Source organism: Sphingobium subterraneum, assembly GCF_014199435.1.
Lineage (GTDB): Bacteria > Pseudomonadota > Alphaproteobacteria > Sphingomonadales > Sphingomonadaceae > Sphingobium > Sphingobium subterraneum.
The window spans coordinates 1-224,286 of the sequence record NZ_JACIJP010000003.1 but is presented as its reverse complement, the minus strand read 5'-3'; the positions used below and the strand labels follow the sequence as shown (position 1 = coordinate 224,286).

216 protein-coding genes, 6 tRNA genes, 1 other RNA gene and 1 pseudogene (1 of these 224 only partly in view) are annotated in these 224,286 nt (G+C 63.0%); 129 read left to right on the top strand and 95 right to left on the bottom strand.

The annotated features are described in order from the left end of the window. Positions 1-836, bottom strand: the 5' end (the start) of a protein-coding gene (acs, locus tag FHS92_RS11600) for an acetate--CoA ligase (protein ID WP_184080758.1). It extends 1,108 nt beyond the left edge of the window; 836 of the gene's 1,944 nt are visible here — the first part of the coding sequence; it begins with the start codon at positions 834-836; its stop codon lies off the left edge, out of view. Positions 837-862: 26 nt separating this feature from the next. Beyond that, positions 863-2,926 (bottom strand): TonB-dependent receptor plug domain-containing protein, encoded by a 2,064-nt coding sequence (locus tag FHS92_RS11595; RefSeq protein WP_425506249.1) that lies wholly within the window; start codon positions 2,924-2,926, stop codon positions 863-865. Between the two features lie 162 nt (positions 2,927-3,088). Here FHS92_RS11595 and FHS92_RS11590 point away from each other — a divergent pair, with 162 nt between their 5' ends. Next, positions 3,089-3,907, top strand: coding sequence for a universal stress protein (locus FHS92_RS11590; protein ID WP_184080756.1), 819 nt, complete (start codon positions 3,089-3,091; stop codon positions 3,905-3,907). 129 nt (positions 3,908-4,036) lie between these two features. Here FHS92_RS11590 and FHS92_RS11585 read toward each other — a convergent pair whose 3' ends face one another. Continuing rightward, positions 4,037-4,738: a Crp/Fnr family transcriptional regulator gene (locus tag FHS92_RS11585; protein WP_184080754.1), complete on the bottom strand. Its 702-nt coding sequence runs from the start codon at positions 4,736-4,738 to the stop codon at positions 4,037-4,039. A 100-nt stretch (positions 4,739-4,838) separates the two neighbouring features. Here FHS92_RS11585 and FHS92_RS11580 point away from each other — a divergent pair, with 100 nt between their 5' ends. Beyond that, entirely contained in the window at positions 4,839-5,456 is a 618-nt protein-coding gene (locus FHS92_RS11580) for a MarC family protein (protein ID WP_184080752.1), read from the top strand. Here the strand turns inward: FHS92_RS11580 and FHS92_RS11575 are convergent. Next, positions 5,453-5,959 carry an asparaginase domain-containing protein gene (locus tag FHS92_RS11575; RefSeq protein ID WP_184080750.1) on the bottom strand — a complete coding sequence of 169 codons (507 nt, stop codon included), beginning with the start codon at positions 5,957-5,959 and terminating at the stop codon, positions 5,453-5,455. The genes FHS92_RS11580 and FHS92_RS11575 overlap by 4 nt on opposite strands. Before the next feature lie 62 nt (positions 5,960-6,021). Beyond that, positions 6,022-6,711 carry a YiaD family glycine zipper/OmpA-like lipoprotein gene (locus FHS92_RS11570; protein WP_184080748.1) on the bottom strand — a complete coding sequence of 230 codons (690 nt, stop codon included), beginning with the start codon at positions 6,709-6,711 and terminating at the stop codon, positions 6,022-6,024. Positions 6,712-6,844: 133 nt separating this feature from the next. On the opposite strand from FHS92_RS11570, the gene FHS92_RS11565 reads away from it, so the two are divergent. Further along, the gene (locus FHS92_RS11565) at positions 6,845-8,158 is read left to right on the top strand and encodes a hemolysin family protein (RefSeq protein WP_184080746.1); all 1,314 of its coding nucleotides are present in this window, start codon (positions 6,845-6,847) and stop codon (positions 8,156-8,158) included. Positions 8,159-8,286: 128 nt separating this feature from the next. Here the strand turns inward: FHS92_RS11565 and FHS92_RS11560 are convergent, their stop codons facing one another. Then, positions 8,287-9,279 carry a PfkB family carbohydrate kinase gene (locus FHS92_RS11560; RefSeq protein ID WP_184080744.1) on the bottom strand — a complete coding sequence of 331 codons (993 nt, stop codon included), beginning with the start codon at positions 9,277-9,279 and terminating at the stop codon, positions 8,287-8,289. A 117-nt stretch (positions 9,280-9,396) separates the two neighbouring features. Between FHS92_RS11560 and FHS92_RS11555 the strand changes: the two genes are divergently transcribed. Then, positions 9,397-9,786, top strand: coding sequence for a hypothetical protein (locus tag FHS92_RS11555; RefSeq protein ID WP_184080743.1), 390 nt, complete (start codon positions 9,397-9,399; stop codon positions 9,784-9,786). 3 nt (positions 9,787-9,789) lie between these two features. On the opposite strand, the gene queG is transcribed toward FHS92_RS11555, so the two are convergent. Further along, the gene (gene queG / locus FHS92_RS11550) at positions 9,790-10,833 is read right to left on the bottom strand and encodes a tRNA epoxyqueuosine(34) reductase QueG (RefSeq protein WP_184080962.1); all 1,044 of its coding nucleotides are present in this window, start codon (positions 10,831-10,833) and stop codon (positions 9,790-9,792) included. A 44-nt stretch (positions 10,834-10,877) separates the two neighbouring features. Here queG and msrB point away from each other — a divergent pair, with 44 nt between their 5' ends. After that, the gene (gene msrB, locus FHS92_RS11545) at positions 10,878-11,372 is read left to right on the top strand and encodes a peptide-methionine (R)-S-oxide reductase MsrB (RefSeq protein WP_184080960.1); all 495 of its coding nucleotides are present in this window, start codon (positions 10,878-10,880) and stop codon (positions 11,370-11,372) included. On the opposite strand, the gene FHS92_RS11540 is transcribed toward msrB, so the two are convergent. From FHS92_RS11540 to FHS92_RS11530, 3 genes are read right to left on the bottom strand one after another with little or no spacing between them, the layout of a single operon-like run. Next, a complete protein-coding gene (locus tag FHS92_RS11540; protein WP_246351946.1) occupies positions 11,369-13,156 on the bottom strand; it encodes a hypothetical protein in 1,788 nt (595 codons plus the stop codon). The genes msrB and FHS92_RS11540 overlap by 4 nt on opposite strands. Beyond that, positions 13,153-13,545 (bottom strand): GtrA family protein, encoded by a 393-nt coding sequence (locus tag FHS92_RS11535; RefSeq protein ID WP_343056723.1) that lies wholly within the window; start codon positions 13,543-13,545, stop codon positions 13,153-13,155. Before FHS92_RS11535 ends, FHS92_RS11540 begins: the two co-directional genes overlap by 4 nt. Positions 13,546-13,560: 15 nt before the next feature. Further along, positions 13,561-15,141 (bottom strand): NAD(P)/FAD-dependent oxidoreductase, encoded by a 1,581-nt coding sequence (locus FHS92_RS11530; protein ID WP_184080739.1) that lies wholly within the window; start codon positions 15,139-15,141, stop codon positions 13,561-13,563. Between the two features lie 192 nt (positions 15,142-15,333). Between FHS92_RS11530 and FHS92_RS11525 the strand changes: the two genes are divergently transcribed. From FHS92_RS11525 to FHS92_RS11470, 13 genes are all read left to right on the top strand, one after another. Further along, the gene (locus tag FHS92_RS11525; RefSeq protein WP_184080737.1) at positions 15,334-15,516 is read left to right on the top strand and encodes a CsbD family protein; all 183 of its coding nucleotides are present in this window, start codon (positions 15,334-15,336) and stop codon (positions 15,514-15,516) included. Positions 15,517-15,651: 135 nt separating this feature from the next. Next, positions 15,652-17,091, top strand: coding sequence for a 3-isopropylmalate dehydratase large subunit (leuC, locus tag FHS92_RS11520; RefSeq protein WP_184080735.1), 1,440 nt, complete (start codon positions 15,652-15,654; stop codon positions 17,089-17,091). Next, positions 17,088-17,222 carry a hypothetical protein gene (locus tag FHS92_RS18565; protein ID WP_281377803.1) on the top strand — a complete coding sequence of 45 codons (135 nt, stop codon included), beginning with the start codon at positions 17,088-17,090 and terminating at the stop codon, positions 17,220-17,222. The genes leuC and FHS92_RS18565 overlap by 4 nt, the downstream gene beginning before the upstream one ends. Then, positions 17,222-17,815: a 3-isopropylmalate dehydratase small subunit gene (gene leuD / locus FHS92_RS11515; protein ID WP_184080733.1), complete on the top strand. Its 594-nt coding sequence runs from the start codon at positions 17,222-17,224 to the stop codon at positions 17,813-17,815. Before FHS92_RS18565 ends, leuD begins: the two co-directional genes overlap by 1 nt. A gap of 57 nt (positions 17,816-17,872) precedes the next feature. Beyond that, positions 17,873-18,196, top strand: coding sequence for a DUF1476 domain-containing protein (locus FHS92_RS11510; protein ID WP_184080731.1), 324 nt, complete (start codon positions 17,873-17,875; stop codon positions 18,194-18,196). A 10-nt stretch (positions 18,197-18,206) separates the two neighbouring features. Beyond that, the gene (locus FHS92_RS11505) at positions 18,207-18,440 is read left to right on the top strand and encodes a BolA family protein (protein ID WP_184080729.1); all 234 of its coding nucleotides are present in this window, start codon (positions 18,207-18,209) and stop codon (positions 18,438-18,440) included. A 44-nt stretch (positions 18,441-18,484) separates the two neighbouring features. Beyond that, positions 18,485-18,817: a Grx4 family monothiol glutaredoxin gene (gene grxD, locus FHS92_RS11500; RefSeq protein ID WP_184080727.1), complete on the top strand. Its 333-nt coding sequence runs from the start codon at positions 18,485-18,487 to the stop codon at positions 18,815-18,817. 278 nt (positions 18,818-19,095) lie between these two features. Beyond that, positions 19,096-19,986, top strand: coding sequence for an MBL fold metallo-hydrolase (locus FHS92_RS11495; protein ID WP_184080725.1), 891 nt, complete (start codon positions 19,096-19,098; stop codon positions 19,984-19,986). Beyond that, on the top strand, positions 19,983-20,609 hold the full coding sequence (locus tag FHS92_RS11490) for a DUF4230 domain-containing protein (protein WP_184080723.1): 627 nt from the start codon (positions 19,983-19,985) through the stop codon (positions 20,607-20,609). The genes FHS92_RS11495 and FHS92_RS11490 overlap by 4 nt, the downstream gene beginning before the upstream one ends. Position 20,610: 1 nt before the next feature. Next, positions 20,611-21,606 (top strand): quinolinate synthase NadA, encoded by a 996-nt coding sequence (gene nadA / locus FHS92_RS11485; protein ID WP_184080721.1) that lies wholly within the window; start codon positions 20,611-20,613, stop codon positions 21,604-21,606. Beyond that, positions 21,606-22,340 (top strand): hypothetical protein, encoded by a 735-nt coding sequence (locus tag FHS92_RS11480; protein WP_184080719.1) that lies wholly within the window; start codon positions 21,606-21,608, stop codon positions 22,338-22,340. The genes nadA and FHS92_RS11480 overlap by 1 nt, the downstream gene beginning before the upstream one ends. Next, positions 22,321-23,181, top strand: a complete 861-nt coding sequence (nadC, locus tag FHS92_RS11475) for a carboxylating nicotinate-nucleotide diphosphorylase (protein ID WP_184080717.1) — start codon at positions 22,321-22,323, stop codon at positions 23,179-23,181. The genes FHS92_RS11480 and nadC overlap by 20 nt, the downstream gene beginning before the upstream one ends. After that, entirely contained in the window at positions 23,171-23,887 is a 717-nt protein-coding gene (locus tag FHS92_RS11470) for a ribonuclease T2 (protein WP_184080715.1), read from the top strand. The genes nadC and FHS92_RS11470 overlap by 11 nt, the downstream gene beginning before the upstream one ends. On the opposite strand, the gene FHS92_RS11465 is transcribed toward FHS92_RS11470, so the two are convergent. Both FHS92_RS11465 and FHS92_RS11460 read right to left on the bottom strand, forming a co-directional pair. After that, positions 23,888-25,360, bottom strand: coding sequence for an ABC transporter substrate-binding protein (locus FHS92_RS11465; protein WP_184080713.1), 1,473 nt, complete (start codon positions 25,358-25,360; stop codon positions 23,888-23,890). A gap of 231 nt (positions 25,361-25,591) precedes the next feature. Continuing rightward, positions 25,592-25,678, bottom strand: a tRNA-Leu gene (locus tag FHS92_RS11460). Positions 25,679-25,866: 188 nt separating this feature from the next. Here FHS92_RS11460 and FHS92_RS11455 point away from each other — a divergent pair. From FHS92_RS11455 to FHS92_RS11420, 8 genes are all read left to right on the top strand, one after another. Beyond that, positions 25,867-27,054 (top strand): acetyl-CoA C-acyltransferase, encoded by a 1,188-nt coding sequence (locus tag FHS92_RS11455; RefSeq protein WP_184080711.1) that lies wholly within the window; start codon positions 25,867-25,869, stop codon positions 27,052-27,054. Between the two features lie 13 nt (positions 27,055-27,067). Further along, the gene (locus tag FHS92_RS11450) at positions 27,068-27,829 is read left to right on the top strand and encodes an SDR family NAD(P)-dependent oxidoreductase (protein ID WP_184080709.1); all 762 of its coding nucleotides are present in this window, start codon (positions 27,068-27,070) and stop codon (positions 27,827-27,829) included. Positions 27,830-27,912: 83 nt separating this feature from the next. Further along, positions 27,913-28,007: signal recognition particle sRNA small type (ffs, locus tag FHS92_RS11445), an RNA gene on the top strand. Between the two features lie 64 nt (positions 28,008-28,071). Further along, positions 28,072-29,733 (top strand): DNA polymerase III subunit gamma/tau, encoded by a 1,662-nt coding sequence (locus FHS92_RS11440; protein ID WP_184080707.1) that lies wholly within the window; start codon positions 28,072-28,074, stop codon positions 29,731-29,733. Further along, positions 29,730-30,053, top strand: coding sequence for a YbaB/EbfC family nucleoid-associated protein (locus FHS92_RS11435; RefSeq protein ID WP_184080705.1), 324 nt, complete (start codon positions 29,730-29,732; stop codon positions 30,051-30,053). The genes FHS92_RS11440 and FHS92_RS11435 overlap by 4 nt, the downstream gene beginning before the upstream one ends. A 149-nt stretch (positions 30,054-30,202) precedes the next feature. Further along, positions 30,203-32,599, top strand: a complete 2,397-nt coding sequence (gene lon / locus FHS92_RS11430) for an endopeptidase La (protein WP_184080956.1) — start codon at positions 30,203-30,205, stop codon at positions 32,597-32,599. Between the two features lie 158 nt (positions 32,600-32,757). After that, on the top strand, positions 32,758-33,030 hold the full coding sequence (locus FHS92_RS11425) for an HU family DNA-binding protein (protein WP_184080703.1): 273 nt from the start codon (positions 32,758-32,760) through the stop codon (positions 33,028-33,030). A gap of 239 nt (positions 33,031-33,269) precedes the next feature. Next, positions 33,270-33,346, top strand: a tRNA-His gene (locus FHS92_RS11420). Here the strand turns inward: FHS92_RS11420 and FHS92_RS11415 are convergent. Then, positions 33,325-33,558, bottom strand: coding sequence for a hypothetical protein (locus tag FHS92_RS11415; RefSeq protein WP_184080701.1), 234 nt, complete (start codon positions 33,556-33,558; stop codon positions 33,325-33,327). The genes FHS92_RS11420 and FHS92_RS11415 overlap by 22 nt on opposite strands. A gap of 155 nt (positions 33,559-33,713) precedes the next feature. On the opposite strand from FHS92_RS11415, the gene FHS92_RS11410 reads away from it, so the two are divergent. Then, positions 33,714-34,253, top strand: a complete 540-nt coding sequence (locus FHS92_RS11410; RefSeq protein WP_184080699.1) for a hemerythrin domain-containing protein — start codon at positions 33,714-33,716, stop codon at positions 34,251-34,253. A 110-nt stretch (positions 34,254-34,363) separates the two neighbouring features. Here FHS92_RS11410 and FHS92_RS11405 read toward each other — a convergent pair whose 3' ends face one another. From FHS92_RS11405 to FHS92_RS11380, 6 genes are all read right to left on the bottom strand, one after another. After that, positions 34,364-34,669, bottom strand: a complete 306-nt coding sequence (locus FHS92_RS11405; protein ID WP_184080697.1) for a plasmid stabilization protein — start codon at positions 34,667-34,669, stop codon at positions 34,364-34,366. Between the two features lie 108 nt (positions 34,670-34,777). After that, positions 34,778-35,305: a DNA-deoxyinosine glycosylase gene (locus FHS92_RS11400; protein ID WP_184080695.1), complete on the bottom strand. Its 528-nt coding sequence runs from the start codon at positions 35,303-35,305 to the stop codon at positions 34,778-34,780. Between the two features lie 65 nt (positions 35,306-35,370). Beyond that, the gene (locus FHS92_RS11395) at positions 35,371-35,610 is read right to left on the bottom strand and encodes a hypothetical protein (RefSeq protein WP_184080693.1); all 240 of its coding nucleotides are present in this window, start codon (positions 35,608-35,610) and stop codon (positions 35,371-35,373) included. A gap of 22 nt (positions 35,611-35,632) precedes the next feature. Next, complete coding sequence (locus FHS92_RS11390) at positions 35,633-36,013, bottom strand: hypothetical protein (RefSeq protein WP_184080691.1); 381 nt, start codon at positions 36,011-36,013, stop codon at positions 35,633-35,635. A gap of 6 nt (positions 36,014-36,019) precedes the next feature. Next, positions 36,020-36,484: a pyridoxamine 5'-phosphate oxidase family protein gene (locus FHS92_RS11385; protein ID WP_184080689.1), complete on the bottom strand. Its 465-nt coding sequence runs from the start codon at positions 36,482-36,484 to the stop codon at positions 36,020-36,022. A 67-nt stretch (positions 36,485-36,551) separates the two neighbouring features. After that, positions 36,552-37,580, bottom strand: coding sequence for a DNA topoisomerase IB (locus tag FHS92_RS11380; RefSeq protein WP_184080687.1), 1,029 nt, complete (start codon positions 37,578-37,580; stop codon positions 36,552-36,554). 331 nt (positions 37,581-37,911) lie between these two features. Between FHS92_RS11380 and FHS92_RS11375 the strand changes: the two genes are divergently transcribed. From FHS92_RS11375 to FHS92_RS11365, 3 genes are all read left to right on the top strand, one after another. Next, positions 37,912-38,700, top strand: a complete 789-nt coding sequence (locus tag FHS92_RS11375) for an SDR family NAD(P)-dependent oxidoreductase (RefSeq protein ID WP_184080685.1) — start codon at positions 37,912-37,914, stop codon at positions 38,698-38,700. 54 nt (positions 38,701-38,754) lie between these two features. Next, on the top strand, positions 38,755-39,324 hold the full coding sequence (locus FHS92_RS11370) for a CinA family protein (RefSeq protein WP_184080683.1): 570 nt from the start codon (positions 38,755-38,757) through the stop codon (positions 39,322-39,324). A 79-nt stretch (positions 39,325-39,403) separates the two neighbouring features. Then, a complete protein-coding gene (locus FHS92_RS11365) occupies positions 39,404-40,105 on the top strand; it encodes a pirin family protein (protein ID WP_184080681.1) in 702 nt (233 codons plus the stop codon). Positions 40,106-40,135: 30 nt separating this feature from the next. Here the strand turns inward: FHS92_RS11365 and FHS92_RS11360 are convergent, their stop codons facing one another. The 4 genes from FHS92_RS11360 to FHS92_RS11345 all read right to left on the bottom strand — a co-directional run bounded on the left by FHS92_RS11360 (position 40,136) and on the right by FHS92_RS11345 (position 44,146). Next, a complete protein-coding gene (locus tag FHS92_RS11360) occupies positions 40,136-41,692 on the bottom strand; it encodes a DHA2 family efflux MFS transporter permease subunit (protein ID WP_184080679.1) in 1,557 nt (518 codons plus the stop codon). Next, entirely contained in the window at positions 41,676-42,755 is a 1,080-nt protein-coding gene (locus tag FHS92_RS11355) for an HlyD family secretion protein (protein WP_184080677.1), read from the bottom strand. Before FHS92_RS11355 ends, FHS92_RS11360 begins: the two co-directional genes overlap by 17 nt. Then, positions 42,748-43,209, bottom strand: a complete 462-nt coding sequence (locus FHS92_RS11350; protein ID WP_184080675.1) for a MarR family winged helix-turn-helix transcriptional regulator — start codon at positions 43,207-43,209, stop codon at positions 42,748-42,750. The genes FHS92_RS11355 and FHS92_RS11350 overlap by 8 nt, the downstream gene beginning before the upstream one ends. A gap of 67 nt (positions 43,210-43,276) precedes the next feature. Further along, positions 43,277-44,146, bottom strand: a complete 870-nt coding sequence (locus FHS92_RS11345; protein WP_184080674.1) for a LysR family transcriptional regulator — start codon at positions 44,144-44,146, stop codon at positions 43,277-43,279. Positions 44,147-44,230: 84 nt separating this feature from the next. On the opposite strand from FHS92_RS11345, the gene FHS92_RS11340 reads away from it, so the two are divergent. Genes FHS92_RS11340 through FHS92_RS11330 form a run of 3 tightly spaced genes read left to right on the top strand, consistent with a single transcriptional unit; the run spans position 44,231 to position 48,821 of the window. After that, positions 44,231-45,379: an isovaleryl-CoA dehydrogenase gene (locus tag FHS92_RS11340; protein WP_184080672.1), complete on the top strand. Its 1,149-nt coding sequence runs from the start codon at positions 44,231-44,233 to the stop codon at positions 45,377-45,379. Next, positions 45,376-46,977: a carboxyl transferase domain-containing protein gene (locus FHS92_RS11335; protein WP_184080670.1), complete on the top strand. Its 1,602-nt coding sequence runs from the start codon at positions 45,376-45,378 to the stop codon at positions 46,975-46,977. The genes FHS92_RS11340 and FHS92_RS11335 overlap by 4 nt, the downstream gene beginning before the upstream one ends. Before the next feature lie 5 nt (positions 46,978-46,982). After that, positions 46,983-48,821: an acetyl/propionyl/methylcrotonyl-CoA carboxylase subunit alpha gene (locus tag FHS92_RS11330; protein ID WP_184080668.1), complete on the top strand. Its 1,839-nt coding sequence runs from the start codon at positions 46,983-46,985 to the stop codon at positions 48,819-48,821. Here FHS92_RS11330 and FHS92_RS11325 read toward each other — a convergent pair. Continuing rightward, a complete protein-coding gene (locus FHS92_RS11325) occupies positions 48,770-49,696 on the bottom strand; it encodes a LysR family transcriptional regulator (protein ID WP_184080666.1) in 927 nt (308 codons plus the stop codon). The two genes, FHS92_RS11330 and FHS92_RS11325, sit on opposite strands and share 52 nt — an antisense overlap. Positions 49,697-49,810: 114 nt before the next feature. Here FHS92_RS11325 and FHS92_RS11320 point away from each other — a divergent pair, with 114 nt between their 5' ends. From FHS92_RS11320 to mmsB, 4 genes are read left to right on the top strand one after another with little or no spacing between them, the layout of a single operon-like run. After that, positions 49,811-51,310, top strand: a complete 1,500-nt coding sequence (locus FHS92_RS11320; RefSeq protein WP_184080664.1) for a CoA-acylating methylmalonate-semialdehyde dehydrogenase — start codon at positions 49,811-49,813, stop codon at positions 51,308-51,310. Between the two features lie 4 nt (positions 51,311-51,314). Beyond that, complete coding sequence (locus FHS92_RS11315) at positions 51,315-52,457, top strand: acyl-CoA dehydrogenase family protein (RefSeq protein ID WP_184080662.1); 1,143 nt, start codon at positions 51,315-51,317, stop codon at positions 52,455-52,457. After that, positions 52,454-53,497: an enoyl-CoA hydratase/isomerase family protein gene (locus tag FHS92_RS11310; protein WP_184080660.1), complete on the top strand. Its 1,044-nt coding sequence runs from the start codon at positions 52,454-52,456 to the stop codon at positions 53,495-53,497. Before FHS92_RS11315 ends, FHS92_RS11310 begins: the two co-directional genes overlap by 4 nt. 30 nt (positions 53,498-53,527) lie before the next feature. Beyond that, positions 53,528-54,400: a 3-hydroxyisobutyrate dehydrogenase gene (gene mmsB, locus FHS92_RS11305; RefSeq protein ID WP_184080653.1), complete on the top strand. Its 873-nt coding sequence runs from the start codon at positions 53,528-53,530 to the stop codon at positions 54,398-54,400. A gap of 90 nt (positions 54,401-54,490) precedes the next feature. On the opposite strand, the gene mnmA is transcribed toward mmsB, so the two are convergent. After that, positions 54,491-55,627: a tRNA 2-thiouridine(34) synthase MnmA gene (mnmA, locus tag FHS92_RS11300; protein WP_184080651.1), complete on the bottom strand. Its 1,137-nt coding sequence runs from the start codon at positions 55,625-55,627 to the stop codon at positions 54,491-54,493. A 181-nt stretch (positions 55,628-55,808) separates the two neighbouring features. Between mnmA and FHS92_RS11295 the strand changes: the two genes are divergently transcribed. The 3 genes from FHS92_RS11295 (at position 55,809) to FHS92_RS11285 (ending at position 56,923) form a co-directional block, all read left to right on the top strand. Next, complete coding sequence (locus FHS92_RS11295) at positions 55,809-56,084, top strand: hypothetical protein (protein WP_184080649.1); 276 nt, start codon at positions 55,809-55,811, stop codon at positions 56,082-56,084. Positions 56,085-56,187: 103 nt separating this feature from the next. After that, positions 56,188-56,487: a CtrA inhibitor SciP gene (gene sciP / locus FHS92_RS11290; RefSeq protein WP_184080647.1), complete on the top strand. Its 300-nt coding sequence runs from the start codon at positions 56,188-56,190 to the stop codon at positions 56,485-56,487. Positions 56,488-56,668: 181 nt separating this feature from the next. Then, positions 56,669-56,923, top strand: a complete 255-nt coding sequence (locus tag FHS92_RS11285; RefSeq protein WP_184080645.1) for a GlsB/YeaQ/YmgE family stress response membrane protein — start codon at positions 56,669-56,671, stop codon at positions 56,921-56,923. A gap of 64 nt (positions 56,924-56,987) precedes the next feature. Here FHS92_RS11285 and FHS92_RS11280 read toward each other — a convergent pair whose 3' ends face one another. Then, positions 56,988-57,230 (bottom strand): GlsB/YeaQ/YmgE family stress response membrane protein, encoded by a 243-nt coding sequence (locus FHS92_RS11280; protein WP_184080643.1) that lies wholly within the window; start codon positions 57,228-57,230, stop codon positions 56,988-56,990. A 212-nt stretch (positions 57,231-57,442) separates the two neighbouring features. On the opposite strand from FHS92_RS11280, the gene FHS92_RS11275 reads away from it, so the two are divergent. The 4 genes from FHS92_RS11275 to FHS92_RS11260 all read left to right on the top strand — a co-directional run bounded on the left by FHS92_RS11275 (position 57,443) and on the right by FHS92_RS11260 (position 63,821). Next, positions 57,443-58,606: an efflux RND transporter periplasmic adaptor subunit gene (locus tag FHS92_RS11275; protein WP_184080641.1), complete on the top strand. Its 1,164-nt coding sequence runs from the start codon at positions 57,443-57,445 to the stop codon at positions 58,604-58,606. A 55-nt stretch (positions 58,607-58,661) separates the two neighbouring features. Then, positions 58,662-61,772 (top strand): efflux RND transporter permease subunit, encoded by a 3,111-nt coding sequence (locus FHS92_RS11270; protein ID WP_184080639.1) that lies wholly within the window; start codon positions 58,662-58,664, stop codon positions 61,770-61,772. Positions 61,773-61,818: 46 nt separating this feature from the next. Beyond that, complete coding sequence (locus tag FHS92_RS11265) at positions 61,819-63,057, top strand: DUF445 domain-containing protein (protein ID WP_184080637.1); 1,239 nt, start codon at positions 61,819-61,821, stop codon at positions 63,055-63,057. A 215-nt stretch (positions 63,058-63,272) separates the two neighbouring features. Next, on the top strand, positions 63,273-63,821 hold the full coding sequence (locus tag FHS92_RS11260) for a hypothetical protein (protein WP_184080635.1): 549 nt from the start codon (positions 63,273-63,275) through the stop codon (positions 63,819-63,821). Here FHS92_RS11260 and murA read toward each other — a convergent pair. Then, positions 63,808-65,091, bottom strand: a complete 1,284-nt coding sequence (gene murA, locus FHS92_RS11255) for a UDP-N-acetylglucosamine 1-carboxyvinyltransferase (protein ID WP_184080633.1) — start codon at positions 65,089-65,091, stop codon at positions 63,808-63,810. The genes FHS92_RS11260 and murA overlap by 14 nt on opposite strands. A 63-nt stretch (positions 65,092-65,154) precedes the next feature. Then, positions 65,155-66,438: a phosphoribosylamine--glycine ligase gene (gene purD, locus FHS92_RS11250; protein WP_184080954.1), complete on the bottom strand. Its 1,284-nt coding sequence runs from the start codon at positions 66,436-66,438 to the stop codon at positions 65,155-65,157. 7 nt (positions 66,439-66,445) lie between these two features. Here purD and xseA point away from each other — a divergent pair, with 7 nt between their 5' ends. From xseA to FHS92_RS11230, 4 genes are all read left to right on the top strand, one after another. After that, the gene (gene xseA, locus FHS92_RS11245; protein WP_184080631.1) at positions 66,446-67,945 is read left to right on the top strand and encodes an exodeoxyribonuclease VII large subunit; all 1,500 of its coding nucleotides are present in this window, start codon (positions 66,446-66,448) and stop codon (positions 67,943-67,945) included. A gap of 14 nt (positions 67,946-67,959) precedes the next feature. Next, the gene (locus FHS92_RS11240) at positions 67,960-68,184 is read left to right on the top strand and encodes a DUF2093 domain-containing protein (protein ID WP_184080952.1); all 225 of its coding nucleotides are present in this window, start codon (positions 67,960-67,962) and stop codon (positions 68,182-68,184) included. A 16-nt stretch (positions 68,185-68,200) separates the two neighbouring features. Then, positions 68,201-69,091: a M23 family metallopeptidase gene (locus FHS92_RS11235; protein ID WP_184080629.1), complete on the top strand. Its 891-nt coding sequence runs from the start codon at positions 68,201-68,203 to the stop codon at positions 69,089-69,091. Between the two features lie 352 nt (positions 69,092-69,443). Beyond that, positions 69,444-72,461, top strand: coding sequence for a TonB-dependent receptor plug domain-containing protein (locus tag FHS92_RS11230; protein WP_425506247.1), 3,018 nt, complete (start codon positions 69,444-69,446; stop codon positions 72,459-72,461). A 75-nt stretch (positions 72,462-72,536) separates the two neighbouring features. Here FHS92_RS11230 and clpB read toward each other — a convergent pair whose 3' ends face one another. Beyond that, complete coding sequence (clpB, locus tag FHS92_RS11225; protein ID WP_184080625.1) at positions 72,537-75,116, bottom strand: ATP-dependent chaperone ClpB; 2,580 nt, start codon at positions 75,114-75,116, stop codon at positions 72,537-72,539. 101 nt (positions 75,117-75,217) lie between these two features. Beyond that, a complete protein-coding gene (locus tag FHS92_RS11220; protein WP_184080623.1) occupies positions 75,218-75,610 on the bottom strand; it encodes a DUF983 domain-containing protein in 393 nt (130 codons plus the stop codon). Positions 75,611-75,738: 128 nt separating this feature from the next. Here FHS92_RS11220 and pabB point away from each other — a divergent pair, with 128 nt between their 5' ends. The 5 genes from pabB to FHS92_RS18560 all read left to right on the top strand — a co-directional run bounded on the left by pabB (position 75,739) and on the right by FHS92_RS18560 (position 80,499). Next, positions 75,739-76,917, top strand: a complete 1,179-nt coding sequence (gene pabB, locus FHS92_RS18360; protein WP_425506250.1) for an aminodeoxychorismate synthase component I — start codon at positions 75,739-75,741, stop codon at positions 76,915-76,917. 78 nt (positions 76,918-76,995) lie between these two features. Next, complete coding sequence (locus tag FHS92_RS18355; RefSeq protein WP_246351966.1) at positions 76,996-77,580, top strand: aminotransferase class IV; 585 nt, start codon at positions 76,996-76,998, stop codon at positions 77,578-77,580. 100 nt (positions 77,581-77,680) lie between these two features. Then, positions 77,681-78,883 carry a pyridoxal phosphate-dependent aminotransferase gene (locus tag FHS92_RS11210; protein WP_184080621.1) on the top strand — a complete coding sequence of 401 codons (1,203 nt, stop codon included), beginning with the start codon at positions 77,681-77,683 and terminating at the stop codon, positions 78,881-78,883. 73 nt (positions 78,884-78,956) lie between these two features. Then, entirely contained in the window at positions 78,957-79,658 is a 702-nt protein-coding gene (gene msrA / locus FHS92_RS11205; protein WP_221231015.1) for a peptide-methionine (S)-S-oxide reductase MsrA, read from the top strand. 76 nt (positions 79,659-79,734) lie between these two features. Further along, positions 79,735-80,499 (top strand): methyl-accepting chemotaxis protein, encoded by a 765-nt coding sequence (locus FHS92_RS18560; RefSeq protein ID WP_184080619.1) that lies wholly within the window; start codon positions 79,735-79,737, stop codon positions 80,497-80,499. Positions 80,500-80,519: 20 nt separating this feature from the next. On the opposite strand, the gene infC is transcribed toward FHS92_RS18560, so the two are convergent. Both infC and thrS read right to left on the bottom strand, forming a co-directional pair. Continuing rightward, positions 80,520-81,056, bottom strand: coding sequence for a translation initiation factor IF-3 (infC, locus tag FHS92_RS11195; RefSeq protein ID WP_184080617.1), 537 nt, complete (start codon positions 81,054-81,056; stop codon positions 80,520-80,522). Positions 81,057-81,196: 140 nt separating this feature from the next. After that, positions 81,197-83,191 (bottom strand): threonine--tRNA ligase, encoded by a 1,995-nt coding sequence (gene thrS / locus FHS92_RS11190; RefSeq protein ID WP_184080948.1) that lies wholly within the window; start codon positions 83,189-83,191, stop codon positions 81,197-81,199. 186 nt (positions 83,192-83,377) lie between these two features. On the opposite strand from thrS, the gene FHS92_RS11185 reads away from it, so the two are divergent. The 4 genes from FHS92_RS11185 to FHS92_RS11170 are packed head-to-tail and all read left to right on the top strand — an operon-like array spanning position 83,378 to position 87,263. Continuing rightward, positions 83,378-84,457, top strand: coding sequence for a YjgN family protein (locus FHS92_RS11185; protein WP_184080615.1), 1,080 nt, complete (start codon positions 83,378-83,380; stop codon positions 84,455-84,457). Positions 84,458-84,463: 6 nt separating this feature from the next. After that, the gene (locus tag FHS92_RS11180; protein WP_184080614.1) at positions 84,464-85,588 is read left to right on the top strand and encodes a M48 family metallopeptidase; all 1,125 of its coding nucleotides are present in this window, start codon (positions 84,464-84,466) and stop codon (positions 85,586-85,588) included. 38 nt (positions 85,589-85,626) lie between these two features. After that, on the top strand, positions 85,627-86,382 hold the full coding sequence (locus FHS92_RS11175) for an alpha/beta fold hydrolase (protein WP_184080612.1): 756 nt from the start codon (positions 85,627-85,629) through the stop codon (positions 86,380-86,382). After that, positions 86,379-87,263, top strand: a complete 885-nt coding sequence (locus FHS92_RS11170) for a tetratricopeptide repeat protein (protein WP_184080609.1) — start codon at positions 86,379-86,381, stop codon at positions 87,261-87,263. The genes FHS92_RS11175 and FHS92_RS11170 overlap by 4 nt, the downstream gene beginning before the upstream one ends. Before the next feature lie 4 nt (positions 87,264-87,267). Here the strand turns inward: FHS92_RS11170 and FHS92_RS11165 are convergent, their stop codons facing one another. Continuing rightward, positions 87,268-87,978 carry an SIMPL domain-containing protein gene (locus tag FHS92_RS11165; protein ID WP_425506246.1) on the bottom strand — a complete coding sequence of 237 codons (711 nt, stop codon included), beginning with the start codon at positions 87,976-87,978 and terminating at the stop codon, positions 87,268-87,270. 96 nt (positions 87,979-88,074) lie between these two features. Between FHS92_RS11165 and FHS92_RS11160 the strand changes: the two genes are divergently transcribed. From FHS92_RS11160 to FHS92_RS11130, 7 genes are read left to right on the top strand one after another with little or no spacing between them, the layout of a single operon-like run. Continuing rightward, positions 88,075-88,494, top strand: a complete 420-nt coding sequence (locus FHS92_RS11160) for a VOC family protein (RefSeq protein WP_184080605.1) — start codon at positions 88,075-88,077, stop codon at positions 88,492-88,494. A gap of 1 nt (position 88,495) precedes the next feature. After that, positions 88,496-89,221, top strand: a complete 726-nt coding sequence (gene gloB / locus FHS92_RS11155; protein ID WP_184080603.1) for a hydroxyacylglutathione hydrolase — start codon at positions 88,496-88,498, stop codon at positions 89,219-89,221. A gap of 53 nt (positions 89,222-89,274) precedes the next feature. After that, positions 89,275-89,919 carry a phosphoribosylanthranilate isomerase gene (locus FHS92_RS11150; RefSeq protein WP_184080601.1) on the top strand — a complete coding sequence of 215 codons (645 nt, stop codon included), beginning with the start codon at positions 89,275-89,277 and terminating at the stop codon, positions 89,917-89,919. Further along, on the top strand, positions 89,916-91,148 hold the full coding sequence (gene trpB / locus FHS92_RS11145) for a tryptophan synthase subunit beta (protein WP_184080599.1): 1,233 nt from the start codon (positions 89,916-89,918) through the stop codon (positions 91,146-91,148). The genes FHS92_RS11150 and trpB overlap by 4 nt, the downstream gene beginning before the upstream one ends. Next, positions 91,145-91,960, top strand: a complete 816-nt coding sequence (gene trpA / locus FHS92_RS11140; RefSeq protein ID WP_184080597.1) for a tryptophan synthase subunit alpha — start codon at positions 91,145-91,147, stop codon at positions 91,958-91,960. Before trpB ends, trpA begins: the two co-directional genes overlap by 4 nt. Beyond that, the gene (accD, locus tag FHS92_RS11135; protein ID WP_184080595.1) at positions 91,957-92,808 is read left to right on the top strand and encodes an acetyl-CoA carboxylase, carboxyltransferase subunit beta; all 852 of its coding nucleotides are present in this window, start codon (positions 91,957-91,959) and stop codon (positions 92,806-92,808) included. Before trpA ends, accD begins: the two co-directional genes overlap by 4 nt. A 12-nt stretch (positions 92,809-92,820) precedes the next feature. Then, entirely contained in the window at positions 92,821-94,143 is a 1,323-nt protein-coding gene (locus FHS92_RS11130) for a bifunctional folylpolyglutamate synthase/dihydrofolate synthase (protein WP_184080593.1), read from the top strand. Between the two features lie 3 nt (positions 94,144-94,146). On the opposite strand, the gene FHS92_RS11125 is transcribed toward FHS92_RS11130, so the two are convergent. Then, entirely contained in the window at positions 94,147-95,823 is a 1,677-nt protein-coding gene (locus FHS92_RS11125) for an AmpG family muropeptide MFS transporter (protein WP_343056722.1), read from the bottom strand. Between the two features lie 113 nt (positions 95,824-95,936). Between FHS92_RS11125 and FHS92_RS11120 the strand changes: the two genes are divergently transcribed. The 4 genes from FHS92_RS11120 (at position 95,937) to FHS92_RS11105 (ending at position 99,506) form a co-directional block, all read left to right on the top strand. Beyond that, positions 95,937-97,043 (top strand): pseudouridine synthase, encoded by a 1,107-nt coding sequence (locus FHS92_RS11120; RefSeq protein ID WP_246351945.1) that lies wholly within the window; start codon positions 95,937-95,939, stop codon positions 97,041-97,043. Then, positions 97,043-97,582, top strand: a complete 540-nt coding sequence (gene rsmD / locus FHS92_RS11115) for a 16S rRNA (guanine(966)-N(2))-methyltransferase RsmD (RefSeq protein WP_184080591.1) — start codon at positions 97,043-97,045, stop codon at positions 97,580-97,582. The genes FHS92_RS11120 and rsmD overlap by 1 nt, the downstream gene beginning before the upstream one ends. Before the next feature lie 150 nt (positions 97,583-97,732). Then, positions 97,733-98,071, top strand: coding sequence for a P-II family nitrogen regulator (locus FHS92_RS11110; protein WP_184080589.1), 339 nt, complete (start codon positions 97,733-97,735; stop codon positions 98,069-98,071). Between the two features lie 13 nt (positions 98,072-98,084). Next, entirely contained in the window at positions 98,085-99,506 is a 1,422-nt protein-coding gene (locus FHS92_RS11105) for an ammonium transporter (protein WP_184080943.1), read from the top strand. A gap of 123 nt (positions 99,507-99,629) precedes the next feature. Here the strand turns inward: FHS92_RS11105 and cysS are convergent, their stop codons facing one another. The 3 genes from cysS to cobT are packed head-to-tail and all read right to left on the bottom strand — an operon-like array spanning position 99,630 to position 103,507. Next, positions 99,630-101,108 carry a cysteine--tRNA ligase gene (gene cysS / locus FHS92_RS11100; RefSeq protein ID WP_184080587.1) on the bottom strand — a complete coding sequence of 493 codons (1,479 nt, stop codon included), beginning with the start codon at positions 101,106-101,108 and terminating at the stop codon, positions 99,630-99,632. A 37-nt stretch (positions 101,109-101,145) separates the two neighbouring features. Then, positions 101,146-101,679 (bottom strand): CcdC protein domain-containing protein, encoded by a 534-nt coding sequence (locus FHS92_RS11095; protein ID WP_184080585.1) that lies wholly within the window; start codon positions 101,677-101,679, stop codon positions 101,146-101,148. 1 nt (position 101,680) lies between these two features. Next, positions 101,681-103,507, bottom strand: coding sequence for a cobaltochelatase subunit CobT (gene cobT, locus FHS92_RS11090; protein WP_184080941.1), 1,827 nt, complete (start codon positions 103,505-103,507; stop codon positions 101,681-101,683). Between the two features lie 386 nt (positions 103,508-103,893). Between cobT and FHS92_RS11085 the strand changes: the two genes are divergently transcribed. Further along, entirely contained in the window at positions 103,894-104,457 is a 564-nt protein-coding gene (locus tag FHS92_RS11085; RefSeq protein WP_343056721.1) for a PEPxxWA-CTERM sorting domain-containing protein, read from the top strand. A 76-nt stretch (positions 104,458-104,533) separates the two neighbouring features. On the opposite strand, the gene cobS is transcribed toward FHS92_RS11085, so the two are convergent. Both cobS and FHS92_RS11075 read right to left on the bottom strand, forming a co-directional pair. Beyond that, positions 104,534-105,538 (bottom strand): cobaltochelatase subunit CobS, encoded by a 1,005-nt coding sequence (cobS, locus tag FHS92_RS11080; RefSeq protein ID WP_184080581.1) that lies wholly within the window; start codon positions 105,536-105,538, stop codon positions 104,534-104,536. A gap of 34 nt (positions 105,539-105,572) precedes the next feature. Beyond that, positions 105,573-106,190: a J domain-containing protein gene (locus tag FHS92_RS11075; protein ID WP_343056720.1), complete on the bottom strand. Its 618-nt coding sequence runs from the start codon at positions 106,188-106,190 to the stop codon at positions 105,573-105,575. Between the two features lie 90 nt (positions 106,191-106,280). Between FHS92_RS11075 and FHS92_RS11070 the strand changes: the two genes are divergently transcribed. Beyond that, positions 106,281-106,565 carry a BolA family protein gene (locus FHS92_RS11070; RefSeq protein ID WP_184080579.1) on the top strand — a complete coding sequence of 95 codons (285 nt, stop codon included), beginning with the start codon at positions 106,281-106,283 and terminating at the stop codon, positions 106,563-106,565. 115 nt (positions 106,566-106,680) lie between these two features. Here the strand turns inward: FHS92_RS11070 and FHS92_RS11065 are convergent, their stop codons facing one another. Further along, positions 106,681-107,427 (bottom strand): queuosine precursor transporter, encoded by a 747-nt coding sequence (locus FHS92_RS11065; protein ID WP_246351944.1) that lies wholly within the window; start codon positions 107,425-107,427, stop codon positions 106,681-106,683. Positions 107,428-107,491: 64 nt separating this feature from the next. On the opposite strand from FHS92_RS11065, the gene FHS92_RS11060 reads away from it, so the two are divergent. Further along, positions 107,492-107,568, top strand: a tRNA-Arg gene (locus tag FHS92_RS11060). A 155-nt stretch (positions 107,569-107,723) separates the two neighbouring features. Here FHS92_RS11060 and FHS92_RS11055 read toward each other — a convergent pair. After that, positions 107,724-108,164 carry an SH3 domain-containing protein gene (locus tag FHS92_RS11055; protein WP_184080937.1) on the bottom strand — a complete coding sequence of 147 codons (441 nt, stop codon included), beginning with the start codon at positions 108,162-108,164 and terminating at the stop codon, positions 107,724-107,726. 203 nt (positions 108,165-108,367) lie between these two features. Here FHS92_RS11055 and FHS92_RS11050 point away from each other — a divergent pair, with 203 nt between their 5' ends. From FHS92_RS11050 to FHS92_RS10975, 16 genes are all read left to right on the top strand, one after another. Beyond that, positions 108,368-109,366 carry a 2-hydroxyacid dehydrogenase gene (locus tag FHS92_RS11050; RefSeq protein ID WP_184080574.1) on the top strand — a complete coding sequence of 333 codons (999 nt, stop codon included), beginning with the start codon at positions 108,368-108,370 and terminating at the stop codon, positions 109,364-109,366. 66 nt (positions 109,367-109,432) lie between these two features. After that, positions 109,433-110,083 (top strand): ATP phosphoribosyltransferase, encoded by a 651-nt coding sequence (hisG, locus tag FHS92_RS11045; protein WP_184080572.1) that lies wholly within the window; start codon positions 109,433-109,435, stop codon positions 110,081-110,083. After that, entirely contained in the window at positions 110,076-111,383 is a 1,308-nt protein-coding gene (gene hisD, locus FHS92_RS11040; RefSeq protein ID WP_184080570.1) for a histidinol dehydrogenase, read from the top strand. Before hisG ends, hisD begins: the two co-directional genes overlap by 8 nt. A gap of 1 nt (position 111,384) precedes the next feature. Beyond that, positions 111,385-111,912, top strand: coding sequence for a DUF1993 domain-containing protein (locus FHS92_RS11035; RefSeq protein WP_184080568.1), 528 nt, complete (start codon positions 111,385-111,387; stop codon positions 111,910-111,912). Further along, positions 111,909-112,355, top strand: coding sequence for a transcription antitermination factor NusB (nusB, locus tag FHS92_RS11030; protein WP_184080566.1), 447 nt, complete (start codon positions 111,909-111,911; stop codon positions 112,353-112,355). The genes FHS92_RS11035 and nusB overlap by 4 nt, the downstream gene beginning before the upstream one ends. Before the next feature lie 2 nt (positions 112,356-112,357). Continuing rightward, on the top strand, positions 112,358-113,275 hold the full coding sequence (gene thiL, locus FHS92_RS11025; protein ID WP_184080564.1) for a thiamine-phosphate kinase: 918 nt from the start codon (positions 112,358-112,360) through the stop codon (positions 113,273-113,275). Between the two features lie 276 nt (positions 113,276-113,551). Further along, on the top strand, positions 113,552-115,678 hold the full coding sequence (locus FHS92_RS11020) for a sodium-translocating pyrophosphatase (RefSeq protein ID WP_184080562.1): 2,127 nt from the start codon (positions 113,552-113,554) through the stop codon (positions 115,676-115,678). Positions 115,679-115,952: 274 nt separating this feature from the next. Further along, on the top strand, positions 115,953-117,914 hold the full coding sequence (locus FHS92_RS11015; protein WP_246351943.1) for an alpha/beta hydrolase family protein: 1,962 nt from the start codon (positions 115,953-115,955) through the stop codon (positions 117,912-117,914). A 64-nt stretch (positions 117,915-117,978) separates the two neighbouring features. Then, positions 117,979-119,121, top strand: a complete 1,143-nt coding sequence (locus tag FHS92_RS11010) for an 8-amino-7-oxononanoate synthase (protein ID WP_184080560.1) — start codon at positions 117,979-117,981, stop codon at positions 119,119-119,121. Continuing rightward, on the top strand, positions 119,118-119,774 hold the full coding sequence (gene bioD / locus FHS92_RS11005) for a dethiobiotin synthase (RefSeq protein ID WP_184080558.1): 657 nt from the start codon (positions 119,118-119,120) through the stop codon (positions 119,772-119,774). Before FHS92_RS11010 ends, bioD begins: the two co-directional genes overlap by 4 nt. Continuing rightward, on the top strand, positions 119,771-121,051 hold the full coding sequence (locus FHS92_RS11000; protein WP_184080556.1) for an adenosylmethionine--8-amino-7-oxononanoate transaminase: 1,281 nt from the start codon (positions 119,771-119,773) through the stop codon (positions 121,049-121,051). The genes bioD and FHS92_RS11000 overlap by 4 nt, the downstream gene beginning before the upstream one ends. A gap of 98 nt (positions 121,052-121,149) precedes the next feature. Beyond that, positions 121,150-121,398: a translation initiation factor IF-1 gene (infA, locus tag FHS92_RS10995; protein WP_184080553.1), complete on the top strand. Its 249-nt coding sequence runs from the start codon at positions 121,150-121,152 to the stop codon at positions 121,396-121,398. Between the two features lie 13 nt (positions 121,399-121,411). Beyond that, positions 121,412-121,984, top strand: coding sequence for a Maf family protein (locus FHS92_RS10990; protein ID WP_184080551.1), 573 nt, complete (start codon positions 121,412-121,414; stop codon positions 121,982-121,984). Next, a complete protein-coding gene (locus FHS92_RS10985; RefSeq protein WP_184080549.1) occupies positions 121,977-122,993 on the top strand; it encodes a ribonuclease E/G family protein in 1,017 nt (338 codons plus the stop codon). Before FHS92_RS10990 ends, FHS92_RS10985 begins: the two co-directional genes overlap by 8 nt. Continuing rightward, a complete protein-coding gene (locus FHS92_RS10980; protein WP_184080547.1) occupies positions 122,983-123,186 on the top strand; it encodes a DNA gyrase inhibitor YacG in 204 nt (67 codons plus the stop codon). The genes FHS92_RS10985 and FHS92_RS10980 overlap by 11 nt, the downstream gene beginning before the upstream one ends. 52 nt (positions 123,187-123,238) lie before the next feature. Beyond that, positions 123,239-123,314: transfer RNA gene (locus tag FHS92_RS10975), tRNA-Phe, on the top strand. Between the two features lie 176 nt (positions 123,315-123,490). On the opposite strand, the gene FHS92_RS10970 is transcribed toward FHS92_RS10975, so the two are convergent. The 3 genes from FHS92_RS10970 to FHS92_RS10960 form a co-directional block, all read right to left on the bottom strand. Continuing rightward, entirely contained in the window at positions 123,491-123,829 is a 339-nt protein-coding gene (locus FHS92_RS10970; protein ID WP_184080933.1) for an integrase arm-type DNA-binding domain-containing protein, read from the bottom strand. A 159-nt stretch (positions 123,830-123,988) separates the two neighbouring features. Beyond that, positions 123,989-126,127 carry a penicillin-binding protein 1C gene (gene pbpC / locus FHS92_RS10965; RefSeq protein ID WP_246351942.1) on the bottom strand — a complete coding sequence of 713 codons (2,139 nt, stop codon included), beginning with the start codon at positions 126,125-126,127 and terminating at the stop codon, positions 123,989-123,991. Next, entirely contained in the window at positions 126,115-131,907 is a 5,793-nt protein-coding gene (locus tag FHS92_RS10960) for an alpha-2-macroglobulin family protein (RefSeq protein ID WP_184080545.1), read from the bottom strand. Before FHS92_RS10960 ends, pbpC begins: the two co-directional genes overlap by 13 nt. 389 nt (positions 131,908-132,296) lie before the next feature. Between FHS92_RS10960 and FHS92_RS10955 the strand changes: the two genes are divergently transcribed. From FHS92_RS10955 to FHS92_RS10940, 4 genes are all read left to right on the top strand, one after another. Further along, a complete protein-coding gene (locus tag FHS92_RS10955) occupies positions 132,297-132,704 on the top strand; it encodes a toxin-activating lysine-acyltransferase (RefSeq protein ID WP_184080543.1) in 408 nt (135 codons plus the stop codon). Positions 132,705-132,787: 83 nt separating this feature from the next. Next, positions 132,788-133,492 (top strand): imm11 family protein, encoded by a 705-nt coding sequence (locus FHS92_RS10950; protein WP_184080541.1) that lies wholly within the window; start codon positions 132,788-132,790, stop codon positions 133,490-133,492. Positions 133,493-133,649: 157 nt separating this feature from the next. Then, a complete protein-coding gene (locus tag FHS92_RS10945) occupies positions 133,650-133,856 on the top strand; it encodes a hypothetical protein (protein WP_184080539.1) in 207 nt (68 codons plus the stop codon). An 83-nt stretch (positions 133,857-133,939) separates the two neighbouring features. Then, entirely contained in the window at positions 133,940-134,680 is a 741-nt protein-coding gene (locus FHS92_RS10940; RefSeq protein WP_184080537.1) for an imm11 family protein, read from the top strand. A gap of 864 nt (positions 134,681-135,544) precedes the next feature. Here FHS92_RS10940 and FHS92_RS10935 read toward each other — a convergent pair. The 3 genes from FHS92_RS10935 to FHS92_RS10925 all read right to left on the bottom strand — a co-directional run bounded on the left by FHS92_RS10935 (position 135,545) and on the right by FHS92_RS10925 (position 139,013). Then, on the bottom strand, positions 135,545-137,494 hold the full coding sequence (locus tag FHS92_RS10935; RefSeq protein ID WP_184080535.1) for a PEP/pyruvate-binding domain-containing protein: 1,950 nt from the start codon (positions 137,492-137,494) through the stop codon (positions 135,545-135,547). 92 nt (positions 137,495-137,586) lie between these two features. After that, entirely contained in the window at positions 137,587-138,318 is a 732-nt protein-coding gene (locus FHS92_RS10930) for a hypothetical protein (RefSeq protein WP_184080527.1), read from the bottom strand. Between the two features lie 29 nt (positions 138,319-138,347). Continuing rightward, positions 138,348-139,013, bottom strand: coding sequence for a hypothetical protein (locus FHS92_RS10925; RefSeq protein ID WP_184080525.1), 666 nt, complete (start codon positions 139,011-139,013; stop codon positions 138,348-138,350). Between the two features lie 708 nt (positions 139,014-139,721). Between FHS92_RS10925 and FHS92_RS10920 the strand changes: the two genes are divergently transcribed. The 3 genes from FHS92_RS10920 to FHS92_RS10910 all read left to right on the top strand — a co-directional run bounded on the left by FHS92_RS10920 (position 139,722) and on the right by FHS92_RS10910 (position 142,825). Beyond that, entirely contained in the window at positions 139,722-140,810 is a 1,089-nt protein-coding gene (locus tag FHS92_RS10920; protein ID WP_184080523.1) for an alkene reductase, read from the top strand. 260 nt (positions 140,811-141,070) lie between these two features. After that, positions 141,071-142,129, top strand: coding sequence for a sensor histidine kinase (locus tag FHS92_RS10915; protein ID WP_184080521.1), 1,059 nt, complete (start codon positions 141,071-141,073; stop codon positions 142,127-142,129). 102 nt (positions 142,130-142,231) lie between these two features. Continuing rightward, positions 142,232-142,825 (top strand): GNAT family N-acetyltransferase, encoded by a 594-nt coding sequence (locus FHS92_RS10910; protein WP_184080519.1) that lies wholly within the window; start codon positions 142,232-142,234, stop codon positions 142,823-142,825. Positions 142,826-142,846: 21 nt separating this feature from the next. Here the strand turns inward: FHS92_RS10910 and FHS92_RS10905 are convergent, their stop codons facing one another. The 4 genes from FHS92_RS10905 to FHS92_RS10890 all read right to left on the bottom strand — a co-directional run bounded on the left by FHS92_RS10905 (position 142,847) and on the right by FHS92_RS10890 (position 146,214). After that, positions 142,847-143,782: an L-lactate dehydrogenase gene (locus tag FHS92_RS10905; RefSeq protein ID WP_343056719.1), complete on the bottom strand. Its 936-nt coding sequence runs from the start codon at positions 143,780-143,782 to the stop codon at positions 142,847-142,849. Positions 143,783-143,996: 214 nt separating this feature from the next. Further along, a tRNA-Glu gene (locus FHS92_RS10900) sits at positions 143,997-144,071 on the bottom strand. Between the two features lie 103 nt (positions 144,072-144,174). Continuing rightward, positions 144,175-145,941, bottom strand: a complete 1,767-nt coding sequence (recJ, locus tag FHS92_RS10895; RefSeq protein WP_184080515.1) for a single-stranded-DNA-specific exonuclease RecJ — start codon at positions 145,939-145,941, stop codon at positions 144,175-144,177. Positions 145,942-146,040: 99 nt separating this feature from the next. Continuing rightward, positions 146,041-146,214, bottom strand: coding sequence for a DUF465 domain-containing protein (locus FHS92_RS10890; RefSeq protein ID WP_184080513.1), 174 nt, complete (start codon positions 146,212-146,214; stop codon positions 146,041-146,043). 280 nt (positions 146,215-146,494) lie between these two features. Here FHS92_RS10890 and FHS92_RS10885 point away from each other — a divergent pair, with 280 nt between their 5' ends. Then, on the top strand, positions 146,495-147,439 hold the full coding sequence (locus tag FHS92_RS10885; protein ID WP_184080511.1) for an ABC transporter ATP-binding protein: 945 nt from the start codon (positions 146,495-146,497) through the stop codon (positions 147,437-147,439). After that, on the top strand, positions 147,436-148,218 hold the full coding sequence (locus tag FHS92_RS10880) for an ABC transporter permease (protein ID WP_184080508.1): 783 nt from the start codon (positions 147,436-147,438) through the stop codon (positions 148,216-148,218). Before FHS92_RS10885 ends, FHS92_RS10880 begins: the two co-directional genes overlap by 4 nt. A 123-nt stretch (positions 148,219-148,341) precedes the next feature. Here the strand turns inward: FHS92_RS10880 and glpX are convergent, their stop codons facing one another. The 3 genes from glpX to FHS92_RS10865 all read right to left on the bottom strand — a co-directional run bounded on the left by glpX (position 148,342) and on the right by FHS92_RS10865 (position 151,603). Continuing rightward, on the bottom strand, positions 148,342-149,340 hold the full coding sequence (gene glpX, locus FHS92_RS10875; protein WP_184080506.1) for a class II fructose-bisphosphatase: 999 nt from the start codon (positions 149,338-149,340) through the stop codon (positions 148,342-148,344). An 88-nt stretch (positions 149,341-149,428) separates the two neighbouring features. Further along, entirely contained in the window at positions 149,429-150,724 is a 1,296-nt protein-coding gene (locus tag FHS92_RS10870) for a homoserine dehydrogenase (RefSeq protein WP_184080504.1), read from the bottom strand. Positions 150,725-150,775: 51 nt separating this feature from the next. Continuing rightward, the gene (locus tag FHS92_RS10865; protein WP_184080502.1) at positions 150,776-151,603 is read right to left on the bottom strand and encodes a hypothetical protein; all 828 of its coding nucleotides are present in this window, start codon (positions 151,601-151,603) and stop codon (positions 150,776-150,778) included. Positions 151,604-151,898: 295 nt separating this feature from the next. Here FHS92_RS10865 and FHS92_RS10860 point away from each other — a divergent pair, with 295 nt between their 5' ends. From FHS92_RS10860 to FHS92_RS10840, 5 genes are all read left to right on the top strand, one after another. Continuing rightward, positions 151,899-152,546 (top strand): energy transducer TonB, encoded by a 648-nt coding sequence (locus FHS92_RS10860; protein ID WP_184080500.1) that lies wholly within the window; start codon positions 151,899-151,901, stop codon positions 152,544-152,546. 93 nt (positions 152,547-152,639) lie between these two features. Then, positions 152,640-153,401 carry a MotA/TolQ/ExbB proton channel family protein gene (locus FHS92_RS10855; RefSeq protein ID WP_184080498.1) on the top strand — a complete coding sequence of 254 codons (762 nt, stop codon included), beginning with the start codon at positions 152,640-152,642 and terminating at the stop codon, positions 153,399-153,401. 123 nt (positions 153,402-153,524) lie between these two features. Beyond that, positions 153,525-154,016 carry an ExbD/TolR family protein gene (locus tag FHS92_RS10850; protein ID WP_184080496.1) on the top strand — a complete coding sequence of 164 codons (492 nt, stop codon included), beginning with the start codon at positions 153,525-153,527 and terminating at the stop codon, positions 154,014-154,016. A 25-nt stretch (positions 154,017-154,041) separates the two neighbouring features. After that, on the top strand, positions 154,042-154,467 hold the full coding sequence (locus FHS92_RS10845; protein WP_184080494.1) for an ExbD/TolR family protein: 426 nt from the start codon (positions 154,042-154,044) through the stop codon (positions 154,465-154,467). A gap of 256 nt (positions 154,468-154,723) precedes the next feature. Continuing rightward, positions 154,724-155,041 carry a PilZ domain-containing protein gene (locus tag FHS92_RS10840; protein WP_184080492.1) on the top strand — a complete coding sequence of 106 codons (318 nt, stop codon included), beginning with the start codon at positions 154,724-154,726 and terminating at the stop codon, positions 155,039-155,041. 80 nt (positions 155,042-155,121) lie between these two features. On the opposite strand, the gene FHS92_RS10835 is transcribed toward FHS92_RS10840, so the two are convergent. Continuing rightward, positions 155,122-156,861, bottom strand: coding sequence for an ABC transporter transmembrane domain-containing protein (locus FHS92_RS10835; protein ID WP_246351961.1), 1,740 nt, complete (start codon positions 156,859-156,861; stop codon positions 155,122-155,124). Between the two features lie 308 nt (positions 156,862-157,169). On the opposite strand from FHS92_RS10835, the gene FHS92_RS10830 reads away from it, so the two are divergent. Then, positions 157,170-158,393, top strand: coding sequence for a polyhydroxyalkanoate depolymerase (locus FHS92_RS10830; protein WP_184080487.1), 1,224 nt, complete (start codon positions 157,170-157,172; stop codon positions 158,391-158,393). 20 nt (positions 158,394-158,413) lie between these two features. After that, entirely contained in the window at positions 158,414-159,397 is a 984-nt protein-coding gene (locus FHS92_RS10825) for a dipeptide epimerase (RefSeq protein WP_343056718.1), read from the top strand. On the opposite strand, the gene FHS92_RS10820 is transcribed toward FHS92_RS10825, so the two are convergent. Further along, complete coding sequence (locus FHS92_RS10820) at positions 159,394-160,569, bottom strand: mechanosensitive ion channel family protein (protein ID WP_425506245.1); 1,176 nt, start codon at positions 160,567-160,569, stop codon at positions 159,394-159,396. The two genes, FHS92_RS10825 and FHS92_RS10820, sit on opposite strands and share 4 nt — an antisense overlap. A gap of 140 nt (positions 160,570-160,709) precedes the next feature. Between FHS92_RS10820 and FHS92_RS10815 the strand changes: the two genes are divergently transcribed. Genes FHS92_RS10815 through FHS92_RS10795 form a run of 5 tightly spaced genes read left to right on the top strand, consistent with a single transcriptional unit; the run spans position 160,710 to position 165,702 of the window. Further along, positions 160,710-161,375, top strand: coding sequence for a peptidylprolyl isomerase (locus tag FHS92_RS10815; RefSeq protein WP_184080484.1), 666 nt, complete (start codon positions 160,710-160,712; stop codon positions 161,373-161,375). Between the two features lie 19 nt (positions 161,376-161,394). Next, a complete protein-coding gene (locus tag FHS92_RS10810) occupies positions 161,395-161,805 on the top strand; it encodes a hypothetical protein (protein ID WP_184080483.1) in 411 nt (136 codons plus the stop codon). Positions 161,806-161,865: 60 nt separating this feature from the next. Next, complete coding sequence (locus FHS92_RS10805; RefSeq protein WP_184080482.1) at positions 161,866-164,181, top strand: TonB-dependent receptor; 2,316 nt, start codon at positions 161,866-161,868, stop codon at positions 164,179-164,181. Continuing rightward, positions 164,178-165,491 (top strand): PepSY-associated TM helix domain-containing protein, encoded by a 1,314-nt coding sequence (locus tag FHS92_RS10800; RefSeq protein WP_184080481.1) that lies wholly within the window; start codon positions 164,178-164,180, stop codon positions 165,489-165,491. The genes FHS92_RS10805 and FHS92_RS10800 overlap by 4 nt, the downstream gene beginning before the upstream one ends. A gap of 31 nt (positions 165,492-165,522) precedes the next feature. Continuing rightward, a complete protein-coding gene (locus FHS92_RS10795; RefSeq protein ID WP_184080480.1) occupies positions 165,523-165,702 on the top strand; it encodes a hypothetical protein in 180 nt (59 codons plus the stop codon). Here the strand turns inward: FHS92_RS10795 and FHS92_RS10790 are convergent. Beyond that, positions 165,699-166,367 (bottom strand): peptidylprolyl isomerase, encoded by a 669-nt coding sequence (locus FHS92_RS10790; RefSeq protein WP_184080929.1) that lies wholly within the window; start codon positions 166,365-166,367, stop codon positions 165,699-165,701. The genes FHS92_RS10795 and FHS92_RS10790 overlap by 4 nt on opposite strands. Positions 166,368-166,461: 94 nt before the next feature. Between FHS92_RS10790 and FHS92_RS10785 the strand changes: the two genes are divergently transcribed. Continuing rightward, positions 166,462-166,911: a YaiI/YqxD family protein gene (locus tag FHS92_RS10785; protein WP_184080479.1), complete on the top strand. Its 450-nt coding sequence runs from the start codon at positions 166,462-166,464 to the stop codon at positions 166,909-166,911. On the opposite strand, the gene FHS92_RS10780 is transcribed toward FHS92_RS10785, so the two are convergent. From FHS92_RS10780 to FHS92_RS10760, 5 genes are all read right to left on the bottom strand, one after another. Continuing rightward, the gene (locus FHS92_RS10780) at positions 166,898-167,938 is read right to left on the bottom strand and encodes a rod shape-determining protein (protein WP_184080477.1); all 1,041 of its coding nucleotides are present in this window, start codon (positions 167,936-167,938) and stop codon (positions 166,898-166,900) included. The two genes, FHS92_RS10785 and FHS92_RS10780, sit on opposite strands and share 14 nt — an antisense overlap. Before the next feature lie 155 nt (positions 167,939-168,093). Further along, on the bottom strand, positions 168,094-169,152 hold the full coding sequence (locus FHS92_RS10775; protein WP_184080928.1) for an SPOR domain-containing protein: 1,059 nt from the start codon (positions 169,150-169,152) through the stop codon (positions 168,094-168,096). An 80-nt stretch (positions 169,153-169,232) separates the two neighbouring features. Then, positions 169,233-171,569, bottom strand: a complete 2,337-nt coding sequence (locus tag FHS92_RS10770; RefSeq protein WP_184080475.1) for an FtsK/SpoIIIE family DNA translocase — start codon at positions 171,567-171,569, stop codon at positions 169,233-169,235. Positions 171,570-171,652: 83 nt separating this feature from the next. Next, a complete protein-coding gene (locus tag FHS92_RS10765; RefSeq protein WP_184080473.1) occupies positions 171,653-172,561 on the bottom strand; it encodes a DMT family transporter in 909 nt (302 codons plus the stop codon). After that, positions 172,558-173,349, bottom strand: coding sequence for an NTP transferase domain-containing protein (locus FHS92_RS10760; protein WP_184080471.1), 792 nt, complete (start codon positions 173,347-173,349; stop codon positions 172,558-172,560). The genes FHS92_RS10765 and FHS92_RS10760 overlap by 4 nt, the downstream gene beginning before the upstream one ends. A 69-nt stretch (positions 173,350-173,418) precedes the next feature. On the opposite strand from FHS92_RS10760, the gene FHS92_RS10755 reads away from it, so the two are divergent. Next, positions 173,419-174,255, top strand: a complete 837-nt coding sequence (locus tag FHS92_RS10755) for a diacylglycerol kinase family protein (protein ID WP_184080469.1) — start codon at positions 173,419-173,421, stop codon at positions 174,253-174,255. Positions 174,256-174,293: 38 nt separating this feature from the next. Then, positions 174,294-174,593, top strand: coding sequence for a DUF3297 family protein (locus tag FHS92_RS18555; RefSeq protein ID WP_184080467.1), 300 nt, complete (start codon positions 174,294-174,296; stop codon positions 174,591-174,593). Between the two features lie 19 nt (positions 174,594-174,612). Here the strand turns inward: FHS92_RS18555 and FHS92_RS10745 are convergent, their stop codons facing one another. The 3 genes from FHS92_RS10745 to recF all read right to left on the bottom strand — a co-directional run bounded on the left by FHS92_RS10745 (position 174,613) and on the right by recF (position 177,151). Continuing rightward, positions 174,613-175,287, bottom strand: coding sequence for a CHAP domain-containing protein (locus tag FHS92_RS10745; protein ID WP_184080465.1), 675 nt, complete (start codon positions 175,285-175,287; stop codon positions 174,613-174,615). A gap of 116 nt (positions 175,288-175,403) precedes the next feature. Beyond that, positions 175,404-175,913: a CHAP domain-containing protein gene (locus FHS92_RS10740; RefSeq protein ID WP_184080463.1), complete on the bottom strand. Its 510-nt coding sequence runs from the start codon at positions 175,911-175,913 to the stop codon at positions 175,404-175,406. A 173-nt stretch (positions 175,914-176,086) separates the two neighbouring features. Then, positions 176,087-177,151: a DNA replication/repair protein RecF gene (recF, locus tag FHS92_RS10735; protein WP_184080461.1), complete on the bottom strand. Its 1,065-nt coding sequence runs from the start codon at positions 177,149-177,151 to the stop codon at positions 176,087-176,089. Positions 177,152-177,273: 122 nt separating this feature from the next. Between recF and FHS92_RS10730 the strand changes: the two genes are divergently transcribed. Beyond that, positions 177,274-177,825, top strand: coding sequence for a peroxiredoxin (locus FHS92_RS10730; RefSeq protein ID WP_184080459.1), 552 nt, complete (start codon positions 177,274-177,276; stop codon positions 177,823-177,825). A 106-nt stretch (positions 177,826-177,931) separates the two neighbouring features. Here the strand turns inward: FHS92_RS10730 and FHS92_RS10725 are convergent, their stop codons facing one another. After that, positions 177,932-178,351, bottom strand: a complete 420-nt coding sequence (locus tag FHS92_RS10725; protein WP_184080458.1) for a gamma-glutamylcyclotransferase family protein — start codon at positions 178,349-178,351, stop codon at positions 177,932-177,934. Between the two features lie 62 nt (positions 178,352-178,413). Here FHS92_RS10725 and FHS92_RS10720 point away from each other — a divergent pair, with 62 nt between their 5' ends. Continuing rightward, positions 178,414-179,163: a sulfite exporter TauE/SafE family protein gene (locus FHS92_RS10720; protein ID WP_184080457.1), complete on the top strand. Its 750-nt coding sequence runs from the start codon at positions 178,414-178,416 to the stop codon at positions 179,161-179,163. 197 nt (positions 179,164-179,360) lie between these two features. On the opposite strand, the gene typA is transcribed toward FHS92_RS10720, so the two are convergent. After that, positions 179,361-181,193, bottom strand: coding sequence for a translational GTPase TypA (typA, locus tag FHS92_RS10715; RefSeq protein WP_184080456.1), 1,833 nt, complete (start codon positions 181,191-181,193; stop codon positions 179,361-179,363). A gap of 116 nt (positions 181,194-181,309) precedes the next feature. On the opposite strand from typA, the gene FHS92_RS10710 reads away from it, so the two are divergent. Continuing rightward, on the top strand, positions 181,310-181,618 hold the full coding sequence (locus FHS92_RS10710; RefSeq protein ID WP_184080455.1) for a hypothetical protein: 309 nt from the start codon (positions 181,310-181,312) through the stop codon (positions 181,616-181,618). On the opposite strand, the gene FHS92_RS10705 is transcribed toward FHS92_RS10710, so the two are convergent. From FHS92_RS10705 to crtY, 4 genes are read right to left on the bottom strand one after another with little or no spacing between them, the layout of a single operon-like run. Beyond that, a complete protein-coding gene (locus FHS92_RS10705) occupies positions 181,590-182,513 on the bottom strand; it encodes a phytoene/squalene synthase family protein (protein ID WP_281377810.1) in 924 nt (307 codons plus the stop codon). The two genes, FHS92_RS10710 and FHS92_RS10705, sit on opposite strands and share 29 nt — an antisense overlap. An 11-nt stretch (positions 182,514-182,524) precedes the next feature. Continuing rightward, positions 182,525-183,106 carry an LOG family protein gene (locus tag FHS92_RS10700; RefSeq protein WP_184080454.1) on the bottom strand — a complete coding sequence of 194 codons (582 nt, stop codon included), beginning with the start codon at positions 183,104-183,106 and terminating at the stop codon, positions 182,525-182,527. 10 nt (positions 183,107-183,116) lie between these two features. Next, a complete protein-coding gene (locus tag FHS92_RS10695) occupies positions 183,117-184,643 on the bottom strand; it encodes a phytoene desaturase (protein ID WP_343056717.1) in 1,527 nt (508 codons plus the stop codon). Then, positions 184,640-185,962 carry a lycopene beta-cyclase CrtY gene (gene crtY, locus FHS92_RS10690; protein ID WP_425506244.1) on the bottom strand — a complete coding sequence of 441 codons (1,323 nt, stop codon included), beginning with the start codon at positions 185,960-185,962 and terminating at the stop codon, positions 184,640-184,642. The genes FHS92_RS10695 and crtY overlap by 4 nt, the downstream gene beginning before the upstream one ends. Before the next feature lie 79 nt (positions 185,963-186,041). On the opposite strand from crtY, the gene dmeF reads away from it, so the two are divergent. The 5 genes from dmeF (at position 186,042) to FHS92_RS10660 (ending at position 189,706) form a co-directional block, all read left to right on the top strand. After that, positions 186,042-186,989, top strand: a complete 948-nt coding sequence (gene dmeF / locus FHS92_RS10680; RefSeq protein ID WP_184080452.1) for a CDF family Co(II)/Ni(II) efflux transporter DmeF — start codon at positions 186,042-186,044, stop codon at positions 186,987-186,989. After that, positions 186,979-187,773 (top strand): sterol desaturase family protein, encoded by a 795-nt coding sequence (locus FHS92_RS10675; protein ID WP_425506243.1) that lies wholly within the window; start codon positions 186,979-186,981, stop codon positions 187,771-187,773. Before dmeF ends, FHS92_RS10675 begins: the two co-directional genes overlap by 11 nt. After that, on the top strand, positions 187,697-188,167 hold the full coding sequence (locus tag FHS92_RS10670) for a DUF2141 domain-containing protein (RefSeq protein WP_246351941.1): 471 nt from the start codon (positions 187,697-187,699) through the stop codon (positions 188,165-188,167). The genes FHS92_RS10675 and FHS92_RS10670 overlap by 77 nt, the downstream gene beginning before the upstream one ends. Before the next feature lie 74 nt (positions 188,168-188,241). Continuing rightward, entirely contained in the window at positions 188,242-189,087 is an 846-nt protein-coding gene (locus tag FHS92_RS10665; RefSeq protein ID WP_343056716.1) for a MipA/OmpV family protein, read from the top strand. 16 nt (positions 189,088-189,103) lie between these two features. Beyond that, complete coding sequence (locus FHS92_RS10660) at positions 189,104-189,706, top strand: nucleotidyltransferase family protein (RefSeq protein ID WP_184080450.1); 603 nt, start codon at positions 189,104-189,106, stop codon at positions 189,704-189,706. Here the strand turns inward: FHS92_RS10660 and FHS92_RS10655 are convergent. From FHS92_RS10655 to rpiB, 5 genes are all read right to left on the bottom strand, one after another. Next, positions 189,674-190,726, bottom strand: a complete 1,053-nt coding sequence (locus FHS92_RS10655) for a TrmH family RNA methyltransferase (RefSeq protein ID WP_184080449.1) — start codon at positions 190,724-190,726, stop codon at positions 189,674-189,676. The two genes, FHS92_RS10660 and FHS92_RS10655, sit on opposite strands and share 33 nt — an antisense overlap. Positions 190,727-190,803: 77 nt before the next feature. Next, entirely contained in the window at positions 190,804-191,265 is a 462-nt protein-coding gene (gene nrdR / locus FHS92_RS10650; protein ID WP_184080448.1) for a transcriptional regulator NrdR, read from the bottom strand. After that, the gene (locus FHS92_RS10645; protein ID WP_184080984.1) at positions 191,265-191,558 is read right to left on the bottom strand and encodes a hypothetical protein; all 294 of its coding nucleotides are present in this window, start codon (positions 191,556-191,558) and stop codon (positions 191,265-191,267) included. Before FHS92_RS10645 ends, nrdR begins: the two co-directional genes overlap by 1 nt. 4 nt (positions 191,559-191,562) lie before the next feature. Continuing rightward, positions 191,563-192,879 carry a serine hydroxymethyltransferase gene (gene glyA / locus FHS92_RS10640; RefSeq protein WP_184080447.1) on the bottom strand — a complete coding sequence of 439 codons (1,317 nt, stop codon included), beginning with the start codon at positions 192,877-192,879 and terminating at the stop codon, positions 191,563-191,565. Positions 192,880-192,895: 16 nt separating this feature from the next. Further along, a complete protein-coding gene (rpiB, locus tag FHS92_RS10635; RefSeq protein ID WP_184080446.1) occupies positions 192,896-193,333 on the bottom strand; it encodes a ribose 5-phosphate isomerase B in 438 nt (145 codons plus the stop codon). Between the two features lie 120 nt (positions 193,334-193,453). On the opposite strand from rpiB, the gene FHS92_RS10630 reads away from it, so the two are divergent. Then, positions 193,454-193,633 (top strand): LPXTG cell wall anchor domain-containing protein, encoded by a 180-nt coding sequence (locus tag FHS92_RS10630; RefSeq protein ID WP_343056715.1) that lies wholly within the window; start codon positions 193,454-193,456, stop codon positions 193,631-193,633. A 6-nt stretch (positions 193,634-193,639) separates the two neighbouring features. Here FHS92_RS10630 and FHS92_RS10625 read toward each other — a convergent pair whose 3' ends face one another. The 7 genes from FHS92_RS10625 to FHS92_RS10595 all read right to left on the bottom strand — a co-directional run bounded on the left by FHS92_RS10625 (position 193,640) and on the right by FHS92_RS10595 (position 201,226). Continuing rightward, complete coding sequence (locus tag FHS92_RS10625) at positions 193,640-194,263, bottom strand: molybdenum ABC transporter ATP-binding protein (protein WP_184080444.1); 624 nt, start codon at positions 194,261-194,263, stop codon at positions 193,640-193,642. After that, positions 194,253-194,948: a molybdate ABC transporter permease subunit gene (gene modB, locus FHS92_RS10620; protein WP_184080442.1), complete on the bottom strand. Its 696-nt coding sequence runs from the start codon at positions 194,946-194,948 to the stop codon at positions 194,253-194,255. The genes FHS92_RS10625 and modB overlap by 11 nt, the downstream gene beginning before the upstream one ends. Further along, positions 194,948-195,718 carry a molybdate ABC transporter substrate-binding protein gene (modA, locus tag FHS92_RS10615; protein ID WP_184080440.1) on the bottom strand — a complete coding sequence of 257 codons (771 nt, stop codon included), beginning with the start codon at positions 195,716-195,718 and terminating at the stop codon, positions 194,948-194,950. The genes modB and modA overlap by 1 nt, the downstream gene beginning before the upstream one ends. 104 nt (positions 195,719-195,822) lie before the next feature. Continuing rightward, the gene (locus tag FHS92_RS10610) at positions 195,823-196,209 is read right to left on the bottom strand and encodes a winged helix-turn-helix domain-containing protein (protein WP_184080437.1); all 387 of its coding nucleotides are present in this window, start codon (positions 196,207-196,209) and stop codon (positions 195,823-195,825) included. Beyond that, on the bottom strand, positions 196,202-197,479 hold the full coding sequence (locus FHS92_RS10605; protein WP_246351955.1) for an MFS transporter: 1,278 nt from the start codon (positions 197,477-197,479) through the stop codon (positions 196,202-196,204). Before FHS92_RS10605 ends, FHS92_RS10610 begins: the two co-directional genes overlap by 8 nt. A 53-nt stretch (positions 197,480-197,532) precedes the next feature. Beyond that, positions 197,533-198,738, bottom strand: coding sequence for a glycoside hydrolase family 68 protein (locus FHS92_RS10600; protein ID WP_246351940.1), 1,206 nt, complete (start codon positions 198,736-198,738; stop codon positions 197,533-197,535). Positions 198,739-198,760: 22 nt separating this feature from the next. Beyond that, positions 198,761-201,226, bottom strand: a complete 2,466-nt coding sequence (locus tag FHS92_RS10595) for a TonB-dependent receptor (protein ID WP_246351939.1) — start codon at positions 201,224-201,226, stop codon at positions 198,761-198,763. 209 nt (positions 201,227-201,435) lie between these two features. Here FHS92_RS10595 and FHS92_RS10590 point away from each other — a divergent pair, with 209 nt between their 5' ends. Next, a complete protein-coding gene (locus FHS92_RS10590; protein ID WP_184080431.1) occupies positions 201,436-201,891 on the top strand; it encodes a MaoC family dehydratase in 456 nt (151 codons plus the stop codon). Further along, complete coding sequence (locus tag FHS92_RS10585; protein WP_184080429.1) at positions 201,888-202,721, top strand: HpcH/HpaI aldolase/citrate lyase family protein; 834 nt, start codon at positions 201,888-201,890, stop codon at positions 202,719-202,721. Before FHS92_RS10590 ends, FHS92_RS10585 begins: the two co-directional genes overlap by 4 nt. A gap of 22 nt (positions 202,722-202,743) precedes the next feature. Here FHS92_RS10585 and rodA read toward each other — a convergent pair whose 3' ends face one another. From rodA to FHS92_RS10560, 5 genes are read right to left on the bottom strand one after another with little or no spacing between them, the layout of a single operon-like run. Beyond that, positions 202,744-203,853 carry a rod shape-determining protein RodA gene (gene rodA / locus FHS92_RS10580; protein WP_184080427.1) on the bottom strand — a complete coding sequence of 370 codons (1,110 nt, stop codon included), beginning with the start codon at positions 203,851-203,853 and terminating at the stop codon, positions 202,744-202,746. Then, positions 203,850-205,892, bottom strand: a complete 2,043-nt coding sequence (mrdA, locus tag FHS92_RS10575; protein ID WP_184080425.1) for a penicillin-binding protein 2 — start codon at positions 205,890-205,892, stop codon at positions 203,850-203,852. The genes rodA and mrdA overlap by 4 nt, the downstream gene beginning before the upstream one ends. Next, positions 205,889-206,407, bottom strand: coding sequence for a rod shape-determining protein MreD (gene mreD, locus FHS92_RS10570; protein ID WP_184080423.1), 519 nt, complete (start codon positions 206,405-206,407; stop codon positions 205,889-205,891). The genes mrdA and mreD overlap by 4 nt, the downstream gene beginning before the upstream one ends. Then, complete coding sequence (mreC, locus tag FHS92_RS10565) at positions 206,404-207,321, bottom strand: rod shape-determining protein MreC (RefSeq protein ID WP_184080421.1); 918 nt, start codon at positions 207,319-207,321, stop codon at positions 206,404-206,406. The genes mreD and mreC overlap by 4 nt, the downstream gene beginning before the upstream one ends. Positions 207,322-207,343: 22 nt before the next feature. Continuing rightward, entirely contained in the window at positions 207,344-208,390 is a 1,047-nt protein-coding gene (locus tag FHS92_RS10560; RefSeq protein ID WP_184080419.1) for a rod shape-determining protein, read from the bottom strand. 146 nt (positions 208,391-208,536) lie between these two features. Between FHS92_RS10560 and mutL the strand changes: the two genes are divergently transcribed. Beyond that, on the top strand, positions 208,537-210,333 hold the full coding sequence (gene mutL / locus FHS92_RS10555) for a DNA mismatch repair endonuclease MutL (protein ID WP_184080417.1): 1,797 nt from the start codon (positions 208,537-208,539) through the stop codon (positions 210,331-210,333). Positions 210,334-210,479: 146 nt separating this feature from the next. Here the strand turns inward: mutL and FHS92_RS10550 are convergent, their stop codons facing one another. The 3 genes from FHS92_RS10550 to FHS92_RS10540 form a co-directional block, all read right to left on the bottom strand. Continuing rightward, positions 210,480-211,544 (bottom strand): RcnB family protein, encoded by a 1,065-nt coding sequence (locus FHS92_RS10550; RefSeq protein WP_246351938.1) that lies wholly within the window; start codon positions 211,542-211,544, stop codon positions 210,480-210,482. A gap of 190 nt (positions 211,545-211,734) precedes the next feature. Beyond that, a complete protein-coding gene (gene arfB / locus FHS92_RS10545) occupies positions 211,735-212,154 on the bottom strand; it encodes an alternative ribosome rescue aminoacyl-tRNA hydrolase ArfB (RefSeq protein WP_184080415.1) in 420 nt (139 codons plus the stop codon). Further along, complete coding sequence (locus FHS92_RS10540) at positions 212,141-212,878, bottom strand: RluA family pseudouridine synthase (RefSeq protein ID WP_184080413.1); 738 nt, start codon at positions 212,876-212,878, stop codon at positions 212,141-212,143. The genes arfB and FHS92_RS10540 overlap by 14 nt, the downstream gene beginning before the upstream one ends. Positions 212,879-212,983: 105 nt before the next feature. Between FHS92_RS10540 and FHS92_RS10535 the strand changes: the two genes are divergently transcribed. The 3 genes from FHS92_RS10535 (at position 212,984) to FHS92_RS10525 (ending at position 216,592) form a co-directional block, all read left to right on the top strand. Continuing rightward, positions 212,984-213,979 carry an acyltransferase family protein gene (locus tag FHS92_RS10535; protein ID WP_184080411.1) on the top strand — a complete coding sequence of 332 codons (996 nt, stop codon included), beginning with the start codon at positions 212,984-212,986 and terminating at the stop codon, positions 213,977-213,979. A gap of 291 nt (positions 213,980-214,270) precedes the next feature. Further along, a complete protein-coding gene (gene ctrA, locus FHS92_RS10530) occupies positions 214,271-214,978 on the top strand; it encodes a response regulator transcription factor CtrA (RefSeq protein ID WP_184080409.1) in 708 nt (235 codons plus the stop codon). A 165-nt stretch (positions 214,979-215,143) separates the two neighbouring features. After that, complete coding sequence (locus FHS92_RS10525) at positions 215,144-216,592, top strand: globin-coupled sensor protein (RefSeq protein ID WP_184080407.1); 1,449 nt, start codon at positions 215,144-215,146, stop codon at positions 216,590-216,592. Between the two features lie 67 nt (positions 216,593-216,659). Here FHS92_RS10525 and FHS92_RS10520 read toward each other — a convergent pair whose 3' ends face one another. The 3 genes from FHS92_RS10520 to hslV all read right to left on the bottom strand — a co-directional run bounded on the left by FHS92_RS10520 (position 216,660) and on the right by hslV (position 220,710). After that, entirely contained in the window at positions 216,660-218,678 is a 2,019-nt protein-coding gene (locus FHS92_RS10520; protein ID WP_184080405.1) for a transglycosylase domain-containing protein, read from the bottom strand. Between the two features lie 159 nt (positions 218,679-218,837). Next, positions 218,838-220,139, bottom strand: coding sequence for an ATP-dependent protease ATPase subunit HslU (hslU, locus tag FHS92_RS10515; RefSeq protein ID WP_184080403.1), 1,302 nt, complete (start codon positions 220,137-220,139; stop codon positions 218,838-218,840). A gap of 28 nt (positions 220,140-220,167) precedes the next feature. After that, entirely contained in the window at positions 220,168-220,710 is a 543-nt protein-coding gene (hslV, locus tag FHS92_RS10510) for an ATP-dependent protease subunit HslV (protein ID WP_184080919.1), read from the bottom strand. 164 nt (positions 220,711-220,874) lie between these two features. On the opposite strand from hslV, the gene FHS92_RS10505 reads away from it, so the two are divergent. The 3 genes and pseudogenes from FHS92_RS10505 to FHS92_RS18335 all read left to right on the top strand — a co-directional run. Further along, the gene (locus FHS92_RS10505) at positions 220,875-221,078 is read left to right on the top strand and encodes a hypothetical protein (RefSeq protein ID WP_246351937.1); all 204 of its coding nucleotides are present in this window, start codon (positions 220,875-220,877) and stop codon (positions 221,076-221,078) included. 88 nt (positions 221,079-221,166) lie between these two features. After that, positions 221,167-221,241, top strand: a tRNA-Val gene (locus tag FHS92_RS10500). A 405-nt stretch (positions 221,242-221,646) separates the two neighbouring features. Further along, positions 221,647-221,838 (top strand): annotated as a pseudogene (locus FHS92_RS18335) (transposase); the annotation flags it as partial. Positions 221,839-221,984: 146 nt separating this feature from the next. Here FHS92_RS18335 and FHS92_RS10495 read toward each other — a convergent pair. Then, positions 221,985-224,286 (bottom strand): TonB-dependent receptor (locus FHS92_RS10495; RefSeq protein ID WP_221231012.1); only part of this gene is annotated, 2,302 nt, incomplete at its 5' end.

Here is a 224,286-nt window from a genome sequence, read left to right as displayed (position 1 = left end):
TAGCCGCCGGTGGTGTGGAGCACGCCCTTGGGCTTGCCGGTCGAGCCGGAGGTGTAGAGGATGAACAGCGGATCTTCCGCATTCATCGGTTCGGGCGGGCAGTCGGCGCTGACGGTTTCCGCAGCCTCGTCCAGCCAGATGTCGCGGCCATCGGTCATGTTCACAGCGCCGCCGGTAGCGCGCACGACGACAACCTGTTTGACGCCCGGACATTCGGCGAGCGCGGCGTCGACATTGGCCTTGAGCGGAACGGTCTTCCCGGCGCGGCGGCCTTCATCGGCGGTGACGACGAACTTGGAATCGCAGTCGATGATGCGTCCGGCCAGCGCTTCGGGAGAGAAGCCGCCGAACACGACGCTGTGGATCGCGCCGATGCGCGCGCAGGCGAGGAGGGCGAAGGCGGCCTCCGGGATCATCGGCATATAGAGGGTGATGCGGTCGCCCTTTTTCGCGCCCGCGCTTTTCAGCACATTGGCGAAACGGCAGACTTCGGCATGAAGCCGCGCATAGGTGTAGTGGCGGGGTTCTTCGGACGGATCGTCGCCTTCCCAGAGGATCGCGACCTGATCCGCGCGGGTGGCGAGATGGCGATCGATGCAGTTGGCGGAGACGTTGAGGACACCATCCTCGAACCATTTGATACCGAAATCGGCTTCGTCAAAGCTCCAGTTTCCCGCCTTGGTCGGTGCCTTGATCCAGTCCAGCCGTTGTGCGCGTTCCAGCCAATAGGCGTCGGGTTCTGTCAGTGAGCGGGCGTGGTCGGCGGCGCGGCTTTGCTGGTTCATGCGGGCGTTCGCAGCCCAGGTAGCGGGGACGGGGAACAGATCGTCAGTCATTGCCTCTCCTGAAATGATTTCCGACATTAATAGCGCAGTCGTGCGCCGATCCAAAGAGTTCGTGGTGAACCTAAATCGCGCGAGCCGCCCGCATTTCGGGTATCAATGGTTGCGTCAAAGATGTTTTCCGCCCGGGCGACAAGCATGATGTGGCGACCCAGCGGCCATTGGGCGAGGGCATCCACCGTCAGCGCGTCGCGCAGGACATCGGTTTGCAGGTCGTCCTCATATTGCCGCCCGGTATAACGGATCGTGCCCGACAGGCCGGGCCGGGTTTCCGGCAGCCAGGAGAGAGTGGCACTCGCGGTGTGACGCGGGCTTTGCGCGGGGACGAGGCCGTCGAACGGCATGCCGGGCGCCTTCACCCGGCTGTGGCTGTAGGCATAGGCGGCGGACAGCGACCAGTCACCGCGCCGCGCGCTGGCGGTCAGCTCGATGCCCTTGGCGATGATCGCGTCGATGTTCTGGCGCTGGCGGGTAATCGTGACGTTGGCGCCGCTCGTCACGCTGCTGAGCGTGACGTTGCCGACCGCGTTGTCGAGGCGGTTGTAGAACGCCGTTGCGGCAAAGTGCACATCGGGCAGAGGGGAGAGATCCATGCCGACTTCCGCGCCCTTGAGCTTTTCGGGAGCCAGCGCGGCATTCGCGTCGGTGGCGACGGTCGTGCGGCCGCCATTGCTGTTCGCTGCGACCAGCGAGAAGGGGCGGTACAGCTCGTTCAGGGTTGGCAGGCGGTAGCCGGTATAACCCGCCGCACGCAGGCTGATGCCATCGGAAACGTGGAACAGCGCTCCGGCGCGGAACGAGCCCTCCCAGGCGTCGCGATCAGGGAAACGAGTCACGGTGGATGTCGATCCGCTGGCGTTTTGCGTCACGAAGCGGCCGTTTGTGATCGTCCAGCGGTCGATGCGGGCTCCGCCGGTCAGCACAAGCGCGCCCAGCGTCCAGTCGTCCTCGACAAACAGGCCGCTGGTCGACTGCCGCCCATGGGCGCGGCGATGGCCGGTTACGGCGCCGGTCGCGGCGTTGAAGCTGTCCTCGTACATATCCCCCTGCGCGAGGCGCGTGTCGAGCCCGATGCGCAGCACATGGGCATCACCCACGGGCGGACGCAGTTCGAACTTGCCGCCGATGCCGGTGGAGGGCGTGTTGCGCTGGTCGAGCGAGGGGCGGAAGGTCGTGGCGCTGATGACGACATTATCGAAATTGCGCGCCTGAATATAGGCGAGCGCATCGACCTGCCACCGGCCGCGCGCGAGGATGCGGACGCTCGCATCCTGGCCCTCGCTGCCGCTGTCCGCCCCGGCAAAGCGCAGCGTGCGGTTATCGCGGAACAGCAGGGCGCGGGCCTGCATCTCGACATTGGGGCTGATCGGCGCGACGGCGCGCAGGCCGACGCTCCACCCATCATAGCGCGCAGGGACCGTTGCCGCCGTGCGCTGATCGGCGGGCGTGGTGTTGAAGCCGTCGCCGCGATCCCACCGGCCCGAGAGCGTGACCATACCGCCGCCCAGATCCTGCGTCAGGGTTGCGGACAATTCGGTCGCATCATCGCTGCCGTAAAAGGCGCTGGCCGAAAGGTCGGGAAGGTCGGCGCGGGTGGCGCTGCCCAGTTCGATGGTGCCGGCGACCGCGCCCGCGCCGAACGCTCCGACCCCGCCGCCGCGCGTCACACGGGCAAAGGCGAGGCGCTCGGGCACGATTGCGCTGAACGGGATATAGCCGAAGAACGGATCGGCCATCGGCACGCCGTCCAGCAGGACGAGCGTGCGGCTCGACGCGTTGCCGCCCAGCGCGCGCAGGGTTGCTCCCTGTGCCGAAGGATTGGCGGAGCGACTGTCCGAGCGGCGGAACTGTTGAAACCCGGCGACATCGCGCAGTGCATCCTCGATCCGCCCCGACGCAGTCGCGGTCAGGCGGTCGCGGTCGATCCGTACCGATCCGTAAGCGGGCGTTCCGGGCGGATCGCGAAGCGGCGTGCCGATGACAACGATCGGGCTGTCCGCAGGAGGGGCGGCCTGCGCCCATCCCTGTGCGGGCGCGAGGAGGGCAGGCATGAGCCAGAACAGGCGGGAGGACGGACGCAGCATCGCGCCGCCCTAGCCAAAGCAGTTCGTGACGCCAATCGAAATCCGTTACGGCCTCCAACTCCTTGCGCCATATCAATGATTTTTGGCGATCCGCTCTTAGACTCAGTTTCATGGCGCGCTGGCGGAAGGTCCGCCCACGCCCTTCATGAAGGGAGACGCATCGTGAAATCCATTTTGCTTCATGTGCATGACGACAGCGGATTCGACCATCGGCTGCAGATTGCGCTCGACATCGCGCGGACATTCGGCGCGCACCTGCATTGCCTGCAGGTCAGCCCCATTCAGGGCTATGGCAGTTTCGCGGCGGTCGATGGCATCTACGCCGCCGGGATCGTGCTGGAAGAACTGCACGCAATCGACAGCGCTGTTCGCGAGCGGATCGAGGCGAAGCTTCAGGGCGAAGATGTCGCATGGTCGTGGCGCAGCATCGACGGCGATGTGGTGCAGGAGTTGATCCGGTGCGCCGCGCTCGCGGATCTGGTGATTCTGGGGCAGGGGCGGCCCGCCGGTCCCGCCGAGGAAGGGCTGACGCCGCTCGCAATTGTCGAGGACGTATCGGTCGCGGTGCACTGCGGCGTGCTTGCTGTGCCGGTCGGGTGTCGGCGGCTGGACCTGTCCGCGCCGATCGTCGTCGGGTGGAACGGATCGATCCAGGCGGCGCACGCGCTGCGGCAGGCGGTGCCGATCCTCCGGCGTTCGAGTGCCGTGCACATCGTCTCCGTGGGTGACGATACGACGGATTTCCCGCAATTGAGCGCCAGCACCTATTGCGCGCGCCACGGCGTAAAGACCGAGCTGCATGTCCTGCCGGGCAAGGTGAACCGCGCGGACGATGTTCTTGCCCGGTTTGCGGCGCAAATTGGCGCGGGGGCGATCGTGATGGGTGCGTTCGGCCGCTCGCGGCTGCGCGAGGCGGTGCTGGGGGGCACCACTCGCGCGCTGCTCGACACCAGTGCGATCCCGCTGCTGCTGGGTCACTGAGGAAGCAGGACCATGCCGCGCCAAGCAAGAGACAAGCCGCCCTAAGGGCTTATCGGTTCCGTCCGGGCGTCGTCGGACAGTCGGGCACAGCTGGACGCGCCCGGGCGGAAACGCGGCACCGCCTGATCGTCAGGCCGCCATCGCGATGTTCTGGAGTCGAGCGCGATCCTGAATGACGACGTGACGACGGTCGGGCAGGGCGATGAGCCCCTCGCCCTTCAGGCGGCTCAGCTGGCGGCTGACGGTCTCGATCGTGAGGCCGAGCAGGTCGCCGATCTGCTGCCGGTCGAGCGGAAGCTCGAAGCGGTCGAGCACCATGCTGTCATGGGCGCACCCGCCCGCTTGCAAACGTGTCGACAGCTCAAGCAACAGCGACGCGATACGCTCGCTGGCTGATTTCTTGCCGAGCAGGAGCATCCATTCGCGTGCGCGGTCGAGCTCGCCCAGCGTGTGCTGGAGCAGCCGGTGTTCGAGGTCGGGATGCTGAAGGGCGAATTTCTCGAAGCTCGAACGGGTGAAAATACACAGTTCCGCGTCGGTTAAAGCGGTGACGCTGTAGGGGCTTTCCTGTCCGAACGGGCGGCCGATGAAATCCGACGGAAAGACGATGCCGACGATCTGTTCGCGCCCATCGGGCATCGACATCGATGCCTTGAGAACGCCGTCGATGACATTGGCGACGACCAGCGCTTCGTCACCTTCCCACACGATCGTCTGGCCGCGCCGCACGATCTGGTTGCGCCCGAGCGAGCCGAGCGCCGCCAGCTCATCCGGGGTCAACCCCCCACAAATGGCGCGGTTGCGCACGACACATTCGGTGCAATCCTTCATGTTCCGCGATCTAGCAGGGTAATACAGGCAAGGGAAGAGGCGCGTCGGCGGGGGAGCGCTGCGCTTGTGTTGGTGCGGGGGGGTGTCTATGCCATGACCCATGGCCGAGCTTTTCCTCTCCGCTTTCATTACGTTGTTCGTGGTGATCGATCCGCCCGGATGCATGCCGATCTACGCCAGCATCACGCGCGGCGCATCGGTTGCACAGCGCCGTGCGATGGCGATCCGCGCGGTCTTCATCGCCATGGCGATCCTGCTGCTGTTCGGGCTGTTCGGCAAACAGCTGCTCCATGCTCTCGGCATCGACCTCGACAGCTTTCGCATTGCGGGGGGGATCATGCTGTTCCTGATCGCGCTGGAAATGGTGTTCGAAAAGCGCACCCAGCGGCGCGAGGATCGGGCGCAGAAAATCATCGAAACCCCCGAGGTGGAGGATGTGTCGGTGTTCCCGATGGCGATGCCGATGATCGCCGGGCCGGGATCGATCACCAGTATCATGCTGCTGATGGCGCAGGCGGTCGGGACGGAGCAGCGCATTGTCGTGCTCAGCGCGATGGTCGGCGTGCTCGCATTGCTGCTCGCCGCTTTGCTGCTGGCCGGACCGCTGATGGCGCTGCTGGGCGAGAAGATCGAGGCGGTCATTTCCCGCCTGCTCGGGGTGTTGCTCGCGGCGATGGCGGTGCAGTTCGTGATCGACGGGCTGAACGGGAGCTTTTAGGCCGACGAAGCCGGGCGCGAAACGAAGGCGCCCTGCGCGCGGTCTTTGACCACCGCGTCCGCACGGAATACCGATCCGTTCATGGTGATATAGAGTCCCGGAGCGGCGGTCTGGGCGGCAGCAAAAGCCATCCCGATGTTGAACATGGCGTCGCTTTCCTGAAACCGGGCAGGCGCCAGCGCGCCGACCAGCACAATGGTCTTGTCCTGGATACCACCCAGTGCCTGCGCTGTGGTCGTCATCGTGTCGGTGCCATGGGTGATGACAATGTGCCGCTCGTCCGCGGCGGCGACGTGGTCCCGGATGTCGGCGCGATCGCCATCGGTCAGATCGAGGCTGTCTTTCCGGAACATCTGTTCCACGCGATAGGGGTGCCGCACGAGCGCGGTATCCAGAATCTTCGGGATGACCGAGTCAACGATCTGGTACGCGCTCAGTGCGTCAAAATAGGCTTTGTCGATCGTGCCGCCCGTCGTGAGGATGAGAATGGGGTTCTGCGACATGTGGTGCTCCGTCCGTGCCATGGCGCCCGCCGGCAGGGCGACGCCATGGCCTTGTAACAGGACTAGGATGCCCGGGCGACGTCGCCTTCGCTGACCGGGACGATACGGATTTCGACACGACGGTTGGCGGCCTTGCCGTCGGCGGTCGTGTTGTCGGCAACCGGCTGGGTCTCGCCGAAGCCGCGCGTGGCGAGGCGGGCGGACTGGACGCCGTGGCTGGAGAGATATCCGGCCACCGACTGCGCGCGCCGTTCGGACAGGCCCTGGTTATAGGCATCCGATCCATCGCTGTCGGTGTGGCCGTACACGTCGATATAGGTCTTGGGATATTGGGACAGGGTAGAAGCGACCTGATCCAGTGTCGGACGGAATTGCGGCTGCACATTGGCGTCGTCGGTGGCGAAGGTGATACCCGAGGGCATACGCAGCAGCAGATTGTCACCGTCGCGAATCACATCGACGCCGGTCCCGGCGGTCTGTTCCCGCAGCTTGCGTTCCTGCGCATCCATGTACGCGCCGATGCCCGCACCTGCGACCGCGCCAATGCCTGCGCCCAGGATCTTTTCCGTCCGGTCGTTGCGGCCGCCCACCACGTCGCCCAGCAGATAGCCACCCAGTGCGCCGCCGATCCCGCCGATTGCCGCCTTGGAAATGGTGCGACGGCCGGTGTCCGGATCGGTGGTGCACGCGGCGGTGGCAGCGAGAGCGGCAAGCGCGATCCCTGCGCTCAGGCGGCGGGAGAGAGTCAGCATTGAGTGTTCCTTTTCGGCTGTTGTCCGTTCCGGTCGAGCATTCGACAGCCCCAAAGGTTCCATTCGTCGCATGAACGGACGCTGATTGTTCTGTTGTGAAATTGACAGAAGCAGGGCATGAAGAGCGCGCGCCATGACCGACGTACCCCCTTTAGCCCCGTTCCCCTGGATCGACATTTTCATCATCCTCGGGCTGATTGCGCTGAACGGCGTGTTCGCGATGTCGGAATTGGCGATCGTGTCGGCCCGCAAACCCCGATTGCAGGCGGCGGAAAAGGCGGGGAAGGGCGGCGCGACCGCTGCGTTGCAGCTGGGGGCGGACCCGGGCAAATTCCTTTCGACCGTGCAGATCGGTATCACGCTGATCGGGATTCTCGCGGGCGCCTATTCAGGGTCGAGCCTGGGCAAGCCGGTGGGCGACCGGTTGGCGCTGCTGGGTTTGGAGGCGGAGACCGCGGCAACCATGGGTTTCGTGCTCGTCATCGGGCTGACGACCTACGCTTCGCTCATCATCGGCGAGCTGGTGCCCAAGCAATTTGCCCTGCGTGCGCCCGAGCCGATTGCGATGGTGATGGCGCGACCGATGCTCTGGCTGTCCTGGATCACTGCGCCGCTCGGCTGGCTGTTGGACGGATCGAGCGCGCTGATCTTCCGCGCGCTGCGCATGAACCGCGAAAATGAGGCGCATGTGACGGCGGAGGAGCTGCACCTGATCGTTGCCGAAGCGAGCAAGTCCGGCGTTATCGAGGAGAGCGAACGCGCGATTATTTCCGGCGTGGTGCGGCTTGCCGATCGGCCCGTGCGCGAAGTCATGACGCCGCGCATGGAGGTCGACTGGATCGACGCGGACGCGGATATTCGCACGGTGCGCGCCTGCCTGCTGGATACGCCGCACACACGCCTGCCCGTCGGGCAGGGGTCGGTGGAGGAGATCATCGGTATCGTCCAGTCGCGCGACATCATGTCCGCGCTGCTCAAACGGCAGAAGATCGACGTGCGCGCGCTGATGCGCCCGGTCGCGGTCGTCCCCGATCAGGTCGACGCGATGGATGCGCTCGAAGTGCTGCGCCGATCCGACGTGCCGATGGTGATGGTCCATGACGAATATGGCCATTTCGAGGGGATCGTCACGCCGGCCGACCTGCTGTCCGCGATTGCCGGGCAGTTCGCGTCGGATGCGGATCTTTACGATGAACCCGATCTGGTCGAGCGTGAGGACGGCAGCCTGCTGGTGTCCGGGCAGATGGCGATCGACATGCTGGCCGAGCGGATCGGCATCGACCTACCCGAAGAGCGCGATTATGCGACCGTCGCGGGCCACGCGCTGTGGCGGCTGAAGCATTTGCCGGAAATCGGCGAATATTTCGACGATCAAGGCTGGCGGTTCGAGATCGTCGATATGGACGGGCGCAAGATTGACAAGCTGCTGGTGTCGGCGCGGGGATAACGAAATCTCCCCTCCCCTTCAGGGGGCAGGGGGTGGGGTAGACGCCCCGCAGGTCAGCGCCCGGATCAGCACCGCCCCAACCCTTCGTCCCAAGAGGAGGGGCTATCAGTACCGGTCGGGATGAGGGCTCAAAGCCCCGCTTCGACCCTCAGCGCCTTCAAATCCGCTTCCGGTCGCGCGCCGTAATGGCTGATCACTTCGGCGGCGGCCAGCGCCCCGAGTTTGAGGCAGTTTTCGACCTCCTTGCCCTCGACATAGGCGGCGAGGAAGCCAGCCGCGAACAGGTCGCCCGCGCCGGTGGTGTCGATCACTTCGTTCACCGGGGCGGCGGGTACGGCGGTTTGCTGCCCATCGACGATCGCGATCGCGCCCTTTTCGCTGCGGGTCGAAACCAGCAGCTTCACCTTGGGGGCAATGGCCGCAACGGCGGCGTCGAACCCGTCGACCTGGGCCAGCGCCTGAATCTCGTTCTCGTTGGAGAAGAGAATATCGATCTGTCCGGCATCAATCAGCGCGTTGAAGTCATCGCGGTGGCGGTCGATCACAAAAGTGTCGGAGAGCGTGAAGGCGACCATCCGACCCGCATCGCGCGCGGCGGCAATGGCGGCGCGCATCGCGGCGCGCGGCTCTTCGGGATCCCACAGATAGCCTTCGAGATAGAGGATGCGGGCGGACGCGATCAGGGCCGTGTCGATGGCGGCGGCGGGCAGATATTGCGAGGCGCCGAGGAAGGTGTTCATCGTGCGCTGCGCATCCGGCGTCACCAGCACGAGGCAGCGGGCGGTCGGCGGATCGCTGCGCGCAGGCGTGTCGAACGTGATGCCGAGCGCGCGGATGTCGTGCGTGAATACTGTGCCGAGCGTGTCGCTGGCTACCTGGCCGATGAAGCCGCACGCCCCGCCCAGCGCCGCGATCCCAGCGAGCGTGTTGGCGGCCGATCCGCCGCTCATCTCGATCGCCGTGCCCATTTCCGCATAAAGGGACGTCGCGGTTTCGGCGTCGATCAGTTGCATGCCGCCCTTGACGAGGGCTTGGCTCGCGAGAAAGGCGTCGTCGCTGCGGGCGATGACATCGACAATCGCGTTGCCGATGGCGACGACATCAAGGGTAGGCTGGGACACGGCAAAACCTTTCGGACAGCGGACGGGCAAAGCGGACTGGCGCTGTCCCTACCCACCGCGCCGCGCGTGTGCAACCGGGCAATTGACGGGGCTGCGTAACGGGTGAATAGGCAGGGTATGAAAGGCATCGAAACGTTCGGTACGCGCGGGGTTGCGCTGGGGGTGCTTGGCGCGTGCGCGCTGGCGTTATCAGGCTGCGGGGAAACCGGCCCGGGTCCGGCATCCGCGTCCACCCGCACGCAGGTCATGGCATCACAGTACGGGGCGGCGCCCGCGCCGTTGATGGGTCTGGATGCCAGGAAGCTGGTCGCTCTGTTCGGTGCGCCGCGGCTCGACATCCGCGACCGGACGGTGCGCAAGTTGCAGTTCACCACGGGGCGCTGTGTGATCGACACCTATCTCTATGCGCCCGCCAAGGGAAAAGAGCCGCAGGTCACGCATGTCGACAGCCGCCTGCCCACCGGCGAGGATGTGGAACTGGCAAAGTGTGAGGTTCCAGGAAAGTAGCGCCTATGGGGCGAACGTCAGCCGATCGAGCGCCCACATCGCGGCTTCCTGCACGACATCGTTTTCATCCTTGAGCAGCGCGGTAAGCGCGGGGCGCAGGGAAGCGTCGCCGCTGTTGCCGGCCGCAATCGCGGCGTTGCGCACCATCCGGTCGCGACCGATGCGCTTGATCGGCGATCCGGCGAACACCTCGCGAAAGCCCGCATCGTCGAGTTTCAGCAGGTCGGCGAGTGCGGGCGCCGCCAGTTCGGCCCGCCCGACAAATTCGCGGTTCGCCTGCGCCGCGCTGGCGAACTTGTTCCACGGGCATACGGCGAGGCAGTCGTCGCAGCCATAGACATGGTTACCGATCCCGGCGCGCAGGTCGTGCGGGATCGGGCCTTTGTGTTCGATGGTGAGGTAGGAAATGCACCGCCGCGCGTCGAGCCGATAGGGCGCGATGAACGCATCCGTGGGGCAGGCGCTCTGGCAGGCGGTGCAGCGGCCGCAGCGGTCCTGCGCGGGGGCACTGGGAGCAAGGGACGCGCTGGTGTAGATCGCGCCGAGAAACAGCCAGCTCCCGTGGGTACGGCTGACGATGTTGCTGTGCTTGCCCTGCCAGCCAATCCCGGCAGCTTCGGCGAGGGGCTTTTCCATCACCGGAGCGGTATCGACGAACACTTTGAGCGCACCCGAGCCGTTGTCGACCATCCAGCGAGCGAGCGCCTTTAGCGCCTTCTTGACGACATCATGATAATCGCGGCCCTGCGCGTAGACGGAAATGCGGCCCCGATCCGGTACGTCGGCCAGCGCCATCGGGTCGTGTGCGGAGGCATAGCTCATCCCGAGCATGATCACCGAACGCACATCGCTCCACAGGGCGGTGGGGCTGGCGCGCTGGTCGGCCCGTTCCTCCATCCACAGCATATCGCCATGACAGCCCGCGTCGAGCCACGCGCGCAGGCGCTCGCCAGCGAGCGGCGTGGCGTCGGCATCGCAGATCCCCAGCGCGACAAATCCCAGCTCGTCGGCTTTTGCGCGCAATAGGGTGTCGAAATCCGGCTTCATCGTCATTATGTGGGGTGGTACAGCCGGATCGGGAGGACGCAATGATGATTTCGCGCAGAACACTGCTGGCCGGGGGTGTCGCGTTGGGCGCGGCGGCGATCGCCGGGTCGGTCTTCCCGTGGATCGACGACGCCGAGGCGCGCGCCTATCCCTTCCAGCTCACCGATGCGCAATGGCGCAGCCGCCTGACGCCGCAGCAATATGCGATCCTGCGGGAGAAGGCGACGGAACGGCCGTTTACCCACCCGCTGAACCATGAGAAGCGCAAGGGCACGTTCCGGTGCGCCGGGTGTGAGCAGCCGCTGTTCGCGTCCAGGACCAAGTTTGACAGTGGCACCGGCTGGCCGAGCTTTTACCAGCCATTACCCGGTAGGGTGGGCACGAGCACGGATCGCGACCTGGGCTATGCCCGGACCGAGGTGCATTGCGCGCGCTGCGGCGGGCATCTCGGCCATGTGTTTGACGATGGCCCCCGGCCGACGGGGCTACGCTATTGCATGAACGGCGGAGCGATGACGTTCGCCCCGGCGACCGGCTAGCGCTCGATCCGGTAGACGAGCATATAGTCGACGCCCGGGACTTTGACGGGGGTGAGCCATGACGGCCTGTGGCCCGCCACCAGTTGCGCCACCAGTCCGTTGGGCTGCGCTTTTCGGTATCGTCCCGTCTCGTCGAGATTGGGGCATACCAGCAGATAGCGTGCCGATGTGCTCAGGATAATCGGGCGGGCCTGATCGGGAGGTGCAAGGAACGCGTGCACGACTTTCCCGATGCCTGCGACGTTCCGGTGATGTCCTGTCCCGATCACACTGTGCGATGTGCGCAGCAGAATGCTCGGGCCGATGTCGAGCGGGGCAAACAATGTCGTCGTCGGCATGTTTGCGAGCGCGGCGATTTGGGCGGGGGAGGAACAGGACGTCGATGGAGTGACGGACAGCGGGGCAGGGGCCATCAGCACTGCTGCGCTTGTCAGCCCCGCCGGGCTGATCGCGCACAGCGGCAGCACTAGCGCCACCCGCGCTAAGGCCGATTTCATCGTCTCGACGCGTGCATAAAGCCCGGCGATCATCCACGCCGAACCGGGGAGCGCGAAGAGATGCGCGACGCTCATCGAGCGCATGACGAGGATGGCGACGCACAGCCCGCCCGCTGCCAGCAGCCCGAGCGAGAGCCACTGCACCCGCCGGGCGGGATCGGGTTCGCGCTTCCATGCGACACACAGGCCGATAATGCCCGCAAGTGAAGGGAGCAGGATGATCGCGCGGAGCATGGGATCCTGTTTCCAGATCGGCAGACCTTCAAGAACGCCCTTGTACCAGAACTCATAGACCACCGGATCAAGCGTGGCGAACGGCCCGGCGAGGCAGCGCCCGCCGATGCGCGCGAACAAGAATGCTCCGGCAAGGCCTGCGACTCCGGCGGGAAGGAAGCGGAGTATGGCCCGGTCTTGCGGAACAAGCCGGTGCGCAATCCAAAGCGCCGCTGTCACAGCAGCAAGCGGGGCCAGATAGACCGGAGACATGGCGTCGCAGTAGGACATCAGGCTGCCGGTCCAGCCATGGGTGAGCAGCAGCAACCCGGCGCAGCCAGCGACCAGCACCAGCATATAGGTCATCAGGCGCGGCCATTCTGCCGCACTTTGCGCGTAACGGACAGCCATCACGCCGCCCACCAGCGCCGCGAAGGGGAGTGCCTCGCTGGAAATATGCAGCCACATCGCCATTGCGAGCGCGGCAATGATACCTCCTTTGCGCGGATCGTGGTGGAGTACGCCACCCATAGTGGCAGCGGCCATGACGATCTGCCACGCATGATGGTCGATCCGCAGCGGCGGGGTCTGGGCCAGGATTGCGAAGGATGTTGCGAGCAGCGCGATCGCAAAGAGCGACAGGCCGTTGCCGAGGAAGTCCCGGAGCGCGCGGCGGAACAGCAGGAACAAAATCCCCAAGGTGATCAGGGGCACGGCGACGCACGCCACGACCTCCGCGCCATGGGCCCCGAGCAGCGGGCGAAACAGCGCTATCAGCCCGGCGATCGGCAGATCGAGCAGCCGCGACCAGTGCATCGGCCCGCCAAAGGGCGGATTGACCCGGTGCTGGCTGACATCGAACCAGCTCTGCCCGTTCAGGAAATCACGAACCTGCACCAGCCGCATCGCATCGTCAGGGTCACGAAAATCGAGGATGTCGAAACTCCCCCAATAGCGCACCATCCAGACAAGGACGCATTCCAGCCACAGCGCGAACAGAACCCATTGCGCGTGACGCCCCCGGTCGATCCAGCGGCCGGATTTCGGTTCAGTAAAGGAGGGAGCGCTGCTCATGCGAAAACGACGGAACGGCGCAGCATCCATGTCGCCTGAAAGCTGACGGCGATTGCGCCCAGCTTGGCGAGGCGTGCGTCCAGCCCGAAATGCGTGCCAATGCCGACGATCGCGCTGGTGATGGCGAGGCCGATCATGGCGGAGGCGATGAACAGGCCCTTTTGCTGGGTGCGCTGCCGCGCATCGCGCGCAGCGGCGCCGGAAAAGACGAGGCGCGACGAGATGATCCAGTGCAGGACAAGGCCCGCACTATAGCCGATCGACGATGCCGCGATCGGCGGTACGCCAACGCGCAACATGAGCAGGAACAGGCCGATGTCGAGACACAGGGCGGCCGCGCTCGCTGCAACATAACGCGCATAGGTGACGCGCCACAGATAGGCCGACACCCGGCGCACCATGGATCAGGCGGCCCGGCTGGTGGATTTCGTGGAGGGTGCCTCGAGCTTAGCGGGGACATCGCGGACGCTTGCCAGCGCTGCGCGCTCACCCGACGTCAGTTCCGGGGTTCCCGCCGCCGCGATCTGGCCTTCATCGCCCGCCTCATGATATTCCGCGTCTTCGTTGACCGCCCAGGTGTCGTAAAGGCGCTCGCCCGCGACGATGTTGCGCACCGTCAGCATCGCTGTCATCATCGCGTGATCCTGGTTGTTGTAGCGGTGCATGCCGTTGCGGCCGACAAGATGCAGTGTGGGATATTTCGTTTCCAGCTCGGTGCGCATGGTCAGTACATTGGCGGCATAGGCGTCGTCATAGACCGGATAGGCCTTTTCCTGCCGCACGACCGCACCGCCGACGACATCCTGCGGGCGGCAAAGGCCCAGGATCGCCATCTCGCGCTTGGCGAATTCCACCAGTTCTGCATCGCTTGATGACCACAGGCCATCGCCCTCAAAGCAGAAATATTCGAGGCCGACGCAGGCTATGGTGGCATCAGGCACCATTTCGGGCGACCAGCTGCGGAAATTCTGCACGCGGCCGACCTTCACCTTGCTGTCGTGAATGTAGATCCAGTTGTCGGGGAACAAGTCGTCCGAACGGATCATCAGGGCGACGGTCAGGAAATCGCGATATTTGAGGTTGAGGGCATCGCTCAGCGTTTTGGGCAGCGGATGGATGCGCCCGGCCAGTTCGCGCATCGGGGCGCTGGAAATGACATGGTCGGCGTTGATAGTGATGCTCGCGCCGTCCTGCCGGGTCGCGCGGACGCGCCAGCGGCCGGTCACCTGATCCTGCATCACCTGCTTGAGTCCGTGGCCCATCAGCACGTGGTTTCCGGCAGCGATCACCTTGTCGCGCGCCGCGTCCCACATCATGCCGGGGCCGAGGCGTGGATAGCGGAAGGTTTCGAGCAGCGTCTTCGTTTCCATGCCGTCATTGGGACGCTTGTTGAGGCCGAGACTGCGTTTCAGCCCATCGAGCACTGCCCCGCCGAGCGATAGCCCCTTGATGCGCTGCGCGGCCCAGTCTGCCGACATCTCGTCGCAGGGCATGCCCCACACCTTTTCGGTGTAGGTCTTGAAGAAAATCGAAAACAGCTTGTGGCCGAACTGGTTGACGACCCAGTCCTGGAAACTGCGCACATTGCGGTTGGGGAACAGTTTTGCTTTCGCAAAGCTCGCCATGCAGAGCGTCGAGCGCCAGAGGCCCAGATTGCCCAACGCTTCGAACGCGCGTAGCGGATAACTGTAGAATTTGCCTTCGTAATAGATGCGACTCATCCGCGGACGCTGGATGAAATCGTCGGGCAGGATCTCGTTCCAGAGGTCAACGACTTCCTGCGACTTCGAAAAGAAGCGGTGGCCGCCGATGTCGAAGCGAAAACCGTCATGCTCGACCGTGCGACTGATGCCGCCGACATAGACCGGATCTTTCTCGATCACGGTCACGCGCAGTCCCTGTTTGGAGAGCAAATAGGCGGCGGTCAGGCCCGCTGGCCCCGCGCCGATGATCGCGACATCCGTGCTGTGGTCTCCCAGCGACATAACATATTCCCCGGCAATTACGTCCGATGGGGAGTGAAGGAAATCTTCTAAGGAATGGTTAAGAATAGGTGATCGACACGTGCAAAAGCACGACGGTCCGTGCGACAAATCGAGGAACTGCGGATGCCCTACGATGGTTTTCTTTTCGAAGCGGACGCACAGTGCGCCTGCCGGAATGGAAAGGAACTCCCCATGGGTGAACTGATCGACAAGGCCAAGGGTGCGGCGAACGAGGCCATCGGCCGTGGCAAGCAAGCGCTGGGTGACCACAACCGCGATCCCGACCAGAAAGCAGAGGGTCAGGCACAGGAACTCAAGGGCAAGGGCCAGCAGCTGAAGGGCTCGGTAAAAGGCGCCTTGGGCAACAAAGTCTGATCTCTTTCCCTCAATGACAAAAAGGCCGTTCCCGACCGGGAGCGGCCTTTTCCTTGCCGGGTATAAAGGAAAAGGCGTTGGTCTAGGCGGTTAACTCTCTTCCGTTTGCGCGCGACTGGCGCTAGGGACGTCGGCATGACACAGCCAACTACCCTGTACCAGAAAATCTGGGACGCCCATGTCGTCGAGCGGCGGGACGATGGAACCTGCCTGATCTACATCGACCGTCACCTCATCCATGAAGTGACCAGCCCGCAGGCTTTTGAAGGTCTCCGCATCGCCGGCCGCAAGGTGCGTCGGCCCGACCTGACGCTCGCGGTGCCCGACCACAATTTGCCCACGACCGCGCGACGCGACGCGGCAGGGAACCGTATTCCGATCGCCGATCCTGAGGGTGCGGGGCAGCTTGCCGCGCTGGAACGCAATGCGCCCGAATTCGGCATCCGCTATTTCGGCGATGCGGACCCGGAGCAGGGGATCGTCCATGTGGTAGGCCCGGAACAGGGCTTTACCCTGCCGGGGACGACACTTGTGTGTGGCGATAGCCATACAGCGGCGCATGGTGCGCTGGGCGCGCTGGCCTTCGGCATCGGCACCAGCGAGGTCGAGCATGTGCTGGCGACCCAGACGCTGCTGCTCAAGCAGTCCAAGACGATGGAAGTGCGCGTCGATGGCGAACTCGGCCCCGGTGTTACGGCGAAAGACCTGATCCTCGAAGTCATCCGCCGCATCGGTACGGCGGGTGGCACGGGCCATGTCATCGAATATCGCGGATCGGCGTTTCGTGACCTCAGCATCGAGGGGCGACTGACCGTTTCCAATATGTCGATTGAGGGCGGCGCGCGCGCTGGGCTGTTCGCGCCCGACGAAAAGACGTTCGCGTATCTGAAAGGGCGGCCGATGGCGCCGCAGGGCGCGGCCTGGGACGCGGCGGTTGCCTATTGGAAGACCCTTGTAACGGACGAGGGCGCGGTGTTCGACACGTCCGTCGTGTTCGACGCTTCGGAAGTGGTGCCGAATGTCACCTGGGGAACCAGCCCCGAGGATGTGGTACCGATCACCGGAGTCGTTCCGGCGCCGGAGAGCTTCGCCGATCCCTCCAAGCAGGCGGCGGCGAAGGCCGCGCTCGATTATATGGGGCTGACGGTGGGGCAGCGGATGGAGGACGTGCCGGTCGAGCATATCTTCATTGGAAGCTGCACGAACAGCCGGATCGAGGATCTGCGCGCGGCGGCTGCCGTGCTGAAAGGCCGGAAGATCGCGGGCACCATCCGGCAGGCGCTGGTCGTGCCGGGTTCGGGCCTCGTCAAGCGGCAGGCGGAGGCCGAAGGACTGGACCGGATCTTCACCGAATCGGGCTTTGAATGGCGCGAACCGGGCTGCTCGATGTGCCTGGGCATGAACCCGGACAGGGTGCCTGCGGGCGAGCGGTGCGCGTCGACATCCAACCGCAATTTCATGGGCCGACAGGGGCCGGGCGCGCGTACGCACCTCGTCTCGCCCGCGATGGCGGCGGCGGCGGCGATCACCGGGCATCTGACAGACGTAAGAGAATTGGTGGGAGAGACGGCATGAAGGGTGCATTCTGGCTGATGGTGCTCGGCGCATTGGGAAGCGCCGCGATTGCGGTGCGGCTCGGTCATGCGGCCGATGGCGCGACGAAGGTTCGCCCTGTCGCGACTACGGCAGAGAAGAGCGCGCGCTGATGGAGCCGTTGAAGACGGTCGAAGGCCGGGCCTATCCGCTTGGTACCAAGAATGTCGACACCGACATGGTCATCGCGGCGAAATGGCTCAAGACGATTTCGCGCGTCGGCCTCGGCAAGGGTGCGTTCGAAGCGTTGCGTGCCGACCCCGACAATGTGTTCGACGACCCGACCTACGCGGGCAGCCCGATTTTGATCGCGGGCGACAATTTCGGGTGCGGATCGAGCCGCGAGCATGCGGCATGGGCGCTCATCGACATGGGCGTGCGCGTGGTGATCGCGCCGAGCTTCTCGGACATCTTCGCGAGCAACGCGTTCAAGAACGGTATCCTGACGGTTGCCGTGCCGCAGGAAGCGGTCGACCGCCTGATGGAAGTCGCCAAGACCGATCCGATCCATGTCGATCTGGAGGCGCAGAGCGTGACGACGCCGTTTCAGGACCGATTTTCGTTCGAGATCGATCCGTTCCGCAAGTCCTGCCTGCTCGGTGGGCTGGACGAGGTCGGGCTGACGCTCGGCAATACGAGCGGGATCGAGCAATACGAGCAAAAGCGGGCCGCCGACCAGCCATGGCTCGTGCCTGCGGTTGCGTGAGGGCGTCGGCATCCCTATCTTATTCACCACAGGGTTTATCATCCGGGGCAAGCACATATGACCAGTTTTAACGATCGCGAGAAAGCCTTCGAATCGCAGTTCGCGCACGATCAGGACATGCAGTTCCGCATCACGGCGCGCCGCAATCGTCTGCTCGGTGAATGGGCGGGCGCGAAGATGGGACTGACCCCGGCCGAGACCGATGCCTATGCGAAGGCGGTCGTGCAGGCTGACTTTGAGGAAGCGGGTGACGAGGATGTCATCCGCAAGCTCGTTGGCGACCTCACCAGCGCGGGCGTTGAGATCGACGAGCCGACGGTGCGCGCTGCGCTCGAAGAGCAGGCGGTGATCGCACGCCGCATGTTCATCGAACCCCAATAGGACGTCGCCCATGCCGATGAGCGCGCAGGAAATCGAAAACATGATCCGCGCGGCCATTCCGGATGCGCAGGTCGATATTACCGACTTGCGCGGCGATGGCGATCATTATGCCGCGCGTGTGGTGTCGGAGAGCTTTCGTGGCCTGAACCGCGTGCAGCAGCAGCGGGCCGTCTACGCCGCCCTCGATGGCCGGATGGGCGGCGTGTTGCACGCCTTGCAACTGACCACGGCGGTTCCCAACTAAAGGCTTGCAGGCAAGCGCCTTTTTCCCGTTTCGGAGTTTGAAAAATGACACAGGCCATTGAGGAACGCATCGGTCAGATCGTCGGATCGAACGATGTTGTGCTGTTCATGAAGGGCACCCCCTTGTTCCCGCAATGCGGGTTTTCGAGCCGCGCGATCGCCATCCTTGAGCATCTGGGCGTCGCCTATGATACGGTCGACGTGCTGCAGGATCAGGAAGTGCGGCAGGGCATCAAGGCCTTTTCCGACTGGCCGACCATCCCGCAGCTTTATGTAAAGGGCGAATTCGTTGGCGGCAGCGACATCATGATGGAAATGTACGAAGCCGGTGAGCTTCACCAGATGATGGACGAGCTGGGCGTCGCGAAGGCGGAGTAATCGCGCGCTCGTTACGAATACCGGCTGTAAACACTGGAACTTTGGGAAACCCGGGCGGGGGATGCGTCGCGGAGATTGTGGCGCCGGCATCCCCCTATATTGAACGGGTATGCCGAAAGAGACGCAGGCTTCGTGCCAGATTCGGGGATCGACGCTTTGCTGCGGATGGCGATGGTTAACGCCAATTTAGCTGCATAGGCGCTGTAAAATATTCCGACGAATTTTACCTGTTTTTTCCGTGCGCTTGAATAATCCTCGCGAGATGGCACATGGGAAGCATGGACGCACCCTTTGACATTTCCACCCTCCCTGCGGGAGAGGCGATGACACTCTCGCCGCTGGTGCGCCGGGTTCTGGCGCCGAACCCGTCGGCCTTCACCTTTACCGGCACGCAAAGCTATCTGGTTGGTAGCGCAGATGTCGCGGTGATCGATCCCGGCCCGGCGGATGCGGATCATCTCGACGCGTTGGTGCGCGCGATCGCGGATCGGCCTGTGACGGCGATCCTGTGCACCCATACTCACCGCGATCACAGTCCAGCCGCCGCGCCGCTTGCCGCGCGAACGGGAGCGCCGATCATCGGTTGTGCGCCGCTGACGATGGAAGACGACGGACCGCGCGCGGATGCCGCGTTCGATGCGGATTACGCGCCCGACCGGGTCCTGCGTGACGGCGATCGGATTGCCGGGACGGGCTGGACAATCGAGGCGGTGGCGACGCCGGGCCACACGTCCAACCACCTCTGTTTCCATTTGCGGGAAGAAAACGCGCTGTTCACCGGCGATCACATCATGGGCTGGTCGACGACGATCGTTTCGCCACCGGACGGCGATATGGGCGACTATATGCGATCGATGCAGCGGCTGGCCGACCGGGACGATGCGATCTATTACCCGGCCCATGGCGACCCCGTGGACACGCCGCAGCGGCTTGCCCGCGGGATGATGGGCCACCGCAAGAGCCGCGAGGGCCAGATCCTGCGCCATATCGCGTCCGCGAAGGGCCAGGGCGCGAGCATAGCGGATATGGTCGCGGCGATGTACAAGGGGGTCGATACCCGCCTTCATCCGGCGGCGGCGCGATCGGTGCTGGCGCATCTGATCGACCTGACGCAACGGGGGCTGGTGCAGAAGACGATCGATGATCGGTGGGAGACTGCGGGGGCATGAAGAAATGGATCGGGCTGGGGGTGCTGGCGCTGGTGCTGTTCGGGGCGGCGTTCGGCGGAGCTTATTATATCCAGCAGATGTTGAACGAGAAGGTCACGGGTCAGGTCGAGACCATTGCCACGTCGAGCCTGACGGGCCTCAAGGAGCAGGCGCGGCTGACGCCCTTCGTTGCGCGGTTCGTCGCGGTGGTGACGACCAAGCAGGAACGGCTCGGCCTGACCGCCGAGCGGACGATGATCCTGCCTGGCCTCGTGCGGTACGAGATCGATCTCAACGCCATCAAGCGGCAGGATGTGAAGTGGGACGAAAAGACCAAGACCCTCTCCGTCAGACTGCCGCCCTTGATCCTGTCGGGGCCGGAGGTTGATTTGAATGGCATCCGTACCTTTGGACAGGGCGGGATCTTGCTGAGCCTCACCGATGCCAAGGCGACGCTGGATGAGGCGAACAAGATACGCGGACAGGCCGAGCTGCTGATTCAGGCGCGGGAGGCGGTGCCGATGCGGCTCGCCCGCGACGCTGCCCGCAATGCGATCGAGCGCAGTTTTGCTATGCCGCTGGCCGCGGCCAAGATAAAGGCCAGTGTGAAGGCGCATTTCGCCGACGAAGAAGGACAAGAATGACATGGACGCACGTGGTGGAATGGGCGGCAGCCTTGCGGGGCTGGACCTGCTGGCCGAGATCAACCGGCTGCGCAAGGAACGCAACGCCGTCATCCTCGCCCATTATTATCAGCGGCCCGAAATTCAGGATCTTGCTGATTTCGTGGGCGATTCGCTGGAACTCTCGCGCAAGGCGGCGGCGACCGATGCGGACGTAATCGCGTTTTGCGGCGTGCGCTTCATGGCGGAAACGGCGAAAATCCTGTCGCCCGAAAAAATCGTCGTGCTGCCGGACATGGACGCCGGATGCTCGCTGGAGGACAGCTGTCCCCCCGACAAGTTCGCCGCGTTCCGTGCGGAGCACCCGGACCATATTGCGCTCACCTACATCAACTGCTCGACCGAGGTGAAGGCGCTCAGCGACATCATCGTCACGTCATCGTCGGCGGAAAAGATCCTTGCGCAGATCCCGCCGGAGCAGAAGATCATCTTCGGCCCGGACAAGCATCTGGGCGGCTATCTCGCGCGCAAGACCGGGCGCGACATGCTGCTGTGGCCGGGCGTGTGCATCGTGCACGAGGCGTTCAGCGAGACCGAGCTGGTGAAGCTGCAGGCGCAGCACCCCGACGCGCCCGTCGCCGCGCACCCGGAATGCCCCGCGCATATCGTCGAGCATGCCGATTATGTCGGGTCGACCAGCGGCATCCTGCAATATGCGAAGGATATGACGGGCGACACGCTGATCGTCGCGACCGAGCCGCACATCATCCACCAGATGCAGCTCGCCATGCCGGAGAAGACCTTCATCGGCGCGCCGGGCGCGGACGGGAACTGCAACTGCAACATCTGCCCCTATATGGCGCTCAACACGCTGGAGAAGCTGTACCTCGCGCTCCGCGACCTGACGCCGCGCGTGGAGATGGACGAAGAGCTGCGCCTGGCGGCGAAGAAGAGCCTGGATCGCATGCTCGAGATGGCGAGCGGAACCGTGGGGCAGGGGGATCTGGGGGCGCGGTGATGGACGAGCAGACAGGATATGCTTTGCTTGGGCAACTGGTCGCCGAAATGCCGACTACTTTATCAAATAGAAATGCTCCCTTTGATGTTGAAGAACATAGATGGCTGGGCAGGGCGATCGTCAGATCCGAGCCATTTCTCGATACTGTAGAATTTGCTATGCTGAAGGTCGCTGCCCAAGGGATGGATGGTATCCTTCGCTCGAGCAACGCCAGAAAAATTTCTATATTATTGAATACTGCTTTGGCGCGGGCTGAAGAGAAGATTGGAACGCCGTCTAGGGGTTCCTTTTTGCCTGCGGCGTCTCCTTTTGACGCGCTGATGCAGATCGACAAAATTGTCTCAGACGCAAATCTATCAGTGCTCTTTGTAGACCCCTATTCTGACGAGAAACTACTCAATGAGTTTGCACGCACAATACGCGAGGGAGTAAGCATCAGAATCTTGTCGGCACGACAAAAAGTGAAGGCAACCCTGAAAGTTGCCGTCGATCGGTGGGTAGAACAGTTTGGTCAGGCGAGGCCGTTAGAAGTACGATTGACTGAGCCATCCGCTATTCACGACCGGCTAATCGCTGTAGATGATCAGGGAGTTTGGATTGTTGGTCAATTTTTCAATGGTCTAGCAGCCAAAGCACCTACAACTATTATGCGACTAGAGCACGAGCCTGCCCAATTGAAATTGGAGGCCATGAGAGCGCTTTGGGAGATTGGTCATGACCTTCTTGCTTCCTAACTTCGATCTTTCCGCTTTCATTGCGTCCACTCTTGCTGAAGATCTTGGTGGGCCGCTCGGCGCGGGCGGGCGCGACGTGACGTCGGAAAGCGTTATCCCGGCCGATGCGCTATTTTCTGGGGTGATGGACAGCCGCGACGCTGCCGTCGTTGCGGGCCTGCCCCTCGCCGAGGCGTTCTTTCGGGCGCTCGACCCGGATATTGAGGTCACAATCCTGGTGGAGGAAGGGCAGAAGGTCGCCGCCGGCACGGACCTGCTCCGCGTCCGGGGCAAGGCGCGGGCGATGCTCACGGCCGAGCGGTCCGCGCTCAATACCGTGCAGCACCTGACCGGGATCGCGACGATGACACGCAGCTATGTCGACCGGATCGCCGGGACCGGCGCGATCTTGCTCGACACGCGCAAAACCATCCCCGGACTGCGGGTGCTCGAGAAATATGCGACGCGCATGGGCGGCGCGACCAACCACCGCATGGGCCTGTACGATGCGGCGATGATCAAGGACAATCATGTCGCGGTTGCCGGATCGGTGGGCGAGGCGGTGCGCCGCGCAGTCGCTGCCGGTGTTGAGCGCATCATTGTCGAAGTAGATCGCGTGGACCAGATTGAACCGGCGCTTGCCGCAGGCGCGACCAACCTGTTGCTCGATAATATGGGTCCGGCCACGTTACGCGGCGCGGTGACGCTGGTGGGTGGGCGCGTGCCCACGGAAGCCTCGGGCGGAGTGACGCTCGACACGATCCGCGCGATCGCCGAGAGCGGCGTCACCTATATCAGCGTCGGACGGCTCACCCAGTCGGCTCCGGCGGCGGATATCGGCCTGGATTTCGATGAAGTGTAAGGCTGCGGCCGTAGCCCTGCTGCTGGCCGGGTTTTCGCCCGTAGCCGCTCATGCGCAGGCGACCGCCTGCGCCGTCCCGTACAGCCTACCGCGCCCGCGTCCGGTGTTGCCCGGACCAGGGGAAGCACGGCGGGTCCTGCCGATCGGTGGTTATACGCTGACCCTGTCGTGGACCCCGCAATTCTGCGCCGGGCCTGCGCGGTACAGTCGGGATGCGGCGATGCAGTGTGGCGGGGCGATCGGGCGGTTCGGGTTCATCCTGCATGGGCTGTGGCCGGAAGGGACGGGGCGGCAATGGCCACAATTCTGTGCCGCCGCGCCGCTGGTGCCGCCGCAGGTACTGGGCGAAAATCTGTGCGTTACGCCGTCCGTGCAGCTGATGCAGCATGAATGGGCGAAGCACGGATCGTGCATGGCGCGCGACGCGGATGCGTATTTCGACCGGGCGCGGGGGCTGTACCAGCGGCTGCGCTTTCCGGATATGCAGGCGCTGGTGCGGCGCAAATCGCTGACCGCGGCGGATGTCGCTGATGCGTTTTCGGTGCGCAATCCCGGCATTGAGCGGAGCGCCATACGTTTGCAGCTGGGGCGGGGCGGCTGGCTGGAGGAAGTGTGGGTCTGCCTTGGCACAGGATTTGCCGCGACGGCCTGTCCAGCCGGTAAGCCCGGCGTGAATGGGCGCCAGCCGGTGCGGATCCGATCCTGACTATCGTTCCGGCGCGAACAGGCGCTGGAGCGGGTGACTGCCCCGTGGGGAGAGCTCGAACCCGTTGAGGCGGCGGGAGACCAGCGACCAGCGCAGCGGCGCACCGAGCGGAATATAGCCCCCGTCGGCCTGAAACAGGCTTTCCGCTTCAGCCAGCCGCGCCATTCGTTCGTCGAGCGTCGGCGCTGTGGCGGCGTCGTGCAGGCGCTGTTCGGCTTGGGGGTTGCAATGGACCTGCCGTCGGCAGCTGATCCGGCCAAGATACCAGAAGGCGCTGTCATAGGGCGCGACCTCGTCGATCAGGGTGAGATCGCCGCCTTTCTCGACCTTCTCCACCTGAATGCCGATGCGCCGCCAGTCGCGGGCAATCGAGAGGAAAATGAGGCTTGCCCCCGGCCCGGTGGGCATGGTGACCTTGATCACGGGCGTTTCGCCGTCGTTTTGCGATTTCCAACGGGTGACGATGCCGCGTGCCAGCGCGAGCCGGTCGGCCATGGGCATGTCGCCCCAGCGCGGACGGGTGGGGGGGCGGGGCAGGTTGTACTGCTTCGGGATAATCTGGTCGCTGACCGTCCAGTTGGAGATCGCAAAGAGAGGGGGAAGCTGCTGCCGGTCGACGGCCATCGCGAGCGCCTCGCGCATACCCGGATCCTGCGTGATACCCCGCTTGCCGGTCACGGCGAGGCCGAAAAGACCGTCGACCGGATCGATGCGCACCGCGCGCCCCTCGACATTGGCGAGCGACAGATAGGGCAGATCGGCGATGGTACCCCCCAGCACAAGGTCGGCTTCCTCGTTGACGAAGCGCATCACCGCGCGCGCGGCGCGCTCACCATAGAGAATGCGATCGTCACGGGTCTCGCCTTCGGGTTTGGGGGCGTCGGGGTCGGCAAGAGGATCGGGCAGGGGGTGGAGGTGGAGGCTGTTGCCGCGCCGCTCCTTGAGATAGGGGCCGGTGCCGCCGCTGCGTCGCGCCACCGCCATTTGCGGCTGAGCGAGCATGACGAGGAAATTGGGACGTGGCTGGGCGAGGCGGATCTCGATCACGTCGGTGGTCATCGGCAGCACGTCGGTGACCGCCGCCATATTGCCATAAGGGTCGAGCAGCGACCAGGCGCGGATGCGCGCTTCGAGCAGGCGGGCGACCTCGCGCGCGTCGACCCGGTCGCCATCGGCCCATTGGGCGCGGCGCAGACGGAAGATGTAACTGCGCCCGTCATCCTCAACGATCCACCGCTGCGCGAGCGCGGGAATGACTTCACCATCGATGTCGAGGCTGACGAGGCCCTGCGCCGTTGCTCCCAGAGTGACCCGGCCCGCCGTGGACGCATTGTTGGTGAGCGGCTCGACAATCTCCTGCGTCCGGCCGATCACGCTCACCACGACGGGGCTGTCGTTCGTCTGCCGGTCGCATGCGCTGAGCATCGCCAACGGCAACAGTCCCAGGAGGGAAAGGAGGAAACGAGCGGGCATGGAGGCAAAAGCCTGTGTTCGGTATACGAGGGTCCGCCCGGTGTATCGCGCCGCGCGCCCCGCGCCAACCCGCTAATACGACGAACGTCACGGCGATGGATATCGCCACCGGCGCTTGAGGCCCCACAGCTTCGACCCATCGGGTTCGCAAGGCCGAACGGCCGCCCGAGCTTTGCGAGGAAAGCCAAGGCGACGGATGTCGCCGCCAGCGCTTGAAGCCCAACAATAAAATGGTGCGGACGGCGGGACTTGAACCCGCATTCCCAAACGGGAGGCGGATTTTAAGTCCGCTGCGTCTACCGATTTCGCCACGTCCGCATGCGGGCTTGCGCGATCCCCGCGTCTGCCCTGCGGCTGTGCAGTGCCGCTTGGCAGGCGCTTCGTCAAGTCGGCGCTCGGTTCACCGAAAATAGGTCAGTAGTACTTGACTATTTTTGGGCTATGCCTAGATGTGCGGGATCTCGCGGCGTCTGCATATTCCGCGCGCCTTTTTTCAAGCCAGGGAAATGCTTATGTCCGATCCTGTCGTCATCCTGAGTTACGCACGCACGCCGATGGGCGGGTTTCAGGGCGCGTTGTCCGCGTTAAAGGCGACCGATCTGGGCGCGGCTTCCGTCAAGGCGGCCGTCGAGCGCGCGGGCGTCGCACCGGACGCAATCGAGCGGATCTATATGGGCTGCGTTTTGCCCGCCGGTCTGGGCCAGGCGCCTGCACGGCAGGCGGCGCTGGGCGCGGGCCTTCCGTTGAGCGTCGAGGCAACGACCGTCAATAAGATGTGCGGATCGGGGATGCAGGCGGCGATCATGGCGCATGATGCGCTCGCGGCCGGAAGCGCCGATGTGATTGTGGCGGGCGGCATGGAGAGCATGACCAACGCGCCCTATGCCCTGCCCAAGCACCGGGCGGGGGCGCGCATCGGTCATGATCGCATCATCGACACGATGATGATGGACGGGCTGGAGGATGCCTATTCCCCGGGCAAGGCGATGGGCGTGTTCGCCGAGGATGCGGCGCGCGACTATCAGTTCACTCGCGAAGAGCAGGACGCCTATGCGATCCGTTCGCTGGAGCGCGCCAATGCGGCTATCGACAGCGGGGCCTTTGCCAAAGAGATCGCACCCGTCACGGTCACGTCGCGCGGTGGCGACACGGTGGTCGATACCGACGAGCAGCCCGGCAAGGCGCGCCCGGAAAAGATCCCTTCGCTCAAGCCCGCCTTTACCAAGGATGGGACGATCACGGCGGCGAATGCATCGTCCATCTCCGATGGCGCGGCGGCGCTGGTAATGACGCGGCAGAGCGTGGCCGACTCGCTCGGCCTTAGCCCGGTGGCGCGCGTGGTCGCCCATGCCGCCCATGCGCATGAGCCGGGGCTCTTCACCACCGCGCCGGTCCCTGCGATCCGCAAGCTTCTCGACAAGGCCGGGTGGAGTGTGGACGATGTCGATCTGTTTGAAGTGAACGAGGCGTTCGCCGTCGTCGCGATGATCGCTGCCAGGGAGCTGAACATTCCGGCGGAAAAGCTGAACGTCAACGGTGGCGCGACGGCACTGGGCCACCCGATCGGCGCGAGCGGTGCGCGGATTATGGCGACGCTGATTGCCGCGCTCCAGCACCGCGGATTGAAGCGCGGCGTGGCGAGCCTGTGCATCGGCGGCGGCGAGGCGACGGCCGTTGCGGTCGAATTGATCTGAGAGGAACCAGGACATGCAGATACAGGGTTTGGCCGCCATCGTGACCGGTGGCGCATCGGGGCTGGGTGCAGCGACCGCGCGAAAACTGGCGGCGATGGGCGCAAAAGTCACGTTATTCGATCTGAATGCGGAGGTCGGCGAAGGCGTCGCGCAGGAGATCGGTGGCCTGTTCCAGTCGGTCAACGTCACGGATGAAGCGAGCGTCAACGCGGGGCTGGATGCCGCGCAGGCGGCGCATGGCGTTGCGCGTATTCTCGTTAACTGCGCGGGCGTTGCCCCGGCGATCAAGGCGGTGGGGCGCGAATTTGTGCCGCATCCGATGGAGAGTTTTCGCAAGGCGGTCGAGATCAATCTGGTCGGTAGCTTCCTTGTCGCTTCGCGCTTTGCCGCCCGCCTGCAGCAGGCCGAAGCATTGGGTGAGGAACGCGGCGTCATCGTCAACACCGCATCGGTTGCGGCGTTCGACGGGCAGATCGGGCAGGTGGCCTATGCCGCGTCAAAGGGCGGCGTGGTCGGCATGACGCTCCCCCTTGCGCGGGAATTCGCACAGTCGCTCATCCGTGTCGTGACGATCGCGCCGGGTATATTCTGGACGCCGATGCTCGCGGGCCTGCCGCAGGCCGCGCAGGATTCGCTGGGCCAGCAGGTGCCGCACCCCAGCCGCCTTGGCAGGCCAGAGGAATATGCGATGCTCGTGGAAAGCATCGTCATCAACCCGATGCTCAATGGCGAGACCATTCGTCTCGACGGCGCGATCCGCATGGCTCCGCGCTAAGGGCGGATCGACATACGGAAACGAGCAGGGCGGGGATTTTCCTGCCGCCTTGCAATATCGCCCGGTCCCGGCCATATGCGCGTCCGGGAGTCGGGCGGACGTGGTCGTCGCCAACCTGGTCAGATCCTGACGGAAGCAGCCACAACGATTTTGCCGCGGGTCGTTCGGCTCCCACCGCGTTGTCGCTCCGGCGGGCGATCCTGCCTTCGACAAGTGCGGGTTGACCCGCTAGAACATCCGCGATGACCGATTCCCCTTCTTCTGCCCCCGCCGCCTATCGCGTGCTGGCGCGCAAATACCGCCCGCAAAGCTTCGGCGCGCTGATCGGGCAGGATGCGATGGTGCAGACGCTGGGCAACGCGATCAAGCGCGGGCGGCTTGCTCACGCCTTCCTGATGACCGGCGTGAGGGGGGTCGGCAAGACATCGACCGCGCGGCTGATCGCCAAGGCTTTGAACTGCATCGGTGTGGACGGGCAGGGCGGCCCGACGATCGACCCGTGCGGGGTGTGCGAACCGTGCATGGCGATTGCCGAGGGGCGCCATATCGACGTGATCGAGATGGACGCTGCGTCCCACACAGGCGTCGACGACGTGCGCGAGATCATCGAGGCGGTGCGCTATGCGGCGGTGTCGGCCCGCTACAAGATCTATATCATCGACGAAGTGCATATGCTCAGCAAAAACGCGTTCAACGCCTTGCTGAAGACGCTCGAAGAACCGCCCGCGCATGTCAAGTTTCTGTTCGCCACGACCGAGGTGAACAAGGTGCCGGTGACGGTGCTGTCCCGCTGCCAGCGCTTTGATCTGCGACGTATTTCGGCGGAGAAGCTGGCGGATCACTTCGCCGCCATCGTTGCGCAGGAAGGCGTGGAGGCCGAACCGGCCGCGCTCAAGATCATCGCGCAGGCGGCCGAAGGGTCCGCGCGCGACGGGCTGTCGATCCTCGATCAGGCGATCGCCCATGCCGAAATGGCGGGTGCAGAGGCGAGCGGCGAAGCGCGCGCGCGCGTTACGGCCGATCAGGTGCGCGACATGCTTGGCCTGTCGGATCGCGGCGCGGTGCGGCGGCTGTTCGGGCTGATCCTGTCCGGCGATACGGCGGCGGTCCTCGCCATGCTGCGCGACCAGCATGACCTCGGCGTCGAGCCGCTGTCGCTGATCCGGGGGCTGATGGAGATCGTCCATGCGGTGACGGCGGCGAAGGCCGGACGACGGTCCGACGACCCCGCGCAGTCGGTCGAGGAGCGGGAGGCGCTGGCTGACTGGGCAAGCGAGCTGGGTTTCGCGCCGCTGCACCGGCTGTGGCAGTTGCTGCTCAAGGGGCACGAGGATGTGGTGAGCGCCACGATGCCGGTGGAAGCCGCCGAAATGGCGCTGCTTCGCCTGATGCACGCCGCGAGCCTTCCTGACCCGAGCGAGTTGGCCCGCCTGTTGCAGGAGGGCGGCGGTGTTGTGCGTGCGCCCGTGCTTTCGTCTGCGCCCGCGCCATCAGCGGCTCCGCAGGCCAATGCGCCCGCAACGTTCGAGGCCATGGTCGACCTGTTGTGGAAGAACAAGCAGAGCGCGATTGCCGATGAGGTGGAACATCGCGTCCGTCCGGTGCGCTATAGCGCCGAGGGCGAGTTGCTGTTCCAGCCCGCTGCGCCCGTGGGCGAAGGCTTTGTACAGAAGCTCAAGGGCGCGCTCGACCAGATCACCGGGCTGCGCTGGATTGTGACGATTGGCGACGGTGATCAGGGCGAGACTCCGCAGCCGACGCTGTCCGAGCGGGCCGAGGCCGAAGCCGCCGCGGCCATTGCAGCCATCCGCGATATGCCGGTTATCAAGGCGGCGCTGGAGACCTTTCCGGATGCCGAACTGATCGGTGTCGATGAAACCGCAAAATGGAGCGCAAGTGCATGAAAGACTTGAACGAAATTCTCGGCATGGCCAGCCGGGTGCAGGAGGAACTGGCGCGCGCCCAGGAAAATCTCGACAAGATCGAGGTTGAGGGCGTTTCGGGCGGCGGCGTCGTGCGGGTGCGCGCCACCGCCAAGGGCCGTGTCGTTGGGGTGTCGATCGATGAAGGTCTGCTTGCTCCTTCGGAAAAGCAGATGGTCGAGGATCTGGTTGTCGCCGCGTTCAACGACGCGCGCAAGAAGGCCGACGAAGCCAGCAACAGCGAAATGAGCAAGATGACCAGCGGCTTACCGCTCCCCCCCGGTTTCAAGCTGCCGTTCTGATAGGCTATCGTGGATTCATTATCGTCGCGTTCAGCTTTTCAGGTGCAGGATGGACCGCGAACATTGATTGGCGCGCTATACAACACATATAGGGTCCAACACACCAGAGAGGGCAGGTGCCGCACATCGGGCCGCCCATGGAGACTGAATTGACCACACATTATCCCCTGTTGCCGTTGCGCGACATCGTTGTGTTTCCCCAGATGATCGTTCCCCTGTTCGTGGGGCGCGACAAGAGCGTGTCCGCCCTTGAGAAGGCCATGGAGGCGGACAAGGAAATTTTCCTCGTGTCGCAGCTCGATCCGGCTGAGGACGATCCCGATCGCGACGCCCTGTATGACATGGGCGTCATCGCCACCGTATTGCAGTTGCTCAAGCTGCCCGACGGCACGGTGCGCGTGCTGGTCGAAGGCCAGCGGCGCGGGCGGCTTGTTTCCATTGCTGCGGCCGACGGGCATGTCACCGCCGAAGTCGAAGCGGTGGAGGAGCCCGATACCGCAGGCGCGCAGGCGTCGGCGCTGATGCGTTCGGTTGCCGACCAGTTCGAGAATTACGCGAAGCTCAACAAGAAGCTGCCCGCGGAAACCCCGGTGCAACTGCGCGAGATCGAGGAGGCCGGGCGTCTGGCCGATGCCGTCGCTGCCAACATCAACGTCAAGGTGTCGGACAAGCAGGCGCTGCTGAGCGAGGTCGATCCTTCCAAACGGCTGGAGATGGTGTTTGCCTTCATGGAAGGCGAGCTGGGCGTGCTGCAAGTCGAGAAGAAGATCCGTGGCCGCGTCAAGCGCCAGATGGAGAAGACCCAGCGCGAATATTACCTCAACGAACAGTTGAAGGCGATCCAGCGCGAGCTTGGCAACGGCGAGGGCGAAGAAGCCGACGAGCTGGCCGAGCTGCAGTCCAAGATCAACAAGATGAAGCTTTCCAAGGAAGCCAAGGCGAAGGCCAACAGCGAACTGAAGAAGCTGAAATCCATGCAGCCCATGTCGGCCGAAGCAACCGTCGTGCGCAATTATCTCGACGTGCTGCTCGGCCTGCCGTGGGGCAAGAAGAGCAAGGTCAAGACTGATCTGAAGGCCGCGCAGGGGATCCTCGACGAGGATCATTTCGCGCTGGAGAAGGTCAAGGACCGGATCGTCGAATATCTTGCAGTGCAGGCGCGCACCAACACGGTGAAAGGTCCGATTCTGTGCCTCGTCGGCCCTCCGGGTGTCGGCAAGACGTCACTCGGTCGTTCGATCGCGAAGGCGTGCGGACGCGAATTCGTGCGCCAGTCGCTGGGCGGCGTGCGCGACGAAGCGGAAATCCGGGGGCACCGCCGTACCTATATCGGCTCTCTGCCGGGCAAGATTGTCTCCAACCTCAAGAAGGCGGGGACGATGAACCCGCTGTTCCTGCTCGACGAGATCGACAAGCTGGGTCAGGATTTCCGGGGTGATCCGGCCTCGGCGCTGCTCGAGGTGCTCGACCCGGAACAGAACAGCAAGTTCCAGGACCATTATCTCGAAATCGACGTCGACCTGTCCGACGTGATGTTCGTGACGACGGCCAACTCGCTGAACCTGCCCCAGGCGCTGCTCGACCGGATGGAGATCATCCGGCTGGAGGGCTATACCGAGGACGAGAAGGTTGAGATCGGACAGCGTCACCTGCTCCCCAAGCAGATCGAGGCGCATGGCCTGAAGGACGGCGAGTTCACCGTCACGGAGGAAGGCCTGCGCGATTTGATCCGCTATTACACGCGGGAAGCGGGCGTGCGCACGCTGGAACGGGAAATCGCCCGACTGGCTCGGAAGGGGCTGCGCAAGATCCTGGAAGGGAGCACGGAGCGCGTCGAGGTCACTTCGGCGAACCTTTCCGAGTTCGCGGGTGTGCGGAAGTTCCGCCACGGCGTGGGCGAGGAAGAGAACCAGATCGGTGCCGTAACCGGCCTTGCCTGGACCGAGGTGGGCGGCGAGTTGCTGACCATCGAATCCGTCACCGTTCCCGGCAAGGGCATGGTGAAGACCACCGGCAAGCTGGGCGAGGTCATGAACGAGTCGATCCAGGCGGCGTTTTCCTATGTTCGGGCGCGTTCGCCTGGCTATGGAATCAAACCGAGCATCTTTTCGCGCAAGGATATCCATATCCATCTGCCCGAAGGGGCGGTTCCCAAGGACGGTCCGTCGGCGGGAATTGGCATGGTCACTTCAATCGTTAGCACTCTTTCCGGTGTGCCAGTGCGAAAGGATGTCGCCATGACCGGCGAGGTCACCTTGCGGGGCCGCGTGCTGCCGATTGGGGGCCTCAAGGAGAAGCTGCTGGCGGCGCTGCGGGGCGGCATCAAGACGGTGTTGATCCCGGCAGAGAACGAAAAGGATTTGGCGGAAATCCCGGCAAATATCCGCGAGGGCCTGGAAATCATTCCGGTCAGCCATGTGGATGAAGTCCTTGCCCGGGCGCTGGTCAGTCCTCTCGAACCGATCACCTGGTCGGAGGAGGACGATCTCGCCGCGCAGCCCCGCCCGGCTGCCGGAGCGGAGACTGACGCTGCACTGCGGCATTGAAGCACAATAGGTCGGTCCGGGTATTTTTTCGCTCGGACCGATCAGTCTTACCTGAAAATTTGCGCTTTCCCTTTGACTCCGGTCAAATTCCACGCCTTTATGGCGCGCGCAATTTTCGCGATTCCAGTTTTTAACACCAACAAGGGGGTTCCCAGGGCATGAACAAGCAGGATCTTATCGGTGCAGTTGCAGATACGAGCGGCCTCAGCAAAGCCGACGCAGCAAAGGCGGTGGAAGGCGTTTTCGATGCGATCACGGGTGCATTGAAGAAGGGCGACGAAGTCCGTCTGGTGGGCTTCGGCACATTCTCGGTTTCCAAGCGTAAGGCGTCAACCGGCCGCAACCCGCGTACCGGCGAAACCATGACGATCAAGGCGTCGACCCAGCCGAAGTTCAAGGCTGGCAAGGGCCTGAAGGACTCGGTCAACTAATAGACGCCGGTCGCCAAGCCGATCGCAGGCTGCCCCCGGGGCAAGCGCGATGGGCAGGCGATTGTCCGTACAGCCCCGGGCGCAGGCGGATCGACCGTCGACCACCCTTGGGTCAGAAAAGGGGAAGGACGTTGTCCTTCCCCTTTTTCGTGGCGGAACGCGGCAAAGGGGAAATGCCGCTTGACGCTGTCCGGGAGCAGGCTTAATTGGCCGCTCGCATGGCGCCTGGCGCCGGCATGGCGATCGTAGCTCAGTTGGTTAGAGCGCTGGTTTGTGGTACCAGAGGTCGGGGGTTCAAGACCCCTCGATCGCCCCATTTCCCCCTTGATCGTCGATCAGGTCGAGATAGCTGACGACATCATTGTCGGTGGCGATGAACAGGTCTTCCTGCACGTCCTGGGGCTGCCGCTCGGCAATGCGCAGCGCCTCCGCCAGAGGGCCGTAGAACAAGGTGGACGCGTTCCCTCCCTCGCTCGCCCCGTCAAGATGATAGAGCCGCACCGAAACATCGAGAGACGTTGTCCGCATCCCATTTCCATGCGCCAAACGCCCGGAGTGCGCAAGCATGCGCATATATGCGCCAGCCGCGCGATGCGGCGTTCCGGATGCGACGTACCGATGGAACATTGAGCCGCCTTCAAAGCTTAGTTCATCAAGCGGGGCACAGGAACAGGAGCATGAACATGGCAGTACGAGAGCCCGACGCAATCGCACTTTTGAAACAGGATCATCGCGAGGTCGAAGACCTTTTTGAGCAATATGAAAAGGCCAAGGCGGACGGACGCAAATCCAAGATCGCCGAGCAGATCTGTAGCGCACTCATTGCTCACACGATGATCGAGGAAGAGATCTTCTACCCCGCGGTGCGCGGCAAGATCGAGGAAGACACCGTCGACGAGGCCTATGTCGAGCATGATGGCGCAAAAATGCTGATCCAGGAGCTGATGAACGGATCGCCGGAGGATGACTTTTACGACGCGAAGATGACCGTCCTTTCCGAAGAGATCAAGCATCACGTCCATGAGGAAGAGGCGCGGTCCGAAGGCATGTTCGCGCAGGCGCGTCAGGCGGGCGTAGACGTCGCCGAACTCGGTCAGCAGATGCGTCAACGCAAGCAGGAGCTGCTGGCCCAGTTCAAGGCTGGCGGACTGCCCCAGCCCAAGACCACGACCTTTGGCCAGATGTCGGCGTCAGCCGGGGGCGTTGCGGTCCCTGCGGAATAGTTCGCTCAATTTAACGACAGAAGGGCGTGCACCTTATCGGTCACGCCCTTCTTTTTGTCTGCGATGCTGTGTCGGAGCGTTTGGCAGGGTCGGCTGCTAAACCCTGTTGCCTACCTACGGGCTTCGGCGTTCTTGCGACGGGTTTCCCAGCCCTTTCGGGCGGCTTCCGCGCGGGCGTCATGCGACTCTGCGCCGTGACCGGCACGATGCCCGCCGCGCGCAGCGGATGCATGGGTTTCAGCGTGTCCGCGACCCGATCCCGATTTGTGGCCCCCGCCCGACTCCTTGTTGACGGTTGCCCATGCGCGGCTCTCGGCTTCGTTCTCCGGTACGCCGCGATTTTCATAGCCCTTCTCGATATGCTCAGCCTTGCGCTTCTGCTTGTCGGTGTAGGCGCTTTTGTCTCCGCGAGGCATAGTTCCTCCTATGTTGGGTCATAACCAACGTGCGAAGAATGACTTGGATCCGGATGGAGAGAAAAATTCAATTAAATGAGCATGTTGCATTCGATTTCAATGACGAGATCAGCAATAGGGATGTAGTACGCGCCAAGCTTCGATCTTGTGCGCGATCGGGACGACATGCGCGGGGCTGCTGGACGGAAGGCGGTGAACGGCGAGAGCTTCGGGCGTCCCCAGCTGCTTTTCGGCCAATTGCGCGGCCTTCGCCCCGTTGAGGCCGATCGCACGGAGATGGGGCAATTGGGCAATTAAAGGCCTCAGCGCATTCGGCTCTACAGCGCGAATATGCTGGTCCAGGCTTCCGGGGCGTGTGGCGCTGGCGATCATATCCCACAGACCCACATGATGAGACCGCAGGCGCGCGATCCGCTCGGCATAGTCAAGCGCGATCAATGGCGCCTCTATGACATGCTCCATCAACAGCCAGAAATGGTTGCGGGGGTGACCGTAATAACGCTGCGCCGCGAGTGACGCCTCCCCGGGCAGACTCCCGAGGATCAGCAGCCGGGTGTCAACATCGACGATCGGCGGCATAGAGGACTTGCGGGGTAGGGAGGGCGCGCTTGGTGGGGGCGGGGCGGAAAGAGACATCCTGTCCTTATTCCGCCCCGCAGCCGGACCCGCAACCCGTATGCGGGCTATACGATCCCGCGCGATCAGTAGTTGGCGGGCGGGTCACTGGCCGGAAACGATCCGTCGACCTGCTCGTCAACGACATCCCAGTCATCATTCTTGATGCCCTTTTGCATTTCCGGCCCGGCATTGCGGACAACACCGGACGATCCCACCGGGGCCATGTCGGCGTGGTCTCCGTCCGCATCCTTCGGCTTGTTGAGCGATTTCCACACATAAGTGCCTATTCCGGTCAGGAAGGCAAGCTTCAGCAGTCCCTTCATCGTCTTACTCCTTGATTGCTATTCAGGGGCCGTCAGGATTGACGTGAACCCAAGATCGTTTCCGCCCGATCTGGGCGGCGTTTCCGATACGCACATCCCCCTCTTCGTCGCTGCCGTGGGAGACGCTGTCCTCTTGCACCGACAGGGCGTAGGTAAGCTGCCAACGGTTTTCGAGCGCCGCATCGATCATGGCCCGCCAGACAGAGGCGTCGCCCGCCGCACGCATCGCGGGATCCGGTTCCTTCATCAACGCGAGCAGGCTGGCTACGTCGCCGACGAAACTGCGCCAGTCGTCCGGCTTTCCCGCCGAAAGATGCCGCGCCAGCCGCTCGATCAGCGATGCCTCGCTTGCTGGTGCGGCGGGCTCACCGGGTGATGCAGACGGGGCAACCTGATCAACCATGGCGTGCTACAGCGATACCTTGGCGTGATCCGAAAATTCGGACGGGTTGATCTTTTGCCCGGTGATCATCTTGAACAGTCCCTTTATGCCGGGATGGGCTGTCCAGATTTCCGCGTCGTCGAGGTCGAAACGCAGCATCAGCAGATTGGGATCACCGCGACCACCGTCATACCAGGCTTCGACCTGATTGGACCAATAGCGATCGATGACCGCCGGATCGGTTTCAGCGACGAGATTGCCGGATATGCACGCAAACACATCGTGCCCCTTGCCGACAAACTGCGCCATCGCAGCGCCGCCGGGAGCCAGCCGATTGTCCTTCGTCGTATAGAACCAGAAGCAGCCATTCGCGTCCTTGTCGAGCTGTGCTGTCATCGGCTCGCTATGCGCGGAATCGTTCGACAGGCCGATCATCAGATACGGGCTGTCCGACATCGCTTTCCACATGGCATGGCGAATATCATCGTGCATGGAATTTCCTTTCCGGCGATTTTAACTTGTCTCTGCTCAACGGATGGCGGGACAATTGTTTCCCCGCCTATTGGCGTGGGGGTGTTGGGTTTAGGGCGTCCAGATAGGCGATCAGGCCCCGCTCGGTTCGCGTTAGCCAGCGGGTCGAACGGGGCAGGGTCCACGGGTCGGTCCCTTCCGCCGGTCCATCCTGGCACAGTGCGATCAGCGCGGGATGAATATAGGATTTCCGGGCAATGGCGGGTGTGTTGCCGAGCGCCTGCGACACGACCAGCGTCATTTCGCGCAGCTTCATCGTCCCCTGCGATGCGACCAGCGCCTCATACGCCACCACCGACGCGCCGAAGGTACGGAAATGCTTTGCAGAGAACGCCTCGCCCATCACGTCATGGATGTAAGCGTTGACGTCCGACGAGGAGACCGGGTGCGGGTCCCCTTGTGCATCGACGAACTGGAACAGCTTTTGCCCGGGCAAGTCCTGCACCTGCCGCACGAAGCGCGCCAATGCCTTGTCGGTGATGGCGCGGTTCCATTCCTTGCCGGATTTGCCCCGATAGCGCAGCTTCACCTTCTGTCCGCGCAGTTCCGCATGGTCGGCACGCAACGTCGTCGCCCCGTAGCTGTCATTTTCTTTGGCATATTGATCGTTTCCGACGCGCAGCAGCCCCGCATCGAGCAGGCGGACGATGGCAGCGACGGTGCGCTCGAACGTCAGTTTCCGGCTGGCGAGATCCTGTTCCACCCGCTCGCGCAGCTTGGGCAAGATACGGCCGAACTGCGCGCATAGCGCGAACTTCTCGTCTTCCTTTTGGGATCGGAACAGGGGGTGATAGCGGTACTGCTTGCGCCCCCGGTCATCGAAACCGGTTGCCTGCAAATGCCCGTTGGGGTCCGGGCAATACCAGCAGTCGCGATATGCGGGCGGAAGGCCGATGCTGCGCAGACGCTCAATCTCGTCCGGATCGGTGACCGGCGCGCCGTCGGCAAAGCAGAAGCGGAACCCCTTGCCAAAGCGTCGCCGCGTGATCCCCGCCGCCTGCTCGTCGACATAGATTATTGTCATGGCGGGTGGGACGGATGGGCTGATCTGCGGCATGGCCGCGTCAACGCCCGGACCCGCCGTAAAGGTTCCCGTGGGCTGGTAAGCGCCTCATTTTGTTTGCATCGTGCGCAATCTGGCCGCGCGGAGGAGGGAACGCGGGAGCGGTTTGAGGGTTGGGTAAGGATCAACTTTGCAAAGGATTGCCATCACGGATCAGCCGGGACACCGCACCCCACGCAACAGCACCACATCGGCCGCCTTTCGTTAACGAGGGTACCCGGACATAAAAAGCAGCCTGTTTTGTCGCGGACAGATGTCTTCGGTGTCGCCCTTGGTCGGGACTGATCGCTGAACAGGGAGCCCAACGCACCATTGGAGACGAGCTATGGCCAACACATTTGCAATCATCACTGGAGCGTCGTCCGGCATCGGAAGGGAACTCGCCCACATCGCCGCGATCAGCGGCTATGATTTGCTCGTCGCCGCGGACGAACCCGAAATCTACGATGCCGCGACCGATTTTCGCAAACATGGCGTGCGGGTCGACGCAATCGAAACAGACCTTTCCATGATTGAGGGCGTCGACCAGCTGCTAATCGCAGCTGGCGGGCGTCAGGTGGACGTGCTCTGCGCGAACGCCGGACGGGGCCTTGGCCACGCCTTTCTTGCGCAGCCGCTGGAGGAATGGCGGCATGTGGTCGACACCAACATCGTTGGCACCTGCTACCTTCTGCAGTGTCTGCTGACCGATATGGTGGCGGCGCGCAAAGGGCGCGTGCTCGTGACCGGATCCATAGCGGGTTATATTCCCGGCAGTTTCCAGGCCGTCTATAACGGCAGCAAGGCCTTTATCGATAGCTTCACCGACGCTCTGCGCAACGAACTCAAGGAAGTGTCCGGAGTCACGATCACCACTCTGATGCCCGGACCGACCGAAACGGAATTTTTCCGGCGTGCTGGAATGATGGATACTAAGGTCGGTACGCAGGATAAGGACGATGCCGCCACCGTTGCGCGCAGCGGCTGGGACGCAATGATGAAAGGGCAGGCACATATCGTGTCCGGCCTTCAGAACAAACTGCAAGCCGCTGTTGCGCATGTCACCCCCGCCGCCGTCCTGGCCGAGCAGCATCGCAAGCTTGCCGAACCGGGCACCGCTGACCAGGACCACTGACAGATCGAAGAGCGGACTCAGAAGCCGAAGGGGGAAGGAAAGGACATTGGAACCATGACCACCACCTTAACCGCTCTGTTGCCGCGGGAAGTGCAGCGTACCACGGCCCATTTGCTACAGAGCGCAGTGGAAAAGGAATTGCGGATCGCCACCGCTGAAAATTGCACAGGCGGTTTGCTCGCCGCCCTGCTGACCGACGTGGAAGGACAGGATAACGTGCTCGACCGCGGCTTCGTGGTTCATGATGCGTCGGCCAAGAGCGAGTTGCTTGGTCTGGATGCCGAGCAGGTCGCGCTGTGGGGCGTCGCCAGCGCGGAAATGGCCATCGCCATGGCGCAGGGCGCGCTCCGGCATTCGCGAGCCGATATTGCCTGCGCTATCACTGGCTGTGAGAGCAAGTCTGACGGCGAAGAGGAAACGCAGCGCGGCCTTGTTCACTTTGCCTGCGCCCGGCAGGAGGGCGTAGCGCTCCACCGGGAAGAGAAGTTCGGTGCGGTCGATCGTGGGACTTTGCGCGTTGAATGTCTGCGCGTCGCGGTCATGATGATCCAGGATGCGGTGCGCCTGATGGACAACCGGCAGGCACCGTTCACCAACTCCCGATCGCGCTTCGAGCTGGGCTGACCCCCTCTACGGAATTCACGGCGGCTTCCTATATCAATGGCATCGCCGCCCGCGCGGCCATTCCATCAGGAGAACGCCCATGATCGAATTGCGACCCTTTGCCAGCCTGGGTGGAGAAAATCACGGTTGGTTGAATGCCAAGCATCATTTCTCCTTCGCGAATTATCGCGATCCGGCGCGGATGAATTGGGGCAGCCTGCGCGTGTGGAATGACGATGTCATCGCCCCGCATACCGGTTTTCCGCCCCATCCTCACCGTGACATGGAGATCATCACCTATGTCCGCGAAGGGGCGATCACACACCGGGACAGCCTCGGGAATGCAGGCCGCACGGAAGCTGGCGATGTTCAGGTGATGTCGGCGGGAACCGGGATCACCCATGCGGAAGAGAATGCGGAGGATGTGGAAACGCGCCTGTTCCAGATCTGGATCGTCCCGAGCCGGACTGGCGAACAGCCAGGCTGGGGCACCAAGCCCTTTCCCAAGGATGACCGCAGCGGCCATTTCGTCGTTCTCGCGTCCGGGTTCGCCGATGATGCCGATGCTCTGCCTATCCGTACGGACGCCCGCGTGCTTGGCGCGACGATCCGGGCAGGGGAACACACCGACTATGCGCTCGGCGCAGATCGGCGCGGCTATCTGGTGCTAGCATCGGGGGCGGTCGAGATCGACGGGGTCCGTGCGAACGCGCGCGATGGTGTGGCGATTGCCGATGTGGACAGCTTCCGGGTGACGGCGCTGGAGGATGCCGAACTGGTCTTGGTCGACGCAGCCGACTGACATATTGCCCCTTCCCCCCGTGGGAAGGGGTTATTCCATCATCGCTTCGACATGCTCGCCCTCTCTCGGCCGCTGGGGCTTCTGCACAAGGAACAGGGCGGGCAACGCCAGCAGGCAGACAATCATCATGAATTTGAAATCATTGATGTAGGCGATCATGATGGCCTGCTGGTTCACGATATTGTCCAGCATGGTTATCCCGACGTCGCCCAGGCGACCATAGGCCCCCAACTGGCTGGGATCCATCGGCAGGTTGGCGGGCGTCAGCTTTTCCGAAAGATCGGAGTGGTTGATTTGCACGCTGCGCGCCAGCAACACGGTCACCGCCGCAATGCCGACGGAAGAGCCGATGTTACGCGACAGATTGATCAGGGCGGACGCTTCGGTGCGCAGAATCGGCGGAAGCGTCGTGAAACTGATCACGTTGAGTGGCAGGAAAATAAATCCCATGCCCAGACCCTGGATAAAGCCTGTCCGGATGATCGGGCCCGCACCCATCTCGACCGTCCACCCTGTCATCTCCCACAGCGTAAACGCCACGATCATAAAGCCGAAGGCGACCAGCATGCGCGCATCCACCCTGCGGATGATCCGCCCCGCAAGGGCCATCGTAATGAGCATGCCGATGCCGCGCGACGCCATGATTTCTCCGGAATCAATCACCGGATAGCCGTAGATCGTCTGCATCATCAGCGGCAGCAGGGCCATGACCGCCATCATCACCAGACCGGTAATCAGCATGAAGAACATGCCTGCCACGAAGTTACGGTCCTTCAACAGGTCGCGCGAAAAAATCGGGTTGCGGCTGGTGAACGTGTGAACGCCCAACATCCAGAATGCACTGATCGTCAGTCCCAGATAGATCCAGCTTTCCGTCGCCGAAAACCAGTCGACTGTCTGGCCACGGTCGAGCAGGAGCTGCAGGGTGCTCACCGCGACCGCAGCCAGACCCCATCCCCAGATGTCGATACGGCGTGCAATGCGGGGCGGGTGGGGCAGCAGGAACCATAATGTGGATATGCAGGCAACGCCGATCGGCACGTTGATGAAAAACACCCACCGCCAGTCGAGATTTTCGGTCAGATATCCACCTAGCATTGGCCCGATGATCGGCCCGACCATGATGCCCATGCCATAGATGGACATGGCTTTCGCCTGGTCGGACGGCTTGTTGATGTCGAGCATGATGGTCTGCGCCAGCGGAGCAAGAAACGCGCCGCCCACGCCCTGCGCCACGCGGAAGAGGACCATGGATGTCAGGTTCGCCGCAAGTCCGCACAGCGCCGACGCGCCCACGAACATCACGAGGGACACGAGCAACAGATTGCGCGTGCCGAACCGCGACGAAAGCCAGCCCGCCAAGGGAATCATGACCGCGGTTGCCAGAATATAGCTGGTCAGCACCCAGGAAATGCTCTCCTGGGTTGCGCCGAGTGACGATTGCATCCTCGGTAGCGCGACGTTGGCGACCGTAGTGTCGAGCACCTGCATCACCATCGCCGTCATGATGGCGATGGTCAGGATCGCCTTGTGCCGGACAACCAGTTGCGGCCGGTCCTCGGCATGCGCCTTATCGGCGGGCGTCATCGAACTTCACTGTCACATCGGCGCTGAGGCCCGCGATCATGGGACGGGAAGACCGCTCGTCGATCGCGATGCGGACCGGGACACGCTGCGTAACCTTCACCCAGTTGCCGGTAGCGTTCTGCGCCGGAATGACGGAAAACTGCGACCCGGTGCCTGCGCCGAGGCTCTCGACATGGCCCTTGAGCTTCAATCCCGGATAGGCGTCGAATTCCACCGTGGCGGGCAGGCCGGGAGCCATGCGGTTGAGATCTGTTTCCTTGAAATTGGCTTCAACCCAGCTGCGGTCCTTGGCCACGATGCTAACGGCGGGCAACCCCGTCACCATCATCTGACCGACCTGCAGCCGTTGCGACTGGCTGATCCGGCCAGAGACCGGCGCGCGCACTACGGTACGGGTCAGCTCAAGCTGCGCCCGGTCTCGCTGGGCGCGGGCAGCGGCGATAGCGGGATTGACGCCGGGAACCTGCGATCCGGTGGCCAGCGCGGCGCGGGCCTTTTGCGCATCGGCCTGTGCGGTTCGCAATGACTCGCGTGCCTGAGCCAGCGCATGCTCGGACTGTTCCAGCCGGGCGCGTGTCGTGAAACCCTTGGCCATCAGCGCGCGCTGTCGGGCATAATCTTCCTGCGCGTAAGAGATATCCTCCTGCGCGCCGGAGATGTCGACGGACGTCGCCTGATAATCGCTGTTGAGCTTCGTCACCTCTACCTGGGCCGTGGCGATTTGCGCATTGGCTTGCTCCAGAGCGACACGATAGGGTTCAGGATCGACTGCAAAAAGGATGTCGCCCTTATTGACCAGTTGGTTCTCCCGTACATTGACCGACGTAATACGGCCGTTGACGTCGCTGCTGATCGAAACGATGTCCTGCTTCACATAGGCATTATCCGTGCTCACGCTCCGGCCGCTGGTCAGCCACAGATAGGCGCCCACGCCGAGTACGAGCAGCGGGACCGAGAACAGCAGCACAGGCCGCAGACGCGAAGTACGCGCAGGTGCGTCTTCCTTGCGGAGCGGCACGCTGGAAGCGACCTTGCCGTCGAAATTCGGGTCTGCTTCAGCCATGCTGAGCCTCCTGACGTAGAGGAGCCATATCCGTGGGCGATTGCGACAAATTGTCGCGCATACGAACCAATAAATTCGTCAACAGATCCATTTCTTCCGCCGAAAAACCCGCCTGGGCCGTATCAGTAATACGGGTGGCGTGAGTTTTAAGCGAGTCGACCAGGGGCTCCGCCTGGGGGGTAAGGTGCAACTGCCATGCGCGCCGGTCGTCAGGATGGCGGCGGCGCTCTACGAAGTCGGCTTGTTCCAGCCTGTCGATCATCCGGCAGGTCGTGATCGGTTCGACATCCAGATAATCGGCCACACCACCTTGGCTGATGCCCGGATTACGGGCGATGATGAGCAATGCGCGCCACTGCGGTCCGGTTATGCCCAGATGGCGCGTCAGCATGTCGAAACGCTTGCGCATAAGGCGCGCGATATCGTTCGTGAGAAAGCCGAGATTCTGTTCCATCGCGCAGACATAATAACTATGCTTAGTATATGTCAAGTTAACATGAGGCTATATTGTTGCGGCGCACCTAAGCCGACAGAGTGTCGATCGCAGCCTGTATGAAGGGGTGCCGGACCAGAGCGGCCTGCCGTTGCTCGTCGGCAAACAACAAGGCCACGCTCCGCATCACGTCGAACCCCGCGAGGCGCGGCCGGGCGACTCCCGGCCAGCGATAGCATTCGGGCATTAGCGCGAGGCCGCCGCCCGCAGCGACGGTCGCCAGCACCCGCTCGTCCTGCGTGCTGCGCAGGGAAAAGCGCGGGCGGACGCCATGGGTGGTGAAGTGGCGGCTGCCGAGCGAGAGTATCTCGCAATGCCGCCGCACGATGACCGGATTGTCCGCCAGCGCCTCGACATCGATCTGCTGTTCGCCCGCGAGAGGGTGGGCAGAAGAAATGGCGAGGGCATAGCCTTCGCTGAACAAGGGCTGTTCCACAAACCGGCCGCCGTTGCGCTGCGCGAGGCTGACCGCCACGTCGATACGACCGCGTTGCAGGCTGTTGGCCATGTCGCGCTCCCCGCCCTCGACCAGTTCGAAGGGGGCGTCCGGATGATCGCGCCGCATTTGCGCCAGAACGGGGTGCAGCAACGCAGCCGGAACGGTGTCGAGCCAGCCGACCCGCAGCATCGGCGCTGTCCTGTCGCCTGTCCCCGCCTGTTCGGCGAGGTTGAACTCGCTCTCGATCCGGCGCGCGTGCGTGAGCAGCCGGGTGCCCGCCTCGGTCAGGCTGACGCGCTTGCTCGACCGGTCAAAAAGGCGGGCGCCCATCGCACCTTCCAGCTTGGCGATGCCGACGGAGAGAGTTGGCTGCGAAACGCCCGCCTGCACGGCGGCGCGCGAGAACGTTCCGTGATCCACAACGGCCAGGAAATAGCGCAGAAGGTAGCGATCAATCATAGACACCATCTATACCAGGGAGGCAAAAGTTTCAATTTTTCTATTCTCTGCGTTCGCGTTATCATGCGGCCCGAGGAGAGAGGCATGCACGATTTCGATTTCGCCCTGGGCGACAGCGCCGACATGATCCGCGAGACCACGCAGCGGTTCGCGGCCGACAAGATCGCGCCGCTAGCCGCGCGCATGGACGCCGAGGACTGGTTCCCGCGCCATGAGCTGTGGCAGGCGATGGGCAAACTCGGCCTTCATGGCATCACCGTGCCGGAAGCGGACGGCGGGCTGGGGCTGGGCTATCTGGAACATGTCATCGCCTGCGAGGAGGTGAGCCGCGCGTCGGCGTCCCTCGGCCTGAGCTACGGCGCGCACAGCAACCTGTGCATCAACCAGATCGCACGCTGGGCCAACGCCGAACAGAAGGCGCGCTATTTGCCCAAGCTGATCTCCGGCGAGCATGTCGGCAGCCTTGCGATGTCGGAGGCCGGGGCTGGATCGGACGTGGTTTCGATGAAGCTGAAGGCGGAGAAGCGCGGTGACCGCTATATCCTCAACGGCACGAAATTCTGGATCACCAACGCCACCGATGCCGACACGCTGGTCGTCTACGCCAAGACGGGCGAGGGCGCGCGGGGGATCACCACCTTCCTCATCGAGAAGGGGATGGAGGGATTTTCGATCGGTCAGAAGATCGACAAGATGGGCATGCGGGGCTCGCCGACAGCGGAACTGGTGTTCGACGATTGCGCGGTGCCGGAAGAAAACGTCATGGGACCGGAAAATGGCGGCGTCGGCGTGCTGATGTCCGGTCTTGATTATGAGCGCACCGTGCTCGCCGGTATCCAGCTCGGCATCATGCAGGCGTGTCTGGACGTGGTTCTCCCGTATGTGCGGGAACGCAAGCAGTTTGGAAAGCCGATCGGCGCGTTTCAGCTGATGCAGGCCAAGATCGCCGACATGTATGTCGCTCTCAATTCCGCGCGAGCCTATGTCTATGCCGTGGCGAAGGCCTGCGATGCCGGGCGCACGACGCGGTTCGATGCCGCCGGGGCCATCCTGCTCGCGTCGGAAAATGCCATGAAAGTGTCGTTGGAGGCGGTGCAGGCGCTGGGCGGCGCAGGCTACACCAAGGACTGGCCGGTGGAGCGCTTCATGCGTGACGCCAAACTGCTCGACATCGGCGCGGGCACCAACGAGATCCGGCGTATGCTGATCGGGCGGGAGTTGATTGGAGCATGAGCGGTCCGGTCCTCGACAGCAAGATCCAGCGGGACGACCCCGCTTTCCGCGCCAACGCCACGCACAACATCGCGCTGCGCGATGAACTGCGCGCCAAGGTCGCGGCGGCGGCGCTGGGCGGCAGCGAAAGCGCGCGGGCGAAGCATGTGGCGCGCGGCAAGCTGTTGCCCCGCGACCGGGTGGAGCGGCTGCTCGATCCGGGCTCACCCTTTCTCGAGATCGGTCAGCTCGCGGCCAATGGCCTCTATGGTGACGAGGTGCCCGGCGCAGGCGTGATCGCGGGCATAGGGCGTGTATCGGGTCGGCAGGCGATGATCGTCTGCAACGATGCGACGGTGAAAGGCGGCACCTATTACCCGTTGAGCGTCAAAAAGCATCTGCGCGCGCAAGCGATCGCGCAGGCGAACCGCTTGCCGTGCATCTATCTGGTCGACAGTGGTGGGGCGAACCTGCCCAACCAGTCGGAAGTCTTTCCGGACCGCGAGCATTTCGGCCGCATCTTTTTCAACCAGGCGAACATGTCGGCCCAAGGCATCGCTCAGGTCGCGTGCGTCATGGGAAGCTGCACGGCGGGCGGGGCCTATGTGCCCGCCATGTCCGACGAAAGCGTGATCGTGCGCAATCAGGGGACGATCTTCTTGGCGGGGCCGCCGCTGGTGCAGGCGGCAACCGGCGAAGTCATCAGCGCCGAAGATCTGGGCGGGGGCGATCTGCACGGGCGCAAATCGGGCGTGGTCGATCATGTCGCCGACAATGACGAGCACGCGCTCTCGACGGTGCGCGATATCCTCTCCACCGTACCGCAGGACCGCGCGCCGGACGTGGATGTGCGCGAATCCCGCCCGCCCAAATATGACCCGCAAGATCTGTACGGCATCATCCCACAGGATGTCCGCGCGCCCTATGACGTGCATGAGGTAATCGCGCGGATCGTCGACGGCAGCGAGTTTCACGAATTCAAAGCGCTATATGGCGCCACGCTGGTCTGCGGCTTCGCGCATATCCACGGCCTGCCGGTCGCGATCCTCGCCAACAACGGCGTGTTGTTCAGCGAGAGTGCGCAGAAAGGCGCACACTTCATTGAACTGGCGTGCCAAAGGAAGATCCCGCTGCTCTTCCTGCAGAACATTTCCGGCTTCATGGTTGGTGGAAAATATGAGGCGGAAGGCATTGCAAAACATGGCGCGAAGCTCGTCACGGCCGTCTCGACCGCCAACGTCCCGAAGATCACCGTCCTGATCGGCGGGAGCTTTGGCGCGGGGAATTATGGGATGTGCGGGCGCGCTTATGATCCGCGCTTCCTTTTCACCTGGCCCAATGCGCGCATCAGCGTCATGGGCGGGGAACAGGCGGCGTCGGTGCTCGCGACGGTGCACCGCGATGCCGCGACATGGACGCCGGAAGAAGCCGAAGCCTTCAAGGCGCCTGTCCGCGCCAAATATGAGGAAGAGGGCAACCCTTATTATGCAACCGCGCGGCTGTGGGACGATGGCATCATCGATCCGGCGCAGACCCGTGATGTGCTCGGCCTGGCCCTTGCCGCCAGCCTCAACGCCCCCATAGCCGAGCGCGCGACGTTCGGCGTGTTCCGGATGTAATGGCCATGCTTGAATCCCTTCTTATCGCCAATCGCGGCGAAATCGCCTGTCGCATTATCCGTACGGCGCGCAGGCTCGGTGTTCGCACCGTGGCGGTCTATTCCGATGCGGACGCAAACGCCCTGCACGTCCGTCTGGCGGATGACGCGGTGCATATCGGTCCGTCCCAAGCGCGGGAAAGCTATCTCATCGGCGACAAGATCATCGCCGCAGCGAAGGCAACCGGCGCGAAGGCGATCCACCCCGGTTACGGGTTCCTCAGCGAAAACGCGGAATTCGCGCAGGCCGTGCTCGACGCCGGGCTGGTTTGGGTCGGGCCGAACCCCGCCTCGATCACGGCGATGGGCCTGAAGGACGCTGCCAAAAAGCTGATGCAGGATGCAGGCGTGCCGACCACGCCGGGCTATCTGGGCGAGGACCAGTCGCCCGAGCGTCTGGCGCGTGAGGCCGACGCGATCGGCTACCCGGTGCTGATCAAGGCGGTCGCGGGCGGCGGCGGCAAGGGCATGCGCAAGGTCGATGCATCCGCCGACTTCGCCGATGCGCTTGCGTCGTGCCAGCGAGAGGCGGCGTCGAGCTTTGGCAATGATGCGGTGCTGCTGGAAAAATGGGTGACGAACCCGCGCCATATCGAGGTGCAGGTGTTCGGTGACAGCCATGGCAATGTCGTGCACCTGTTCGAGCGCGATTGTTCGCTCCAGCGTCGCCACCAGAAGGTGATCGAGGAAGCGCCCGCGCCCGGCATGGATGCGGCAACGCGCGCGGCGATCTGCCAGGCGGCGGTTCGCGCGGCGCAGGCCGTGGATTATGTCGGGGCCGGGACGATCGAGTTCATCGCCGATGGGTCCGAGGGTCTACGCGCCGATCGCATCTGGTTCATGGAAATGAATACCCGGCTGCAGGTCGAGCATCCGGTGACCGAGGAAATTACCGGGCAGGACCTGGTCGAATGGCAGTTGCGCGTCGCGAGCGGCGAGCCGCTGCCCAAGCGTCAGGACGAACTCGCCATCAACGGCTGGGCCATGGAAGCGCGTCTCTATGCCGAAGATCCGGCCAAGGGGTTCCTGCCAAGCATCGGCACGCTCGAAACGTTCGATCTGGGCGAAGCGTGGCGCATCGATACCGGGGTGGAGCAGGGGGCGGAGATTTCGCCGTTCTACGATCCGATGATCGCCAAGGTTATCGCGTGGGGGGTCGATCGCGATGCTGCCCGTTGCTCGCTGGCGGACACATTGTCCGGCACGGCGATCTGGCCGGTGCGCACCAATGCGGGATTTCTCGTCAAGGCGCTGGAGCATCCCGATTTTGCGGCGGCACGGCTGGATACCGGCCTGATCGGGCGCGAGGGCGACGCGCTGATGCCGCCCGAGCGGCCGTCAGACGCAGCACTGGCCGATGCGGCGGGCGCGCTTGCATCTTCCGGCATACTTCCCGGCTTCCGCCTCAATGCGCCTGCGCGCACGACGGGCACGTTCCTGCTGGATGGTCATGCGATCGATCTTGCGCTGGATGCGGCGGCGACACCGACAGGGCAGGACGCAATCCTCGTCGCGGAGGGCGGCCAGACCTGGGAGCTGTCCCGCTGGCGCGCGGGCGGCGGAGCAGGGCACTCTGCATCGGACGGCGCGATCCTCTCGCCCATGCCGGGCCGGATCATCGCGGTCTCGGTCAGCGCAGGGCAGGCGGTCACCAAGGGGCAGAAGCTGGTCACGCTCGAAGCCATGAAAATGGAGCACAGCCTCGTCGCACCGTTTGACGGTATGATAGCGCAGCTTAATGCGGAGCAGGGCGCTCAGGTGAGTGAGGGCACGCTGCTGGTCGAGGTCGAACGCGCGCCGGAATAGGGCATGTCCTTAGCGAGGCATTGCTCGATCCATCGCGCCACCGCATCAACGCGCGCCAGATGGCGAACATCATCGTGGATGACCATCCAGAAGCTGCGGGTTATCACGACCTCGTCGCCCAGCAGGCTGACCAGTCCGCTGTCGCTTGCCGCGATGAAATCCGGCAGCACGCCAATGCCCGCCCCGCCGCGGACCATGCGGTGCTGCACATTGATGCTGGTCGACCGCAGGTCTGCGGTCAGTCCGGCGCCCACTTCGTCCAGATAGTCCAGCTCGGGCACCGCATTCCATTCCGGCACATAGCCGACCAGCGTGTGCTGGCGCAGGTCAGCCCGTGTCGTCACAGCACCGCGCGTCGCCAGATAGGTCGGGCTGGCGTAGAGATGCAGCCGATAGTCGCTCAGGCGCCGCACCCGGAGCCGCCCGCGTTGCGGGCGCGCCAGCATCACCGCCATATCGGCTTCGCGCTTGGAGGGATTGAGAAATCCCGACGCGGTAATGATGTCGAGACGAATATGCGGATGCTGCGCCCGGAAATCGGCCAGTGCCGGGGCCAGGAGCCATGTGCCCATGCCCTCTGCGACCGAAAGGCGGACATGGCCTGACAGGCTGCGCTGTTCGCCCGTGACCTCCTCAATAGCGGCGAGCGCTGCGCTCTCGGCCGCCTCGGCATGGCGCAGCAAGGCCTGGCCATGCACGGTAAGGATGCGCTTGCCGCCCGACTGCTCGAACAGATCCGCTTCCAATTGACTCGACAGGCGTGCGAGGCGACGGCTGATGGTTGTCGCGTCCAGGCTCAGCGAACGCGCGGCCGGTCCCACCGCTTCGGCCCGCGCTACCGCCAGAAATACGCGCAGATCGTCCCAGTCGAACATCGCTTATGCTTCCACTTGTCTGCAATAATGCAGATTAATTCTGCAAAACTACGCTATGGCAGGCAAAAATGCAAAGGGGTATAGGAGGGCAACGAAATTGAGGATGCCCTTATTATGCGTGATATTTCCCACTCCCTCGCTTCCGGTGTCACGACCGCCGCGCCCACTCGCTTTAGCGATGTGTTTGATCCCAACAGCGGCGCGGTGCAGGCGCGTGTCGCGCTCGGTGACCGGGCGGTGCTCGATGCCGCAGTCGCCGCTGCCAAGGTCGCGCAGCCCGCCTGGGCCGTGACCAATCCGCAGCGCCGCGCGCGGGTCATGTTCGAGTTCAAGCGCCTGGTCGAAGCGCGCATGGACGAACTGGCGTATCTGCTCAGCTCTGAACATGGCAAGGTCATCGCCGATGCGAAGGGCGACATCCAGCGTGGTCTTGATGTCATCGAATTCTGCTGCGGCATTCCGCATCTGCTGAAGGGCGAATATACGCAGGGCGCGGGACCGGGCATCGACGTCTACTCGATGCGTCAGCCGATCGGCATTGGAGCGGGCATTACCCCGTTCAACTTCCCGGCGATGATCCCGCTGTGGATGTCGGGCGTCGCCATCGCGACAGGCAACGCGTTCCTCATCAAGCCGTCCGAGCGTGATCCGTCGGTGCCGGTGCGCTTTGCCGAACTGTTTCTGGAAGCAGGCCTGCCCGACGGCATCTGCCAGGTGGTGCAGGGCGACAAGGAAATGGTCGACGCCATTCTCGACCATCCCGATATCGCAGCGGTCAGCTTCGTCGGCAGCTCCGACATCGCGCATTATGTGTACAACCGGGGCGTCGCCAACGGCAAGCGCGTGCAGGCGATGGGCGGGGCGAAGAACCACGGCATCGTCATGCCGGACGCCGACCTCGATCAGGTCGTCAACGATCTGGCGGGTGCGGCCTTTGGTTCGGCTGGCGAGCGTTGCATGGCGCTGCCGGTCGTGGTGCCGGTGGGCGACAAGACCGCCGAGGCCCTGCGCGCCAAGCTTATCCCCGCGATCGACGCGCTGCGCGTTGGAGTCTCGACCGATGCCGATGCGCATTACGGCCCCGTTGTCACCGCCGCGCACAAGGCGAAGGTCGAAGGCTGGATCCAGAAGGGCGTCGATGAAGGCGCGGAGCTGGTTGTCGACGGGCGTGGCTTCACGCTGCAGGGGCATGAGAACGGCTTCTTCGTCGGCCCCAGCCTGTTCGACCATGTGACGACCAGCATGGAAAGCTACAAGGAAGAGATCTTCGGTCCCGTGCTCCAGATCGTGCGTGCGGCCGACTTCGAAGCGGCACTGGCACTGCCCAGCCAGCATCAATATGGCAATGGCGTAGCGCTCTTCACGCGCAATGGCCACGCCGCCCGCGAATTTGCCGCCCGCGTCAATGTCGGCATGGTCGGCATCAACGTGCCGATCCCGGTGCCGGTCGCCTATCACACCTTCGGCGGGTGGAAGCGCTCCGCCTTCGGTGATACCAACCAGCACGGCATGGAAGGCGTGAAGTTCTGGACCAAGGTCAAGACCATCACGCAGCGCTGGCCGGATGGCGGCGTGGGCGACGACAACGCCTTCGTCATTCCGACGATGGGGTGATCGCGTGAACCAATTCGACCTGACCGAAGACCAGATCGCCATTCAGGATATGGCCCGGCGTTTCACCGCCGACGCCATCACTCCCTTTGCAGGCGAATGGGACGAGAAGCATCATTTCCCGCGCGACGTGGTGAAGGCCGCGGCGGAATTGGGCTTCGGCGGGATCTATGTGAGCGAGGAGTCAGGCGGCATCGGCCTCGGGCGGCTTGAGTCCGCGCTCATCATGGAAGCCATGGCTTATGGCTGTCCTTCCACATCGGCGTTCATCTCGATCCACAATATGGCGGCTTGGATGATCGACCGGTTCGGCGGGGAGGCGACCAAAGCGCGCTATCTCCCCGATCTTATCGCCTGCGACCGCATCGCCAGCTACTGCCTGACCGAGCCGGGTGCCGGGTCGGACGCCGCCAGCCTTAAGACCAAAGCCGTGCGCGACGGTGATGATTATGTCGTCACCGGGTCAAAAGCGTTCATATCCGGCGGCGGGGCGAATGACGTCTATGTAACGATGGTCCGCACCGGGGCGGATGGTCCGAAAGGCATCAGCTGCCTTGTCATCGAAAAGGACATGCCGGGGGTCAGCTTCGGCGCCCAGGAGCGCAAGCTCGGCTGGCATTCGCAACCGACCGCACAGGTCAATTTTGACGGCGTGCGCGTGCCCGTCGCCAATCGGCTGGGTGCGGAAGGCGAAGGCTTTTCCATCGCGATGGCGGGGCTGGACGGGGGACGGCTCAACATCGGTGCGTGTTCGCTGGGCGGAGCACAGCGCTGTCTCGACGAATCCATCGCCTATGTGAAAACGCGTCAGCAATTCGGCCAGCCGATCGCCGAGTTTCAGAACACGCAGTTCACGCTCGCCGACATGGAAACCGAATTGCAGGCGGCCCGCATGCTCCTCTATGTTGCGGCGGCAAAGGTGACGGCAAACGCGCCGGACAAGACGCGGTTTGCCGCCATGGCCAAGCGGCTCGCGACCGATACGGGATCGTCCGTCGTCGATCGCGCTCTGCAGCTGCACGGCGGCTATGGCTATCTGCAGGATTATCCGATCGAGCGTTTCTGGCGTGACCTGCGCGTCCATCGCATCCTCGAAGGGACGAACGAGATTATGAAGATGATCGTCGGACGGGATCTGCTGCGGCAATGACCGACGAGGTTCTCAGCTTCATCGACGGACGTGCGGGCCGTCTTCGCCTCAACCGGCCCAAGGCCATCCATGCACTCAACCTGCCGATGGTAGAGGCGATGACTGCGCAGCTTCAGGCGTGGGCAAGCGACCCGGCGGTTGATGTTGTGCTGGTCGATCATGCGGAAGGGCGCGGCTTTTGCGCGGGTGGCGACGTGCTGATGATCCGCGATTCCGCAATGGACGACGGGGCTGCGGGGCGGGCGTTCTTCCATGACGAATACCGTCTCAACACCCTTATGTTTACCTACGCCAAGCCCATAGTCGCCTTCATGGACGGCATTACCATGGGCGGCGGCGTAGGCATCAGCCAACCTGCGCGGTTCCGCATCGCGACGGAGAACACGCGGTTTGCCATGCCGGAATCCGGGATCGGACTGTTCCCGGATGTCGGCGGCGGCTGGTATCTTTCCCGCCTGCCGGGGCGGGTGGGCGTTTATCTCGCGCTGACGGGTGCACGGATCGACGGGGCGGATTGCCGTGCTCTGGGGCTGGCGACGCATTATATTCCGTCCGAGGCTCTGGAGCAGGTGAAAGCGCAGATCGCGCAAACGCCTGATGACTTGTCAGCCATTCTGGGCGAGGCTTCGGTCGCTCCTCCGGCCAGCCGGATCATGGAATCGCGCGCCGACATCGCCCGGATTTTCGCTGCGGATCGGCTGGAGCACATTTTCGCCGCGCTGGAGGCGGATGGTGGCCCCTGGGCAAGCGAGCAGCTCGGTACGCTGCGCACCAAGAGCCCGCTCACCTGCAAGGTTGCGCTGCGCCAACTGGCGCTGTCACGCGGGTGCGCGACCTTTGCCGACAATATGGCGATGGAATATCGCATTGCCTCGCGCATCATTCGCCAGCCCGATTTTCCGGAAGGCGTGCGGGCTCTGCTCATCGACAAGGACAATGCGCCGCGCTGGAGCCCCGCTACGGCGGAGGGCGTGACGGATGCCCAGCTCGATGCGATTTTCGCGCCTTTGCCGCCGGACGAGGAATGGCGGCCCCTGTAATTTGCACGACATCTGCGAGAGGACGACATCATGAAAATAGCCTTTATCGGCCTGGGTAACATGGGCGGCGGCATGGCGGCCAATCTCATCAAGGCCGGGCACAGCGTTAACGCGTTCGATCTTGCCGAGGCGGCAATTGCCAAGGCGGTCGAGCAGGGCTGCACGGCGTTCCCGACCGTCCGCGAAGCTGTCGAGGGCGTTGATGCCGTTGTCACGATGCTGCCCAATGGCGCCATTGTCGACAGCGTTTACAGTCAGGACGTGATCGGCCACGCTCCCGGATCGGCCCTGCTGCTCGATTGCTCGACGATCGACGTCGATACCGCGCGCAAGGTGACATCGGCCGCTGAGGCTGCGGGATACCAGATGGTCGATGCGCCGGTGTCCGGCGGCATCGCTGCGGCGGCAGGCGGCACGCTGACATTCATGGTCGGCGGCAGCGATGAAGCCTTTGCGCGCGCAGAACCGATCCTGTCGGCCATGGGCAAAGCCGTGATCCACGCGGGCGCCGCCGGGGCGGGGCAGGCGGCGAAGATCTGCAACAACATGCTGCTCGGCGCGTCGATGATCGCGACCTGCGAAACCTTTGCGATGGCCAAGAAGCTCGGCCTGGATCCGCAGACCTTCTACGATATTTCGTCCAAGGCATCGGGCCAGAACTGGTCGATGACGAGCTATTGCCCGCTGCCCGGTGTCGGTCCGCAAAGCCCGGCCGATAATGGCTATCAGGGTGGGTTTGCCACAGCGCTGATGCTCAAGGACCTAACCCTCGCGATGGCGGCGGCGGAGTCGGCGGGAGCTAAGGTGCCGATGGGCGCGCGCGCAGCCGAACTTTACAAGGCGTTCGCCGATGCGGGGCAGGGCGGGATGGACTTCTCGGCCATCATCAAGACTTTGGAGTGACACCTACTCCCGGTCGTTTCGAGCGAAGTCGAGAACCGTCTGTGTTGTGTCAGCGTGTCTCGACTGCGCGCGACACGAACGGAGCGGCGCTCACACGCCAACCGTCTCCTTAATCCACCCGCCGCCCAGCACCCGCTCTTCATCATAAAGTACGGCGGCCTGTCCCGGTGACACGCCATATTCGGGCGTGTCGAACACCAGCCGGTCTCCTTCCATCCTGGCGGGCACGGGGCGCGCCATCGACCGGACCTTGGCGAGCAGCGGTCCGGAAAAATCGCCGCCCAGCCAGTTGATGTCGGTCAGCCGCGCGGCGCTGACCGCCAGCGCGCTGCGCGGCCCCACGACCACCCGCTTCTGTTCCGGCTCGATCCGCACGACATAGACGGGATCGGTCAGCCCACCGATCTCCAGCCCTTTGCGCTGGCCCACGGTGTAGTGGATCAGCCCGCGGTGCCGCCCCAGCACGCGGCCATCGATATGCACGATCTCGCCATCGTCGTCGGCATCCGGACGCAGCTTGCGCACCACCTTCGCATAGTCGCCATCGGGTACGAAGCAGATGTCCTGACTGTCCGGCTTCATAGCGACACCCAGCCCCAGCTCGCGCGCGATCTCCCGCACCTCACCCTTGGGCATGCCGCCGAGGGGGAAGCGCAGATAATCGAGCTGGTCCTGCGTGGTCGCGAACAGGAAATAACTCTGGTCGCGCGCGTCATCCATCGCCCGGTGAAGCTGCGCGCCCTGCGGCCCTTCCACCCGGCGGACATAATGACCGGTGGCGAGGCAGTCCGCGCCCAGTTCGCGCGCCAGCGTAAACAGATCGGTGAACTTCACGCCCATATTGCATTTGACGCAGGGGATGGGCGTGCGGCCCGCCATATATTCGTCGGCGAAGTCCTCCATCACCGATTCGCGGAAGCGGCTTTCATAATCGAAGACATAATGCGCGATGCCGATGCGCTCGGCCACCGCGCGGGCATCGCGGATGTCCTGTCCAGCGCAGCAACTCCCCGTCCGACCCACCGCCGCGCCGTGGTCGTAGAGCTGGAGGGTGACGCCGATCGTTTCCGCGCCGGTCCGTGCGGCGAGTGCCGCGACCACGCTCGAATCGACTCCGCCCGACATCGCGACCACAATCTTGCGGGCGGAAAGCGGCTCGGGAAGCTGGAAATCCGCGGCGCTCGGGACTGCGGGGAGCGGGCGGGACAAGGGCGTGGAGGGATTCATCGTCGCGATATAGCGAGCCAGACGCCTTCCATCCACCCCGGCGCTTCACAGTGGCAGCGGCGGCTGCATCCTCGCGTTGCCTGAACGTCGATGATTAACGCGCCTTCGCTTATCCTAACAGGCGATGACCGGCCAGTTTACGGTAACTTATTCATTCTGCGCTAGAACCCCTCTCATGGATATGAGCTTCGTCCTGATGCAGCACGGTAAACCGGTCGGAATGGCCGCGACTCTGGCTGACATCGTGGCGGCTGCGCAAACGCACCGGATAACGCTTCCGGAGCGCTCGGCGTCGGCCGGCGAGGTCCTGCGGGGGCAGGACGGGACACCGGATCCGGTTCATATCCTGGCGCATGTCGTTGCGCCGCCACATGGTGACATGATCGAAGTCGCCAGCCTGGCTGGAAGTTTCAATCCGCTGATCGCTCAGCAAATGATGGTGGGGAAAAGAAGGTGAAGACGGCGTTTACCGTGGCGCTTTAGCCGATGTTCAAAGGCTGTGCGCATAAGGTCGACCTCGTGAAGTGAATACTGGCCCCCGGCCATTGATTGAGGTGAGAATGATCGAGAACCAGAAAATTCGACCGTCCCAGGTCGTTGGCCCGCTGGGAGAGCCGCTGACGCTCGCCTCCCTGCCCGCGCCGGGCACTACCCGCTGGGTGGTACGCCGCAAGGCTGAGGTTGTCGCTGCCGTCAACGGCGGTCTGTTGACTGTTGATGAGGCGTGTGAGCGTTACTCTCTCACCTTGGAAGAATTTGCCGGATGGCAGCGCGCCGTTGATCGCTCGGGCATGCCCGGGCTGCGCGTCACGCGCATCCAGCATTACAAGTCGCTGTACGAGCGCCAGCAACGATTCTGAGTCTACGCTCCCCTGCGTAAATTGGTCGCGACCCTGAAAGGCGACCTTTCCTTACCGCCTGCCCTCACCGGCAGGCGGTTTTTTTGATCGATGGGTCGTTGTGCGGCGTTCATGGAACCTAGGTCGCTCCGATATGTTCATGCTGCAAGGGGCCTGGATATACGCAGAATAGGAGCAGAACATGGGACTTATCATCTGGCTGATTATCGGCGGCGTGGTAGGATGGCTCGCCAGCATCATTATGCGGACGGACGCGCAGCAGGGCATCCTGCTGAACATCGTCGTCGGCATCGTCGGGGCGTTCTTGGGCGGTCTGATCTTTTCCGGCGGCACGATCAATCAGGTGCTGACACTGTCCAGCTTCCTGGTATCGCTTGTCGGCGCGATCATTCTGCTCGCAATCGTCAATCTCGTACGCCGCGGTTCAGTCCGCTAAGCGTTTGACTTTGCTCAACAAGAGAGCTCGCCATCCGGCGGGCTCTTTTTTTGGAGCGGGCGCTTCAGGATCGCCGCAAAGCGAAGCGGTAAAGGGCCAGGATAGCGATCGCTCCAAGCGTCGCGGAGACCAGACCCGCGCTGTCATTTTCATGATACCATCCCGCGACACGACCGATATAGCCCGCAAGCAAGGCGCCCGCGATCCCCAGCAAGATCGTCACCACGCACCCACTCGGCCCCTGGCCTGGCGTAAAGAACCGGGCGAGCGCTCCGGCTATCAGCCCCAAGATTATCCATTTGAACATTTTTGGCGCACCTTTTTTGTTACATTCAAAATGGCTCTAATTGTGATTCTTTTGCAACAGGCAAATTTGATGTCGCGGCGATGATCAGACTGTGCGGCGGATATCCGTTCCGGATCGCGCTTGGAGCGGCGTAGAACCGGAGCCATTGCTTGAGTTTTCCTACCCATTTTGGTACGTCGACGGCGCAAGGCCATTGAAGCGAGACGCTCCCGATGAATTTCGAATCCCAATTCTCGGGTGACACAATCTCTCAAAGCGAGATCGAGGTGCGGCGCAGGCGCATCATGATTGCCATTGGTGTGCTTTCCGTACTGTTTGTCCTCGCGCTTGTGGGTCTGCGCATCTATCGCGCGGGAACAGATATGCCTGCGCCCGTCGACAACCGCCCGCTGGTCACGGTGGTGCGGCCCGGCCGCGTGCTAGTCGATGTCGCCGTGGAAGCGACCGGATCGCTCGCCGCGCGCCGTGAAATGCCGGTGGGGGTCGTGGGCGAAGGCGGGCAGGTGCAGGCCGTGCTCGTCGAACCGGGCGACTGGGTGCGGAGCGGGCAGGTGCTCGCCCGTGTCGAGCGCTCTGTCCAGTCCGAACAATCCCGCTCGCTCGGTGCGCAGATTGCCGTCGCGCAGGCCGATGCGAAGCTGGCGCAGGCGGATCTCGACCGTGCGCAGGCGCTTGTATCCCGTGGTTTCATCAGCAAGGCCGATATCGATCGCAAGACCGCGACGCGTGACGCCGCCGTGGCGCGTGTGCGGGTGGCGCAGGCGCAATATGCCGAGCAGCGCGCACGGGTCGGTCGGCTCGATATCCGGGCGCCCGCGTCCGGCCTGGTGCTGACCCGCGGCGTGGAGCCGGGGCAGGTCATCGGGGCAGGGAACGGCGTGCTGTTCCGCCTCGCCAAGGACGGCCAGATGGAATTGCTGGCCCGCGTGGCAGAGGCCGATTTGCCGCGCATGCGACCGGGTATTAGCGCGACGGTGACGCCCGTGGGCGGGGACCGGAGCTACACCGGGCAGGTGTGGCAGGTCTCGCCGGTTATCGATCCGCAGACGCGTCAGGGTACGGTCCGCATTGCCCTGAGCTATGACAAGGGATTGCGGCCGGGCGGCTTTGCGTCGGCCACCATCATCAGCGGCCAGGGTGACGCGCCGGTCCTCCCGGAATCCGCGCTGCAACATGATGAAAAGGGGAGCTTCGTCTACATCGCAGCGCCCGGCGACGTCATCCAGCGGCGCGACATCAAGACCGGGCAGATTTCCGCGCAAGGCGTTTCGATCGTAGCGGGCCTTTCGGGTGATGAGCGGGTCGTCATTCTGGCTGGCGGATTCGTCAACCCTGGCCAGAAGGTTCGCCCGGAAGAGAAGCCGCGCGGCAAATAAGCGGCGGAACCGGTGGCGTCGCGTGTGGCGGGCCGGTCACAGAAAGGCATGATGCGTGAATTTTCGCAATATTTCGTCGTGGTCCATCCGCAATCCGATTTCGCCTTTGGTGCTGTTCGCCGCGTTGCTGCTTGCTGGAATCGTGTCCTTCTATCGTATGGACGTGAACAATAATCCGGACATCAGCTTTCCCGCAGCACAGGTGATCGTCAGCCAGCCGGGCGCCGCGCCCTCTGAACTGGAAACGCAGGTCACGCAGCGGATCGAGGCCGCGGTCCGGGGCATCAACGGCGTCGACGAAATCACGTCAAGCGCCACGGAAGGCACCAGCACAACCTTCGTCCAGTTCCAGATCGGCACGCCCGTCGACCGTGCCGTCAACGACGTACGTAACGCGGTGGCGCAGATCCGCAGCGAGCTGCCCGACGGGATATTGGAACCGCAGGTAGTGCGCGTCGACATCGATGGGGGGCCGATCGCGTATTTCAGCGCCGAAGCGACCGACATGACGCTGGAGCAATTGTCCTGGTTCGTCGACAACACGGTCGCCAAGCGCCTGCTGGGTGTGGAGGGCATGGCTGCGGTCAAGCGCGGCGGCGGCGTTTCGCGCGAGATCCGTGTGATCCTCAAGCCCGAGAAGCTGCAGGCGTTCGGGATCAGCGCCGCGCAGGTCAACCAGCAGCTGCGTCAGGTGAACCTCAACGCCACCGGGGGCAGGGCGGAGATTGCCGGGGCAGAGCAGTCCGTGCGCGTCCTGGGCAATGCGGACACGGCCTATGCGCTGGGCGAGACGCAGATTCAGCTGCCGGGCGAGCGTACGGTTCAGCTCTCGGAACTCGCCGACGTCAAGGACATGTACGCCGAGCAACGGTCCTTCGCGCTGATGGACGGACGGCAGGTGACGAGCATTTCGCTGGAAAAGTCGAAGGGCAGCTCCGACGTTACCGTATTCGACGCGGCGAACAAGGAGATGGAGGCGATCGCCAAGGAGAATCCCAAGGTCAAGTTCAAGCTGCTGTTCACTACGGTCGACTATACGCGTGCCCAGTATCATTCCGCGATGATCTCCATGGTCGAAGGCGCGGTGCTCGCGGTAGTGATCGTGTTTCTGTTCCTGCGCGACTGGCGGGCGACGGTCATTTCCGCGCTGGCCATTCCCTTGTCCGCGATCCCCGCCTTCTGGTTCATGGCCATGATGGGATTTACACTCAACACGATCTCGCTGCTCGCGCTCAGCCTTGTTGCAGGCGTGCTGGTGGACGATGCCATTGTGGAAATCGAAAACATCGTGCGGCACATGCGCATGGGCAAATCCGCCTATCAGGCATCGATCGATGCTGCCGACGAAATCGGCCTGGCGGTCCTTGCGACGACCATGGCGATTGTCGCGGTGTTCCTGCCGGTGGCATTGATGCCAGGCATATCCGGACAGTTCTTCATCCAGTTCGGCATGACCGTCGTGGTAGCGGTACTCCTCAGCCTGGCCGTCGCGCGCATGATCACGCCGATGATCGCCGCCTATTTCCTGAAGGCCCATGGCGAGGAAGGCCATGGCGAGGGATGGCTGATGGACCGGTATATGGCGCTGCTCCACTGGTCGCTCGATCATCGCTGGAAGGTGGTGCTGTTTGGGGGCGGGGGTGCGTTTGCCCTGACAATTCTGTCCTTTGCGACGCTGCCGATGACCTTTCAGCCAACGCTCAACAGCAATTCCAGTCAGATCAAGATCGAGATGGTGCCCGGCACCACGCTCGAACAGAGCCGTTATGTCACGCAGAAGGTGGCCGATTTGGTCAGCGCGGATACGCAGATGGTCGACAGGGTGTTCGCCGAGGTTGAGCCTACTACCTCGTCGCTCTATGTATCGCTTCGCGAGGACCGGCCGATGACCAGCGTCGCATGGGAGCGCGCCACAGCGCCAAAGCTCGCCGATATCGCTGATGCACGGATCAATTTTCAGTCGCAGGCGGGTGGCGGTGGACCGGGCAGCGGTCGCGACATCACTATCATGCTGGGTGGCGATGATGCAGCCTTGCTCAACGCTACCGCGCGCCGCGTCGTGGAACAGATGTCGAAGCTGCCGGAATTGCGCACGCCGCGGCTCGAGGGCGATTTGCAACGGCCGGAAATCATTATCCGCCCGCATATGGACCTTGCCGCCGAACTCGGCGTAACCACCGCCGCGCTGAGTCAGGCGATCCGCATTGCCACGCTGGGCGACATTGATCAGAACAGCGCCAAATTTTCCCTGTCCGATCGCCAGATCCCCATCCGCGTTTCGATTGACGAAGATGCGCGCAAGGATATCGGCACCATCCAGAACATGCCAGTGCCGACGGCCAATGGCGGCTCCGTTCCGTTGCGTGTGGTGGCCGACGTCAGCTTCGGCACCGGTCCGACGCAGATCCGCCGCTACAATCAGGTTCGCCGCGTCGTGATTGGCGCGGATTTGGCGCCGGGCGTGGTGACGAGCGAGGCCGACAAGAAGATCGCTGCCCTGCCCGCGCTCGAGAAACTGCCTCAGGGGATCCGCAAGCTGAATGTGGGCGACGCCAAGTGGCAGGCAGAGCTGGTCATGAACTTCGCGATCGCGGTGTTCTCGGGTGTGCTGCTCGTCTTCGCCGTGCTCGTTTTGCTTTACAAGCGCGTGATGGCGCCCTTCGTCAACATGGGGTCTTTGCTGCTCGCACCGCTGGGGGGCGCGCTGGCGCTTCATCTGACCGGCCAGCCTATTTCGATGCCGGTGCTTATCGGTCTGCTCATGCTGCTGGGGATTGTTGCGAAGAACTCGATCCTGCTCGTCGACTTCGCACTGGAGGAGATGGGCAAGGGCGTTCCAAAATATGACGCCATCCTCGATTCCGGTCATAAGCGCGCCCAGCCGATCGTCATGACGACGGTCGCGATGGTGGCGGGGATGATACCCACGGCGCTGTCGCTCTCCGGTGACGGGGCGTGGCGGCAACCGATGGGCATCACGGTGATCGGCGGCCTGCTGCTTTCGACGGCGCTTACCCTGGTGATCGTCCCGGCATCATTCAGCCTTGCGACCGACATCGAAGAGTGGATCGCACCCAGGCTCGCCCGGCGCCTGCTCACTTACAAAAAGGGGGATGCGGAAGCCGCGCATCTCCCGGATCATCATGCTCCCCATCCGGCCGAGTAAGAATCGTGACGGAACGGGGTGGGCCATTCATGCGCTCTGATCGCGTATGAATTCAGATCAGTTGGTCAACAACCGCGGCATTTACCGCGCCGCGACGGCGCTTCTGCTGGGCATGGCGGCACTCTTCGTGCTCGCCCGGCTGCTGGCGGACCGTCATCCGGCCTGGGGGTTTGTGCAGGCATTCGCGGAAGCCGCGATGGTCGGCGGGCTGGCCGACTGGTTCGCGGTCACGGCGCTGTTCCGTCATCCGCTCGGGCTGCCGATCCCTCACACCGCGATCATTCCCCGGAATAAGGATCGGATCGGCGATGCGCTGGCTGTCTTCCTGCGCAGCAACTTCCTGACACCCCGCGTCGTCGCACGGCGCATGGCGCGCTGGGATGTGGCGAGCGCGCTTGGGCGTTTCCTGACGCAGCCCACGGGCGTTGCGGGACGGCTGCGGCGCGGGGCATCCCGGCTGGCTGCGGACCTGCTGGAAGCGCTCGATCATGAACGGCTCGGCGGCATGGCCAAGGGCGCGTTGGTGCAGCGGCTGTCCGCGCTGGACCTCGCCCCGTTGTTGGGGCAGGCCATGGAGGCGGCGATGCGCGACAACCGCCACGCGCCGGTGCTCGACGGCATGATCCGCTGGGCGAGCCGTATGCTCGATGCGCAGTCGGACATGATCCGCGCGATGGTGCATGAGAAATCCGGCACGCTCCTGCGCCTGACCGGCCTGGACGAGACGCTCGCCAACGCGATCATTGATGGTTTGCTCAGGCTGCTTGCCGAGATGGAAGAGGACAGCGATCATCCCATCCGCCTGAAGGCGCAGGAGGGGCTGGAGAACCTTGCGCACAGGCTCCAGCATGATCCGGCCACGCAGGCGAAGGTGGCGGCGATCCGCGATGAGATCATCGCCAATCCGGCAATGCAACGGTGGATTGACGGGCTGTGGGAACAGGCACGTCAGGCGCTGCTCAAGGCCGCCCGCGATCCGCAAGCGGCCTTGGCGGGGCGTCTGGGCGAGGTGCTGAACCAGATGGGCGGTACGCTGCTCAACGACGCGGCGCTGCGCATGGTCATCAACCGCTTTGCACGCCGCACGGCCGTGGGCATGACGGCGAGCTATGGCGACAATATCGTGAAACTGGTGAGCGAAACCATCCGCGGCTGGGATGCACGGACCGTGACCGAGCGGCTGGAAACCACCGTCGGTCGCGACCTGCAATATATCCGGATCAATGGGACGCTGGTGGGCGGGTTGGTGGGGTTGGGGATCCACGCGGTCGAGATTTGGGTCTAGAAAAGCCGTTGCTGTCGTCCTTCTCCGCAGATGTACTCTTCGTCTGTTAAATCACTGTAAAATGAATGATTTAGATCATTTTGGTGGCAACGCTATCCACAAATAAATTGCTGTCATAGTGGATATAAAAGAGTTCTTTTCTGTCCGGTCAATATTCAAAAACTTAATATCCCGGCGATAGAGGCGCATCGGAACTATAATATTGGGGGTTTACCATGTCCGATGATCTTGCACTGCTCAAACGCCAGTGGGAACTTGGCATCATTAGTGGCGAAGACTATTTCATTGAAAAGACACGTCTTACTTCGACTACGAAGGTGGCCGCAGGGGCGGCCGCAGCGGTTGGGGCGCACAGCGTCGGATCATCGAAAGCGGTCAAGCTGCTGTTCGCGTCCACCTTGGGCAGTGCCGTTGTCGGCGCCACGGGCATCGGGCTTTACGCGTTCACCCATACATCGCGTGCCCCGAGAACGGAGCCGGCGATCGAAGCGCCGCTGTCCCCCGAGTTGGAAGCGATATCGTCAGAGGGTGAACGGAGCCATCAGGACTATCGCGTTCCCTTCGGCCCGAACTTTGCCCGTACCGATCCGTCTGCGCCGCCGCAGAGCATGAGTGCACCGGCTGACGGCGTGCTTTCGTCTGCAAACCGGCGCCCCGTAGAGCTTGAGTCGACCAATTCGGTGTCGTCCCGTCGTGGGGCGGGCTCCTCCCCGGCCGATGCTGCCGTTTATCCGCGCAGGCCCGATAGCGTTAACCGTCGCTGACGCGCTCGATATCCGCTCCGGCGGCGGACAGCTTTTCTTCCAGGCGCTCGTAGCCGCGGTCGAGGTGATAGACACGGTTGACCTGCGTTTCCCCGGTTGCGGCGAGGCCCGCCAGAATCAGGCTCATGGATGCGCGCAGGTCGGTGGCCATCACGGGCGCGCCCGTCAGGCCAGCAACCCCTCGCACCACGGCTGTGCGGCCGTTGACGGAGATATCGGCACCCATGCGCGCGAGCTCCGGGACATGCATGTAACGATTCTCGAAAATCGTTTCGGTCAACACGCTGGCCCCATCGGCCAACGTCAGCATCGCCATGAATTGCGCCTGCATGTCCGTGGGGAACGCGGGGAACGGAGCAGTGGAAATTGTGAGGGGGCGCAGCTTTTGGTGGGCGGTGACGCGGATGATGTCGCGCTCCACGCCGACCTCCACACCGGCCTCGCGCAGGGCGGACAGCACGGCCTGCATATCGTCAACATGGGCGCCCACCAGTTCGACGTCGCCGCCCGTAATGGCGGCCGCGCAGGCATAGCTGCCCGCTTCGATCCGATCGGGCATCACCCGATAGGTCGCACCGTGCAGCCTCGGCTTGCCGGTAATGACGAGCTTGTCGCTGCCTATACCCTGAATGTCGGCACCCATGGCGGTCAGCAGTTTGCACAAGTCGACGATTTCCGGTTCGCGCGCAGCATTCTCAAGCACGCAGGTTCCGCTCGCCAGCACGGCCGCCATGACCGCGTTTTCCGTTGCCCCGACAGACACCACCGGGAAGGTGAAGCTGCCGCCTGGCAACCCTCCATCCGGCGCGGAGGCGCGGACATAGCCTGCCGTGATCTCGATGATCGCGCCGAAGGCTTCGAGTGCCTTTAAATGCAGATCGATGGGCCGGTTGCCGATCGCGCAGCCGCCGGGCAGGGACACGGTCGCCTGTCCCGCGCGGGCCAGCAGCGGACCGAGCACCAGGATCGACGCGCGCATCTTGCGCACGATGTCATAGGGCGCTTCGGTAGAGGTCACCCGCCCGGCACGCAGGGTCATGACCCTGCCGAAATCCTCCGGCCGTGCGCCCTCGATCATCGTCGAGACGCCGAGCTGGTTCAGGAGGTGCCCGAAGCTGTCGACGTCGGCAAGGCGGGGCAGGTTGCGCAGCGTCAACGGCTCGTCCGTCAGCAGCGCGCAGGGCAGCAGCGTCAGCGCCGAATTCTTCGCGCCGGAAATGGGAAGACGGCCGGCAAGGCGATTGCCGCCGCGAATGAGAATGCGATCCATGGGCGAGGGTATTACCGGCTAATGCGGGGAGCGCAAGGGGCCTGAAACCCATGATGCGAATGATTAACGGACGCCCTTGGCGCTTTCGCGTTCGACTTCGCGCCAGCCGATGTCGGTACGGCAAAAGCCGCTCGGAAAATCGATCGCCTCGACCAGCGCATAGGCTTTTGCCTTGGCCTCTGTCACGCTCGCGCCTGTCGCGGTGACGTTGAGAACGCGCCCGCCATTGGCCACCAGCGCGCCGTCCTTTTCCGCCGTACCCGCGTGGAAGATCTTCGCGCCGTCCGACGCTGCGGGCAGGGTGATGGCTCCCCCCTTGTCCGGCGTGCCAGGATAGCCGCGCGCAGCCATCACCACCGTCAGCGCGGTGTCATGCGATAGCGTCACCGGGCCATAGTCGGCGAGCGTCCCCTCCGCCACGGCGAGCAGCAGGGCAGGAAGATCATCCCCCAGCCGCATCATCAATACCTGGCATTCCGGATCACCGAACCGCGCGTTATATTCGATCAGTTTCGGCCCCTCGCTCGTGAGCATCAGTCCCGCATAGAGCACGCCGCTGTATGGCATGCCTTCGGCCGCCATCGTATCGACCGTGGGCCGGATAATCCGGTTGATGACCTGCGTTTCCAGCTCGGGCGTCAGGACGGACGCGGGCGAGTAGGCGCCCATGCCACCGGTATTGGGGCCAGTGTCGCCATCGCCGACGCGCTTGTGGTCCTGCGCGCTGCCGAAGGGCACGATCGCCCTGCCATCCGTCAGGGCGAAGAAACTCGCTTCCTCGCCGGTCATGAATTCTTCGAGTACCACTTCCGCGCCCGCCACGCCGAAGCTGCCCGAGAACATGTCGGTGATAGCGGCTTCCGCTTCTTCCCGTGTCAGCGCAATGATGACGCCCTTGCCCGCCGCCAGCCCATCGGCCTTGATGACGACTGGGAGGGAAAAGCGCTCCAGCGCTGCATGTGCCTCGTCCACACTGGTGGTGCGCACATAGGCTGCGGTCGGAATGTCGGCGCGGGCGCACAGATCCTTCGTGAATCCCTTCGATCCTTCAAGTTGTGCGGCCGCTTTGCTCGGCCCGAACACAGGTACGCCCGCCGCGCGCAAGCTGTCGGCCAGCCCGTCGACCAGAGGCGCTTCCGGCCCGATCACCACCAGCGCGATTCGGTTCGCCGTGCAAAACGCGACGACAGCCGCATGATCGCCGACGTCGAGGTCGACCAGCATGGCGTGCTCGGCTATGCCGGGGTTACCGGGTGCGGCGTATAATCTTTCCAGCCGGGGTGATTGCGCGAGCTTCCACGCCAGTGCATGTTCGCGCCCGCCCGCGCCCAACAACAGGATATTCATCGCCATCATGTCCCCAGAAAACAGTGCCGCATTCGATGCTTCGGGCCGCCTGTTAGCCCAAGAGCCGGTGGGGGACAACGCACCGCCGCTGTCGGTGTCGGAATTGTCCGCCGCTTTGAAGCGGACGGTCGAGGATCGGTTCGGCCATGTGCGCCTGCGTGGCGAGATTTCGGGGTATAAACGCGCGGCGTCCGGCCATGTCTATCTGTGCCTGAAGGACGATAACGCCATTATCGACGGCGTGATGTGGAAGGGCGCTGCCGGGCGACTCGCCTTCGCGCCGCAGGACGGGATCGAGGTGGTCGTTACTGGCAAGCTCACCACCTATCCGGGCCGGTCCAAATACCAGATCGTGATCGATCGCATGGAACTGGCGGGCGAAGGCGCGCTGATGCAGCTGCTCGACAAGCTGAAGCGGCAATTGGCGGGCGAGGGTCTGTTCGATGCGGACCGCAAGGTGCCGCTGCCGTTTCTGCCGCGCGTCATCGGCGTGGTGACGTCGCCGACCGGCGCGGTCATTCGCGACATTCTGCACCGGCTGGAGGATCGCTGCCCGACCCATGTGCTGCTCTGGCCGGTGCTGGTTCAGGGGGAGGGCGCGGCGGCGCAGATCGCAGCGGCGGTGCGCGGGTTCGATGCGATGGCGACAGGGGGCGTGATCCCGCGTCCCGATCTTGTGATTGTGGCACGGGGCGGGGGTGCGATCGAGGATCTGTGGGCGTTCAACGAAGAGGCCGTTGTGCGGGCGGTTGCGGAGTGTTCGATCCCGATCATCTCCGCCGTGGGTCATGAAACCGACACGACCCTGTGCGATTTCGCCGCCGATGTGCGCGCGCCGACACCAACTGCCGCTGCCGAGATCGCCGTGCCCGTTCGGGCGGAACTGCTCGCGACGTTGACCGAACTGGGGCTACGCGGCGGGCGGGCGGCGCGGCGGGGACTGGAGCATCGCCGGGAACGGCTGACGATGCTCGCGCGGCTGTTGCCATCGCCCGAAGCGGTGCTTGCGATCCAGCGGCAGCGCAGTGACGATCTGGGCGAGCGGCTGGGCCGGGCGCTGCGGCACCGCGTGGCGCTGGGTCAGCGCCAGCTCGCCGATGCGGGCGGTGCGTTGCGCCCTGCGCTTCTGCGGCAGCGGCTGGAGCGCGACCGGGCGCGGATCGATGCGTTACGGTTGCGGCCGGAACTGGTGCAACGGCAGATCGTCGACCGGCGGGCAAAGCTCGACGCGACGTGGCGGCTGGCGCTGTCGCTCGATCCGCGTCGTCCGCTGGAACGCGGCTTTGCGCTGGTGCAGGCTGGGGGACGGATCGTGACCAGCGCAGGCGCGGCAAGGGATGCTGGCGCGATGTCGCTTACCTTCCACGACGGCTCCGTCGATGTCGTCGCCGGCGAGGGGGTTGAGCGGCCACCGGAAAAGGCGCTATCGTCGGCGCCGAAACCAGCGCGGCGGGACGGGACGGGGGCATCCCGGCAGCATGATCTGTTTGCCCCGCCGACAGAGTGAGGATCATGAGTTCGATGTTGATGTCGTCCAAGGACCAGCCCGCCAAGCTGCATTACATGGCTTACAGCTTCCGGGTGCTCAGCCCTGGTGACTATGTGCTGTGCGCGGAAACGGGCGCGAAGATCCTGCTCGATGACCTGCGGTACTGGTCGATCGCGCGCCAGGAACCTTATGTCAGCGCGGCCGCATCCACCGCCGCCGAAGTCAAGGATTGCAACAAGCGCGGCCTGCCCGCGTGAAGAACGGACGGGCTTGATGCGGCGTCGCCTGCCCGTCGCCCTGCTGCTTCTCACCGGGATGGCGAGCTGTGTGGCTCCCTCCGCGCAGACGCCACCCGTGGTCCCCGCGCCTCCTGTTGCTGCGCCGGAAAAGGCGCCTCTTCCGGAGGCTCCCCTCGTCCTGCGCGGGGAAGCACGGCAGGGCAGCGCCCTCTACGGCACGGTTCCGCCCGGGACGGTTGCGCTGCGCCTTGGAGGGCAGCCGGTTCCTTTTGCACCGGACGGCGCATTCATGGTCGCTTTCGATCGGGACTCGCCGACTACATTGCGGCTGGAAGCCGACCGCAGCGATGGCAGCACGGTGGCGCGGGATCTGGCTGTGGCGCCGGGAAACTGGCGGATCGAGCAGGTGAATGCGTCGCTGACCGCCGGGATCCCGACAGCGGAGTTTCAGGCCCGACGTGCGGGCGAACTGGCGCGAATCGAGGCCGCCCGCGCGACCAGCGCCGTTTCCGATGGTTGGCGGCAGAGCTTCATCTGGCCCGTCCGCGCACGCATATCCGGGCTGTTCGGCTCGCAGCGCATCTACCGGGGGACCCCCGGAAGCTATCACAGCGGCGTGGACATCGCGGCTCCGGCAGGAGCAACCTTCGTCGCCCCGGCCGGTGGCGTGGTTGTCCTTGCGGCGCAGGAGCCGTTCACGCTCGAAGGGCGCCTCCTCATCATCGACCATGGGATGGGACTCAGCAGCGCGTTTCTTCATTGCGCACGGCTGGACGTGAAAGAGGGCGACGTGGTGCACCAAGGGCAGGTGCTGGGCACAGTGGGAGCGACCGGCCGGGCGACTGGACCCCATTTGCATTGGGGAATGAAATGGACGGCCGCCCGGATTGATCCGGTGGCGCTGGTTAGCCAACCGACCCCCTGAGAATGGGACGTGCAACGAAGCTATGGATTTTCTGCCACAGTTATAATTATATTTCACAATTGTGTCGTGGCCTGCAACCTTCGTTTCCGTGCCGCATTGAAGGCGCCAATACGTGGAAACGGTCCGGCTGTGACAACTAAGCAACGCTCCTGATGAAATGCGTTAACCCGACTTCCCCGGACATTTACAAATCTCGTTTCTTGCCCAAACATTAACGGCGCAAATGGAAAGTGTCTCTAGCTGTCGGGCGTTTCCGGGTGATGACTGTCGGGTCACACACGGAAAGAGATACATTCCCTCTTTGTGAACATCGGCGGCTTGCCGCCTTACCTCCAGAGCAAGGGACTGGACTGTGAAAATAACCTCTACTGCGGCGCTGCTGCGCTGTGGAGTCGCGTCTGCGGTATGCGCAGCGACTCTTTTTTCCGCACAAGCGATGGCTCAGGAAGCTGCGACGACCGCCACAGAGGCGCCCGCAGCGGATGAAGGCGAAATCATCGTTACGGGTTCAATCTTGCGGCGTAACGACATTGATACACCGTCACCGATTACCGTACTTTCCGCTGAGAATCTGGATCGTAGAGCGCAAACTTCCACTCAGGAGGCGATCCAGAATCTTGCTTCAAACAACGGACCTGCGCTGACCAACTCGTTCTCCGCGAACGGGGCATTTGCTGGCGGAGCATCGGCCGTATCATTGCGAGGCCTGTCGACCAACTCCACACTCGTTCTGTTCGATGGTCTGCGTGCGGCTTATTACCCACTGGCGGATGACGGCACGCGCAATTTTGTCGATCTCAACACAATCCCTGACGATATTATTCAGGAAATCGAAGTGCTGCGCGATGGCGCATCATCGAGCTACGGTGCAGATGCGATCGCCGGTGTCGTCAACATCAAGACGCGGCGTCAGTTCAGCGGCGTCGCGGGCCGCGCTGAAGCAGGCATCTCCTCGCGCGGGGACGCCGCCAATCAACGCCTCAGCCTGATGGTCGGCAAAGGCGACATCGCCAGTGATGGCTTCAACGTCTACGCAAGTGGTTTTTACAACCACAGTGCGGCGCTTTATAACCGGGACCGCGGTTATCCTTACAATTCGGACGATCAGCGCAACATCTGCTTTAACGGTAATTGCGGACCGAACAATGTCGTCAACGGGCTGAACGGAGACGGCGCATTCCCGGACAACGGTTTCAACACTGCACTCGCAACATTTTTCGTGCGCCCTTACGATGCAACCAACACGACGGCACAGGGACGCAACCAGTTCCTAAATCCCGCCGCGGGATGCCGCGCCGGTACGGCCTATAATCCAACTGCGGCAGAACTGGCGCTTCCCAACAACGGGTCGGTTCCCACCACCGTTTGCCAAGAAGATATAACCAACCTCTATGGTGTGATCGCTCCAGAAATCACTCGGTTCGGTGGATCGCTGAAGGCGACGGTCTCGGTCGGCGACAATTCGGAAGCCTATGCACTGTTCAATTTCGTTCAGAGCAACGTCTCTTACAGCGGCATTCCTACCACCATTCGTGGAAATGCAGCGCCGCCGTTCTTTTTCCCGCGCTACAGCACATCCGCGCCATCGGTTGCTTATGGCAACTCGGTATTGACGCTGCCAGTGTTCGTCTGCCCGCGTGGCACCACCGCGCCGTGCACGGCGGCCAACGGCACGCTCAACCCCAACAACCCTTTTGCCGCCCAAGGGCAGGTCGCACGTCTTTCCGGTCGTCTTTCTGACTCGCGCGAATATGACGAAACCCGCAGCCGGGTGTATCGCGTTGCCGCCGGGATTAAGGGCACCGTCTTCAATAACTGGGATTACAGCGTTGATGTAACGGCAATGCACAATGAGTTACGGCATGAATATCGCGGCTATGCCTATATTCAGCATCTGCTGGATGTGATTGCCGACGGCAGCTACAATTTTGTTAACCCTGAGCTTAACAGTCAGGCAGTCCGTGATTACGTGACACCGGTCAACATCAACAACTCGACATCAGATTTGTATCAGGCCCAATTTTCTTTGGGTAAGTCGTTGTTTGATTTGCCCGGCGGGCCGTTGCAGATCGGTTTCGGCGCGGCCATTAGATATGAAGCTGTTGATGCGCCAAGCGCAAACTCAGACATCAACGGGCCAACGGAACGGTATTTCCGTATTAACGGATTTGGTGTGAAGGGACACCGCACTGTTTATTCAGCCTATGGTGAGGTCAACGCTCCGGTTCTGGACAGCGTCGAGCTGAACGTATCGGGCCGGTATGACAAATATTCGAGCGGTCAGAGCAACTTCTCGCCAAAATTCGGCGCCACCTTTACGCCTATCAAACAGGTGTTGTTGCGCGGCACATACTCGCGCGGTTTCCGTATCCCCAGCTTTGGTGAGGCCAATGCAACGTTCCCGACGACTGGCTTCGTTGGTAACAGCGCGGGCACCTTCAACGACGCCTATCTCGCGCAATATGGGTGCACCGTGGCCACGTTCGACGACGACTGCCCCACTTACCTCAGCACAGGGTCTTACGGATCGACCAACCTGTCCAACCCCAACCTCCGCCCGGAAAAATCACGCAGCTTCACGGGTGGCGTGGTGTTTAAGCCCACACGCAATCTCACTTTTTCGGTCGATTATTATAACATCAAGAAAACAGATGTTATTACAACGGCGAGCGTGACACCCGCGCTTAAGGCCTATTATGCCGGTCAGCCGATTCCTGCTGGGTTCACAGTTACGCCCGACGGTGTCGATCCTGATTTTACGACCGCAATACCGCGCGTTGCATTTGTGGGTGCGCAGTTCATCAACGCCAACACGCAGAAGTCGGAAGGGTTGGATTTTGCGGCCAATCTGAATCTGCCGCTTAGCGACAGGATCTCGTGGACCTCCAACATCGAAGCGAGCTATATCATCGAACTGAGCACGACGTTCCCCGATGGGTCGAAGGAAAGCTATGCTGGTACGCTGGGCAACTTCAACCTCACTGCGGGATCGGGTACCCCCCGCTGGCATGCCAACTGGCAGAATACGTTGAGCTTCGACGATAAGTTTACGCTGACTGGCACGGTGAACTATTTCGACAGCTATAAGCTGACAGCCGAAGACCAGTTTGGTCCTGGTTCTCGGAATGATTGCTCCGGCTTTGATATAGACTACACGCCTTGCAAGGTTCGCCGGTATATCACCCTCGATCTGGTCGGGACTGTGAAGGTAGGGGATAACTTTACCTTGTACGCAAATGTGCTGAATGTGTTGAATGATCTCCCGCCGATTGATGCTGTCACCTATGGTGCGCATCTCTACAATCCGATTCAGGGCGGCACCGGCATAATTGGTCGGTCGTTCCGGGCAGGCGTCAAGGTCGGCTTCTAAGCCATACATTACACATGAAAAAAGGGCGGCGGGATCATTTCCCGTCGCCCTTTTTCATGCACATGCGCGGTCGCCTTACACCCGGCCGAGGGCCAAGCCTCCGTCGCCTTCCTCCACGCGGATCGTCGAGCCATCGGGCACGTCGCCGCGCAGGATCATGTCGGCGAGCGGGTCCTGCAGATAGCGCTGCACCGCGCGCTTGAGGGGCCGCGCGCCGTAGACGGGGTCGTAGCCCACCCGGCCCAGCCACGCACGCGCGCCGTCGGTCAGGTCGAGCATCACCTTGCGGTCCTTCAGCAGCTTGCCGACCCGGCTTACCTGAATGTCGACGATCGGACCCATATGCTCCGCCGCGAGGCGGTGGAACAGGATGATCTCGTCCAACCGGTTGAGGAACTCGGGGCGGAAATGCCCGCGGACGATTTCCATCACCTGCGGTTCGACATCCTCGACCTTCTGCCCTTCGGTCATGCCGGAGAGATACTGGCTGCCCAGATTGCTCGTCAGCACGATGATCGTGTTGGTGAAGTCCACCGTGCGACCCTGCCCATCGGTCAGTCGCCCGTCATCGAGCACCTGGAGCAGCACGTTGAACACGTCGCCATGCGCCTTCTCGACCTCGTCGAACAGGATCACCTGATAGGGACGACGCCGCACGGCCTCGGTCAGCACGCCGCCTTCCTCATAGCCGACATAGCCAGGAGGCGCGCCGATCAGGCGGGCGACGGAGTGTTTCTCCATGAACTCGCTCATGTCGATGCGCACCATCGCGGCGGGATCGTCGAACAGGAATTCGGCGAGCGCCTTGGTCAGCTCCGTCTTGCCGACGCCCGTGGGGCCGAGGAACAGGAAGCTGCCCAGCGGGCGGTTCGGGTCCTGCAATCCGGCGCGCGCGCGGCGGACGGCGGTGGATACGGCCTTCACCGCATCGGCCTGACCGATCACGCGCTTGCCGATTTCCGCCTCCATCGCGAGCAGTTTTTCGCGCTCGCCTTCCATCATCCGCTCGATCGGGATGCCGGTCCAGCGCGCGACGACACCCGCGATATCCTCGGACGTCACTTCTTCGCGCAGCATCGCGCCCTTGGCTGTGCCTTCCGCTTCGGCCAGTTGCCGCTCCAGATCGGGGATGCGGCCATAGGCAAGCTCGCCCGCTTTCGCGAGGTCGCCTGCGCGCTGCGCCTGCTCCAGCTCGATGCGCGCGGCATCAAGCTGCTCCTTGATACGCGATTCGCCCGCGATCTTGTCCTTCTCCGCCTGCCAGCGGGCCGTCAGCTCCGAGGACTGCTGTTCGAGATTGGCGAGGTCGTCCTCCAGCGTGGCGAGACGATCCTTCGATGCCTGATCGGTCTCCTTCTTGAGCGCCTCCCGCTCGATCTTGAGCTGGATGATGCGCCGGTCGAGATTTTCGATCTCCTCCGGCTTGCTCTCCACCTCCATGCGCAGCCGCGACGCGGCTTCGTCCATTAGGTCGATCGCCTTGTCCGGCAGGAACCGGTCCGTAATGTAGCGGTGCGAAAGCGTCGCGGCCGAAACCAGCGCGCTGTCGGTGATCCGCACGCCATGGTGCAGCTCATATTTTTCTTTCAGGCCACGCAGGATCGAGATGGTGTCCTCGACCGTCGGTTCGCCGACGAACACCGGCTGGAAGCGGCGTTGCAGGGCGGGGTCTTTCTCCACATGCTTGCGATATTCGTCGAGCGTGGTTGCGCCGATACAGTGCAGTTCGCCGCGCGCGAGGGCGGGTTTCAGCAGATTGGACGCATCCATCGCACCTTCGGATTTCCCCGCGCCGATCAGCGTATGCATCTCATCGATGAAGAGGACGATATGCCCCTCCGCACCTTTCACCTCATCGAGCACGCCTTTCAGCCGTTCCTCGAACTCGCCACGATATTTTGCGCCCGCGATCAGGCTGCCCATGTCGAGCGCCATCAGCGTGCGGTCCTTGAGCGTGTCGGGCACGTCACCATTGGCGATGCGCAGCGCCAGCCCTTCCGCGATGGCGGTCTTGCCGACGCCGGGCTCACCGATCAGGACGGGATTGTTCTTGGTGCGCCGGGCAAGGATCTGGATGGTCCGGCGGATCTCCTCGTCGCGGCCGATCACCGGATCGAGCTTGCCGTCGCGGGCCGCCTGCGTCAGGTCGCGTGCGAATTTCTTGAGCGCATCGTAGCGATCTTCCGCTCCCGCCGTGTCGGCGGTGCGTCCGCCGCGCAATGCATTGATTGCGCTATTGAGCGCTTCGGCCTTGACCCCGGCCGAGGCCAGCGCTTTTCCGGCGGCCGTGGTGGGCGATAGTACCAGCGCGAGCAGCAGCCGCTCGACAGTGACGAAGCTGTCGGCCGCTTTCTGGGCGATCTGTTCGGCCTGATCGAGAACACGGACGGCATCGTTATCGAGCCCAGGGGGCTGGGACGCGCCGGAGCCGGACACGGCGGGCAGCTTGGCGAGCGCCGCGTCGGTTTCGCGCATCGCGGTGGCCGCATCGCCGCCACTTGCCTTGATCAGGCCGGACGCCATGCCCTGCTCGTCTTCAAGCAGCGCCTTCAGGAGATGTTCGGGTGTAATCCGCTGATGATTCAGGCGGATAGCGACGGTTTGCGCGGACTGAAGGAAGCCCTTCGCGCGATCGGTGAATTTTTCGAGGTTCATAACAGCCCCTTTCCAGTGGATAGGTGCAATATGGTGTTGCGGAAATGCAACACAAGGATGTGGATCAAATTTTGTCGTTTTTTCTCAGGCGCTCGGGGAGTTTAGCCCCGGTGCGCGAATCCGTGCATCCGCCGTGCCCATTGAAACGCGATCACGCCGCCCTTGACCGGCTGAATCATTGCAGCGGCCAGCACGAAGGCGAGGGTGGGCCAAAGCCCCGCCTGCCAGGCAAACGGGATTGCGAGCGCCGAGTTCACCTCGATCATCGTCGGGACCATGATGTGCCCGAGCACGATGATGACGATATAGGAGGGGAAATCATCGGCTTCATGCCCGTCGAGCGCTTCGCCGCACTGGCGGCAGGCGCTGGCCGGTTTGAGAAACCGGCCAAAGATCGCGCCCTTTCCGCAGGCCGGGCATCGGTTGCGCAGTCCCCGGCCGACGGCGCGACGCCAGGGGCGTTCGGGCAGGGGCGGAGAGGCGCTTTCGGTCATGGTCGGCTGTTAGACGCTCTAGTCCCCCGCCGCAACCGGACCGGCTGGTCATGCTTGTCACAAAAGACTGGTCCGAGCGGATGTCGCCTGCCAATACGCGCGTGCCCATGTCGGAATTGTCGCGCCCCTTGAAGTTGCCTGACGCGCCGTCGCCGTTCGTCCTGATCGACGATGCGCGGGAACGAGACGCGCGCCGGGCGAAGCTCTATCGCGATCCGGTGGAGGTGGTTGAGGCCCGGTCGCTGGCCCAGGTTGTGCCTGCGCTCGAACGGCTGCGTCAGGCGCGGGAGCGGGGTCTGCACGCCGCCGGTTATATCGGATATGACGCGGGGGCTGCCCTCGAACGCAGGCTGGAAAGACTGGACCGACCGGCTCGGGAAGGCGACGCGCCGTCGCTGTGGTTCGGGCTGTTTCGCGATGTTCAGGAGATCGCGCCGGAGGACGTGTCGGACCTTTTCCCGGCTCCGGTCGACGTGGGCGGTCCCTTGCGCCCGCTGATCAGCCAGGAAGACTATGGCGCGGCGTTCGCGCGGGTAATGGATTATATCCGGGCGGGGGACATCTATCAGGCCAACCTCACTTTCCCGTGCGAGGTGCCCTTCTCCGGAGATGCGCGCGCGCTCTACGGCATGATCCGCCCGCGTGCCGCCGCTGGTCATGGCGCGCTGGTGATGACCGGAACGCATTGGCTGCTGAGCTTTTCGCCCGAGCTGTTCTTCACGCTGGACGGGCAGGTGCTGACGGCACGGCCGATGAAAGGCACCGCCGCGCGGAGCGACGATGGTGTGCAGGACGCCGCCCATGCGGACGCTCTGCGCGAAGACCCGAAGCAGCGCGCGGAAAATCTGATGATCGTCGATCTGCTGCGCAACGATCTGTCACGCGTGGCGGAGCCAGGCAGCGTGCGGGTGCCGCATCTGTTCGCCATCGAAAGCTACCCGACCGTCCACCATATGACCTCGACGGTGACCGCCCATCTACGGGAAGGGCTGGACGCGATCGACGCGATCCGGGCACTGTTCCCCTGCGGGTCGATCACCGGCGCGCCCAAGGTTCGGGCCATGGAGATTATCGACGCGGTCGAGGCGCGTGCGCGCGGACCCTATACCGGGAGCATCGGCACGATCGATCCTGACGGGGACGCGGCATTCAACGTTGCCATCCGGACGATTTGCGTGAAGGATGGGGACGATCACGGTATTCTGGCCCTGGGGTCCGGGATCGTGGCGGATTCGCAGGCGGATGATGAATGGCAGGAATGTCTGCGCAAGGGCCAATTTCTATCGGGCTTGAGAACGGAACGCTGAGTGACACTGGCTGTTGAGAACGACGATATCGCAGAGCTGGCCTCCCCGGATGACGCACGGTTCGATCTGCTGGAAACGATGGCGTTCGACCCTCTCGAGGGGATGCCATTGCTGGAATATCATCTCGCCCGGATCAAGGCGAGCGCCGACGCGCTGGGCTTCGCATTCGATCGGCATGGCGCGCGCAACGAATTGCAGGCCGCGACTTTCCGGCTGCGCCAGAAGAGCCGTGTCCGCATGCTCGCGTCGCGGGGCGGCGCTCTGGCGATCGAAGTGCGCGACTACCGGACCTGGCCAGAGCCGATCATGCGTGTGGCCATTGCCCCTTGCCCGCTGGCCCCCTCCGACTGGCGGCTGGCGCATAAGACCACCGATCGCGCGCATTATCGGAAGGCTCTTGCGCAAGGGGGTACCTACGAAGTGCTGATGACCGACGAAGCGGGCTATCTAACCGAGGGCTGCTTTTCCAACATCTTCGTGGAACGCGGCGATCGGCTGGTCACACCGCCCTTGTCGCGCGGCCTGTTGCCGGGCGTGCTGCGGGCGAGCCTGATCGAGCTGGGCGAAGCGGTGGAGGGCGATCTCCGTCCCTATGATCTGGAAAACGGCTTCTTCATCGGCAATGCATCGCGCGGGATGGTTTCGGCGACGCTCGTGCGCTGATGCGCTGACCTGCGCATAGAGGGGTTGCCCCGGCACTTTCGCGCATCTAAGGAGCCTGCGTTCCGCTCTCTTCCTCAGACACAGCGAAAGAAAGTCTCCCATGTCTCAAACTTCCGCCGCGCTTGGCCGTATCCAGCCGTCCGCCACCCTCGCGATGAGCGCACGGGTCAGCGAACTCAAGCGCAACGGCGTCGATGTGATCGGCCTGTCGGCGGGCGAGCCGGATTTTGACACTCCCGATTTCGTGAAGAACGCGGCGATCGCCGCGATCCGCGCCGGGCAGACGAAGTACACCGACGTCGACGGCACGGCCGAGGTGAAGGACGCGGTGGCGCTGAAGTTCAAGCGTGACAATGGACTTGTCTATACCCGCAGCCAGATCAGCGTGAACTCGGGCGGCAAGCACACCTTGTTCAACGCGCTGGTCGCGACCGTTGACGTGGGCGACGAAGTGATCATCCCGGCGCCCTATTGGGTGAGCTATCCCGACATCGTGAACTTCGCGGGCGGCACCCCGGTGTTCATCGAGGGACCGGCGAGCCAGGGGTACAAGATCACCGCTGCCCAGCTTGATACCGCGATCACGCCACGCACTAAGTGGGTGATGCTGAACTCCCCCTCCAATCCCTCGGGTGCGGCCTATAGCGCGGACGAACTGAAGGAACTGGGCGAAGTGCTGCTGCGGCATCCGCACGTTTATGTGATGACCGACGACATGTACGAGCATGTCTGGTACGCGCCGACGCCGTTCGCGACGATCGCGCAGGTGTGTCCGGAGCTGTATGACCGCACGCTGACGGTCAACGGTTGCTCGAAGGCGTTTTCGATGACCGGCTGGCGTATCGGTTTTGCCGGTGGGCCGGAATGGATCATCAAGGCGATGGCCAAGCTGCAGTCGCAGTCGACGTCCAACCCCTGCTCGATCAGCCAGGCGGCAGCGGTGGCAGCGCTGACCGGTGATCAGGATTTCCTTGAAGAGCGCAATGCGGCGTTCAAAAAGCGGCGCGACATGGTGGTCGCCATGTTGAATGACGCTCCGGGCCTGGATTGCCCGACGCCCGAAGGTGCGTTTTATGTTTATCCCGACGCCAGCGGCGTGATCGGCAAGACGACGCCGAAGGGCCAGAAGATCACCACCGATGAGGAACTGATCAGCTATTTCCTCGATGAGGCAAAGGTCGCAGCGGTCCACGGTGGCGCGTTTGGCCTGAGCCCGGCGTTCCGCATCAGCTATGCGACATCGGAAGAGGTGTTGAAAAAGGCCTGCACCCGCATCCAGGAAGCCTGTTCGGCACTCAAATAGGATTTTCGCTGTTCCGTTCATGGCGGGGATAGGTGCGAGCGCCTATATCCCTGACCATTATGGGAGCATGCGCATGATCTCTACATTCAAACCTGGCTGGTCGAAGCGGATTTCGGGTGGCTTTCTGGCCGTTTTGGGAAGCTTTGCCGCGACGGCGTCCTGTTCCCATGCGGAGACGGTGGTCGTCGCCCCGGTGCCGGCCCTCGATACAAAGGCTGACGGCAAGTTGCAGACCGCCTATTTCGCGGGCGGCTGTTTCTGGGGCGTCGAGGGTGTGTTCAGCCATGTCAAAGGCGTGCGGTCGGTGCAATCCGGCTATGCCGGGGGGCCGCGCGGGCGCAAGGTAGATTATGAGCAGGTGAGCACCGGGCGTACCGGCTTCGCCGAGGCGGTCAAGGTTGTCTATGATCCCGCGCGGGTCAGCTACGGCACGTTGATGCGGGTGTTCTTTTCGGTCATCACCGATCCCACGACGCTGAATTATCAGGGGCCAGACCATGGCACGCAGTATCGCAGTGCGCTGTTCCCCACCACTGATGAGCAGGAACGGGCGGCGCGCAGTTATCTCGCGCAGCTTGGCAAGAGTGGGCTCTGGAATGGCACGATCGCCACGCGCGTCGAGCCGTTCACTGGATTTGTGACGGCCGAGGGCCACCACCAGAACTTCATGGCTAACAATCCGCGCCACGGATATATCACGCGCTGGGACGCGCCCAAACTGGCGGCGTTCAAACGGCTTTATCCCGCGCTTTACGATAACCGGACGGCACCCTGACCGTATATCGGTATTTGGCTCTCGGTTCGCCGCAGCGTTAAATCGGCCTTAACCAAGGCGGTGAAAAGGATTGCACATGAACGATGCAGTCACCACCGCCGAGCCCGAGACAACCGACCGCACGCAGGCCGCCTGGCAAGCGATATGCCGATCGCAAGCGGTAATCGAATTTGATCCGTCCGGCACGATCCTGTGGGCAAACGACGTATTCCAGGGCGTCATGGGCTATTCCCTCTCCGAAATGCAGCACCGGCACCACCGCATGTTCTGCGTGGACGGATATGCGAGCTCGCCGGACTATGCGGCGTTCTGGCAGCGTCTGCGCGATGGGCTGTTCGAGGGCAGCCTGTTTCGTCGGCGCCATCGTGACGGGGGAGACGTATGGCTGCAGGCGACCTATAATCCGGTGTTCGACGATGCAGGCCGGATCGTCCGCATCATCAAGATCGCGACGGACATGACCCGCAGCGTCGAGCTGGAACGGGAAGTGCAGGCGCGGCTCGAGGAAACGCAGCAGCTCCATAACCAGATGGAAGCGCGGGGCCAGGCGCTCGAACGGGCGATCGGGAGCCTGTCGTCCATCGTGGGGTCGATCCGGGACATCGCGGCGCAGACCAAGCTGCTGTCGCTCAACGCCACCATCGAGGCTGCAAGGGCCGGGGAAGCGGGACGCGGCTTTGCTGTCGTCGCCACGGAGGTCAAGAACCTGGCCGGGGCCACCCACAACGCCACCGAGCGCGCGGCCATGATCGCAGCGACTGAGCTGGCACTCTGGAACGAAGGGTTGGAAACCCGGTCTATACCTCGGAAGGACGATCCCTTACGCCTTATCGCGGCGTAAGAATCTCATTTCTCAAGCGGTCACCCCTTGGGGGAGAGCACCATCAGCATCTGGCGGCCTTCCATGCGGGGATAGGCTTCCACCTTGGCGACCTCTACCACATCTTCGGCGACGCGCTGGAGCAGGGCCATGCCCAGCTGCTGGTGCGATAGTTCACGTCCTCGGAACCGCAGGGTGATCTTCACCTTGTCGCCTTCCTCGATGAAATCATTCACCTTTTTCATCTTCGTATCATAATCATGATCGTCGATGTTCGGACGCATCTTGATCTCCTTGATCTCCTGCGTCTTCTGGGTTTTGCGAGCAAGATTGGCCTTTTTCTGGGCCTCGTACTTGAACTTGCCGATGTCGAGGAACTTGCAGACCGGCGGGTCGGCGTTGGGAGAAACTTCGACGAGATCCAGGCCGACTTCCGCCGCCTGTTCGATCGCTTCGCGTGTGAACATCACGCCCAGATTTTCGCCTGCTTCATCAATCACACGCACTTTCGGAACGGTGATGAACTCATTGTAGCGGGGGCCGGATTTCGGCATTGGCGCCAGTGGGCGGCGCATCATGGGGGGACGTATAGCGGTATCTCCTAAAACATTAACGAACATTGCGGCTTTTAACGGCTTTTGGTGCGCACGAAAAGGGGGCATCGCACGGGACGCACCCTATGTCAGCCCCTTTGTCGCACGCGGGTGTCGGCGGGGCCTCACGATATATCGGGCGGCAGCGCCTGCTTTGCAAGGGACGCGACCGCGTCATCGAGCGAAAGGACGCTCTGTCCGCCCTCCGCGCCCAGCGTGCGCAAGGCAATGGTCGACTCGTCCGCCTCCCGCTTGCCGACGACCAGCAGGTTGGGGACCTTGGCCAGGCTATGCTCGCGCACCTTGTAATTGATCTTCTCGTTGCGCAGGTCGATTTCGGCGCGGATGCCCGCCGCTTTGAGCTTTTCGACCACGGTTCGCGCATAATCGTCGGCGTCGGACACGATCGTCGCCACGACTGCCTGAACGGGCGCGAGCCAGAGCGGCAATTTGCCCGCGAAATGCTCGATCAATATACCGATGAACCGCTCATACGAGCCGAAGATCGCACGGTGGAGCATCACCGGTCGGTGCTTTGCGCCGTCTTCCGCGACATAGCTGGCGTCCAGCCGTTCCGGCAGCACGCGGTCCGACTGGATGGTGCCGACCTGCCACGTCCGGCCGATCGCGTCGGTCAGGTGCCATTCGAGCTTGGGCGCATAAAAGGCGCCCTCGCCGGGCAGTTCTTCCCAGCCATATTCCGGCGTGGCGAGCCCCGCCGCAACGACAGCCGCGCGTAGTTCGTTTTCCGCCTGATCCCACATCGCGTCCGTGCCAAACCGCTTCTCCGGGCGCAGCGCCAGCTTGATGGAGTAGGTAAAGCCGAAATCCTTGTAGATGCGGTCAGACAGCGCGCAGAACGCCCGCACTTCGTCGACGATCTGGTCTTCGCGGCAGAAGATATGCGCGTCATCCTGCGTAAACTGACGGACCCGCATGAGGCCGTGCAGCGCGCCGTGCGGCTCGTTACGGTGGCAGCAGCCATTCTCGTAGATGCGCAACGGGAGATCGCGATAGGATTTGATGCCCTGGCGAAAGATCAGCACATGCGCCGGGCAGTTCATCGGTTTCAGCGCCATCCAGTCGGCCTCGCCTGAGATAACCGGGCCTTCGTCTTCGGTGTTGGGCACCTCATCGGGGATGACGAACATGTTTTCCCGATATTTTCCCCAGTGCCCGGACTGCTCCCACTGGCGCGCGTCCATGACCTGCGGGGTCTTCACCTCGCGATAGCCCGCGCCGTCGATCGCGCGGCGCATATAGGCCTCCAGCTCGCGCCAGATGATATAGCCCTTGGGGTGCCAAAAGACGCTACCATGCGCTTCCTGTTGCAGGTGGAACAGGTCCATGTCCTGCCCGATGCGCCGATGGTCGCGCTTGGCCGCTTCCTCCAGACGGAAGAGATGCGCGTCGAGCTGCTTCTTGTTCAGCCAGCCGGTGCCGTAGATGCGGCTGAGCATCGCGTTCGTCTGATCGCCGCGCCAGTACGCGCCGGACACGCGCATCAGCTTGAACGCCTGCGGGTCGAGCTTGCCGGTCGAGGCAAGGTGCGGGCCGCGGCACATGTCGTACCAGTTGTCGCCCGACCAGTAGACCGAAAGTTCCTCGCCGTCCGGCAGTTCGGCCGCCCATTCCGCCTTGAAGCTTTCGCCCGCCGCGCGCCATTGTGCGATCAATGCATCGCGCGCGACCACTTCGCGGCGCAATGGTTTGTCGGCCGCGATGATCTCCCGCATTTTCGCTTCGATCGCGGGCAGATCTTCGTCCGTGAACGGGCGCTCGGCGGGTGCGAAGTCATAATAGAAGCCGTCCTCGGTCGAGGGGCCAAAGGTAATCTGTGTGCCGGGAAACAGCACCTGCACCGCCTCGGCCAGGATATGCGCGAAGTCGTGGCGCGCCAGTTCCAGCGCGTCCGCTTCATCCCGCGCGGTCACCAGCGCCAGCGATGCGTCAGCATTGAGCGGACGGGAAATATCTACCAGCTCGCCGTCGACGCGCGCCGCGATCGCCGCCTTGGCCAGGCCCGGACCAATGCTCGCCGCGATCTCCGCCGGAGTAGTGCCGGACGCGACTTCGCGCACGGAACCATCGGGCAGGGTAATCGAGAGCAGGACGGACATGACGGATCTTCTCTGGTTGAAACGGATCATCCCGCGCCCCTAAAGGCGCAAGACCGATCGCCGGTCCTTAATGGGGCGGCGGGGGCTGTCAACAGGAAGCATCCGATTCGGCGGGGTTCACCCGTCTTCCGCTTGACTCGCGATGCGATCCCTCGTTGATTGCGGCTGGGGAAGAGGGGGCATATTATGGAAGAGCAACAGCACAGCGCGTTCGGTTTCGACGGGAGCTGGAAGGGCTATGCGCCGATTGCGTTCACCAATCTGCTGCTGATGATTGTGACGCTGGGTATCTACCGCTTCTGGGCAACCACGCGGACCCGCCGCTATCTCTGGTCGCACAGCCGCTTTATCGATGATCGGCTGGAATGGACGGGGACGGGAAAGGAACTGTTTCTTGGGTTCCTGATGGTGATCCTGATTTTGGGCCTGCCGTTCTTCATCCTCCAATTCGGGGCGCGGGCGCTGGTGATGCGCGGGCATGCAGGAATTGCAGGACTGCTGGGTTTTGCGTCGTTTCTGGTGATTTTCTACTTCGTCGGCATCGCGCGTTTCCGGGCTCTGCGCTATCGACTGGGCCGCACCTATTGGCACGGCATCCGGGGTGGCAGCGATGATGCGGGCTGGAGTTACGGCTGGTCCTATATGTGGAAAACCATCGTCGGCATGATGGCGATTTACCTGCTGGTGCCCCGCGCGATGATGTCGCTGTGGAACGAGCGATGGAACGCCATGAGCTTTGGCCCGCATGCATTTGAAAGCAAAGGTGATTATCGTCCCGCGTTCAAACGCTATCTGATGTTTTATCTCCTACCGTTGATCATCCTCGGCTGCGGAATTGTTTTCGCGATGTTTGTGGGTGTCGGCAGTATTATGATGGGGGGAGGAGCGCCAGGGGGGTCTCCGATCGGGGCGCTACTTGGCGTCCTGTTCGGTGTCGGCATTTACGGACTGTTTCTGTTCATCGGCCTGTCCTTCTATGCCATCTTCATCCGGGAAGCCGTTGGTGGTCTGTCTTTGGCGACATTGACCTTTGCGTTCGACGCCAGCACGAAGGACTGGGTCAAGCTCTTCCTTGGTGACATTGCGCTCGTGATTGGCACGTTGGGTATCGGGGCGATATTCCTGCAATACCGCCACTGGAAGTTTTTCATCACCCATCTGGAGGCCTATGGCGATATTGATCTCGACAGGCTGACGCAGTCGGATACGAAGCTCTCCAAGCATGGCGAGGGACTGCTCGATGCGCTGGATGTCGGGGCGTTCTGACCGGCGATGCCCTTAACCGAAAGGATCGAAGCGCACCCGTGGCATTATGACGGCCGCAACGCCAACCGCTGGACGCCGCTGCTTGTTGGGGACGTCGAGACGTTCACGCTGAAGGGCGAGGGGTGGGACGCCGGGCCTTACTGCTGGGCGGACCTGATCGCGCTCGATGCGCCTGCGGGTGAGCATGTCTTCGGCTTGAAGGACGAGCAGGGGTGGCGGCTGGGTTTTCCTGGCGCGTTGCCGGAGGATCTGGCGGCTTTGCTTCCCAAGCCCGCGCGCTATGGCGGTTTCATCGACCGGATTGGTCTGGGCAGGGCAAGTGCCGTCCTGGCAATGGCGGCGGCGGCCGTGGTTTTCGTCGGCGTCAAGGCGCCCGGCTGGATCGCGCCGCTCGTCCCGCAGAGCTGGGAAGACACAATGGGCGACGCGATGGCGGGTGATTTCGGCGGGCGGATCTGCCACACGAAAGAGGGAACTCCGGCCCTGCGCGCGCTCGTCCGCCAACTGGATCCGCACGGGACGGCGCGGTCGATCGAAGTCGCCAATATCGGCATGGTCAATGCTGTCGCCTTGCCCGGACGGCGCATCGTGCTGTTTCGCGGCCTGGTCGAGCAGGCGGAATCGCCCGATGAGGTGGCGGGCGTGCTGGGTCATGAACTCGGCCATGTGCGCCATCGCGATACGCTGACCGCGATGATGCGGCAGCTGGGACTGAGCGTCGTGCTGGGCGGCATGGATGGGTCGACGGGGAGCCAGGTGAACGCCGTGCTGGGGCTGAGTTTCAGTCGCGATGCCGAGCATCAGGCCGATCTCGCCGCGATCGATGCGATGCGCGCCTCGGGCATCTCGCCGGTGCCAACCGCGGCCTTTTTCGCGCGCATGGGTGGGGAAGAGGCGCCCGCAAAGGCCAAAGGAAAAGCCAAGTCGACCACGCAGCCCGGCCGGTCGATAGAGGCGCTGGACTGGTTTGCCAGCCATCCCTCGTCCACCAGCCGTCAGCAATTGTTCGCGAACGCGGCCGAAAAAGGGCGGCGTTATCGACCGGCGCTGGCCGCAGACCAGTGGCAGGCGCTCCAGAAAATTTGCAGCGCGGACAAGGCCGTTAAGCCAGGCTTTGACTTCGGCTTCTAAGCCGCTAGTCGGGAGCTTTCCTGTCCTGTGGTGCGTCCATGACCGATCTCCTCCCTGCCTTGCCGATCGACTATCGCGTGCGGCCCGATGGCGTACGGCTCGCTTGCCGTTTCATTGATGGCGCGGGTCCGCTGCTTGTGTTCCTGCCCGGCTATCTGTCGGACATGGAGGGAAGCAAGGCACAGGCGGTGCTGGCGTGGGCGCAGGAGCGCGGCCGGGCGTGCCTTCTCCTGGACTATTCGGGCTGTGGGTCGAGCGACGGCGCGTTCGAGGACGGATCGCTGACAGTGTGGCGTGACGACGCGCTGTTCCTGATCGGCCAGTTTTGGGACGGGCCCATCCTGCCGATCGGATCGTCGATGGGCGGCTGGCTTGCGCTGCTGGTGGCGCTGGCCATGCCGGAGCGCATCGCGGCGCTGATCGGTATCGCCGCCGCGCCGGATTTTACCGACTGGGGTTTCGACGCGGAACAGAAGGCGGAACTGCAGGCGAAAGGCCGGATCATGGAGCCGTCCGACTATGGCGATCCCTATCTGACGACGCTGACATTCTGGGCATCGGGCGAAGCGAGCCGGCTTCTCGAGGCTCCGATTGCGCTCGATTGCCCGGTGCGCCTTCTGCACGGGCAGGGGGACGGGGTGGTCCCATGGACAATCGCCACACGGCTGGCGGCCCGGCTGCGTTCAGACGACGTACAGCTGCTGCTGGTCAAGGATGGCGATCACCGCCTATCGAGGGAAACCGATATTTCCTTGCTTTTGAACCTTATAGACGGGCTTGTGAAGACATTATGATCATTGCTGCCCTCCTGCTCCTCCAGGGCTATTCGCCCGAGACCGAGGCGGTGATGAACCGGTCCAGGCAACAGGCGCAGGAGCGTCGCGCGGCGACGTCGTCCGCTCGCGGGACAAAAGCCGGAGGGGAGGGGGCGACGGGTTCGCTCGTCGCCCTGCCGCTGCCGCCCGAGGTCGCAGCGCGGTTGCAGGCCTGTCTTGACACCGCGATTGCCGATCCGACCGAAGGCGCGAAGGTGGCTAGCGAATGGGCGCTGGCGGGCGGCAGCTATCATGCCGCGCAATGCCGGGGCTTTGCCTTCTCCCGCGCGGAGCAGTGGGATCAGGCCATCACCGCATTCGATGCCGGGGCGGCGGAGGCCGAGAAAGCCGAGTCGTCTCTGGATGCTGCGCGCCTGTGGGTGCAGGCGGGCAATGCGGCGCTCGCCGGCGGGAAGCCAGATAGCGCGCGCGGCTATTTCGATGCGGCGCTGGGGCATGGACTGCCCGATGGTTTGCCCAAGGGGGAAGTCTATCTCGACCGCGCCCGGGCGAATGTCGCGCTCGATGATCTGATGGCAGCGCGCACGGACATGGACGTGGCGCTGAACCAGGCACCGCAGGATCCGCTGGCCTGGCTGCTGTCGGCAACGCTGGCACGACGGATGAACGATCTTGTCCGCGCCAAGGCCGACATCGCACGCGCGGGACAGCTCTCGCCCGACGATGCATCCGTGGCGCTGGAGACAGGAAATGTCGCGATGCTGACGGGCGACGAGGCGGCAGCCCGCGCGGCGTGGACAAAGGTGCAGACTATCGCGCCCGACAGCGAGCAGGGAAAGGCCGCACGGGCGGCGCTGGCGCAGCTCGGCGCGGAAGCACCGGTCCCGCAAAAGCCATAGCGGGCTACTTCAGGTAGAAATCTACCGTTGTGACCACGCGGACCTTCTTGAACGGCGTGTCGATGCCGCCGCCCGACTGTTCCCCATCGCGCGCATCGATCGAGAAATAACCCTGCGTAGCGCTTTTGATACCGCCGACGCCGGTGCCGCTATCCTGCGCGAACTGCTCGGCCGACTTGCGGGCGTCCTTGGTGGCCTCTGCGACCATCTCGGGCTTGACGTCGTTCAGGCGGGTGAAGCTGTAGACCATGTTCGACCCTTCCTGCATGGTCACGCCGCGCCGGACGAGATCGAACTGGCGGGCGACCGCGCGCTGCGCCCGCGCGATGTCGGTGGTGCGCAACTGCATGCGCTGGTTGATCGTGATCGTGTTGACGCCGTTGTTGTAATATTGGTTGACGCCCCCGCCGCCCGCTTTCAGTTCCTCGGGCTTGAACCCCAGTTCGGTGAAATAGGCCTGCAACGCCTTGGTGCTCGCGTCGATGTCGGCGCGCACGGTCGGCATGTCGAAACCCGTCGCGCTGTAGGTGATCGTCCAGGTGGCAAGATCGGCCGTCACGTCCTTTTCGGCGAGGCCGCGCACCGTGACCGACCGATCCGCCTGCCGCGCCCGCGTCAATCCGTCGCCCAGCAGATAGCCGCCGGTAATCATCCCGACGGAAAGCACCGCCGCACTCGCCAGAACGACGTAATGCTTGTTCTCTGTCCAGCTCATCCCCATAGTCCCATTGTGTTGTGCCCGGCGCCTTATCGACGTCTGGCATAGGATTTAACCGATGAACGTCTGCTGACGAAGGACGATTTGCCACTCATGCCCAAATATCTGCACACCATGATCCGCGTGACCGATGTCGATGCCACGATTCGCTTCTTCGAATTGCTCGGGCTGCAGGAGGTCGACCGCAAGGAGAGCGAGAAAGGACGGTTTACGCTCGTGTTCCTGGCCGCTCCGGGCGACGAGGACGCACAGGTCGAGCTGACCTATAACTGGGATCCGCAGACCTATTCGGGCGGGCGTAACTTCGGGCATCTCGCTTACCGGGTGGAAAATGTCTATGAAACCTGCCAGCGGCTGATGGACGGCGGCGTGACGATCAACCGCCCGCCCCGCGACGGTCATATGGCATTCGTGCGGACGCCGGACGGCATTTCGATCGAATTGTTGCAGGAGGGCGACGCGCTGGAGCCCGCTGAGCCCTGGGCGTCGATGCCCAACAGCGGAGAGTGGTGAGATGTCACTCCAGATCGCCTGCGTTCCCGTCCTCAGCGACAATTACGTCTGGCTGGTGCATGACGCGGTCGTGGGGGAAACGGTGGTGATCGACCCGGCGGTGGCCGAACCGGTGCTCGCTGCCGCACAGGAGCGGGGATGGGCGATCACCCAGATCTGGAACACGCACTGGCACCCCGACCATGTTGGTGGGAACGCGGCGATCAAGGCCGCCACGGGCTGCAAGGTTACAGGGCCGAAAGCAGAAGCGGGTAAGATCGACACGCTCGATGTCATGGTGAGCGAGGGGGATGTCGCCACCATCGGTGGATTGCGGGCCGAAGTGTGGGATGTTCCTGCCCACACCGCCGGGCATATTGCCTATTATCTGTCGAGCGCAGGCGTCATCTTCGTGGGCGACACGCTGTTCGCGATGGGATGCGGTCGCCTGTTCGAGGGGACGGCGGCGCAGATGTTCACGAACATGCAGCGTTTTGCGGAGCTGGACGGCGAAACACGGGTCTATTGCGCGCATGAATATACCACGTCGAACGGGCGTTTTGCGCTGGCCATGGATCCGGACAATCGCGCGATCCAGCAACGTATGGAAGATGTGGCAGCGACCCGCGCACGAGGAGAGCCGACCGTGCCGACGACCATTGGGCTGGAACGGGCGACCAATCCGTTCATGCGGGCGAACAGCATTGAGGAATTGGCCGAACTGCGCAGCGCCAAGGACAATTTCTGATCGGCGCACGCAGGGCGTTTCCCCCTGCGCCGATTAAAGGCTAAAGCGCAGCGATGTCTCGACTCGCAATCAAGATCTGCGGCCTTTCCACGCCGGACACGCTCGATGCGGCGATTGGCGCGGGTGCGAGCCATGTCGGGTTCGTGCATTTTGCGAAAAGTCCGCGCCATGTGGAGGCGGATCGTCTTGCGGCTTTGCTGGACAGGGCGCCGTCCCACGTCAAGACGGTCGGCGTGGTCGTCGATCCGGATGACGCGACGCTCGATCATCTGCTGCGCGCTGGACGGCTCGATGCGCTGCAACTGCACGGCAAGGAAACGCCAGAGCGGCTGGCGGCTATCGCCCGGCGGTACGGCGTTGCGGTCTGGAAAGCTGTTGCGGTCAAGACGGCCGAAGATATCCGCGCCAGCGGCCTGTATCGCGACGTGGCGGATCTGATTCTGTTCGACGCCAAGACGCCGGACGGCGCGGATCTGCCGGGAGGCATGGGCCTGCGCTTCGACTGGACGTTGCTGCGCGATTATCGCGCCGCCGGTCCCTGGGGCCTGTCGGGCGGGCTGGATCCGCATAATGTCGCCGAAGCGGTGCGGATTTCGGGGGCACCGCTCGTGGATGTTTCTTCCGGCGTCGAGAACGCGCCCGGCATCAAGGATATGGACAAGATCGTCGCCTTCTGCAAAGCGGTCCAGCACATATGACAGTCATCAACAGCTATCGCAATCAGCCCGACGAGCGCGGGCATTTCGGTCAATTTGGCGGACGCTATGTCGCCGAAACCCTCATGCCGCTGATCCTCGATCTGGAGCGGGAATATCGTGCCGCCAAGGCCGATTCGGAATTCGCGCGCGAGTTCGAGTGGTTGCTCGAGCATTATGTGGGGCGGCCGAGCCCGCTTTATTATGCGGAGCGGCTGACCGAAACGCTCCGGGAAAGCGCGCCCGACGGCAAAGGCGCGCAGGTCTGGTTCAAGCGCGATGAGCTCAATCACACCGGCGCGCACAAGATCAACAACTGCATCGGGCAGATCCTGCTCGCCAAGCGGATGGGCAAGACGCGCATCATCGCGGAGACCGGCGCGGGCCAGCATGGTGTGGCGACGGCGACGGTGGCGGCGCGCTTCGGCTTGCCCTGCGTCATCTACATGGGCGCGCGCGACATGGAGCGGCAGCAGCCCAATGTGTTCCGCATGAAGCTGCTCGGTGCCGAAGTGATCGGCGTCGAAAGCGGTGCGCGGACGTTGAAGGACGCGATGAACGAGGCGCTGCGCGACTGGGTCGCGAATGTGCACGACACATTCTACATCATCGGTACGGCGGCGGGGCCACATCCCTACCCGGAACTGGTGCGCGATTTTCAGAGCGTGATCGGCAAGGAAGCCAAGGTGCAGATGCAGGCGCAGGCGGGCCGTCTGCCCGATCTGCTGGTTGCGGCGATCGGTGGCGGGTCCAACGCGATCGGGCTGTTCCATCCGTTTCTCGACGACGCCAGCGTGCGGATGCTGGGGGTTGAGGCGGCGGGCCATGGCATTGAGAGCGGCGCGCACGCGGCTTCGCTGGCCGGTGGCGCGCCAGGCGTGCTCCATGGCAACAAGACATATCTGCTGCAGGACGACGACGGGCAGATCGCCGAAGCGCACAGCATTTCGGCCGGGCTGGACTATCCGGGCATCGGGCCGGAGCACAGCTGGCTGCGCGATATCGGCCGGGTCGAATATACGTCGGTGACCGATACGGAAGCGCTCGACGCGTTCCAGTTGCTGTGTCGGACGGAAGGGATCATTCCGGCGCTCGAACCCTCCCATGCCATTGCGGCGGTGGCGCGGGTGGCGCGGGAGATGGATCGCGACCAGATCATCTGCGCCAATCTGTGCGGACGGGGGGACAAGGATATCTTCACCGTGGCCGAAGCGCTGGGGGTGGCAATATGAACGATCGGCTTTCTGCCCGGTTCGCGGCGTGCAAGGCGCAGGGCCGCGCGGCTCTCGTCACCTTCGTGACCGGTGGCGATCCCACGCCTGGCGATACGGCTGCCGTCCTCGATGCGCTGGTCGCGGGCGGGGCCGATGTGATCGAGTTGGGCATGCCCTTTACCGATCCGATGGCGGATGGTTCGGCGATCCAGCTTGCCAATTTGCGCAGCCTCGGTTCGGGCACCAAAACGGCCGATCTCTTCGCGATCGCGACGGCGTTCCGGCAGCGCCATCCGGATGTGCCGCTGGTGCTGATGGGCTATGCCAATCCGATGATCCGGCGCGGCGCGGACTGGTTCGCCGCTCAGGCGAAGGCGGCGGGCGTCGATGGTATTATCTGCGTCGATATTCCGCCGGAAGAAGACGCGGAACTCGGCCCGGCGCTCGACGACGCTGGCGTCCATATGGTCCGCCTTGCGACCCCGACGACGGATGCGGCGCGCTTGCCGCAGGTGCTCGATGGCGCGAGCGGTTTTCTCTATTATGTCTCTGTGGCTGGGATTACTGGCAAACAGCAGGCGGCCACTGCCAGCATTGAGGAAGCCGTCGCGCGGCTCAAGGCGTCGGCGGGGGATCTGCCCATCGTCGTCGGTTTCGGTGTGCGGACGCCGGAGCAGGCGGCTGCCATCGGCCGGGTCGCGGACGGGGTTGTTGTCGGTTCGGCGATCGTCGATATCGTTGGCAGCCATGGCAATCAGGCGGCGCCCTATGTGCAGGCCTATGTCGCGTCGTTGCGCGGCGCACTGGAAACACGGGAGAAGGTCGCATGAGCTGGATCAACCGGGTTCGCAACGCAATTCCGTTTATCGCGAAGAAGGAAACGGCCGATACGCTCTGGCACAAATGCCCGGGCTGCGGCCAGATGGTGTTCACCAAGGAGTGGGAAGAAAACCAGTCCGTCTGCCCCAAATGCGACCATCATGGGCGCATCGGACCGGCCGACCGCTTCCGGCAAATCTTCGACGAAGGCAGCTTTCGTTTGCTGCCGACGCCGCAGGTGCGTGAGGATCCGCTGAAATTTCGCGATACCAAGAAATATGCCGACCGCATCAAGGCGGCGCGCGCCGCGACAGGCGATCATGATGCGCTGATCACCGCATTCGGCACGCTCAACAAGGTGCCGGTCGTCATCGGCGTGCAGAATTTCGCTTATATGGGCGGGTCGATGGGTGTCGCGGTCGGGGCGGCGTTCGTGCAGGGCGTGCAGGAGGCAATCACCCACAAATGCCCCTATGTGATCTTCACCGCTGCTGGGGGCGCGCGGATGCAGGAGGGAATTCTCTCGCTGATGCAGATGCCGCGCGCGACGGTCGCGATCCGCAAATTGCACGATGCCGGGTTGCCCTATATCGTGGTGCTGACCGATCCGACGACGGGCGGGGTCACAGCGAGCTATGCGATGCTGGGCGACGTGCAGATCGCCGAGCCCAACGCGCTGATCGGCTTTGCGGGGCAACGCGTGATCGAAAACACCATTCGCGAAAAGCTGCCCGAAGGGTTTCAGCGCGCCGAATATCTGCTCGCGCATGGCATGATCGACATGGTCGTGCACCGCCGTGACCTTCGGGAGACATTGGGCCAGGTCATCGATTATCTGTGCCACAAGCGCGCCGCATAGGCGGCGGGCGCCATGGCCGACCATGCCGTTTCCGACGATCCCGCCGTGCAGGCGCAGCTTGACCGTCTCTCCAGCCTGTCGCCGGGCGCCGACATATTGGGACTGGAGCGTATTACGCGGCTGCTCGTGGCGCTGGGTAATCCGCACCGGGCGCTGCCGCCGGTGTTTCATGTCGCTGGAACCAACGGGAAAGGTTCGACTTGCGCGTTTCTGCGCGCCGCGCTCGAAGCCGACGGAAAAAGCGTGCATGTGTACACATCACCGCATCTGGTGCGCTTCAATGAACGGATCCGCATCAACGGCGCGTTGGTTAGCGATGCTTTGCTGGCCAGCTCGCTGGAGCGGGTTCTGGACGCGGCTGCGGATATTGGCCCCAGCTTTTTCGAGGCGACGACGGCCGCCGCCTTTCTCGCCTTTGCCGAACATCCCGCCGACGCCTGTATCATCGAAGTGGGATTGGGTGGACGGCTCGACGCGACCAATGTGATAGAGCGACCAGCAGTATGCGGTATCACGCATCTCGGGCTGGATCATCAGGCGTTTCTGGGCAACACCGAAAAGTCCATTGCAGCCGAAAAGGCCGGCATCGCCAAGCAGGGCGTGCCGCTGGTCACCGTGAAATATGAACCCGAGGTCGCCGGAGTAATCGCGGCGAAGGCGGCGGAGGTCGACGCGCGGTGGCTTGCGATGGGCAATGCGTGGGACGCCGTGGTCTATCGTGAGCGGCTCCATTACCGTGACGAGCATGGCCGGATCGAGACGCCGCTGCCCCGGCTTTCCGGTGCACATCAGCCGATGAACGCCGCACTGGCGATCGCGATGCTGCGCCACCAGAGGGTTGTGCCGGTGAGCGAGGCGGCGATCAAGGCCGCGCCGCTGTGGGCACACTGGCCTGCCCGCCTGCAACGGCTGGAGGATGGTCCGCTGCTTCGTGCGTTGGGCGCGGAAGGGCGCGCTGTGTGGCTCGACGGGGGCCATAACCCCGCCGCAGGCGAGGTGCTTGCGAATTTCATGGCGCAGGAGCAGGTCGGCGAGGGAACACTGACCGTCTTGATCGGCATGCTGGCCAACAAGGACATGGCGGGCTTCGTTGCGGCGCTGCGCCCTTATATCGGCCACGTCCACGCCGTTCCGATCGATGGCCACGCGTGCCACGCACCGGCGGACATTGTGGCATGGATGCGGGCGTTGGGCGTCGAGGGCCATGCGCATGACGATATTGGCTCGGCGGCGCGTGCGATTGGCGCGCGTGGCGACAATGGGCCGCTCCTGATCACGGGATCGTTGTATCTTGCAGGGCAGATCCTTGCCCTTAACGAGCAGTTGCCCGACTGATCGTCAGGCCGCCCGCTCCCCCCGGCTTCCGCGCATCCATTCCAGTACGCAGAGGACGACTGCGATCCCGCCCAGCGCGGTGGTGAACAGGAACACGGCATAATAGCCCTGCGTCTCGATCATCTTGCCCAGCGCACCGCGCCCGAGCGTGCCGACCAGAAAGGTAAGCGAGGACAACAGCGCATATTGGACGGCGCTGTAGCCTTTGGACGTAATGGACGAGAGGTAGGCGACCAGCGCGGCGCCGGCGAGGCCGCCCGCGATATTCTCTCCGCCGATGGCCAGCATGAGCTTGGCCATGCGCTCGTCCCCCCCGAAATGTTCGACCGCCCAGGTGAACCCCGTGGCACGGGCCGTCGCGGCCATCACCGTGCCTCCGGTCGAGAGATCCGCATAAAGCAGGTTGGTGAGCGCCGCCGTGATCGCGCCGAGCGTCATCGTCGCCATGCGGCCGACCGTTGCCATCATGACGCCGCCCAAGGCGACCCCCAGCATTAGCGCGCCGACGCCGAAAAACTTCGACGCGACCGCCATCTCGCTCTTGGTGTAACCCAATTCGTCCAGATAGAAGGGCGACGCGAAGGAGCCCCAGATCGTGTCAGTCAGGCGGTAGGACAGTACGAGGGCGAGCACCAGCACAGCGGCCCAGCCAAGCCGCCCCATGATATCGATCAACGGCAGGATCAGGGCGCGATAGCCATGGTCCATCGCGCGGTCTGCGAGAGTGCGGGCGGGTTCGGGATGGTCGAGGACATGGCGGCCGTTCGCTTGCATTCGCGCCAGCACGGCGGCGATGATCGCCGGGATGACCACCGTCGCCAGCACGATGATCGGCCCCTGCACCTTGATGAACGATGCCGAGTCCGGCCGGTCCGCCTTGTCGAGCGCGAGCGAGGCGATCATGTAGTAGAATACGATGCCGAGCGAAACGGCCCAGAAGGTGCCAACCAGCCCCAGCGCCGCCGCGCGGATTTTCGGGTTGAGCTGGCCGGGCTGGCGCAGCACTTCGGGCGCGCCCGCCACAACGGCGGCGGCTTCACTGTCGGGCGCGAAGAGGCTGGCGAAACCGACGACCAGCAGGATAACGCCCATCAGCGTGTAGACCGGCATCCACCCCCAAGCGTCCGCCATGAACAGCGAGAGCGCGCCGCCCACCAGCACCGCCGCGCGATAGCCGAGCTGGAACACGGTGGAGAGCGTATCGAGCGTGGCTTCCTCGTCCGCCACATCCACGCGCCACGCATCGATGACCACGTCCTGCGTAGCCGACGCCAGCGCTCCGACCCCGGCGAACAGCGAAAACAGGCCGATCGCCGCATTGGGGTCCATCTGCGCCATACCGATCAGCATGATGCCCAGCAGGATCTGCGCCGACACGATCCATTGCTTGCGCCGCCCGATCCGCACCAGACCGGGGATCGACAGCCGGTCGAGCATCGGCGACCACAAAAACTTGAACGCGTAGGCCAGGCCGATGAGCGAAATAACGCCCATGGTTTCCAGATCGACCTTGGCATCCGTCAGCCATGCGGTCAGCGTGCCGAGCAGCAGCGCATAAGGCAGGCCCGATGAAAATCCGAACAGGGTCATATACCCCGTCTTGCGGTTGTTCAGCGACCCCGCCAGATGCCGTATGCGGCTTCCCCAGCCACGACCGGGCGCTTCTTCCTGACGTGCCAAATGATGTCCCCTCGCGACAGTGTTGTTGCGGTTCTAGCGCAAATCTCCGCACTGGCTAGTCCCGGTGGCGTCCGCCGGTTGCTTAACATCGGCAAGTGATGCATGGGCGGAGAATGCCGCCGCCCCGCAAGCCCAGAAAGCCATTCGGCAAGCCCGATGACCGTCGCCCCGCGCGGGAGGACGGCAAGCGTCCGTCGCGCGCGAAAAGTGAAGACCAGAAGGCGTCCGATGCCTGGGGGGTTGCGATGGCCCGTCCGGTGCGAAAAGCGCCGGATAACAAGGCGAAAGGCAACACGCCCAATGGAGAGAGGGCACGCGGGCGGACCGCGGCGGGGGGCGCCAAACCCCCGTTAGAAGGCCGACGACCGCAGGGCTCCGCCGCCGCTATGGGGGAGCGCCCGCCACGCATGGTCCGTAAACCGCGCGCGCATGCACCGCAAAAACCCGTTACCAATCCGCATCCCGCCCGTGCCGGTGCCGTGAGCGGCGAAGGGCCGCAACGGATAGCCAAGCTGCTCGCGCGCGCCGGGGTCGCTTCACGCCGTGAGGTGGAGCGGATGATTGCCGAGGGTCGGGTGGCGCTCGCTGGCGCACTGATCGATACGCCCGCGACCCTGCTGTCCTCGCTCGCGGGGGTGACGGTCGACGGCAATCTGGTCGCGGAACCGGAAGAGGCGCGGCTGTTCCTGTTCCACAAGCCGCCGGGCTATCTGACGACCGAGCGGGATCCGGCCGGACGGCCGACAATCTACGATCGGCTGCCCGCCGATCTGCCGCGCGTCATGCCGGTCGGGCGCCTCGACATGAACACCGAAGGGTTGCTGCTGCTCACCACGGATGGCGGGTTGAAGCGGCAGATGGAGCTCCCCTCCACCGGGGTCGAGCGGTCCTATCGCGCGCGCGCGTTCGGCGAAGTCAGCCAGACGCAGCTCGAGGAACTGATGATGGGCGTGGAGGTCGAGGGCATCCGCTATGGGCGCATCGACGCCAATCTGGAACGTCGCACCGGCCGCAACCAGTGGATCGAGATGACCCTCACCGAAGGCAAGAACCGCGAAGTGCGGCGCGTGCTCGAACATCTGGGACTGAAGGTCAACCGGCTGATCCGCACGCGGTACGGGATCTTCGAACTTGGCGATCTGCCACCCGGGGCGGTGGTCGAGGTGCGCCAGCATGAGCTGGAACTGTTCCGCAAATCGCTGAAGCAGCGGGGCGACTGATGCGGATCATCGCGGGGACATGGCGCGGGCGCCCGCTGGTCGCGCCCAAGGGGGATACGACACGGCCGACCGCCGATCGCACGCGCGAAGCGCTGTTTTCGATGCTGACGAGCCGTCTCGGCAGCTTCGAAGGGCTGGCGGTCGCCGACCTGTTCGCGGGATCGGGCGCTCTGGGGCTGGAGGCGCTTTCGCGCGGCGCGGCCAGCTGTATCTTCGTCGAACAGGATCGCGCCGCAACGGACGCGTTGCGGGTCAATGCGGAAAAGCTGGGCGTGAAACCGGACATCCGGGCGACTTCAGTGTTGGCTCTGGGAAGTGCACCCGCGCCGCTTGATCTGGTGATGATGGACCCGCCTTATGGCACGGGCGCGGGAGCCGTCGCGCTGGACAAGCTGGCGCGGCTGGGCTGGATCGGGCCGCATAGCTGGGTCAGCATCGAGACAGACCGCCGCGAGGATATTGAAGTAAAAGGCTTTGCGCTGGATGTCGTGCGCGACATCGGTAAGGCGCGCATCCACATTCTGCGTGCGGAAAGCTGACCTGCACAAAAAACGTGCAGATTCGCCGCGTTGCACAAAGAATCGGCGGCCAGCCGTTCTGAGGACAGGTTGAAGGCCCCGTTAACCGGTCGTTAGGAAATTGGCACGGCTTTTGCATCATTTCGCCTGCACACCAGAAAAGGGGGCGACATGAAACTCATCATGGCTATCATCAAACCGTTCAAGCTGGACGATGTCCGCGAGGCTCTTTCCTCGCTCGGCGTTGCGGGCATGACGGTGACGGAAGTAAAGGGCTTTGGCCGCCAGAAGGGCCAGACCGAAATCTATCGCGGTGCCGAATACAGCACCAACATGGTTCCCAAGATCAAGATTGAGGTCGTCTGCGACGACGCCCTCGCTCCTCGTGTCGTCGAAGCCGCGCAGCAGGCCGCCAACAGCGGCGCGATCGGCGACGGCAAGATTTTCGTTCTGGATGTCGGTCAGGCCGTGCGTATCCGCACCGGCGAAACCGGCGAAACCGCGCTCTAAGAAGGGGGGAATGATGACGTTTTCCAAGAAACTTGGCGGCGCGATGGGGGCCATTGGCGCTTCCCTGCTTACCGCTGCGCCCGCATGGGCACAGGCTGCCGGCCCGATAAAGGCTCCGACAGTCGAACAGATGGCGACGATGGTCAACAAGGGCGACGTGTCCTGGATGCTCGTTTCGTCGGTCCTGGTGCTGATGATGTCCATCCCGGCACTCGCTCTGTTTTACGGCGGCCTCGTCCGCACCAAGAACATGCTCAGCGTGCTGATGCAGGTGTTCATGATCGTGTCCGTTGCCGCGCTCGTGTGGTGCTGCTGGGGCTATTCCATGGCCTTTACCAGCGGCAGCCCGTTTGTCGGCGGCTTCTCCAAGGCGTTCCTCATGGGCGTTTCCGGCACAACTTATGCCGCGACGTTCAGCAATAACGTCTATCTGCCCGAATTCGTGTTCGTGATTTTCCAGATGACCTTCGCCTGCATCACGCCGGCGCTGATCGTCGGTGCGTTCGCGGAGCGCGTGAAATTCTCGGCGCTGATTGTGTTCGTGGTGGCATGGCTGACGATCGTCTACTTCCCGATCGCACACATGGTGTGGTACTGGGCGGGCCCCGACTTCCTGGCGGATGCGCCGACCGACTACGGCTATCTCTGGGGCATGGGCGCTCTTGACTTCGCTGGCGGCACCGTGGTGCACATCAACGCCGGTATCGCGGGCCTCGTGGGCTGCGTCATGATCGGCAAGCGTATCGGCTTCCCCAAGGAACCGATGGCTCCGCACTCGCTGACGATGACCATGATCGGCGCCAGCCTGCTGTGGGTCGGCTGGTTCGGTTTCAACGCCGGTTCCAACCTCGAAGCCAACGCGGTAACGGGCGTGGCGTTCATCAACACTTTCGTTGCCACGGCAGCCGCCGCGGTCGCCTGGGCGCTGGTCGAACAGTTCCACCACGGCAAGGCTTCGTTGCTGGGTGCATGCACCGGTGCAGTGGCTGGTCTGGTCGCGATCACTCCGGCATCGGGCTTTGCGGCTCCGATGACCTCGATCGTGCTTGGTTTCGTCGTGTCGCCGATCTGCTACCTCTTCGTCACCAAGGTGAAGAGCGCGCTCGGCTATGACGACAGCCTCGACGTGTTCGGTGTGCACTGCATTGGCGGCATCATTGGCGCGATCGGCACCGGCATCGTCGCGGACCCGGCGCTCGGCGGCCAGGGCTTCTTCGACTACACCGTCTTCCCGGCGGGCGTCGGCGCCTATGACATGGGCGCGCAGGTCATCACGCAGATCAAGGCGGTGCTGGTTACGCTCGTGTGGTCGGGTGTTGGTTCGGCCGTGCTGTACTTCATCATCGACAAGACGATCGGCCTGCGGCCCTCGGCGGACGATGAGTTGCAGGGTCTGGACCTGTCCAGCCACGGCGAACGCGCTTACAATTATTGAGAGATTGGGCGGCGGCCCGGCGAGAAAAAGCCGAGTCGCCTCCCTCACATTGTTCCTCCTGCGAACGCTCCTGGGCCGGTGCCAAGTGCACCGGCCTTTTTGTGTGCATCACGTTCGGAAAGGTTAGTCGGTCTGGACGGACCATTCCCAGCGGAGCGGGTCGCCGTCCATCACCTCGACGCCCTGTGCCGTGAGGCGATCGCGGATCGCATCGGACGTGGCGAAGTCCTTGGCGGCGCGAGCCTGCTGCCGCTCGTCGAGCGCGGCTTCGATGTCCGCTTCGGTCAGCATGGCTGATTTGGGCCGGATGCGCAGATCTTGGCGGGAGAGGGTCGGGAGGTTGAGGCCAAGAACGGCGTCCATCGCGGCGATGGCTGTCAGTTGTTGGCCGAGATCGACCTTCTTCAACCCGATGAGCGATTCCAGCAATGTCAGCCCGACAGCGGTGTTGAGGTCGTCAACGACCGCTTTGTCGAAACTGTCCAGCAACGAGGAGATTGCAGGGACTTCGGGCACGAAAGATGCTGAAACGAGTTCAGCATGACGGGACTGGAGGGCGCGGACCGCCATCACCATCCGCTTCAACCGGGTCAGCGCGGCGGCGAGATTGTCCCAGCTGAACTCCAGCTCGCTGCGATAATGCGCCTGAAGGCAGAGCATGCGGTAGGCGAGGGGGTGGAAACCCCGGTCGATGAGCAACTGGACGCGCAGGAATTCGCCCGACGACTTGCTCATCTTGCCTGACCGGTCGATCAGGAAATTGTTGTGCATCCACATGCGCGCGCCGGAATGCTCCGCGCAGTCGAGGGACCCACAGCCGGTAATTGCCTGATTCTGCGCGATCTCGTTCGGGTGATGGATCTCGCGGTGGTCGATGCCCCCGGTGTGGATGTCGAAGGGCAGACCGAGCAGCGCCTTGCTCATCACCGAGCATTCGAGATGCCAGCCCGGCGCCCCGCGACCCCAAGGCGAGTCCCATTCCATCTGGCGCTTTTCGCCCGGCGGGGTCTTGCGCCAGATCGCGAAGTCGGCGGCGTGGCGCTTGCCCTCGACGGCCTCGATCCGGCCTTCGCCTTCCTCGGTCGCGGCGCGGGCGAGGCGGCCGTAATCGGCGACTGTCGACGTGTCGAAGTAAAGGCCGCTCTCCAGCTCGTAGCAATGCTTGTCGGCGATGGACTTCGCGAAATCGATCATCTGCGGCACATAGTCGGTGGCGATCGACCAGTGCGCGGGCTGGCGGATATTGAGCGCCTTGATGTCGTCCCAATAGGCCTGCGTGTAATGTTTCGCGATGTCCCAGATGGATTGCGCCTGCTGTGCGGCCATCTTCTCCATCTTGTCCTCACCCGCGTCGGCATCGTCGGTCAGGTGGCCGACGTCCGTGATGTTGATGACGTGGGTGAGTGTATAACCCTTGTAGCTCAGCACACGGCCCAATGTGTCGGCAAACACATAGGCGCGCATGTTGCCGATATGGGGATAGTTATAGACCGTCGGGCCGCAGGTGTAGACGCGTGCCTCACCCGGATGAATGGGAACGAACGGTTCGACCTGGCGGGTCAGGCTGTTGAACAGGCGGAGCGGATGCGCATCGTTGGTCATGCGCGCTGCATGATGCGGACGGGCCGGAAAATCAACTTTAAGGTGACGGGACCCGTTCCTCATGTCGTCTTAGCAAGCGCCGCGCCCGTATGTGCATCGCCACGGGATAGGCGATCACCATGCCCAGGACGAAGACCAGCGAGCCGCACACCGCGCGGATATCTCCGTGGCGTACAGCATCAATGCCCATGCCGAAATATTCACGGCTGACCTGACGCATCAGTCCGATCGGCAAGAGCAGGAGAAGGGCGCTGGCGGAGATGCTGACCATGATGCGGCGCGCGTTATGATCGTACCGCAGGGAGGAAGCATAAGCGCGCAGCACGCCGGTGGCGGTTCCAAGCGCCACCATCACCGCAAATACGCCATAATCGCTCCCGTGAAACGGCGCGTGCGGCTGGAGATAGAGGAGCGGCAGGATGATCGCGGTCATGACGACCGGAAAGCGCCACAACCGATCGGTATGCAAATGCCGTTCCTTTCGGCGGCGCCACCCCCAGACCAGCAGGGCGACAATCAGCAGGCCGCCGATGGCATAGGCCCAGGGCATCAAGTCCGGCGGGACGTGCATCTCAATCCTCGTCGAACAGACCCGCGAGCTGTTCCACCATAGTACCACCCAATTGCTCGGCATCCATGATCGTGACGGCGCGCTTGTAATAGCGGGTGACGTCGTGGCCGATGCCGATCGCGACAAGCTGGACCGGTGAGCGGTTCTCGATCCATTCGATCACCTGCCGCAGGTGCCGTTCCAGATAGCTGCCGCTGTTGACGGAGAGGGTCGAATCGTCGACCGGGGCGCCATCGGAGATGACCATCAGGATGCGGCGCTCTTCATGCCGGGCGATCAGGCGGCTGTGCGCCCACAACAGGGCCTCGCCGTCGATATTTTCCTTGAGTAGCCCTTCGCGCATCATGAGGCCGAGGCTGGTGCGCGCGCGGCGCCAGGGCTCATCGGCCTTTTTGTAGATGATATGGCGCAGGTCGTTGAGGCGGCCGGGCAGCGGCGGGCGACCGGCGGCAAGCCAGTCTTCGCGCGACAGGCCGCCCTTCCACGCGCGGGTGGTAAAGCCGAGGATCTCGGTCTTGACGCCGCAGCGCTCGAGGGTACGGGCCATGATGTCCGCACTGATCGCCGCAATGCTGATCGGTCGCCCGCGCATCGATCCGCTGTTGTCGATCAGGAGGGTGACGACGGTGTCGCGGAATTCGGTTTCCCGCTCGATCTTGTAGGAAAGCGAGCGGGTGGGATCGATGACGATGCGGGCAAGGCGGGCGGCGTCGAGCATGCCTTCGTCCTGATCGAAATCCCAGCTGCGCGCCTGTTGCGCCATCAGGCGGCGTTGCAGGCGGTTGGCAAGTTTGGTGACCGCGCCCTGAAGGCTCGCCATCTGCTGGTCGAGGAAACCACGCAGGCGCGTCAGCTCGTCGGGGTCGCACAGGTCGGTCGCCGAGATAATTTCGTCGTGCGCGGTCGTATAGGCGCGATAGTCGAAACCGGGCGGCAGGTCCGACATCGGCCGGTTGGGGCGCACGGGCATCATGCCGTCTTCGCCCATATCGCCATCGTCCTCGTCGCTGGTGGCGTCGAGATCGTCGCTATATTCGTTCTCGCCCTCGTCGCTTTCGCCCTGGCTTTCCTCGCCGCGCGCCTCGGTCGTCGAGTCGTTGTCGCCGACCTCTTCGTCGCCCTGATCGCCTTCGTCCTGTTCGGCGGTTTCCTCGTCGCTGTCTTCGTCGCCGGTCTCGTCGTTCGGCTCGGGCGGGGCTTCGGTGTCGATCAGGGCGAGATGTTCGAGCAGGCTGGTGGTGAGCTGCTGAAACGCGCGCTGATCATCGAGAGCGAGCGAAAGTGCATCCAGATCGCTGCCGGCGCGATCCTCCACCCATTGCCGCACCAGAGACACACCCTCGGTTGCGGTGGCTGGTATGGATTCGCCAGTCAGCCGCTCGCGCACCAGCAGCGAAATGGCGGTGGAGAGCGGCACCTCATCGAACCCGCGTGCGCGGATGATCGGATCGGACTTCAGGCGCATGTCGAGGGCATGCGCCAGATTGTCGCGTACTCCCGCCATGGCGCGCGCACCGATCGCCTCGACCCGCGCCTGCTCGACGGCGTCGAACACGGCACGCGCCGTCGGCTCGGGCGGCGCGGCGGCGTTGTGGAGCGCGGGATTGTGGTAGCGCATCCGCAGCGCGTTGGCGTCGGCAAAGCCGCGGGCGAGAGCGACCTGATCGGCCGGAAGGTTGCGGCCGGGGGTGGGCACCTTCACGGACTTGCCGACCATATGCGGAGTGTCCGCAGAAAAGGCGACCTCGACCTCCGCGTCACGCGATAGGGCGCGTGCGGTACCGGAAAGGACGGCCTTGAAGGCATCGAGCGGCGTTTGTTTCGACATGATCCCGGGCTGCGCGAGCCGCTTGCCCAAGTCAAGGGGGCGTGAAGGCATCGTGCGTTTATCCGGGAGGTGCGATGGTTAAGAGTGCAGAGCAGGTTCGCTCGCGCCTGCACAATCTGCCGCGCTTGCTAAGACCATTAACCTATATTTTTCAAGGATATCTCAAAACTGTGCCAAAGTTGCACACGCAAAATCAAGGGGTTGTGAGAATGCGCAATAGACGTATTAGGAATTTGTAAAGCAAATCAAAGAGTCGCACCGGCATCCAATTGTTAAAGGGAATGGTTATGAAAAAGTATCTTCTGTCGGCGAGCGCTGCTCTTTCTGCTTTGGTAGCAGGCACGTCCGCTCATGCAGCTGTTCAGGTCTGCACTGGCGCGAATTGCGTGGCGACCAGCGAAAATGTGCTTATCAACGCAAACAGCACCCCGTCTCTGTTCGCCACCGGCCAGACCGAGACGAGCAATGTGAGCGTGTTGTTCACCAGCCTGACGGATCTGGTTGTGGCGCCGTCTAATGGTCAGTCGCGCATCCGCGGCGCGTTCGGTAGCCCACTTAACAACATCAATTTCAACCTGCTGGGCGGCGCGACGTTCAAGACCGCCGAGTTCAACCTGTTTCCTCAACCGGGTAACCAGGCGCTCGAAGCGACGTCGGTATTGATCTCCTACTTCAATCCGCTGCTCAACATTTGGGGCACGCACAGCATTAACACCAATGGCCAGAACTTCCTGGGCATCTACGGGGACGCGGGTGAAATATTCACCGGAATCAGCATCACAACCAACCCGATATTCACGGGCTTTGAGGATCTCCGTCAGGTCCGGCTGGGCGGCATCTCGACCGCTGCAGTGCCTGAGCCCACAACCTGGGCGATGATGCTGGCCGGTTTTGGCGCCATGGGTGTGGCCATGCGCCGTCGCCGCAAGGTCGCCGTCAGCTTCGCCTGATAGGCCGCAACAGATCTGAAAAAGGGCGGCCCGCAAAGGCCGCCCTTTTTGTTTGGGCAATCGGGATCTGAATCCGTTAGCCCTTGCCGACGACGCTTTCGGGCAGATCCTTGTTGAACACGCGCTGGAAATATTCGGCGACCAGCGGGCGCTCGGCCTCGTCGCATTTGTTGAGGAACGACAGGCGGAACGCGAAGCCGACATCCTTGAAGATCAGCGCGTTCTGTGCCCAGCTGATGACCGTGCGCGGCGACATGACGGTTGAGATATCGCCATTGATGAATCCCTGTCGGGTCAATTCCGCGACCTTGATCATCTGCTCGACTTCCTTGCGGCCGCCCTCATGGTCATATTCGCCCGACTTGGCGAGCACGACCTGTGCCTCGACCTGCGCGGGCAGGTAATTGAGCGCAACGACGATATTCCAGCGGTCCATCTGGCCCTGGTTGATCTGCTGCGTGCCATGGTAGAGACCCGACGTGTCACCGAGGCCCACGGTGTTGGCGGTCGCGAACAGACGGAAATAGGGGTTGGGCCGGATCACGCGGTTTTGGTCGAGCAGCGTCATCTTGCCGTCGGTTTCGAGCACGCGCTGGATGACGAACATCACGTCCGGGCGCCCCGCGTCATATTCGTCGAACACGAGGGCGACCGGGCGTTGCAGCGCCCAGGGGAGCAGACCTTCCCGGAATTCGGTGACCTGTTGCCCGTCCTTCAGGACGATCGCGTCGCGCCCCACGAGATCGATACGGCTGATATGCGCATCGAGGTTGATGCGGATGCACGGCCAGTTGAGCCGCGCGGCAACCTGCTCGATATGGCTCGACTTGCCGGTGCCGTGATAGCCCTGCACCATGACGCGGCGGTTGTACGCAAAGCCCGCGAGAATCGCGAGCGTCGTGTCCGGGTCGAACACATAGGCCGGGTCGATATCCGGCACGCGTTCGTCGGCTTCCGAGAAAGCGGGGATCATCATGTCGATGTCCACACCAAACAGGTCGCGCGCATTGACCTGCTTGTCGGGCGCGTCGAGCAGCGTTTCGGTCCGCATATCGGGGCTGGTGTTGGGGATGTCGGTCATGTTCGGGCCTTAGAATTTCCAGCGCAAAAAGGAATCATGCGAAGGCGGGAGCCTTTCGCAGGTGCGTATAGGCGGCAATAACATCCTGCAACGCCTTTTCGTGGCTGCGGTTGCCGCCATTATGGTCGGGATGATAGCGCCGGACGAGCGCGGCATAGGCGCTGCGAAGCGCCTTGCGGTCGGCATCGACTTCGAGGCCCAGCGCGGACATCGCCTTGCGATCGTCGGGCGACAGCGGTTTACCGTCCTGACGCAGGTCGTTGGCCCGGGCGTGGCGGCGCGCCGCGTCGCGCATCTTGCTGCGGTAGGACGCACTGATCGCGTCGATCGGATCGGTAAAATCGGCCCAGCGGGGCGCGGCTGCGGCCGCGTTGGCGGAAAAGGCGCGGGTTTCCCGTTCCCACCCGGCGAGCGGACGTTGCGCGGCCTCGATCTCGTCTGCGGTCATCCCGGAGAAGAAATTATACCCGGCGTTGAAGGCGCGCACATGATCGAGGCAGAGCCAGCGCCATTGCGGTGGGCCTTCGCCAGCGGGTCGCAGACCTTCGGCGGCGGGTGCGCGGAATTCGCCGGGTTCCGGGCAGCCCTCGACCGCGCAATGGGGCTGCGCATTTTCCACCCGTCCGTGAAAGCGCGGGCGGGGTCGACGCACGCGGGGCTCGTCGGAGGCGGGGTCGTCTTGGAAGGGGTCGGTGGCCAAGGAAGATCTGTCCTGAAATCAAGAACCGCCTATATAGGCGCGATGAGCACAGAATCGAAAGGGCCGGTGGCCACAGAAATCGAAAACCGACTGCGCGCAGCGCTCAGTCCGTCGCATATGGCGGTGATCGACGACAGCGAAAGCCATCGGGGCCATGCCGGGCACAACGGATCGGGCGAGAGTCACTTCACGGTCGAGGTGGTGGCGGAAGCCTTTGCGGGCAAGAACCGCGTCGCGCGGCAGCGGATGGTGAACCACGCACTCGCCGAGCTTTTGGTCGAGCGGGTGCACGCACTGGCGATCAAGGCACGCGCGCCGGGGGAGTGACATCCCGCCCATGCAGGCCTGCGGAACGCGATGATCTGCGCTCCGATGCTCGATAATCCCGTTCCTCGGCTCCGCCTGACCGAAATGTCGGTTGTCCGAATGGGTGCTGTCGTTCTTACACCGCCGCTTTGAACGGCGTGAAATCCGTGTTCTCGTCGTAGATGTCGAGCCCTTCACGACGCTTGAGCGTGCCCACCACCCAGTAGGTAACCGGCGTCAGGATCGCTTCCCACGCCGTTTTCAGGACGAACTGGGCGAGGACCACCTGCGCAAGCTGGTCGATCGGCCAGCCGGGCAGGCCGTAGAAGGCGAGGGGGTAAAAGAGCAGGCTGTCCAATCCTTGCCCCACGATGGTCGATCCGATCGTCCGCATCCACAGGAAGCGGCCTTGTGTTGCCAGCTTCATTTTGGCGAGGACCAGCGAGTTGGCGAATTCCCCCGCCCAGAACGCGATGATCGATGCGGCGACGATGCGCCACGTGCTGCCAAATACGGCTTCGTAGGCGCTTTGGTCGTTCCAGCCTTTCGCCGGTGGCAGGGCGACGACCACCGCGCTCATGAACGCCATGAAGAGCAGAGCGGCAAAACCGGTCCAGATCACGCGGCGTGCGCGGGCGTAACCGTAAACCTCCGTCAGCACGTCGCCCAATATGTAGCTGACGGGGAAAAATAATATTCCCGCGCCGAATGACCATGTTCCGATCAACGGCAGATCGATTTCCGATCGTTTAGCGGCGCCGATGATGTTGGAGAGCAGCAGGATCGCGACGAACGCCGCCATGACGAAGTCGTAATAGCGCAACGGCCGGTTGTGGAGCGCTCCGGCATCGGCTCGTGTAATCGGGGCGGGCTCGGTGGTCATGTTGCCCTGCATATCGTGCTTTTCGCTTCGCGCAATCCGCGCTATGCCGCCCCCGCCATGTGATGGCCCCGTAGCTCAACTGGATAGAGCACCCGCCTTCTAAGCGGGATGTTGCGTGTTCGAGTCACGCCGGGGTCACCAACGGCTTGAGCATATGACGCCCATGCCGGGCTGCGAAGCGCGATTTTCTCCGCTTCGGTGCTCACGACCCATAAGGTCGCGGCGATCCGATGCTCGAAATCCCACTTCTCGCCTCGACCTGAACGCCATCTGCTCAGGCCGTCTCTGGAGCATATTTACTGCACCGCCCCCCACAGGGCGTTGGTGCGGATATAACCGCGCTGGCCGTGCACGTCGAAGCTGCACCATCCCTTGTCGCAGTCTTTCACACGGCCGACCACGCCCGCTTCGACGCGGTAGAGCAGCTTGGTCTGCGTGTCGGGCGCGACGTGCATTTCGGCGATCGGCTGGGTGACGATCGCGGTTGCCGTGTCGCTCAGCAGGCGGACATGCATCCAGCCTTGCGTGCCGGTGGAATCCTCGATCTTGCGCCAGTTGTTGTGGACCTGCACCACCTTCACAGGGAGGTCGCGACGGCGATAGACCCAGTTCGAGGGGAAATCGAGGTCCGGGCCCACCCGCATGCGCGCCTCGCTGGCTGACAGCGACGCCCAATACGGCACGGTCTTGGTATCGCCCGCCTGCGCGGGATCTGTTGTCATGATGCCGGTCGTCATGATGAAGGTACTTGCCAGAACCAGCGCTACCCCCTTGGCTTTCGATCGCATCGTCGCTGTCCAGTTATTGTTCATGCTCGCCCCCGCTGCGCCGATACAGGATAGCGACCGACGCGGGGGGTATTCAACCCCGTTATGGTCATCAACCGGATCCGTGCCATAATATCTTGACCTCGCCGGAGAGGGGGCATAGCGCGAACGGTATGGCTCGACGACCCAGACCTGCCCGCCCTCGCATTATCGTGACCCGGCGACTGCCCGCCAACGTCGAAGCGCGGATGGCGGAATTGTTTGATGCCCGGTTCAATCCGGACGACCGGCCGATGGATCGCGCTGCGCTTGCCGCTGCCATGGCGGATTGCGATGTGCTGGTTCCGACGGTGACGGATCATCTGGACGCGGAGCTGATCGGCGCGGCGCCGGAGCGGCTGCAACTGATTGCGAGCTTCGGAAACGGGGTCGATCATATCGACCTGGCGGCGGCGCGTGCGCGCGGGATCATCGTCACCAATACGCCGGGCGTGCTGACCGAAGATACCGCCGACATGACGATGGCGCTGATCCTCTCCGTCCCGCGCCGGTTGGCGGAGGGCGAGAAGGTGATCCGCTCCGGAACATGGGGCGGGTGGTCGCCTTCGGGCATGCTTGGCCACTGTATTGGCGGCAAGCAACTTGGCATCGTCGGCATGGGCCGTATCGGCCAGGCGGTTGCACGGCGTGCGCGGGTTTTCGGCCTGTCCATCGCCTATCACAACCGCCATCGCTTGCCCGAGAGTGTGGAGGCGGAAACCGGGGCGGTCTGGTATGACGATCTCGACGCGCTGCTGGCCGACAGTGATATCGTATCCGTGCACTGCCCGCTCAACGCCGACAGCCGCGGGATGATCGATGCGGAGCGGATCGAGCTGATCGGCAAGGACGCCTACTTCATCAACACCTCGCGCGGCGAGATCGCCGACGAAAATGCGTTGATAGCCGCGTTGCAGGGCCGGCGGATCGCGGGAGCGGGGCTTGATGTCTACAGCCACGAACCGGCCGTCGACCCGCGTCTGCTCGCGCTGGATAATGTCATGCTCCTGCCGCACATGGGATCGGCCACGCATGAAGGGCGGCTTGCAACGGGCGAAAAGGTGATCGCGAACATCCGCATGTGGGTGGATGGCGACCGGCCGCGGGACCAGGTGCTGGAGGGTTGGATCTGACTTCGCCCGCCGGGTGACGATCCCGCCATTGCCCTTTTGCCCGCGCACCAGTAAAGCGCGGCCATCATGACTGCTCCGCTCATCATTGCACTGCCCAAGGGGCGCATCCTGGACGAGGCCTTGCCGTTGCTGGCGAAGGTCGGGATCGAGCCGGACGCAGAGTTTCACGACAAGAAAAGCCGCGCGCTGCGCTTTGCCACGAACCGGCCTGACACTTCGATCATCCGCGTGCGCGCGTTCGATGTGGCGACCTTCGTGGCGCATGGTGCGGCGCAGATCGGCATCGTCGGGTCTGATGTGATCGAAGAATTCGGCTATTCCGAGCTCTATGCGCCGGTCGATCTGGACATCGGGCACTGCCGTTTGTCGGTCGCCGAGCCGGTCGGGCTGGATGCCGAGAACGAGGCGGCACTGAGCCACGTCCGCGTCGCGACGAAATATCCCAGCCTGACCCGCCGCCACTACGAGGCGCAAGGCATTCAGGCGGAGTGCGTCAAATTGAACGGCGCGATGGAACTGGCGCCGTCGCTGGGCCTGTCGCGGCGGATCGTCGATCTCGTCAGTTCGGGTGCGACACTGAAGGCCAATGGCCTGGTCGAGACAAGCGTCATTATGCAGATTTCCGCACGGCTGGTGGTCAATCGCGCGGCGTTCAAGATGCGCGCGAGCCAGCTCGTGCCGCTGGTCGAGGCGTTCCGGAGTGCGGTGCGTGCTTAGGCTCGATAGCGCCGATGCGGGGTTTGCGGCAGCGTTCGAAACACTGGTCAACGCCCGGCGTGAGGCCGATGCCGATGTCTCGCGCGACGTCAGTGCGATCCTTGCGCGGGTGCGGGCAGAAGGCGACGCGGCGCTCGCCGATTATACGCGGCGCTTCGATGGGCATGATCTGGAGACAACGGGCTGGAGCGTCAGCGCGACCGAGTGCCGGGCGGCGCTCGACGGGCTGTCGCGGGACTTGCGCGATGCGCTGGAACTCGCGGCGACGCGCATCGTCGCGTATCATGAGAAGCAGCGGCCGGTCGACAGTGACAGCGTGGATGGTGCCGGCGTACGGCTCGGTGCCCGGTGGAACGCGGTGGACGCGGCGGGGCTCTATGTGCCCGGCGGACGCGCGGCCTATCCCAGTTCGCTGCTGATGAACGTCATTCCCGCCAAGGTTGCCGGTGTCCAACGGATCGCGATGGTGACGCCCACACCGGGCGGGGAGATCAACCCGCTGGTCCTCGCCGCCGCGCAGATCGCCGGGATTGAAGAAGTCTGGCGGGTCGGCGGCGCGCAGGCGATCGCGGGCCTTGCCTACGGCACGCAGCGTATCCGTCCAGTCGACGTGATCGTGGGGCCGGGCAACGCCTGGGTGGCGGAAGCGAAACGGCAGCTTTACGGTGTGGTCGGCATCGACATGGTGGCGGGGCCATCCGAGATCGTGGTGGTAGCGGATGGGCGTAACGATCCGGACTGGATTGCCGCTGACCTCCTGAGCCAGGCCGAGCACGACCCGACCAGCCAGTCGATCCTGTTCACCGACGATGCGCGGTTCGCCGATGCGGTTGCAGATGCGGTGGAGCGACAGCTTGCCGAACTCTCCACCCGCGAAACGGCGACGACGAGCTGGAACGCCAATGGCGCGATTATCCTCGTGCCGACGCTCGATGTCGCCATGCCGCTGGTCGATGCGCTGGCACCCGAGCATCTGGAACTGGCGGTGGACGATCCCGACACGCTGTTCGCGGCGGTACGCCATGCCGGATCGGTGTTCATGGGCCGCATGACGCCCGAAGCGGTCGGTGATTATGTCGCGGGGCCAAACCATGTCTTGCCGACCGGGCGGCGCGCGCGTTTTTCCTCGGGCCTGTCGGTTCTGGATTTCATGAAACGGACGAGCTTTCTGCAACTCGACAACGGCGCATTGCATGCCATCGGTCCGGCGGCGGTGGCGCTGGCGACCGCAGAGGGACTACCGGCCCACGCAGCCAGCGTGGCCCGGCGACTGGTTAACCACCATGGCAAGGAAGACTGACATGGCTATTTCGCTCTACGATGCCACGATCCCGTCCTACCTGCAGATCCTCCGCGCCACGGCCGCCACCATTGACAAGGCGGAGGCGTTTTGCGCGGAGAGGGGGTGCGATCCCGCTGAATTGCTGGGAACCCGCCTGATCGAGGATATGTTTCCGCTCGCCATGCAGATCAAATGGGTGTCCACCCATTCCCTTGGGGCAATCGAGGGAGTGCGCGCGGGTTCATTCTCACCCGATCGCACCGCTCCGGCGCAAAGCTTCGCGGAATTTCGGGAGGAGATCGGACAATCGGTCGCCGCACTCGAAGCGATCGACCGGGAAGAAGTGGAAAGCTTCGTCGGCCGCGACATGCTTTTTGTCGCGGGGGAACGTAGGCTGGAGTTCGCCGCCGAAAACTTCCTCCTGTCCTTTTCCCTGCCCAATTTCTATTTCCACGCAGCGACCGCTTACGACATTCTTCGACACAAGGGCGTACCTTTGGGCAAGATCGATTTCCTGGGCAGGCCGCGCATCAAGGCACCTTCATGACCGAGCGCTCCCAATCCCGCTCTGCCGCGCGGCTTGCCGCTGTGCAGGCACTGTATCAAAAAGATATGGAAGGCACGCCGCTGCCGGTATTGCTGCATGAATTTCATCAGCACCGGCTGGGGGCAACGATCGAGGACGTCACCTACGCCGATGCAGAGGTAAGCTTCTTCGATGACATCGTCGCGGGCGTCGATGCCCGACGCGAGGAGATCGACGGGCTGATCGCGGGCAAGCTGTCGAGCGGCTGGTCGCTGGAACGGCTGGACAAGCCGATGCGGCAGATCTTGCGTGCCGGAAGTTATGAGTTGCTGGCGCGGATCGATGTGCCAACCGCCACGGTTATTACGGAATATGTCGACGTTGCCCATGCCTTTTACGACAAGCGCGAAGCGGGCTTTGTGAACGGGCTGCTCGACGCAGTGGCGAAGGCCGTGCGGCGCTGACCATGAGCGGCGAGGGTGATTTCATCGCCCTGATGCGCGCGCTGGCAACCGGCCCGGCGGCGCGCGGATTGATGGACGACACCGCGGTTTTGAACCGGCCCGCTGGTCCGCTGGTGTTGACCACCGACACACTGATCGAAGGCGTCCATTACCTGCCCGATGATCCGCCCGAGGATGTGGCTTGGAAGCTCGCGGCGGTGAACCTCTCGGACCTCGCGGGCAAGGGCGCGGCACCGGTCGGGTGCCTGCTCAACTACAGCCTGTCCGGGGATGGTGCGTGGGACAGAGCCTTCGCGCGTGGTCTGGACGAAGTGCTGGGGATGTATGCCATGCCGTTGCTGGGCGGTGATACGGTGCGCATGCCCGAGGGTGCGCCGCGCAGCCTGACGCTGACGGCGTTGGGTGGGGTAACCGGTAAACCTCCCGCGAGGGACGGGGCACGCCCCGGCGACGTCCTCTACACAACCGGTCCGGTCGGCGATGCGGGCGCGGGGCTTCGCCTGCTGCAGGCAGGCAGCAATGGGCCTGCCGAACTGATCGCCGCCTATCGCCGACCCCGGCCGCGCATGGCGGAGGGGCGGGCACTGGGGCCACTCGCAACGGCGATGATGGATGTGTCCGACGGGCTGCTGATCGATGCGCAGCGTATGGCGGCGGCGAGCGGGGTGGCGATCCGGATCGAAGCCGTGCCGATGTCCACCGCGCTGGTAGCGCTGGATGGCGAGAGCATGGACGCCCGGCTGGCGGCGGCCTGCGCCGGTGACGATTATGAACTGCTGGTCGCCTTGCCACCGGACACTTCCCCACCCGGGGGCGTAACGACGTTTCGCGTGGGAGCCGTGATGGCGGGTGCGGGCCTTGCGCTGATGCTCGACGGTGCGCCGGTGCCGCTGCCTGCCACGCTGGGTTACGAGCACTAGGACGGACCCCGCCCGCGCTTAACCGCTTGACGGCGCGATTTGGGCCGATAGGTTCCTGTTCAGAAATGCGAGCCGGGGTCGGGAGGGGTGCCTGTGACCGTACTGTTACGCAATGCTGATCACTGTCGCGCGGATGCTGGTCATCCGGCCTTTGCCCTTCGCCCCCGCTTCCAGAGATTCTGCCGCGCCAACGCTGCACGGCCAAAAAGGATTATCGCCCGTCTGTCCCCGGCGGAGCGGCAACAATGAATCCACAACGGGGGAGAGGAACAGTTCATGACCATAGTATTGATTGCCATAGGGTGCGGCGTGCTCGCCGTGCTCTATGGGCTCTTTACCAGCCGACAGGTGCTCAGCGCCCCGGCCGGTAATGAAAAAATGCAGGAAATTGCCGCCGCCATTCAGGAAGGCGCGCAGGCTTATCTCGGGCGGCAATATCGCACGATTGGGCTTGTCGGCGTGGTTGTCGCGGTCTTGGTGTTCGCCTTTCTGGGCGTGACATCGGCGATCGGTTTCGTGATCGGCGCGGTACTTTCCGGTCTCGCCGGCTTCATCGGCATGAATATTTCGGTGCGCGCCAATGTGCGTACAGCCGAGGCGGCACGGACGAGCCTGCAAAGCGGGCTGACCGTGGCGTTCCGCGCAGGTGCGATTACCGGCATGCTGGTGGCGGGTCTCGCCCTGCTCGCGATTGCGTGCTTCTTCTGGTATCTGACCGGCCCGGCAGGCCATGCGCCCGATGACCGTCTGGTGATCGACAGCCTGGTTGCGCTGGCGTTCGGCGCATCGCTGATTTCGATCTTCGCGCGTCTGGGCGGCGGAATTTTCACCAAGGCGGCGGACGTCGGCGCGGACCTTGTCGGCAAGGTAGAGGCAGGCATTCCCGAGGATGACCCACGCAACCCGGCGGTGATCGCGGACAATGTCGGCGATAATGTCGGCGACTGCGCAGGCATGGCGGCCGACCTGTTCGAAACCTATGTGGTGACGGTCGGGGCAACGATGGTGCTCATCGCGCTGCTGGTGAAGGGGTTGGACAGCCTTGCCCTCATGCAATTGATGGCCCTGCCGCTCGCGGTGGGCGGGATCTGTATCATTACCTCGATCATCGGCACCTATATGGTCCGTCTGGGCGCAAGCCAGTCCATCATGGGCGCGCTCTACAAGGGGTTCTGGACGACGGCCGTTCTCTCGGTCGGCGCGATCTATTATGTGACGCATCAGGTGCTCGGCGACATGAACACCGTGTTCGGCGCGGATCTCGACGGCGTCGGCGGCTATACCGGCATGGCGCTGTTCTGGTCGATGATGGTCGGTCTGGGCGTCACCGGGCTGCTGGTGATGATCACCGAATATTATACGGGCACCAATTATCGTCCCGTCCGCTCCATCGCCAAGGCGTCGGAAACGGGCCATGGCACGAACGTGATCCAGGGGCTGGCGATCAGTCTGGAAGCGACCGCGCTGCCGACGCTGGTGATCTGTGTGGGCATCATCATCGCCTATCAGCTGGCGGGCCTGATCGGCATCGCCTTCGCCGCGACGTCGATGCTGGCTCTCGCCGGGATGGTTGTCGCGCTCGACGCTTATGGGCCGGTGACCGATAATGCGGGCGGTATTGCCGAAATGGCGGGCCTGCCCGACGATGTCCGTACGCGGACGGATGCGCTCGACGCGGTTGGCAACACCACCAAGGCGGTGACGAAGGGTTACGCGATCGGATCGGCGGGCCTGGCCGCGCTGGTGCTGTTCGGCGCCTATACGCAGGACCTCAATTACTATGGGTCTGCGCTGGGACTGACCGAACCGGTCAATTTCAGTCTGGAAAATCCCTATGTGATCGTCGGGTTGTTGCTCGGCGCGTTGCTGCCCTATCTCTTCGGAGCGATGGGCATGACGGCGGTCGGCCGTGCGGCCGGTGACGTGGTCAAGGACGTGCGCGACCAGTTCGCCAACAACAAGGGCATCATGGATGGCACCAGCCGCCCGGATTATGCCCGGACGGTGGACCTCGTCACCAAGGCGGCGATCAAGGAAATGATCGTCCCGAGCCTGTTGCCTGTGCTCGCCCCGATCATCGTCTATTTCGCGATCCGGGCAATTGCGGGCGCAGCGAACGGCTTTGCGGCGCTCGGAGCGTTGCTGCTGGGCGTGATCGTCTCCGGCCTGTTCGTCGCCTTGTCGATGACCAGCGGCGGCGGCGCGTGGGACAACGCCAAGAAATATATCGAGGATGGAAACCATGGCGGCAAGGGCAGTGAGGCCCATAAAGCCGCTGTAACGGGCGATACTGTCGGTGACCCGTATAAAGATACCGCTGGTCCTGCCGTTAACCCTATGATAAAGATAACAAATATCGTGGCTCTGCTGCTCCTCGCAGCACTCGCGCACGGGGGAATGTAAGATTGGGAGTGCGGGGGGGGTTGACCTCTTCGTCCGGTGGATGGCGTATGCTGTTCCCACGATGGAGAGGCTTGTCCGCTCCGCCCTCGCATAAGGCTCAAAGAGCAAACCGAAGCCCATGAGCGTTCGGGTCGCAGCCCCGTCGGATCGGAAACGATCCGGCGGGGTTTTTTTGTCCGTCACCGGCTCGATATCCGTCATTCCGGAGGCATCCCCCGATTGTCTTGTGTGTCGCCGATGTTAAGGGAAGAATATCGTTTGGGGGCAATCGACTATGAGAACGAAGAGCGTGACGGGCCGTCTGGCACTGTTGGGGATGATGAGTGCGGCTTTCGCGCTCCAAGGCGGCATGGCAGCGGCGGATCCGCCCGCGCAAACGACGGTCGCGAAAGCCAGTCCGCTTCCTGTTGAGGCCTTCGCCGAGCTGCCGACGCTGGAAAATCCCGTCCTCTCGCCTAACGGGCTGAGTTATGCGGCAAAGGCCGCCATCGGCGGCAAGCAGATTGTCGTCATTCAAAAGGCGGGGAAGCTCGCTGTGGTCAATTTAACCGACATTGACCTGCGGTGGCTGCGGTGGGTCAATGATGACTGGCTGATAGCCGGTCTGGGCAATACTGCACCTGTCGAAGGCGAGAGCTGGTATCTGACCCGGGTCGCGGCCATCTCGGCGGATGGCAAGACGATCAATGTGCTGGGGAAGAAATTGGCAGCCCAGCATGCCGACGACGTTCTGTGGATCGCGCGCGACGGCTCGCCGCGTATTCTTCTTTCGCTCCAACAGTCGATCTACAGCAATAGCGAGGATTTTTGGCCGTCCGTGTTTGAGGTCAACGTGTCCGACGGCAAGATGCGCCAGGTGGTCAAGCCACGGGAAACGGTCATGGACTGGTACGCCGATGCGAGCGGCTGCGTGCGCATGGGCTATGGCTATCGCGACCTGAGCCGGACTGCGCGTTTGTTGGCGCGCCCGGATTGCCGTTCCAACTTTCGCGAAATCGACCGGGCAAACCTGCGCAAGTCGGAAAGCCTGATCGTGCCCGATATCTTTCTGGCTGATACGACAAAGGCGATTGTCGTTGCGGCTCCAGAAGGGTTTGCTGGGGTGTATCACTACGACCTGTCCAAGCTGGAACTGGGTGAGAAGCTGTTTTCCGTGGACGGATATGATGTCGATGCGGTTGCGAGCGACGAAGCGGGTTCAGCATTGGGAGCCGCGTTCTATACCGACCAGCGGTCGCGGGTGCAGTGGTTTGATCCGACAAGGGCCGAGGTTCAGGCCGATATCGACAAGGCCGTTGGCCCGGCCAGGACCGCGACCATCGTGTCGAGCAGCCGCGATTTTTCCAATATGCTGGTCAGTGTTGGCGGACCCGATCGGCCGCCGACCTATTATTTCTATAATATCAACAGCGGACGGATGACACGCATTGACGCAACCTATCCGCAACTGAGCAAGGTGCCGCTCTCCCCGGTAAAGACGATCCGGTACAAGGCGCGTGATGGCCAGCAGATTGAAGCTGTGCTTACTGTGCCCCGAGGGCGGGATACCAAATCCTTGCCGTTGATCCTGATGCCCCATGGTGGCCCGGCGGCGCGCGACAGCGAGGGGTGGGACTGGATCGTCCAGTTTCTTGCAAACCGGGGTTATGCCGTGCTGCAACCCAATTATCGCGGTTCGACCGGTTATGGCCGCGCGTTCGAAAAGCTCGGCGACGGTCAATGGGGTCTTGCCATGCAGGATGACCTGAACGACGCGGTGGATTGGGCGGCGAAGGAAGGGATCGTCGATCCCGCGCGGGTGTGCATCGCGGGCGCCTCTTATGGAGGCTATGCGGCAATGCGCGGCGCACAACGGGACGGCGGGCGATACCGCTGCGCCATTTCCTATGCGGGCGTGTCCGACCTGAACGGTATGTTGCGGTACGACTCTCAATTCCTCAACGGCGGCCGAAGTAGCGACGGGTGGCGTGAATATGCGCCCGACACCCGCGCCGTCTCCCCGCTCAATTTTCCGGAGCAATTTTCCACGCCGATCCTGCTGATGCACGGCAAGAAGGATCTGCGCGTTCCGGTTTCGCAATCCCGTAAAATGGCGGACAAGCTCAAAAGCGCGGGTAAGCCCTATATCTATATCGAGCAGCCAGAGGGCGATCACCACTTCTCGCGGCAGGCGGACCGGCTCCAGTTCCTGAAGGAAATGGAAGCGTTCCTGCAGAAATATAATCCCGCCGGATAGGGCCGGGCGTGGCTCGACCGCCTAACCGCTAGGAAATCCTCCGACGTGGATTTATAGCGGCGGGATGACGTCTCTTTCCCCTTATGCCGCGCGGCTGGCGGCGCTCGACCGGCGGGACCGGTTGCGGCGGCTCGCGCCGCGTGCGGGGATCGACTTCTCGTCGAATGATTATCTGGCGCTGAGCCGGGACCCGGCGATTGCCCAGGCGGTGAGCGGTGCGCTTGCGCGCGGGGTGCCGCTGGGGTCCGGAGGGTCGCGGCTGCTGCGCGGTAACGCACCCGAACATGTCGCGCTGGAAGAGCAGGCGGCGGCATTTTTTGGGGCGGATGCGGCATTGTTCATGGCGAACGGGTTCGTGGCGAACCTCGCCATCCTGAGCGCGTTGCCGCGCCCCGGCGACCTGATCGTCGCCGATGAACTCGTCCATGCCAGCATGCATGACGGTATTCGGCAATCGAAGGCGCACAGCGTCTTCGTGGCGCACAACGATGTGCAGGCCTTTGCCGACGCGATTGCGGGCTGGCGGGCAAAGGGCGAGACAGGCCGTCCGTGGATCGTCGCGGAAACGCTGTATTCGATGGATGGCGACTGTGCCCCGGTGGACGCGCTGGCGGCGATCGCTGCGCGGCATGACGCGATGCTGATGCTCGATGAAGCGCATGCGACGGGCGTGTTCGGCGCAGGCGGGCGTGGAATAGCCGCGCATCTGGAGGGCGCGGACAATCTGCTTACGCTCCATACCTGCGGCAAGGGCCTGGGCGTGGAGGGTGCGCTGGTTTGCGGCCCGCAATTGCTGATCAACACGCTGGTGAACGCCGCGCGCCCGTTTATTTTCTCGACCGCTCCTTCGCCGCTGATCGCCGTGGCGGTCGGCGCCGCCATCCGACGCTGCGGCGAGGGAGATGAACTGCGGACCCGGCTTACCCGTTTGCGGGACCATGCCGGACGGACGATCTGCGCGCCGCTGGGCCTAGCGATGCCGGTGAGCCAGATCATTCCGGTCGTGCTGGGCGGTGATGGGCGGACCATGGCCGTCGCCGCGGCCTGTCAGGCGGCGGGTTTCGACGTTCGCGGTGTTCGTCCGCCCACGGTGCCCGCGGACACAAGCCGGTTGCGGCTTTCGCTGACCCTTAATATTACGGAAGACGATATTGACAGGCTGGCGGCGACATTGTTGCCGCTGGTACAAGGGGCGGAAGCGGCATGACGAAAGGCGTTCTCTGCGTTACGGGGACCGACACTGATGTCGGCAAAACCGTTGTTTCTGCGGCCATCGCCGCCAGTCTCCCGGGTGCGCTCTACTGGAAGCCGGTGCAGGCAGGTCGTGACCCGATGACGGACAGCGAGAGGGTAGCGCAATGGGGGGCGGTGCCGGCCGAACGAATTTTGCCGGAGGCCTATAATCTCTCGACGCCCGCGTCCCCGCATCTCGCGGCGTTTTTCGACGAGGTGAGGATCGATCCCGAGCATCTCTATCTGCCGAAGGTTTCCGGGCCGCTGGTTGTCGAGGGTGCGGGCGGAGTACTCGTGCCTTTGAGCGAGACGTTCCTGCAGGTGGAGATGTTCGCGCAGTGGCAGGCGCCGGTTCTGCTGGTGGCCCGCACAGGGCTGGGGACCATCAACCACAGCCTGCTCAGCATCGAGGCATTGCGCGCGCGCAGGGTGCCGGTGGCTGGCATCCTCTTTTCCGGCGAAGCCCATGCTGAGAACGAGCGCGTCATTCCGAGAATTGCGGATGTCCGGAGCTTCGGCCGTCTGCCCCTTTTGGACAGGATCGACGGCGCGAGTCTCGTCGCGGCCGCGCGCGACCATATCGATATCGCCGGTCTGGCGCAGGTGATTGGAGTGGAGGCCGGGTGACCGCCGGTTCGCCGGTCTGGCATCCCTTCACGCAGCATGGCCTTCGCGAGCCGATCCCCCTGATCGCGCGGGGGGAGGGCGCTGTGCTCCATCGCGCGGATGGCGGCACGCTGATCGACGCGATATCGAGCTGGTGGGTCATTACGCACGGCCATTGCGAACCCCGCATCGCCGCCGCGATCGCCGAGCAGGCGGGGCAGCTCGATCAGATGATCTTCGCGGGTTACACGCACGAACCGGCCGAGCGGCTGGCGCGCTCGCTGGTGCGGTTGGTCGGGGAGCGCCTGACCGACGGTGCTCCGCTCAGCCGCGTGTTCTATTCGGACAGCGGATCGACGGCGGTGGAGGTCGCGCTGAAGATGGCGCTGGGTTATTGGCACAATCGGGGCGAGGCGCGGCACCGCATCCTCGCGCTGGAGCACAGCTATCATGGCGACACCATCGGCACCATGTCGGTGGGCGAGCGGGGCGTGTTCAACCGTGCCTATGCGCCGTTGCTGTTCGACGTGGAGGTGATCCCGTTCCCGCACGGTGACGCGATCCAGCCGACGCTGGATGCACTGGAGGCGGCGTGCCGGGCGCCGGATGTGCCCGCCGCGCTGATCGTCGAGCCGCTGGTGCTGGGCGCTGGGGGAATGCTGTTCTATCCCGCGCTCTTGCTGCGGCGGATGGCGGAGATCTGTGCGCACTACGGCGTTCTGCTGATCGTTGACGAAGTGATGACCGGCTGGGGCCGGACGGGCACGTTGCTGGCGTGCGAGCAGGCGGGGGTGACGCCCGACATCCTCTGCATGGCCAAGGGGCTGACCGGTGGTGCGGTCGCGCTCGCCGCCACGCTGGCGCGAGAGGCGATTTTCGAAGCGCACCTGTCTACCGACCGGGCGAAGATGTTCTTCCACTCCAGCAGTTTCACCGCGAACCCGATCGCGTGCGCGGCGGCAAACGCGAATATCGCTATTTGGGACAGTGAGGATGTGATTAGCCGGATCGGGGCGGTCGGCGCGGCGATGGACGAGGGACTGGCGCGCCTGTCGGACCGTTCTGTGCTGGAAAATCCTCGGCGCATCGGGGCTATCGCGGCGGTCGATCTGCGTGCTGCTGCCAACGGCTATTTGTCCGAAGTGGCGCCGCTGTTGCGCGCGTTTTTTCTCGATCGCGGACTGTTGCTGAGGCCGCTCGGGAACACCATCTACGTCATGCCCCCTTATTGCACCACGCGTGCGCAAATGGGGCGGATATTCGACGCCATCGGCGACGCGGCAGATCGGTTCGGCTGAGCCTTCTCGTTCCCGCGTTTTCCTCATCGCAACCGCACGCTTTTCATTTGCCCGGTTTGCGTCTATGGCGGCGCCAATTCGAGATCATTCGGGATATTATGGCAAAAGAAGAACTGCTTGAAATGCGCGGAACCGTTGTGGAATTGCTTCCCAACGCGATGTTCCGTGTGAAGCTGGAAAACGACCACGAAATTCTGGGTCACACCGCAGGCAAGATGCGCAAGAACCGCATTCGCGTCCTGGTGGGCGACGAAGTGCTCGTCGAGCTGACCCCTTATGACCTGACCAAGGGTCGCATCACCTATCGCTTTATGCCCGGTCGCGGCGGCCCCGGGTACAGCAGCTGAGCGAGGGCCGCGTATGCGGCTGATCCTCGCGTCCGCATCGCCGCGCCGGGTGGACCTGCTCGCGCAAATCGGTGTCGTGCCCGATGCCATCGACCCCGCCGACATCGACGAGACACCACGCAAGGACGAGCCGCCTGCGCACTATGCTGCGAGGATGGCGGCGGAAAAGGCGCGCATCGTCGCGGCTCGGCACCCCGGTGCGCTGGTGCTGGCGGGCGACACGGTGGTGGCCGTAGGGCGGCGCATCCTGCCCAAGGCGGAGGATGAAGCGCACGCCCGGTCCTGCCTTTCCTTGTTGTCGGGACGGCGGCATCATGTGCTGTCGGCCATTACGCTGATCGACGCGGAAGGGCGTGCGCGCCATCGCCTGTCGGACAGTATCGTGACGTTCAAGCGGCTGGAGGCACAGGAAATCGATGCCTATATTGCGTGCGACGAATGGCATGGCAAGGCAGGCGGCTATGCGATCCAGGGCAGGGCGGCGGGCCTGATCCGGGCGCTTTCGGGCAGTCACTCAGGCGTCGTCGGTCTCCCTCTTTATGAAACGCGCGTCCTTCTAAGCGCGGCAGGATATGTTCATGGCTGAGTGGTTGTACGAGGAAGGCATCGGCGAAAGCCGCGCGGCGCTGGTCGACCACGGCCGCATCCTTGAGGCGCTGATCGAGCGGGAGGGCAAGCGCGCGCTTGCCGGAACGGTGGCGCAGGGGCGTCTGGTCCGCACACTCATTCCGAAGAAGCGTGGCATCGTCCGGCTCGAAAGCGGAGAGGATGTGCTGATCGAGCCGATCCCCCCGAAGACCGCGGAAGGGGGCCTGCTGCTGGTCGAGATCACCCGCGAACGGATTGCCGAAGCCGGCACGGAAAGCAGCCGGGACAAACTCGCGAAGGGGCGGGCGGCTCAGCCCGGAATCAAGGCGCACCCCGGACCGAGCCTGCTGCAGCGCATCCGTGCGACAGGTGTGCCGGTGCGGCCGTGCCCCGCGCATGAAGAGGACGCCCTGGAGGCGCATGGCTGGGGCGAGCTGATGGAACAGGCCCGCAGCGGCGAGGTCGGCACCGAGGCGGCGGCGCTGCGCATTTTCCTGACGCCCGCAATGGTGCTGATCGACGTCGATGGCTCCCTGCCGCCCGCACAACTGGGGCCGAAAGGCGCAAAGCTTGCCGCCATCGCCATCCGCCAGATGGGCCTTGCGGGATCGATCGGCATCGACCTGCCCACCATGAACAACAAGGACGAACGGGCGATTGCCGCCGCGCAGATCGACAAGGTCCTGCCGCTCCCCTTCGAGCGGACAGCGGTCAATGGCTTCGGCTTCATCCAGATCATCCGCAAGCGTGAGCGGCCGTCGCTCATGGAACTGCTGCGCGAAGATCCGGTTCTGAGCGCCGCGATGGCGTTGCTGCGGCGGGCCGAGCGCCATGACGCCGGGAACGCAGGCGCGGGCGGCGCGGTCATTCTTACTGGCCATCCGGCGGTGATCGATCGCATCCGACGCGCGCCGGACTGGATCGAGCGGCTGGAAAAACGCCGGGGCGGCAGCGTGGAGCTGCGCGCAGACGCTACCCTGGGAATGGAGGCAGGTCATGCGGGTTGAACGCGCGAACGAACGATGCCCGCTGTGCAAGAAGCCGACCGCGGCAGAGTTCGCGCCGTTTTGCAGCCGCGCCTGCAAGGATCGCGACTTGCTGACATGGCTGGGCGACGGCTATCGCATTCCCGGCAAGCCGGTCGATGACGATGAACTCCAAAAAAGCAGCGATTATGGGGTAGACAGCACCGAGGAGTGATGCTTATAGCGCACGCTCCGATCCGCGACGGGCACCCGCCCATCGCGCTCATGCCCGGGTAGCTCAGTTGGTAGAGCATGCGACTGAAAATCGCAGTGTCGGCGGTTCGACTCCGTCCCCGGGCACCATATTTTCAATGACTTAGCGATGGTTTGATGCGCCTGCGCGGTCCGCTGGGGCAACAATGGGCAACAGGCTGTAGGCGATGGGTTTGCGGGTGAGTTTACAATTAGAGCAAAATGCTGTGGAACAACCTGTATCTAACGGCCGAGTGTAACACCTAGCATCAGTAGAGCTGCCCGCGCTACCGGCGGGAGGACCGGTTCGATCGCTGCATTGCCGTCAGCGAAGTTTTCCAAATCATGTCTTTTTCGCCTGCATGAACAACTGCGCAGCGAATCTGGTGGATGCGCGCAGCCATTGCCGGGTCTATGCCCTCGTCGACCTGCCACAAGATCTCGACCATCTTCTCGCGCGCGCGCGCAAGCGAGGTCTGCGGATAGCCGCCGAGCCCCAAGCGCCGCTGCTGAGTGCCGAAGCGATAATTGGCGGACCAACGCCGTTGCCCATTGGGCGAAACGCGGATCGAGAGGCCCGGCAGCGTCGTATCACGTACCTCGTAACGCCGCCCGCGCCGTTTCAGCTATCGATCAGTTTGACGGAGAGAGCCTGTTTCATGATGCCACTCTTGTTCGATTATGGCGGCGTAATAATCAAGCATGACGGCGTCTTTCAAAGACTATCTAAGAGCGTGAGGGAAGGTGCAGGAGATTGGTGTCGGGTGAACAAAGTTCGTTGTCTATTACCTCACAGTGAACCGCACTTGATCGATCCTGCGTCCGCTCTCGTCTAACAAAGCAAGGAGATGGCTGCCGGGGAATAGCGGCAATTGCGGGGCGGAGGATACATCGCCGATTCCCCTGCCATCGAGAGTTAGGCGATATGAGCCCGCTGCGCCGGTGACGGAGACGCCCAGTCCCTGCCGATCCGCCGGGATATCTGGATCCGCTGCATAGACGCTGCCCGAGACCGGATTGACGATGCGCGGGCGGCGGGCGAACGTGGGTGCTTCGGCCAGAGTTTCCTGGCTGGTGCCAGCGAGAAACCATTCGGTGCGGGGGATCTCGCCGGTGCGGGCGAATGTTATTCGTGCGCCTGTGACTGCCGCCGGGTGAGATAGCGCTCCGCCGGCTCGGTTCCGATGCAGCGCCAGCATGATGTCCCGCCACACCGGCGCGGCGCCTGCTGTGCCGGATACCGCGCGCATCGGATCGCCCTCCAGATTGCCGACCCACACCGCTACAGTGAACTTGTCCGAAAAACCGATGCACCAGTTATCGCGCATTGCCTTTGAGGTGCCGGTCTTGGCCGCTGCCCAAAACGGAAGGCGCAGCGCGGAATCGACACCGAACGTGCCGGAGCGCGCGCTGGCATCGGCGAGCATATCGGCGGTGATCCAGGCCGCGCCGGGATTGATCAGGGGTTTCTCTACGCCTGTCAGATCGCCCTTGCGCAGCCGTACTGGCGACCAGCGGCCGAGATTGGCCAGCGTGCGATAGGCGTTCGCCTGCTGAAGCAGCGTCACTTCCGCCGAGCCGAGCGCGAGCGAGAAGCCGTAATAATCTCCATCCGGATTGAGATCGACATAGCCCAAATCCCACAGCCGGTCGCGGAAGTCTTGCACCCCATCCAACACCAGCGCCCGCACGGCGGGGACGTTGAGGCTGTTTGCCAACGCGCGGCGCACTGACACAGGGCCCAGAAAGGCGTTGTCGTAATTGCGCGGCACATAAAGGCCGGACGCCGTGTCGAGCTGCACCGGGGAATCCTCGAGGATCGACGCGGCGGTGAGCCATTTGCGCTCGATCAGCTGCGCATAGAGGAAAGGCTTGAGAGTAGACCCCGCCTGCCGCAGCGCGCCCGCGCCGTCCACAGCATCCGCTGTCGACCCCAGCCCGACGCCGCCGACATAAGCCAGCACATCGCCGCTCGCATTATCGAGTACGATCACCGCGCCGTCGCGCACCCGGCCCGGCCCCAGTCCTTGAAGCTGGTGGCGCAGCGCCTGGGTGGCGACCTGTTGCAGGGCGGCGTCGAGCGTGCTGATCATCCGCGCACCGGGGGTTTGTAACAAATGGTTGGCAAGATGCGGGGCGAGGCCCGGGTCAAGCGCGCGCAGCCTGCCGGGGGCAAGCATGGCACTGGCCAGCGCGGGGAGGTTGGCGCAGTCGGCGCGCTCGACGAGGTGGCAGGCGCGGGCTGTCACGATGTCCGTCTTCGCGGCTGGATCGGGCAGCAGCGCCGCCATCAGCGCCGCCTCGCGCGCATCGAGCGCCGATGGCGGCTTGCCGAACAGCGTCATACTCCCCGCGGCGATGCCCTGCGCCTCGCCCCGAAACGGCGCGAGGTTCAAGTAGGCCTCAAGGATCTCGTCCTTGCTCCATTCCTCCTCCAGCGCCCACGCACTGCGCATCTGCCGCAGCTTGTCCAGCCAGCCACGCGCGCCGGGCGCGGCGATCTGCGGCGAGAGATAGGCGGCGAGCTGCATACTGATGGTCGAGGCGCCGCGTGTCGGGTAGCCGCGCAGCCGCGCTACCGCCGCGCCGCCAAGCGCCAGCCAGTCGACGCCGCCGTGCGTTGAAAAGCGCCGATCCTCGCCCCGGATCACCGCATTGCGCATCGCCAGGCTAATATCATCGAGGCGCGCCCACGCCAGGCGCCGAGCCTTGTAATCGACCCGGATGCGGTCGAGCAGCCTGCCGTTGCGATCGTAAAGCCATGCCTCGCTAGGTTTCCACGCATCGCGCACCTGCGCATAGTCCGGCAAACGCGGGGGCGCGCTCAGCGTATCGAATGCCGCGTAGAAGACGATCAGTACGATCAGCAGCGCGGGCGGCCACCAGCGTCGCAATGCAACGAACATGTGGCTCAGCGTGACCATATAGTCATGGGGCCGCTGGGTAATTGCGCCCTGACCTCAGGCGAATACATCGCCTCAACCCGCGTCGGCGGCAGTGTGAAATGTCCGCTGCCGTTCAGTCGCACCACATATTCGGCGACGAAACGTCCGCGCGGAACCCAGTCGAAATAGCCGCGCCAGGCATCGCGCCCTCGCTCAATGTAGGCGGGAAGTACGCCTGCCCGAATGTCCCACAGCTTGCCATCCGTATCGACTGCACCAAAGCGCACGCCCGGTCCTGCGCTCGCCTGCGACGCGAGAATGCCCGACTGATTGGCAAGATCTTTGATCACGGTTGCGCCCGGAGGCACCGGATCGCTCACCACAACCCAATTGCGCTCGGCATTTGCGGTGACGGCAATGCTTATCTTGAGCACATCGCCCTCGGTGAATCGCCCCTTGATGCGCTGGCTGATCGGCGTGATCCGCTTTTCGAGGCGATAACCCGCGAACAAGGGCGCCTTCAGCGGCACGGCGGCGTTGACGCTGACCACCGCCCATGGCCCGGCCCCGCCGCTCTGCGTCAGCATCATCGGCCCGGCGGCGAGCGGCAGTTTAAGCGGCACGGCGTCGGCGGCGAGGGGCCATGCCACACTGAGGCTCCTGCCACCGAGCGCCACCTGCGTCGCGCCTGCCACCGCGCTTGCCGGATAAAGCCCGCCGAAGCGGCGCGCGACGACCGTGCCCCACGCATTCGCCGGGGTCGTGTCCCAATGCCCATGCCACTGACGCTGGGCGACGCCGGTCATCAAGCGCGGCGCTTCCGCTGCCCAATCGCTCTTGCCGAGCACCGCATCCAGCGCCTTGATCGCCATCTCGTCGCCGCTCACCATCATCCACCACGGCGCGCTGCGCTGATCGGCGAGATCAAGGCGGGTGCCCTCATAGACGAGGCGGCGGCGCAGTTCCTGTTCGGCAGCGACGCGAAGTTGGGCGGCGCGCGGTGCTTTCGGCAGCCGGTCGAGCGTCACGATCCAGTCGGCGAGCGCGCCGGTCGGCATATCGGCAGGAGCCATGTCGATCGCGCCGATCAGCGTCGCATCCGCCGCGCCTGCCCGCGCCAGCGCGCCAAGCGCCGCAATCCGCACCAGCCGCTCGTCAGCCGTCACGCGCCGGTCGCGCGACAGCCGCGCCGTCACCAAATCGCGCAGCGCCGCGATCATTTTCGCACGCGGTTCGTCAGGAATCGGCAGGCCAGCGGCGGATGTTATCGCCAGCGCATAGGCAGTCAACTCGGGCGAGCCTTCCATCTCCGCCACGGGCCAGTAGCGCAGCAGGCCGTCATCATCGAGATAAGTCGGCAACGCGCCCGCGAGCGCTGTCCACCCGCCCGTGTCCCCGGTCGCGACGATGCGGGAGAGCTTCTGTTCGAAGCAGCCATAGGGATAGTCCGCCATATAGCGCCGCACACCCTCCAGCGGGGGCGCGAGCGTATCGGAGAGGGCAACGCTGACCCATCCGCCCGGCAATGCCCCGGCAGGTATACCGATCACCGGCTGCGCGCCTTCGCCGACGCGCCACAGCCCCGCCGCCCACACTTCTACCGGCACCGCGGGCGCGACTTCCTGTGCCACCGTGAGCTGGTCGCTGTCCTTGCCGTCCGCCGAACGGGCGGAGACGGTCCATTTCAGTGTGCCAGGCGTTTGCGGCGCGTGGAGATTCCAGCGCACTAGCCCAGCCTTGCCCGCCGGGATCGTCAGTGTGAGCGATTTACCGGCAGCCACTGCGGGTTCCATATGCGGCGTCGCTGTGACGGTTGTCGGATGATCGGAGCCGTTCTTCAGCGTGAATACCGCGCTGTACCAGTCGCCGGTGCGCACCAGCGGCGGCAGGCCTGAATAGATCGTCAAGTTTTGCGCGGTGCGGATATTCGTCTCGCCGGTGCCGAAGAACTGCGCGCCATCGCTCGCAATTGCCACAAGCCGGAAGCTGGATAGCGAATCCGACAGCGGCACGGATACGCTCGCTCGGCCTTGTGCATCGAGCGGCACATGTCCTTTCCACAGCAATACCGGCTGAAAATTCTCGCGGTTGATGCCAGAAGCGTCGCCGCCGCCGCCGCCCGCCTCGACCGCTTTCTTGCCATAATGGCGCTTGCCGACCACCTGCATCTGCGCGGTCGAGGTAATCACATTCAACGTGCGCTCGCCCATCATCGCGTCGAGCAGCTTCCAACTCTCGTTCGGCATCAATTGCAACAGCGCTTCGTCGACCGCGACGAAGGCGACATCGGCATTACGCGCGGGCCTGCCGGAAGGATCGCGCACGGCAATCGCCACCTGCGCCACATCGCGCACCGCATAGCGGCTGCGTTGCGCCTTCACGGATACGCCCAGCCGGTGCGCCTCCCACCCCACCTGCACCTTGGCGATACCGATGCGATAACTGGGTTTCGCCAGATCGACCAAGGCAGTAGGCGAGGCGCCCTCGCGCGAGAAGAAGGGCAAGTGCCATCTGCGCGCCAGATCGGCGAGCCACAGCCGCCAGCCGTCGATGCGCCCACGCACCGCCATCACTGAGACATAGACGTTGGGTGCGTAAGCCCCCGGCATTTTGACCTCGACGACAGGATTCTTACCAGACAGCGTCGTCACGTAGCTGGCGAGAACACCCTCGCGCTCCACTGTCACAAGCGCGGTAGCGGAGCGGAACGGCATGCGTACCTGGAAGCGTGCGACATCGCCCGCCTTGTAGGCGTTCTGCTCGGGGATCACGTCCATGCGGTCGCCATTGTCGCCGCCGAACCACCAGTCGTCCTCGCCCGCGAGCCAAACCGAACGCACCGCGCGCGCCTCACGCTTTTCGCCATCCAGCGTGGTTGCGACCACTGTGACCTCGCCCGAGACGCCGGGGTCGAGCGCACAACTCGCCCTGCCCAGGCTGTCCGTCCGCGCGGTGCAGTCCGCGTCGATCTCCGTCACCTTCTCCTGATTGTCATAGGCATAAAAGCCACCGATCAGCCGCCGCCGTGCGGTGATGATCTCGCGCGAATAGAGCTTCACCGCGATCTTCTGACCCGACAGCGGCTTACCGGAAAGATCGAGCGCGACGAACTGGAGCCGGAGATCATTGTCGCGCATCAGCCAGCCGTCAGTCTTGAGTCCAAGCTGCACGGCGGACGGGTAGAGCGTCATATGCCGGCTTGCTGTCAGCGTTTCGCCATTGGCGTCCGGATAGTCCATCTCGACCGTGAGACTGACCGGCTGCGTCACCGGCTGGTTGACGTCGATGCTCGCCTTCGCGGTGCCATCCGCGCCCAAGGTCGCTGGCAGGGTCTGCGCATAGGGCAGCGGCGCCTTCTCCGCCTCGCCTTCATCATCGAGCGGGCGCGTGCCGGGCTTCACCGCGTCACCACCGAAGCTGTAGGCATCCCATCCGCTGGGGGCCGAGACACCGCTGGAGAAATCGGTGCGCAGCGTCACCGGCATATGGCTCGCGCCGCCTCCCGCAAGATAGCCGACGTAGAGCGACAGAGGCACGCTAGCCGGGCGCACTAGCGGCGCCGGTGGGCCGGTCACGGTCGCGCGCATCGTCGGCAGGCGATATTCATCGACGCGGATGCTCTGCCCGCTGCTGATCGTCTGGCCGTTCGCATCGAACCGCAGCGCATAATCTCCGAGCGGCGCGCCTTGCGGCACCGTCCATTCATTCTCGCCGCTGCCCGCGCGCGTTATCGTCACCGGCATGGCAAACTCGGTGCCCGATCCCATGTGGCTCAGCACGAGCCTGCCTGAGAAACCGTTCGCCAGCGCGAAGCCGGACCCGGCTGGATGGCGCAACACATGTTTCATGTGCACCGTCTCGCCCACTTTTACGAGCGCGCGATCGAAGATGCTGTGGATGATGTCCTGCGGCGCGCTCCAGCCGAAGGGTAGCTCGAAGTCATAAGGCGATATGCCGCTGCTCCAGCTCGTCAGGGTGAAGCTCATGTCTTCGCCCAGCCGCGCCGAGACCATCAGCGGATGCCCGCCATAGCGGCAATCGCCGCCAGTTTCCGGCTCCGGTAGGCTGCCCTTGATCAGCAGACGCCCAGCCTGATCGGTGCTGCCCCAGACTATCGGTTTCCCGGTGCAGCTGTCGGTCACATGGATCGCGGCATGGGCGATGGGCTGGCCGCTCTTCAACGCTGACACCCAGACGAGCGAGCTTTCCCGGCCCCATTTGAAATGTACCGCCATGTCCGTCACCAGCGCAGCGGCGGCGACATAGCGCGGCACCTTGCGGCCGAGCAACGCGTTGCCAAGCGCCGGGCTGGCCAGTTCGACCACATGCAACCCATATGTCTTGAGCGATATGCCGACGACCTCGAAGTCCTTGCCCCTTCCGGGCAGCGGCACGTTCATTGCCGCGCCGCCGGAGGTAAGCAGCGGTTTGTCGCGGGTGTGGTTCACCGTGCGGGTGCTGCCGTCCTTCTGCCTGATGTCCTCGAAGTCCGACTCCTCGGCGCTGTCCAGCTTTTGCAGCCATTTGACGATTTCAGCATTGTCGTTGGCTATCCGCGCGCTTTTGCCGGAGATCGCCCTAGCCTTGCCGATCAGCGTCGGTTCGACCGCGCGCACCGTGACTGGCAGCACGCCCCCCTCGCTCGCCTCGACGATGCCGAAGCTCGCCGCGAACTTGACCAGCGGCGGCGCAGCTCCAAACCTCACCAGTAACGGAAAGCGCGCGGCGTTGGCGAGCGGACGACCGGAGAGATCGGTGATCCCCTGCGGCAGGATGAGTTGCGCGCCGCTCTGCCCTGGGAACGGTCCTTTGAAGGCAAGGTCCGCAACCTGCGCATTGTTCTTCTCGTCGTCGGACAGGCTCGGTGTGCGTTCGCTGCCGTCCGCCAGACGCAACCGAATGGCGAGCGCCTTTGCGCGATTGATCGGTGCGGAGAAGCTCAATTCCGGATCCTGGATCGGATTGCAGTCGGCACTGCTATTCACCCGCCCGCAGGTGAAGCGCGCATCGAACGGCGCGCGCACGGTGAAATCGAAGCGCTGATTTCGGCCAGCGAGCTTGCCCGACACGCTAGCAATGCTGCTCGGCCACACCAGCGCCATATTACGCTTCGGCGGCAGCGGACGGCGGCACTTCAGCGCCACGATCTTCGCCAGCGCGGCGGTGCGGGATTTTGCATCATTGGGCAGAGCTTCGGGTAGGCCCGCCTCCTCAAGGAAGGAGCGCCGCCGCCAGTTCTGCTCGCCCATCCCGTCGAGCAGTTTTGCAACAGGCCCAGCAGGCAACAGATCGACCGCGATGCTTTCGCCGATGCCATCGACCGCACAGGACACCCGTGCCGCGACCGAGCGCGGATCAGCGGGTACATTGGTCGCGACGAGAAATATCTGATCCTCGTCGATGTCGCCGTCCATCCCCGGCGCAAGCACAGCACGAACGGACGGTCCGCCTGTGTCAATCGGGAATTGCCCGGTGCCCGCAATTCGGACGCCGCGTAATGTGGTGAGGCCGTCGCGCAGTTTAACTGTGCAGCTGATGCCGCCCGGCAAAGGTTGTTTGAAATCGAGCACGAAGGTCTGCTGATCCACCCAGCGACCGTCTGCCGGAACCGGACAGTCGCTCGCGGCAGCGGGCGTCGCGCGTGGGTCGCCGAGCGCCACCATCGGATCGGAGAAACGCAGCGTGAAGCGGTTGATAGTAGCACTCCGCCATCCACTGCCCCCCGCGAGAGCGAGAGTCACTTGCGGACTGGAGCTGCTAACGGCCGCAAAGGGGACAAGCAGTAGCGCAGCGACGATTGGCAGCCACCTGATGCGCATGATTGTAATTCCCCCCGGGCACTGATTCGATGGGGAGAACTTCACCCATTGTGAAAATATTGTCTATTGTCCTGATCCAAAGACGCGCACTAGCGTGTCAATATCTGTTGCTTCAGAGAAGACTCGCTCGTGTTTTCAAGGTTAGTAGTTCATAATAACCCGTCTTACACAATCAGCAGTATTTATTGCCCGCTATGACTGCGTAGAAACAGTCGCAAGCGCCGGGGCAACAATGGGGCAACAGGCCGAGAAGGACGATCTACCTTCGAATGCTCGGATTTGCTTCCCTCGTCCTTCCAGGAAGTTTCCAGCGCCCCTGCTCTATTCCGGCTTATGACGGCTCAACGGCTTGAAAAAAATTCCTTCGCTATTCGGATCCCACGCAAGCCATGCGCCGAATGCTTCAGCTTCAAAACGCATCTTACCCATTTCTTCGACGAGGCCAACACCCCAAATGGACTCATACAATCGTGGTTATGGTGAGCGCGGAGGTAGATGCGAAGATTCGCGAGCAGATCAAGGGCGGCGTGTTCCCGATCCGCCTTGCCAGCGACGACTGGGCGAGCGGCGAGGCGCTGTGGCTGCTCGACGTGATCGCGCCGCCCCGCAAGGTCGCGACCGCCGTGCTCGCCAACTTCTCGCAGATCGCCAAGGGCCGCCCGGTCGCGATCCACCCGGTCGTCGCCCGCTCGGTCGAGCCCGAGCTGCTCGAAAAGATGAAGGTGCGGCGTGAGGGTGAAGGGGCTGGCGAGACGCAAGCGGCGCCTGCCAGGGATGCGGGCGACGGCGCGAAGTGATGCTATAGGGGGGTCTGGGTCGGCGAGTTGGCCGGGCCAGTAGCTGTGAATGAGTGCGCGCAGGATGCGCGGGAGGTGGCGTGATGGCTTGGTGGTTGGCTCGAGATTATGGATATGCTGGGCCGGGTTTCGATTGGCTCTATGAAGATAATGTTGAAGAGAAGAGAGGGCTTGTTGGAAGCGGGCTGTCGTTAAGCCGACCCCTGTCCGAGAAAAACGTCCCAAAAGCTGCGCGTTATCGGGAGAAATATCCAAAGCCTCCGGCACCCGATATTTTCTTCGTCGATTCCGCGACCACGGTCACGGCGCGTTTCAAGGCTCTGGTCGAAGAATTCGAACCGGGCCTGCATCTGTTCGCACCGATAGAACTGCAATTTCACGACGGTACGGCGATGCCGGGAGAATATTATTTCTTCAATTGCAATGTCGATGTCGATTGCGTGCTGACCGACAACAAACCCGAGTGGTTTAGAGAAACGCGCTATGGAAAAATTCATCCATCATTGGGATTGATTCAAAAACTGACCCCACTCGAAATTTCCCTGTCCAAGCCACAGATCGAAGGGCGCCATTTATGGACGGGAGGTCCTTTGGGCTGGAACCAGCTTTTCGTATCTGACGCATTCTGCAAGGCGCTCCGCAAGGGGCGCTTCGGCGCGGTCGATATCAGGCGCGAATGTCATGAAGTCGACCGACTCTGGGTAGCGGAAGAGCATATGGGACCACTGATCGAAGCCTGGAAAACCTATGTGGCGCATAACCGAAATTGCGAAGCGGGGTATATCTGATGCCAACACAAGCACATCATCTTATCCCGCAAAATGTCATTCGTGACCATGATCTATTCAAGGCTTTGAGGGCGAGCGGATATTCCTTTGATGGCTCCACGCTCGACCTGCCCGACAAAGCGACGGCGGCTGCGGCGGGGCGCTGTGGCTGCTCGACGTGATCGCGCCGACTCGCAAGGTCGTGACTGCTGTGCTCGCCAGCTTCTCACAGATCGCCAAGGGCCGCCCGGTCGCCATCCACCCGGTCGTCGCCCGCTCAGTCGAGCCCGAACTGCTGGAAAAGATGAAGGTGCGGCGTGAGGGTGAAGGGGCTGGCGAGACGCAAGCGGCGCCTGCCGGGGATGCGGGCGACGGCGCGGAGTGATGCTATAGTTGGATCTGGGTCGGCGGGTTTGCCGGGCCGGTAGCTGTGAATGAGTGCGCGCAGGATGCGTGGGAGGTGGCGTGATGGTTTGGGGAATGAGTTTACCTTCGAGCTTCGGCGAGTTTTGGTCGGATGGCAGCTTTGAGGCTACCCCTGACGCAACCAGCGGCTGGGGCAGCCGCCTGAAGTCCTATTATCTCGAATTATCGCCGGAGGATCAAAGCGCATTATTCGACTACGTCGATACCGCCTCTAGGGGAAAGGCCGGACCGTATGTCAGCTTCGTTGTTGGCAAATTTCTCCACGAGCAAGGGGCCAAGGGCGGCGCTGATATGCCGCCATTCAGTCCAATCTTGGCTCACGAGCCGCCGCGATTCTTTGTTATCGAACGCGGGGGCAAATCGCTTGGATCGCTGATCATGCTGAGTAATCGGATGCTGGCCGTCGAAGAGGCATTGAAAACGATCATTGAGCGGCTGGAGCCAAGCCTACATCAGTTTTTTCCGATTGAGATCATGAACCGCAAAGGCGACGTGTATCCTAAGAGCTACTACACGCTCGTTATTGGCCAATATTTTGACAGTTTTTCGCCTGAAGCGAGCAAAGAAGGATCTTGCGAACTAGACATCACCCGCTTCCGATATAGAGATAATAAAGCAGGTATCAGCGGCCTAGCTTTCCAGAAGTCCTTGTTCGGTAGCGCCCATTTATGGCGCGAGCGCCAAATCATCGGCCTGCTTACCTGTTTTTCTGATGAACTGATTGCAGAGATTGCCGAAGCCGGCCTGCGCATTCCTCGGCACTACAAGATGATGGAGGTCTGACCATGGGCGTGATTCAGGGTCTGGACACCATGCTACTTGAAATTTTAAGGGAATTAGTGACGGGTGAGACGCACCGACCCGTTTTAAGCCCCCTGCTTCTTTCGCTCTGATGATATTGCGTCAAAGTCCACCCAACGATGTTCGAAGAATTGCCACCCCTTTTGCCTATGGACAAATAACAGGCGTCCGTGTGGAGGAGCGACTTTCGTGCAGGCAAACTGATCCTGCCGCATGCATAACGGGTCCCTAGTCAGCATAGCAACCGATATATGAAAAGCGCTTGTTCCATAAATGTCGACTGTTTCGCCGTGACACGGACCGTTGCCAGAGAGACGATAGCGGGGAGTGGTTCCAGGGGCGCTGCGAAGCATCATTTGGACGGCAACGATACGCCCGCTCGTCTTCGAAACGGATTGTGCGTAAACAAGCGCCTCGGGTCCGATAGGGTTGTGCTGTGGCAGCAAGGGGACTCTCTGATATGCTAAGTTACGGGACTGGCCTTGCAGTTCGGTATAAATCCAAGGCTGGCTTCTGCTATTGATATTGAACGGCTGAGGCTCAAAGGGTAGCCCGGCCGCACGTTGCTTAGCCTCCCAGATACCGCGACTGGTTCCACCTCCGCCTGTAGTAAATGAGACGGTTGAACGACGGACGGGTGATCCAATGCGTAAAGCAGGAACAGGGACAGCCGCTCCGTCTGATCGCCCGCCAATTTGCGACAGCGTCCATTTGCAACGGGCGTCCTGCGAAACCAGAGGCATGGAAACCGTCATGGGAGGTATCGCTACTATGGCATCAGCGGCAGATGGCTGAAGCGCCAACAACAGTGAGGCGATCACAAGCTTAAGGGAGGCAAGCTGCATATCAGTGCCCCTTTACATAATTACGCGACTGGACAATCAATATGCGGCCACCCACCACGAGCCATTCGATGTCCTGTGGTCGTCCGTCAAATGCAGACTGAATCGCTAGACCGATTTTTCCGAGCCGTGCAACGAGGGCATCCGCGAGGACAGCGCGATCCGCAATGGTTTGGATTTCCTCAATCCCGCCACCTGGACCGAAATGCAGCATGACATCGTCTTGTGATCGAGTGAGAACCTGCACCGAGTTAAGGTCAGGCCGATAAATTAATTGTTCGGCGATTTTCTTGCCTTCGACCACGCGAATGCCAAGTCCACGTTTAGCAGCGAGAAAGAGGCGCCTCTCGTCGGCGTTTTCATCAAACGGATCAATTGTGGTCATCACGCCCGCAGCATCAGCGTCTATACCGCGCTGAATGAGAATAGCGGCGCGGACGGAGCGATGATTGATGCCCGCGCTTTCACGCGCTGCAAAAGCGCGGTCGTTCCAGAGCGAGCCCCACACGGTCTTTATCGCACGTTCCAGATCTTCCGAGGCCTTGACATTCGGTAGAGTGTCATAAAGTCCCGCCCCGTTGAAGCGCGGCAGATCCTCGGCATTTGTAGAGGATCGGACGAAAACCCCTTTGTCGCCAAGCAAGGATAAGCGCTTCGATGCGATCATAGCAAAATCGGTAGGCGGAATATGGCCCTGAGCAAATAATTGTCTGATCCGAGCGAGCTCCTTTGTTCGGCATTCAGCATCGCTCAGCCGGGGATCATCTAGTAACCGGTTGATCTGCTGATCGATCTTATTCGCAACGACAAAACGTTCATAGAATGAAAAAGGTACGCTAAACCCCTCGGGCACATCGAACATATGATAAGGATCGCGGCGGGCAAGGGCTGCAACTTCCGCAAGATTGGCCGCCTTGGCACCTGTGCGGCGCGACCATTTGGCATCCTGTTCAGATAATGTAGGCAAGCCAGAATAGGTGACATCCGCCGGAGCAGCCTGCACTGCCCGTAAACGACGGAATTTTGCATTCTCGGCAATCTCGTGCACGGTGGCTTCTCGGATGACGACGGGCGATTTCCTTGTGTCCAGCACAACCTGTTTGCCGATGAGGGCGGCGAACAGACTGTCCGCGCCGTTTCGATACGCATTGGGGATACGCCATGTCTTGGCTAGCAGGCTAATATGGTTGATCGGTGTTGTAAAAGATGCGGATATGATGCCCGCGACCGGCGGCATTCGCACCGGAACGGTGGTCAGCAAAGCGATGTCGCCAGGCAGGAGAGCATTTTCATCGCCGTCCGCGACGAGCATGAGCCGACCCACCGCCCGGCCGGGATTCAGAACAAGCTGCTCGGCGCTGCCATAAGCCTCTTCAATGCCGATTGTAGTAAGTCCGGCCTTGGCGGCCGCCTCTCGCTGGCTATCTGAATTGGGTTTAAACGTGAGTGGTACGAAGAAGGATTCTTGCAAATCCCGCATAGCACCTGCCAGCAATTCCGATTGCAAGATATCGCCCTCCCAGAACTCTACTCCATATCGAACGAGGCGGGGATAGCGAACTACAGATCCCAATAAAAACCGCCGGTCGGGCCGCGAATAGTTGGTGGCATTAAAAATTTCGGCATCTGCCAGGGTCAGATAGGCTGACCGCAGATAATCATAATGGAAACGGTATTGCTTAGTGTTGATCCAGATAACGCGGGCAGGGACCTTGCTTCGGTCGATCGCAAACATGACTTGCGGTAGTTCCATAAATCGGCCCGCACGTTCGGTTCTGGCGAATGCGTCGAAAGTTGCGGCATCGGGAATTATGTCTTGGGATTTAGCAACCGAGGCAACCTTGTCGCTCGTCCTTGATTGTCTATTCTTGCCGCCATCAGCGAAAACGTCGGTGTTCGCGCAACAGAAGCAGATCGCAGTAAGTATTCCGATCTTGAACAGTGATCGGGCCATACACTCTTGCCCCTGTCATGTGATTGAGTACTGTTTGGGAAACGAAGCTGAACGAAAACACCGTGTTACGCTCAGCTTCGTCATAACATATTCTATTTCGCTGACGCCAGCGCTGGAGACATGCGCGCGTTTTTGGCAAATTCTTCAAAATCAGATTTGAAAACGCTTACCAGTTCCGCGTTAGCGGCCTGAACATCTTCGCCCTCTTTGGGTGGGAAAAGCTTCAGCCCGTTTCCGCCCCAACCCTTATAGATTGCAGGGTTCGTTTGTGCTGCGCCAAACCGCCGGAACATGAAAAGGGTTTTCAGCGAACGGCCATAGATAGCAGCCTTCTGATAGAAAATATCGGTGACCATCAGTTCTGAGTAGCAAGGCGACTGCGATTGAGCGCGGCGCTCCATGATCTTGTTCACCGTCTTACGGTCGAGAGGCTCACTGTGACGGATGATGGTTGCAGATTGCGTATTGAGCAACTTGACGAGATCCATGGAAGCGAGGAGCTGGGTCTGGCTTTCGCTTTCGAGCGCAGATGCAAGATTACCCCGTCGCGCCGCATCGCCAGTAGCGTGGCCGGACGCATCCGCCATTGCTCCGATGGCACCAAACCCGCTTAGCCAGCCAGTGGTGCGGGCAGTGAACCGCTCGGCAGGCCAAATGTGAATTTCGCACCCATTGGACGTTGCTTGATCTGCGGCAACAGCGGCCTGCGCTGCCGAGGGTGCTTCCTCCGGTGCAGTTGACGCCACGGGGGCGGCTTCTTGGGCCGCCGCTAATGTCGAGACCATCATACAACCGATGCATAGCAGATAGCTTATCTTCTTCATTTACCTCTCCATTTCTGTTGTTTTGCGGATTATTGGTGTTTCTGCTTCGTTTTTGCTTCAAGCATGTGGGCAGCAAATGCCTTTAGGCTTGCAACAAACGCGGAATTGAGATCGCTGAGCGCGGCATCGCGCCCCTCTATTGTCTTTGGAGGAAAAGCTGACAAAGGTGCAGTACCCCAACTCGAAAAGATGGAGCGCGCTTCGGTGCCTTCTCCAAAGTCATCGAAGGTGACGAGGGTGCGGAGTTCCGCCTTCATCAATGGCGAATAATGGTAGAATATTTTGTCCAAGGACATTTCTGCATAACAACGGGCTGTTGATGACGTGCGGCGAATATGAGGTGCACCGATCAGCCGATGGGACGCAGGTTCGGGATGAACATTGATACTATAGCCCCGATGGTCAGTTGCGGAGGGTAAATCGAGTGATGTAAGAAGACGTATCTGTTGCTCCGGCTCCAAGGGCGTGGAAACTGGAATTTTTGCGTCGCGTAAAGCTTGGCCCTGTACGTGATTGAGCAACGCGCCTTCGCCGAGTGAACTCATACTAGCGGCGGGCCATATGTGTAGCTCGCAGTTACTCTTACCATTTGAAACATCCGCAGCCACCACAGCGGAGGTCTTTTCATCATGAGCAGCCTGCTCAGTAACAAGAACAGTCGCTATGGCGACCGCGCCCGAGAAGAAAGCCAACATACACCCCCGTCCGCGTGCTATCTTTATGCCATGTCATTATCCGATATCGGAGCATCGGCAACTATATTGTTTCAGAATTGCTGGCGAGAGCTTGGGCATAACCTTGTCAAATTCAGCCGGGGCAACAATGGGGCAACAGACGCGGTGATAGCAGGTGAAAGACCTTGCCTTTGCGTGGGTGAGGTTGACGCCGCCAACAGTCTGAAAGGGCCGCAGAAATTGAAGGTCCTTGCCATCCATTGAAGTCTCCTGGAAGGAGCTTCGGCGCCGCTGAAAATCGCAGTGTCGGCGGTTCGACTCCGTCCCCGGGCACCATTTCTCAATGACGTAGCGATATGTTGTCCTCGTGCGTGGTCCGCTGGGGCAACAGACTGCGGCAGCCGCCTGCGGGTAGGGACCGGAGCCGTTGCACCAGACCGTATCCGCCAACATATCCGTCCTCCACATCGCGATTTGGGAATGCAGGCCCTGTCGTTCGTTAAGCGAGCGCGGCGTGGGCATTTGCGGTTTTGAGCCGAAGCCAGCTTGACGCTGTGGCCATTCAGGCGTGAACTGGAAAGCTGTAAAGACTTCGCCACACAACTTCTTGTGACCGATGCACAAGATTATGTTGCGTCGCGTGTCGATTGAATCTCTCGCGCAGGCTTCCCAGTTGAGCGCAGTCGAACCGCTGCCTGAGGAAGGATGCGGGCAGCGAAGGATAATCACATGGCGACGATTTTTGATCCTGTCACCCTAGGCAAACTCACACTTCCCAATCGCGTGTTCATGGCGCCGCTGACCCGCGCCCGCGCGACCCGCGACCATGTGCCCACACCCGTCATGGCGACCTATTACGGGCAGCGGGCTGGCGCGGGGCTGATCATCAGCGAAGCGACCGGGATCAGCCGGCAAGGGCTCGGCTGGCCATTCGCGCCCGGGATCTGGTCCGACGAGCAGGTCGATGCGTGGAAACCTGTCACCCAAGCGGTGCACGATGCAGGCGGGCATATCTTCCTGCAGCTGTGGCATATGGGGCGGATCGTCCATCCCGATTTTCTCGATGGCGAAGCACCGGTCTCGGCGAGCGCGACCACCGCGCCGGATATGGCCCACACCTATTCTGGCAAACAGCCCTATGCGCAGGCGCGCGCGCTGCGGATCGACGAGATTCCTGCACTGATCGAGGACTACCGGAAGGCCGCCAGAAATGCGATCGCCGCCGGGTTCGATGGTGTTCAGCTCCACGCCGCCAATGGCTATCTGATCGACCAGTTCCTCCGCGATAGCAGCAACCACCGCAACGATATCTATGGCGGGTCGCCGGAAAACCGCGCGAGGCTGCTGTTCGAGGTCACCCAGGCGATAGCCGATGAGATCGGCGCGGGGCGTACGGCCGTTCGCCTGTCGCCCAATGGCGACACCCAGGGAGTGATCGACAGCAACCCGGAGCCACTTTTCACGCTGGTCGCACAGGGGCTTGAGCGTATCGGCATCGCATTTCTCGAGCTCCGCGAACCCGGACCAGATGGCACTTTCGGTCGAAGCGATCAGCCCCAGCAATCTCCGGTCATCCGCAAGCATTTCTCCGGACCGCTGGTTCTCAATTCGGACTATTCGCTGGAGCGGGCACAGGCGGATCTGGCGGCAGGCAAAGCAGACGCGATCAGCTTCGGCAGGCCGTTCATCGGCAATCCGGATCTCCCTGCGCGGCTTGAACGAGGTGTAGAACTGGTAGAGACGAACATGGCGACCTGGTACAGTCAGGGCGCCGAGGGCTATGTCGATTACCCGCCGTTGGATGCGGAAGTCGCATAACCTTCCAATTATCTTCGTTCCGATGACGGACCGAGAGCGGCCCTGTTTTGAAATTCGTGGCGCAACGATCGTGGTGCATTCACACTTACGCCGCGAATATCCGCGCGCTCCCGAATAGAGGCGAGCTTTGAAACAGGATGTGTTATGGTGCGTTAGCGAGTTAGGCTGCCTCTAGAACATGGAGTGATCGGCTTGCACCGATGCGGATCAGGATCCTCAACCCAGAGGCTCTGCCGTATACCCCAGAAAGGGGCGCAGCCATGAGTCAAGCCGTCCATCCCGATGTCGCGGACAGCCTCGCGCTGGCGATCATTGCTTCGTCGGCAGCGCCTGCATTGTTGCTCGACGGCGCGTTGAACATCATCGCCGGTAGCACGTCCTTCTATCGCGCGTTCCTGTTGCAACCCCAGAACGTCGCGGGTCGGCCCATTTTCGCGGTAGGAAAGGGGGAATGGGACATGCCGCAGCTGCGTTCGCTGCTCACGGCCACTCTGGACGGGCATGCGCGGATCGATTCCTACGAAATGGAACTCAAGGGAGATGCGGCACCCCGCCGCCTCGTCCTCAACGCACAAAAACTCCATTACGGCGATGCTGACCAGGCGCGCCTGCTGCTCACTATTTCCGATGTGACCGAGGCGCGGATCAGCGAGAAACTGAAGGACGATCTGCTGCGCGAGAAAGCGATCCTGCTTCGGGAGCTTCAGCATCGCGTGGCCAACAGCCTCCAGATCATTGCCAGCGTTCTCCTGCAAAGCGCGCGGAACGTGCAGTCCGACGAAGCGCGCAATCATCTTCATGATGCGCACAACCGGGTGATGTCGATCGCTACGTTGCAGCAGCAACTGGCCGCATCCCGGCTGGGGGACGTGGAGTTGAAAGGATATTTCACACAGCTGTGCCAGAGTTTGGGCGCCTCGATGATCCACAATCACGATCAGATATCGCTCGTGGTGGATGCCGATGGGAGCAGCGTCAGCGCTGACATCTCCGTCAGCCTCGGGTTGATCGTGACGGAGCTGGTCATCAATGCGCTCAAGCACGCCTTTCCCGGTGAGCGGCCAGGAAAAATCCTCGTCGATTATCATGCTGACAAGGCCGATTGGGTGCTCTCCGTCAGCGATGACGGCGTCGGAACGTCCCAGTCGTTTGCTGATGCCAAGCCGGGTCTCGGCAGCAGTATTGTGGAAGCCTTGGCCAATCAGTTGGACGCGAGCGTTACCATCGAAGAAGGATCTCCCGGTATTACGGTGGTCATAAATCACACCCATTCCCGGGACCCTAAGGCCGAACCCGTGGAACGGCCAAATGTGGTTTAGGGCAGGGCCGCTGCCCAACGCGCTGTTGTTTTAAGCACCCGGCAACGGTCCTCCCACTTCCCTGCGAGGAGAGCATTGCCTCCGAACACAAAGGATATGCCCATGAGCGGCGCCGATTTTGCCCTTCCTGCTGATCCGCTACCCGATTGCCTGCCGGGCGAGCCTGACTGGAAGGGGTATCTCACCACGCGGTCGGGCTTTGAATTTTTTGTCCGGCCCGCGACGTCGGGCGATCAGGCGGCTCTGGCTCGATTCTTCGACCATGTCACTCCGGCTGATTTACGCTTTCGTTTTCTTTCGTCCGTGCAAAGGGTCGGCCAGGATCAACTCGAAGCGATGACCGATTACGACCATCGCACGACAGAGAATTTCCTGGCCTATGACAAGGATCGGACGACGGTGTTCGCGGCGGCCATGCTGGTGGCCGATCCTGCGTTGGAACGGGCCGAAGTCGCCATGGCGATCGTACCCGATTACAAGAATCGCGGGGCCAGCTGGACGTTGCTCGAACATGTCAGTCGTTTCGCCCGGGCTAAGGGCATAAAGACCCTTGAGGCCATCGAAAGCCGGGACAATCACGCCGCCATCGAACTCGAACGGGAAATGGGTTTCACGGTAACATCCTGCCCGGGAGACGCCACGCTGATGCTTGTAACAGCAAGATTGGAGGACGCGACCCAGCCCCCCCGCAAATGAGGGACATCGGGCACTCGCTCCTTATGCGCCCCGATCCAGCGCGTGCTTCGCCGTACGGAGCATGTTCGCGGACGCGATCAGGGCGGCCGTCTCGCTCTGGCTCAGATGCGGCGTCAGTACGCGTTCAACGCCCGTTTCCCCCAATATGCAGGGCAGGCTCAAATACAGGTCCGTTATGCCATATTGGCCCGTCAGCAGTGTCGATACCGGGACAACCGCATGCTCGTCGCGCACGATGGCCTCGCAAATTCGCACGATGGCCGTGGCAACGCCAAACGAGGTGTAGCCCTTTCCCTCGATGATTTTATAGGCCGCTCCCCGCACTTCCTCTGCCAGGTCCGCTGCGTTCGGACGAGTTCCCGCTTCGATGCTCTCAAGCGCGACACCGCCGATCCGCGCGATGGAAAGGGCCGCGACGGAGCTGTCGCCATGCTCGCCGATCATCAGGGCGTCAACAGAGGAAGCAGCGACATTGAGGCGCGCCGCTATGGTCTGCTGCAAACGGCTGGAGTCGAGCAACGTGCCGGTTCCGATCACGCGATGCCCGGGAAAGCCGGAAACGTCTTTCGCAACCCATGCCATGAGGTCGACGGAATTAGCTGCAACGATCAGCAGACCGTCGAAGCCAGCGGCGACCAGGTCCCGAATGCAGGATTGTACGATATCGGCGCTCCGTGCTGTGACGGACAGCCGGCTTTCGCTGCCATGGGTCGCGGCCCCGGCGGTCAGCACCGCGATTCTGGCGGAGGCGGCATCGGCAAAATTGCCTGATCGAACATGGGTAGGCCGCGCCAGTACCCCAGCGTCGGAAATGTCCATTGCCTCCGCTTCAGCCAGCGCTTCGTCGCGGTCGATCAAAATGATTTCCCGGAACAGGGCGCGCAGCATCAGTGCGTAAGCTGTCGTGGCGCCCACATGACCGGAGCCAATGATTATTATTCGGTCCTGGTCCTGCACTGTTGGCTCCCGGTTGGTCCATCCTCGTTGTCCGTGTGGCTGTCTGCTGTGTCGGGTGCGCGGAATAATTCGCCGTATAGCACATGATCGTGCATCTCTTCGACTTTCCGGCATGGGTGCAACGGACCGAAGACGGTCATCAACGTGTACTCGCACGGCTGGGTCGGTGTGCAGACAGCTTGCGAGCGGCCGCGGCGGTTCAAATGTGCTGATATGGTGACCCCAACGGGAATCGAACCCGTGTTTCAGCCGTGAAAGGGCCGCGTCCTAACCGCTAGACGATGGGGCCGGGCAGGTGCTGACACCTGCGAAGCGAAGGCGGCATTAGGGCGATTGGCGGGTCCGGTCAACCCATCGGCGGCAAAAAAGCGGAAGCCGCGCGGACGGCTGCGTCAGCCCGCCCAAGCGGCGTCGTCGATGTGCATTTCCGCCGCCCGTCGGCCGCCCCAGTCATCAATCTTCGCGCGCCCGGCAAGCCACAGGCGCCGGTCGCGGGACGCTCCTAGCAGCGCCTGGCCTAGCGGAGCTTCGGCCTGGCGAAAGGCGACGGCCTTGAACGACTTGCCGTCATCACCAGCCACTACGAGGCGCAGATGGTTAGTGCCGACGACATCGGCCTTGATGACGCGCAGCAGGCCAGTTACGATACGGGGCGCCGGCCATCCGGTGCCATAGGGGCCACCGGCGTCCATCGCCTCTACCAGACCGGCGTTGACGCCTGCGGGGCTAACCATCGCGTCGACCAGCAGGGCGCGCTGCTCGCCAGCCCGCGCGACGTCGCTCGCCAACCGGTCGTCGAGATAGCGGTGCAGGGCGTCGACCTTGCCTTCTGCAATGGTAAGTCCGGCCGCCATGGCGTGTCCGCCTCCCGCAACGAGCAAGCCTTCATCCTTCGCAGCAAGCACGGCTGCGCCAAGATCGACGCCGGTGATCGAGCGTCCCGAGCCTTTGCCGACGCCATCCTCGTCCAATGCGACCACGAGGGCAGGGCGGCCGAATTTTTCCTTGAGCCGACCCGCGACGATGCCGATGACGCCCGGATGCCAGCCTCGCCCGGCAACCAGCAGCACAGCCGCGTTGCCCTGCGTTTCGGCGAGGCGCTCGGCTTCTTCCTGTACGCTTGCTTCGATCGCGCGGCGCTCGGTGTTGAGGGCGTCGAGTTCAGCGGCCAACGCGCGGGCCTCGTCTTCGTCCTGCGTCGTGAGCAGGCGAACGCCGAGGTCCGATTTGCCGACGCGACCGCCCGCGTTAATGCGCGGCCCCAGCGCGAAGCCGAGATCGTGGCATAAGGGTGCGCGCGTCAGGCGGCTGACCTGCGCGAGCGTGGCGAGACCGATGTTGCGGCCCTGCGCCATGATCTTTAGCCCCTGCGCCACAAAGGCGCGGTTGAGGCCGCGCAGCTGCGCGACATCCGCCACGGTGCCGAGCGCGACGAGATCGAGCAGGTCGAGCAGGCGTGGTTCGGGCCGGTCGGCGAACCAACCCGTCTTGCGCAACTCGCGGACGAGGGCCGCGCCCAACAGGAAAGCGACGCCCACGGCGGCCAGATGTCCGTGCACCGCCGCATCTTCGCCTTCGTCGAGCCGGTTGGGATTGACGAGAGCATGGGCGACGGGGAGGGCGGTCGCGCATTTGTGATGGTCGACGACGATCACGTCAACGCCCGCACCACGCGCCGCGTCCAGTGCGTCGAACGCCTGCGCGCCGCAATCGACCGTGACGACGAGGGTCGACCCGCTGGCGCCCAGCCGGACCAGCGCCTCGCCGGACGGGCCATATCCCTCCATCAATCGATCAGGGATATAATAGCCCGCTGCGAGGCCCAGTTCGCGCAGCAGGCGGATGAGCAATGCGGCGCTGGTGGCTCCGTCAACGTCATAGTCGCCGAAGATCGTTACCGTCTCGCCGGTCATCACCGCATGAGCGAGCCGTCGGGCTGCCGTGTCCATATCGCGGAAGATGGACGGGTCGGGCATGAAGCCGCGCAGGGTTGGGTTACGGTGCGCTTCGACATCCTCGCGTGCGCAGCCCCGCGCCATCAGTAACTGGGCGACCAGATCGTCGGGCCGCAGATCGCCGTCTCGCGTGTCGCCATTGCCGCCACGCCAGTGCCAGCTTTGCCCGAGAATGGAGGTGGGGATGCGGGGAATGATGGACATGGCCCCCGTGTTAGTCGGCACGGGCAGGGAGACAAGGGAAAAGAGAAACGCCGGGCGGAGCCTGGGGGGCAGAGGGAGCGCTCCGCCCGGCGTCGCGCACTAGCCGCCCGAGGGCAGCGGCGCTATCCGGTACAGCCGATCCTTGATCGCCAGCCGGAGTTTCTTTAGGCGGAGCAGCCGGATATTGTCGGGAAAGCGGCGTTTCAGCTCCCGTCGGATCTCGTCATCAAGCCGTTTGTGCATGACACTCAGGCGATAGACAAAAGCACTCATATTGGTCCTCCAATCGATAAATATCGATCGGGTCACCGGGCGGTAACGGAGAATTGTCCGAGCCTGCACCGGTTACCCGATGCGGTCCGACATCACGAAGGTTCCCGAGGGGAAACCCGCGCCAGAGGGGCCCGGTCCGCTCTTCTATGATGGGATCGCTCGCGGAAAGTTCAAGAGGCGGGCGCAGCGAATTCCATTTTTCAATTCGCCTTGCAACCGCTCGCTATTGGATTACCTAGGGTTTGACCTGTCCATCCTTCAATATCCCGGAAAAACATCTATGCCCCCCGTCATCCGCGTTGAGGCACTTACCAAGGCCTATGCATCCGGCCATGTCGCGCTTGATGCGGTGGATCTCGACATTCGCGAGGGCGAGATCTTTGCGTTGCTCGGGCCAAATGGGGCAGGCAAGACGACGCTTATCAGCGTTATCTGCGGGATTGTCACGCCCAGCGGCGGGCGGGTGCTGGTACGGGGGCACGATATCGTCCGGAATTATCGCCAGACGCGCACCGACATCGGGCTGGTGCCGCAGGAATTGCACACCGATATGTTCGAGACGGTGATCAATACGGTGCGATTTAGCCGGGGGCTGTTCGGCAAGGCGCGGAACGACGCGCTGATCGAACGCATTCTTCGTGACCTGTCGCTTTGGGACAAGCGCAAGGCCAAGATCATGGAACTGTCCGGCGGCATGAAGCGCCGGGTCATGATCGCCAAGGCATTGAGCCATGAACCGCGCGTGCTGTTTCTCGACGAGCCGACGGCGGGTGTCGACGTGGAGCTGCGCCGCGATATGTGGGAGCTCGTGCGGCAATTGCGCGAGACCGGCGTCACCATCATCCTCACGACCCATTATATCGAGGAAGCGGAGGAAATGGCCGACCGGGTCGGGGTCATCGACAAGGGGCGCCTCATCCTTGTGGAGGAGAAGGCGACGTTGATGCAGAAACTGGGCAAAAAGACGCTGACCATCCATCTGGCGCAACCGCTCGATGCCATTCCGCGCGAACTGGATGACTGGGAACTGAGCCTGCATCACGACGGGCATGAACTGGAGTATCTGTTCGATACGCGCGCGGAGCGGACCGGCGTGTCGGCCCTGCTGCGTACGCTGGGCGACATCGGCCTCGGCTACAAGGATCTCAACACGCGGGAAAGTTCGCTGGAGGATATTTTCGTGAAACTGGTCCATACGCCGCAGAGCGATGAGGTGGCGGCATGAGCGTGCAGGGAAGAGGCGTCAACTGGCGCGGTATCGCCGCGATTTACCGGTTCGAGGTGGCACGGTTCGGGCGGACCATTCTCACCAGTCTGATGACTCCCGTGATTACCACGTCGCTCTACTTTATCGTGTTCGGATCGGCGATTGGATCGCGGATGACGGAGATCAACGGCATTCCCTACGGTGCGTTCATCGTACCAGGGCTCATCATGCTGTCGATGTTCCAGGAAAGCATCTTCAACGCCAGCTTCGGCATCTACATGCCGAAATGGAATGGGACGATATACGAACTGTTGTCCGCGCCGATGTCGGCGATCGAGACCGTGGTGGCCTATGTCGGTGCAGCAGCGACGAAATCGATGCTGCTCGGCCTCATCATCTTCGCGACCGCGCATCTGTTTGTGAGCGTCGAGGTGGCGCATCCGCTCGCGATGCTCGCGTTCATGGCGCTGATTGCCGTCAGCTTCTGCCTGTTCGGGTTCATTCTGGGGATCTGGGCGCAGAATTTCGAGCAGTTGCAGGTCGTGCCGCTGCTGGTGATCATGCCGATGACGTTTCTGGGCGGCGCCTTTTATTCGATCCACATGCTGCCCGAGCCATGGAAGACGGTCACCCTGTTCAATCCGGTGGTGTATCTGATCAGCGGGTTCCGCTGGACCTTCTTTGGCGCCGGCGATGTGAGCATTGGCCTGAGCCTGGGTTTCGTGGCGCTGATGCTGCTGGTGTGCGTCGGGCTGGTGGTATGGATTTTCCGGACCGGCTATCGGCTGAAAAAATAGCGGCGACCTGAACCAGATCGCCGCTCTTTGAATTTGCTATCCCGGTCTAGGCTGGGATCGTGCCTTATATTCCACCTTCGCCTAAGACCGCAGCCTGCGCTGGGATGACGCCGTGGCCGAACTTCAGACGTCCTTGCGGTCGAGGCGGTGCTCGCCCTTGATCCAGCGGACCGTGCCGGAGCTTGCGCGCATCACGACGCTGTCGGTGGTCATGACGCCGCCCGGCATGCGCTTCACGCCGCGCAGGAGCGAACCGTCGGTGACACCGGTTGCGGCGAAGATACAATCACCCTTGGCCAGTTCCTTGAGATCATAGACCTTGTCCAGATCGGTGATGCCCCATTTGTAGGCACGGGCCTTTTCGTCGTCGTTGCGGAACAGCAGGCGGCCCTTGAACTGGCCGCCGACGCAGCGCAGCGCGGCGCAGGCGAGCACGCCTTCGGGAGCACCGCCCGAACCCATGTACATATCGATGTTGGTTTCCGGATTGGTGGTCGCAATGACGCCCGCCACGTCGCCATCCGGGATCAGCATGATGCCGCAACCAATGGCGCGCAGCTCGCCGATCAGCTTTTCATGACGCGGACGATCGAGCACGCACACGATGATTTCGGATGCGGGGCAGCCCTTGTGCGCCGCCACGGCTTCTACATTTTCCCGGACCGATCGGTTCATGTCGATGATGTCGTCAGGATAGCCGGGACCGACCGCGAGCTTTTCCATATAGACGTCCGGCGCATTGAGCAGGCCGCCTTCTTCCGAGATCGCCAGCACAGCAAGCGCGTTCGGGCCGGCCTTGGCGGTGATGGTCGTGCCTTCGAGCGGGTCGAGCGCGATATCGATGCGGGGCCCCTTGCCAATGGCGTTGCCGACCTTCTCGCCAATATAGAGCATCGGTGCTTCGTCGCGCTCACCCTCGCCAATGACGACGGTGCCGTCCATATAAAGGTCATTGAAGGCAAGGCGCATGGCTTCGACGGCAGCGGCATCGGCGGCTTTCTCGTCGCCCCGGCCGATCAGCCGCGAGGCAGCAATGGCCGCGGCTTCGGTCACGCGGACCATCTCCATGACCAGAACGCGGTCCAGTATGGAACTTGCCTGCACGGAATTCGCGTCTGCCATGTCGTCATCCTTGTCTTGCTGCACGTGCGTCGTGCGATAGGGAGGGGCACGGCACTTGTCGAGACCGCGCCGTGGTTAACCGTCGCATTTAGTCGAGAATGTGCATCACCATTGGCGCACCCGTCAGGCTTTCCGAGCCAGAGAGGCGCGCGAGCGTGTCGATGACGCAGCTTTCCGCGCTGGCATGGGTCACGATGACGACGAGCACGCCGTCCTCCTGACTCGCGCCGCGCTGGATCAGGCTCTCGATCGAGACGCCCGCGTCGCGCATCGCCGTGGCGATTTCGGCGAGCACGCCGGGGCGGTCCTGCACCGTAAAGCGGACATAGGAGCGGCCTATGCGCTTGCCAGCGTCGGCCTTGGGCTGCCGAGCGAGGGAGCTGACGGGCATGGCGAAAGGGTCGCCATATTCGTCGCGGGCGACATCGATGAGATCGGCGACGACGGCCGAGGCGGTCGGCCCATCGCCCGCGCCCGCGCCCTGGAAGAACAAGCGCCCGACGAAATTGCCGTCCGCGACGACGGCGTTGAGCGCCCCATCTACGTGCGACAACGGGTGGTTGACCGGCACCAGCATCGGATGCACGCGCTGGAACAGTCCGTTGGCGCTGTTCTCCGCCATGCCCACCAGCCGGACGCGGAAACCCAGCGCGGCGGCCTCCGCAATATCGGCGGCGATCACATGCCGGATGCCGGTGATATCGACGTCGGCAAAGTTCAGTTCTGTGCCGAACGCGAGGCTGGCGAGGATAGAGAGTTTGTGGGCTGCATCCACGCCGTCGATGTCGAAGCTGGGATCTGCTTCGGCATAGCCCAGATCCTGCGCGTCCCTGAGTACGTCGCCGAAGCTGCGGCCGGTCCGCTCCATCGTGGTGAGGATATAATTGCAGGTGCCGTTGAGGATGCCATAGACACGGCTGATCTCGTTCGCCGCCGCGCCTTCGCGAAGCCCCTTGATGACCGGGATCCCGCCCGCCACCGCTGCTTCATATTTAAGGGCGACGCCCGCTTTCTCCGCAAGGCCCGCAAGGCCGAGGCCGTGATGCGCAAGCATTGCCTTGTTGGCCGTGACAAAGGGCTTTCCTGCACCCAACACCGCACGGGCGAGGGTGAGGGCGGGGCCGTCCGCTCCGCCGATTAGTTCCACCACGACATCGATGTCATCGCGGGTCGCGAGCGCCATCATGTCGTCCACCCATTCGAAGCGGGAGAGGTCCACGCCGCGATCCTTCGTGCGGTCGCGCGCGGAAATGGCGACGACCTCGATTGGACGACCGGCGCGCCGGGTAATCAGCGCCTCGTTCGTCTGCAGCAGACGGATGACGCCGCCACCCACTGTTCCCAAACCAACCAACCCGAGGCGCAAAGGCCGCTCACCGCTCATAGTGCTTCCGTTCGTGATGTCCCCGACAGGAATGCCCTGTCGGGGAACCCGCTACAGCGTGCGCTCGCAGGTGCCAAGTCCCTCCAGTACGAAAGCGTAATCGCGCTGGACCGCCTCGGCATCCAGCACAGCCAGCGTGCGGACGGATTCCGGGGGGAGCTGGCGTGGCAGGCCACAGGCCAGCCGATACCAGAGCAGGGTGTTATGCGACGGGGGAACGGCTGCCTCGTCAACCACTTCGCCGAGCGACACGCCCCAGTGCGGCGCCTGATCCGGCCGACGAATGATGGAGAGGGAGACGGGGCCACCGCCCTGCGTCTTGAGGAAGATTTGGGTTTCGCTCTCTCCCGCAACGGTGCCGGTTACGTGGAAGGCATCACCGACCGCGGAGACGGGCGGCGCGGCGCCGGACGCGAGAACCTCGGTGGTGATCGCGCGGACGATAGCCTCGCGCTCGGAACGCCATTCCATCTGCGCGTGGCGGGAGAGGAGCTGGACCGTGTCCGGCGTTTTGCCGGGCAGGGCGAACAGCAGCACCTGCTGCTTGCGCAGTTTCGGTACCCGCCCGGCAGCGTTCAGTGCGACATCAGCGAGATAGCTGATCCGCGGCGGAAGGCCGCCTTCGCCGCGAATCAGTGTGCCCACCTGCGCGCTGACCAGCATGCGTACGAAGCCAGGAGGCGGCGTGCCCCCAACCCCGCGCTTGAGCGTTTTCGCATTGATGACCTGTGCTTTTATGACAAGTGGTGCTGACGTTACGAAATGCGCGAAATCCGCGTAAGTGGGCGATTGCGGGGATAGGGGCGCTGTATTCGACGTGGTGGAAACTTGCGCCGAAATGGTTGTAATCCCGGAGATTACAGCCAAAAAAAGGCACATGGTTGCCACTCCTGCAGAGCGGACGACATGGGCGCGCGATGGGGAATTTTTCATTTTTCTCACTTGTTGCAACGATAACACAGGCAAGCGGTTTTGCACTTTATTAACCTCAAGACCAGAGGCGCCCGATAAAGCGTTTGCGTCATGCCACCGGTCGCGATAGGAAGGCTGTCAAATATACGAATATCGTGAAAAGGGGCCAAAAGGCTGCGGGGTCATTCCCACATTCTTTCGGCCTTGTTTCATGATACGATCCCAACCGTTATTGAGTTGTTTTAAGGAGTGTCGTTGCTGAATGGCCTATGCTGACCACTCACAGACGTCGAGTCGTACTATCTCGCTCGTTATCGTCGCTTTGATTCATATTATTCTGGGCTATGCGTTCGTCACCGGCCTTGGCATGAAATATGTCAAGAAAGCGGCAGAACAGCTGAACGTTATCGACGTCGCGGAAGAACCGCCGCCGCCCGATGAGGAACCGCCGCCGCCGCCGCCAGACCAGAATGTACCGCCGCCTCCGGTTGTGTCACCTCCGCCGATCGTTCAGACGCCGGTTTCCGCTCCGCCCATTCAGACGGTGCCGACACCTCCGCCGGTGTACATTCCGTCGCCTGCGCCTCCTCCTCCTGCGCCTCCCGCGCCGACCATCAGCAAGGCGGCGGGCGCCAAGGGTAACCCGGCGAATTGGGTGTCTTCGGACGATTATCCTGCATCTTCGCTGCGCCGTGAATCTCAGGGTACCAGCGCGATCACTTGGGAAATCAACGAGCAGGGACGCGTCGAAAATTGCCGTGTGACGTCATCCAGCGGCGACGCTGACCTTGACGACGCAGCATGCAAGGCGATCTCGCGGCGTGGCCGGTATTCGCCTGCGGTGGATCAGAATGGCAATCCCATTCGGTCAACCCAGTCCCGGCGCATCGTGTGGCGTCTGCCTGAGTAAGGTTTTTCGAACAGTCGCCTCCTGGTCGTAATCGATCAGCAGGCGGCGGTCCGGTTTTTTAGATAATGATGATTTGTAGAGGGAATTGTTGAAATGTTCATCGCACTCGCCGCTGCAGCCGCACCCAACGCTGCCAATGAAAACCCCTATGGTCTGATGGCCGCACTGGAGGAAGGCGGCCTGATTTCGCAGACCGTTTTCGGTATCCTGTGTATCATGTCGTTCTTCTCGTTCTTCATCATGTTCACCAAGCTCATCGAGCAGCAGAAGATCATGACCCAGGCGAAGAAGGTCCGTGGCTCGTTCTGGCGCGCGGCGACCCTGAAAGAAGGTTCGTCCAAGCTGGAAAAGAACTCGGCCTACAAGCAGCTCGTCGATGACGGCCTGCTGGCACAGGAACAGCATGGCAAGCTGACCGATCCGGTCGAGGCGCATGACTGGATGCATGGTTCGCTCGCCCGTTCGGAAGCAGCGATCAACTCCAAGCTGGGTACCGGTCTCGCGTTCCTTGCGACCGTGGGTGCGACGGCGCCGTTCATCGGTCTGTTCGGAACGGTTATCGGCATCTATCGCGCTCTGATCAAGATTGGTGCGTCGGGCCAGGCATCGATCGATGCCGTCGCCGGTCCCGTTGGTGAAGCGCTTATCATGACCGCGCTGGGTCTGGCCGTGGCCGTTCCCGCGGTGTTGGCGTACAACTGGCTGCAGCGCCGCAACAAGTCGATCCAGGAAGACCTGCAGGGCTTCACGGTCGACCTGCTCGGCTATCTGGTGTCGAACGGTCAGGTGCGCCCGACCGTTGTTGCCGCACCGGTTGCGGCTGCCCGGCCTGCTGCCGCTCCTGCGAAAGCCTGAGCTAAAGCCTGATCCGGGAGGGCGTGTGGGGGATCTCTGCCAAGCTGACAGATACCCACCGCCCTCGGTCTTAAACGACGACCGGACATGTAAAAAATTGTGATTATGTTAGGATACTGATCGATGGCAATGAGCGTTGGATCCGGCGGTGGCGACGAAAAGCCCATGTCCGAAATCAACACGACGCCGCTCGTCGACGTCATGCTGGTGCTTCTCATCATCTTCCTGATCGCGATTCCGGTCGTGGTTCAGACAATCGATCTGAAGCTGCCGAAAGTGGCGTTCGAAGTGACGACGACGAAGCCGGAAAATGTCTCCCTCTCGGTTACGAATGATGCCAGCGGTGTGTGCCAGGTTTACTGGAACCTGACCCGGGTCGATTCCAACGAGCTGCTTGACCGTGCGGTCGCGAAGCTCAAGTCGGATATCGAAAAGGCGGGCGGCGTTGCCAACCTGAAGCCTGAGGATCTGCCCGAAGTGCATATTCGTGGTGACGTCAACACGCCGTGGCGCTGCGTGGCGGGGGCCATTTACAACATGCAGTTGGCCGGCTTCCCTAAGGTGGGCTTCATTTCGCAGCCCGATCCCGGTTCCATTAAGGTCCAGCGCCTTTAAGTCAGGCACTACAGGAGTTTATGTTATGGCCATGAGTGGCGGCAGAGACGACGGTGAGCCGATGATGGAGATGAACACGACGCCGTTGATCGACGTCATGCTCGTTCTTCTCATCATGTTCATCATCACCATTCCGATCCAGACCCACGCGGTCAAGATCGACCTTCCCCAGAATGCCCCGACGCCGCCCGATGTGGTGGATCCGGTGCGCAACAAGCTCGCCATCGACGCAGCCAGCCAGATCACCTGGAACGGCTCGCCGATCGACAAGCTGACGCTGCGCCAGTATCTGGACGCCTCGCTGCGCCTTCCGGTCGAACCGGAACTGCAGTTCGCACCGGACAAGCAGACGCGTTATGTCACGGTTGACGAGGTCCTGGCTGTTATCAAGCAGTCTGGCGTGACCAAGCTGGGGTTCGTTGGCAACGAGCAATATCGCTCTTTCCAGTAAAAGCGACGTCACAACGCTATTTAGAAGGGGGCCGGTTTTCGGCCCCTTTTTTGCATCAATTATCTATGGGCCGCCTGGCGACGGAAGTATGTGCGACAAGTGAGGGCGGGCCTAGACGCACGGATGGCAGCGCGACGTTGGGTGCCGTGCGGGGGCAGGACCCTGACATCGACCACCGGTTCACAGAGCTCCTTAACCAATTCCTTACTCTACTATTATATCGATTGCTTTTCCGAGAGGTCAGGCGTCGCGTAGAATGTCATATGTCGATAAACCGGTAGCTGAACGCGAGGACGCCCGCCGTTTCAATCGGCATACCGTACTCATCGGCGTAAAGCTGCGTCGTCCTGGCGAGACCTGGTTCACCAGCCGGGTAACTGACCTGACCGAAAGTGGCTTCCGTCTCCAGAGCTTTATGAACCTGTCCCCGGGCATGACCATTTGGGTCATGTTTTCAGGTTTCGAGGGCCGCCGCGCGACGGTGACATGGGTCCGCGCCCATGAAGCGGGATGCACATTCGACACCCCCCTTCACACCGCCATCTTTGATCACATCGTGCGGATGGGCCGGTAAGCGCCATCGATTGCCCGTTGTCGGGTTGTTCGCGCCCTAACCCAGGAAGGGGCAGGGAATTGTTCGCGTGCGGGAACGGCTCAATGGGCCGGACTGCCATCCGCCGAAAACTGCATGCCCGCGAGGCGTGCATAAAGACCGTGCTGGGCCATGAGTTCGGCGTGTTTGCCCTGTTCGACGATACGCCCCTCGTTCATCACGATAATGCGGTCGGCGGACTGGATGGTCGACAGACGGTGGGCGATAACGATGGTCGTGCGTCCCTGCATCAGCCGGTCGAGAGCATCCTGCACCAGCCGCTCGGATTCGCCGTCGAGAGCGGATGTGGCTTCGTCCAGCAGCAGGAGCGGTGTGTCGCGGAGCAGGGCGCGGGCAATAGCTACCCGCTGGCGCTGGCCGCCGGACAGCCGTGCGCCATTTTCACCCAGGAACGTGTCCAGCCCTTCCGGAAGGGCACGCAGGAAGGTTTCCGCGTTCGCCGCCCGTGCCGCCGCCCAAATTTGGTCATCGGTGGCGTCCCACCGGCCATAGCGCAGATTGTCGCGCGCCGACGCGGCAAAGATGATCGTTTCCTGCGGGACCAGCGCAATGCGCTGCCGGGCGTCGGCCGGATCGGCATCAGTCAGCGCGACACCATTCAGCAGGATGCGGCCCTGATCCGGATCGTAGAAGCGCAGGGCAAGCTGGATCAGCGTGCTTTTGCCTGCGCCTGACGGGCCGACGACGGCGACGCGCTCGCCGGGTTGAACGTCGAGGGTGAAATCCCTGAGCGCTGCGGTATCCGGGCGGGACGGGTAATGGAAACCGACATGATCGAACTGCAGCCGCGCGCCGCCACTGCCCGCCGGGATGGCGACCGGACGAGGGGGAGGTGCGATCTCCGCCTCCACCTGCATCAGTTCCGCGAGCCGGCTTGCCGCGCCTGCGCCGCGCAGCAGGTCACCCCAGGTTTCCGTCAGCGCGCCGAACGCTCCCGCGACCAGTCCGCCGGTCAGCACGAACGCGGCAATGCTCCCGCCTGACAGGCGACCCGCCGCAACATCGATCGCGCCCTGCCACATAATTAGGGTGATCGAACCGAAGATGAGAAAGATGACGATGGCCGTCATAAACGCGCGCATCGTGATGCGGCGAAGCGCGGTGGCAAAGCCGCTCGTCACGGCATCGCGGAACCGCCCGGCCTCGCGCTCTTCCTGCCCGAAGGCTTGCACGATGCGCATCGCGCCCAGCACCTCGGCCGTCATGCTGCCTATATCGGCGAGCCGGTCCTGGCTGCGCCGTGAGAGCGCACGCAGGCGACGGCCGATGAGGATGATGGGCAGGACGATCAGCGGAATGCCGAGCAGCAGCATGGCCGTCAGCTTGGGCGCGAGCGTGAACAGATAGCCGATGCCGCCGATGCCGGTCACGACGTTGCGCAGAGCCACCGACACGGTCGTGCCGACCACCTGCTCGATCACTGCCGTATCGGATGTCATGCGCGAGGCGATTTCCGACGGACGGTTTTCCTCGAAAAAGCGGGGCGGCATGCGCAGCAGGTTCCGCTGCACGCCCATGCGGATATCGGCGACCACACGTTCGCCCAGCCAGGAAACGAAGTAGAAGCGACATGCTGTGGCAAGCGCCAGCACCACGACGATCATCATCAGATATTGGAACCAGCGGCCAATATCGGTGGGGACGCCCGCTCCGCCAAATCCGCGGTCAATGACGAGCTTGAACCCGCTAGGAATGGCGAGCGTCGCGGCCGAGGCGATCAGGAGGGACAAGGCCGCCGCGCTCAATCGGCCAGGATAATGCGATGCCGCCTGCATGACCATCTTGAGGCTGCCAAGCGATGGCTTTGCCTGCGCTGCGTCCTTCCCGGTGGCGGCCCGTCCGCCCGGCGACAAGGGGGCTGGCGAAAGCGGAGCGGCGGGCGCGGTGTCATCCATTCCCGGGCGCTTAGCAGTCCGGTCACCATGTCTCAATCCCCCAGCCGAAAAGCGACGCTCATCGGGAGACCTGCGGGAAACGGAACATTCTGGTACAGATATATTTTTTTGCGTTGCAGTAAGGATACAAACAGGCTTTTGTAGCATATAGAAAGAACGAGATTGGATAACAGTCGCAACAGGTGGCGTAGCTGATGCTTTACAATGCTTACGAATTACAGCGCAATTTACTCGCCGGCGCCAGCGCATGGGCCACAGCGGGCGCGGAAATGCTCAATCATCCGGCCAATCCGATGTCTTATTTCGGCGGCGGTCCCATTCTCGCTTCGGCTCTGGAGGTGTTCGCACATGCAGCAGCGCCCCGTGGCAAACCTGCGTTCGATCTGCCGACGACGGTGATCGATGGGCAAGAGGTTGCCGTTACAGAGGTCGTCGAGCAGCGCAAGCCGTTTGGCCAGCTAAAGCATTTCGTTCGTGAGGGCGCCCCGGCAGGGCAGCCCCGGCTCCTGATCGTCGCTCCCATGTCTGGGCATTACGCGACGCTGCTGCGGGGCACGGTCGAGCGGATGCTGCCCGGCCATGACGTATGGATTACCGACTGGCGCGATGCACGTAGCGTGCCGATGAACGACGGGCATTTCGATCTCGACGATTATGTCGATTATCTGATCGACTGGCTGGGACATATCGGTCCGGGCGCGCACATGCTGGCGGTGTGTCAGCCTTCGGTGCCGAGCTATGCGGCCGCGTGCATCATGTCACAGACGAAGAACCCGAATCGCCCCCGCACGCTGACGATGATGGGCGGGCCGATCGACACGCGCGAAGCTCCCACGGTGGTCAACACATTGGCCACCGAACGGCCGATTACCTGGTTCGAGCAGAATGTGGTGGCGACGGTGCCCTTTCCCTATCCGGGTGCGGGTCGGCGGGTGTATCCCGGCTTCATGCAGCTGGCGGGGTTTATGACCATGAACCTGGGCAATCACATGATGAGCCACTGGGAAATGTTCAAGCACCTCGTCGATGGTGACGAGCAAAGCGCGGACGCGACCAAGGAGTTTTACGACGAATATCGTTCGGTCTGCGATATGACCGCCGAATTCTATCTCCAGACCGTGCAGGAAGTGTTCCAGAAGCACAGCCTGCCCAAGGGCGAGCTGATGCATCGCGGCGTGCGCGTGGACCCGGCGGCGATTACCGACATCGGTCTGTTGGCGATCGAGGGTGAGCGCGACGATATTTCCGGTCTGGGGCAGACCAAGGCCGCGCTGAAGATCGCGACCGGTCTCCCTGAAGAGCACAAGCGCTATTTCATGGCGCCTGCCGTGGGGCATTATGGCATCTTCAACGGCAGCAAATGGCGCAATCTTATCGCGCCGATCGTCGAAGAGTGGATCCAGAGCCATGGCGGCTGATCTCTCGGCCTGATTTACCGGTGAGCGGACCTCATCTCGTCTCCGCGCTGGTCGAACGCTGGCCGGTGGCGGGGGCGTTCACCATCGCACGCGGCGCGAAGACCCATGTCGACGTCATCGTCTGCACCGTAGCCGGTGACGGTTGTGAGGGGCGGGGTGAAGGCACCGCGATCTATTATCATGGTGAGACGGCGGAGGGCTGTGCGCAGGCGATCCGCGATTACGCGGCGAGCGCAGGGCCGCTCGACCGGCTGCGGTTGCAGGCCGAGATGCCGCGCGGTGCAGCGCGCAACGCGCTCGATTGTGCGCTCTGGGATTGGGAGTCGAAGCGGGCGGGCCAGCCGGTATGGGCTCTCGCCGGGCTGGACCGGCCCGTTCCCTTGCCGACCGCTTTCACCATCAGCGTAGCCGATCCCGCGCGGATGGAGGAGGATGCGCGGGCGGCTTGTTCGCGGGGCTTTCGCCTGCTCAAATGCAAGCTGATGGGCGAGGGCGATGTGGCCCGTATTGCGGCCGTTCGCGAAGGGGCGCCTGACGCGCGGCTGATCGTTGATGCCAATGAGAGCTGGGATGAGCTTGATCTGGTTGCGCAGGCGCGCTCGCTTGCCGACCTGGGTGTCGAGATGATCGAACAGCCGGTTCGGCATGGCCATGAAGCGCGGCTCGCGGGGCTGTCGCCGCCGGTGCCGTTTTGCGCGGATGAAAGCTGCCAGGACCGGGCAGACCTGCCGCAGCTTGCCGACTTCCCTGCGATCAATATCAAGCTCGACAAGGCGGGCGGCCTGACCGAGGCCCTGGCGCTACGGGCGGAAGGGCAGGCGCGCGGCCACCGGATAATGGTCGGGTGCATGCTGGGCACATCGCTGGGTATCGCTCCCGCGTTTCTGGCGGCGCAGGGCGCGGAATGGGTGGATCTGGACGGAGCGCTGCTCCTCGCCGAGGATCGACCCGGTGCCCTCGTCATGCGCGACGGGTTGCTCTGGCCCGGATCGCTCTGGGGCTAATCACTTTTTATCGACGTCACATAGGCGCCGTCCAGATCGGGATAAGGATAGATCATCCGACCGTCGGGCGCGGCGGTGAAGCTGGTCTGCGTGGGATAAGCAAACTCGATCTTTTCGTCCGCAAACCGTTTCAGGATTTCCACGGCGATCCTGTGCCGGGTCTTCGCAACATGCGCAAAATCGGGTTCGTAAACGTCGAACAGGCACTCGAAGTCGATGCTGCTCGCTCCATAGGCGGTGATGCCCGAGCGGACGAAACGGCCGCCATGCGCATTGACGATCTCTTCCAAGAGCGCGGGAAGTGTCTCGAGCACCTCAGACGGGGTCTGATAGATGACCCCGAACGGCAGCGCGATGCGGCGGTGGTCGAGTTCCTGAAAGCTGCTGATTTCCTTCTGGAGCAGATTGGTGTTGGAGATGATCTTCTTTTCGCCGGTGAGTGCGCGCAGGCGCGTGCTTTTGAGCCCAATCCGCTCCACAGTGGCGATCGTTTGATCATACTGGATTGTTTCGCCCCGCCGGAACGGTTTGTCGAAAATGATCGAGAGCGCCGCGAACAGATCCGAAAAAATGCCCTGCGCGGCCAGACCGATCGCGATGCCGCCGATACCCAGACCCGCAACCAGACCGGTGACGTTTACGCCCAGATTGTCGAGCACGACCACCGTTGCGATGGCGAACAGGGCGACCGTGACGAGAATCCGGATAATTCCCATCGCATTACTGAGCGTTTCGGCATGGCCGTTCTCGCCGGTGCGGCGCTCGATGAGCGCGAGGATGAACTCGCGCACCCAGATCGCGACCTGAAAGACCGCGACCACAGTGAAGAGGAAGCGGATCGTCGTCAGCAGCAGGGCGGGAGGATCGGCATAGCCCGCCACCAGCCGGGCTGAGACGAGAATCATGAAAAGATGTGTGGTTCTAGTAAAGGTGCGCCCGATCACCGTAGCGAAACTGTGCTCGTCGCCGGGTCGGTTCTTGAGCCGACGAAGCTGGCGACGCGCCACACGCAGAGCGAGATAGATCAGCGTTCCTGCCGCGATCGCGATGATCATCTCGATGAGGTTCGCGTCAAGCCAGAGACGCACCTCCTCACCCATGGTCGAGAGGTTATAATGCTGCCACGGCAGCGGATGTTTTACGGAAATCAGCGGAGCGTTGGCGGCAGACATGCAGTGATCCTGGATGATTCGACACAATGCACCCTATCGGGCGGCTTGCGCCGTTCAACGTTTTCATGCGCCGGACGGTTGCCCGCGCCCGCACGCTTTGGCAGGGTAGAAAGGGGAATTGTCGTAGATTGAGGTGCATTATGGTCCGACCCGCCGTTTTTCTGCCCCTGTTGGCTATGATCGCGGGTGGGCCAGTGGTGGCGCAGACGCAGCCTGTGCCGTCGCCGGTTCCGGAAGCGGTCGCGCCGCAGCGCGCGCCGGCTCCCCGTCCGGCAACGGTGAAGGTGAGTCTCCAGACGAGCGAGGGGCCGATCCTGCTGGAACTGGAAAAGGAGCGCGCACCCGTCACAACTGCCAATTTCCTGCGCTATGTCGATCAGAAGCGGCTCGATGGCACGACCTTCTACCGCGCGCTCAACCTCGCGCCGGGCTATGGGCTGATCCAGGGGGGACTGCGCAACGATCCGCGCAAGCTGTTCCCCCCGGTCGCGCATGAACCGACGAGCAAGACCGGGGTTTCTCATGTCGATGGCACGATTTCCATGGCGCGTAACGCTCCCGGATCGGCGACGGCGGACTTTTTCATTGTATTGGGCGAGATGAAGAGCCTTGATGCGGACCCCGCCGCGCCCGGTGACAATGCGGGCTTTGCGGCATTTGGGCATGTGGCCGAAGGGATGGACGTTGTGAAGCGTATCCTCGCCGCGCCGATATCGCCGACTGCGGGGGAAGGGGCGATGAAGGGGCAGATGATCGCTGCGCCGGTAAAAATTCTTTCTGCGCGAAGGGTGACAGCCATGCCTTAGGGGTTTACAGGCGCGTTCCGTGACCGGTTTGCGCATCTGGACTCGCCAGCAGCGATGGCTCGCCATGATGATCATGGCGCTTGCCTTGTGCGTGAAAGCGATCGTGCCCACCGGCTATATGGTGGGGAGCGGCGAGCGTACGCTGGTCGTCCAGCTCTGTTCCGACGGACTGAGCAAGGCGATGACGACGCGGATCGCTATTCCAATGGCGCCCATGTCCCAGCATCAACAGGACAAGCAACGCGGTGGCGACAGCCCCTGCGCGTTCGGTGCGCTGTCGATGGGTGCGCTAGGCGGGGTCGATGCGCCGCTGCTGGCAGATGCCCTGCTCTTTATTGTTGCGCGCGGCTTTGCCCCCGTCGTCGCCCTGCCGCTGGAACGGCTGCACCATGTGCGGCCACCTTTGCGGGGACCCCCCGCGTCCTTCTGACACCCCTCCCGGTCGCCGCATTCGAACGGTGGCCCTTTCGTGTTTCAGAAGGATATTTTCATGGCTTGCTCTTTCACGCGCTGCGGCGCGTCGTTGCTGGCGCTCACCTGCGCCCTTCTTCCTGCCCTTGCTTATGCCGATGAAGCCGACCCTGATGCCTCTCCCTCGATCATCGTCGTCGGACAAAAGGACGCCCCGATCGAGATCGAACCGCGCGGTCTTTCCGTCAGCCTGGGTGACGAGCAGTTCAAGGCGGTCAATGCGTTCAATACCGAAGACCTGATGAAATACGCGCCGGATTTCTTCGTGCGCAAACGTTACAGCGGCGACAGCAACGGGGTTCCGGGATTTCGCGGCACGCACTCGACCCAGAGCGCGCGAACGCTCGTCATGGTCGACGGGTTCGTGGTGTCGAACTTTCTGGGCAATTCATTCAGCTTTGCACCCAAATGGGGTGTGGTCGGGCCGGGTGAGGTACGGCAGTTCGACATCGTCTATGGCCCCTATTCCTCGCGCTATGCGGGCAATTCGATGGGCGGGATCGTCAATATCTCGACCCGCGATCCGGAAGAGACTGAGGCATTCGTCACAGTGCAGGGTTTCGTGCAGCCCTATCGCCAGTTTGCCACGCGGGATGATTATGCGGGCTATTCCGGCGAGGCCGGTTTCGGCTGGCGACAGAAGGATGGGCCGTTTTCGGTGCGGGTCACGGCGCGGCATTTCCGCAATGACGGTCAGCCGATGACGTTTCTCGGTCTGGTTGACCTCCGCCGTGCACCCAGCGCCTCCGAGTCGGTTGTGACGGGCGCGCTGGTCGACCCACAGCAACTGCGTGCTGCGGCGGCCGGCACGCAGATCCCGAATTCACCGGGCACCGCCGAAAGCCCGATTTTCGCCGCGCAGTCGCCCGCCGCGATCACGCAGGATCAGGCAAAGATCAAGGTGGGCTATGATGATGGCGCGATCAAGGGTCAGTTCCTGTTCGCCTATTGGCATAATCTGGACAGCCAGACCGCGCCCGACTGCTATCTGCGAAATGCGGCGGGAGGGATAGTATGCGACGGGGTCGTGAGCCTGGGTGGCAAGGCCGATCGCGCATCGGGGGCAGTGTACTCCCGCACGATCCGGGATGAATATCTTGCCGGGCTGAAACTGGCCGCGCCGGTCAGCGATGGGCTCACGGCACGGCTGAATCTGTCGACATACCAGATCGCGAAATCGGACGGATATACGTCCAGCTCTTACACCACAGGGCAGACGGGCGGCGCAGGCACGCTAGCGCGGCAGGGACCGACCGGATGGTTGACCGCGGACGCGATGCTGGAGGGCAAGTGGCGCGCGTTCGAGCTGTCGGGTGGGCTTACCGCCAACCGATACTGGACGGACCTTGTCCGCTCCAATGTGCCGCACTGGCGGGACGATGCGGGCGGAGTGTTTTCCACTCGCACATTCGGCCGAACACGACAGCTTTCGGCATGGACCGAGGCGCGCCTGCCGCTGGACGCACTGACGCTGACACTGGGCGTGCGCTACGACAATTGGCGTGCCTTCGGGGGCGGCTTGATCGGAACGGTCACGGACAGACGCTATCCGGCGCGCAAGGACGATGCCGTCAGCCCCGCCTTTTCGGCAGAATACCGCTTTGGCGATGGCACCGTGGCGCAGGTGAGCCTCGCGACCGCGACCCGCTTCCCCACGGTCGGCGAACTGTTTCAGGGAAGCCTCAACGGCGACGGGACGTTCAACGCGCAGAGTTTCGACCCCGGTTTGAAGCCGGAGCGCAGCCATGACGCCAATGTGCTGCTGGTGCATGATTTCGGAACGCTCAAACTTACCGGCTCTCTCTTTTACCAGCGGGTCAAGGATACGGTGTTTTCCTTCACCGGCTTCAACCAGAATGGCGTGACGACCAGCAGCTTCAAGAACATCGACCGGACGCGGCAGATCGGCGCGGAGCTGATCGCGGAGGTGCGGGACTGGCCGGTCGATGGCCTGAACATCGATGCAAATGCGGCGCTGATCGATTCCAAGACGATCCGAAACCGCGCGGCTCCGGCAGCGGAAGGCGTGCAATTTCCACGTATCCCCCGTTGGCGGATCAACGCCAACCTGCGCTACGCCATCACGCCCGCGCTCGATGCATCACTGGGGCTTCGTTATGCGAGCCGACCCAATACCGACCTGTTCGGGAAGCAGCGCGGGGATACCTTCGGATATACGTCGGAGCTGTTCGCGCTGGATGCGCGGGCGAACTGGAAGTGGAACGAGCATTTCCGCGTCTCTGCGGGGGTCGACAACATCACGAACGATCGCGCCTGGGTGTTTCACCCCTATCCGCAGCGCACGTTCCTGATCGAGGCGGGATGGACATTATGAGCGAGCAACAGTCGGCGGCGCGCACCGCATTGTACCGAACGATCTGGCGTTGGCATTTCTATGCCGGGCTGTTCGTCATGCCCTTTATCCTCATCCTGTCGCTGACCGGCGCATTCTATCTGTTCAAGCCGCAGGTGGAACGATGGGAAGAGCGCGCCTTTCAGGGGCTGCCGGTCGAGGGGGCGGTATCCCCCAATGTGCAGCTCTCCGCCGCGCTGCATGCCTTCCCGGGCGCGCGCTTCCACAGTTACCGCCTGCCCGAGCGGAGCGGCGATGCCGCGATGATCCACCTCGCTCTGGAGGATGGCGAACGAATGCGGGACGTGTTCGTCTCGCCGCAGGGGAAGGTGCTGGGCAGCCTCGACCCTGAAACCCGATTGATGGAGGTCGACAAGACCATACACGGTAGCCTGCTGTGGGGCAGGACAGGAAGCTGGCTCGTGGAGCTGGCCGCCTGCTGGGCGATCGTGCTGGTGTTAAGCGGCCTCTATCTGTGGTGGCCGCGTGGAGGCGGTCTTGCCGGAGTATTATGGCCGCGTCTCCACAAGGGGCGTCGGCAATTTTGGCGGGATCTCCACGCGGTCACCGGCTTCTGGGTCGCCGGACTGGCGCTCGTCCTGCTCACCACGGGGCTTCCTTGGGCGGGCGTTTGGGGCGATGCGTTCAAATGGGCGCGCGCCGAAACGGGCTTGCTGCATGGCAAGCAGGACTGGACCATCGGCGGCCATGCCGAGCATGACCACAACGCCATGCTCGCCATGGAGGCCAAGGGAGTGCCGTTGACATCCCTCGGGCAGATCGTCGCCAAGGCAGAGCGCGAACATCTTGCCTTTCCGGTGGTGATCCAGGCGCCGGGAGCAGCCATGGCATGGACGGTGAAGTCCGATGCGCAGAACCGCTCGCTCCGCACAACGCTGAGTTACGATATGACTGATGGCCGACTGCTTGCGCGGGAGGAATTTGGCGACCGGCATGTGATCGACCGGGCGGTGGGCTACGGCATCGCGTGGCATGAGGGGCAGCTGTTCGGCTGGATCAATCAGCTCATTGGCGTGCTGACCGCTATGGCGCTCATAACGCTGATGATCTCCGGCTTTGTCTTGTGGCGCAGGCGCAAGCCGGAGGGCGGGCTGGGTGCACCGCCCGCGTCGAACGTCCCCGCGCGGATCGGCGGGGTGACGGCGATCCTGCTGGTTCTCGCCGCGCTCATGCCGTTGCTTGCTGCCTCGCTGGCCGTACTCGTTGTGCTGGAGAAAGTCGTGTTGCCGCGCATGCCCAAGATTGCGCACTGGCTGGGCGTCCCTGCATGACGGGGCGGGTCCGCTCGTGTAGAGAAGCGTGATGGCAGAACGATTCGAACGACACCGGCAACCCTGGACCAGCGAGGAAATCCAGAAGCTCCACACGCTGGCAAAAAAGGGAATGGCGCTCAAGGCGATCGCCAAGGCGCTGACCCGCAGCGAGGAATCGACGAAAGATCGGGCGAAAGCCGACGGGCTGACTATCGCAAAGCTGCGTTAACGGCGCAGCTCCGGCTTTTTCTTCGGCAGGGCGATCAGCCACGGTTTCACCAGTCCGGTGGGTTTCGCGACTCCGTCGATGCGCTCGGCACGCAGAATCTTGACCGGGCGCAGGATCATCTGTCCGCGCATGGCCTCTTTGCCTCCGCCGGTGGGCAAAGAGAGAATTTTCTGCACCACCGGCATGCCGGACACGACATGGCCGAACGCCGCATAGCCGCGATAGTCGCCCCGCGCATCCATGCCGGGCGCTGCGCCGACGGTGATGACGAAATTGCCCATGCCGCTGTCGGGGTGGGTGCTGTGCGCCATCGACAGCGTACCGGACAGGTGGCGGATGCCGGTGCGATCGGTGGGTTCCAGTCGGATGGGTGCGAGGCTGCGGCGCAGGTCGGTCGCAATGCCCCCCTGGATGAAGCCGAACTTTGGCTCCGTTTTGCGCCGGGCTGCGCGGTAGAACTCTGTACCCTCGAACCGGCCATCATCGACATAGGCCAGAAAATTGGCGCTGGTGATCGGGGCGCGCCGGGTGTCGAGGGCGAGGACGATCGGTCCCGCGGACGTAACGAGGCGCACCCGCACCAGTCCGGCTTGCTGCTTGGGCGCGGCATCGGCCGGGGTCGTCGCAAGGAGAATAAGGGGAAGGAGGACGGGGCGGAGGATCATCATTGCATGGCGCGCTACGGGTCGATGCGCCAGAGTGCAACCCCCGATACGTGCAGGTCTCGCCCTTTGCGCTGATCCGTCGTAGGGAGCCGATATGCCCATGATCCTCGTCGATGCCGATGCCTGTCCGGTCAAGGATGAAATCTACAAGGTCGCGTTCCGCCGGGACGTGCCGGTCACGATTGTCAGCAACAGCCCGATCCGCGTGCCACCCCATCCGCTCATTGCGCGCGAAGTGGTAAGCGCGGCGTTCGATGCGGCGGACGACTGGATCGCCGAGCGGGCGGATGCGCAGGTCGTTGTGGTGACTGCCGATATCCTGCTTGCTGACCGTTGCCTGAAGCAGGGCGCGGTGGTGATCGCGCCCAATGGCAAGCCGTTCACGATGAATTCGATCGGCGCCGCCATCGCCACCCGCGCGATCATGGCGGACCTGCGCGCAGGGGGCGATGCGATCGGTGGACCACCGCCGTTCGGCAAGGCGGATCGCTCGCGTTTCCTGTCTGCACTGGATGAGGCGCTGGTGCGGCTCACGCGCCGGTAAGGACGCCTTCATAAGCGGGGTCTTCCAGCGCCCGGCCCGCACCCATTGCCACACAAATCAGCGCGTCGTCAGCAACCTGCACGGGAAGGCCTGTGGCCTCGGACAAGGCCTCGTCCATACCGCTCAGCAATGCGCCGCCACCGGTCAGCGTAATGCCTTCATCGATGATGTCGGACGACAGCTCCGGCGGGGTTTGCTCCAGCGCGGACATGACAGCGCCCTTGATCTGTCCGACCGGTTCGACCAGCGCTTCGGCGATTTCGGCCTCGCTGATGGTAAGTTCGGCGGGGCGACCATTGGCGAGATGGCGACCCTTGACGGTGATCACGCGGCCATCGCCCGAAGGCATGACGGCCGACCCAATCAGGTGCTTGACCCGCTCGGACGTGGCTTCGCCGATCATCAGGTTGTGCGTGCGGCGCACGTGCGAGGAGATGGCTTCGTCGAGCTTGTCACCGCCGACGCGCACCGAATTGCTGTACGCGATGCCGCGCAGGGACAGCACAGCGACTTCCGTCGTGCCGCCGCCGATGTCGACCACCATGGCGCCGCGCGGTTCGGTGACGGGGAGGCCCGCGCCGATAGCGGCGGCCATCGGCTCTTCGATCAGCTGGACGCGAAAGGCCCCTGCGTTCGAGGCGGCATCACGTAAAGCACGGCGCTCGACCATCGTGGAGCCGGACGGCACGCAGATGACCACCTCGTGCCGCCGGGCCAGGAAGCGGACGCCGCCCAGCGCTTTTTCGACGAAATGCTTGATCATCTGTTCAGCGACATCAATGTCGGCGATCACCCCGTCGCGCAGCGGCCGCATCGCCTGAATGTTGGCGGGCGTCTTGCCCATCATCAGCTTGGCCTCATTGCCGACGACCTTGACGCGACGCACGCCGTTGACCGTTTCGATCGCGATGACCGATGGTTCATTGAGGACGATACCGCGATCGCGGACATAAATAACGGTATTCACCGTTCCCAGATCAATGGCCATGTCATGGGCAGAGGAGGAAAAAAAACGGGACCATTTCATGGATGCGGAGCGACCTTGGTTTGTGATGCTGCCGAACGTGTGAGCACTCTGCCGTGCAGCCAAAAAGAGGGATGCGCCAGACCGCAAGTTTCCCGCGACCGCATGAGTGGTCGGGGACGGAACTCCGGGTTTTCATGTAAACCAGTTTTGGCTGCTTACAGCCCCTTGGGGATGCAGGGGTTGCCGGTCGCCTTGATCGCCGTGCACAGCTTGATGGCTTCTGTCTGGCCGGGGAGCGGTCCGGCCTGCAGGCGCGTGATGCCGTCGCCCTTCACCAGATAGGGCTGATAGGCGGACAGCCCCCTCACTTTGGTGGAGAGGCTGGTCCACAGGGCGTTGGCACGGGCTTCCTCGCTGAACGCGCCAAGCTGGATACGCCATGTGCCGGAAGTGGGTGCCGATGGTGTGGCGGCGGGCATTGCAGGAGCCGGTTTCGGTGCGGGCGCAGGCGCAGGCGCCGAGGGCTTGATACCGCTGACCGGCGGCGGCGCATAAGTGGTGCCCCGTCCCGAATCGCTGGCGGCGGGCGGGGTGGATGGCGGCAGATCAGTGGTACGGATCGGCGCAGGCGCAGGGCGGGCGACCGGTGCCTTCGGTGAAGTGGAGGCCGGGGCGGCCGAAGCCATCACCGTGGATGACGGCTGCTTGTCCCACTGCGCGGCGAGGGCGAGGCCCTCCTTACGCTGCGCTTCGGGAATATACTGGTCCATTTGCGCGAGGCTGTTGCGGGCCTGGGTCAGCCCGGCGGACGAAGCGCGGGTCATCATCGCATAGGCGCGAACCCAGTTTTTGGGCAGCAGATCTCCGTTGAAGAGAGCCGTGCCGACCAGATATTGCGCACGCGGTTCGCCGCGATCGGCGGATTTCTGAAGCGTGGGCATCGCTTCCGAGCGGTTGCCCTGCTGAAAGAGGATAAGGCCGATATTGTCTTCGGCGCGCTGGTGCCCCTGGGCGGCCGCCTTCCGGTAATAGCCGAGCGCGGTGGTGAGGTCGGTGGGAACGCCACGACCGAGCTTGTAGGCCTGGCCCATGTTGAACTGGGCGTCCGCGTCTCCGCTTTCGGCGAGGGGGCGCCATTCATCGATGGCGCGGGCATAGTCGCCCTGCGTCCATGCGTCGACGCCTGCCTTGACGTCGGCCCAAGCGGGGGCCGCGCCGAATGCGAGCGTCGTCGTTGCTGCCATGATCGCCAGGATGCCGCCGAAATGCTTCATCATGTATTTCCCACTACCTTGCCGATGTGCCAGCCTATAGCGTTACCCGGATATGGTGGACATGCCGTTAACCATGGCCCCTAAAGCGGATTGCCGTTCTCATCGCGCAGCACTTCGCGGCGGCCGACATGGTTGGGTGCGCCGACCATGCCCTCGTTTTCCATGCGCTCGATCAGGCGGGCGGCACTGTTATAGCCGATGCGGAGCTGGCGCTGGAGCCAGCTGGTCGAAGCCTTCTGGTTTTCGAACACCAGTTGGCAGGCCTTGCGGAAAAGCTGTGCGTCGGGGCTGTCGTCGCCCAGATCGACGCCGTCGAGCGCGAAGCCGCCGTCCTCTGGTTCCTCGGTCACAGCGGCGATATAGTCGGGCTGGCCCTGCGCGCGCCAGTGGTCGGCGACGGCACGGACTTCATCGTCGCTGACGAAGGGGCCATGCACGCGGGTCAGCGCCTTGCCGCCCGCCATGTAGAGCATATCGCCCTTGCCGAGCAGCTGTTCCGCGCCCTGTTCCCCCAGGATGGTGCGGCTGTCGATCTTGCTGGTCACGAAGAAGCTGATACGGGTTGGCAGGTTCGCCTTGATGACGCCGGTAATGACGTCAACGGAGGGGCGCTGCGTGGCGAGGATGAGGTGGATGCCCGCCGCGCGCGCCTTCTGCGCAAGGCGCTGGATCAGGAATTCGACTTCCTTGCCCGCCGTCATCATCAGGTCGGCAAGTTCGTCCACCACTACAACGATCTGCGGCAGCGGCTGGAAATCGAGCTGTTCTTCCTCATAGACCGGCTGGCCGGTCTCTGGATCATAGCCGGTCTGGACGCGGCGGCCCAGCGGCTTGCCCTTTGCCTTGGCGGCGCGGACTTTTTCGTTGTAGTTGGCGAGGTTGCGCACCGAGATCGACGCCATCATGCGGTAGCGATCCTCCATCTGCTCGACCGCCCATTTCAACGCGCGGATTGCCTTCGCCGGTTCGGTGACGACCGGCGAGAGGAGATGCGGAATGTCGTCGTAGGTCGACAGTTCCAGCATTTTCGGGTCGATCATGATGAGGCGCAACTGATCCGGCGTCATCCGGTAGAGCAGCGACAGGATCATGCAATTGAGGCCGACGGATTTACCGGACCCAGTCGTGCCCGCGATCAGCAGATGCGGCATCGGGGCGAGATCGGCGATGATCGGCTCGCCGCTGATGTTCTTGCCGAGCACGATGGGGAGCTGGGCGTTCTGGTCTGCGAACGCGTCGCTGGTGATAAGTTCGCGCAGGACAACGGAGTCGCGCTTGGCGTTGGGCAGCTCGATGCCGATCACCGTGCGGCCGGGAATGGTCGCAACGCGGGCGGAGAGGGCGGACATGTTGCGCGCGATGTCGTCCGCGAGCTGGATCACGCGGCTCGCCTTGATGCCGGGCGCGGGTTCCAGTTCGTACATGGTGACGACCGGGCCGGGGCGCACTTCGGTGATGTGACCCTTGACGTGGAAGTCGTCGAGCACGCTTTCGAGCAGGCGGGCATTGCGTTCGAGCGCGGCGCGATCGATCTTTCCGCTGACCGAAGGCGGGGCTTCACCCAGCAAATCAGCGGGCGGGAGCGAGGTGTTGCCGAACATGTCCTGCTGCCGCCCCGTCGGCCCGCTGGTGCGCTGGGCGATGGAGAGGTCCGGTTCCTCGATGCGGATCGGCGGCTTGGGCGTGTCGGCAACAGCGGGGCGGGGTGGGGCCTTACGCGTGCTGTTCGTCTCTTCGTCGGGATCGTAGATGCTGTCTTCGGCGCGCACCGGCATAAGGCCGCGCAGCGAAAAGGAAGGCAGGCGCGGTCGGCCAAAGCGGAACAGCGGCTTGTCGAGCTCCAGCGCCCGATACCAGATCACCAGCCCGCCGAGGAACGAGCAGACGAGCAGCAGGCGCTCCACCCAGATGCCATAACCGTCGGGAATGAGGCCGGTGAGGCCAAGGATGCCGCTTCCGCCCAACAACGCGACGATGCCGCCGCGCCCGGCGGGCAGGCCCACGGGCGCCGCCGGATCGAACATCGCGAGCGCCAGACCCACGAGCAGGATACCAACCACGCAGCGGCCCAGCTGGCCCGACCAGCCCTGCATGTCCATGCCGATCCACAATTCGCGGGAGAAGATGAGCAGCAGCGGCAACAGCAATCCCCCACCGATGCCGAGCAGCCAGAGCAGGAAATCGGCGCTGTACGATCCGGCCAGCCCCATGATGTTGCGCGCGCTGTCACTCGCAACGGTGTTCATCGACGGATCGCTGCCATGATAGCTCAGCAGGGCGAGCGCGAGAAACACGGTGAAAGCGGCCAGTGCGGCCGATCCGATCAGCGTTATGCTGCGGATCAGGCTGCGCTTGAGCGTGGTACGCCAATCCTGTACGCCGCTGGCCGTGCGCTTGCCCGGTGCCCGACTGGCCATGATAAATGTCCCCTTGCAGGCGCTTCCTGCGTGCGATGTTCCGTTTTCGTACAATGCCCCGAGCGACGAGTCCGCGTCAAGTGTCAGGCGACCTCGTTTTCGAGCCGTGGCCCGGCGGCGGGGCTATCCCGCGCGATCAGCAGACAGCCGAAGATGATGAGCGCGGTCCCGAGCAGCGTCGGCAATGTGAGCGGTTCGGCGAACACGAGCCAGCCAAACAGGGCTCCCCAGAAGAACGCGCTGTATTCGAGCGGGATGAGTGTTTGCGCCTGCGCGCGGGCATAGGCCCAGCTGAGGCACATTTGAGAGCTGATAGCGAGGATCGCGGCGGTGGCGATAGCGATCCAGTCGACCGGCGCCGCGGGCTGGAGCAGGAACGGCGCTGCCGGCAGAAGCGTGCAAAGCACGATGATGCTCTGGAAAAAGCTGATTTCGACGGGCCTGGCGACCTGTGCCTGCCGCCGCTGAAGGATGAGATTCCACGCGAATAAAACGGCCGATACCAGCACGGCCGCCGCACCCCACAGCGCGTTGCTGTCGTATGCGCCCGACAGGCGGCCGCTGAGGATGATCGCCGTGCCGACAAGGCCGAGCAACGCGGCGAGAATAGCGCTGGGGCGGATGCGTTCCCCCAGCATCAGGGCCGCGAGGAAGAGGGCGATGATGGGAGCGATAAATGACAGCGCGATGGCTTCGGCCAGAGGAAGACGCGCGAGGGCCCAAAAGAAGAGCCACGCCATTCCCGCGATGATGACTCCACGCAGGATATGGAGGCGCAATACGGCTGGCGTGGGCCAGGTTCCTCGCGATCCCAGCATAATCCCGCCGCTCACGGTGCTGGCGACCATGCTGCGCCAGATGAGGGCGCTATACGCACCAATTTCAATCGAAAGGTGCTTCATCAGCACGTCCATGCAGGAAAACAGTGCGACTCCGGCGGCGCAGCTCGCAACCGCCGCCCAGCGGTGGGTTGGGTTGGGCAGTCCACTCATGCGCCGCGTCGCGCCAGGATCTGCTCAATCAGGATGATGTCGTCGCGCTTGTCGGCATCGATACAGGCTTCGGGCACCGGCATGGCGACAACCCGCGCAACGAGACCGATACGCCGCCCGGCGATTGCGATCGCCCGCTGGATTGTCAGCAGCCGCAGCGCAGCGCCGACGAGGAGGAGCGGACCGAAGGCGGAGACGATTTTCCAGCCTTTCTTGCGATCCTGCTCGATCCCGCGCCACAGGGACAGGGCGGCGCGGGCGCGGTCGTTGCCAAGCCAGAACAGGTTTGCGCCGGACCACCAGCCACCCCGGAACTTGAGCCATGTGCGCCGCGACTGAGGGTATGCGGCGAGCAGCGTCGCGCGCTCCACCATGGCGACGGCAAGGTCGCTGCCCGGCGCGCAGTCGAGGAATGCGTCGATGATCGCCGCGTCGATCAGCACATTGTCGGCGGTGGTGACGAGCAGGGGGAGCCGCTGCCCGCCATCGATGAGATCGAGGAGCGACTGGCTGATGCCTGCCCCACTGTCGGCAAAGCGGATGTCGGGGTGGTTCAACATCCAAGTGGTTTGGGGATGGTCGGCGAGCGTTTCTGCCTGCTGTGCAAGAATGATGACCGGCCCGACGCGCGGATGATCGACCAGTACGCGCACGACATGATCGAGCATCGGCCGCCCGGCGATCGGCACCAGCGCCTTGGTTGCGACCCCCGCAGCGGCGGCAAGTGGATCGGTTCCCGGGCGGCTGCCCGCCAGCACGAGGACTTGGAAAGAAGGTTCTACGCTCATGGTGCTGCCTCTAGCGGGGAACACGCCGGGGCGCACGGCACTTTTTCGTGCTCCGGACGTTGGGGGGCCATGGCGCGAATCTGGATCATCACGAACAGCGGCAGCGCCAGCACGAACGCGGGCGCGATTGCCGACCTCCACCGTTGTTTCGAGGAGCATGACGTCGAAACGCTGCGCACGATCGATCTGGCCGAGGATGATTTGCCAGACCTGTCGGATCTGACCCAAGAAGCACCCGATTTCATTGCGAGTTTCGGAGGAGACGGGACGGCTGTTGCGCTCGCAGACCGTTATGGCACGGATGGCGCATCGCCGATCCTGGTCTTGCCAGGTGGGACAATGAACCTGCTGTCGGCACGGCTGCATGGCGAGGCAGGCGTCGAGGAAATCATCGCGGCCGCACTGAGCAACCCGCATGCCGAACAACTGCCACAGGTGGAGGGGCCGGGTTTCTTTGCCCTGACGGGCGTTGTGGCCGGATCGACCGCCCGGTGGGGCGATGTGCGTGAGGAATTGCGGCAGGGCGATTTGGGCGGCATGCTACGCGCGGCGGGCGATGCACTGGATGCGACGCTTCAACCCGGTGCAATGCACGTCGAGGGTAGCGAAGAGGCCCATTCGGCCCTGTTCATCCATGCGACGACCACCGAATTGCGCGCCGAAGCGATCATGGCCGAAAATCTGGGCGATGTGGCGCGGCATGGCATAGCGTGGTTGAAACGGGATTTTCTTGGCGGACCGACCGAGCCGGTGGCGCACGGCGAGGAGCTGCGTCTTTCGGGGCCGGAGCGCCATATCGACCTGCTGGTCGATGGCGAGCGCGACCGCGCGGACAACCCGCTTACGCTGCGCCATGGCAGGTCGGCGGCATGGTTCCTGCGGACGGCACAGACGCCGCAACCTTGACCGTTGAAAAATGCGCGCTGGGCGGCTAGGCGCAGGACATGACCGAACCATCGCCCGAACAGACCGCCCCCGCCGATCAACCCACCGGCGCGGCTGCGCTCGCCAGTCCGCCCGATCATCTCTCCACGAATCCACGTAGCCCGCATTTCGATATGGAGGTGCTCAAGCGCGGCATCGGCATTCGGTTCAAGGACCGGGTGCGGACCGATGTGGAGGAATATTGCATTTCCGAAGGCTGGATTCGCGTGGCGGCGGGGAAGAGCCGCGACCGCCATGGCCAGCCGCTGACCATCAAGCTGACGGGACCGGTGGAAGCCTGGTTTGAGGACGTGAAATAACCGCCTCGGACGACGCCGTTCAGCTTATTTTTGCGCTTTTCTTAACGTCGGCGATGATGTCCGCAAGGGTTCGCTCGGGCTGAGTGCGCTTGGTGGGCATCGTGACGTCGGTCGTGGGCGCAAGCGGTCGGTAGGCCAGCCGGATCATCGCGGGCTGGTGATCCGACCGCGGTTCAACGCGATTCAGGATCGCGTAACGCGCGCCGTTGGCGTCGCGATCTGGATCGAAGCGGCGCAGAGTCCGATCGGGCGAATAGATGAAGCCGAATACGGGGTTGATGCGTACGCCCATGCGGCCGCTGGGGCTGTGCCATACGCGCACCGCGCTCCAGTCATTGGTATCGGAAACGTCGATGGCGCGCACATCTTCCTCGATCGCGCCGGGTATGGACCAGTTGGCGTGCCGGATGAGGATCTCTCGGTCATCGACGACTTTGCTCACCACTGCGACATGACCCAGCGTCATCGGGCCGACCGGGGCGAAGGCGATGACCGCGCCCTTGCGGGGGCGGTTGCCGCGATCATAACGCCCGGCGGCCTTGTCCCACCAGGTCAGGGCATCGCCCATGAGGTTAATACCGGATACCGTGCGGGCATAGGGAACGCATTGCAGCGCTTCGGCAGCAAGCACCGGCTGTGCGCCGAAGAGCAGCGTCGGGACGAGGGACAGGCCCAAGATACGGAGCAGGGTCATCGCGCAATCCGGTCAGAAAAAATCCGTTCCGGTCGGCTATGTCATGCAGATCTTAGGAAGTGGTTAACCATGATCAGAGTGGCGGATATGCTAGCCACGACAAACGCAGGCAGGACTTAGTAAGCGGCCGCGATCTGTACCGGGGCGGCAAGCGCGTCGTTCTGTGCCGGGGCCTGCGGATAGATGAAGCCATGGGCCGGGTTGGGGCGCAGGCCGAGGTCGCCGATGGGGGCGTACCATACCTTCACTTCGCTCCAGTCGTTGTTGGGTGACACGTCGACGGCGCGCACATTGCGCTCGATCCCGCCCCGATAGGACCAGTTCGCGTGCGTGATCAGTACCTCGCGCGGACCCATCACCTTGCTCACCATGGCGACGTGACCTGCCGGCATGGAACGGCTTGCGGAGAAGGCAAGGACGGCGCCTTCACGGGGCTGGTTGCCCCGGTCATAATGACCAGCAGCCTGGTCCCACCAGCTTGCTGCACGGCCGAAAAGCTGGATACCGGAAATTTCCCGCGCATAAGGAGCGCATTGCAGAACAGCAGCGGTCAGCGGGTTGGCAGTGGTAGCAAGCAGGAGCGCGCTCACGACAAGCGCCAGCGCTGCGCGCAGTGTTTTCAGCATGGATTGCGACCCTTTTTGCCCCGCCATTTCCTGGCTGGGAGGGTTGAAGCAAAAGAGGTTAACGAAAGATAGAGCCGGGAACCGAAGCTGCGACGAAACGTTTGGGCGGCGGGGTGTGACGTGCGTCACAGCATTTCGCATGTGCGAAATGGACTGTTTCGGGATGCTTGCGACTAAAGCGGGCGAATCCGTCCTGCCTCGATATGAAAGCGGCTTGCGTCACGGATGCCGTCGAATAGTTCCGGCTCTGTCCCCGTCATCCATGTCTGGCTCCCGGTCGCGGCAAGCCGATCGAACAGCGCCAGTCGCCGGACGGGATCCAGATGCGCGGCAACTTCGTCCAGCAACAGGATCGGGGAGCGGCCGGTTGCGTTTGCCACCAGCGTCGCATGGGCGAGCAGGATCGAGAGAAGCAGCGCCTTCTGCTCGCCGGTCGAACACAGAGCAGCAGGCTGCTGTTTCGCGCTGTGCGTGACGGCAAGGTCGTTGCGGTGTGGGCCGACCAGCGCTCGGCGGGCCGCGGCATCGCGGGCGCGGCTCTGGCGTAGCTGCGCGGCAAGGGGCTCGCCGCCCGCGGCCCACCCCTCCATGGCAAGCAGGGGGCGGGCAAAGGGCGCATCGGGTTGGTCTCGCAGCGCGTCATTGAGGCGGACGACGAGGTCGTTGCGCGCCTCCGCAAGGGCCACACCGTGACTTTCCATCTGCGTTTCCAGGGCGTTGAGCCATTGCGGATCGGCGCGGGCGCTTTCGGCGAGCAGGCTGTTGCGTGCGCGCATCGCCGCTTCGTAGCGGGCGCTGTGGACGGCATGACCGGGACGGAGGGCAAGGGTGAGCCGATCCAGGAAGCGGCGCCGACCGCCTGCGCTTTCGGCGAACAGGCGATCCATGGCGGGTGTGAGCCACACGAGCGCGGCGTGATCGGCAAGGCTCGTTGCGGCGGCGGTCACGCCATTGATGCGGACCTGCCGCCGTTCTGGCGCGGCCGGGCTGGCGCCGGTGCCGATCGTGACGCCATCGATTTGTGCGGCCACGCCGAAGCCGCCGGGGCCGTTTTGACGCGCCATTGCAGAGAGGCTGGCACCCCGCAGTCCACGACCGGGCGCCAGCAGCGAGACGGCTTCCAATATGTTGGTCTTGCCTGCGCCATTCTCGCCGGTCAGCACCACGAATGGATGGCGCGGTACGATCAAGGCATCCTCATGGTTGCGAAAGTCGCTGATGGTGAGGCGCGTGAGCATGGGCTCGTGTAAACGCTGGCGCGGCGAAAGGGAATCATTTGAACGCGTTTTCGGGCGGACGAGCTTTTTCCCGCCGGGGATTGTGATAGGGTGGCGCGAACCGACATGCGAAGGAGACTGCCATGCGCCGCTGGACCAAATGGATAACGCTCGTGGGTGCGCTGGGCGCGGTCGGACTGTTCGTGGGATCGCGCGCGGCGACAAGCGCGCTCGCCGTAGGTGCGCAGGCTCCCGACTTCACGACACGCGGCGCCATCGGCGGCAAGATGTTCACCTTCAAGCTGTCCGATCAACTGAAGAAGGGGCCGGTGGTGCTCTATTTCTTCCCCGCCGCGTTTACGCCGGGGTGTACTGCTGAAGCGCATGAGTTTGCCGAAAATGTTGACGCGTTTCGCGCGGCTGGGGCGGAAGTGGTCGGCATGTCCGCCGATCCGATCGACAAGCTTGCCAAATTTTCGGTCGAGGAATGCCGCAGCAAGTTTCCGGTGGCGTCGGCCGGGCCGGGGGTGATCGCCAAATATGACGTCGCGATGCCGCTGCGGGTGGGTCTCACCAACCGCACATCCTATGTGATCGCGCCGACGGGGCGGGTAGTCTATGTCCATAGCGCGCTGAGCTACAAGGATCATGTGAAAAACACGCTGGCGGCGGTGCAGGCCATAAAGGCGAAGTAGCAGGCGAGGGCCATCGCTGCTGACGGAATCCATTCGTTATACGCTCCGTCACGCGACGGGGCACGGCGCATATGTGCCCCGATGACGCTGGACATGAATGGGAAAATTAGGAATTCAGGAAATCGCCGCTTTCGATAATCGGTAGCCCATCGGTGGTACGGGCATAAAGCCACGCCCATGCGGGCACCGGGCCTTCCGGGCTCTGAACGTCGATCAGCACGCGGCGATATTCGTGGGGCTGAGGGAAATCCGCACTGCATTCCTCATAGGCGTCGAGGGCGGCGAGCAAGGGCGCCGGGTTGGTCATCCGCAGGAGATCGCCGATGACCCAACCGGCCTCTTCGTCCAAGACTAAAGCGGGATAATCCGCAACGCGCAGCAGGTGGCCACGCACCCGCGCCGGCCCTGCAGGAACGGTCTCCAGAGCGAGCATCCGCGCAAGACCGGTGGGCAGTGCCGCGCGCGATGCGCCGGGGCGGAGCGTGCCATAGACAAAGACGTGAGGCGATTTTTCAAAGGTTGGCATGGAATCGTCTTGCCCTGTGGCCGTGAACCCGTCAGTCAGCGGAGACCCATAGAGCCTTTTTAATGCCTTTTGACCCCTTTACCCTGATGTGCCTGCTCATTGCCGTGACCCTGCTGGGGTTGGGGAAGGGCGGCTTTGCCGGTTTGGGGGTGCTGGCGGTGCCCGTGCTGGTCTTCGCGTTTCCGCCGACGCAGGCCGCAGCGATCCTTTTGCCGTTGATGGTCATACAGGACGTATTTGGCGTGTGGGCGTTCCGGCACAGCTGGAACCGCGCGATCGTCGCCTGGATGGTCCCGGGTGCGCTGCTGGGCGTCGTGATCGCGGCGCTGGTTGCCGCGCATGTCTCGCATACGGCCATTATCGGCGTGCTGGGCGTCATTTCCATTCTGTTCGGCGCCTGGCGCCTGAAGCAGTTACGCGGGAAGGCGGTCGTTCTGCCCGTCCATGCCCCGCCATGGGTGGGGACCGTGGCCGGTGTCTTCGCGGGTATCACCAGCCAGATTGCTCATGCCGGGTCGCCGCCGTTCCAGATGTATGTGAGCCCCAAACGCTTGCCGCACACCGAATATGTCGGCACCAGCTCCGTGTTCTTTGCCATCCTGAACTGGTCGAAGGTCCCCGCGTTCTGGGCGTTGGGGGAATTCACGCCGGAAACGCTGCGGATCGTTATGACGATGGTGCCGGTGGCGGTGGTAACGACACTGGTGGGCGTCTGGCTGATACGGCGGATCCGCGCCGAGCGATTCTACGTGATGATCGATGTCTTGCTGGTCGGGTTGGGGGCAGAGCTGGTCTGGAGTGCTTTGCGTTAGGGCCCATCGATATTCAGCTCTGACGGCCTGCAAATCGCGATTTTCCGTGCTTCCGGTGCTCACGTACTGGAGTACGCTGCGCTCCGGCTCACGCAAAACCACCATTTTCGTCACGTCATCATCTGAATATCGATTGGCCCTAGGACGACCCATTGCCTTAGCAAAACGGCGGACCATCGCTGGCCCGCCGTCTGTTGTTATGCTGCTTTGGCGCGCGACTGGCGCTTGCGCTCGTTCGGATCGAGGAAGCGCTTGCGCAGGCGGATGGTCTTGGGTGTGACCTCGACCAGCTCATCATCGTCGATATAGGCGATCGCCTGTTCCAGCGTCATCTTCCATGGCGGGGTCAGGCGGATGGCGTCATCCTTGCCCGACGCGCGGAAGTTGGTGAGCTGCTTCGACTTCATCGGGTTGACTTCGAGGTCTTCCGGCTTGGCGTTTTCACCCACGATCATGCCTTCGTAGAGCGCTTCGCCCACGCCGACCATCAGCACGCCACGCTCTTCCAGCGGACCCAGCGCATAGGCATTGGCCTCGCCCGCACCGTTGGAGATGAGGACGCCGTTCTTGCGGCCCTCGATCGTGCCCTTGTAGGGGCCGTATTTCTCGAACAGCCGGTTCATGATGCCCGTGCCGCGCGTATCGGACAGGAACTCGCCATGATAGCCGATGAGGCCGCGCGAGGGGGCCGAGAAGGTGATGCGCGTCTTGCCGCCACCCGAGGGGCGCATGTCGGTCATTTCCGCCTTGCGCTGAGCCATCTTGTCGACGACCGTGCCGGAATATTCATCGTCCACATCGATGACGACGGTTTCGTAAGGCTCGGTCCGGTTGCCAGCTTCGTCCGTGCCGAAGAGCACGCGCGGCCGGCTGATGCCGAGTTCGAAGCCTTCGCGGCGCATCGTTTCGATCAGTACGCCGAGCTGAAGCTCGCCGCGCCCGGCAACCTCGAAGCTGTCCTTGTCGGCGCTCTCCGTGACCTTGATCGCCACGTTGGATTCGGCTTCACGCTCCAGGCGATCGCGGATCATGCGGCTCGTCACCTTGGTGCCTTCGCGGCCCGCCATGGGGGAGTCGTTGACCGCGAAGCGCATCGACAGCGTCGGCGGATCGATCGGCTGTGCCTGAATGGGCTCCGTCACACTCGTGTCGGCGATCGTGTTGGCAACCGTCGCGACGGTGAGGCCCGCCAGACTGATGATGTCACCCGCTTTGGCTTCGTCAACCGGAACACGCTCCAGCCCGCGGAACGACATGATCTTCGAAGCGCGGCCGGTTTCGATGACCTTGCCGTCCATGTCGAGCGCGTGGATGGGCTGGTTGACCTTGAGCGTACCCGAAGTGACGCGGCCCGTGAGGATGCGACCGAGGAAATTGTCGCGATCGAGCAGCGTCACGAGGAACGTGAACGGCGCATCGACATCAAGCTGTGGCGGCGGCACATGATCGACGATCTTCTGGAACATCGGCGTCAGCGTGCCTTCGCGACGCGTTGGATCTTCGCTGGCATAGCCGTTGCGGCCCGACGCAAAGAGCACCGGGAAATCGAGCTGCTCATCGGTCGCTTCCAGGGAAACGAACAGGTCGAACACCTCGTCCAGCACTTCCTGAATGCGCTCGTCCGGACGGTCGACCTTGTTGACGACGACGATGGGACGCAGGCCGAGCGCAAGCGCCTTGCCGGTGACGAACTTCGTCTGCGGCATCGCGCCTTCGGAAGCGTCGACCAGCAGGATCACGCCATCGACCATCGAAAGGATGCGCTCCACCTCGCCGCCGAAGTCGGCGTGGCCCGGCGTGTCGACGATATTGATGCGCGTACCTTCCCAGTCGATCGACGTGGGTTTGGCGAGGATGGTGATACCGCGCTCTTTTTCGAGATCGTTGCTGTCCATCGCGCGCTCTTCCACGCGCTGGTTGTCCCGGAACGTTCCGGACTGACGGAACAGTTGGTCGACCAAGGTGGTCTTGCCATGATCGACGTGCGCGATGATGGCCACGTTCCGAAGGGAGTCGGGGCGAAGGCTCATGAAGTTTTGCTCATTTTCGAGGGTTTGATCGCCGCGCCCCTAGCTTATTTTGCGGTGCAGCGCAATGGCGGGATCAACTCAGCGATTGTTCAGGTGCAGTCGGCGAGAAACCGTCCATGTCCAAGCCCAGCCATATTCTCAATGCGGCGTCCAACCTTTTGGGAATTGCCTTGCTTGTGATAACCGGCCTGCACGTGGCCAATCGTTCTTCCCAGACCATGGCGGACGAATTGGCATGGGCAGCGGCAATAAGTTTTGCAGTGAGCTGTTTGTTCTCTTACCTGGCAATCCGGAGCGAGCCCGACGAAACACCTCATGAAGCGCGGGCGGACGTCTTGTTTCTGATCGGCATTGTGGTGCTGATAGCCGCGGTCATCGTCCTTGCGAGTTCGGATTTCAGTCGCTCGTTCGTCGCCATAAGCTAGCCGCTCGCTGATCGGTGTTCGGCCATCGGGCATGGCGCACCGCCGCTTGCGAGCAAGCCCGCGCAACCCAACCGAGCTTTGCCGCCTTGCTTGTAACAATGCGCTGGTCCCACGCACTCGATCCGCGCCGGGCGACTTCGCGGGCGATGTCTCCATAGATCCCGGCGGCGGCGAGGACGGCCCAAGCGCTGCGGAAGGGGAGGGCGGGCGTGCCGTGGCGGGCGCTGGCTTCGTAATGGCCTGCCATTTCGGCCAGCCGCGCGCCCAGTTTTCCCAGAGCGGGACGGTTTTCGGGCGCCGTCAGGGTGTCGGGGGTGATGCCCGCTTCCGCAAGCCAGTCGCGCGGCAGGTAGCAGCGGCCCGCGCTCGCATCCTCCGCCACGTCACGCGCGATGTTGGCGAGCTGAAAGGCGAGGCCGAGGTCGCAGGCGCGATCGAGGGTGTCGTCGTCAGCGGGCGATACGCCCATCACGACGGCCATCATCAATCCCACTGCGCCCGCCACATGATAGCAATAGCGCAGCAGATCGTCCGTCGTCTGCGGTCGCCAGTCGGCGGCGTCGAGCGCAAAGCCTTCGATCAAATCGTGCGCGAAGGCGGTGGGCAGGGCGCATTCGCGGGCGACGACGCCCAAACCGTCAAACGCCGGATCACCCGTGATTTCGCCGTCGAGCGCGGCGTCTGTCTTCGCGCGCATTTCGGCGAGGCGATCGGCGGCATCGGTCACGATGCCCATCGTCCCGCCATGGTCCTGCGCATCGGCGATATCGTCGCAGGCGCGGCACCAGCCGTAGAGCAGCCATGCGCGCTCGCGCGTGGCGGGGTCGAACAGCTTCGATGCCATGGCAAAGCTTTTGCTGCCTCTGGCAATGCTGGCGCGGGCGTGCTCGACCAGTTCGGCACGGGTCACAGATCGTCGGCCTTCATGGAGAAGATCGCGCGGTGGGGCGTATAGCCTTCCATACGGGCTAGCAGGGTGTCGAGATCGGTGTCGTGGATCAGGATGCGGGCATGGTCATCGCGCACAAAGCCGGTTGCTGCCATATGATCGGCGAAGGCGATCAGCCCGTCATAATAGCCCGCGACGTTGAGCAGGCCGACCGGTTTGGCGTGATAGCCGAGCTGCGCCCAGCTGATCGCCTCCCACAATTCGTCCATTGTGCCCACGCCGCCGGGAAGCGTGAGGAAGCCGTCGGCAAGATCTGTGAAGCGCGCCTTGCGCTCGTGCATGTTTGCGACGACTTCGAGCGCGGTGCAGCCCCGATGCGCGACTTCGGGCAGGACCAGCGCCTGCGGGATGACACCGATGACTTCGCCGCCCGCTGCCAGCGCGCTATTAGCCAGGGCGCCCATCAGGCCGAGCCGTCCGCCGCCATAGACGATGCCGATGCCCCGTTCCGCCAGCGTGCGGCCGACCATGCGAGCGCATTCCACGAAGGCCGGGTCGGCGGGCGTAGCGGAGCCGCAATAGACGGCAAGACGTTTCATCGCGCTCGCTCTACGCCTTGCCCAGATCGTCAAGCATCAGGCGCGCGGTGGCCTTGGCGCTGCCGACGACGCCGGGGATACCCGCCCCCGGATGCGTGCCCGCGCCGACGAGATAGAGGTTGGGGATCACGTCATCGCGGTTGTGTGCGCGGAACCACGCGCTCTGTGTAAGTAAGGGTTCGAGGCTGAACGCGCTGCCCATATGCGCGTGGAGATCGGTCGCGAAATCGGGCGGGGCGTAGTGGAACTGCGTAACGATGCGGGACCGGATGTCGGGAATAAGGCGCTTTTCGATCTCGCCGAGAATGCGGTCGGCGTAAAGCGGGCCGTAATGGTCCCAGTCAATCGGCAGCTTGCCCAGATGCGGCACGGGCGCAAGCGCGTAGAAGGTCGAACATCCCTCGGGCGCCATCGCGGGGTCGGTAACCGTTGGATGGTGGAGGTAGAGCGAGAAATCTTCAGCCAGCACGCCATGATCATAAATATCGGTCAGCAAGCCTTTGTAGCGCGGACCGAAGAGGATCATGTGATGGGGGATGCCCGGCCATGTACCCTTGATGCCGAAATGCACGACGAACAGGCTGGGCGACCATTTTTTCTGGGCGAGTTTTTCGCCTTGCCGCTGGCCCCGGACATGATGGCGCAGCAGGTCGCGGTAGCTGTGCATCAGGTCGGCATTGCTCGCGACGGCATCGGCCTGCGCGGTCCAGCCGCTCTGCGTGCGGATACCGGTGACGCGATCGCCGAGCGTTTCGATCGTTTCCACCGGATCACCGAGGCGCAGCGTGCCGCCGATCCGTTCGAATTGAGCGACCATGCCGGAGACAAGTTTGTTGGTCCCGCCGCGCGCGAACCAGACGCCGCCGTCCTTTTCGAGCTTGTGGATCAGCGCATAGATCGCGCTGGTCGCCATCGGGTTGCCGCCGACGAGGAGTGTGTGAAAGGACAGGGCCTCGCGCAGCTTCTCGGATTTCACGAAGCTCGACACCATCGAATAGACCGAGCGCCAAGCCTGATACTGCGCCAGGGCAGGGGCGGCCTTGATCATGCTCGCGAAGTCGAGAAAGGCGACCGTGCCGAGCTTTTCATAGCCTTCGTGGAAAACGCCTGCGCTGTACTGGAGGAACCGTTCGTAACCGGCGACGTCTTCAGGATTGAGGTTGGCAATTTCCCGACGAAGAGAAACATCGTCATTGCTGTAATCGAAATTGGTGCCGTCCGGCCAGTTGAGGCGGTAGAAGGGCATGACAGGGTCGAGCGTCACGTCGTCGGCCATATCCCGCCCGGTCAGGCGCCACAGCTCGCGGAGGCATTCCGGGTCTGTAATGACGGTGGGACCGGCGTCGAAGGTGAAGCCTTCCTTCTGCCACACATAGGCGCGGCCACCGGGGCGGTCGCGGGCCTCTACGAGCGTGGTGGCGACGCCCGCCGATTGTAAGCGGATGGCGAGCGCCAGCCCACCGAACCCCGCGCCAATGACGATGGCGGACTTGGGAGGGGGCGTGTCGCTGTCCGGACCGGAGTTGCTGTCACTCACGGGCGGGCTCGTTTCCATAATGCATGCATGGCCGCCCTTATGGGCACTGGCGGCCGTCCGCACAAGATACGCAATTTGTCCCGCGCGGCGGACCGACCGGCGTAGAAACGGGCGATGAGCGGTTCCGACAGGCGGTAAAAGCGCGCGAAGATGCGCCAGCGTTCCGCAGGCTGCGCGGCGCGGAACAGCATGGTGTCGAGGAGACGATAATAGCTGCCGCAGCGCCAGTGCGCCTGCGCCAGGGCACGGGTGGCCAGAGCGAGCGATGGGCCATCGAGCCGTTCCATCGCGGCGATGTCGAGGGCGAAGCTGACGGCGTGTGGCAGGGAATAACCGGTCGTTGGATGGAACATGCCGGCGCGCACTCCAGCGCGGGCGACGGGGTCGTGCCGTGGCCAGAATCGGTCAAAATCGCCGCCGATAACCACGGGTAGCACGCCCGTTTCCTCATGCGTGACAACCTCGACCCTCCAGCTCTGCGCGCCGGCATAAGCGGCGATACGAGTGCGGATGGCGGCTGCGTCGAGATGCGGGTCGTCGCTGTAATAGGTGTCCTCGACGAAAAGATCGTGATCGCCGGTCGGAAGAACATACACGAAGCGATAGCCATCGATCTGTTCGACCGTGGCGTCCATGATAATCGGTCGGGTGAGGCCATGCGGCGCGGATAGGCGCAGGGTCTGGCCCAAGAATTTCTGCCACCCGCAATCGAGGGAGGCAAGCGGGTCAGGCGGGCGGGTATCGGCGGCGCACAAAAAAGGCCCGGCCACCGAAGTTGCCGGGCCAGTGACGATGCTTGCCTCTTGTGGAAGAAGCCTCGTCGGGTCGCGTGGCATGAAACACGCGTCTCCGGTTTCCGGTTCCCTGGCGAACGTAAAAAAACCGCGTGCGTCGATGACGCCCTTCGCGGTGATTGTCGTTCCGTTTTCGAGGGTTACCCCGTCCGGCCTGATTTCCGTAACGGCGCCCCTGTGAACGCCCTTGCCGATCATCGCCCGCACATGTTTGTCGAAGCGTGCGGAGGTGATGCTGTTATATCCGGCGGTCAGCGTGCGGGCGAAACCGGGGAAGCGGACGTCATGGCCGGACGGCCAGCGATGCACGATCATCGGGTCGATCAACCAGCGGTCGCGCGCGGGGATGTCGCTGTCAAAGAACGACCAGACATGGTTGCCGCCCAAGGTATCGGCCCCCTCGATCAGCAGCACTGAGACTTCGGGGCGCAGCCGGGCGAAAGCGAGCGCGATCAGGCCACCAGCAAGGCCGCCGCCGACGATCGCGAGATCGCACGAGAGTTCAGAAGAGGGCGACCGGATCACGAAAAAGGGTTAGCCCGAAATCCGCCTTGACGATAGCCCGAGATTGACGCGCGCGCTGCCGGGTTTACTGAAAGATCGCATGGACAGCGCACCGCCCGAACATCGCCATTATTTCGATCATATCTACCTAACGGCGGGACATGATCGCAACGCGCGGCGCACCTTATGGGTGGTGGCGCTCACGGCGATCTGCATGGTGGCGGAGATCATCGCCGGGTGGATGACCGGATCGATGGCGCTGCTCGCCGACGGATTTCACATGGCGACCCATGCGGGCGCGCTGGCGGTGGCGGCGGGCGCCTATCATTATGCGCGGCGGCATGCGCGTAATCCGCGCTTCACCTTCGGGACCGGCAAGGTCGGGGATCTCGCGGGCTTCGCCTCCGCGCTGCTGTTGGGCGTCGCATCGATCGGAATCGCGGTGGAATCGGGTTTGCGTCTCGCTAACCCGCATGTGGTCGATTTTGGCGATGCCACTTTGGTGGCGGTGATCGGGCTGATCGTCAATCTGGTGAGCGCCGGTTTGCTGATGGGCGACGAGCATGGGCACAGCCACGGACATGAGGGCCATCATCATGGGCATGAGCACGCGCATTCCTCTCCGGCGCATCGCGACAATAATCTGCGTGCGGCCTATCTGCATGTGCTGGCCGATGCGCTGACATCGGTGGCGGCGATCGCCGCGCTGCTCGCGGGGCGCTATCTCGGCTGGACGTGGCTCGATCCGGCGGTCGGCATCGTTGGCGCTGTGGTCATCGCGCGCTGGGCGTGGAGCCTGATGGGGGATACGGCGTCAATCCTGCTCGACACAGCCGAACCCGCTCTGATCACCGCAATCCAGCACATCGCGCGGGAGTGCGGGGCGCAGCTGACCGACCTTCATGTATGGCGGGTCGGGCCCCACGCCCATGCCGCAATCGTCAGCCTGTCAGACGATACGGCGGTGGAAGCAGTGCGCGCGCGTACCCACCAGTTGCCGCATATGGTCCACGTCACGGTTGAGGTCGGGCCAGGTCATGTCGGGTGAGATGGTCATAGCAGGCGCGATCGCCCTGTCCGCGCTGGCGATGAGCGTGATCGTCGGGGTTCGCTATCTGTTGACCAGTGGTGCTTTCGCGTGGGCGACGCGGCTGCGTCATCCGGGCCTGTACCGCGGGCTGGACCGGCAGATTGGGCGAGAGATCCGCTGGAGCCTGGCTTCAGCCGCGATTTACGGCGTGCCCGCAGGAATTGTCGCCTGGGGCTGGAGGGAGCAGGGCTGGACGCGGATATACACCGAAGTCACGGCTATGCCGCTGTGGTATGGACCGGTCTCGATCCTGCTGTATCTCGCCGCGCATGACACATGGTTCTACTGGACGCACCGGTGGATGCACCGACCCGCCTTGTTCCGGGCCATGCATGCGGTGCATCATGAAAGCCGACCGCCCACCGCCTGGGCCGCGATGAGCTTTCATCCGTGGGAGGCGGTAACCGGAGCGATTGTCATCCCGCTGCTGGTGTTCGTTCTTCCGATCCATGTCGCTGCGCTGGGGATCGTCCTGGCGATCATGACGATCATGGGCGTTGGCAACCATATGGGCTGGGAGATGTTTCCGCGCGCGCTGGTCCATGGCTTTATCGGGCGGGGCCTGATAACGGCGACCCATCATCAGCGGCATCATGACGTGTATCGGGGGAACTATGGCCTGTATTTCCGTTTCTGGGATCGGCTTTGCGGCACGGACCTCGGCCTTGGCCACTTTGATTCTGCTGCTGACAGCGGCGAGCGAACCGGGCTCGCTGCCCGCTCCCGACGCGGCGTCGGGTGAAAAGACACAGATGCACCCGGACATGGGCGAAGTCGATGTCCGGTTTGAAGGGTTGCGGTCCACGCGGGGGATGATCCGTGCGTGCCTGACGCGCGAGCCGCGCTACTTTCCCCATTGCGATAAGGACCCCGCGTCCTACAAGGCGAGCGTCGCGGCGGCCAATGGTGCTCAGTTGCGGTTCGCGGGAGTGACGCCGGGCGACTACGCGCTGACTGTGCTGCACGACGAAAACAGCAATTTCAAGGCGGACATGATGTTCGGCATTCCGCGGGAAGGCGTCGGATTTTCGCGTAATCCCAAGTTGATCATGAGCGCACCCAAATTCGATGCCGTGCGATTTCGCGTGGCGGCCGCACCAACGGCTCAGACCATAAAATTTCAATATTTCCTCTGATACTCTGCCTTATTCGGAACATTGGCGCGGCCACAAACATTAGCGTGTCAATGCAACCATCGAGGAAAATGACCGTGCTGTCTTATGTAAACCGCTTTTCGCTGCTTTCCTTGACTGCCGCCGCGCTGGCCGCTTCGGGCGCGCACGCACAGGATCTCGAAGACCGGAACCAGTTGACTGTCGGCGTGGGCGCAGGCGTAGTGCCGAGCTATGACGGGTCTGATGACAGTGTCGTGACCCCCGGGGCGGTGGTGCGCGGCAAGGTGGAGGGCTTCACCTTCTTCTCGCGCGGGCCATATCTGTTCGTCGATGCCATTCCCGACGCACAGTCAGGCGGCTTGGATATCGAGGCCGGACCGGTCGGTGGCGCACGTTTCAACCGGACGCGGCAAATCAAGGACAGGCAGGTCCGCGCGCTGGGCGAGCTGGATACCGCATGGGAAGTCGGCGGTTGGGGCGGGGTCGCGAAGACCGGCGTCATCACCAGCGATTACGACAATCTCTCGTTCCGCGTTTCCTATTTGCACGACGTGGCGGGCGCACACCGCAGCTATATCGTCACGCCGACGATCGAATATGGCACCCCTTTGTCCAGGAGCACCTATGTCGGTGTGTCGGTCTCGGCCGACTATGTGGGCAAGGGCTTTGGGCGTTATTATTATGACGTAACACTGGCCGGAAGTCAGGCAAGCGGCCTTGGCGTCTACGGTGCGGCCGGAGACAAGGCGGGATTTGCCAAGCTGAACCTTGGTATTGTGGGTGCCAAGTCGCTTTCCGGTGACCTGCGCAAGGGGCTTTCGATCTTCGCGCTGGGCGGATATGGCCGCATTCTCGGCCGCTATGCCGACAGCCCGATCGTGCGCGACGCGGGCAGTCGCAACCAGTGGGTCGGCGGGGCGGGGATCGCCTACACGTTCTGATGCGGGGTGAGTGCCTATGTCGATAGCCGCGAGCCGGGTTGCCATGATCCTGCTGGCGGCGGGCGCTTCCCGGCGGTTTGGAGCGCAGGACAAGCTGGCTGTGGATCTCGACGGGCGCGCGCTGGCGCTGCACAGCGTGGACAGGATCGCGGATGTCGACTTTGCGGCTCGTGTTGCCGTGACTGGGCACGCCGACCCCGGGTTTGCCGAACGAGGCTTTCAGACGGTGCGCAACGGGGCGCCGGAGCAGGGGATGGCGCATTCCCTGTCGCTGGGGGTAGCGGCGGTAGAAGCAAATCCGGCAGTTGATGCGGCCATGATCCTGCTCGCGGACATGCCATTGGTGCCGCGTAGCCATATCATGGCCTTGATGGACGCCTTTGATGGCGACCGGATCGCGAGCCGCGGGGAGCGCGCGATCACCCCGCCCGCGATCTTTGGTCGGGCGCACTTCGCTGCGCTGCGCGCCATGAGTGGCGACCATGGCGCAAAGTCCGTGCTGCGCGATGCGCCAATGGTTGCGGCCGATCCGCGCTGGCTCCAGGATGTGGATACGCCGGAGGATATGGCCGCGGTAAAGGCCGGTTTACCGGCGACGGGGGCGAGCGAGCGACGATAAGGCGCCGCGTAGGGTCCGGACTTCCAGATGGTTCCAAGCCGGTTTGGTGAGCAGGTTGCGCAATGTCAGCTTCGTCGCGGGCGTGCGATCCGGCGGGAAGAAATAGCCGACATCCTCCAGCATATCGGTGAACTGGGTGATCATGCCCTCCAGCTCTTCCTGCGGGGCGGGCGGCAGCAGATTGGTCGCGGGTGGCGAAGCGAGCGAAACACCCTTTGACCATTCATAGGCGCACAGGATGACCGCCTGCGCGAGGTTGAGCGAACCGAATTCCGGATTGATTGGTACCGTAATGATCGTGCGGGCGAGTGCGACGTCGTCGGTCTCCAGTCCGGAACGCTCCGGACCGAAGACGATCGCGCTGCGCCCCTGCGCGGCGTGGATCGATCGGGCGGCTTCCTCGGGCGTGACAACGGATTTGGTGACGCCGCGCTTGCGCACTGTCGTGGCATAGACCTGGGCACAGTCGGCGACCGCATCGGCAAGCGTGGGAAAGACCTGCGCGCGTTCCAGCACGACATCGGCTCCGGCGGCGGATGGACCGGCATCGGGATTGGGCCAGCCGTCGCGGGGAGCAACAAGGCGCATCTCGGTCAGCCCGAAATTGAGCATGGCGCGTGCGGCTTTGCCAATATTTTCGCCAAGCTGCGGGCGGACGAGCACGATGACGGGAGGAGGGGCTGCGGAATCCAACATCCGTTCGTCCTGAGTAGGGGCTGAGCGAAGGCGAAGACCCGTATCGAAGGATTTGCGCGATAGGGCCTTGAGCGTTGACCAATCGCTATCGATCAACGCTTCCTTTTTTTTCCGTGACCAACCCTTAATTTGCTGCTCAGCGGCCAGCGCCTCTTCCCGGGTACCGAAATCCTGCGTCCAAAGCAGCTCTACCGGCAGGCGCGACGCGGTGTAGCCGGGTATTTCGGCTTTCTTGTGTTGAGCAATGCGTGTTTCCAGAGCATCCGTGTGGCCGACATAGTAGCTGCCATCGCCGCATTTAAGCATATAGGTGTGGAAGCTCATGTCTTGGTCCTTCGATACGCCATTTCGACTTCGCTCAATGGCTACTCAGGACGAACGGACAGTAAGATCTCTCTGGTTCACTCACCCCCGACTTCCTTAACCGTGCCAGCAAAGTCCTCGAAGTCCTTGGCTTCGTTGAAATCCTTGTAGACGCTGGCAAAGCGGATGTAGGCGACGGAATCGAGGCTCTTGAGGCCTTCCATCACCAGTTCGCCGATGGCCTGCGCGGTGACTTCGCTCTCGCCGCCGGTCTCGAGCTGGCGCTGGATGCCGGAGACGAGCTTTTCGATGCGCGACGAGTCGATCGGGCGCTTGCGGCACGCAATGTCGACCGAGCGGGCCAGCTTGTCGCGATCGAAGGGCTGGCGGCGGCCCTCGCTTTTCAGCACCCAGATATCGCGGAGCTGGATGCGTTCGAACGTGGTGAAGCGGGCGGCGCAGGCTTCGCACTGGCGGCGTCGGCGGATGGCCGCACCGTCGTCGGTGGGCCGCGAGTCTTTTACCTGGCTGTCGTCGTGGCCGCAGAACGGGCAGCGCATTAGCGCCTCGTCCAGTGCTTGTAAGCGACGATCCCGCCGCCGATCACCGCGCCGGTTGCCCAGCCGATAATCGGGACCGGGATAGCGACCGCCGCGCCGATGGCCGCGCCCGCCGCCACCTTTTTGGCGAAAGGGTTTTTGGAGAGCGTACGGCCGACGTCCATCAGGTCGGATGCGGCCGATGAGAAAGCGTTCTGCCCGCTGGGCGTGGCGGCAACCGCCGCGCCGCAATGCGGGCAAAAGCGGCTCCCGTCCGCGATCGCGCCGTTGCAGGAGCGGCAGGTGCTGCTCATGTCCTTACCCCTCGTAAATAGGGAAGCAAGCGGTGAGGGCGAGCACGCGGTCGCGCACCTTCTGTTCGACCTGGCCATCCCCAGCCTCGCCGTTGCGGCGCAGGCCCTCGACGACTTCGGCGATCAGGTTGCCGATCTCGCGGAATTCGGCCTCGCGGAAGCCGCGTGTCGTGCCCGCCGGGGTGCCCAGACGGATGCCCGATGTCACGAACGGCTTTGCGGTATCATAGGGCACGTTGTTCTTGTTGCAGGTGATGTAGGCACGGTCGAGCGCGATTTCCGCCGCCTTGCCGGTGGTGTCCTTGGCGCGCAGGTCGACCAGCATCAGATGGTTGTCGGTACCGCCCGACACGATGCTGAGCCCCGCATCCTCCAGCGTCGCGGCAAGCGCCCGCGCGTTGGCGACGATCTGCGCGGCATAGGCCTTGAATTCCGGCTGGAGTGCCTCGGCAAAGGCAACGGCCTTGCCCGCGATGATGTGCATCAGCGGGCCGCCCTGCATGCCGGGGAATACGGCGGAGTTGATTTTCTTGGCGATCGCCTCGTCGTTCGTGAGGATGATGCCCGAGCGGGGGCCGCGCAGCGACTTGTGGGTCGTCGTGGTCGTGACATGAGCGTGGGGCACCGGGCTGGGATGCGCGCCGCCGGCGACGAGGCCGGAGAAGTGCGACATGTCGGCGAGCAGATAGGCGCCCACCTCGTCGGCGATCTCGCGGAAACGCTTGAAATCCCACAGGCGCGAATAGGCGGTGCCGCCACAGATGATCAGCTTCGGCTTGTTCTCTCGCGCGATGCGGGCGACTTCGTCCATGTCGATGAGTTGGTCTTCGCGCCGCACGCCATAAGGAATGGGCGTGAACCACTTGCCCGACATGTTGACGGGCGAGCCGTGGGTGAGGTGGCCACCGGCGGCAAGATCAAGCCCCATGAAGCTGTCGCCCGGCTGGAGCAGCGCGAGGAACACGGCCTGGTTCATCTGGCTACCCGAATTGGGCTGCACATTGGCGAAATTGCAGCCGAACAGCTTCTTGGCGCGCTCAATCGCCAGATTTTCCACGATGTCGGCATATTCGCAGCCGCCATAATAGCGCTTGCCGGGATAGCCCTCGGCATATTTGTTGGTGAGGACCGATCCGGCGGCTTCGAGCACCGCCTTGCTGGTGATGTTCTCCGACGCGATCAGCTCGATCTTGTCCTGCTGGCGCTTCAGCTCGCCCTGAATGGCGGCGAACACTTCCGGATCGGAGGTCGCCAGACCTTCGTTGAAAAAGCCTTTGGAACGGATTGCTTCCCCGGCTTCCAGAGTGGCGGTCGTGCTCATGGGCAATCCTTTCGCGTTAGAGAGCAGGATGAGAGAGTTTGTTGACGCGGCGTTGGTGCCGGTCACCCCCGAACGGGGTGGAGAGGAAGGCAGTCAGGCAAGCCTTGGCCATTTCCAGACCAATCAGGCGCGCCCCCATCGCGATGACGTTGGCGTCGTTATGCTCGCGTGCGAGAGCGGCGGACAATGGCTCGCTCACCAGTGCCGCGCGGCAGGCGGGATTGCGGTTGACCGCGATCGATATGCCGATGCCGGATCCGCACAGGGCAACGCCGAATTGCGCCGTGCCTTCCGCAATGACGGACGCGAGCTTGTAGCCATAATCCGGGTAATCCACGCTGGTGGCGTCAAACGGTCCGAGATCTTCGACATCGTGCCCATCAAGGCGCAACCATTCGGCAAGGTCGGCCTTGAGCTCGAGAGCGGCATGATCTGAGGCGATGGCGATACGCATGGGTCGTCGGTTCCGGCTGATTCGATCCTGCGGCCTATCTAGGCGGGCAATCCCGGAATTGCCACCGTACAGTTGCGTGGGGTGGACGAGCGGCTATGGAGGGGCGCAAAGGAGATTGCCATGCCCGCCGGTCTGACGATGAATTTTGTGCTGTCCGTGCTGATGCTGGCGGGATTTGCGCTGGTCGGGGGCGGAGTGTTCCTGCTCACCAAGAAGCGGCAGGCGAAACAGGGGATCCTGATGCTGATCGCCGCCGTCGTCATGTTCGCCAACGTGGCGGTGTGGGTGTGGCCGACCTGAAGCGGGCTATTCGATCGGAACGATCGTGTCGGCGAGGCGATCGACCTCCGCGCGATCGTGGCTGACGTAAAGGATCGGGAGCTTGAGCTCGTCGCGAATGCGCTCAATCACGACGAGGATTTCTGCGCGGCGCGCAGCGTCGAGGGAGGACAGGGGTTCGTCCATCAGCAGGAAGCGCGGGGCGCTTAACAGCGCGCGGCCGATCGCAACGCGCTGCGCTTCCCCGCCGGAAAGGGTCCGGGGCCAGCGGTCGAGCAGGGACGCGATGCCCAGGAAGTCGACGGCGTCTCCCATGGTCATCCAGCGATGCTCTGGGCGGGCAAGCTTTTCGCCGTAGCGCAGGTTGCGCCGCACGCTCATGTGGGGAAACAGGCGGCCATCCTGAAAAATATAACCCGCGCGGCGGCGTTCGGGGGGGACGTCGGCACCCGCGGCGATATCGGTCAGGGTCTCGCCCGCGACGCGTACGGTTCCCGTATCGGGTTTCAACAGACCTGCAATCATGTTGAGCACGCTCGTCTTGCCCGCGCCGGACGGCCCGAACAGCGCGGTCAGCCCCGCCGGGGCCTGAAAGGCGCACGCGATGATGCGATCACCCAGACGGCGGCTGACATCGATCTCAAAGGACATGGCTGCCCGTTCCCCTTCCGATGCGCCGGGCGAGTGCTTCGGACGCGACCAGAGCCAGCAGCGACAAGACGACCGCAATGATCGCGAGACGCGTCACGACCGCGTCGCTGCCAGGCACTTGCAGCGCGGAGTAAATTGCGATCGGCAGGGTGCGCGTTTCGCCGGGGATGTTCGACACAAAGGTGATCGTCGCGCCGAATTCCCCCAGCGAACGGGCAAAGCCGAGGATTGCGCCCGCAACGACGCCCGGTGTGGCGAGCGGCAAGGTTATGGTCGCGAAGCTGCGCCACGGTCCGGCGCCAAGGGTGCGGGCTGCGCCCTCCAGCCGCCGGTCGACCGCCTCGATCGAAAGGCGCATCGCCCGTACCATCAGCGGCAGCGCCATGACGGCAGCCGCGAGCGCGGCACCGGTCCAGCGGAACATGAAGGTGATGTCGAACGTCTGGGCAAACCAGCGCCCCGCCGGGCCGTTGGCACCGAAGGCGAGCAGCAGCAGCCATCCGGTGACGACCGGGGGCAGGACGAGCGGCAGGTGGACCAGCGCGTCGAGCAGCAGCTTGCCCGGAAAGCGGCCCCGCGCGAGCACCCATGCCAGCGCGAAAGCGACGGGCAGTGCGCCTGCGACGGCCACCAGGCTGACCTTGAGGGAGAGGCGGACGATCTCCCATTCCTCCGGCGACAGCATCAACGTGGCGCAAATCCGTAGCGCCGGAAGATCGCCTTGCCCTCACCGGACAGGAGGAATCGGCGGAATCTTTCGGTGTCGGGGTGGGTGGCCGCTTTGAGCGTGGCGATCGGGTAAGTGATCGCCGGATGGCTGCTTGGCGGAAAGACGCCGACCACCCGCACCGCCGTCGATGCGCGCGCATCGGTCGCGTAGACGATGCCGAGCGGGGCTTCGCCACGCTCAACGAGCGCGAGGGCAGCGCGGACATTTTCGGCGCGGGCGAGTTTGCCGGCGACTGATGGCCAGACGCCATATGTCACGAGCGCGGCTTTCGCGTATTTCCCAGCGGGCACGGCGTCGGGGTCGGCCATGGCGAGACGGCCGGCGCCGAGCGCGCGGGCAAGCGGGAAGCGGGACGCAGGCGTGAGGCGCAGCCGGGACGCGGCGGGGGCGACCAATACCAGCCGATTGGACAGAAACGAAGAACGGGTGCCCGGGCGGATCAGACCTTTGGCGGCAATGTCGTTCATCCAGGTTTCGTCGGCGGAAATGAAAAGATCGGCGGGTGCGCCCGCGCCAATCTGGCGAGCGAGCGCCGACGAAGCGGCGAACGAGACGACAGGTTTGGGATGCCCCTTCGCCGCCCAGCGTCCTGCCGCTTCGGTCAGCGATTCCTGAAGGCTCGACGCGGCGAGAACGAGCGGGCCGGGTTGCGCAAGCGCGGGTGTGGTAGAGACGATCACGGCAAGGATTGCGCCAAGCAGGGCTTTGAGGGGGCCGGTTATCATGACGATCCTTACGCTATAGCGGGATGTATATAGCGGTAGGTGCGGTTCGCCAAGGGGCGTGAGCGAGGAAAAGCATTCTGTGATTATTCGGCAGATATGGGAGATCAGCGCTCGGATTTTCCGCCCGGTCGGGGCGAAGCCAGCATCGCGTCCGCCAGCGCCTGCCGGTCGGGACAGGCGGCGGCGTTGGCGACGCGGTCCTGCAAGGTGCGGTAGTGTGCGAGGACGGCCTTTCCGAGGTCCGTCACCCGGGCGCCGCCGCCGCCCGATCCACCGGGCGCGGCCACGACCAGCGGTTCCCGCCAGCACCGGTTCATGGTGTCGACGAGCAGCCAGGTGCGGCGGTAGCTGGTGCCGATGGCCCGCCCCGCCGCAGAGATAGAGCCCTCACGGATGATCGCTTCGAGCAGGTCTGCCTTGCCTGGCCCCATGGCGATCTCGTCGCCGCAGTACAGCTGGATCTTGAGCTTGAGATGAAGGGCATCAGACATCCGTCGCCTCCGCATCCCGCCGGTCCGTCACGCGCAGGCCACATGCCGCAGCGACCAGCATCAGCGCTCCGGCGAGCAGCAGCACATGGCGCGGGTCACCGCCGAGCAGCGGGTTATAAATCAGCGGCAGGGTGAGGGTTTGGAGCAACATCGGGATGACAATCATCATGTTGAAAATCCCCATATAGACCCCGGTGCGCGCGCTGGGAATGGCGCGGGCGAGGAGGATATAGGGGGTTCCCATCATGCTTGCCCAGCCGATGCCGATGCCGAGCATGGGAAGGAAGAGCAGCACCGGATCGCGGATCAGCGGCAGCGCGAGCATGGCCGCGCCTGCCAGCGCGATGCAGAGGCTGTGCGTGAACTTCGCCCCGATGCGGCGGGCGAGGGGAACCAGCACGAAGCCCGCGCCGAAGGCTACGAGATTGTAGAACGCGCCGATTTGGCCATTGAGGAGAGCGGCATCGCGATACTGCGAGGAGGCCGGGTCGCTGGTCTGAAAAACGCCGAGTGCCAGCGCGTTGACGATATACTGCCAGTAGCAGAAGATGGCGTACCACTGGAACAGCATCATCCAGCCGAGCTGGCGCATGGCAGGTGGCATCGCGCGGATCGCATGGCCAATCTCCGCCAGTGTTGCGCCCGGCGAGCGTGGTTGCGCTTCGATCGCCGCGCGTTGATCCGGTGTCAGGGGAAGCTCGCGCACGCGGTAGAGCGACCAGCCAATGGTCGCTGTCGAGAGGACGGCACCGGTGGCGAATGCCGCCTTTGTAATGATCGGGATGCCGTTGGCATCGACGGCGTGCCGATCTATCCCCAGCGCCACGAACAGCGTCGGCGCAATATAGGCGAGGGTTTGGGCCAGACCAGTGAAACTCGCCTGCATCAGGAATCCGCGGGATTGCTGATCGGCGACCAGCCTATCGCTGATATAGGCGCGGTACGGCTCCATGGTGATGTTGTTGGCGGCGTCCAATATCCACAACAGGCTGACCGCAATCCACAGCGCCGGGCTGAACGGCATGGCAATCAGGCACAGGCTGCACAGGATGGCGCCGAAGAGGAAATAGGGCGAGCGACGGCCGAAGCGGGAGAGGGTGCGGTCGCTCATCGCTCCGACGATCGGCTGGACGAGGAGGCCGGTCACTGGCCCGGCGAGGAACAGGAGCGGCAGGTGCGCCTCTTCCGCGCCGAGATAGTTGTAGATCGGCGCCATGTTGCTCTGCTGCAGCCCGAAGCTGAACTGGATGCCGAGGAAACCGAGGTTCATCTGCGCGATGTCAAGACCCGACAGGCGCGGCCGGGCATACGCGGAAGATGTGGTCACCGCGCCTCGCGAACGATCGAGGTTTTGTCCCCGTTGAGCGCGATACGGATCATCGGGGCCGGGCATCCACCGAAATGACGGCGCGCTTCGGCGGCATCGCGTGGCTGTGCGCCGCCCAGTCCCACGCTGTCGATAAAGCTCGCGACCCGCAGATCATCGAGCACCAACCAGCTGAATGTCTGCGCGGGTTCCTCTGGAGGATTGGCGAGGACAAGACCGGTGCCGTTGAGCGGATGATAGGGGCCAGCAACACTCCGTCCGACCATGCCGTAGAGACCGGTCGGGCCGGTCGGGCCATCGGGAGCGAAAACACTCAGTTGCGTAGACCAGAAGAGATAATAGAGGCCGTTATGATGCCGGATGTGGGGACGTTCGAGCTCGTTGTTCACCCCATCGGCACTGATGAGCGGAGACATAAGCTGCCATTGGCCCCACAGCCCGCTTGCCGAGCGCGCGATGCCGATACAGCCATCGAAAGCATGGTCCGATCCCGCCAGCGAGGCGGTGAACAGCAAATAATGCTGGCCGTCGGCCGGATCGCGGAAAAAGCCGGGATCGCGGAACGCCTTGATGGTTCCGGCGCTGCCTTCCCATTCGTTGATGATGCGATAGTGCAGCCCATCCGCTGCGATGATCTCTTCTGGCTGCGACCAGCGCACAAACGCCGGTTCGCCGGACCGCAGATCGAGCGTCGCGCGCGTGCGGCAAATGCGCTGGCGGTAACCCCCGCTCTCGCCCAGATTTCCGGCCGAGGTATAGAACAGGGTGACAATGCCGTTTTCGTCAAGGACCGCCGATCCGGCCCATTTGCGATTTCCCGGCCCGAAATTGTCGGGGAGCAGATAGCCGAGATCGCGCCATTCACCCTCGACTTCGTGGAGGAGGCGAATGCGCGCATGGGAGTGGCGGAGGATGGGATCGCCCAGAATGGGGGCGGACAGGGCCATCCACACTGTTCCGCCTGCAATCGCGGCACGGTCGCCGTCGATCGTCTCCACGGGCCACATATCCCAGGTATCGAGTTGCGGTGCGATGGGCTTGATCGATTCGGCTGTCAGCACGTCCGCATGAGGCAGGCGGGAGGGGCGAATCGCTCCGACATGTCTTGCGGTCCACCGCGAGGGGCTGGAATTGTCCGTCACGGCGGACAAGCGCCGGGAACTTGAGGGGGACGGGCGGAATGCGGGATCGTGTTTGTTCAATTCCGCCTCCGTTGTTGACGGCCTAGAAGGCCCATTGTGCCGATACCGAAACCGAGCGACCGGGAATAGCTCGGGCACGAACATAGTTGCTTGAATTGTTTACAATCAACCCCTCTTCGGCCTCGGTGATGCCAATTGCGTTGAACAGATTATTCCCGGTAAGCGAGATCAGAAGATTTTGACGGGGCCGAACATTAACAAACGCGTTTACTTGCGCATAAGCTGGAAAAATCAGACGATTATTGTCCTGTGCATAGGCCTTGCTGCTACCAATCAGTGAAAAGCCGCCTTGAACGACGCCAAAGTCGAGCGAGGGCATCGCAGTGACGATCCATTCCGGCTGTCGGCGCGGCGTGTGGCCCACAAATGCCGGGGTGAGGGCGTCACTCGCAATGCGTGCGCGGGTCCAGGTGACACCGGTGCGCACATCGAAAATGCCACGGCGATAGGTGCTTTCCAGTTCCAGCCCGGTTGCCCGATAGACCCGTTCGAGGAAGCGACCACTGGTAACTTCGAAGTTCTGTTCCTGGGTCGTGGCGCGGAACAGGGTAGCGAAAAGGCTGACCGGACCGGACCGAAGTTTCGTTCCGAGTTCCAATTGATCAACGAAGTTGACCGCGTTCTTGCGCGCGATGCTGCCATCGCGGCGTACAACGCCGAAGAGGACGCGGTCGGCATTCGACCGGCCGCCCCGACTGGCGCGAGCGAACACGGCAGCGTCGGGTGTGAGCCGGATGTTCGCGCCGATCGACCAGGATAGATAATGCGTCCGATAGTGGATCGGCCGGGGTGCGGCGTTGTTGATGAGCGAAACGCTGCGCTCCAGCGGCTGGATGATGCCGTCCCCGTCGACGTCAAAATTGGCGACCTGCAATGTTCCGGCGTAGGAACCGCGCGCCTTCATACTGTCGTAGCGCAGGGAGGCGTCGAGCGAGAGTTGGCCCAGCTCAAAGCCCGCCGAGCCATAGAACGCCGAAAGGTCATAGCGCGCGTTGTAGCTACGCTGGCAGCAATTACCCCAGAAAGGTACTCCATAGGCCGAGAGACCATTCCGGGTCAGCACTTCGCCGGACGGCGCGATGATGTTGAGGAGCGCGGCGTTATTGCCTTTCACTTCCAGCAGATAGCTGTTCCATGTCCAGTCGAGATCGATCTTTTGCCGGGCACGGTAATAGCCCGCAGTCAGGGTGAGATTGCCTGCCTGCTTGCTGATCCGCAGGTCGTTCGTCGCATTGCCCAAGTCATTGAGCGTCGTGTTAAACAGGTGAGTAAACATCACCAGCCCGTTGCCGTTGAGGGTCGCGGCGTTCACGGGCTGGCCTGCGCTCGGCCCTGTGGCGTATGTGAAGCTGTACGGTCCGGGCTGGTCGGTCAGATACTGACCGATGGTATTGCCGGTCGACTGCAGCCCGGCGACGAGCGCCGGGAAGGGTGAGACAAAGTTGCCATGGACATTGCTCCAGCGAAAACGGTCCTCGATCCGCCAGCCGTCCGCGATGTCGGCGATCGCTTCGAACCCCAACGTGGTGACGACCGGATGCATGCCGTCGCGGACATCGGTGACACGCAAGCGGTTGTTGCCGTCGAACCCGGCGTCGGAGCGAAAATGGGCGCTTTGCGGGGCATCGTTCCGGATATCGAAGGCCGGCAGCGAGCGGTAGTGCGGGTGCGCGTTGGTGCCGGTAACCAGCGTCGGCATCGGCAGATAACCGATCGCGTGATCGTCGAGCCGCTTGAGGTAGATGCGGATGTGACCGCCCGGAATGTCCTGCGTGACATTCGCCTTGATCTGGTAACCGCGGTTCGCGGTATAACCTGCCCGCCGGGGCCCTTCGCCCGCGCGCCAGAAGCCGCCGATGTTGAAGCGCAGCGTCTGCGTCAGGGGCGCGCCGACGTCGAAATCGATGCGGGTGTCGCGATAATCGAGGCCCTTGCTGAGCTGAACGAGGCCGCCCGGAGTGCTGCCGTCCTTCGAGATGATGTTGATGATGCCACCTGGCGCGTTCGACGCCAGCGTAGAGGACGAGCCGCCGCGTACCGTCTGGATTGTGGCGATTGTCTGGTCGGCGCGCAGGAAGATGTCGGCATTGCCAAAGGCGATGTCGCCGAATTGCAGGATGGGCATCCCATCTTCCTGCAACTGCAGGAACTTGGCGCCACCTGACGCGATGGGGAGACCGCGGACAGCGATATTGGCATTGCCCTCGCCGCCACTCGCTTCTGAGCGGACGCCAGGAATGAAACGAAATATCTCCGCCGTCGTGCGAGGGACAGACTGCGCGATCTGGTCCGGCGAGAGCGCGCTTACCGAGACAGAGCTATCCAGTGTGTTGACGGGGCGAGCGACGCCGGTGACGATGATGTCTTCCATTGCCGGTCGGTCGCGCGTTGCCCGCTGATCCTGCCCCCAAGCCGAAGCGCTGGCCGCGATCGTTGCCATCGCCCCTGCCGCTATAACGGCAGTGCGTTGGCCTTTCTTCTGCCTCATGAAAATCCCTTTGCCTTCTCCCGCGTGCTTTTTATCGCAAGCTTGTCGGCAAAGATACATGTGTCCGTAGCCCGCCACCGATTGCAGGAAAACATGCAGTGCCCTGTGGCTTTTTTGCATAGGTGCAGGCGTATTTCCGCTCCAGGCGAGCGACCAGCGGTGACAAGGGTAGGGTGCTTGGGTATCAGGCGCGCCAGGAGGGGACGCGGATGGCAGGAAAATATTTCGACGAATGGGTGGTGGGCGACAGGATCGTTCATGAAATCCGGCGCACGGTCACGGAAACCGACAATCTGCTGTTTTCGGCCATGACCCACAATCCACAGCCGCTGCACATCGATGTCGAGGCAGCAAAAGCGTCCGAGTTCGGGCAGATCCTCGTCAACGGCACCTTCACCTTCGCACTGATGGCCGGGCTGTCGGTCGGCGACACGACTGTGGGGACGCTGATCGCCAATCTGGGGTATGACAAGCTGGTCATGCCCAAGCCGGTATTCATTGGCGATACGATGCGTGCGGAGACGGTCGTTACAGAGCTGCGGGAATCGAAGTCGCGGCCCGACGCAGGGATCGTCACCTTTACGCACTGGCTGATCAACCAGCGCGACGAGGTTGTGTGCCAGTGTCTTCGCTCGGCGCTGTTAAAGCGGAAGCCGAAAGCATGAGGATGCGATCGTTGTTGTTCGTGCCGGGCGACCGGCCGGAGCGTTTCGGAAAGGCGGCGGCGAGCGGCGCGGACGCTCTCATCCTCGACCTCGAAGACAGCGTTGCGCCGGAGAGGAAAGACTTCGCGCGCGGTGCGATCGCCGAATGGCTGGCCCAGGAACGGGATGTGCGGGCCTTCGTGCGCGTCAATCCGCTGGATGGCGGAATGACGGCGAGCGATCTGGCGGCCGTGCTGCCCGCCGGGCCGGACGGGGTGATGCTGCCCAAGGCGGAAGGCGCGGCGTCCGTGCAGCGGCTGGTCGAGATGACGGGAGACACGCCGGTCCCCATCCTGCCCATCGCGTCTGAGACGGCTGCGGCCGTGTTCCAGCTGGGAAGCTATGGCACGGTCGCGGGGCATCTTGCCGGATTGACCTGGGGCGCCGAGGATCTGCCGGCCGCGATCGGCGCCAGCACGGCGCGCGAAGTCGATGGCCGCTACACGCCGCCTTATGAAATGGTGCGTGCGTTAACGCTGTTCGGCGCGCATGCGGCGGGTGTCGACGCCATCGAGACGGTGTTCCCGGACATCGCCAACGAGCAAGGACTTGCCAAATTTGTGGCGCGGGCGCGGCGTGATGGCTTTACCGGGATGATGGCCATTCATCCGTCTCAGGTGGCGGTCATCAACGCCGGTTTTACCCCGACCGAGGTGGAAGTGGCCCATGCCCGCGCGGTCATCGCCGCCTTTGCGGAAAACCCAGGAACGGGAGCGCTCAAGCTGGATGGAAAGATGATCGATCGGCCGCATCTCGTCATGGCGCAGCGGGTGATTGCGGCGGTCGCATAACGCACGGCGGGGCGGTTGTCGTCTACCGCCACGTCCCGCTGTTGTTGTGTCGCGCGCTGCGATCGATGGCCATGATGATGCCGATGCAAAGCATCACTGTCAGCATCGACGACCCACCATAGGACATGAAAGGCAGGGGGATGCCGACGACCGGCGCAAGGCCCATCACCATCATGAGGTTGATCGCGACATAGAAGAAGATCGTGGTGGTGAGGCCCGCCGCCGTGAGGCGGGAGAAGCGGTCCTGCGCGCGCATCGAGACCTTGATCCCCCAGCGGAACAGCAGCACAAAGCCGAGGATAAGCAGCACGCCGCCCATCAGCCCCCATTCCTCCGCCATGGTGGCAAACACGAAATCGGTGTGGCCTTCGGGCAAATAGTCCAGGTGGCTTTGCGTGCCGTTGAGGAAGCCCTTGCCGAACAGCCCGCCGGACCCAATGGCGATCTTCGACTGGCTGATATGGTAGCCCGCGCCGAGCGGATCGCTTTCGGGGTCCAGGAAGATGAGTACGCGTTTCTGCTGGTAATCGTGCAGGAAACTGAACGCGATGGGGACGATGCACGCGCCCGCCGCGCCCGCACCGATGAACAGACGTAGGGGAAGGCCAGCGAGAAACATCACCGTCACGCCACCCGCCGTAATCATCGTTGCGGTGCCGAGATCCGGCTGGATCAGCACCAGCACGGCAGGAAGACCGATCATCACCAGCGCGGGCCAGATGGCATTCCAGCGGCGGACTTCGCCCACGGGCAGGCGCGCATAAAATTGGGCAACAGCCAGCACAATGACGGGTTTCATGAATTCTGACGGCTGCAACTGCATGAAGCCGAGGTTGATCCAGCGCTGGCTCCCCCCCGCCACGCCGCCGATCAGTTCGACCAGCACCAGCGCGCCGAGGACCGCAACATAGCCGGGCAGCGCGTACGCGGCGAACAGCGAAACCGGTAACCGCGCAAGGGTGAGCGCCATCGCGCTGAACAGCGTGAAGCGGATGATCTGGTTGATCGCCCAGGGCGTGATGCTGCCGCCCGCCGCGCTGTAGAGCACGATCGTACCGAAACCGGCGATGGCGGTGAGCAGGCCCATGAGTTTCCAGGGCAGCCGCGCGATGGAATAAGGGACGATGCTCAATCCGCAACCTCCTGCGCATTGGGGGCGTCCGTCGGCACTGCGGCTGCTGGGGGCGAGGGAGCGGTCTCGTTGACAGCCGCCGCCGTTGCATTGGCGGCATTGGCCGCGTCATCGACCGGTGCGGGCACGAGACCCTTGGCGATGCGATAGGCGGCCATCCGCTTTTCCATCCGCTGCTGCGGCGTGCCACCCCACCCCGCCTCGTATTTCGTCAGCCGTTCCAGCGCCCCGGCCGGATCGTAGAGATAGGAGAGGACATCGCCCGAGATCATCGGGGCGTCTTCGATGCGGTTGAGATGCCCGCCATGCTCGATGATCGTCCCGATTGCGTAGCGCGGATTGTCGTAGGGCGCGAAGCCCTCGAACAATGCATGGTCCCGCGCCTTGAACGGCAGGGAGGCGTTGTTGCGTTGCCCGTCCCGGATGCCGCGTGACTGCGCTGTGCCGGTCTTGCCCGCCATTAATACGCCCGGCACTGAGATACGTGCGGCCCCGCCTGTCCCGCCGCCGTTGACCACGGCGCTCATCGCATTGCGGATGACCTCAATATTTTCGGGACGGACGCCAAGCAGCTCGGGCGGTCTCCTCCGGGGGTCATGCACGAGGTTGGGGACCAGCAATTTGCCCGAGGCAAGCCGCGCCGCCATCACCGCAAGCTGGGTCGGGTTGATGAGCATATAGCCTTGGCCAATCGTGGCGTTTACCGTGTCATAGACCTGCCACTCCGCATCATATTTCCGTTTCTTCCACTCCGGGTCGGGGACGGTGCCGTAGCTCTGGCTGGAAAAGGGCAGCGGGAACTTCTGGCCCAGACCGACCCGGCGCGACATTTCGGCGATGGTCGGCATGCCGATGCGCTGCGCCATGGTGTAGAAATAGACGTTGCAGCTGAGCTTGATGGCATTGTGCATGTCGACACCGCCGTGGCCACTGCGCTTGTGGCAGTGGAACAGCCGGTTGCCGAGCCGGATCGAGCCGGTGCAGTTGACGCGGTCGGTGGCGGGCAATCCGGCCTCGAGGAAGGATAGGGCGATCATCGGCTTGACCGTCGAGCCGGGGGGATAGAGACCCTGCAGCGTCTTGTTGCGCAGCGGAACATGATCGTCTTCGGACAGCATGCTCCATTCGGTCTGGCTGATACCGTCAGAAAAGCTATTAGGATCGAAGCTGGGCATGGACGCCATGGCGACGATGTCGCCGGTCTGGCAGTCGATGACGACGACCGATCCGCTCTGTGTGCCGAGGCGGCGGCCGGCATATTCCTGCAGTCCCGCGTCGATCGTAAGGCGCACGTTGCGCCCTGGCACGTCGGCCCGCGTCGTCAGTTCGCGCACGACCTTGCCGCGCGCCGTGACCTCCACCCGCTTGGCGCCCGGCTTTCCGGTCAGGGCTCTCTCGAAGGATTTTTCCAGACCGTCCTTGCCCAGCTTGAAACCGGGCGTGATGAGGAGAGGGTCTTTGTTTTCCTCATAATCCTTGGCGGACGCCGCGCCGACATAGCCGAGCAGGTGTCCGACGGATGGCCCCGCCGGGTAGTTGCGGGAGAAGCCCTGCGCGGGCGCGACGCCGGGAAGATCCGGCAGGCGAACGCTGATCGCAGCGAACTGGTCGTAACTGAGATCCGCGGCGACCTGCACGGGCTGGAACCCGGCGGCCTTGTTGAGATCCTCCTCGATCCGCTGCACTTCATCGGGCGCGAGCGCGAGAAGCTGAGCGAGGGTGTGGATTGTCGCTTCGCGGTCGCGTAGCCGGTCGGGGATGATGTCGACGCGGAAATCCGTGCGGTTGTTGGCGAGCGGCTTGCCGTGGCGGTCGATGATCCAGCCCCGGCGCGGCGGAACGAGCGTCAGGTTGACCCGGTTGCTTTCCGACAGCAGCGTGTATTTCTCGTTCTCGGCAACGCTGATCCACGCCATGCGCACGGCGAGCAGCGCGGCTATTCCCCCCTGAAGCCCGCCGAGCACCATCGCGCGGCGGGTAAAGGTGAAGGAAAGGCTGGCCTCGGTAACGTTACTGGGGGTCAGCTTGGGAAATTTCATGCCATGATCCGCCATCGGTCCACTGTCGCGGTCAGGCGGACCATAAGCGGATAGGCAAGTGCGGACCAGAGGATTTGTGGCAGCAGCAGCCAGAACGGGGCATGGCTTCCGGCGATCCGTGCAAAGAGCGCGCCGCCGAGCAGGCAGAAGGCGACGGCAACCAGCGCGATCAGCCAGTCATTCCAGTAATCGCGCCAAAAGATGCGTCGGTCGATCATCTCGATCGCAATCATCACAGCCGTCCACAGAAACACGGCGCTGCCGAGCGGAGCGCCGGTCGCAAGATCGTCGAACGCACCCAGCGGAACGCCGATCCAAAGAGGCCAGAGCGTCGGGTGTAGCAAGCGCCACGCCAGCAGAAACAGAAGGCCGAAGGGCGGCAGCGTCGGTGATTGCGCGACGATGGGGAGGAGCGCGCCGATGAGCGAACCGAACATCACGGTCGCTACCGGCGTCCCCATCAGCCGGGTGCGCGACGGTGTCGCGCCGAGACGACTTTGCGGTGTCGGAGTCATTTTTGCTGCGCCCGCTTGGCGGCGTCCGCCTCATTGCGTGGCGCGTCGCCTTGGTCGAGAGGCGGGGCGAGGTCGATGTCGTAAGGGCGCTGCACCACCACAGCCTCGACGCGGGCGGGACTGGCCAGCGGTACACCGATGGCCATGCCGTTGCGTTGCGACACGACAATCGCGACCGGGATATTGGGGCTGTAAAGGCCGCCGGTGCCAGTTGTTACCATGATGTCGCCCGGGCGGAAGGGATTATTGCCGGGGTTGAGCGGGCGGATCTCCACTGTGCCGTCGTCCAACCCGGTGCAAATGGCGGCGATATTGTCCTTCGCGCGCCGGACGGGAATGATGTTCTGGCTGTCGGTCAGCAGGAGAACATCGGCAGTGTTGGGACCAGACACGATGACCCGACCGATCAGCCCCTCCGGCGCGCGCACCGGCATGCCGGGCAGGACGCCGCGACTGCGCCCGGCGTCGATACGCGCGATGCGGCGGGTGATACTGGTGGTCGATCCGATCAAGCGTGCGGTCGCAAGGTTGCCCTGCGTGTTCTGAACGAGGTTAAGCAGCTTCTTGAGGCGCAGATTTTCTTGTTCGATCGCAGCCGCCTCGATCAGGCGCGTGCGATTGGCGTCAACCTGGCGGCGCAGGGCGGCGTTCTGGGAACCCGCGTTGACATAAGCGACGATATTCTCGTCGAGCGAGCCGACGCCGCTCACCAATCGTTGCAGGCTACCGGACACGGGGCGCGTCACTTCGGCGATGGCGGAGCGCAGCACCGCGAAGCCCGCCGGGTCCGCCCTGGCAACAATGATGAGAAGCAGCCCGAACAGCGCGCCCGTCACCGCGATGACGTAGCTCGCGAACAGGCCGTATTGGGCCCGTCTGTTCACGCCGGGGCGCCGCCGGGATGGTTGCACCATGTCCAGCCGTCTCCCCAGCCGGTTAAGCGGTTTGCAGAACGCCGCGGTAGATCGGATCTTCCAGCGCGCGCCCGGTGCCGATCGCGACGCAGGTCAGCGGATCCTCCGCAATGGTGACGGGCAGGCCTGTTTCGTCGCGAAGCTCGTCATCCAGACCTTTCAGCAACGCGCCACCGCCGGTAAGCACGATGCCCTGATCGACGATGTCGGCGGCGAGTTCCGGCGCGGTGTTTTCCAGCGCAATGCGGACGCCCTCGACGATCGTGCCGATCGGCTCGGCGAGCGCTTCGGCGATCTGCCCCTGGTTGATCGAGATTTCCTTGGGTACGCCGTTGACGAGATCGCGGCCCTTGATGTGAATGGTCTGGCCAACGCCATCGGCGGGCGGCTGGGCAACGCCATATTCTTTCTTGATGCGCTCGGCCGTCGCTTCGCCGATCAGCAGGTTGTGATGGCGGCGGACGTATGAGACGATTGCTTCGTCCATCTTGTCGCCGCCCACGCGCACCGACGTGGTGTAGGCGAGGCCGCGCAGCGACAGCACGGCAACTTCGGTGGTGCCCCCGCCGATGTCGACGACCATCGACCCGATCGGTTCAGTGACGGGCATGTCCGCGCCGATCGCAGCGGCCATCGGCTCCTCGATCAGGAACACCTGGCTCGCGCCCGCATTGCTGGCCGCATCACGGATCGCGCGGCGCTCGACGCTGGTGGAGCCGGAGGGCACGCAGATGACGATTTCCGGGAAGCGCCATGGGCGAGCCTTGCCGCCATGCACCTTGGTGATGAAGTGCTTGATCATCTGCTCGGCCACGTCGATGTCAGCAATCACGCCGTCGCGCAGCGGGCGGATCGCCTCGATCGAATCCGGGGTCTTGCCCATCATCAGCTTCGCGTCGTCGCCCACGGCCTTGACCCGCTTCACGCCGTTGATCGTTTCGACGGCCACCACGGATGGTTCATTGAGGACGATGCCGCGCCCGCGCACATACACCACGGTGTTGGCCGTCCCCAAATCGATAGCCATGTCCTGCGATGAAAATTTGAACAAGCGCGAAAAAATCGACATGCCTTATCCTGTTTCGATAGCGCCCAGCCCGGAGCGGGAGCGGCGCGGAAAATTCCCCATTCCGGTTGCTCGCCACGGCAGTACTGGGCAAAAAAATGTCCGGTGGCGGGTCGCGGAATGCGTTCGCTTGGGCTAGTGCGGTCGATATGTCAATACGCCGCCTTCCCGAACATCTGGTCAATCGCATCGCGGCGGGTGAGGTGGTCGAACGCCCTGCCAGCGCGCTCAAGGAACTGGTGGAAAATGCCATCGACGCGGGTGCCGCGCGCATCACGGTTCGGCTGTCGAACGGGGGGCTCGACCGGATCGAGGTGAGTGACGATGGATGCGGTATGGCTCCGTCGGATATTGCGCTGGCGTTGGAACGGCATGCGACATCGAAGCTGCCGGACGAGAATATCGAGCAGGTTCAGACGCTTGGATTTCGCGGCGAGGCGTTGCCGTCGATCGCCAGCGTGGCGCAGCTGTCGATCGAGAGCCGGGTACGGGGCGCGGATGGCTGGCAGCGGGTGGTCGACAATGGTGCGGTGGTATCTGACGGCCCGGCGGCTTTGCCTCCCGGAACGACGGTGCGGGTCGAAAGCCTGTTTGCGCGGGTGCCAGCGCGACGCAAGTTTCTGCGCTCGCCCCGGTCGGAATATGCGGCCTGCCTGGATGTCGTACGGCGGCTGGCGATGGCGCAACCCGATGTGGCGTTCGTGCTGGAGCATGACGGGCGCCGTGCTTTGTCCGTACAGGGCGGCGAGGGGCGGGAGAGTCGCGTTGCGTCCCTTACTGACCGTGCGCTGGGCGACAACCATGTGATCGTCTCGCTGGAGCGGGAAGGGATCAGGCTTGCGGGTATTGCGGGCCTGCCCACCTACCATCGTGGGGTGGCAGATCATCAGTATCTGTTCGTCAATGGGCGGCCGGTGCGGGACCGGTTGCTGGTCGGATCGGTGCGCGCGGCCTATGCCGATCTGCTGGCGCGGGACCGGCATCCCGTGCTGGCGCTGTTCCTCGACGTGCCGCCGGAGATGGTCGACGTAAACGTCCACCCGGCGAAGACCGAAGTGCGTTTTCGCGATCCGGCGCTGGTGCGCGGCATGCTGGTGAGCGGCTTGCGCCGAGCGCTCGACGAGGCGGGATTTCGATCGGTGCAGCGGCCGGATGGCAGCGCCATGGCGGCGTGGCAGGCCGAGCCAGTCTCGCCGACGCCGATCGGGGCGATGCCGATCTTCGAGCGCTCAGCGTTTCCGCAGGCTGCCTTGGCCGAGGCGGCACAGAGTTTTGCCGGATTTGCAGACCGCCGCACCCACTTCACCACGCCGCCGCCCATGGCGCGCGCGGAAATGGCGGAAGTCACGCCGCCCGAGGCGCGTAGCTTTCCGCTGGGCGTGGCGCGCGGGCAGGTGGCCAAGACCTATATCGTGGCGGAGGCCGAGGACGGACTGGTGCTGGTCGATCAGCATGCCGCGCATGAGCGGCTGGTGCTAGAGCGATTGCGCCGCGCGATCGGTGGGGCGACCGTGCCATCGCAGGCGCTGCTACTGCCCGAAGTGGTGGAGCTGGAGGAACCGGCCTGCGACCGGCTGGAAGAGCACGCCGGGGAGCTTGCGGCGTTCGGCCTGGAACTGGAGCGCTTCGGGCCGTCGGCGATGCTGGTGCGGGCAACCCCGGCAATGCTGGGCGCGGGCGACGTGCAGGGACTGGTGCGCGATCTCGCCGATGATTTCGCCGCGCACGGGGCGGCGCTGGGGCTACAGGAGCGGATCGACCATGTCGCCGCGACGATGGCGTGCCACGGGTCGGTTCGGGCGGGGCGGATGCTCTCCGTCGCTGAGATGAATGCCCTGCTGCGCGAGATGGAGGTCACCCCACACAGCGGCCAGTGCAACCATGGCCGCCCAACGTGGATCAAGCTGGCGCATGGGGATATCGAAAAACTGTTCGGGCGGGGATAGGAGTGCGGAGGATCGTCCCATGCGGACCTACGAACGCAGATTTCCTCCGTTCTGGTGCTCACGACCTTTGAGGTCGATGCGCTCCGGTACTCCCAAATCCACGTTCTCGGCTCAACCTGGAGCCATCCTCCACACTCCTTGGTTCCTTACTTGACCGGCACCAGCTTGGTCGGTGCGGATTTGATGCGCACGAGCTTGGACGGGCGATGCACCACCCGCCGGGCGGGGCGTGAAACCGTTTCCGTCACATAGGTGACCTTGGTCGTCTTGGTGCAGTTCGGTTCGATCACTGTGGTCGTGACCGTCGTGCCGGGATAATAATAGCCATTGGCGTAATAGCCCTCATGCGGGCCATCGGCGGGCATCGGTTCGGGCGGGGGCGGCAGATCGGACCAGTGCGGGCCGCCGCTGATCTCTTCATCATGATGGTGGCGTTTGCGCTTCTTGTGCTTCTTGCCGTGATCTTCGCCCGACACGGTTCCATCGTAGCGTCCGCGATATTCGCCGGAATAGACGCGGCCGTCGTCGCCATACCATGTGCCGACCCAGCGGCCGGATGTCCCACCATTGTAGGTGACATGGTCATCGGACGTGACGCTCATGTCATAGGGGACCGGGCCGGGTCCGCGCGGTCCGGGAGGGGGCGGGGGATCGCGCCGGTCGGACGCGGCGTTGGCGATCGCGGTTCCGGCGAGCGCGCCCGCACCTGCGCTGAGCACGGTGCCGACGACGCGGTTGCCGCTTCCTGCGATGCGGTTGCCGATGACGCCACCCACGACGCCCCCGATCACGCCGCCCGCCACAGCATTGCCGCGCCGACGATCGTCCCGATATCCGTCATAGCCACGGTCCCACGCGATGCCGGAGCGGCTGTCATAAACGCGGCCGTATCGGTCGGTGAGGACCGCATCGTCATAATAGCGCGACCAGCCATAGCCATAGGTCGGCGCTGGCAGTCCGTAGACGCTGTAATTGGGAATATAATAGACGCGCTGCATCCAGACGCGCGGCAGGACATAGCCGACGAACGCGCGGCGCGCTGGCATGCCGCGAACGCCGCCGTGCCCGCGTTGCATGCCATAGCCGCCTTGATGCCATGTCGTCGAAGAAGGCATGCCGGTGGGCGTACGACCTGAGTCGTTCGCGATCGCGGCGGGGGCAAAACCGCTCACCAGACCCAGGGCAAGGCCCGACAGTAAAAGGCGACGCATGGTTAATACTCCCTGTTTCGATCGCACGAAAACGGCGCGTTGGCCGCAAAGATCCAGAACCCCGAAAATACCATAGGTTCAGGCGGGTTTCCAAGAAATCCTTGGCTTTTTGCTGTCTCGAAACGGGCCAGATGCCGGGCAACGCGTAGGCTCTCCGGCCAGCTTATGGTTAACGCGGCACGCGACGTGGTCAGTCGTGGTCCACACGCCCTCGGCCTTGCTTCACCGAGGCGCGCGCCTTCTTGGCGTCGACGCGGCGTGCCTTGGCGGCGCGGCTGGGCTTGGTGGCGATACGGCGGGGTGCGCGCTCATGGGCTTTGGCGATGAGGTCGACCAGGCGCGCGCGGGCGTCTTCCCGGTTGGCTTCCTGTGTGCGGAAACGCTGCGCCTGGATGACGAGCGTACCGGTCGAACTGAAGCGCGACCCGGCAAGGGTCTTGAGGCGGGCAAAAACGTACGGCGTCAGGCCGAGGCGATAGACATCGACACGCAGCTGTACGGCGGTCGCGACCTTGTTGACGTTCTGTCCCCCCGGGCCGCCCGCGGTGATAAAGCGTTCCTCCAGCGCATCGGCCGGGACGACATAGCTGTCCGGATCAAAGTGCGACATCGTGGGGTGCGGGGGAGGGCGCTGCAGTTCTCTCTTCCATCAGCTCTGCCGCGAACCCGGCGGTGATGAAGCGGTCGGGCAGGGGCGCGGTCGCTATGATGGGCGCCTTGCCGTTGGCGCGCGGGACTTCAAGACGAAGGGCGTGAAGCAGCATCGGCATGTGGCCGGGCGATGCCGTACCATAGACCGGATCGCCTACGATCGGCAGGCCCAGCCCTTCGAGCGCGTGGACGCGGATCTGGTGGGTTCGGCCGGTGGCGGGGTGAAAGGCAACGAGCGTGCGCCCGTCTTTCCGGGTGACGACATTCCACTCGGTCGTCGCATGCTTGGTACCTGGGCGCTTCGCGCCGAGATCTCCCACGATACGCCAGCCTTCCTCCGCGCTGCTGACCTTGCGCAGCGGCAGCTCGATGGTCCCGCTCTCCGCCTCGACAATGCCGTCGAGTACCGCAACGTAGGTTTTGCCGATCTTCTGGCTTTCGAACGTCTGGGTGAAGCGTTTGTGCGCCTTGGGGTTGCGCGCGAGCAGCAGGCAGCCGCTGGTGTCGCGGTCCAGCCGGTGCACGGCGAGCGGCCAGCGGTGAAAGCCGAAGGTCAGAGAGGCGAGGTGATTTTCCAGCGATAGCGATCCGTCACGTGGCGGATCGACCGGCAGCCCCGCGGGCTTGTCGATGACGATCGCTTCGCCGTCCATGAACAGGATGCGATCGGCCAATGGTGACATATGGGAGACGGGCAACGTTTCTACCTTCTTCTACGCGGGGGGAGCAATTTTCGGCGGGCCGCGTACAATCATTGACGAACCGACGCCATGCTATAGGCATGTCGCATGGCGGGGGAAAGCACAGTTGTGGGGAGCGGCGCGGAAGCGCAGGCGGCGGTCGTCGCGAAGCGGCTCGACTGGGTTGACGCGGCCAAGGGCATTGGCATCATCACGGTGGTTATCGCCCATGTGTGGACGCGCGGGCCGGTTCGCGATTTTATATACTCCTTTCACATGCCTTTGTTCTTCCTGCTGTCGGGATATATGTTCCGCCCGCGACCGATGGCGCAATTTTTGCCCCGGCTGGCGCAGGGCATGGCCATCCCCTACGCCGCGTTTTTGTTGAGCCTCGCGCTCTTCGATTGGGGGTTCGAGAGCCTGCGTGGAAATCATCCCATCTTCCGCGACGCTGCGGATGCGCTGTGGCGGCTGACTGTTGGCGGGTCGGAGCTGCGCGGGCCGTTCACGATCTTCTGGTTCGCGCCCTGCTTGTTCTTCGCACGGATCATACAGAATTTCATTGCGGGATATTGGCCTGACCCGCGCGACTGGCGGTGGTGCGCCGTCGGGTTGACAGCGTTCGTGATCGGCTGGGCGCTGGGCCTGGCCAGTGATTTTTCGCCCCTTGGTCTCCTCAGTATGCCGGTGGCGGTCGGATTGCTGTGGGTCGGCGCGCTGTGGCGGACCGTGGAACCCGATCGCCGGTTGATCGCGGTGGCGGCCATGGCGTCGGTGGCTGTGATCGTGGCAGGCGCGACATGGGGGCCGGTGCCGCTCAACATGAAGGTCGGCGATTACGGTGTGCCAGCGCTGTCACTGGCCGGTGCGGTGGCATTGTCTCTGGCGCTGGGCGGGATAGCGCGCCTGGCGGACTGGAACCCCCTTTGCGCGCTGGGCCGGATGTCCCTTGTCATCATGTATGTGCACGTCGCGGTGATCCATTATGCCGCCCCTTATGCCTCCAAGCCGTTGTTATTGTTGGCAGCCTTGGCGTTTCCGATCGTTTTGGACCGCCTTTTTTCCAAAAATGCGACGAGCCGCAGGCTGTTCCTCGGCCAGTGATCGCAAGACGGTGGAACCCACCGGCCTTATGGTTTATTTTTCTTAACGCCGAAACGGGACGGTTTTCCGCCAATTTTCGAGTCGCACGAGAAAATTTTTGCATCCGTTAAGCTGTTGAAAACAGATTCGAAACAGCGCGACTCGTGGACTCAGGCCGGTTAAGGGGAAATTAACCTTTTGCGTTCACTGTGTTTTTAGTTAATAAAGATTTCCAGTTGCCGTTCTAGGGTCGGAATGCAACGGACACATTTGTCAAGCCTATAATGGGCAATAGCGAACAAGGGGCTGCATATGCGCGTGCTGCTGATCGAAGACGAACCGACAACGGCGAAAGCCATCGAGCTGATGCTGACGACCGAGGGCTTTAACGTCTACACGACGGACCTGGGCGAGGAAGGCCTCGATCTGGGCAAGCTGTATGATTACGACATCATCTGCCTGGATCTTAACCTGCCCGATATGCATGGTTATGACGTGCTCAAGAAGCTGCGCAATGCCAAGGTGCAGACGCCGGTGCTGATCCTGTCCGGCATTTCGGAAATGGACAGCAAGGTACGCAGCTTTGGCTTCGGCGCGGACGATTATGTGACCAAGCCGTTTCATCGCGAGGAACTGGTGGCCCGCATCCACGCGGTTGTGCGCCGTTCGAAGGGTCATTCGCAGTCGGTTATTCGCACGGGGAAGCTTGCCGTGAACCTCGACGCCAAGACCGTGGAAGTCGACGGCAACCGCGTGCACCTGACCGGCAAAGAATATGCGATGCTGGAGCTGTTGTCGCTGCGCAAGGGGACGACGCTGACCAAGGAGATGTTCCTCAACCACCTGTATGGCGGGATGGACGAGCCGGAACTCAAGATCATCGACGTGTTCATCTGCAAGCTGCGCAAGAAGCTGGCGCTGGCATGTGGCGGGGACAACTATATCGAAACCGTGTGGGGCCGTGGCTATGTGCTGCGCGATCCGGAAGCGGAAGGGGACTTCGCCGCACAAGTGGCGTAACACACGCTTATATACGGCAAAAGAACAGGGGCCGGCGTCATGATGACGTCGGCCCTTTTTCTGTGCGACAGTGTATGCGTGCTGAAACAATCCTTAAATTTCAATTATTTGTCGGTTAACCTCCCGTCTTTACTATAATGAGACACAACGCGGGAGAGGGTAATCATGTCGCAGGATCGGCAGCATTTAAGCGAAAGCCTATCGTTTTTCGGAATCGCCGGTGATGAAAAGCACTACCCGGCGATACGGCGCGCGCTCGACACGGCGGGGGATCGCGCACTGGAGGGTTTCTACAGGCATATTGCGCAGACGCCGCAGCTCTCCAAGATGTTCTCTTCTTCTGAGTCTATGGCGCGGGCGCGCAAGGCGCAGATCCGCCACTGGCAGCATCTCTTCGCCGGGCCGCAAACCGAGCAGTATGCCGCAAGTGCACGGCAGATTGGCCTCGTGCATTCGCGCATCGGGCTGGAACCGCGCTGGTATATTGGTGGCTACGCACGCGTGCTGGCGGATCTGATCGAGCATATGTTCGCGACGTCCTGGTTCGCGCATCTGCCCGGCGTAAAGCGGCTGGGACGGCGTATGGTGGCACTGACCCGCACGGCGCTGCTGGACATGGAAATTGCCATGTCGGCCTATTTCGAAGCCGAAAGCGCCATTCGCGCCCAGACGGTCGAAACCTTTGGCAAGGCTTTGGAGCGGCTCGCGGACGGCGATCTCACGATCGAACGGCTGGACCTGCCCGTGGAATTCACGCGGCTGGCAGACGATTTTCAGTCGACCGTGGACAAGCTCAACGCAGTGCTCGGCAAGGTGGCACAGGGATCCGGGCATATCCACAATGGCGCGACCGAAATCCGCACGGCGTCCGACGACTTCGCCAGCCGTACCGAGCGTCAGTCGGCGTCGCTGGAAGAAACCGCTGCATCTATGGGCCAGGTATCGCAGATGGTGCAGGATGGCGCGCGCGAGGCGGCGAGCGTCAACACAGCCGTAGGCGACATGCAGCGCGAGATTGCCGAGGGGGGCACGGTCGTGACGGCCGCAGTCGAAGCGATGGACATGATCCAGCAATCGTCCGGCGAGATCGCCCAGATCGTCGATGTCATCGAGGGGATCGCATTCCAGACCAATTTGCTGGCGCTAAATGCGGGCGTCGAGGCGGCGCGAGCCGGCGATGCCGGGCAGGGCTTTGCCGTCGTAGCGAGCGAAGTGCGCGCGCTGGCCCAGCGTTCTTCGGATGCGGCCATGGGAATCAAGCATCTCATTTCCAACAGCACGGCACAGGTTGACCGGGGCGCGGCGCTTGTTGGACAGACCGGTGAGAAGCTGGAAGCAATCGTCGGCAAGATCAAGAACGTTGGCGAGTCGATGCAGCGGCTGGCGGAAGGCGCGGTGCTTCAGGCGGACACGTTGCAGCATATCAGCGAGGCCGTGAACGACATGGATCGCATGACGCAGCAGAATGCGGCCATGGCCGAGCAGTCCAATGCCGCTTCACGTCAGCTCGCCACCGAGGCGGATGCGCTCGCCGACATGACGCGGCGCTTCCGTCTGCGCGAAGGACAACTGCGTGGAATCGGATCCGGGGCTGCGCTGAAATCGGCGGCCTGACGGGTCGAAAAACGACTTTTGCGTTCAGCCTGAAGCGCGACGTTCTCTTGCTGTCATCGTTTCCGGGTCAAGGGGCCTGGGGCGATGTAGGCACGACCGGCGGCGGTCCGGGGGCGGGAGGCGGCGTGGGAGCGTCGCGGCCCGGCGGGCTTCCCAGATCGAGGTTCAGCCCGCGCGGGGAAATCTGCACGCTGACATTGCCGATGTCCGTATCGAGCGTGACATTGGCGATGGCGTTCACCAGATCGACGTCGATGGCGTTTTCGGCCGGCGCAGCTTCCTGTTGCGGCTCGCCGATGGCGCGGCTCATGAAATCCCGCCATATGCGCGCGGGCAGACCGCCGCCAAAGGCACCGGGAAGCGGTGAGTTGTCATCATTGCCGACCCACACGGCGGTCACCAATCCGCCTGCATAGCCAACGAACAGGGCGTCGCGGCTATCCTGCGTGGTGCCGGTCTTGCCGAATGTGCTGGTGCGGAGCGCGGCCGCGCTGCCCGTGCCGCGATTGGCGGCGGAAGAAAGCAGGTCGCGCATGTCCTCCAGTTCCGTGGATCCGAAATCATGCTGGCGGTCGAACAGGCTGCCCACCCAACTCTGCTCTTCCTGCGGCAAGCCATGCGCGGTGATCGGATATTGCCCGGCAGCGATTGCCGCATAGGCCTGCGTCAGTTCGAGCAGGCTGATTTCCGATGTGCCGAGCGCGAGGCTGAGATTGTCGCTCAGCGGTGCAGTAACGCCCAGCATGCGCGCCGCACCGATGACATTGCGGATACCGACCTTCTGCGCCAGCCGGACGGCGGCGACGTTGCTCGATCCGGCAAAGGCCTGACGCAAGGTGATGCGGCCGCGATAGCGCCGGTTGTGGTTTTCCGGACGATAGTCGCCAATCGTGATCGGCGTGTCCTCGATCATGTCATCGGGCGTCATCCCGGCACGCAGAGCCGCAAGATAGACGAACAGCTTGAAGGTCGATCCCGGCTGGCGGCGCGCCTGCACCGCGCGATTGAACGCGCTTTTCGCGTAGCTTTTGCCGCCGACCATCGCAACGACTTCGCCATTGGGCTTCATAGCGACGAGCGCGATCTGGCTCTTGCCTAACCCGGCGCGGCGGACTGCGGCCTCGGCGGTGCGCTGGAGCTTGGCGTCGAGAGTGGTTGTGATCTGCTGCTCGCCATAGACGGCGCCAGCCCGGTCGCGTGCCTGCGCCAGTACCCAGTCCGTGAAATAGGTGCCGCTGGTCGCGTCGCGCAGCGGGTGAACGTTGAGCCGGGCAGGGGGCAGCGCGGCTTCCTGTTCCTGGGTGATAAACCCGGCGCGGACCATGGCGAGAGTGACGAGCTTTGCTCGTGCCCGCGCGCCTTTCAGGTTGTTGGTGGGGGCGAGGCGGGAGGGCGCCTTCAATAACCCGGCGAGCATGGCAGCCTGCGGAATCGTCAACCGTTCCGGCGTGCGGTTGAAATAATGGAGCGCGGCAGCGCGCAGGCCGTAGACATTATCGCCGAAATAGACGTTGGACAGATAGCGTTCCAGGATCTGGTCCTTGGTCAGCCACGCTTCGAGCCAGAGCGCGATCAGCGCCTCGCGGATCTTGCGGGCGGCGGTCCGGTCGGCGTTGAGGAACACGCCCTTGGCGAGCTGTTGCGTGATCGTGCTACCACCCTGCTGGGTCGAGCCTGCACGGAAATTATGCCACATCGCGCGGGCGATGCCGCGCGGGTCGATGCCCCAATGGCTATAGAAGCGGCGATCCTCGATGGCGATGAAGGCCTGCGGTACATGGGCGGGCAGTGTATCGAGCGTTATCGGCTTGTCGATGATCGCGCCGGTGCGGGCGATGACCGAGCCGTCGCTGGCAAGCAGTGTGATACTGGGCGGAGCGTTGGGTTTTAGTGAGCGCGAGAGCGGGGCGGTTACCGCCAGCCACGCGATCGCGATGAGCAGCAGCGCAACCGCGACGGCGGCTCCCCACGGCGCGAAACGCAACGCCCTGCGCCAAAAGGGGCGGGATGCCGTCGCAGGCGCTTCCGCACCCACCGGAGGCAAGGGCGGCTCAGAAGAAAACGAGGGCGGCGGGGAATCGATCATCGGACGTGCTATTGCTCACTGATCGGCTTCCCGCAATCAAGCGTTGATTGGAAGCATGCTACCCTTAACCCGCATCCGTTCGCCTCGAGCGTAGTCGAGAGGCTGTGTGCCGGTGTCTCGACTACGCTCGACACGAACGGAAATGAAAACGGTAGCAAATTACAAGATATACTTACTCAAATCCGTGTTGCGCGCGATGCTGCTCAATTGGGAATCCACATAAGCGGCGTCGACCACCAGCGTCTCTCCGCCGCGTTCCTCGGCGTGGAAGCTGATGTCCTCCAGCAGTTTTTCCATCACCGTCTGGAGGCGACGCGCCCCGATATTCTCGATCTGGCTGTTCACCTCGGCGGCCGTGCGTGCCACGGCACGGATGCCGTCTTCGCGCAGGTCGATATTGACGTTCTCGGTCGCGAGCAGCGCCTTGTACTGCTGCGCCAGCGACGCCTTGGTGTCGGACAGGATCGCGACGAAATCCTCTTCTGTCAGCCCCTTTAGTTCGACGCGGATCGGCAGGCGGCCCTGCAACTCGGGCAGCAGGTCGCTGGGCTTCGCCACATGGAACGCGCCAGACGCAATGAACAGGATGTGGTCGGTCTTGAGCGGACCATATTTGGTCGCGACGGTCGTGCCTTCGATCAGCGGCAGGAGGTCGCGCTGCACACCTTCCCGACTGACGGAGCCACCGCGTACGTCGCTGACCGCGATCTTGTCGATCTCGTCAATGAACACGATGCCGTTCTGCTCGGCGTCAGAGAGGGCAACGCGTGCGACATCATCCTGATCGAGGCGCTTGTCCTGCTCCTCCTCGACCAGCCGGTCCCAGGCTTCGGCCACGCGCATCTTGCGACGCTTCTTCTGCTGCTGCCCGAACGCCTTGCCCATCATTTCGGAGAGGTTGATCATGCCGATCTGCCCGCCCATGCCGGGGATTTCCATCGGCATTGAAGGCGAGTCGGCGACCTCGATCTCGACTTCGGCATCGTTCATCTGGCCGTCTTCGATGCGCTGGCGGTAGGAGAGGCGGGTGGCCTCGCTTGCTTCCTTTCCGGTGAGCGCGTCGAGCAGGCGCTGCATCGCGGCTTCGGACGCGGCAACGCGCACGGATTCGCGGCGGCGGTCGCGCTCCAGGCGCATGGCTTCCTCGACCAGATCGCGCACGATCTGTTCGACGTCGCGCCCGACATAGCCGACTTCGGTGAACTTGGTCGCCTCCACCTTCACGAAGGGCGCATCGGCGAGCTTGGCGAGGCGGCGGGAAATCTCCGTCTTGCCACAGCCCGTGGGGCCGATCATCAGGATGTTCTTGGGCGTCACTTCATCGCGCAGCGCAGCGTCAAGCTGCTGCCGCCGCCAGCGGTTGCGCAGGGCGACCGCAACGGCGCGCTTTGCGTCTTGCTGGCCGATGATATGCTCGTCGAGCGCAGCGACGATCGCTTTGGGGGTCAGGGTGTTTTTCATGTCTGTTTATGCCGTGGAGATGTGAGGGTCAGGAAACGCTGTCGAGCGTTTCGAGGGTGACGTTGCCGTTGGTGTAGACGCACAGGTCTGCGGCGATGGCCATGGCCTTGCGGGCGAGAACCTCCGCGTCGGCTTCATAGTCCATCAGGCCGCGCGCGGCGGCGAGCGCGAAGTTGCCGCCCGATCCGATCGCCGCAATGCCGTCCACCGGTTCGAGGACATCTCCATTGCCGGTGAGGATGAGGGTGATGTCCTTGTCGGCGACCGCCATCATCGCTTCGAGGTTGCGCAGATATTTGTCGGTCCGCCAGTCCTTCGCGAGTTCTACGGCGGCGCGCATCAACTGGCCATTGTGGCGTTCGAGCTTGCTTTCGAGACGCTCGAACAGGGTAAAGGCGTCTGCCGTTGCACCGGCAAAGCCACCAATCACCGAGCCGTCATGCAGGCGGCGCACCTTGCGGGCATTGGGCTTCATGATTGTCGGACCCATGCTGACCTGGCCATCACCTGCGACGACGACGCGGCCATTTTTACGGACAGAAAGGATCGTCGTGCCGTGCCATTGCGGCATCGACGATGCGGACGAAGAGGAGTGGTTCATCATGTCGCCGCATATGGGCGGACGTTTGGCGCTGTTCAACCCATCGGGCTTGCATCGTGCGCTGCAACATGGAACCTTAACGATCGTTAATAGTAGAGATCCGTTACCAAACCGATTCGCTCTGGGTGTTCGTTATGATGATCGAAACTTCCACTTTGCTTACTAAGGCACGGGAATTAGCGGAAAATGCTGGGATCGACAATGTTGCGTTCGATCGTGACATGTTGGTGATGGGGGGGATTCGCTACGTGGTGGCGGCTTGCAAATGCGGCGACTCGGAGTGCGACGGTGTGCAACTGCAAATCGCCTCTTCGCACGCTGGAGCATCGTTGCAGTGAGCCGTAACGGCTGATGGCGGCCGGAAGCGCGCAGCGAGCGGGTTGACAGGAACCGGCCCTGCTGCCAATGGCCTGCTTCCCTTTATGGGGGCGCGTAGCTCAGCGGTAGAGCACACCCTTCACACGGGTGGGGTCACAGGTTCAATCCCTGTCGCGCCCACCAGTCTTTTCAATAGGTTAAAGGCCATTGGAAGACTGCTCCTGAAATTCACCCCACCATATCCCCACTGAGCGGGATGATAAATCACCACTCTCTGCCGTCGATTGAGCCGCGGAAGGCGGCCCGCTGTGCGGGTGGATTGCCGAACTGAGCGCCTAGGAATTTCGGAATTTATAAAGGGGGGGGTGCCGGGGGGGAGGGGTAAAATCGCCTATTCCATTCCGGCTTAAAAATCCGCCTTTGCGCGAGATGAAAATTTGAAAAAATTGACGTTGGGCTTTGTCGGCCTGCGACTTTGCGACCATCCTTCATGTGTTAATGCATTTGGGCTCAGGACCCATTCATTTTAGGTCAGTGATCTGGGTGTGCTACGCACGCCTTCGGCTCCAGGCTTTGTGAGGAAATTGGATGTGGCGATTTATATTGGTGACAGACGAGCAGATCGCTCGATTGCAGCCGTTTCCCAAAGAGCCACGATAGGCCACGCGTTGATGATCGCGGGGTGCTGAGCCGGATCATCATCATTAATCGGAGCATGTTGGGTGGCGCGACGGGCGGAAGGACTTCGGTCCGCAGCAGACCTTGTATAATTGCTGGAAGATGTTGCGATATAGCGTGACACATTTACCGAGATATCGAGGACCGATCGGTTCCAGGAATCCACGGATCGCGGCCTAGGGCTTCTTGTCCTTGGCTCCAATGGCCGCCGTTGCCTCGTTTGAAGAGATACGGCGGCCGAGCTATCCCTAAAACTCTACTCCGACAGTTATTCCATACGTAGCGGGCCGACCGGTATAACGTAAAATCGTATCATAACTTCTTGTTACGTTTGTCCAGTAGTACGTGTTGGTTACATTCTTTGCCCAGGCTTGGACACGCCACCCGTCAACTTCGCTTTTGATTCCCGCTCGAAGGTCGAGCAAAGTATAGGGCTTGATTTCATCGATAGCCGAGCCTCCTATAAGCGCCGTAGCGCGGCTCTTGTAGGTGACGGTCGCCCCCAAGCTTGCAGACAGCTTATCGGAAAGCGGCCAGCCATAATCTGCCGTTCCGCTTGCTGAGATCTTGGGAGTGAATGGGAAACGGCTACCCGAAAAGTCCGCGTTCCCGTTTTGCCTCGGCGTGATTGCAGGATCATAACCGATATATTTGTCTACACGCGTCGTTATATAAGCCACTTGTCCCGAAAGGGCCAAGCCGGATACTGGTCGAATAGTTGTAGAGAGTTCTACACCTTTTACGGTAGATTTAGGGACATTTGTGAGATTGTTTAAATCACCAAATACCGGATCGAGAATAAGCGTTCTCAGCTGCTTATTCCTGTAATCATAGTAAAAGGCGCTCGCATTTATATCGAGTATCCGGCCGAACGGACGGGACTTGATCCCCGCTTCGAAGGCAAGAACAGACTCTTGCTTGACAGGCTTGTACTGAATGATGTCGGCTGCCGCGGCAGTGGGGGAGCTCCCTGCCTTATAACCTTTTGATATATTAGCGAATAGGAGCGTCGTAGTTGTCGGCTTGAAGTCTACGCCCACACGCCAAGAGAAATTGTCTTCATGCAGTCTCACTCGTACAACGTCCACCGGCACCCGACCCTGAGGCGTCTGGAACGAGGTCACGCACTGTCCGATCTTAATGGTCGGCGTACCAGGGCGCGGCAACCCATACAGGAAATTAAACAGAGCAGCATCACCACCGGTGCCATCATCCGAGTTGCAGGACTCGATCTTCCTCAAGCTGTCTGTGTAGCGACCGCCAGCCTTGAACGTGAGCTTGTCCGTCGCATCGAATTCAAAATTCGCAAACCCAGCGTAGTTCGTGAGTTTTTGATCAGAGTAAAAATTGTTTGAGTTCCAGAATGAGATATCGACTCCTGCACCCGCCGCAACACCTTTCAAAAGGTCGACAACGGCGGAATCTGGGTAATAATTTTGGAAAATTTCGTTTACAGTTGAATGCTCGTAGTTCGCTCCAACCAGCCATCGGACAGGCGCGCTATTGTCACCTGCGGCCCGCAACTCCTGAGTAAATGACCGGATGTCGCCATCCGCACGCGGATAGTCGAGCGAATGAAGATTGAGACCATCCTGGTCTAGGACATCGCGGCGTCGAAACGCGGTGTATGCGGTAATGGAAGTGATTGTCGCCCCACCGACCTCGTATGTTCCTCGCAAAGATAATTGCCCCATTCGTTTATTGCCTTTGGGACGAAGATCGGAGGACCAATCTGCGGCACGATTATTCTGAGGAGCGAGGGGATAAGCCAGCAACCTGAAGCCGTTCGGCGTTAAGGCAACACCGCTAGACAAGGAGAAGCCGACCAATTGGCCAGCCTGAGGATCGGATCGGTCAATCCATCCATTTGCATTGAATTCCAGCTTTAGGCGGTCGCTTGCCTGCCAATCCAGCAGCAGTCGACCAGCTATTTTCTTCGTTCCGCCAATGCGGTCGGAGCGGGTATAGCTGTACTGCCAATCGTCCGACTGCTCAGCCCTCACAGCCAGTCGCGCTGAAACGGTCGGCGTGAGTGGACCGCTGACGAATGCCGTTCCCTCAATATCCTTGAAACGGCCGTAAGTAATGCTGGCGCCGGCCGCCAGGCTATTGGTCGGCTTACGCGCAATATAGTTGATTGCGCCGCCCGTCGAATTCTGCCCAAAAAGAATGCCTTGCGGGCCTTTCAAAACTTCAACACGTTCGAGATCGAGACTCGCCTCAGAGGTCAGTGCGGGGAAAGGAAGCGGCACCTCATCGACATAAACCGACACTGCGGGATAAGCTGAGAGGGAGCTTTCATAAAACCCTATGCCTCTCAAGGTATAAACCGGAGTGCCAGTGAGGGTTGGGGAGAAGCTCAGTCCCGGAACAACCGTCGCGAGATCCGCAACATTTCGAACACCCTGGTTGCTGAGAGCATCACCCGTAAAGGCGGCGATGCTGAGACCAACTCTGTCAATCGGCGTGCAAACGGGACCCCCTATCGGCGCGCAAAAGGGACCCCCTTTCACGATGGCGCAAGGTTGATCGGACACGCGCCTTTGCGCT

What these genes read in the sequence shown, in the direction of transcription:
- FHS92_RS11235 (WP_184080629.1), top strand. Translation starts at nt 68,201, where the DNA reads ATGCGGCGTCGCCTGCCCGTCGCCCTGCTGCTTCTCACCGGGATGGCG.
- FHS92_RS11335 (WP_184080670.1), top strand. Translation starts at nt 45,376, where the DNA reads ATGAGCGGTCCGGTCCTCGACAGCAAGATCCAGCGGGACGACCCCGCT.
- FHS92_RS11260 (WP_184080635.1), top strand. Translation starts at nt 63,273, where the DNA reads ATGTCCGATGATCTTGCACTGCTCAAACGCCAGTGGGAACTTGGCATC.
- FHS92_RS10815 (WP_184080484.1), top strand. Translation starts at nt 160,710, where the DNA reads ATGGTCCGACCCGCCGTTTTTCTGCCCCTGTTGGCTATGATCGCGGGT.
- FHS92_RS11165 (WP_425506246.1), bottom strand. Translation starts at nt 87,978, where the DNA reads ATGAGCTGGACAGAGAACAAGCATTACGTCGTTCTGGCGAGTGCGGCG.
- dmeF (WP_184080452.1), top strand. Translation starts at nt 186,042, where the DNA reads ATGGACAGCGCACCGCCCGAACATCGCCATTATTTCGATCATATCTAC.
- trpA (WP_184080597.1), top strand. Translation starts at nt 91,145, where the DNA reads ATGAACGATCGGCTTTCTGCCCGGTTCGCGGCGTGCAAGGCGCAGGGC.
- cysS (WP_184080587.1), bottom strand. Translation starts at nt 101,108, where the DNA reads ATGACCAACGATGCGCATCCGCTCCGCCTGTTCAACAGCCTGACCCGC.
- FHS92_RS11465 (WP_184080713.1), bottom strand. Translation starts at nt 25,360, where the DNA reads ATGCCCGCTCGTTTCCTCCTTTCCCTCCTGGGACTGTTGCCGTTGGCG.
- nadA (WP_184080721.1), top strand. Translation starts at nt 20,611, where the DNA reads ATGGACGCACGTGGTGGAATGGGCGGCAGCCTTGCGGGGCTGGACCTG.
- thiL (WP_184080564.1), top strand. Translation starts at nt 112,358, where the DNA reads ATGAGCGGCGAGGGTGATTTCATCGCCCTGATGCGCGCGCTGGCAACC.
- FHS92_RS11390 (WP_184080691.1), bottom strand. Translation starts at nt 36,013, where the DNA reads ATGGTTGATCAGGTTGCCCCGTCTGCATCACCCGGTGAGCCCGCCGCA.
- FHS92_RS10625 (WP_184080444.1), bottom strand. Translation starts at nt 194,263, where the DNA reads ATGTCCTTTGAGATCGATGTCAGCCGCCGTCTGGGTGATCGCATCATC.
- FHS92_RS10800 (WP_184080481.1), top strand. Translation starts at nt 164,178, where the DNA reads ATGAGCGAGCAACAGTCGGCGGCGCGCACCGCATTGTACCGAACGATC.
- thrS (WP_184080948.1), bottom strand. Translation starts at nt 83,191, where the DNA reads ATGTCCGTCCTGCTCTCGATTACCCTGCCCGATGGTTCCGTGCGCGAA.
- FHS92_RS10955 (WP_184080543.1), top strand. Translation starts at nt 132,297, where the DNA reads ATGCGCCGAATGCTTCAGCTTCAAAACGCATCTTACCCATTTCTTCGA.
- FHS92_RS11035 (WP_184080568.1), top strand. Translation starts at nt 111,385, where the DNA reads ATGGCTATTTCGCTCTACGATGCCACGATCCCGTCCTACCTGCAGATC.
- FHS92_RS11310 (WP_184080660.1), top strand. Translation starts at nt 52,454, where the DNA reads ATGACCGACGAGGTTCTCAGCTTCATCGACGGACGTGCGGGCCGTCTT.
- FHS92_RS10845 (WP_184080494.1), top strand. Translation starts at nt 154,042, where the DNA reads ATGGCCATGAGTGGCGGCAGAGACGACGGTGAGCCGATGATGGAGATG.
- FHS92_RS18565 (WP_281377803.1), top strand. Translation starts at nt 17,088, where the DNA reads ATGAAGGGTGCATTCTGGCTGATGGTGCTCGGCGCATTGGGAAGCGCC.
- FHS92_RS10765 (WP_184080473.1), bottom strand. Translation starts at nt 172,561, where the DNA reads ATGAGTGGACTGCCCAACCCAACCCACCGCTGGGCGGCGGTTGCGAGC.
- FHS92_RS11400 (WP_184080695.1), bottom strand. Translation starts at nt 35,305, where the DNA reads ATGTCTCTTTCCGCCCCGCCCCCACCAAGCGCGCCCTCCCTACCCCGC.
- FHS92_RS11415 (WP_184080701.1), bottom strand. Translation starts at nt 33,558, where the DNA reads ATGCGGACAACGTCTCTCGATGTTTCGGTGCGGCTCTATCATCTTGAC.
- FHS92_RS11240 (WP_184080952.1), top strand. Translation starts at nt 67,960, where the DNA reads ATGTTGATGTCGTCCAAGGACCAGCCCGCCAAGCTGCATTACATGGCT.
- FHS92_RS11220 (WP_184080623.1), bottom strand. Translation starts at nt 75,610, where the DNA reads ATGACCGAAAGCGCCTCTCCGCCCCTGCCCGAACGCCCCTGGCGTCGC.
- FHS92_RS10855 (WP_184080498.1), top strand. Translation starts at nt 152,640, where the DNA reads ATGTTCATCGCACTCGCCGCTGCAGCCGCACCCAACGCTGCCAATGAA.
- FHS92_RS10700 (WP_184080454.1), bottom strand. Translation starts at nt 183,106, where the DNA reads ATGAAACGTCTTGCCGTCTATTGCGGCTCCGCTACGCCCGCCGACCCG.
- grxD (WP_184080727.1), top strand. Translation starts at nt 18,485, where the DNA reads ATGACACAGGCCATTGAGGAACGCATCGGTCAGATCGTCGGATCGAAC.
- FHS92_RS10910 (WP_184080519.1), top strand. Translation starts at nt 142,232, where the DNA reads ATGAGCGGCGCCGATTTTGCCCTTCCTGCTGATCCGCTACCCGATTGC.
- FHS92_RS10760 (WP_184080471.1), bottom strand. Translation starts at nt 173,349, where the DNA reads ATGAGCGTAGAACCTTCTTTCCAAGTCCTCGTGCTGGCGGGCAGCCGC.
- queG (WP_184080962.1), bottom strand. Translation starts at nt 10,833, where the DNA reads ATGAAGCCGGATTTCGACACCCTATTGCGCGCAAAAGCCGACGAGCTG.
- FHS92_RS11340 (WP_184080672.1), top strand. Translation starts at nt 44,231, where the DNA reads ATGCACGATTTCGATTTCGCCCTGGGCGACAGCGCCGACATGATCCGC.
- FHS92_RS10525 (WP_184080407.1), top strand. Translation starts at nt 215,144, where the DNA reads ATGTCGCAGGATCGGCAGCATTTAAGCGAAAGCCTATCGTTTTTCGGA.
- FHS92_RS11295 (WP_184080649.1), top strand. Translation starts at nt 55,809, where the DNA reads ATGAGCTTCGTCCTGATGCAGCACGGTAAACCGGTCGGAATGGCCGCG.
- clpB (WP_184080625.1), bottom strand. Translation starts at nt 75,116, where the DNA reads ATGAACCTCGAAAAATTCACCGATCGCGCGAAGGGCTTCCTTCAGTCC.
- FHS92_RS10830 (WP_184080487.1), top strand. Translation starts at nt 157,170, where the DNA reads ATGCTTTACAATGCTTACGAATTACAGCGCAATTTACTCGCCGGCGCC.
- FHS92_RS10785 (WP_184080479.1), top strand. Translation starts at nt 166,462, where the DNA reads ATGCCCATGATCCTCGTCGATGCCGATGCCTGTCCGGTCAAGGATGAA.
- mutL (WP_184080417.1), top strand. Translation starts at nt 208,537, where the DNA reads ATGTCAATACGCCGCCTTCCCGAACATCTGGTCAATCGCATCGCGGCG.
- FHS92_RS10835 (WP_246351961.1), bottom strand. Translation starts at nt 156,861, where the DNA reads ATGGTCATGCAGGCGGCATCGCATTATCCTGGCCGATTGAGCGCGGCG.
- FHS92_RS11095 (WP_184080585.1), bottom strand. Translation starts at nt 101,679, where the DNA reads ATGCACGTCCCGCCGGACTTGATGCCCTGGGCCTATGCCATCGGCGGC.
- FHS92_RS10655 (WP_184080449.1), bottom strand. Translation starts at nt 190,726, where the DNA reads ATGAGCTTCCACACCTATATGCTTAAATGCGGCGATGGCAGCTACTAT.
- FHS92_RS10645 (WP_184080984.1), bottom strand. Translation starts at nt 191,558, where the DNA reads ATGAGCAGCACCTGCCGCTCCTGCAACGGCGCGATCGCGGACGGGAGC.
- mmsB (WP_184080653.1), top strand. Translation starts at nt 53,528, where the DNA reads ATGAAAATAGCCTTTATCGGCCTGGGTAACATGGGCGGCGGCATGGCG.
- mreD (WP_184080423.1), bottom strand. Translation starts at nt 206,407, where the DNA reads ATGACTCCGACACCGCAAAGTCGTCTCGGCGCGACACCGTCGCGCACC.
- FHS92_RS10595 (WP_246351939.1), bottom strand. Translation starts at nt 201,226, where the DNA reads ATGAGGCAGAAGAAAGGCCAACGCACTGCCGTTATAGCGGCAGGGGCG.
- FHS92_RS10920 (WP_184080523.1), top strand. Translation starts at nt 139,722, where the DNA reads ATGGCGACGATTTTTGATCCTGTCACCCTAGGCAAACTCACACTTCCC.
- leuC (WP_184080735.1), top strand. Translation starts at nt 15,652, where the DNA reads ATGACACAGCCAACTACCCTGTACCAGAAAATCTGGGACGCCCATGTC.
- FHS92_RS11050 (WP_184080574.1), top strand. Translation starts at nt 108,368, where the DNA reads ATGGCTCGACGACCCAGACCTGCCCGCCCTCGCATTATCGTGACCCGG.
- FHS92_RS11120 (WP_246351945.1), top strand. Translation starts at nt 95,937, where the DNA reads ATGCCGCCGCCCCGCAAGCCCAGAAAGCCATTCGGCAAGCCCGATGAC.
- FHS92_RS10850 (WP_184080496.1), top strand. Translation starts at nt 153,525, where the DNA reads ATGGCAATGAGCGTTGGATCCGGCGGTGGCGACGAAAAGCCCATGTCC.
- FHS92_RS11325 (WP_184080666.1), bottom strand. Translation starts at nt 49,696, where the DNA reads ATGTTCGACTGGGACGATCTGCGCGTATTTCTGGCGGTAGCGCGGGCC.
- FHS92_RS10605 (WP_246351955.1), bottom strand. Translation starts at nt 197,479, where the DNA reads ATGAACCTCGGTTTCCTCGGCATCCAGTTCAGCTTCGGGCTGCAGCAG.
- FHS92_RS11185 (WP_184080615.1), top strand. Translation starts at nt 83,378, where the DNA reads ATGGAAGAGCAACAGCACAGCGCGTTCGGTTTCGACGGGAGCTGGAAG.
- sciP (WP_184080647.1), top strand. Translation starts at nt 56,188, where the DNA reads ATGATCGAGAACCAGAAAATTCGACCGTCCCAGGTCGTTGGCCCGCTG.
- FHS92_RS10755 (WP_184080469.1), top strand. Translation starts at nt 173,419, where the DNA reads ATGGCGCGAATCTGGATCATCACGAACAGCGGCAGCGCCAGCACGAAC.
- FHS92_RS10860 (WP_184080500.1), top strand. Translation starts at nt 151,899, where the DNA reads ATGGCCTATGCTGACCACTCACAGACGTCGAGTCGTACTATCTCGCTC.
- FHS92_RS10660 (WP_184080450.1), top strand. Translation starts at nt 189,104, where the DNA reads ATGTCGATAGCCGCGAGCCGGGTTGCCATGATCCTGCTGGCGGCGGGC.
- FHS92_RS11210 (WP_184080621.1), top strand. Translation starts at nt 77,681, where the DNA reads ATGTCTCAAACTTCCGCCGCGCTTGGCCGTATCCAGCCGTCCGCCACC.
- FHS92_RS18560 (WP_184080619.1), top strand. Translation starts at nt 79,735, where the DNA reads ATGAACGATGCAGTCACCACCGCCGAGCCCGAGACAACCGACCGCACG.
- FHS92_RS10960 (WP_184080545.1), bottom strand. Translation starts at nt 131,907, where the DNA reads ATGCGCATCAGGTGGCTGCCAATCGTCGCTGCGCTACTGCTTGTCCCC.
- FHS92_RS11410 (WP_184080699.1), top strand. Translation starts at nt 33,714, where the DNA reads ATGGCAGTACGAGAGCCCGACGCAATCGCACTTTTGAAACAGGATCAT.
- hisG (WP_184080572.1), top strand. Translation starts at nt 109,433, where the DNA reads ATGACTGCTCCGCTCATCATTGCACTGCCCAAGGGGCGCATCCTGGAC.
- pbpC (WP_246351942.1), bottom strand. Translation starts at nt 126,127, where the DNA reads ATGGTCACGCTGAGCCACATGTTCGTTGCATTGCGACGCTGGTGGCCG.
- FHS92_RS10935 (WP_184080535.1), bottom strand. Translation starts at nt 137,494, where the DNA reads ATGGCCCGATCACTGTTCAAGATCGGAATACTTACTGCGATCTGCTTC.
- rsmD (WP_184080591.1), top strand. Translation starts at nt 97,043, where the DNA reads ATGCGGATCATCGCGGGGACATGGCGCGGGCGCCCGCTGGTCGCGCCC.
- FHS92_RS11480 (WP_184080719.1), top strand. Translation starts at nt 21,606, where the DNA reads ATGGACGAGCAGACAGGATATGCTTTGCTTGGGCAACTGGTCGCCGAA.
- FHS92_RS11175 (WP_184080612.1), top strand. Translation starts at nt 85,627, where the DNA reads ATGACCGATCTCCTCCCTGCCTTGCCGATCGACTATCGCGTGCGGCCC.
- FHS92_RS11320 (WP_184080664.1), top strand. Translation starts at nt 49,811, where the DNA reads ATGCGTGATATTTCCCACTCCCTCGCTTCCGGTGTCACGACCGCCGCG.
- FHS92_RS10890 (WP_184080513.1), bottom strand. Translation starts at nt 146,214, where the DNA reads ATGAGTGCTTTTGTCTATCGCCTGAGTGTCATGCACAAACGGCTTGAT.
- FHS92_RS11555 (WP_184080743.1), top strand. Translation starts at nt 9,397, where the DNA reads ATGAAAGGCATCGAAACGTTCGGTACGCGCGGGGTTGCGCTGGGGGTG.
- infC (WP_184080617.1), bottom strand. Translation starts at nt 81,056, where the DNA reads ATGATGCGCCGCCCACTGGCGCCAATGCCGAAATCCGGCCCCCGCTAC.
- FHS92_RS10560 (WP_184080419.1), bottom strand. Translation starts at nt 208,390, where the DNA reads ATGTCGATTTTTTCGCGCTTGTTCAAATTTTCATCGCAGGACATGGCT.
- cobS (WP_184080581.1), bottom strand. Translation starts at nt 105,538, where the DNA reads ATGACCGACATCCCCAACACCAGCCCCGATATGCGGACCGAAACGCTG.
- FHS92_RS10550 (WP_246351938.1), bottom strand. Translation starts at nt 211,544, where the DNA reads ATGCGTCGCCTTTTACTGTCGGGCCTTGCCCTGGGTCTGGTGAGCGGT.
- FHS92_RS10915 (WP_184080521.1), top strand. Translation starts at nt 141,071, where the DNA reads ATGAGTCAAGCCGTCCATCCCGATGTCGCGGACAGCCTCGCGCTGGCG.
- FHS92_RS10770 (WP_184080475.1), bottom strand. Translation starts at nt 171,569, where the DNA reads ATGGCCAGTCGGGCACCGGGCAAGCGCACGGCCAGCGGCGTACAGGAT.
- FHS92_RS10930 (WP_184080527.1), bottom strand. Translation starts at nt 138,318, where the DNA reads ATGAAGAAGATAAGCTATCTGCTATGCATCGGTTGTATGATGGTCTCG.
- msrA (WP_221231015.1), top strand. Translation starts at nt 78,957, where the DNA reads ATGATCTCTACATTCAAACCTGGCTGGTCGAAGCGGATTTCGGGTGGC.
- FHS92_RS11380 (WP_184080687.1), bottom strand. Translation starts at nt 37,580, where the DNA reads ATGCCGCAGATCAGCCCATCCGTCCCACCCGCCATGACAATAATCTAT.
- trpB (WP_184080599.1), top strand. Translation starts at nt 89,916, where the DNA reads ATGACAGTCATCAACAGCTATCGCAATCAGCCCGACGAGCGCGGGCAT.
- FHS92_RS10505 (WP_246351937.1), top strand. Translation starts at nt 220,875, where the DNA reads ATGATGATCGAAACTTCCACTTTGCTTACTAAGGCACGGGAATTAGCG.
- FHS92_RS11470 (WP_184080715.1), top strand. Translation starts at nt 23,171, where the DNA reads ATGAAGTGTAAGGCTGCGGCCGTAGCCCTGCTGCTGGCCGGGTTTTCG.
- modA (WP_184080440.1), bottom strand. Translation starts at nt 195,718, where the DNA reads ATGATAACCGGCCCCCTCAAAGCCCTGCTTGGCGCAATCCTTGCCGTG.
- FHS92_RS10950 (WP_184080541.1), top strand. Translation starts at nt 132,788, where the DNA reads ATGGCTTGGTGGTTGGCTCGAGATTATGGATATGCTGGGCCGGGTTTC.
- FHS92_RS11110 (WP_184080589.1), top strand. Translation starts at nt 97,733, where the DNA reads ATGAAACTCATCATGGCTATCATCAAACCGTTCAAGCTGGACGATGTC.
- FHS92_RS11275 (WP_184080641.1), top strand. Translation starts at nt 57,443, where the DNA reads ATGAATTTCGAATCCCAATTCTCGGGTGACACAATCTCTCAAAGCGAG.
- FHS92_RS10585 (WP_184080429.1), top strand. Translation starts at nt 201,888, where the DNA reads ATGAGGATGCGATCGTTGTTGTTCGTGCCGGGCGACCGGCCGGAGCGT.
- FHS92_RS11595 (WP_425506249.1), bottom strand. Translation starts at nt 2,926, where the DNA reads ATGCTGCGTCCGTCCTCCCGCCTGTTCTGGCTCATGCCTGCCCTCCTC.
- FHS92_RS11455 (WP_184080711.1), top strand. Translation starts at nt 25,867, where the DNA reads ATGCTTATGTCCGATCCTGTCGTCATCCTGAGTTACGCACGCACGCCG.
- FHS92_RS10880 (WP_184080508.1), top strand. Translation starts at nt 147,436, where the DNA reads ATGAGCGTGCAGGGAAGAGGCGTCAACTGGCGCGGTATCGCCGCGATT.
- FHS92_RS11440 (WP_184080707.1), top strand. Translation starts at nt 28,072, where the DNA reads ATGACCGATTCCCCTTCTTCTGCCCCCGCCGCCTATCGCGTGCTGGCG.
- recF (WP_184080461.1), bottom strand. Translation starts at nt 177,151, where the DNA reads ATGCTCACGCGCCTCACCATCAGCGACTTTCGCAACCATGAGGATGCC.
- FHS92_RS11495 (WP_184080725.1), top strand. Translation starts at nt 19,096, where the DNA reads ATGGACGCACCCTTTGACATTTCCACCCTCCCTGCGGGAGAGGCGATG.
- FHS92_RS10940 (WP_184080537.1), top strand. Translation starts at nt 133,940, where the DNA reads ATGGTTTGGGGAATGAGTTTACCTTCGAGCTTCGGCGAGTTTTGGTCG.
- glyA (WP_184080447.1), bottom strand. Translation starts at nt 192,879, where the DNA reads ATGAGCACGACCGCCACTCTGGAAGCCGGGGAAGCAATCCGTTCCAAA.
- FHS92_RS10925 (WP_184080525.1), bottom strand. Translation starts at nt 139,013, where the DNA reads ATGTTGGCTTTCTTCTCGGGCGCGGTCGCCATAGCGACTGTTCTTGTT.
- msrB (WP_184080960.1), top strand. Translation starts at nt 10,878, where the DNA reads ATGATTTCGCGCAGAACACTGCTGGCCGGGGGTGTCGCGTTGGGCGCG.
- purD (WP_184080954.1), bottom strand. Translation starts at nt 66,438, where the DNA reads ATGAATATCCTGTTGTTGGGCGCGGGCGGGCGCGAACATGCACTGGCG.
- FHS92_RS11580 (WP_184080752.1), top strand. Translation starts at nt 4,839, where the DNA reads ATGGCCGAGCTTTTCCTCTCCGCTTTCATTACGTTGTTCGTGGTGATC.
- recJ (WP_184080515.1), bottom strand. Translation starts at nt 145,941, where the DNA reads ATGTCCATCATTCCCCGCATCCCCACCTCCATTCTCGGGCAAAGCTGG.
- FHS92_RS10610 (WP_184080437.1), bottom strand. Translation starts at nt 196,209, where the DNA reads ATGTCTGATGCCCTTCATCTCAAGCTCAAGATCCAGCTGTACTGCGGC.
- FHS92_RS11150 (WP_184080601.1), top strand. Translation starts at nt 89,275, where the DNA reads ATGTCTCGACTCGCAATCAAGATCTGCGGCCTTTCCACGCCGGACACG.
- FHS92_RS11425 (WP_184080703.1), top strand. Translation starts at nt 32,758, where the DNA reads ATGAACAAGCAGGATCTTATCGGTGCAGTTGCAGATACGAGCGGCCTC.
- FHS92_RS11105 (WP_184080943.1), top strand. Translation starts at nt 98,085, where the DNA reads ATGACGTTTTCCAAGAAACTTGGCGGCGCGATGGGGGCCATTGGCGCT.
- FHS92_RS10775 (WP_184080928.1), bottom strand. Translation starts at nt 169,152, where the DNA reads ATGAAGCATTTCGGCGGCATCCTGGCGATCATGGCAGCAACGACGACG.
- FHS92_RS10780 (WP_184080477.1), bottom strand. Translation starts at nt 167,938, where the DNA reads ATGAAATGGTCCCGTTTTTTTTCCTCCTCTGCCCATGACATGGCCATT.
- FHS92_RS10870 (WP_184080504.1), bottom strand. Translation starts at nt 150,724, where the DNA reads ATGAGCGGTGAGCGGCCTTTGCGCCTCGGGTTGGTTGGTTTGGGAACA.
- FHS92_RS11065 (WP_246351944.1), bottom strand. Translation starts at nt 107,427, where the DNA reads ATGACCACCGAGCCCGCCCCGATTACACGAGCCGATGCCGGAGCGCTC.
- ctrA (WP_184080409.1), top strand. Translation starts at nt 214,271, where the DNA reads ATGCGCGTGCTGCTGATCGAAGACGAACCGACAACGGCGAAAGCCATC.
- FHS92_RS11530 (WP_184080739.1), bottom strand. Translation starts at nt 15,141, where the DNA reads ATGTCGCTGGGAGACCACAGCACGGATGTCGCGATCATCGGCGCGGGG.
- FHS92_RS11010 (WP_184080560.1), top strand. Translation starts at nt 117,979, where the DNA reads ATGACGTCTCTTTCCCCTTATGCCGCGCGGCTGGCGGCGCTCGACCGG.
- FHS92_RS10535 (WP_184080411.1), top strand. Translation starts at nt 212,984, where the DNA reads ATGGCGGGGGAAAGCACAGTTGTGGGGAGCGGCGCGGAAGCGCAGGCG.
- accD (WP_184080595.1), top strand. Translation starts at nt 91,957, where the DNA reads ATGAGCTGGATCAACCGGGTTCGCAACGCAATTCCGTTTATCGCGAAG.
- FHS92_RS10865 (WP_184080502.1), bottom strand. Translation starts at nt 151,603, where the DNA reads ATGTGCCTTTTTTTGGCTGTAATCTCCGGGATTACAACCATTTCGGCG.
- arfB (WP_184080415.1), bottom strand. Translation starts at nt 212,154, where the DNA reads ATGTCGCACTTTGATCCGGACAGCTATGTCGTCCCGGCCGATGCGCTG.
- FHS92_RS11370 (WP_184080683.1), top strand. Translation starts at nt 38,755, where the DNA reads ATGACCACCACCTTAACCGCTCTGTTGCCGCGGGAAGTGCAGCGTACC.
- FHS92_RS11525 (WP_184080737.1), top strand. Translation starts at nt 15,334, where the DNA reads ATGGGTGAACTGATCGACAAGGCCAAGGGTGCGGCGAACGAGGCCATC.
- FHS92_RS10740 (WP_184080463.1), bottom strand. Translation starts at nt 175,913, where the DNA reads ATGCTGAAAACACTGCGCGCAGCGCTGGCGCTTGTCGTGAGCGCGCTC.
- FHS92_RS10590 (WP_184080431.1), top strand. Translation starts at nt 201,436, where the DNA reads ATGGCAGGAAAATATTTCGACGAATGGGTGGTGGGCGACAGGATCGTT.
- leuD (WP_184080733.1), top strand. Translation starts at nt 17,222, where the DNA reads ATGGAGCCGTTGAAGACGGTCGAAGGCCGGGCCTATCCGCTTGGTACC.
- FHS92_RS10745 (WP_184080465.1), bottom strand. Translation starts at nt 175,287, where the DNA reads ATGACCCTGCTCCGTATCTTGGGCCTGTCCCTCGTCCCGACGCTGCTC.
- FHS92_RS11350 (WP_184080675.1), bottom strand. Translation starts at nt 43,209, where the DNA reads ATGGAACAGAATCTCGGCTTTCTCACGAACGATATCGCGCGCCTTATG.
- FHS92_RS11055 (WP_184080937.1), bottom strand. Translation starts at nt 108,164, where the DNA reads ATGACGACCGGCATCATGACAACAGATCCCGCGCAGGCGGGCGATACC.
- typA (WP_184080456.1), bottom strand. Translation starts at nt 181,193, where the DNA reads ATGAGCCTTCGCCCCGACTCCCTTCGGAACGTGGCCATCATCGCGCAC.
- bioD (WP_184080558.1), top strand. Translation starts at nt 119,118, where the DNA reads ATGACGAAAGGCGTTCTCTGCGTTACGGGGACCGACACTGATGTCGGC.
- FHS92_RS11565 (WP_184080746.1), top strand. Translation starts at nt 6,845, where the DNA reads ATGACCGACGTACCCCCTTTAGCCCCGTTCCCCTGGATCGACATTTTC.
- nadC (WP_184080717.1), top strand. Translation starts at nt 22,321, where the DNA reads ATGACCTTCTTGCTTCCTAACTTCGATCTTTCCGCTTTCATTGCGTCC.
- FHS92_RS10675 (WP_425506243.1), top strand. Translation starts at nt 186,979, where the DNA reads ATGTCGGGTGAGATGGTCATAGCAGGCGCGATCGCCCTGTCCGCGCTG.
- FHS92_RS10710 (WP_184080455.1), top strand. Translation starts at nt 181,310, where the DNA reads ATGTCCAAGCCCAGCCATATTCTCAATGCGGCGTCCAACCTTTTGGGA.
- FHS92_RS11375 (WP_184080685.1), top strand. Translation starts at nt 37,912, where the DNA reads ATGGCCAACACATTTGCAATCATCACTGGAGCGTCGTCCGGCATCGGA.
- mnmA (WP_184080651.1), bottom strand. Translation starts at nt 55,627, where the DNA reads ATGAATCCCTCCACGCCCTTGTCCCGCCCGCTCCCCGCAGTCCCGAGC.
- FHS92_RS11355 (WP_184080677.1), bottom strand. Translation starts at nt 42,755, where the DNA reads ATGGCTGAAGCAGACCCGAATTTCGACGGCAAGGTCGCTTCCAGCGTG.
- mreC (WP_184080421.1), bottom strand. Translation starts at nt 207,321, where the DNA reads ATGGTGCAACCATCCCGGCGGCGCCCCGGCGTGAACAGACGGGCCCAA.
- FHS92_RS10730 (WP_184080459.1), top strand. Translation starts at nt 177,274, where the DNA reads ATGCGCCGCTGGACCAAATGGATAACGCTCGTGGGTGCGCTGGGCGCG.
- FHS92_RS11070 (WP_184080579.1), top strand. Translation starts at nt 106,281, where the DNA reads ATGAGCACAGAATCGAAAGGGCCGGTGGCCACAGAAATCGAAAACCGA.
- FHS92_RS10725 (WP_184080458.1), bottom strand. Translation starts at nt 178,351, where the DNA reads ATGCCAACCTTTGAAAAATCGCCTCACGTCTTTGTCTATGGCACGCTC.
- modB (WP_184080442.1), bottom strand. Translation starts at nt 194,948, where the DNA reads ATGCTGTCGCCGGAGGAATGGGAGATCGTCCGCCTCTCCCTCAAGGTC.
- glpX (WP_184080506.1), bottom strand. Translation starts at nt 149,340, where the DNA reads ATGGCAGACGCGAATTCCGTGCAGGCAAGTTCCATACTGGACCGCGTT.
- FHS92_RS11405 (WP_184080697.1), bottom strand. Translation starts at nt 34,669, where the DNA reads ATGCCTCGCGGAGACAAAAGCGCCTACACCGACAAGCAGAAGCGCAAG.
- FHS92_RS11385 (WP_184080689.1), bottom strand. Translation starts at nt 36,484, where the DNA reads ATGCACGATGATATTCGCCATGCCATGTGGAAAGCGATGTCGGACAGC.
- FHS92_RS10840 (WP_184080492.1), top strand. Translation starts at nt 154,724, where the DNA reads ATGTCATATGTCGATAAACCGGTAGCTGAACGCGAGGACGCCCGCCGT.
- FHS92_RS11505 (WP_184080729.1), top strand. Translation starts at nt 18,207, where the DNA reads ATGCCGATGAGCGCGCAGGAAATCGAAAACATGATCCGCGCGGCCATT.
- hslU (WP_184080403.1), bottom strand. Translation starts at nt 220,139, where the DNA reads ATGAAAAACACCCTGACCCCCAAAGCGATCGTCGCTGCGCTCGACGAG.
- FHS92_RS10980 (WP_184080547.1), top strand. Translation starts at nt 122,983, where the DNA reads ATGCGGGTTGAACGCGCGAACGAACGATGCCCGCTGTGCAAGAAGCCG.
- FHS92_RS11360 (WP_184080679.1), bottom strand. Translation starts at nt 41,692, where the DNA reads ATGACGCCCGCCGATAAGGCGCATGCCGAGGACCGGCCGCAACTGGTT.
- xseA (WP_184080631.1), top strand. Translation starts at nt 66,446, where the DNA reads ATGTCCCCAGAAAACAGTGCCGCATTCGATGCTTCGGGCCGCCTGTTA.
- mrdA (WP_184080425.1), bottom strand. Translation starts at nt 205,892, where the DNA reads ATGAAATTTCCCAAGCTGACCCCCAGTAACGTTACCGAGGCCAGCCTT.
- FHS92_RS10790 (WP_184080929.1), bottom strand. Translation starts at nt 166,367, where the DNA reads ATGATCCTCCGCCCCGTCCTCCTTCCCCTTATTCTCCTTGCGACGACC.
- FHS92_RS11510 (WP_184080731.1), top strand. Translation starts at nt 17,873, where the DNA reads ATGACCAGTTTTAACGATCGCGAGAAAGCCTTCGAATCGCAGTTCGCG.
- FHS92_RS10720 (WP_184080457.1), top strand. Translation starts at nt 178,414, where the DNA reads ATGCCTTTTGACCCCTTTACCCTGATGTGCCTGCTCATTGCCGTGACC.
- FHS92_RS18555 (WP_184080467.1), top strand. Translation starts at nt 174,294, where the DNA reads ATGACCGAACCATCGCCCGAACAGACCGCCCCCGCCGATCAACCCACC.
- FHS92_RS11285 (WP_184080645.1), top strand. Translation starts at nt 56,669, where the DNA reads ATGGGACTTATCATCTGGCTGATTATCGGCGGCGTGGTAGGATGGCTC.
- infA (WP_184080553.1), top strand. Translation starts at nt 121,150, where the DNA reads ATGGCAAAAGAAGAACTGCTTGAAATGCGCGGAACCGTTGTGGAATTG.
- FHS92_RS11130 (WP_184080593.1), top strand. Translation starts at nt 92,821, where the DNA reads ATGGCCGACCATGCCGTTTCCGACGATCCCGCCGTGCAGGCGCAGCTT.
- FHS92_RS11570 (WP_184080748.1), bottom strand. Translation starts at nt 6,711, where the DNA reads ATGCTGACTCTCTCCCGCCGCCTGAGCGCAGGGATCGCGCTTGCCGCT.
- FHS92_RS11395 (WP_184080693.1), bottom strand. Translation starts at nt 35,610, where the DNA reads ATGAAGGGACTGCTGAAGCTTGCCTTCCTGACCGGAATAGGCACTTAT.
- FHS92_RS11435 (WP_184080705.1), top strand. Translation starts at nt 29,730, where the DNA reads ATGAAAGACTTGAACGAAATTCTCGGCATGGCCAGCCGGGTGCAGGAG.
- FHS92_RS10540 (WP_184080413.1), bottom strand. Translation starts at nt 212,878, where the DNA reads ATGTCACCATTGGCCGATCGCATCCTGTTCATGGACGGCGAAGCGATC.
- FHS92_RS11020 (WP_184080562.1), top strand. Translation starts at nt 113,552, where the DNA reads ATGACCATAGTATTGATTGCCATAGGGTGCGGCGTGCTCGCCGTGCTC.
- FHS92_RS11365 (WP_184080681.1), top strand. Translation starts at nt 39,404, where the DNA reads ATGATCGAATTGCGACCCTTTGCCAGCCTGGGTGGAGAAAATCACGGT.
- FHS92_RS10985 (WP_184080549.1), top strand. Translation starts at nt 121,977, where the DNA reads ATGGCTGAGTGGTTGTACGAGGAAGGCATCGGCGAAAGCCGCGCGGCG.
- FHS92_RS10520 (WP_184080405.1), bottom strand. Translation starts at nt 218,678, where the DNA reads ATGATCGATTCCCCGCCGCCCTCGTTTTCTTCTGAGCCGCCCTTGCCT.
- FHS92_RS11540 (WP_246351946.1), bottom strand. Translation starts at nt 13,156, where the DNA reads ATGAGCAGCGCTCCCTCCTTTACTGAACCGAAATCCGGCCGCTGGATC.
- FHS92_RS11450 (WP_184080709.1), top strand. Translation starts at nt 27,068, where the DNA reads ATGCAGATACAGGGTTTGGCCGCCATCGTGACCGGTGGCGCATCGGGG.
- FHS92_RS11490 (WP_184080723.1), top strand. Translation starts at nt 19,983, where the DNA reads ATGAAGAAATGGATCGGGCTGGGGGTGCTGGCGCTGGTGCTGTTCGGG.
- FHS92_RS10820 (WP_425506245.1), bottom strand. Translation starts at nt 160,569, where the DNA reads ATGTCTGCCGCCAACGCTCCGCTGATTTCCGTAAAACATCCGCTGCCG.
- FHS92_RS10805 (WP_184080482.1), top strand. Translation starts at nt 161,866, where the DNA reads ATGGCTTGCTCTTTCACGCGCTGCGGCGCGTCGTTGCTGGCGCTCACC.
- FHS92_RS11170 (WP_184080609.1), top strand. Translation starts at nt 86,379, where the DNA reads ATGATCATTGCTGCCCTCCTGCTCCTCCAGGGCTATTCGCCCGAGACC.
- FHS92_RS10885 (WP_184080511.1), top strand. Translation starts at nt 146,495, where the DNA reads ATGCCCCCCGTCATCCGCGTTGAGGCACTTACCAAGGCCTATGCATCC.
- cobT (WP_184080941.1), bottom strand. Translation starts at nt 103,507, where the DNA reads ATGTCGAAACAAACGCCGCTCGATGCCTTCAAGGCCGTCCTTTCCGGT.
- FHS92_RS11575 (WP_184080750.1), bottom strand. Translation starts at nt 5,959, where the DNA reads ATGTCGCAGAACCCCATTCTCATCCTCACGACGGGCGGCACGATCGAC.
- FHS92_RS11160 (WP_184080605.1), top strand. Translation starts at nt 88,075, where the DNA reads ATGCCCAAATATCTGCACACCATGATCCGCGTGACCGATGTCGATGCC.
- FHS92_RS11345 (WP_184080674.1), bottom strand. Translation starts at nt 44,146, where the DNA reads ATGATTGATCGCTACCTTCTGCGCTATTTCCTGGCCGTTGTGGATCAC.
- FHS92_RS11180 (WP_184080614.1), top strand. Translation starts at nt 84,464, where the DNA reads ATGCCCTTAACCGAAAGGATCGAAGCGCACCCGTGGCATTATGACGGC.
- nrdR (WP_184080448.1), bottom strand. Translation starts at nt 191,265, where the DNA reads ATGCGCTGCCCGTTCTGCGGCCACGACGACAGCCAGGTAAAAGACTCG.
- FHS92_RS11280 (WP_184080643.1), bottom strand. Translation starts at nt 57,230, where the DNA reads ATGTTCAAATGGATAATCTTGGGGCTGATAGCCGGAGCGCTCGCCCGG.
- FHS92_RS18355 (WP_246351966.1), top strand. Translation starts at nt 76,996, where the DNA reads ATGGCGTTCGACCCTCTCGAGGGGATGCCATTGCTGGAATATCATCTC.
- FHS92_RS10630 (WP_343056715.1), top strand. Translation starts at nt 193,454, where the DNA reads ATGCCCGCCGGTCTGACGATGAATTTTGTGCTGTCCGTGCTGATGCTG.
- FHS92_RS10990 (WP_184080551.1), top strand. Translation starts at nt 121,412, where the DNA reads ATGCGGCTGATCCTCGCGTCCGCATCGCCGCGCCGGGTGGACCTGCTC.
- gloB (WP_184080603.1), top strand. Translation starts at nt 88,496, where the DNA reads ATGTCACTCCAGATCGCCTGCGTTCCCGTCCTCAGCGACAATTACGTC.
- rpiB (WP_184080446.1), bottom strand. Translation starts at nt 193,333, where the DNA reads ATGCGTATCGCCATCGCCTCAGATCATGCCGCTCTCGAGCTCAAGGCC.
- FHS92_RS10795 (WP_184080480.1), top strand. Translation starts at nt 165,523, where the DNA reads ATGGCAGAACGATTCGAACGACACCGGCAACCCTGGACCAGCGAGGAA.
- FHS92_RS11015 (WP_246351943.1), top strand. Translation starts at nt 115,953, where the DNA reads ATGAGAACGAAGAGCGTGACGGGCCGTCTGGCACTGTTGGGGATGATG.
- FHS92_RS11265 (WP_184080637.1), top strand. Translation starts at nt 61,819, where the DNA reads ATGAATTCAGATCAGTTGGTCAACAACCGCGGCATTTACCGCGCCGCG.
- FHS92_RS11330 (WP_184080668.1), top strand. Translation starts at nt 46,983, where the DNA reads ATGCTTGAATCCCTTCTTATCGCCAATCGCGGCGAAATCGCCTGTCGC.
- murA (WP_184080633.1), bottom strand. Translation starts at nt 65,091, where the DNA reads ATGGATCGCATTCTCATTCGCGGCGGCAATCGCCTTGCCGGCCGTCTT.
- nusB (WP_184080566.1), top strand. Translation starts at nt 111,909, where the DNA reads ATGACCGAGCGCTCCCAATCCCGCTCTGCCGCGCGGCTTGCCGCTGTG.
- FHS92_RS11585 (WP_184080754.1), bottom strand. Translation starts at nt 4,738, where the DNA reads ATGAAGGATTGCACCGAATGTGTCGTGCGCAACCGCGCCATTTGTGGG.
- hslV (WP_184080919.1), bottom strand. Translation starts at nt 220,710, where the DNA reads ATGCCGCAATGGCACGGCACGACGATCCTTTCTGTCCGTAAAAATGGC.